Raw genomic sequence first — 211,357 nt, 5'->3', positions numbered from 1 at the left:
GAGCTGAATGCAATCTCCTTGACGTTCACCTTGGCTGCGATTGTCTTCGTGCTTGTGGCTTTGGGCGCGATGGTGGTGCTTCCGATCGCCTTGAATTACCTGGGCATTGCCATTGAAGCCGAGCTGGCGGTGAAAATTCTTCGATGGCCCGCACTGCTCATTGTGGTGATGGTTGGCCTTGGCCTTGTCTATCGTTACGGTCCTAGCCGCGCCAAGCCGAAGTGGCGGTGGATCACATGGGGCAGCGCCTTTGCTGCGATCGGGTGGCTCGCTGTTTCCATTCTGTTTTCCTGGTACACCGCCAACTTCGGCAATTACAATACAACCTACGGTTCACTCGGGGCGGTGATCGGCTTCATGGTCTGGATATGGCTCTCCATCATCGTCGTTCTTCTTGGGGCGGAATTGAACGCAGAGATCGAGCACCAATCCGCGCGGGATACGACGACAGGCGCTGCAAAGCCGATGGGTTTTCGCGGCGCCAAAATGGCCGACACAGTCGGAGCAAAGGCTTGAAAGGTCGGATCGCTCGGCTCGGCTAGATCAGCCGCAAACCCTTCATACTCGCATGCCCATTCTTGCCGACGATGAGGTGGTCGTGCACGGAGATGCCGAGCGGAAGCGCGATGTCGATGATGGCCTTGGTCATCTGGATATCCGCCTGCGAGGGCGTCGGATCGCCGGAGGGGTGATTATGCACCAGGATGATCGCGGTGGCGGACAATTCCAGCGCCCGCTTGATCACTTCGCGCGGATAGACCGGCGTATGGTCGACGGTGCCGATCTGCTGCACCTCGTCGGCGATCAGCTGGTTGCGCTTGTCGAGAAACAGGATGCGAAACTGCTCCTTGTCGGCGAATGCCATGCTGGTCCGGCAATAGTGGATTACGTCATTCCATGACGACAGCATGGTGCGCTGTTCCAATTGGCCTTTGGCGATGCGGCTCGCGGCGGCTGCGATCAATTTGAGCTGTGTGATCGTGACGTCGCCTACCCCAATAACTTCGCGCAGCCGTCCTTCGGGCGCGTGAATGACTTCGGCGAACGAACCGAACTTCTTGAGCAATGTTTTGGCCAGCGGCTTCATGTCGCGCCGAGGCTGCGCGGTGAACAGCACCATCTCCAGCAATTCGTAGTCGCTCAAGGCGTCGGGCCCGGCGCCATGAAAGCGACCGCGCAGCCGCTCGCGATGGCCGTGATAATGCGGCGCCTCAATAGGTTCGGATTGATCGCTGGTATCCGCAGGCATTGGCGCCGACAATATTAATGGGGCGCCCCAACCATGCCGTGTCGGCCAGGTTTTGCAACTGTGAACTTTCGATGAACCGGCAGATATTACGCCGCGGCCGGGGGCTTCTCGGCATGGCGTTGCGACAGCGTGAAGATTTCGACGCCGCCGGCGGTCACGCCGACCGAATGCTCGAATTGCGCCGACAGCGAGCGGTCGCGCGTCACCGCGGTCCAACCGTCCGACAGGATCTTCACATGCGGCTTGCCGAGATTGATCATCGGCTCGATGGTGAAGAACATGCCGGGCTTCAGCACCACGCCTTCGCCGGGCCGGCCGATATGAATGATGTTCGGCTCGTCGTGGAACATGCGTCCCAACCCGTGTCCGCAGAAGTCGCGCACCACGCTCATGCCCTGCGGCTCGACGAAGCTTTGAATGGCATGCCCGATGTCGCCGGTGGTGGCGCCGGGTTTTACGGCGGCGATGCCGCGCATCATCGCCTCATAGGTCACTTCGATCAGCCGTTCGGCTTTGCGGGCAATCGGTCCCACGACATACATTCGGCTGGAATCGCCATACCAGCCCTCGACGATGAAGGTGACGTCGATGTTGACGATGTCGCCTTCCTTCAGCACCCGGTCCCCCGGCATGCCGTGGCAGACCACGTGGTTGATCGAGGTGCAGGTCGAATAGCGGTAGCCGCGATACATCAGGGTGGCGGGATAGGCGCCATGACCGAAGGCGAAGTCGCGGACGAATTCGTCGATCCGCGAGGTCGGCACGCCCGGCTTGACGACATCGGTCAGTTCATCGAGGCACTTGGCTACCAGCGCGCCGGCCTTGCGCATGCCGGCAAACCCGCTCGGCCCGTGCAGCTTGATCTGCCCGGTTTTGCGCAAGGAGGTATCGGAGGCTTCGATGTAGCTCATGGGCGGATCGTGTCTTGGCGGGAGGTGATTTGAGAGCCTAATTTAATGATCGGAGCCCTCAGTGCAAGCCAAGCTTGGTGCGCAACCCCATCATGGCTCGGCCAGACCACCAAATTCCCCAAAGTGCGTTCGCCGCCAAAGCAGCATCAGGTCGAGACCTCGATGGGGGTGTCGACCGGCAGCGTACCGCCGCGAACGTAAATTTCGCGCACCGGATACGGCACGCGGATGCCCTCGCGCTTGAAGGTGTCCCACAGCGACAGCATGACCTCGCTCTTCACATTGTCCATTCCGTCCGGATCGGCAATCCAGAAGGTCAGGGCAAACTTCATCCCGGCCTCGGCGAATTCAGTCAGGATGCAGTTCGGCGGCTTGCCCTTGATGGCGCGTTTCGCCGCCGCCGCAACGTCGATGGCCAGCTTGCATACGAGTCGCGGATCGGCGTCATAATTGGTGCCGAAATTGACCTTCACCAGCGTGTTCTTGTCGGTGTAGGTCCAATTGACGACCTTCTGCGTCACCAGGTCTTCGTTGGGGATCAGGAACTCGCGGCCGTCGCCGGCGGCGACCGAGATATAGCGCGTATTCATCGCGCTGATGCGCCCCGAGCTGTCGCCGATGGTGACGAGATCGCCCGGCTTCACCGATTTATCCGCCAGCAGGATAATGCCGCTGATGAAATTCGCGACGATCTTCTGCAAGCCGAAACCGATACCGACACCGGCGGCACCGGAGAAGATCGCCAGCACCGAGAGGTTGATGCCCACCGCGCTCATCACGACCGCGATGGCGAATGTCATCAGCGCCACACGGATCATCTTGACCAGCAGCACCTGGATCGACGGCGTCAGGTCGCCGGATCGTGTGATGCGGCCTTCCACGAATTTGCTGGCGATATTGGTCAGCCATAGCGCGACGATCAGCAGCACGCCGAGCTTGATCACTAGCAGCGGCGTCAGCCGCAGGTCACCCAGCACGATCGAGACAGAGTCGAGCGCTTCGATGACCGGGCCAAGCTGGCCGATGATGCTCAACGCCGCCACCAGCCACGCCGACAGCGACACCAGCTTGACGATGAAGGCGTTGCGAATGACTGACGTCACGAGACGGATAATCAACCAGGCGACCGCAAGCTTGGCGGCAACCGCGAGCAGATAACTGCGGCTCGGCCAGGTCGAATGCACCATCGTGACGCGCGCCACGATCATCGATAGAGCGAACGCGGCCGTCGAAACGCTGCCGACCACTACGTGGATGAAGTGCCGCAACGGCAACGGCCAGCGCATGGCAAGCGAGGTCAAATCGAGCCGAGAACGGACGGCCGCCTGGGTCGCATATGCGATCCCGGCGCCCGTCAGTATCAGCCCCAGCTGCAGATAGAACCACGGCGAGGTGACCTCCGCGCCAACTGAACGGGCGGTGGAGAGCAGAAGTTCGCTGAGGTCATTCAGGTCCATCGTCAAATCTCGTCTTAAAGCAGACCGGCATAGACAAACTTGATTCGAATATCCGGCAGATTCCCATAACCGCGGCGCCGAGGCCATCGCTACAGCGCGCCATGAAGTCAGTTAACGTCGCGAAATCGGGTACATCGCCACTACAGGCAGAAAGGGGTTGGCGTGGAACTGTAGCGACGATAAGGATGCAATTGCAAGTATTTGCGCTCAACTGCGAAGGCTCATGGCTTCTCTCGACTCGGTCAGCATAACCATTCTTCTTGGCGCGGTTCTGGTCATGGCCGGCATCTTGTCGAGCCTGCTGGCACTGCGCTTTGGTGCGCCGTTGCTGCTGGTGTTTCTCTTGATCGGCATGCTGGCCGGCGATTCCGGACCCGGGCAGGTGCAGTTTAACGACGTGCGCACCACCTATCTGGTGGGTTCGGTGGCGCTGGCGCTGATCCTGTTCGACGGAGGTCTAAGAACGCGGTTTCAGAGCATCCGCGCCATATTGGCGCCGTCGATGGTGCTGGCGACGATTGGCGTATTGCTGACCGCGCTGATCACAGCACCGGTCGCCAAATATGCGCTCGACCTGAACTGGAGCGAAGCGCTACTGGTGGGCGCCGTGGTGGCGTCGACCGATGCCGCGGCGGTGTTTCTTTTGGTCCACGCGCAGGGCTTGCGGCTGCGCCCGCGCGTCGGCGCGACGCTGGAGGCCGAATCCGGCACCAACGATCCGTTCGCGGTATTCCTCACGCTGATGCTGGTCGAGTTCATTTCGATCGGCAGCAGCTCGCTCTCGCATGTCGCGCTGGAATTGACCCGCGAGGCCGTGCTCGGCGCCATCATCGGCGTGCTCGGAGGCCGCCTCGTGGTGCTGGCGCTTAATCGCGTCGCGCTGCCCCAGGGCCTGCACGCGCCCTTTGTCTGCACGGCCGCACTGGTGATTTTCGGCGCGGCGCAGATCGCGCACGCCTCGGGATTTCTGGCCGTGTATCTTGCCGGCATCATTATCGGCAACCGGCCGACCCGCGCGCATAATTCGGTGGTGACGTTCCTCGACGCCGCGACCTGGCTGGCCCAAATCGTGATGTTCGTGCTGCTCGGTCTTCTGGTCTCGCCGCAGCGGCTGCTGGCTAGCTTCATTCCTGCCGTGATCGTGGCGCTGGTGCTGATGCTGGTAGCGCGGCCGCTCGCGGTGTTTCTTTGTCTGGTGCCGTTTCGCTTCAACTGGCGGGAGAAGCTCTTCATCGCCTGGACCGGCCTGCGCGGCGCAGTCGCTATCTTCCTGGCGTCGATGCCGATGCTGGTCGGCTTGCCGAAGGCGTACCTCTATTTCGACGTCGCCTTTGTCGTCGTCATCATTTCGCTGTTGCTGCAGGGCTGGACGCTAGCCCCGGCAGCACGGCGGCTGCATGTGGCGCTGCCGCGGGCTGATCGCGGGCCGCGGCGTATCGAGCTTGATTTGCCCGGTCAGCTTGAACAGCAACTGGTCGGTTATTCCGTGCGCCCGAAGAGTCTGTATTTCCGGCGCGGCCTGATTCCGTCTTGGTCGAAGCCGACGCTGGTCATTCGCGACGAGCGGATTCTCTCGGCCGCGGAAGCCGATCCGATACTCCCGGGTGACTACATCTACCTGCTGGCGCCGCCCGAAAAAGCCGAATCGCTGGATCGATTTTTTGTCGACATGCTGCCGAGCACCGCACCCGATCCGCATCTGCTCGGCGATTTTGTTGTCTCCGGCGAGATCACGCTTGGCGATCTCGCTGCGATCTATGGCATGAACGTGGATGCTGAACAATCAAAGCTGACGCTGGCGGACTATTTCGACGTTCATCTCGATCATGCGCCGAAAGATGGCGCGACGCTGGCGCTCGACAGCATCGTTCTGGTCGCGCGCAGCATCAGCGGCGGCCGGGTCAGTGTCGTGGGCCTTCGGCTGCCGGAAGATGAGGCAGAACCCGCGCCGGTGACGCGCCTGGCATCGCTCAAGCGCAAGCTGTCGGAAATGTGGGAGTCGGTGGCGGGAGTTTAAGGCGGCGACCGGTAAATGCATGGCTGCGGTCTGGATTGCGGTCAGCATATTGCGACGCCGCGAATGTTCGACTGTTGCGGCGGTCCCTGCGACCGGAAAGTCAGCGTCGCATCGTCAGTCAATCACGCCATTGTCATTTCTGCGAGAAATCACGAGCAAGAGAATACGCGGGCGCCAAGCGCAGCCGATGTGTATTTTCCGGGTGGCCAGTCGCCATCTAAACGTCAACCGCAGGAACGCCGCAGATAGAGGATGATCGTATGCGCCAAATTCCGCTGGGAACAAAAGGAACGTTCACGTTGCGCGTACTGCCGGAGCATCTCGCCAATCAATTCAAGGACGCCATGTTGCCGCAGGTGCTGGCGACGCCCGTGATGGTCCTGATCATGGAAAACGCCGCCCTCAGCGCCATCAGGCCATTTCTGGACACGGGGGAGAGCGCGGTCGGTACCGCGATAGATGTACGGCATCTTGCCGCTACACCCGTAGGTCATGATGTTCGTGCCGAAGCCGAGGTCGTCAAGGTCGAGGGAAAACGAATCGACTTCAAGGTGTCGGCGAGCGACGAGATGGAAGAGATAGGCAGCGGAACTCATCGGCGAATGGTGATCGATCTTCGTTCGTTCAACGAGCGGCTTGCCAAAAAAAGCAGGCGGTAGGGTGTTTTCAAGCGAAGCGGAGACCGGTTCGCGTCAAGAAACGCGTCATTTTGCGCCGGCCGTATCGAATGAAGGAAATGTTCCACCAGGCGTTATCAAAACGCAAATTGCTGAGAGCAAGCTGTTCGGCAGTGCGGACTGGCAAACCTCAGGCCGGCGAGTTGGCCGCCGGCAACACTTCGGCTCCGCCGAACGCAATGACCCGCCCGCGCCGGATCATCACGATTTGGGTCGCCAACCGGCGCATTTCGTCGGCGTCGTGGCTGACATAGACCATCGGCACGCCGGCTTCGTCGCGCAGCCGCACCAGATAAGGCAGGATCTCCACCTTGCGCTCCTCGTCCAGCGACCCCAGCGGCTCATCCAGCAGCAGCAACCTGGGCTGCGCCAGCAGCGCGCGCCCCAAAGCCACGCGTTGACGCTCTCCGCCGGAGAGTTGGCCGGGCCGGCGATTGAGCAAATTGCCGATATCGAGCAACTCGGTGACTCGCGCGCGTTGCGCGGCATCGTCGGCAAGGCGGTTCATGCGGCGCCCGTAGTCGAGATTCTGGCGCACATCGAGGTGCGGAAACAGTCGCGCGTCCTGGAACACATACCCGATCCGGCGGCGATGCGCCGGAACATGCAAGCGCGCAGCGCTGTCGTCGAGGGTCTCGCCGTCGACAACGATGGTGCCGCGATCGGGCCGCAGCAATCCCGCGATCATGTTGATCAACGAGCTCTTGCCGGCGCCCGAGGCGCCGAACAGGCCAGTAACCCGGCCCTCGCTGGCGATCGAGGCTTCGATCGAGAATTCCCCGAGTTGCTTTGAGACGTCAACGCGCAGCATGATCAATTCCCATGCAGGCGCTGCATAGCGCGCCGCGCGAACCATTCGGACGCGATCAAGGCGCCCATCGCGATGACGATGGAAACGATCACCAGCCGCAGCGCCGCGGTATCGCCGTCCGGGGTCTGGATCAGCGAATAGATCGCAGAGGAAATGGTCTGAGTTTCGCCGGGAATGTTCGACACGAAGGTAATGGTCGCGCCGAATTCGCCGATCGCCTTGGCAAAGCCGAGCACCATGCCGGCCAGCACGCCCGGCAGCGCCAGCGGCAGGGTAACGGTTGTAAACACTTGCCAAGGTGCTGCACCAAGCGTGCCCGCAGCCTGCTCCAGCCGCCGGTCGATGGCTTCGATCGACAGCCGGATCGGCCGCACCAGCAACGGGAACGACATCACGCCGCAGGCCAGCGCAGCGCCGGTCCAGCGAAACGCGAACACGATGCCGAGATTGTCCGCGAGCCACGCGCCGACGAGGCCACGCCTGCCGAATGTCAGCAGCAGCAGATAACCGGTCACCACCGGCGGCAGCACCAGCGGGAGGTAAGTCAGCGCATCGACCACCGACTTGCCCCAGAAGTCGCGCCGCGCCAGCAGCCACGCCACGCCGATCCCAAGAGGCGTGGCCACCAGCGTTGCGACAACGGCGACCCGCAGCGACAGCAGGATCGCCGTCCACTCGGTTGGCGAGATATCGAACACGCTGCTCAGGTCGTTGGGCTCACCAAAAACCTGAAGCCATATTTTTCAAAGATGGCCTTGGCTGCCGAGGAGCGCAGGAACGCGAGATAATCAGTGGCTTCCGCCTTCGCGGTCGTCGTGGCTCCCACCGGATAGATGATCGGCGGATGGGAATTCGCCGGGAAGGTGCCGATGATCTTGACGCCGGGTTCGACCTTGGCGTCGGTCGAATAGACGATTCCGAGCACCGCTTCGCCGCGCGCCACCAGCGCCAGCGCTGCGCGCACGTTCTCGGTCATGGCGAATTTCGGCTCAACCGCGGCCCAAGCGCCAAGGTTCTCCAGAGACGCCTTGGCATATTTTCCGACCGGCACAGATTTTACGTCAGCTGTCGCGATTTTGCCGTCACCAACGAGCTTGGCGAGATCGAAGCCCGGCCTGATCTCAACATTCTCAATCTTGGAATCTTTCGGCGCGATCAGTACGATGCTGTTGCCGAGCAGATTGACGCGCGTCGCTTCATTGATGTTCTTCTTACCGATCGCATAGTCCATCCAGTCGGTATCGGCGGATACGAAAATATCCGCGGGCGCGCCCTGTTCGATCTGTTTTGCGAGCGCCGAGCTAGCGGCATAGCTCGCAACGATCTTGGCGCCGGTCTTCGCGGTGTAGGCGGCGTTGATGTCGTCGAGCGCGTTCTTCATCGAGGCCGCGGCAAACACGGTGAGGCTCTTGTCCTGCGCGAAGGCGGGCGCATAGGCTGATCCCCACAGGATGGTGAAGGCTGTGAACAGTCCGGCAAGACGATGCATTGTGGCGCTCCATGGGTGTCCGCGGCGCGCTTCTGGCGCGCCTAAATCAAACGGGGGTCGAGATCAAATGCGACAGGCGGAAGCGCCGTTCCGGCAATCCAGAGGATTTACGATCCGTCTGGACATCGCAACATCGAGCCTACAGCATCGTTGCGGTGAGGAAAAGGCACCACGTCGATCCAGCGCGCACGGTCAATCGACCGCGATCATCACATCGGATGCCTTTACCACCACGATGACCGAACTCTGGGCCTTGATGCCCAAGTCATCGACCGCTTCATTGGTGATCGAGGAGGTGACGATCTGGCCATTGCCGATATCGACGCGGACATGTGAGGTGGTCGCGCCCTTTTTCACTTCGACGACGGTGCCCTTGATCTGGTTACGTGCACTGATGCGCATCACGAGCCTCGCAGCATTGCTCTGCGCGCGACGTCGCGCAGTCGATGGCTATCGAATGAGAAGTCGGGACCACCGCCCCAAAAATGTCGCTTGCGCGTGCGGCGCGAGCGATTCTTGAGACTAGCGCATCTTGGAGCCGGATCAAATCAGGTTCGCGTCATCGGACGCTATTGCTTGGCGTCCGGCGCCGCCAGAACCTGGCGGCAGGCGGCCGGCAATTGTGCCAGTGTCATCGGCGGTTTCGGCTTCGGCGGCACCTTCGGCGGTTTCGGATGGAGCACCGAATCCTTGAACCAGTAAGCCAGATCGCTGGCGCTGCAGCCCTCGCCTTCCGACGGCTCCGGCTGGCTCTCGCATTCGCCGCTGCCGGCGGGACATCTGATACGGATATGAAAGTGATAGTCGTGGCCATACATCGGGCGCACCTTGGCGAGCCAGCCGCGGTCGCCCTTGGCTTCGCGGCACAGCGCTTTCTTGATCGCGGCGTTGACGAAAATGCGTTGCACCCTCGGCTCTTGCGCGGCGGCGCGGATCACCGCGAGATGGCGCGGCGTCCAGGCCTGCGGATCGATGTCGAGCCGGTCGGAGCGCACCATCATGACGGCGGACATTTCCTCGCGCTCGTTGCGTGACAATTGCCGGTTCGGCATCGGCGTCAGCCAGATATCGGCGTCGAGTCCGACTTGATGGCTGGCATGCCCGGTGATCATCGGACCGCCGCGCGGCTGCGACATGTCGCCGACCAATATTCCCGGCCATCCGGCCTCTTTAGGCACCTTGGCCGCCACGCGCTTGAGCAGCGCGACCATGTCGGGATGCGCCCAATTGCGGTTGCGCGACAACCGCATCACCTGCCAAGTCTCGCCATTGATCGGCAGCGCCTCGGCACCGGCGATGCAGCCCTTGGCGTAGAAGCCGACCACGCGCGTCGGCAGCGCCGCCGGCAACACCTTGCGTCCGAACAGCTCCTTGGCACCGAGCTTGGGATCGTTCGGGTTGGCCAGCGGCGGCAGCGGCTTTAATTCGACGCTACCCTTGTCCTGCGCCAGCGCGGCAGTGGCACTGGTGAGCACGGCAGACAGCAGCAGGAGCAGGAGGAAGAGAATCGGGCGAGGGTTCATTGGGTCACGCTATAGCGCAAGCCTAGCACGGAATCAGCATCCGACGAAAAGCCAGGCGCAATCGCCCGATTCCGCCCCCGGCCGGTTCGCAAGGCGGGCACGTGTGGCAGCGATCGTCATCGCGGGACTGGCGCTGAAGCCGGCACGCGCCGGTGGGAAGGTCCAGACCGACAAGTCACCCCAGCGCATGGCGGTCAGCGTTCGCATTGGTCGAGCGCAACGGACCGCACAACATGCGGATCGAGATTTCAAACTGGAGCGTGGACCGACAAAGGCTCGGCAACACTGACGTCGGATCGGCTTCCGACTGGGCTAGTGGAAACATTTCATTCAAGAAGTCTTAACCGACTCAACTTCAGATTGATGTTCCGCGTCAGCTCGTGCGGCGTCGGCGACGCAGTCGAATGAAAAATTAAGTGATTCTGAAGGTATCCCGATCACAATGGCGCAATCCATGCCGTGATGCCGGGCCGGCAAAACGTCATCGGACATCGCAAGCCGGCAAATCCGGTCGAGCGTCACACCTGCGAAGGAAGTTTGATATGCGAGCCTCTACCCTCAATGCGCTTCCCGTTGTCTTAGCCGCCCTGCTTGCGACCGCTATTCCGGCATTCGCCGAAGACGGCGTCTCCGCCGACAAGATCGTGTTTGGTCAGGCAACGGCGCTGGACGGCCCGGCCTCGGCGTTGGGCCAGGGCATGAAAACGGGTCTGGAGGCGGCGTTCGCCGAGGTCAACAAGGCCGGCGGCGTGAAAGGCCGGAAGCTCGAACTCAAGAGCATGGACGACGGCTACGAACCGACCAGGTCGATCGAAGCCGTCAAGAAGCTGCTCGAGGAAGACAAGGTGTTCGCCATCGCCGGCGCGGTTGGCACGCCGACGTCAGCGGCCACGCAGCCGATCGCGACCGCCGCAGGGGCGCCCTTCATCGGCGCTTTCACCGGCGCCGAGTTTCTGCGCGAGCCCTACAAGCCCCTGGTGATGAATATCCGCGCCAGCTACTTCCAGGAAACCGAAGCCATGGTCGAACATCTGACCAAGGATCTCGGCGCGTCCAAGATTGCGATCATGTACCAGGACGACGCCTTCGGTCAGGCAGGCCTTGCCGGCGTCAAGAGGGCGCTCGACAAGCGCCAGATGCAGCTTGCCGGCGAAGGAACCTTCGAGCGCAACACGGTGGCGGTAAAAACCGCGCTATTGGCGATCAAGAAGGCCGAGCCGCAGGCCGTCATCATGATCAGCCCCTACAAGCCTGCCGCCGAGTTCATCAAGCTGGCCAAGCAGATCAAGCTCGACGTCACCTTCGTGAATATCTCCTTCGTCGGGTCTGATGCGTTGGCCAAGGAACTCGGTGCAGCCGGTGCCGGCGTCGTGGTCACCCAGGTCGTGCCGTTCCCGAAAGACGCCACTATCCCGGTCGTCGGCCGCTATCAGTCCGCGCTCAAGGCGAGCGCCCCCGACGCTCAGCCGGGCTTCGTCTCGCTGGAAGGCTACTTGGTCGGGCGGGCGATCATCGCGGCGCTGGAAAAGGTCGGCGGCGAAATCACCCGGAAGGCTCTGTTCGAGGCGGTGCAAAAAGCCGGCAGCTTCGATCTCGGCGGCTTCAAGCTCGCCTATAGCCCCACCAGCAATCGGGGCTCGGATCAAGTGTTCCTGACGGTGATCCAGGCCGACGGCAGCTTCAAGGCGGTCAGTCGCCTCGAGAAGTCCGGGTCGTAACCACACGAGGCTGCACCGCAGAACCAGCAACTGCTCCTTGGAGAAAGACCATGAAGACCGCGACGTCCTGGTATCACCTTGGCCTTTGCGGTCGACTATTCACCGCTTTTGGGGTGGTCGCTGCGCTCACCGTGCTGGCGAGCTGCAGCGCGATCATCTCCTATGACATCCTTGGGCGTTCGCTCGGTGCTATCGCGGACAAGAGCCTGCCGGAGATCACCCGCGCGTCCAAGGTCGTCAAGGCCGCCGGTGAAGTCGCCGCGGCCGCACCGCGCCTGCTCGCCGCAACCGATGCGGCCGAACGCGAGCGCGCCTCAAAGGTTTTGACCGCGGCCCGCCAGGAACTCACGGGGGCCATCGGCGCACTCGGCGCGGAGGATGCTGCAAGGCTCAATCAGACCGCCGACCGCATCCTGGTCAATCTCGACCGGCTGATGCAATCGGTCGCCGAGCGCCAGAGCATTGCCGCCTCCCGCGAGGCCCTGGTCGCCAATCTCCGGAGATCCCACCAAAAGCTCGCCGAAAAACTGTCGCCGATGGCCGACGACGCCGGGTTCACCCTGACGATCGGCCTGCAGACCGCGGCGGATAAAAAGGACCTGGAGGTCGTCCAGAAGACACTGGCGGCGCTCGCGGACAACGAACTCGTCGCGCTGCAGGCAATTCTGGATTTGCGCGCCGAATCCAACCTGCTGTTGGGAATCCTTGTCGAAGCGGCCGACTTGCCGTCGGCCGATCTGCTGCCGCCGGTCAAGGACCGCTTCACCGCCACCGCGGGCCGGCTTGCAAAGGCAGCGGCCGCCTTCAAGGATGGCGAGACATCGAAACTCATCGATGATCTGGTCAAGACCGGCAAGAGCACCGGCAATGTGTTCGACCTGAAGCAGAACGAATTGCTTGCGGAGAAGACCGGCGCTGGCGTGGTGATGGAAAACCGTACGCTGGCCCAGGAATTCGAAAAGGAAGTTGGAAGCTTGGAGGCGCGCAGCGAGGCGGCGGCCGCAAGCGCGGTCCGCTCCTCCGAAGCGGAGATCCGGCAGGGCCGGATCGTCCTTATCGCGCTGGCGCTGGCAAGCCTGGCTACGGCGCTGATCATCGGCTGGTATTATGTCGGGCGTGGTGTCGTGCGCCGCCTGGTGCGGCTGCAGAGCAGCATGAAATCCATTGCCTCAGGCGACCTGGGGGCGGAGATCGCGACCGGCGGTTCGGATGAAATTGCCGACATGGCCGCAGCGCTTCAGGTCTTCAAGGACAACATGGTGGAATCCAACCGGCTGCGCGCCGAACGCGCAGACGCCGAAACACAGGCCCATGCCCAGCGGCGAGTTGAAATGCGCAAACTCGCCGACGAGTTCGAGGCCGCCGTTGGAGAGATCGTGCAGACGGTATCGCTGGCTTCGACGGAACTGGAGAAGTCGGCAGGTACTCTGACCAGGACCGCCGAGGAAACCGAGCAGCTTTCCGGAATGGTCGAAGCGGCCTCCGGGGAAGCCTCAACCAATGTCAGGTCGGTCGCCGCCGCCACCGAGGAGATGACGGCCTCGATTTCCGAGATCAGCCGGCAGGTGCAGGAGTCGAACCGGATCGCCGGAGAGGCCGTGGACCAGGCCCAGGTCACCGACACGCGCATCAACGAATTGTCGAAAGCGGCCTTGCGGATCGGCGACGTGGTCAATCTGATCACGACGATCGCGGAGCAGACCAATTTGCTGGCGCTGAACGCCACGATCGAGGCCGCTCGCGCCGGGGATTCCGGGCGCGGCTTTGCGGTTGTGGCGCAGGAGGTGAAAGCGCTCGCCGCGCAGACCGCCAAGGCGACCAATGAAATCAGCAGCCAAATCGCCGGGATGCAAGTTGCCACCCAGGATTCGGTCGTGGCGATCAAGCAGATCGGAACCACGATCGGCCGCATCTCGGAAATTGCCGCCATGATCGCGACCTCCGTCGGCCAGCAAGGCGCCGCCACGGAGGAAATTGCTCACAATGTCGAGCAGGCCGCACAAGGTACCTCCCAGGTCGCCGTCAATATCGTCGACGTCAACAAGGGAGCTCGCGAGACCGGCTCGGCCTCCGCCAAGGTTCTCGCCTCGGCGCAGTCATTGTCCGGCGAAAGCAACCGCCTCAAGCTCGAGGTCGGCAAGTTCCTCGACTCGGTGCGCGCGGCCTGACGGGAAAAGCAATGTTTTCCGGATGCTGCGTCAATCAGCTTTGTCTCACGGCGGATCTCCGCAAGCACCTTGGGATCGCGCAGATCGGGCACCAATGCTGCAACGGACGTAACCCTCGCGCGCGCAAACGCTCGCGGCGCCATGTGCTGTCACAATGTTTGGGGTTTTGTTTTCGGTGCCGGCAGTAGTTGAACGTAACATGTTACGTTCGCCAAATTCGATGGCCGGCTTGCAATTTGCGAGTACAAAAAGTTTCGCGCCTCAGCTATCCACCTTCAGCGCCGCGATAAAAGCTTCCTGCGGAATGTCGACCTTGCCGAACTGCCGCATCTTCTTCTTGCCTTCCTTCTGCTTCTCCAGAAGTTTGCGCTTGCGGGTGATGTCGCCGCCGTAGCATTTCGCGGTGACGTCTTTGCGCAGCGCGCGCACGGTTTCGCGCGCGATCACCTTGCCGCCAATCGCCGCCTGGATCGGAATCTGGAACATGTGCGGCGGGATCAGCTCCTTCATCTTCTCGACCATCGCGCGGCCGCGCCCTTCTGCGCGCTGGCGGTGTACCAGCATCGACAGCGCATCGACCGGCTCGTTGTTGACGAGGATTTGCATTTTCACGAGGTCGGCCGGCTTGTAGTCGGTCAGGTGATAGTCGAACGACGCATAGCCCTTTGAAACCGACTTCAGGCGGTCGTAGAAATCGAACACCACTTCGTTGAGCGGCAGCTCGTATTTCACCATCGCGCGATTGCCGACGTAAGTGAGCTCTTTCTGCACGCCGCGCCGGTCTTGGCACAGCTTGAGCACGCTGCCGAGATATTCGTCGGGTGTCAGGATCGTGGCCTCGATCCAGGGCTCCTCGATCTCGGCGATCTTCACCGCGTCGGGCATATCGATCGGATTGTGAATCTCGATCGCCTGCCCGTCGGTTAGGTGCATCTTGTAGATCACCGACGGCGCGGTCGCGATCAGGTTGAGATCGAATTCGCGCTGCAGCCGCTCCTGAATGATCTCCAGATGCAGCAGCCCGAGAAAGCCGCAGCGGAAACCGAAACCGAGTGCAGCCGAGGTTTCCATCTCGAACGAGAAGCTGGCGTCGTTGAGGCGCAGCTTGCCCATCGCCGCGCGCAGCGTTTCAAAATCGTCGGCATCGACCGGGAACAGACCGCAAAACACCACCGGGATCGCGGGCTTGAAGCCCGGCAGCATGTCCGTCACCGGCTTGCGGTCGTCGGTGATGGTATCGCCGACGCGGGTGTCGGCCACTTCCTTGATCGCGGCGGTGATGAAGCCGATTTCGCCGGGGCCGAGTTCCTCGATCTGCTGCATCTTCGGCGTGAAGAAGCCGACGCGCTCGACGTCATAGGCGGCGTTGGTGCCCATCATCCGGATGCGCTGGCCTTTTTTCATCACGCCGTCGACGATCCGGACCAGCACCACGACGCCGAGATAGACGTCGTACCAGCTGTCGACCAACAGCGCCTTCAGTGATGCGTCGCGGTCGCCCTTCGGCGGCGGCAGCCGGTGCACGATAGCTTCCAGCACGTCGTCGATGCCAAGCCCGGTCTTCGCCGAGATCATTACCGCGTCTGACGCGTCGATTCCGATCACGTCCTCGATCTGCCGCTTGACCTGATCGGGTTCCGCCGCCGGCAGGTCGATTTTGTTCAGCACCGGCACGATCTCATGCCCCGCGTCGAGGGCGTGGTAGACGTTGGCCAGCGTCTGCGCCTCGACGCCCTGGCTGGCATCGACCACCAGCAGCGAGCCCTCGCAGGCCGCCAGCGAGCGCGAAACCTCGTAGGCGAAGTCGACATGGCCGGGGGTGTCGATCAGATTGAGGATGTAGGTCTTGCCGTCCTTGGCCGGATAGGTCAGCCGCACTGTCTGCGCCTTGATGGTGATGCCGCGCTCGCGCTCGATATCCATCGAATCGAGCACCTGTTCCTTCATCTCGCGCGCCTGCAAGCCGCCGGTGGTCTGAATCAGGCGGTCGGCCAGCGTCGATTTGCCATGGTCGATATGCGCAACAATGGCGAAGTTGCGAATGTTGGAAATAGGGATGGATGTCATGGGCGCGGGATAGCATTGGCATCCCGACGCGGCAACCATAATGCGCGCCGTTTTAGCGGGCTTCTTCACGCCAAGCTGATTCCACTTACGGCGAAAACGCGCTACCCAGAGGCCATGTCAACTGCCTCAGTTTTGCCTGCGACTTCGCGTGCGCGCCGCGGGCCGACCATCCGGCGCCTGGCGGCGTGGCTTGCGGCGCGCGCCAGCGATCCGCAAGCCGGCCTTTGGCTGGTGATCGGCTTTGCCGCCGCACATGCGGTGCTGTGGACCTTGATCCTGATCAATCTCAAGGCGGCACAGGACGTCCATATGGATGTCGCGGAAGCCTTCGCCTGGGGCCAGAAATTCCAGCTTGGTTATGGCAAGCATCCGCCGCTCGCCGGCTGGGTTGCAGGTCTCTGGTTCAAGATCTTTCCGGTCGCGGACTGGGCCACTTACGCGCTGGCGATGGCGACGCTCGGCGTTGGCCTGGTGATCTGCTGGCTGATTGCGCTGCGCGTGGTCGATCGCCGCCGCGCTTTCTTTGTCGTGGTGATGCTCGCGCTCTATCCGATCTTCAACTTCAAGGGTGTTAAGTACAATCCGGATCTCTTGCAGCTGGTGACCCTGCCGCTGGTGGTGTTGGCCTATCTGCATGCGTTCGAAAGACGCAGCGTGAAATCGGGCCTGTGGCTTGGGCTGGCCGGCGCGCTGGCGTTGATGACGAAATACTGGGTGTTGACCATGATCGGCGCCATCGCGCTCGCCGCGGTCATTCATCCTGACCGGCTGAAGTTCCTGCGCTCGCCGGCGCCGTGGGTCGCCATCGTCACTTTGATGGTCGCCATGATTCCGCATCTGGTCTGGCTGAAAGAAGTGGACTTCGTGCCGCTGACCTATGCCGGCGACACCTATGGACTATCGAGCCGTGCACAAGCCATTCAACTGGTGCTCGGTTACATCGGTCACAATTTCGCGCTGCTCGCGGCACCCGTTGCGCTGGCGGCGATTGCCCTGGCACTGCCATCCCGATGGTGCGCGAAATTGGCGCGGCAACCGTTGGCGCGGTTCACGCGTGCATGGTCGCGCGGCGAAAATCCCGGTGTGAATATGCCGCAGGCGCTCAACATCTGGATCATCCAGATTGTGGTCGCGATCGGACCGCCGCTTGGCGCCTTATTCTTCACGATCTATATGAAAACCGATTGGGGAATCTCGTTGTTCTTCCTGACGCCGCTGGCGCTGGTTGCGATTCCGGCGCTGCGCCTGCAAAGGATTGCGCTGTTTCACCTGGCCGCGATCTGGCTGGCCATCACGCTCGGGGTGCTCGCCGCCTCGCCCTACATCGCCGCGGAAGAGATGGCGGTGAATTCGAAGGGGGCCGCGACCTACGGCGCGCGATCCGAACTGGCCCGTGAACTGACCCAAGCCTGGCAGACACGTTTCCATACGCGATGGGCGGTGGTCGCAGGCACTACGAACGTCGGCGAGCCCATGACGTTCTACAGTCCCGATCATCCGATGCCGTTGACGCCGGGCGAGATCTGGTCGTCGGGGCTGACGTCGCTCGAGGAGGCCAAGCGGTTCGGGTTCATCGGCATCTGCGACACCACCGACTGGCGGCTGGCGGCTTGCGAGGCGTGGATGGCGGCCAATGCCAAGGATGCCGAGCAACTGGCGATCACCACGCAACGGTTCTTCCGCGGCCATCCCGGCCCGGCGACCAGCTGGAAAATCTACATCGTGCCGCCGGCGAAATAATTTGGTTCACCTCTCCACGCTTGCGGGGAGAGCTCGGAGGCGAAGTCTCCGGGTGAGGCGACTTACCGCGCACTTCATCTCAGAATTTGCGGAAGCGGACCCTCACCGCAACCTTCTCCCCGAAAGGGCGGGGCCAGCGAGCGCCTCCCAGCGAGTCACGTGCCTTCTTCGTTGAACTTGCTGCCGACCAGTTCGGTGATGGCATCGATCGCGGCTTGCGCTTCGGGACCGGTCGCGGAAACGACGATCGACGTGCCGGGACCCGCGGAGAGCATCATCAGTCCCATGATGGAAGTGCCGCCCACCGTCTCGCCGCCGCGCGTCACCCAGACTTCGGCATTGAACCGCTCAACCAGCTGAACGAATTTTGCCGAAGCGCGCGCGTGCAGACCGCGTTTGTTGATGATGGGAATTTCGCGAGACACCGCGCCCGGCGGGACACTTGGCCCGGCATCATGTTCAGGCGACGGGGCGTCGTCGCTCATTTGCCGGCAAGTACCCGGCTCGCGATGGTGACGTATTTACGGCCGGCCTCCTGGGCCATCGCGATAGCGTCGGGAAGCGACCGCTCTTCGCGAACCTTGGCGAGCTTGACCAGCATGGGAAGATTGATTCCGGCGAGTACTTCCACCTTCGGGCGACTCATGCAGGAGATCGCCAAGTTCGAAGGGGTGCCGCCGAACATGTCGGTGAGGATAGCGACGCCGTCACCGCTGTCGACGCGATTGACCGCTTCAATGATGTCGCTTCGGCACAAATCAGAGTCGTCTTCGGCTCCAATCGTGACGGCTTCGATTTGCTTCTGCGGACCCATGACATGTTCGAGCGCCGCCTTGAACTCGTCGGCAAGGCGCCCATGGGTCACCAGCACTAGACCAATCATCGGAAACTCCTCGCGGGTGCTTTTGGTGCACCGCACGAACGCGCCACATTGACCATCCAGAGCCCCCGCGCAAGAGGGGGTCTTCGCGATTCTCCCGGAATTCAGCGTTAGGAGGGGGAGCCTGCGCCGGTTTATTCGGTGGCGATATTGGTACTTATATGGTTACCAATTTCTTTTAGACAATTATCAGAAGGTTGGGTGGGCAAACCGCCGGTTGTGGTAAGCGCGGCAACAACCAGCGCAAGGGGGACATAGTCCGCCCCGACCGGAATTCGCGGTATCCTTACACCGCGAATGTCCGCCAGGAGCGCCGCCGGTGGCGGCAGGCGTTCCGCGTCCGTAGCGCAGAGATCGACAACCAGCCCGACGATGGCCTCCTTTGCGAACTCGCAGCGGCGAATGCCTAACCCGCGAATTTCGATTAGCCCGGCTAACTCCCGCACGGGACGGACGACCAGATGCCCCTGGCTCACTTCAAGGTGGACCCGATCGTCGCCGACCAGGACGGCGGGGGGTATTTGTCCCGAACGTCCGGCAACGATGAGGTCGAACGCGAGATGCGATTTGCCGGCGCCGGATGGCCCGCGGATCAGCACGGCCCGATTTTCAACCAGCACCGCAGAGGCGTGGACGCTTGCAGCTGTTGCATCGGTCATGGCGCGGGCAGCCTGACGATAAAGCGCGCGCCCGCAACCGTCGCTTCGCCGTCAGGGCCGACCGGGCCGGTGCGATTCTCGGCCCAGATGCGCCCGCCATGCGCCTCTATGATCTGCTTGGAGATCGACAGTCCCAGTCCGGAATTTTGTCCAAACCCCTGATGCGGCCGGTCGGTGTAAAAGCGCTCGAAGATTCGCTCGAGTGCATCTTCGCGAATGCCCGGACCATCGTCATCGATGACGACTTCGATTTCCGATTTCACGCGGCGGCAGACGATGCGCACCTTGCCGCCGGACTGGGAAAACGACCGGGCGTTGACCAACAGGTTCGAAATCACCTGTCCGAGCCGGGAGTCATGGCCCGGCACCGAGAAGGTGTCGGCGGGGCTTCGGCCCTCGAAGCGGGCTTCAACGGCGATGTCGTGGCCGAGCCGGGTTTCATTCGCCACCGAGGTGAGGGTGTTGAGCAGGCGGCGAAGGTCGACCGGCGCCACATCCTGGCGCTGCAGTTCGGCATCGAGCCGGCTGGCATCGGAAATGTCGGAAATCAGTCGATCGAGCCGCTTGACGTCATGCTCGATCACCGCCAGCAGCCGCGAGCGGCTGTTCTCGTTGCGCGCCAGGGGGAGGGTTTCGACCGCTGATCGGAGCGAAGTCAGCGGGTTCTTCAATTCATGGGCGACGTCGGCGGCGAACATCTCGATCGCCTCGATGCGGTTGTACAGCGCATCCGTCATGTCGCGCAGCGCGCCGGAGAGATGCCCGATCTCGTCGCGGCGGCGGGTGAAATCGGGGATCTCGACGCGGGTCCGGATGCGGCGGCGGACCCGCTCGGCGCTGTCGGCGAGCCGGCGTACCGGGCCTGCGATGGTGCTCGCCAGCAGCAATGACAGCACGATCATGACGACGGAAGCCACGCCGCCAACTTTCAAGATCGCGAGCCGCTCGGCAGTCACCATGTGGTCGATATCGTCGCCCTGGGTCGAGAGCATCAGCGCGCCACGTATGTCGCGGGATCGCTGCACCGGCACGGCGACCGAGACGATCACCTCACCGCGATCGTTGACGCGCACCATGCTGCTCTTCTGGCCCTTCAGCGATTGCGCGACCTCCTGATAGCCGTTGCCGTTTTCAGGTCCGAGCTCGCGATAAAGCGGAAGGTCGCCGCGGTTGAGCCAGGTGCGGATCGCGATCATCGTTCGCTCCGCGAGGCCCGGTTTTTGGATCGACGGCGGCGGCAGTTCGAAGCGCAGCACGTTCTCGAGATTGCGGCTGTCGAGGATCAATCCACCGTCGCGATCGAAAATACGAGCACGGGTTTTGGTCGGCGAAATCAGCGTGCGCAAGACAGGCGCGACGCGCTCCGGATTGATCGGGAAAACGAACCCGGAATAGTCGTCCGGAGCGCCGTAGCTTTCACCGGGCTTCAGATCTTGCAGCCGGTCGGGATCGATGGTGATGGTATTGGTCTGGACGGTGGCGGAGGCTGCGATCGCACCCGCAATGATCTCGGCCTGCACCAACAGGCTTTGCGCCCGCGCGTCGATCAGGCCGGCGCGGAATTGCGAGAGATAGAGGATGCTCGCGACCAGCGCGACGAGGCCGGCGAGATTCAGCGAAACGATGCGACGGGTGAGGCTGGAGAAGCTGAGCGCGAAAAAGAATTGGCCGGCCCGGCGCAGCCAGCCAAGCGGCCGCTGCCATCCCTGCGCGGGCGGGGCTTCAACGGCAACGTTGTCCAGAACGAGGGGCGGTGAGGCACCCTCGCCATTCAGGCTAGGATCAGGCTGTGGTCGATCAAGCAATGGCCAAAACTGCCGGTTGTTTCGATTGCGTCCTCAAAGATGCGCATTGTGCTCTCGCATCCTACCCGAGATGCGCGGCGCCGTCAGTTAACAAACCGCGCGTGATGGGATCGCAAATCAGGTTTCCTTGAAGCGGTAGCCCACACCGTAAAGGGTCTCGATCATTTCGAAATCGTCGTCCACGACTTTGAACTTCTTGCGCAGCCGCTTGATGTGGCTGTCGATGGTGCGATCGTCGACATAGACCTGATCGTCATAGGCCGCGTCCATCAGGGCGTTGCGGCTTTTGACGACGCCGGGACGGGTCGCCAGGGCCTGCAGGATCAGAAATTCCGTCACCGTCAACGTCACCGGCTCGTTCTTCCAGGTGCAGGTGTGGCGCTCCGGGTCCATGCGCAACAGTCCGCGGTCCAGCGCCTTGGCATCGGTTTCCTTCGGCACGGCGGTTGGATCCTTGGGCGCGGCGCGGCGCAGCACGGCTTTCACGCGCTCGACCAGAAGTCGCTGCGAGAATGGCTTGCGAATGAAATCGTCGGCGCCCATTTTGAGGCCGAACAATTCGTCGATTTCCTCGTCCTTGGAGGTGAGAAAGATCACCGGCAGATCGGACTTCTGCCGCAGCCGCCGCAACGTCTCCATGCCGTCCATGCGCGGCATCTTGATGTCGAGGATCGCAAGGTCCGGCGGGCTGGTGCGGAAGCCGTCGAGCGCGGAAGCGCCATCTGTGTAGGTCATGATGCGATAGCCTTCGGCTTCGAGCGCGATCGAGACGGATGTGAGAATGTTGCGGTCGTCATCGACCAAGGCGATTGTGGGCATGAGCCTGCTTTCAGAATCGTTCGTGGCTGAAACGGCGAGCAATCCAGCGATGCGCCGCACAAGTGGGCTTTGAGCCCGGTCAACGAGCAATGCAAGCTGGGCTGAAGTGTGACCGAGTTCCCGAGACCCCTAAGCGAACCATAGGTTCAGACCGTATATAAGATATCGACCAAGCCTGGAAAAGCCTCTTTTTTGCAACGCTATGAGCGGATTATGACCGATGCAGCCCACCGCTGATTTCGACCCCGCGAGGCTAGCCCGATCGCTGCTGCGGCGCAACCGGCAGGGGGCCTTGGCCACCCTGATGACGGGCAGCGGCGACCCCTATTGCTCGCTGGTTAATGTCGCAAGCCACGCCGACGGTTCGCCAATTTTGCTGATTTCGCGCCTGGCGCTGCATACCAGAAACATTCTCGCCGATTCCCGGGTTTCGCTGATGCTGGATGAGCGGGCCGAGGGCGACCCGTTGGCGGGATCGCGGATCATGCTGGCGGGCCGGGCCGAGCAGGCCGATAGCGATGATCGCGAGATTTTGCGCCGCCGCTACCTCAACGCCCATCCGTCCGCGGAAACCTTTGTGAATTTTGACGATTTTTCATTTTTCAGGATTCGGCCGGTCTGGGCCCATTTGGTGGCCGGTTTTGGGCGCATCGTGGACCTGGAGCCTGAATGTTTTTTGACCGATATTTCCGATGCCGCGGCGCTGCTGGAGGCTGAGCAGGGCGCTGTGGACTATATGAATGCCGATCATCGCGACGCGATGAATCTCTATGCGACAAAGCTGCTCGGCGCAGAGGCAGCGCACTGGCGCTGCACCGGCTGCGATCCTGATGGCATCGACATGCAGGCCGGCACAAAAGTGCTGCGGCTGGATTTTCCGCGGCGGATTGTCACTTCTGACGCGTTGCGGCAGATGCTGAAGGAGTTCGCGGATCAAGCCCGCGCTGCAGCAAACATTTGAGTCGTATCAACGCCACGGAATAAACCAAATGTTACGGGATCGGGTTGGCAAGCTCGGCGTTCCCCACTATTAGGTCGCCGGACTGAGGCCGGAAGGCTATAATGAAGGTCACCGCGAAAGAGGCGCGTCTAGCGGCGTTCGCGCGATCAAGATACGCGGTTTCGAGGAGGAGTCTTCCGTGCAAGAGACGGGCGTGCATAACGGTGCCTTTGGCGCCGACAAATTCGGCTTCAAAAAACTCAAGGGCGTGAACTGGAATTTTGGCGCGCCGCAACTCTATGAGCACGCCATAGGTACCGGCGAAGCCGTGCTTTCCGCCGATGGCGCGTTGTGCGCGGACACCGGCGACTTCACCGGCCGCAGCCCGAAGGACAAGTTCACCGTTCGCGATGCGTCGACCGACAAGAACATGTGGTGGGCCGGCAACCAGTCGATCACCTCTGAACAATTCGAAGCGCTCTACACTGACTTTCTGAGGCATGCCGAAGGCATGACGCTGTTCGCGCAGGATCTCTACGGCGGCGCCGACCCGAGCCACAGGATCAAGACCCGCGTCTATACCGAACTTGCCTGGCATTCGCTGTTCATCCGCACGCTGTTGATCCGCCCGGAGACTTCCGAGCTCGCAAGCTTCGTGCCTGAACTGACCGTGATCGATCTGCCGAGCTTCAGGGCCGATCCCAAACGCCACGGCGTGCGTTCGGAGAACGTGGTCGCGATCGATTTCGCCCGCAAGATCGTCCTGATCGGCGGGTCTTACTATGCCGGCGAGATGAAGAAGTCGGTGTTCACCACGCTGAACTATTATCTGCCCGAAAAGGGCGTGATGCCGATGCATTGCTCCGCCAATGTCGGCCCCAACGGCGACACCGCGATCTTCTTCGGCCTGTCCGGCACCGGCAAAACCACGCTCTCGGCCGACCCGAAGCGCACACTGATCGGCGATGACGAGCACGGCTGGGGCGCCGACGGCGTCTTCAACTTCGAGGGCGGCTGCTACGCCAAATGCATCAAGCTGTCGCAAGAAGCCGAGCCCGAGATTTACGCCGCCAGCAAGCGCTTCGGCGCGGTGCTGGAAAATGTAGTGCTCGACGGAAAAACCCGTGAGCCGGATTTCGACGACGGCTCGAAAACCGAAAACACCCGCTCCGCCTATCCGCTCGAATTCATCCCCAATGCCTCGCGAACCGGCCGCGCCGGTCATCCCAAAAACCTGGTGATGCTGGCGGCGGATGCGTTCGGCGTGATGCCGCCGATTGCCAAATTGACCCCGGCGCAGGCGATGTACCATTTCCTGTCCGGCTACACCGCGAAGGTGGCGGGCACCGAGCGCGGCCTCGGCAACGAGCCGGAGCCGGAATTCTCGACCTGTTTCGGCTCGCCGTTCCTGCCGCGTGACCCTTCGATCTACGGCAATCTGCTGCGTGACCTGATCGCCAGGCACGATGTCGATTGCTGGCTGGTCAACACCGGCTGGACCGGCGGCAAATACGGCACCGGGCGGCGCATGCCGATCAAGGTGACGCGGGCGCTGTTGACGGCGGCGCTGAACGGCTCGCTGCGCAATGCCGATTTCCGCACCGACAAGTATTTCGGTTTTGCGGTGCCGACCTCGCTGCCCGGCGTCGAGCCGCATATTCTCGATCCGATCAAGACCTGGGCCGACAAGGCCGAATTCGACAAAACCGCCCGCGCCCTGGTCGGCATGTTCCAGAAGAACTTTGCCAAGTTCGAAGCCCAGGTCGACGCCGAGGTCCGCGCCGCCGCCCCGGAAGTGAAGCTCGCGGCGGAGTGAAACCGCACTCCGTCATGGCCGGGCTCGTTGTTTAGTCCGGAGACATGGCTGATACCTGCACGCCGCATGGAAGTTGTGTCAGCCATGTCCCCGAACAGCTGTAGGGATGTCTCCGGGCCATACAGTGGCCCGGCCGTCCACGTCTTTTACACTGCACGCTTCGGAAGACATGGATGTCCGGCACAAGGCCGGCATGATGAACTAGTTCAAACCTGTCGCTCTCACCCTTGAAATACGCAATCTGGCCTGACCCTTCACGCGCAGTAATCAGGGCTGCGCGGGATAATTCAATGACGTCAGGGTAGTGATCCTGCGATGGCAGGTGAATCGGCTAGTCGATTCAGCGAGTCGCTTCGCGCTGCATGCCAGGCGCTTCCAACGGTTGCGGCGAAGTCCCCGCGCACCGGTACGTTCCAGATATCCCGGGCGTATTCGCGGATGGCGCGGTCAGACGAGAACCATGACATCCGCGCGACGTTGAGGATGCTGGCCCGCGTCCATGCCGGAACCACCTGCCAGCGGGCGTCGATGCCGCGCTGGGCCGCATAGTAAGCGTCGAAATCCGCGCTCACCATGTAATGATCGAGATAACACAGCGCGTGCACGATCGATGCGAACCGGCCGGGGTCGTCGGGCGAGAATTCGCCGCTGCCGATCGCGTTGATCGCCCGCGAAAGCTTCGGCGAGCGCCTGATCACGTCGGTCGCATCCAGCCCCTGCTTGCGCCGTACCACGACATCCATCGCCTCCATGCCGAAGATCGCGATGTTCTCGGGGCCGACGTGATCGCGGATTTCGATATTGGCGCCGTCGAGCGTGCCGATGGTCAGCGCGCCGTTCAATGCGAGCTTCATGTTGCCGGTGCCGGAGGCCTCCATGCCCGCGGTCGAAATCTGTTCGGAAAGGTCGGCGGCGGGAATGATCACCTCGGCAAGGCTGACATTGTAGTCGGCGAGGAACGCCACCTTCAACCGTCCGCCGATGGCCGGGTCGTTGTTGACGATTTCGGCGACATCGTTGATGAGCTTGATGATCAGCTTGGCGTAGCGATAGCTCGCCGCCGCCTTGCCGGCAAAGATTTTCACGCGTGGCACCCAATCGCGCTGCGGATCGTCCTTGATCGACTGATAGAGCGCGATGGTTTCGAGGATGTTGAGCAGCTGCCGCTTGTATTCATGGATGCGCTTGATCTGAACGTCGAACAGCGCCGCCGGATCGACGTGGATGTTCAGCCGTTCGCCGATCAGCCGCGCCAGCGCGATCTTGTTGTGATACTTGACCGCGCGGAACTTCTGCTGAAATGCGTTGTCGCTGGCGCGCGCTTCGAGATGTTTGAGCTGGGTCGGATCGTCGAGCACGGCGTCGCCGCAGACCTCGCGCAACAGCCCGGTCAGCTTTGGGTTGGCCAGCATTAGCCAGCGGCGGAAGGTGATGCCGTTGGTCTTGTTGGTGATGCGCCCCGGATAAAGATGGTTGAGATCGTGGAAGACGGTCTCCTTCATCAAATCGGAATGCATCGCCGAGACGCCGTTGATGCGGTGCGATCCGACGAAGGCCAATTGCCCCATCCGTACCCTGCGGCCGGACTTCTCGTCGATCAGCGACACCGAGGCCCTGAAATCAATGTCACCGGGACACCGCGCATCCGCAAGCGCAAGATGCGCGACGTTGATGCGGTAGATGATTTCCAGATGCCGCGGCAACAGTCGCTCGAACAATTCGACCGGCCAGGTCTCCAGCGCTTCAGGCAGCAGCGTGTGGTTGGTGTAGGACAGCGTCGCTACCGTGATCTTCCACGCCTCGTCCCAGCGGAAATTGTGGAGATCGACCAGAATGCGCATCAGCTCGGCGACGGCGAGGCTCGGATGGGTGTCGTTGAGCTGCACCGCGGCCTTTGACGCCAGACCGCGCAGCTGTCCGTCGGACGTCAGATGACGTTGGATCAGATCCTGCAGCGAGGCCGAGACAAAGAAATATTCCTGACGCAGCCGCAATTCGCGGCCCGCCGGGCTCTCGTCATTCGGATAGAGAAACTTACAGATCGATTCCGCGCGCGCCTCCTCGGCGCTGGCGCCGAGGTAATCGCCGGAATTGAACACGTCAAGCTTGAGCGGGTCGGGCGAGCGCGCCGACCACAGGCGCAGCGCGTTGACGTGCTGGCCGCGCCAACCGACAATCGGCGTGTCGTAAGCGACGGCTTGTACGGTCTCTGCCGGATGCCAGATCGTGCGGTCGCGTCCATTGGCTTCGACGCGTTCGACACTGCCGCCGAAATGCACATGATAGACCACCTCCGGGCGCTGCAATTCCCAGGGGTTGCCGAAGCTAAGCCATTCGTCGGGATATTCCTGTTGCCAGCCTTCCGCGATGATCTGGCGGAACAGGCCGAAATCGTAGCGAATGCCGTATCCGATCGCGGGAATCGCGAGCGTCGCCATGCTTTCCATGAAGCACGCCGCAAGCCGTCCAAGGCCGCCATTGCCGAGCGCCGCATCCGGCTCGCATTTGCGCAAGTCCGCTAGATCGACGCCGAGATCGCCGAGCGCTGCCTCGAACACCGGCAACAACCCCATATTGTTCAACGCATCGGTGAACAGGCGGCCGATCAAGAATTCCAGCGAGAGGTAGTAGACCCGCTTGGCGCCGGCGTCATAGCTCTGCTTTTCGGCCGTCAGCCAGTGATGCACGATGCGATCGCGTAGCGCCAGCGCCGCCGCCTTGTACCAGTCGTGGCGCGTCGCCATGCCGACGTCCTTGCCGATCGCAAGTCTTAGCTTGGCGAGGATGGCGCCTTTGATCTCGGCCAACTCGTCGGTAGACTGGCCCGGCGCCGGAAAATTCCCCTGGAACGATTTCTCTGACAAATTCTGAAATCCTGGAAGTTGAGACTTGGCTAAATGATACGCCTGTTAGGCCGGGATCGAAACCCGCGGTATTGCGGGGGGCGTTTGTGCAATGCATGCATGGTATTTATGCAAGGCCGGGCCGATTTTCCCGGACTCCGCGCGCGTCCTTTTAGTGGTATAGTGAAATCACCAAAACACACGATGTCGCGATGTCTTTGGAGGATCGGGCCATGAGATTGACCATCGAGATCGTCGCCGCCGCTCTACTGATGGTCTGCATCAGCGTCACCAGCGCGGCGTTTGCCGCCGGCAGCACGACTGGCCGAAGCGCGGACGGGTTGAGCTGCTCCTTCAGCGTCGCGAAGCCTGCCCCGCCCGCGGCACGCTGCGCTGCGATCAAGCGGCAATGCGGCGGAAAATTTTATGCGAACTACTGCGGCGACAGGATGCTGTCGGCGATGTGAGGCAGGGCGGCAATTGCGCTCTCTATCGTCGTCCCGGCGAAGGCCGGGACCCATAACCCGCGGCGCTAGATGAGGTCGGACAGGTCGCTCCAATCGAGATTGTCTTCTTCAATCAAACGAATTTTTCCAATCGCGGCGCCATTTTTTCAACTGCTTCTCGCTTGACGAACTCCATCTGGGCTACGATTGGTCCTCATCGATAAGGTCTATTTCTTCATCCCTCAAAGCCTCCATGAGAACCTCGATGTCTTCCGGCTCGGTCGTGGCCGAGGGTAACAGCTCGTTGAGTCGATCGAAGGTCACGAAGCCTCTCAGGCGACCAAGCTCGATAATTTTCTGGAATATGTCCTGCCGTTTCATGCCTCGATCCTCCTGAATCTGTGCTTCTACTAAAGGGAAGGTGACTCAGAACCTTCCGAGCGATTAGCGATCATGCGATGGGCGGCCTAAGAACAAATTAAGAACACTTTAGCAAGTCTTTGATATATCATAGTGATTCGACGCGACGTCGACACAACATCTATGGCTATCCGAGATTTCGAGGACTACATGTCCACCATCGCCTTCGATCAATTCGCGCTCACCCGCATCGCCGACTTTGCCCGCTCGCTGTCGCGGCTGCATCAGGCCTCGCGCCGCCAGCTTATCGATGACGACCAGATCGACCGCGAATTCAATGCCGTCTGCATGTCGGTGTGGGGCTACACCACGGACGATTTCAGCGACCATTTGTTTGCCGACGAAGATCACGCGTTTCTCGATTCGCTCGACGAGGCGCATGCGCGCATCTTCGCCGCCCAGCAGGGCTACGACCTCGTCGACGACAACGGCATGCTGACGGACTGGTGGGGCTATTGCTGGATGATCCTCGCCGAAAAACGCGGCCTGCTGACGCCGGAAAATCGCGCCGCGGCGCGGGCAGCTATCGAGGAAAAATATCTGACCGCGCCGAACGTGATCGGTGTCATCGTCGGGCGGTAACGACAGGGATTGCAGCATGGTCTCCAAGTCGACGGCACGTCTTTCGGCTTTCTTGGTCGAAGCCAAACGCCGCACCTATGCCGGTCTCGATGACGATGCCACGGTCTCGGCTCAGATCTTCCCCGGTTCGAAGCAGCTCGAGCATCACGAAGACGATCTGAGCTACCGGGATATCTATTTCGGAATGATGTATTTCGTCGGTCAGGAAGTCGTGCAGGCCGACGAGCGGGTGATCTGGTCAATGAGCTATGCAGGCGGGCTCTCGCCCGGCATAACGGATCGGGGCGAGTTTCTCGCGATCTATGCGTTTCTGCGTAAAGGCCTTCTGGGCATTCACGCTGACAGGCCGTTTCGCGGACCCTCGCTATTCGAAGACGGTCACTTTCGATACGTCAACACTCCCGAAGGAGATATCTCCGAATTTCGCGGCGAGGAGGAGATATACCGGTCGGGAGAGCGCGTTTACGGCTTGCGCTATAGTGGCGGAATCATTCGCTAGACGGTCTAATGCACTTCCGCCCGCTTCGTCCGGGAACCAGTTTTCGGCACCGTGGTCGCGGGCAGCGCGACGTCGCGGCTCGCTTCGGATAGCGGCGTTTCACTGACGACCATTTCCGTGGTTACCGGCGCCACCTTCAGCTCGCCGAGCCGTGCGCGGACCTCGGCGGTCAGGCCCGGATACGACGCAACCGGTGTGAACTCTGCGGTCAGGCCGGCGCCGACCCGGACGCCGGAATACGCCACCAGCCCGTCGGTGGTGGCAATCACGTCGCCGGGACGCAGCGAGGTGTCGAGCGTCAGATCGACGGCGGCGAGGCCTGCGGGGTCGCGGCCGTTACAGGTGCAGTCCGCGCGCAGCGCCTTGCGATAGCCGTAGGCATTTTCGCTGTCCGCGTAGCGCTCACCATTCGCAGACGATGCGCTGTCGATGTTGTTGCCAAAGAAGACTTTGGTGACGCTTGCCGGGCAAAACGCCTGGCACATCTGAACCGGCGTCGCGTTGCCGCGTGCCAGCGGGAAATACTTGCCGTCACAGCTGCGCACGCAAAACGCGGGTCCGGAGCCTGACGCCACGGGGCGCGGCGGTGGCGCAGGCTGCTGGTTAAGGCCGAACGGATCAGCAAAAAAACTTGCTTGCGGCGCGGCCTGTCGTTGCTGCTGTTTCTGGAATCCACCGAAGAAGAAGTCGAACAGCCCTTCGGCGGATGCCATGCATGGCGCAAGCACAACGGCGCTAGCGAGCGTGAAGGCGGCGACAAGCATCACGCGGCGCCGCACGCGCGGCAAAGGCAACTCTGTAGGCAACGCTTACTCCACCCGACGCAACAAAACCGCTGGGGCGAGGCGTTCCTCAGCCCGGATTCACATTAGTGCGGGATGGTAAACGAGCTATGAGCAAGCGCCGGACGGTCGAAAAGAAATGCAAGGTCTGGCTGACCAGGGGCGCTGGCGCCTCTTCACCTCGCCACGCAGGCGGCGAGAGCCCTCCGCACGAGGGTGCGAGCCAGAAAAATCAGCTCTTCAAAAATTCGCCGGCCTTGTAAAGCGCGCGAAACGCCAGGCCGGCTGCCGCAAAGGTTTCGCTCGCGCCTTCTTCGCGGTCGACCATGGTGAACACCAAAGCGATCTCGCCGCCGGCATCGCGCACCGCTTCCACCGCTTTCAGCGCCGAGCCGCCTGTCGTGGTGACGTCTTCGACGATCACCACGCGCTTGCCCTGCAGGCTCTCGCCCTTCGCCAGTCCTTCGATCGCGAGGCGGGCGCCATGCTCCTTCGGCTTCTTGCGCACGAAGAACGCCGCGATCGGATGGCCCTTGATCCAGGAGAGCTGGGCGATCGCGCCGGCGAGCGGAACCCCGCCCATTTCCAGTCCGCCGACATAATCGAGGCCGTCGTCCTTGAGCGCCTCGTAGGTCAGTTCCGCGAGCAGAGCGGCGCCTTCGGGATCGAGCATGGTCGGCTTGAGGTTGAAATAGAAATCGCTCTTGCGGCCCGAGGCCAGCGTGATTTCGCCGCGGCCGAACGAGCGTTTGCGGATGATCTCGGCGAGGCGGGCGCGGGAGGCTGATTTGGACAAGGCGCTGTTCTCAGGGCTTGAGGCGGGCGCAATCTATCGGCGCGCCCCTGCACATTCCAGAGCCGATGTCGCGCCGTCAACAGCGCATAATGTCGTGCCCACCCGGCCAGATGAACAGGCTTGAGCGGCTGATCCCGTATTCCGCGACGCCTGTTGTAAGGCCCTAGAGTTCCGGGTACTGGATACCCCGCCTTTGTTGGGGAATGCCGAAAATGACAATCGAACTTCACGCCTGGAACACGCCAAACGGCCGCAAAATAAGCGTTGCGCTGGAGGAGATGGGGCTGCCGTACAAGGTCTTTCCGGTCAACATCACCAAGGGCGAACAGATGGCGCCTGATTTTCTGGCGATCAGTCCCAACAACAAGATTCCCGCGATCGTCGATCCCGACGGACCCGGCGGCAAGCGCGTCAGCATCTTCGAGTCCGGAGCAATCCTGCTCTATCTCGGGGAAAAGACCGGCAAATTTCTGCCCGGCCCGCTGATCGAACGCATCCCGGTGTATGAATGGCTGATGTGGCAGATGGGCGGCTTTGGGCCGATGCCGGGACAGGTACACCACTTCATTGCGCTGGAGCATGAACAGGACCGCGCCTATGGCCTGAAACGCTATATGGCAGAAACGCGCCGGCTCTACGGCGTGCTGGATCGTCGCCTTGCAGATCGCGAGTTCGTCGCCGGCCCGTTATCGGTCGCCGACTTTGCGATCCTCGGCTGGGCGTGGCGGCACGAGCGCCACAAGGTGTCGTTCGCGGATTTTCCCAATGTCGGCCGTTGGTACGACGCGCTGATGGCGCGCCCCGGCGTCAAGCGCGGCATGGAAGCGAAGCTGGATTGAGTTTGATAGGCTCGGCCTGATGCATTGCTGTCGTCGCCCGGCTTGACCGGGCGATCCAGTACGCCGCGACTTCTCCGATTGAGCAAGGCGGTCGAATGCGGCACGTGCAGCATTCACGACAGCCACTCTGGAATACTGGGTCGCCCGGTCAAGCCGGGCGATGACCGCAGTTGTTTTGTGACGGCGTCGACTACGCCCGCTTGGCCTCGAACGCCATCTTCATCGCAAGCCCGGCGAGCACGGTGCCCATCAGCCAGCGCTGCACCAATAGCCAGGTCGGCCGCGTGCCGAGAAACAGCGCGATCGATCCGGCGGCAAGTGCGATCATCGCATTGACGCTGACGCTGATCGCGATCTGGATAGATCCAAGCGCCAGCGACTGCGTCAGCACGCTGCCCTGCACCGGATCGATGAATTGCGGCAGCAGCGCCAGATACAGCATCGCAATCTTCGGGTTGAGCAGGTTGGTGACGAAACCCATCGCAAACAGTTTGCGCGGCCCGTCGACCTTAAGCTTGTGCACCTGAAACGGCGAGCGGCCGTTCGGCTTCAGCGCCTGCCATGCCAGCCACAGCAAGTACGCCGCTCCCGCGAACCGCAGCGCGTCATAGGCATAGGGTACCGCGAACAGCAGCGCGGTGATGCCGAACGCCGCGCACAGCATGTAGAACACGAAACCGAGCGCGACGCCGCCGAGCGAGATCAGCCCGGCGATATGGCCTTGCGTGATCGAGCGCGAGATCAAATAGATCATGTTCGGCCCGGGCGTCAGCACCATGCCAAGCGAGACCAGGGCGAAGCCGAGCAGGGATGAGAGGTGGGGCATGGGCGACTCGCGAGTGGACGACGCACGTTATCTCTAACGCGCATCCGCTCGCGATACCACTTCGTTAATTGCGTTGCGTTTGGTCGAATATTTCGTAACGACGGAAGAGCCTTCTTCCACATCCAATCGTCATCGCCCGGCTTGACCGGGCGATGACAGCCAACCGCCATTTGCCAGCGACCCTACCTTTCAGAGGGGGCCGCTAATGCGCCTCGTCCCAGTTGTCGGCGGCTCTCGCGTCGACGTGCAGCGGCACCGAGAGCAGCACGGCGGGGAACGGCGCGTCCTGCATGGTGTGCTGCACCACCGGCAAGGTCGCCGCCACCTCCTCGTCGGCCACCTCAAAGATCAGTTCGTCATGTACCTGCAACAGCATCTGCGCCGAGAGTTTCTTCTCCGCAAGGGCATATTCCATGCGGATCATGGCGCGGCGGATGATATCGGCGGCGGTACCCTGAAGTCGTGCATTGATCGCGGCGCGCTCGTTGAAAGATCGGACCGACGCGTTGCTGGCTTTGATCTCGGGGTAGTGACATTTCCGGCCGAACAGGGTCTCGACATAGCCGTGCGTTCGGCAGAAATCCCTTGTCTCGTCCATATAGGCGCGGATGCCGGGGAAGCGCTCGAAATATTTCTTGATGTAGGCGGAGGCTTCCTCTCGGGCGATGCCGAGCTGATTGGCGAGGCCAAACGCCGAGATGCCGTAGATGATGCCGAAATTGATCGCCTTCGCCCGCCGGCGTACCTCGCCCGGCATGTCCTTGACCGGCACGCCGAACATTTCCGACGCTGTCATGGCGTGAATGTCGAGCCCGTCACGGAAGGCTTGTTTGAGGACAGGAATGTCGGCGATTTCCGCCAGCAGCCGCAATTCGATCTGCGAATAGTCCGCCGACACCAGCTTGTGGCCGGGCGAGGCAACAAAGGCGCGGCGGATTTTCCGGCCGTCCTCGGTGCGCACCGGAATGTTCTGCAGGTTCGGTTCGTTCGACGACAACCGCCCGGTGGTGGTCGCCGCCAGCGCATAAGTGGTGTGCACGCGGTGGGTCTGCGGATGCACGTAGGTCGGCAGCGCGTCGGTATAGGTTGATTTCAGTTTCGATACCTGGCGCCATTCCAGGATCTTCTTCGGAAAGTCATGACCCTGCTCGGCAAGTTCATCGAGAATCTGCGCCGAGGTCGACCACGCGCCGGTCTTGGTCTTGCTGCCGCCGGGCAATCCCATCTTGCCGAAGATGATATCGCCGATTTGTTTCGGGCTGCCGACATTGATCGGCTCGCCGGCGATTTCCTGAAGTTCGGCCTCGACGCGCGCGGCGGTCTGGGCGAACTCGCCGGATAGACGCGACAGCACCTGGCGGTCGATCGAGATGCCGCGCCGTTCCATTCGCGCCAGCACGCTGATCAACGGCCGCTCCAGCGTTTCATAGACGGATGTCATGCGCTCGGCGACCAGGCGAGGCTTGAGCACGCGCCACAGCCTTAAGATCACATCGGCATCCTCGGCCGAGTACGCCGTCGCCCGGTCGATCGCGACCTGATCGAAACTGAGCTTGCCCTTGCCGCTGCCGGTCAACTCCCCGTGGGTCAAGGTGGCATGGCCGAGCCAGCGTTCGGCCAGGGCATCGAGCCCATGCGCGTTGCGGCCGGCATCCAGCGCATAGGACATCAGCTGCGCGTCGTCATGGTTGCGAATGACGATGCCGGCTTGCGCGAACATCACGGCGTTGAACTTGATGTTGAAACCGATCTTCAGAATGCCCGCCGATTCCAGGAGCGGCCGCAGCGCATCGAGCGCATCGTCCGCTTTGATCTGGTCCGGCGCGAGGCCGGCGGCGAACAGGCCGGCGCCATCGCCGGATTGCTTGTGGCTGAACGGGACATAGCAGGCGTCGTTGGGCGCGAGCGCCAGCGCAATGCCGCACATTTCCGCCTGCATCGGATCGATCGAAGTGGCCTTGGCCTCGACGGCGACATGGCCGACATCATGCACCCGCGCGATCCAGGCGTTGAGCTGGTCGAGGCTGCGGATGGTCAGGTACTTGCTACGATCGATCTTCGTCTTGCGTGCGGCCTCGGCGCGCGCGGCGGCGAGTGAGACGGGAGTGAGGGGCTGGGTATCGGCCTTGCCGCGGCTTTGGGCCACACGCGGTGCGCTCGCTCCGCCCTTGAGCGGCAGGGTCGGGGCGGCAGGTGAACCGGGATTGTCAAAAAGAGTACCGTTCTCGCGGGCGGCTTCGCCCTCCGGCCTCCCCCCTTGCGGAGGAGGTGCAAAAACACTCGCACCGCTCTTAAACCCGGGATCCGGTTCGATATCCGCCGGATCGATCTGCGCATATTCGGCGACGCGGCGGGTGAGTGTGGAAAATTCCATCGCCTTCAAAAACGCGATGAGCTTGCGCGCCTCGGGCTCGTGCACCGCAAGTTCATCGAGCGGCACCTCCAGCTCGACCTTGTCATCGAGCAGCACCAGCTGCCGCGAAATCCGCGCCTTCTCGGCGTTCTCGATCAATGCCTCGCGCCGCTTCGGCTGCTTGATTTCGCCGGCTCGCTGGAGCAGCGTCTCCAGATCGCCGTATTCGACGATCAATTGCGCGGCGGTCTTGACGCCGATCCCCGGCACGCCCGGCACGTTGTCGGTCGAATCCCCGGCCAGGGCCTGAACCTCGACCACCTTTTCCGGCGGCACGCCGAACTTCTCGATCACTTCGGCAACGCCAATCCGGCGGTCCTTCATGGTGTCGTACATGGTGACGCAGTCGGTCACGAGCTGCATCAGGTCCTTGTCGGAGGAAACGATGGTCGCGGTCGCGCCGCGCTCGCAGGCCTCCCGCACATAGGTCGCGATCAAATCGTCGGCCTCGAAACCGACCTGCTCGAGGCAGGGCAGGTCGAACGCGCGCACCGCCTCGCGGATCAGCGGGAATTGCGGGATCAGGTCGTCCGGCGCCGGCGGCCGGTGCGCCTTGTAATCGGCGTAAAGCTTGTTGCGGAACGTGATTTCCGACTTGTCGAACACGATGGCGAGGTGGGTCGGCCGGTTGTCCGGCGGCATCTCGCGCAACAGCTTCCAGAGCATGTTGCAGAAGCCGAGCACGGCGTTGACCTGCAATCCGTCGGATTTACGGTTCAGCGGCGGCAGCGCGTGGTAGGCGCGGAAAATATAGGAGGAACCGTCGACCAGAAAGACATGGTCGCCTTTGGCAGGGGCTTTGACGGCAGCGGGTTTTGTGGCGGCTTGCGGGGATGTTTTCGGCATGGCCGAAACTTAAGGATTTTTGCGGCGATTGACAGCCTTTGCAGCGAAGATGTGCCGTGTTTTTTGCGGCAATTCAACAACCAATACCGTCGTCCCGGCCAAGCGAAGCGCGAGCCGGGATCCATAACCACCGGCGGATCGCTTTCGGGCAAAGCTGGAGCGAATGTCCAGTATAGTAACGAATAAGGTGGTTATGGGTCCCTGCTTTCGCAGGGACGACGATGCAGGTGTGAACTACTCCGCCGCCTGCAGCGTCGCCTGCGACTTTTTCGGCGCGATCCAGAACGCGGCGGGACGCTCGAACAGGAAGTTCGCACCAAGCGCCAGCGCTATCCGCCAGATGGCAACGGAGCCGGCGAGGCCGACGAGCGTGACGATCAGCGACATCGTCCCGATGTCAGGGATCAACCCGGTCCGTAGCAATAGCATCCGGCTCGCCGCCATCGGCAGGAAGAAGGCGAGATAGATGACGATGGAATGCTCGCCGCAAAAGCGCAGGAAATTGAGCCAATGCGCCCGCGCCAGCAGCGTGCCGGTCGTGACGATGGCGCAAGCGCCCGCAAACCCGAGCGCGAGCGAGATCAGCGGCCATTCGCTGAAACCTGAGATAACCAGGCTGCCGTTGATAAATACCCAGAGGGCCAACCCGGCAAGGGCCAATGCGGGATATGCGCGCGCGCGGTCCGACAATGCGAATACATAACCGGCGAACAGATAGCCGGAATAGAAGTAGACAAAGCGCGAGCAGAACTCGTCGATCACGGTCCAGCCGGTTGCGATAGGCGCCATCTCCAGTAGCGCCGCGACGCCCCAGATCGCCAGCGGCGGAACTCGCCGTGTCGCCTTGGTGACGACGAAAAACACCGGCAAGAGATAGATGAACCACAACGTGCCGAACGGCTCGATGAAGGATTCTAGATACAGGAAGCCGGCATGGCCCCAGCTGGTCTCGGCGGCAAACGACGGCGCCTTGAAGCCGAACTGGATAGTCACCCACAACACATAGAAGTAAGCGAAGTGCAGGACCTTGCGGTCGAGAAAAGTGCGCCAGTCGCGATCGATCACGACCGAGAGGAACAGGCCGGAGATCAAGAAGAAATCCGGCATCCTGAACGGCTTTGCGAACATGACCACAACATGCATGAAGCCGGTCTGGCCCGCGGCCGCCTCGACGCCCAGCACCGAATGCATCATCACCACCATGACGATGCAGATGCCTTTGGCGTAGTCGACCCAGTCGATGCGTCCAGCCACGGGACGCTCGGTGATGGCGGATGTGCCGTTTGGTGTCATCGGTGTTCCCTTTCGGCGCGGCGTGGGCGCATCATCGGCGGGATGGGTTTCATTCTCCTTTATTCATACAAATGACATGCCGGTTTCCCGACCTTTCCGGTTTCCTCTCCGCTGCAAAATGCTTTAAGACCTGCTCACAAAATCCGATTGGTCTCGTTAACCATTACAGGCAGGTTGTTCATGCGGATTGCCATGATTGGTACGGGCTATGTGGGGCTGGTGTCCGGCGCCTGCTTTGCGGATTTCGGTCACCAGGTCACCTGCGTCGACAAGGACCGCGACAAGATTGCCGGCTTGTGCCGGGGCGAAATCCCGATTTTCGAGCCTGGCCTCGATACGATGGTGGCTTCCAACGTAAAGGCCGGCCGTCTGGATTTTACCACCGATCTTGCCGCGCCGGTCGCCGAGGCGGATGCGGTGTTCATCGCGGTCGGCACGCCGTCGCGACGTGGCGACGGCCACGCCGATTTGAGCTATGTCCACAGCGCTGCGCGCGAGATCGCCGCCGTGCTTGAGGGGTTCACGGTTGTCGTCACCAAATCGACCGTGCCGGTCGGCACCGGCGACGAAGTCGAGCGCCTGATCTGCGAGGCCAATCCCGCCGCCGATGTCGTGATCGCCTCCAATCCGGAGTTTCTGCGCGAGGGTGCCGCGATCCGCGACTTCAAGTTTCCGGACCGTATTGTCATCGGCACCTCGGACGAACGCGCCCGCAAAGTCCTTAGCGATGTCTATCGGCCGCTGTCGCTCAACCAGGCGCCGCTGATGTTCACGGCGCGGCGCACCGCGGAGCTGATCAAATACGCGGCCAACGCATTTCTCGCCACCAAGATCACCTTCATCAATGAGATCGCCGATCTCTCCGAAAAGCTCGGCGCCGATGTGCAGGAGGTCGCGCGCGGTATTGGGCTGGACAATCGCATCGGCTCGAAATTCCTGCACGCCGGTCCGGGTTTTGGCGGCTCATGCTTTCCAAAGGACACCCGCGCGCTGCTGAAGATCGCGCTGGACCACGACGTGCCGCTACGGATCGTCGAGGCGGTTCTGGCGGTCAACGACAACCGCAAGCGCGCGATGGCGCGCAAGGTCTCCAACGCGGCGGGCGGCAGCCTGCGCGGCAAGACCGTGGCCGTGCTCGGCCTCACCTTCAAGCCCGACACCGACGACATGCGCGAAGCGCCGTCGATTCCGCTGGTGACAGGATTGCTCGATATGGGCGCGAAGGTGCGCGCGCACGATCCGGTCGGCATGGAACAGGCGCGCCGCGAATTGCCCGAAATCGAATATAGCGACGATCCCTACGCCTGCGCGCGCGGCGCCGATGCGCTGGTGATCGTGACGGAATGGGTGCAGTTCCGCACTCTCGATCTTGCGCGCCTGAAGCGCGAAATGGCGCAGCCGGTGATCGTCGATCTCCGCAACATCTATCGCCCCGAGGATATGGCGGCGCTCGGTTTTACCTACGAGAGCGTGGGACGCGGGCCTGAGCCGCGGAAGTGATCCAAGTGTCGCTGTCATACCCCGCGCATGCGGGGTATCCAGTACTCTCGGCCTTTGTGATTAGTAATCCCAGCGTTTACTGGATCACCCGCTGGAGCCTGTCATCGGGCGGCGCTGTGCGCCGACCCGTTGGCGGGTGATGACGGATTAGGGACATTGCTCCGCAGCTTCGACACACCTCTCCCCATCGATGCAGTGCTGGACGAGTTGGCGAGCACGCTCGCCGGCCACAATGCCGCGGTGCTGGTGGCGCCGCCGGGGGCCGGCAAGACCACGCGGGTGCCGCTGGCGCTGCTCGATCAGCCCTGGTCGAAGAGCAAGAAAATCATCGTGCTGGAGCCGCGGCGGATTGCGGCGCGCGCCAGTGCCGAGCGCATGGCGCAGACGTTGGGCGAGCGGGTCGGCGAGACCGTCGGTTACCGCGTCCGCTTCGGCTCAAAAGTATCGCGCGCGACGCGAATCGAAGTCGTTACCGAAGGCATTTTCTCGCGGCAGATTCTCGACGATCCGGAATTGTCAGGCATCGGCGCGGTGCTGTTCGACGAATTCCACGAACGCTCGCTCGATGCCGATCTCGGCCTAGCGCTGGGGCGCGACGCACAAACCGGCTTGCGCGAGGATTTGCGTATCCTTGTGATGTCGGCGACGCTCGACGGCGCGCGGGTTGCCAAGCTGCTTGGCGAGGCCCCCGTGATCGCCAGCGAGGGCCGCGCCTTTCCGGTCGAGACGCGCTATCTCGGCCGAAAAGCGGATGCGCCGCTGGAGCGGCAGATGGCGGACGCCATCGCAACGGCGCTGCGCGCCGATCCCGGCTCGGTGCTGGCGTTTCTGCCGGGTGCCGCGGAAATTCGCCGCACGCAAAATTTTCTCGGCGAGCGCATCCACGACGCCTCTATTGAAATCGTGCCGCTGTTCGGGGCACTCGATGCCAGCGTGCAGGATCGCGCCATTTCGCCGCCGCCGAGGGGCCAGCGCAAGGTCGTGCTGGCGACCTCGATTGCGGAGACGTCACTGACCATCGAAGGCGTTCGCATTGTCGTCGACTCCGGCATGGCGCGGGTGCCGCGCTATGAGCCGGACATCGGCCTGACCCGGCTGGAAACGGTGCGGGCCTCGCGCGCCGCGGTCGATCAGCGCCGCGGCCGCGCCGGCCGCACCGAGCCCGGCGTGTGCTACCGGCTGTGGGACGAGCCCCAGACTGCGTCGCTTGCAGCCTATACCCAGCCCGAAATTCTCAGCGCCGATCTGTCGTCGCTGGTGCTCGATCTCGCGCAATGGGGGGTGAGCGATCCCACGACGCTGGCGTTTCTCGATTCGCCGCCAGCGCCCGCGCTGAAGGAGGCGCGAAGTCTGCTGCGCGAACTCGGCGCGCTCGATGCCGATGGCCGGATCACGGCGGAAGGCAAGAGCCTGCGTGCCCTGGCACTGCCGCCGCGGCTCGCACGCATGATCGTGGATTCGCATCGCTTAGGCGCAGGCGAGGAGGCCGCGGAAATTGCCGCCGTGCTCACCGAGCGCGGGCTCGGCGGCGACAGCGTCGATCTGGATAGCAGGCTTGATCAATTTCGCCGCGACCGCTCGCCACGCGCCAGCAGCGCGCGCTCGCTCGCGCAGCGCTGGGCCTCGCAGGTGGCGGCGAGTGAAAAGGCGGCGAGTGATACCGATGCCGATCGCCGCTCCCACGCGACCGGCACCTCTTCTCACTCCATCCTTCCAGGGGAGCGAAGAGAGCTCCCGCAAGGCAAAAGGGCGCAGCCGGCGCAAGAGCGCGAAGAGCCTCCCTCCACCGGCGTCATGCTCGCCTTCGCATTTCCCGACCGCGTCGCGCGCAACCGCGGCAATGGCAGCTTTGTGCTGGCCAACGGGCGCGGCGCCGCGGTCGACCAGACTTCGGCCTTGGCCCGCGCGCCCTATATCGCGGTCGCCGAACTCACCGGCACCGCCGCCAATGGGCGGATTCTGCTGGCAGCGCCGATCACACAACCCGAAATCGAGCTGCACTTCGCCGATCAGATCGAGACCACGGACGAGATTTCGTTCGATCGCAACGCGCTTGCGTTGCGCGCGCGGCGCAAGAAAACCCTGCATGCGATCACGCTGTCGGAAGCGCCGTTGGCGCTGCAGCCCTCCGCGGAGACCGCGCGGGTGCTGGCAGACGGGCTGATCGCCGTCGGCCTGGACAAGTTGCCGTGGTCGAAATCATCAAAACAATGGCGCGACCGCGTGATGTTTTTGCGCGCAGCGGAAGATGAAACTTTACAGCATTCTTGGCCCGATTTGTCCGATGAAGCGCTCGCGACGCAGCGCGAGACATGGCTGATGCCGGCGCTCTACGACAAGACCTCGCTGAAGGAGTTTTCGCCCCAGGATCTGGCGGACGCGCTGATGACGCTGTTACCCTGGGAATTGCGCGCGCGGCTGGAGCGCGAAGCGCCGACGCATTTCGAGGCGCCGACCGGCACCATGCTTGCGATCGACTACGAGGCCGAGCAGGGGCCGACGATCGCGGTCCGCTTACAGGAATTGTTCGGGCTAAATACCCATCCCTCGATTGCCAAAGGCGCGGTGCCGCTGGTGCTGGAGTTGCTGTCGCCGGCGCACCGGCCGGTCCAGGTGACGCGCGATCTGCCGGGCTTCTGGCGGGGCAGCTATGCGGCAGTACGCTCCGATCTGCGCGGGCGTTACCCAAGGCATCCGTGGCCGGAGGATCCGGCCAACGCAATGCCGACCCGGCGCGTCAAGCCGCGGGGAACGTGACTCCTGAGCAGTCACCCCTTCACGCCCAACGCGCGCAGCCAGATCGGATATAAATACCATAGCCCCAGCATCGCCAGCAGCATCGCCAGGCCTGCCGTGACGGTGATCGCGGTGGAGTGGGTGATTTTGAGAAACACCACATAGACGTCGGCGGCGATGCCCAGCGCCAGCGGCAGCGGTCCCGCGATCACGAAGGCCGAGCCGAGACGCAGAAACAGTTCTGAATCGTTGCCGCCGAACGATTGCCGATGCAGCGCCGCGGGCGTCATCAAAAGGATCGTCGCGATCGTGACGCAACACAATCCGGCGGCGTGCATGATTTTGGCATCCGAGGGCAATTCATCGAAGGCATAGGTCAGCATGGCGACAAGCTGAAATCCCAGCAGGGCCTGACAGCCGGGAATGATGACCCGGGCCTCGGTCAGCATTTGCTCGATCTTTGTCGAAAGCGGCGTCGGGCCGGATTCTGCAGTCATGTTTTTTATCCTCTTATCTTTGATCAGCCATGCGAGGCCGAACCAGGAAAACCCTGCAAATGCGGCGCTGGCCACTCCCACCGTTATTGCCGTCACGCTACCGAAGATGCGCTCGAACACGACATAGAGCCCAAGCCCCAAGCTCGCCATGAACGGCAGCAGGCTCCATGCCGCAAGGAGGGAGGTCGCGCGCTCGAGACGCGGGGTGGAATGACCGGCCTCGACGATGCGATGCTGCATCGAGGGCGCGATCAGGCATCCGATCGCCAGCACCATCAACGCCAGTGCGGCGCAGATCAGATATTGCGAGGCTGAGGAAAGCGTTTTGAAGCCGGTCTGGAAGACGCTGTCGAACAGGAAACCGAACAGCACCTGCGATCCGAGGATCAAGAGGCGCGTTTCGTCCATCGCCATCTTTATTTTTCGGCCCGATTCCAAAATGGTCCATCCTTATTCAAAGACGAACGTCAGCCCCCAACTCCTCGACGAATTTGGGATGACAAAAATGTGTCGCTCGGGTGAACTCTTTGGCGTGCCGTGCGTTCCCTTTCCCGAACATCGTTGGGGAGTTTAGATGAGCGCCGCCTATATTTTCGATGTCGAAGGCACCCTGATCGATTGCGCGCCGGAAACCCTGCAATGCTGGCATGATACGCTGGCTGCCTTTGGCGTACCGGTGCCGCTGGCGCACTTGCAGCGATTGTCGGGGATGGACGGCGACGACATGCTGGCGACGCTTGTGCCCAGTCTCGACAAGAAGGCACGAAAGGAAATCGTTACCGCGGAAGGCGAGCGGTATCGGATGCTCTACCTGCCGCGGGCGCGGGCGTTTCCGGGCGTGCGCGAGGTCTTCTGCGCGATCAAGGCGCATGGCGGGCGCATCGCGCTCGCGACCGATTGCCAAAGCGCGGAATTGAAACATTATCGCAGCCTGATCGATGTCGACGATCTGCTCGACGCGATCGCTTGTGGCGACGAGGTCTCGAAGGGCAAGCCCGATCCTGGCCTGGTGGAATTGGCGCTAAGTCATCTCGGCGCCACATCGGCCGGGTTCGCTACCATGATTGGGGACACCCCATTTGATGCTCAGGCCGCGCGGAGCGCCGGGGCCACCGCATGGGGAACACTCAGCGGGGGCCATCCAAGATCATCGCTGATCGATGCGGGCTGTTCCGTTGTGGTGTCTTCGGTTGCCGATTTCGCAAGATATTTTCAGCGAGAAGCGGCGGTGGCATCGTCCGTTTCGCATCAACATTGAGTAAATCGACGAGTAAATCGACGCCGCCGGCACCAATCGCTCCCTCGCCCCGCTGTTGGGGGGGAGAGGTAAAGAAGCGCCTGTTAACACTTCGCTCATCCTTTTCGCCAAAATAGCAGCTTCTGCTCCCGCCATTGGTCGCGGTCTCGCGGCTGACGTGGTGATATCCGAGTTCTCTGAGCGAGTGTTCCGAGCGAGTGTGGCGTGATGCGTAGCATAATGATTTTGGCCGCGTTCATGGTCGGCCTCGGCACCATCATGGCGCAGATGGCGGACAAAATGACGCCGACACCCGCGCTCGCCGACACCACCCGAAAAGCCACGCCGGTCGAGACGCCAGCGGAGAGCGGCGTCCGCAGCCTCAGTATTCCGCGCGACGCTCGCGGCCATTTCCAGACGGAGGGCCGGATCGAGGGTCAGCGCATCGGCTTTATGGTCGATACCGGGGCGTCGGTGGTGGCATTGAACGAAAAATCCGCCGCGCGGTTCGGGCTGCGCCCTTCCCGCGGCGATTACAACGCGACGGTCACGACCGCCAACGGCACCATCAAGGCGGCGCGCACGCGGCTTGCCATGGTCGAACTCGGCGGGCTCGTGGTGCGCGACGTCGATGCCATGGTGCTGCCCGACGAAGCGTTGTCGGAAAATCTGCTCGGCCTGTCGTTCCTGTCGAAGCTCAGGCGTTTCGAATATGCCAACGGCAGGATGTTATTGGAGCAGTAGTTTTGGAGTCATGCCCCGCCAACGGGTCTCGCGTTGGGCGAGCCCGATGACAGGCTCCCGCGGGCCACCCAGTACGCCGCGACTTCCATGAAATACAACGATAGTCACTGAAATACTGTATCGTCCGCTTTCGCGGTCGATGACGGCAGTGGTTCGCTGCCAATCTGCCGCAATTAGTCGCCACAGAACGGCTGTCCCGCCTTCCGCTGCGCCAGCGCTTTCGCTATGGCTGCGGTACCTTTTCCTATCCGTTTCACGACGAGGCCATTTGATGTTTCCCAAGCCGAAACCCGTGTTGGTCCCGAATACCTATGCCTTTGAATCCGAGCCGATGGTGAAGGCGACCGGCTTTCGCGAATACGACGCCCGTTGGCTGTTCGGCAAGGAAATCAACCTGATGGGCGTTCAGGCGCTGGGCATGGGGCTGGGAGCGCTGATCGCAGAACTCGGCGTAAAGCAGGAAGTCGTCACCGGGCACGATTTCCGGGGCTATTCGGCCTCGATCAAATACGCGCTGATTTCGGGGCTGCAGGCCGCGGGCTGCAAGGTCCACGACATCGGCCTGTGCATGACGCCGATGGCGTATTTCGCGCAATTCGATATCGACGTGCCCTGCGTCGCGATGGTGACGGCGTCGCATAACGACAATGGCTGGACCGGCGTCAAGATGGGCGCTAACCGGCCTCTTACCTTCGGCCCCGACGAGATGACCCGCCTGAAAGAGATCGTGCTCAATGCCGATTTCCAGAACAAGGTCGGCGGCTCCTACCAATTTCACGAGAATTTTCCGGCGCGCTACATTGCCGACCTCACCAAGCGCCCGAAACTCAAGCGCAAGCTGAAGGTCGTGGTCGCTTGCGGCAACGGCACCGCGGGCGCCTTCGCCCCGCAGGTGATGGAAGCGATCGGCTGCGAGGTGGTGCCGCTCGACACCGAACTCGATTACACCTTTCCGAAATACAATCCCAACCCCGAAGACATGGAAATGCTGCACGCGATCCGGGACGCGGTGCTGGCGCACAAGGCGGATGTTGGCCTCGGCTTCGACGGCGATGGCGACCGTTGCGGCGTGGTCGACAACACAGGCGAGGAGATTTTCGCCGACAAGGTCGGCGTGATGCTGGCGCGCGACATGTCGGCCATTCACAAGAACGCGCAGTTTGTCGTCGACGTGAAATCCACCGGCCTGTTCGCTACCGATCCAGTCCTGCAAAAGCAGGGTGCAAGAACCACCTATTGGAAGACCGGCCATTCTTACATGAAGCGCCGCACCAACGAATTAGGCGCGCTGGCGGGTTTCGAGAAGTCCGGCCATTTCTTCTTCAATAAACCGCTCGGCCGCGGTTATGACGACGGCCTGATCTCGGCGATTGCGGTGTGCGAGATGCTTGATCGTGCGCCCGGCAAGTCGATGGCGGACTTGAAGAACGCGCTGCCGAAAACCTGGTCGTCTCCAACCATGTCGCCGCATTGTGCAGACGAGACCAAATACGGCATCGTCGACAGCGTGGTGAAGCATTTCGAGGCGTTGCAGAAGGAGGGCGCGAAGGTAGCGGGGCAAAAGATCCGCGATCTCGTCACCGTCAACGGGGTGCGGGTCACGGTCGAGGACGGCAGCTGGGGCCTGGTGCGGGCGTCCTCCAATAAGCCGGAACTGGTGGTCGTGGTCGAGAGCCCCTCCAGCGAGCAGCGGATGCGCGACATGTTCGAGGCGATGGATTCAGTGCTGCGCACCCATCCCGAGGTCGGCGAATATAATCAGAAGATTTGAGCGGTGCGCTCCAACTCGTCATTGCCTGGCTTGACCCGGCAATCCATCGTTTCGAAAATACATTTCGCCGAAGATTGATGGATATGCGGGTCAAGCCCGCGTATGACGACTGTGGTTGTGCAAGCTGCGCGGTCACTACTAATACTAGCCGCCGTCATACCCCGCGAATGCGGGGTATCCAGTACGCCGCGGCTTATCGATTCTAATACTGGCGTCTCTGGAATACTGGATCATCCGCCTTCGCGGATGATGACAGCTGTTGCTAGATCGACCAGCTACGCCGCCGGCACCGGCAGCGCGGTCACCGACTTGATCTTCTCCATCGCAAAGCGCGACGTGACGTTCTTCAGTGGCACCGCGCCGATCAGCTTCTTGTAAAACACGTCGTAGCTCTGCATGTCGGCAACCACCACGCGCAGCATGTAATCGACGTCGCCCGCCATCCGGTAGAACTCCATCACCTCGGGCATCGCGCTGACGGCATCGGCGAATTTTCGCAGCCAGGCCTCGGAATGATCGGCGCTTTCGACGGAGACAAAGACGGTAATGCCGAGCCCGATCTTGTTCTGATCGACCAGCGCGACCCGGCGCAGAATCACCCCGTCGGCCTCCAGCCGCTGGATTCGCTTCCAGCACGGCGTCGAGGACAGCCCCACGCGATCGCCGATCTCCGCGACCGACAGCGAGGCATCTTCCTGAAGCACCGTCAGAATTTTACGGTCAATGGCATCGAGCCGGCGGTTGGGCTCGTGAATTTGGATGGCAAGGTCGGTCATGAGAAGAACTTTCTTCTATGCATGGGGCTCATTACCCTCATATATAGAAAAATCTTCTAAGACAAGCCCATTAGCGGTGAGAGTGAGCCGGGCTGCCAGCCTGGCTGTGGCTCAAAAGTTCTTCAACTTCAGCACGTTGCGGGGCGGCAAAGGCGCCACCGAAACGGGTGCATTTCAGCGCCGCCGCGGCGGAAGCGAACCGCAGCGCGTTTGGGATGGGCTGTTTTTCGGTGATGGCGAGGGCGAAGGCGCCATGGAAAACGTCGCCCGCGCCCAGCGTATCGACGGTGTGCACCGGGAAGGCCGGGGTCTGCTGCAGGTTGTGCTGTTCGTCGAGCCAAAGCGTGCCCAGCGCGCCGCGCGTTCCCGCCAGAAACGACGGCGTCAGTTTCGCAATCTTGTGCAGCGCCTCGGCGTCGTCGGCGGTCCCGGCGGTGGCCTGCAGCGCCTCGCTGGAAAAAACCAAATGCGAGGACGCCGTGAGCAGTCCTTCCCGCAGTGACATGGTGCGGTCGACATCGACGATGACGGGAATGCCGCGCCGCCGGGCTTCGACGCAGAGATGGGTGCAGAACTCCGCGCAGCGGTTCTCGGTCAGGATGGCGTGACAGTCCTCCAGCAGCTCGCCGGCATCGGGCAAGTGCACTTTCCACAAGTCGGGATCGCGAAAAGTTACGATGGTGCGTTCGCCGCTGGGGTCGATCATGATGTTCGAAATCGGCGTCACCAGGCTCGGCATGTGAACGATGTGCCTGGTGTCGATGCCTTCATGCGCGAGCTTGTCGAAAATATACCGGCTTGATGTCTCGCGGGCATCGCCCATCGGGCCGCAGATCGAGGCGCGGCCGCCGAGCCGGGCGATACCGATCGCGGCATTGAGCGCGTTGCCGCCGCAGATTTCGTCGAAATGGCTGGCATTTTCCTTGAATCCGCGCTCGGGCAATTCCTGGACGCGGAACGTAAGATCGCGCACCGGCATGCCGATGCAGAGAATGCGCGGAGGGATTTTCGGCCCGGCGGCATGAAAGTTCATCGGCTCGTCCATCACGTCTGTCCTGCCCTCTGACGGGACCAGATACCCGCTGTTAATGGACGAACCATGGCGGGGTACCAGCTATTCGTGCGTAGCGGGGTCTGCCTGCAGCCAGCGGCCGACTAAATGATGGGCTATGGCAAACGGATGAGGTCCAGCGAGGCCGCCGGGATGTTCCCGTTTCAGCATCAGGGTCGCTTCCGCGCGATCGAACCAGCGTGCGTCCTCCAGTTCCGCGCGGTCGACAACAATGTCCTCGTTGGTAGCGCGCGCGGTACATCCGATCATCAGCGACGACGGATAAGGCCAAGGCTGCGTCATGTAATACTTCACATCGGTGCAGCGAATCCCGGATTCTTCCAAGATCTCGCGCCGGACCGCGTCCTCGATGGTTTCCGCGGCTTCGACGAATCCCGCCAGACACGACCACATCCCCGGAGGAAATTGCTTCTGCCGGCCCAGCAGGCATTTGTCGCCGGATGTGACCAGCATGATCACCACCGGGTCGGTGCGCGGAAAATGCTCGGCCTTGCAGTTGGGGCACTCGCGCTTCCAGCCGCCTTCCTTCATAGCGCTGCGGGTTCCGCAATTGGCGCAGTAACCGTGGCGCTGATGCCAGTTCACCATCGATTTCGCCATGGCGATCGCCGACAGCTGGTCGGGCGGCACCACGCCCTGCATTGCCATGCCCCGCAGTTCGGTGACAGCGACGTCGCCGCGGGCCAGCAGTTTCTCCGCCGCCGCAGCCGAGATGCCCATGCCGAACACCGCGGCGCCGTCGCGCAGGCCTAGGAAGATCGTGCCGGGATTGGCGCCGAATTTCAGCGCTTCGTCGATGCTCAGCAGCGCCCGCGGGCCTTCTGCCTCCTGCTTGACCACGAGCGAGTCGCGATAGACCACATAGGCGCGGGCATCGCGGTGCCCTTCCAGCGCCAGCAGTTTGGCATCGTCGCTGCGCAGATGTGCGGCGCGATCGAGAATATTGCTGATGAAGGCCGGCCGCCCCAGTGGAAACGAGTCGAATGCGCTCATGAGTTCAACCGAGCCAAATCTTGCGGCGAAGCGCGCTGATGAAATTCTGGACTTCTTCGGCGTCATGCGGAAGCGGCGGCACCACCCCCCATACCGGACGTGGCCATGCGGCATCGCTTGAGCGGCGGGCGATGACGTGCACGTGCAGTTGCGGCACCAGATTGCCGAGGGCCGCGATATTCAGCTTGTCGCATTTGGTGACCTCTTTCAGGGCGCGCGCGACGCGGCTGATCTCGGTCATCAACTGCGACTGTTCGACCTCGTCGAGATCGATGATCTCCACGGCCTCGGGCCGGCGCGGGACCAGCAGCAGCCATGGATAATGCGCGTCCTTGATCACCAGCACGCGGCACAGCGGCAGGTCGCCGATATCGATCGTGTCCTTTTTGAGCTGTGAATGCAGCGACCAGGCGGGAGCGTCAGCGGGCATGACGGCAACTAATGCCTTTCTGCGTTTCTGCACAAGTCCCGCAAACCCGCCCCGCCCCGCTTGCTTTTCGCCGCTTTTGGCCCCAAATAACGACCGGGAGATTGGCGGTGGACGAGCCACTCGCCAACCGGGTCAGGTCCGGAAGGAAGCAGCCCTAACGAGGTCCGGATCGGGTCGCTCGTCAGTCTCCTACCTGTTTTTTCGAGCGAATCTCGCAAGATGGGCTATCTCATCCGGCGCTCGATGATGCTCCGGCGCGTATTCCGCAAAAGTGAATACCGGTTTTGCGATCAGAATACGCGTGAGTTAAGTTCCGCAAGCCGGCTTCGAGAGACAATCAAGTGCGGATCGATCAATGACCGACGCTGGCGCTCCCCTAATGCCCTCCAACGATCCGGACAGCGCCCATCAGAGCGGTTTCGACCTTGGCGGCCCGCCGGAGGCCGGCAAGCACTATCGCGTGCTGGCGCGGAAATACCGCCCCTCCAGCTTTGACGACCTGATCGGTCAGGACGCCGTGGTCCGTACCGTCTCGAACGCGTTCGAAACCGGGCGGATTCCGCAAGCCTGGATTCTGACCGGCGTGCGCGGCGTCGGAAAAACCACCACCGCGCGGATTCTCGCCCGCGCGCTGAATTACGAGCTGTCGGACGGCTCGGTGAAAGGACCGACCATCCACATGCCGGTGCCGGGTGTGCATTGCCAGGCGATCATGGAAAGCCGGCACATGGACGTCCTGGAAATGGACGCCGCCTCCCATACCGGCGTCGATGACGTGCGCCAGATCAACGACAGCGTACGCTATGCCCCGGCCAACGCGCGCTACAAGGTCTACATCATCGACGAAGTCCACATGCTCTCGAATCAGGCGTTCAACGCGTTCCTGAAGACGCTGGAAGAGCCGCCGGAGCACGTCAAATTCGTGTTCGCCACCACCGAAATCCGCAAAGTGCCGGTAACGGTGCTGTCGCGCTGCCAGCGGTTCGATATGCGACGGGTCGATGCCGACGTGCTGATGGCGCATCTCGCCAACATCGCGGCCAAGGAAAACGTCGAAGTGGAGCCGGAGGCGCTCGGCATCATTGCCCGCGCCGCAGAGGGCTCGGTGCGCGATTCGCTGTCGCTGTTCGATCAGGCTATCGCGCACGCCGCCGGTGTGGTGCGCGCCGACGCGGTGCGGCAGATGCTCGGCCTTGCCGACCGCACGCGGGTGATCGATCTCTTCGATTCGCTGGTTCGCGGCGACATCGCCGGGGCATTCAAGGAATTCCGCGAGCAGTACGACACCGGCGCCGATCCGATCGTGGTGCTGTCTGATCTCGCCGAATTCGTCAATTTCGTTACCCGCGTGAAGATCGTGCCGGCGACGGCGGACAATGTTGCCTTTGGCGAAACCGAACGGCTGCGCGCCCGCGAGTTCGCCGCAAAGCTGTCGATGCGGGTGCTGTCGCGGATGTGGCAGATGCTGCTCAAGGGCATCACCGAGGCGCAAGCCGCGACGCGGCCGGCGGCGGCGGCGGAAATGGTGCTGGTGCGCATCGCCTATGTCGCGGACATGCCGACCCCCGACGAGGCGGTCCGGATGCTCGAGCCGAATGGCGGCGCCTCACCGGTGGTTTCAGGAAACGGTTCCCCACGCGGCGGACCGGCGCCGAGTGTTTCTTCGATGCAATCATCACCGGCGCGGGCGGCCTCCGCAGCGCGGGCCGGCGCCGAGGCTTCGGTGCGGCCGCAGATGATCGCGCCGGTATCACAGGCGCAGCCCGCGCCGGCAGCGCTGAAGATTGCAGGCTTTCCGGAGCTGGTAGCGCTTGCCGGCCAGAAACGTGACCTGCAGACAAAAGCCGCGCTGGAAGCCGATGTGCGCCTGGTCCGCATCGAAGACGGCCGGCTCGAGGTTGCGCTGGAGCGCAGCGCCGCGCGGACGCTTATTAACGATCTCTCCCGCAAACTGGAGCAATGGACCGGGCGGCGCTGGACCGTGATCGTGTCCAACGAAGCGGGACAGCCGACGCTGCGTTCGCAGAACGAAGTGCAAAAGAACCAGCGCGAGCGTGCCGCTGAATCCGATCCGCGGGTGCAGGAGGTGCTGGCGCGGTTTCCCGGCGCCAAGGTGGTCGAGGTGCGCAAGCTTGCCCCCGAGCTGCCGGAATCCGTTGCTAGCGGTGAAGACCCTGCCGAGATCTCCGATGGCGATGATCAATAGCAATAGATAAGGAAGCAATCATGGCTGACTTTCTCGGCATGATGAAACAGGCGGCAGAGCTGCAATCGAAGATGCAGGCGATGCAGGAAGAGCTCGGCCATATCGAGGTCGAGGGCATTTCGGGCGGCGGGCTCGTCACCGTGCGCATGACCGCCAAGATGGAAGTGAAGGGCGTGAAGATCGACCCCTCGCTGATGAAGGCCGACGAGCGGGAAATCCTCGAAGACCTTCTGGTTACCGCGCATAACGACGCACGGCGCAAGGCCGAAGCCGCGATGCAGGAGAAGATGCAATCCCTGACCGGCGGACTTGGTCTGCCGCCGGGGCTGGGCCTGACCTGATATGGCCAGTGCGGTTGCCGGTCCTGAAATCGAACGCCTGATCCAGCTGCTGGCGCGGCTGCCGGGGCTCGGTCCGCGTTCGGCGCGGCGCGCGGCGTTGCACCTGATCAAGAAGCGCGAAGCGCTGATGACGCCGCTTTCCGCCGCGCTGCAGGTGGCCATTGACAAGATTCAGGTCTGCAAGACCTGCGGCAACATCGACACCCAAAATCCCTGCACAGTGTGTACCGACCCGCGGCGCGATCCTTCGATCATCGTTGTGGTCGCCGACGTCGCCGACCTCTGGGCGCTGGAGCGCGCGCACGCGACCAATGGTCTCTATCATGTGCTGGGTGCGACGCTGTCGCCGCTCGATGGCGTCGGCCCGCAGGATCTGACCATTGATGCGCTGGTGGCGCGCGCGCACGATCCGCGCGTGAGCGAAATCATTCTGGCATTGAATGCAACGGTCGACGGCCAGACCACCGCGCACTACATCACCGACCTCCTGCAGGAGGCAGGTGTCAAGGTAACGAGGCTTGCCCATGGCGTACCGGTCGGCGGCGAGCTCGACTATCTCGATGAAGGCACGCTGTCTGCCGCCATGCGGCAGCGTACGTTGTTCTGAACTGGCATCAGAGGACACATGACGAGAAGCGACTTCGGTAAACGTTCCGCGCTGGCCGCGGCTGTTCTGGCGATCGTGCTGGCGGGCGCATTCGACGCCCAGGCGCAGCAGGTGATCAAGAACGGCGACGTTTTGACCGGGCAACTCAGCGCCATGCGCAGCCGCGCCAATGGCAAGCGCGTCGACACCTTCCAACTCGTCAGCGGACCGCACCGGCTGCCGCCGCCCAACGGGCTTTGCAATCTCGAGACCGGGCCGGAGACATTTCAGATCGTCACCAACAATGACGCCCAGACGGCGCAGTTGAAAGGCTTTGTCGGCAAGGAAATTTCGCTGAAGATCGACGAAGTCGCCTGTGCGGAGGAAGCCGGGCAGATGAGCGAAGCCGTGGTCACGAAATGGAGGGTGGTGGCGAAGCATTGACAAGTACCGTCGTCGCCCGGCTGACCGGGCGATCCAGTAGGCTGTGACGCCTGTTTCATATGCGCACGGCTCTCGAATACTGGATCATCCTCTTTCGCGGATGATGACGATCAAGTTCGTGGGTCGCTAAATCTTCGCCGGCTCCAGCGTCTCAAAATGACCGCGCCGCTGCAGCCACGCCAGCAGGATCAGGCTCGGCACCGCGACGACCATGGAGATTACGAAGAACAGCGGCCAGCCCGTCGCCGTTGCCACATAGCCCGCGCCCGAGGACAGGTAGGTGCGCCCGATCGCGGCCAGTGCGGTGAGCAGCGCGTATTGGGTCGCGGTGTGCAGCGGATTTTGGCACAGCGCCGAGAGATAGGCGACGAAGATCACGGTGCCGATCGCGCCGGTGAAATTTTCCGCCGATATGGCGAAGGCCAGCGCCCATTGATTGACGCCGACGAAGGCCAGCCACGAGAACGACAGATTGGAGACCGCCTGCAGCACGCCGCCGATCCACAGGCTGGCGGCCAGCGAATAGCGCCGCGCCACGTAGCCGCCGGCAAAACCGCCGATCAGGGTCGCGGCGAGGCCCACGCCCTTGACGATGGCGGCATAGTCGTTGCGGGTGAAGCCGAGATCGATGACGAACGGCGCGGTCATGGTGCCGGAAAACGCGTCGGTGAATTTGAACAGCACCACAAAGGCCAGCGCCGCCCAGGCATGCTTGCGGACCAGAAATTCGGAAAACGCCCCGACGGCCGCATGCATGACGCGTGAGAACGCGGCCTTGCCGCGGGTCGCGGCCTCCGCGCGCGCCGATTGCCCGGGCTCGGTGGCGGCGAGCGCAGTGACCGTGCCGATCAGCACCAGGGCGGCCATCACCACATAGCCCCACATCCACGCCGCGTTGCGCGGGATGCCGCTGCCCTCAAAACCGCTGACGATGAACAGCGCGCCCGCGGTCGAAACCAGCATGCCGATCCGGTAGGCTGCGACATAGGACGCCATGCCGGCGGCCTGCTCACTCTCGGGCAGGGTTTCGACGCGAAACGCATCGACCACGATGTCCTGGGTCGACGACATGGTCGCGACCAGCAGCGCGCCGAGCGCCACGAACAGCGGCGAGCGCGCCGGATCGGTCAGTGCCAGCAGCAGGATCGCGCCGATCAGCAGCAATTGCGAAAACACCAGCCAGCCCCGCCTGCGGCCGAAGGCGCGCGTAAAGAACGGCACGTGCAGCGCATCGACCAGCGGCGCCCACAGGAACTTCAGCGTGTAGGGCGTGCCGACCAGCGCGAACAGCCCGATGGTGCCGAGATCGACGCCCGCTTCGCGCATCCACACCAGCAGCGTCGATCCCGACAGCGCCAGCGGCAGGCCGGATGAAAAGCCGAGCAGCAGCACGATCAGCACCCGCCGCTGCAGATATACCGCCCACGCCTCGCGCCAGGAAGCGCGGGGCGTGACGGCATTTTCAGGTGCGGTTGACGCGGCTTCAGGTGCAGTCATGAAGGCGTATTAGCAGATTCGGGTGCAACAAATGATGGCGCAACAAATGATAATGTCATCGCCCGGCTTGACCGAGCGATGACAGTACAGGAGTCGCACCGGCCTTCTCTCTCTGCCCGTAAGCTGGGAAAAGGTGAAGAGAAAACGCCTACTCCCCCGCTTGCAGCTTGCGGGGAACCGGAAACAGCTCCGGTGTGCCTGGTTTGACGATGCGCGGGGTCTCGGCGGGGGCCTCGGCTTTGCTGAAATCCAGTTCCTCGATTCGCCCGGCGCGCTTTTCGATCTTGTCGGCGGAAATTAGGACCTGCCTTATATCCTCGTTGGCCTGGCCGAAATGGTTTTGCAGCTTCAGCACGCGATCGCGCAACCGGCCGAGGTCGTCGCCGAGGTTGAGCACCTCGGTGCGAATCTGGTCGGCGGCGTCGCGCATTCGTGCGTCCTTGAGAATCTGCTGCATCACCTGGATCGCCAGCATCAACAGCGATGGCGACACCAGCACCACACGGGCGCGATAGGCCTTCTGGATCACGTCGTCAAAGCCGTCGTGGATCTCGGCATAGACCGACTCCGAGGGCACGAACATCAGCGCGGTATCCTGGGTTTCGCCTGTTATCAGGTACTTCTCGGCGATATCGCTGACATGCTTCATCACGTCGGCGCGCAGCCGTTGCGTGGCGAGTTTCTTCTGCTCGTCGGTGCGCGCGTCATGCAGCGCGGTCATCGCTTCCAGCGGAAATTTCGCGTCGATGCAGAGCGGCCGCTGATCAGGGAGAAACACCACGCAATCCGGCCGTTTGCCTGACGAGAGCGTGTACTGGAATTCGTAGGAGCCCTTCGGCATGCCGTCCTGGACGATCGCTTCCATCCGCGCTTGTCCAAATGCGCCGCGCGATTGCTTGTTGGCGAGCACGTCGCGCAGCGTGGTCACCTGCGAGGTAAGGTCCGTGAGATTTTTATGCGCATTGTCGATGATGCCGAGTCGCTCGTGCAGCACGCGCAGGGAGTCCATGGTGTTGCGCGTGGTCTGTTCCATCGATTGGCCGACGCGATGGGTCACCGAATCCAGCCGCTCGTTGACGGAGCGCGCCAGATCGGCCTGGCGGCCGGCCAAGGCCTGCCCCATGGCATCGGCCCGGCCGGTGGCCTCGCTCTGCGCGCGGAGCATTTCGCTCAAGCGTTCTTCAAGTTCGTCGGCGCGAAGGGCCTGCGCCATCGCCAGTTCCGCGCCCCGCCGAGCGGATCGTGCGATCACGATGGCGATGGTGAGCAGCAACAGCAGTGCCAGCGCGCCGAAACCGATCAGCGCCGCACCGGTACGGACCGGCAGGTCGCCGACCATGAAAAGAACCTCATTCATGTCGCCCTTGTAGCCGATTCGGATGTAAGCGCGAACGAAGAGGGAACATTTATGGTGAATTGAAGATTAATTTTCGTGGTTAACGAAGGCCTAAGATTCGTGGTTAAGGACGGCTTAACAGGCGGCGAGGGCGCATTGACCCCGGCAAATCAGCAGCTTAAATCGCCCGCCATGGCTATCAGAGAAATTATCACCCTGCCGGACAAGCAGTTGCGGCTCGTGTCCAAACCTGTCGACAAGGTCACTGCGGAGGTGCGCAAGCTCGCCGACGACATGCTCGAGACCATGTACGCCGCGCCCGGGATCGGGCTTGCGGCCATCCAGGTCGCCCAGCCGCTGCGGCTGATTACAATGGATCTCGCCAAGCGAGACGAAGACGGCGAGACCAAGCCGCGGCCGCGGGTCTTCATCAATCCGGAAATTCTGTCATCGTCGGAAGAAATGTCGGTGTACGAGGAAGGCTGCCTGTCGATCCCGGAATATTATGAGGAAGTGGAACGGCCGGCCAAGGTGCGGGTGCGCTTCACCGACCTCGACGGCAAGGTGCATGAGGAAGACGCCGAGGGCCTGTTTGCGACCTGCATCCAGCACGAGATCGATCACCTCAACGGCGTGCTGTTCGTGGATTATCTGTCGAAGCTCAAGCGCGACCGCGTGCTGAAGAAGTTCACAAAAGCCGCCAAACGCGCGGCGGAGTAAGGCTTTAGAGATATCGCAAACCTCTCAGCCGTCATGGCCGGGCTTGTCCCGGCCATGACGAGTAAACTGGTCGCCTTCCGCAGGACACCAAGTAATATGCCCCTCCGTTTGATCTTCATGGGCACGCCCGATTTCGCGGTGCCGACGCTGTTGGAGCTTGCGGCCCATGGCCACGAGATCGCAGCCGTCTATACCCGCGCGGCGAAGCCCGCTGGTCGCGGCATGAAGCTGCAGCCAACGCCAGCGGAGCAGGAAGCGCGGCGACTCGGCATTCCCGTGCTGACGCCGACGACGCTGAAGACACCGGAAGCTGAGCGGCAATTTCGTGCGCACAACGCTGACGCGGCGGTAATCGTTGCCTATGGCATGATCCTGCCGCAAACCATTCTCGATGCGCCGCCGCTCGGCTGTTTCAATCTGCACGCCTCGCTGCTGCCGCGTTGGCGCGGTGCCGCGCCGATCAACCGCGCTATCATGGCAGGCGATGCCGAGACCGGCGTGATGGTGATGAAGATGGATGCCGGCCTCGATACCGGCGATATAGCCATGGCCGAACGCATCGCGATCACGGATGCCATGACGGCGGCCGATCTGCACGATGCGCTGGCGCGGCTTGGCGGTGACCTGATGGTCCGCGCGATGGGCGCGCTGGAACGCGGCATGCTGCAACTCACCAAGCAGAGCGACGACGGCGTAACCTATGCCGCCAAAATCGAAAAAGCCGAGGCGCGGATCGACTGGAACAAGCCAGCGCGCGCGGTATTGCGCCACATTCACGGGCTGTCGCCATTTCCCGGCGCGTGGTGCGAGATTGCGATCGAGGGCGAACTGATGCGGGTGAAAATCCTGCGTTGCGAATTGGCTGATGGTTCAGGCTCACCGGGCGATCTGCTCGACGATCATCTCGCGGTGGCCTGCAAGCAAGGCGCCATCCGGATTCTCGAACTGCAGCGCGCCGGCGGGAAGCCGATGAAGGCGAAGGAATTCCTGCGCGGCACGCCGCTGAAGGCGCCGCTGCGGCTCGCGTAGACTGTCAAACCAAACCCAACTTGTCATACGCGGGCTTGACCCGCGTATCCATCTATCTTCACAAGAGCCTTCCGAAGATGATGGATTGCCGGGTCAAGCCCGGCAATGACAGTATAGATCGTTGCACCGACATGCCCCGCTATAAACTCATCATCGAATATGACGGCGCGCCGTTCTGCGGCTGGCAGATCCAGGAGAATGGCGCCTCGGTCCAGGGCGCGCTGGAAGACGCGGTCAAGGCGATCTGCGGCGAGCAGGTTCGTGTTCATGGCGCCGGCCGCACCGACGCCGGCGTGCATGCCCTGGCGCAGGTCGCGCATTGCGACATCGCGAAACACTTCGTGCCGGGTCGCTTCCGCGACGGCTTGAATGCGCATCTGCGTCCGCATCCGATCGGGGTGCTGTCAGCGGAAATCGTGCCGGATACTTTCGAAGCGCGGTTCTCCGCGAAGCGGCGGCACTATCTTTATCGCATCGCCAATCGCCGCGCCAATCTGGCGCTCGACATCGGCCGCGCCTGGCGGCTGCCGAGGCCGCTCGATACCGACGCCATGCACGCTGCCGCGCAGCGGCTGGTCGGCAAGCACGACTTCACCACCTTTCGCGACACCGAGTGCCAGGCGAAATCGCCGGATAAAACCCTCGATCAGCTCGACGTCGTAAGAGACGGCGATGCCGTCAATGTCCTGACCTCGGCGCGTTCATTCCTGCACAGCCAGGTGCGCTCGATGGTCGGCTCATTGGTGTGGGTCGGCGAGGGCCGCTGGAGCGCCGATGATCTTGCCGCCGCGTTGGCCGCACGAAACCGCGCCGCCTGCGGCCCGGTCGCGCCGCCGGACGGCCTCTATCTGGTGCGGGTGGATTATTAGGCTCGGTCGCTGTCATATCCGGCACTCTTCCCGTCATACCCCGCCCACCGGCTCCTGCCTTCCGCGAGCCCGATGACAGGCTCCGGCGGGGTATCCAGTACCGCCGCGGCTTTTGAGATTAGACCGAGACGCCGCTGACTACTGGATCGTCCGCCTGCGCGGACGATGACGATCAGGGGATCGTTATCACCCGGCTTGACCAGGCGATCCAGTACTCCGAGACTTCGGTGATGGGGGCGAGAAATTTCTACGTCTACATTCTTGCGAGCAAGATTGGAGGGACACTCTATATCGGAGTGACCAGTGATCTTGTCCGCCGAGTTGCAGAACATCGTCTGAAATTTGTAGAAAGCTTCACGAAGAAATACGAAGTCGACAAGTTGGTTTATTCGAACAGTTCGATGATGCCGAAAACGCTATTAAGCGGGAGAAACGACTGAAGACATGGAATCGAGCCTGGAAGATTCGGCTGATCGAGGAGGCCAATCCGAACTGGGACGATCTGTATTCCGGCATAGCAGGCGGTTAGGTTTTCGTCATACCCCGCGCAGGCGGGGTATCCAGTACGCCGCGGCTTTTGAGAATAGACCGAGACGCCGCTGATTACTGGATCGTCCGCCTGCGCGGACGATGACGATCAGCTGGCAAAATAGCGATCCAGTACACCGCGATAGATTTTTGTCAGCTTCTCCAGATCGGAGACCGGCGTGCGTTCGTCGATCTGATGCATGGTCTGGCCGACCAGGCCGAACTCAATGACCGGACAATAGCTCGCGATAAAGCGCGCATCCGAGGTGCCGCCGCTGGTGCTCAATTCCGGCCGGCGGCCGGTGACCTCTTCGATCGCCGCGACCGCCAGATCGGTGAAGGCGCCGGGTTTGGTCACGAACACGTTGGAGTTCGAAGGCTCCCACACGATCCGCGCGCGAATCCGATTTCCCGCCGTCCTTGCCATGCGCTGCTCGACCAGTGTCCGCAGCGTCTCCTGGGTATGGAGATCGTTGAAGCGAATGTTGAACTTCGCCCGTGCCAGCCCGGGAATGACGTTACCTGCGGTATTGCCGACATCTACTGACGTGAATTCGAGGTTCGAGGCCTGGAATTGCGCGCTGCCGTGATCGAGCGGCTCGTAGCTGAGCGCCACGATCAACGCCGATATATCCGGCACCGGGTTCGATGCGCGATGCGGATAGGCGACGTGGCCCTGGACGCCATCGACATAGAGCGTGCCCGACAATGAGCCCCGCCGCCCGACCTTGATACAATCGCCGAGCGCCTCGACATTGCTGGGCTCGCCGAGCACGCAATGGTCGAATTTCTCGCCGCGCGCGGCGGCCCATTGCAGCAGCTTGACCGTGCCGTTGACGGAAACGTCTTCCTCGTCGCCGGTGATCAGAAACGAGATCGAGCCTTTGCCGTCTTCTCTGGGCGCGCCGCCATGGGCGACGAGATAATCCAGCACCGCCGCGACGCTGCAGGCAATGCCGCCTTTCATGTCGACGGCGCCGCGGCCATAGAGAAAACCGTCCTTCACCTCGCCCGAGAACGCGCCATGGGTCCATGCGCTCTCGTCGCCCGGCGGCACCACATCGGTATGCCCGGCAAAGGTGATGTGCGGAGCACTGTTGCCGATGCGGGCGTAGAGGTTGTCGATATCCGCGGTGCCGGGCTCCCCGAAAGTGACGCGGTGTACCTCGAAGCCGGCTGCGTTCAGGATATTTTCGAGAACGCCAAGCGCGCCGGCATCAGCTGGAGTTACCGAAGGGCAGCGGACGAGATCGCGGGCAATGGAGAGGGCATCAGTCATCGCTTGTCAGTTTCAGTCCCGCAGCAGTTCGTTGATGCTGGTCTTGGCGCGGGTCCGCTCGTCGACCCGCTTGACGATGACGGCGCAGGCGGAAGAGGGGCCGGGCTGGCCGTTCTTCAAGGGCCTCGCCGGCAACGTTCCCGGCACTACCACGGCATATTCCGGCACCTCGCCGATGAAGGTTTCGCCGGTGTCGCGATCGACGATCTTGGTGGAGGCGCCGAGGAATACGCCCATCGCCAGCACCGCGCCCTTGCGCACGATCACGCCTTCGGCGACTTCGGAGCGCGCGCCGATGAAGCAGTCGTCCTCGACGATGACGGGTTCGGCCTGCAGCGGCTCCAGCACGCCGCCGATACCGACGCCGCCGGAAATGTGCACGCGCTTGCCGATCTGGGCGCAGGAGCCGACCGTGGACCAGGTGTCGATCATGGTGCTTTCATCGACATAGGCGCCGAGATTGACGAAGGACGGCATCAGCACGACGTTCCTGGCGATGAAAGCCGAGCGCCGGACGATGGCCCCGGGCACCGCACGAAAGCCGGCGTCGCGAAAACGGTTCTCGCCCCAGCCATCAAATTTCGAGGGCACCTTGTCCCACCATGATGCGTTGCCGGGGCCGCCGGAAATCGCGCTCATGTCGTTGAGGCGAAACGACAGCAGCACCGCCTTCTTCAGCCACTGATTGACTTTCCACTTGCCGCTGGGCTCGCGCAGCGCCACGCGCGCCTCGCCCTTGTCGAGCAGTTCGAGCGCGTGATCCACCGCGTCACGGACTTCGCCCTTGGTCGAGGTCGAGATGCCGTCGCGCGCATCGAACGCAGTGTTGATGGTGGATTCGAGAGCGGGCAGTGACATCGAGATTTCCTTGAAAATGGGATAGTTGCGGCAGCAAATTCGGGAGGCTTTTGTCGGGATTTGAGGCCGGAGAGTCAAGGTAGGGCGTTGCTGTCATACCCGCGAAGGCGGGGGATCCAGTACGCCGCGACGTCCGTGAGAAACCGAAAATGCTGTGGTTACTGGATGCCCGCTTTCGTGGGCATGACCGCAGGGAATTTGGCGAGGTTAAGGTCTAGGCCAGCGCGATCTTCTCCAAAAACCCCGTCAGATCCTCGGTGACGTGATCGACGTGGGCGGCGTCGCGGCCTTCCAGCTCCCAATCTTCGCGCACGACTTCCTTGGTGCCATCGGGGACCACCAGCACGGTGGTCATGCCGAGCTGGTGCGGCACCACGAGATTGCGTGCCAGATCCTCGAACATCGCCGACGTCTGCGGATTAACGCCATGGAGGCTAAGGAATCTCTGATAGGTCTGCGGCGCCGGTTTCGGCTCGAGTTCGGCGGCGATGATATCGAACACCGCCTCGAAATGCGAACCGATGCCGAGCCGCTGCAAAACCTTGTCGGCATGGTCGGTCGAGCCGTTGGTCAGGATCAACTTGCGTCCAGGTAGTTTGGCGATCGCGAGGCCTATTGCGGGATTCGGCTCGAGCGGCGAATGATCGATCTGATGCACATAGGCGAGATAGTCGTCGGCGTGCACGCCGTGCTCGGTCATCATGCCGCGCATCGTGGTGCCATAGCGGCGGTAGTAGTCCTTCTGGATCCGGCGCGCCTCTTCGGCGGATACGCCAAGATAAGCGCTGACGAATTCGCCGATCCGGAGGTCGACCTGCTGCCACAGGTTGACGTGATGCGGATACAGCGTGTTGTCGAGATCGAACACCCAGGTGTCGATATGGGTGAAGGGGCGGGGTATTCTCATCGTCTTACCTCTCAGCCGTCGTCCCGGCGAACGCCGGGACCGATACGCCGCGGCGGTCATGGTGAGCACGGTACAAGTTGCCTGCGGTCGTTGTTGACATGGGAGCCCAAAACTCAGGCCGGGGGTTATGGGTCCCCGCGTTCGCGGGGACGACGCGAGGGAGTGCCGGGCGATCCATCACGGCATCGCGAAGCGCAGCGTCTTGCCGCCGCTCGACATGTCGACGGCGGCAAAACCGGTTACGGCAAGGCCGCGGGTGCCGCAGTCGCCCTGTTCGTTGATCTCGAACTTGCTCTCGCGCGTACAAAGCTGCGTCGTGCCACCCCAGTTCAGCGGCCGCTCCTTGAACTTGAGGGTGCGATTTTCGCCGTCGACCGCCTCGGCGAAGCTGAAAATCTGCTTGGGTTGACCGATGACGTCGGGATGCAGGCATTTGCCGGGATCGATGCGATACCAGCCGCGGCTGATCACGGCCTTGCCATCGTCGGTCGCGACGGCGGCCATGACCTTGTGCGGCGTGTCGTTGCACCAGGTAAGCCCGGTGGAGGACGGCGATTGCACCGCGTCGATCATGGTCGTGAAAAATTTCGGCGACTGCACGACATCGGCGGTCAGCCCGCGGCTTTTCAGGAACGCCGCCAATGCGGCTTGCGTCTTCGGGCCGTCGACGCCGTCGATCGGCGCCGCGTCATGGCCTGCGATCACCAACAGCCGCTGAATGCCGGCGAGCCTTGCCTGTTCGTCGTCATACTCACTGTCTTCGGCGAGATAGGCCACCAGGTTGCCGTCGTCGGTCCGCGTCGGATTGATCTGGGTAAACGGCGCCGGCGTTTGCCCGCTGCGGCACTGGCGGGCCGCGGCGATGACGAAATTGTTGGGCGCGACGCATAGCGTATCGCCGCCGCTCTGCGGGATTGGCGACGAACCGTAAACGCCGAGCGCACGTGCGTTCAGCAGGATACGGTCGGCGGTCAACGTGCCCTGCGCAACGACGCGGCACGTTGCGGGATCGATACGAAACCATCCGCGGGTGGCAGTAGCCGCCTTGTCGTCGATGCCGATCGCGACTTCGACCACATAGCTCATGCGATTGCAGAGTTTCAGATCGGCGTAAGCGGGCACGGCCGAGAAAAAGAAAGGAGATCACCGCTGCGGGCAATGCGATCAGGCCTGACCTCACGACGGACAAAAAAGGTCGCGTGGTGTTTAGACCGTCATGCCCGGACAAAAGGCGCCACCGGGCCCGCGCAACGCGCGGCCCGATGACGGGCTTCGCGCCGTGTTGGTCCCTGAAATCCCGGGTATCCACGTCCTTGCAGCCAAACAAGACGTCGATGGCCGGAACAAATCCGGCCGTGACGGCTCTCATTCGCGTGGCCGCTCGGATCATCACTTGTGGATCAGCGTGCCGGTGCCTTGATTGGTGAACAATTCGAGCAGTACCGCGTGCGGCGTCTTGCCGTCGATGATGACGACGCCTTGTACGCCCTGCTCGAGCGCGTAGATGCAGGTTTCGACCTTCGGAATCATGCCGCCGGAAATGGTGCCGTCGGCGATCAGCTTGCGCGCGTCCTTCACCGACAGTTGCGGAATGAGTTTCTTCGACTTGTCGAGCACGCCGGAAACGTCGGTCAAAAGCAACAGCCGCTTGGCCTTCAGCGCGCCCGCCACCGCGCCGGCAAAGGTGTCGGCGTTGACGTTGAAAGTCTCCCCGGTCCGCGATGTTGCCAGCGGCGCCAGCACCGGGATCAATTCATGGCCGATCAGCTGGTTCAGGAGCGTCAGATCGACCTTCTGGGGCTCGCCGACAAAGCCGAGATCGACCACCTTTTCGATGTTCGAATCCGGATCGACCATGGTCCGCGCCACCTTCGACGCCGTCACCATGTTGCCGTCCTTGCCGCACAGGCCGACCGCTTTGCCGCCGGCCTCGTTGATATAGCCGACCAGCTGCTTGTTGATCGAACCCGCCAGCACCATTTCGACGATCTCGATGGTGGCGGCGTCGGTGATGCGCAGGCCGGCGGCGAATTCCGACTGAATGCCAAGCCGCTTCAGCATGGTCGCGATCTGCGGTCCGCCGCCATGCACCACCACCGGATTGATGGCGGTCTGTTCCAGCAGAACGATGTCACGCGCGAAGGCTTTCGCGAGGTCTTCGGCGCCCATGGCATGGCCGCCATACTTGATGACGATGGTTTCCTCGTCATACTGCTGCATGTGCGGCAGCGCCTCGGACAGGATGCGGGCCTGATCGAGCGGACTGATATACGGCGCGTCGGTCATGAAGCGGGTCTCACGGTCAGCGGGTGGGCCGGTTTCTATCTGATTGGTCGACGCGGCGCAAAGTGCCCCCCGCATTCTTCCCTTCGCCCACAAAGGGAGAAGGAAGAAAGAATCTTCCGCTTCAACGTCGCTTTGGCCATGTCGCGGCCACCGCCAGCAAAAGCCAGCTGACGATCAGGAGCGTGCCGCCGGTCGGCGCGGCCATCGGGAATAGGCCGTGGCCAGCGTACTGCCTTAAGGTCAGATCGCCCGCGAACAAAGCTGCCGCGATCACGAATCCGAATGCCGCAGTGATTCCGATCCGGAGGTGGATGACGCCACGCTCAGCCAGCGCCACGACGGCAAGCACGGCGGTTGCATGAAACAGCAGCATCGATGAAGCCGAGGCCAGCCGCGTCGCATCGGGCTGATGCGCGGATGCCGCCGCCAGGATGACGCCGTCGGCGCCCATGACGCCGGCCAATATGATGAGGATACGAACCAGCCGAGGCTCCATCGTCAACGGCGCTCCCCGAGCAGACGCACCATCGCCGCGCGCAATTCCGGCATTCCGGCGCCGGTGCGCGAGGACGTCACCAAGACTTCGGGAAAGGCGGCGGGATGTTTGGCGAGCGCGGCCGCGGTGGCGGCGATGCGCTGCTCCAGCTCAGTTGACTTCACCTGATCGGCCTTGGTGAGGACGACCTGATAGCTGACGGCCGATTTGTCGAGCGTCTTCAGCACGTCGAGGTCGACCTCCTTGAGGCCGTGCCGGCCGTCGATCAGCACATAGACCCGCGCCAGATTGCTGCGGCCCTGCAGGAACTTGTGGATCAGCGCGGTCCATGACGCCACCTTGGCCTTGGGCGCGGAGGCGTAGCCGTAGCCGGGCATATCGACCAGCCGGAAGCCGGCATCGTCGGGGCCTTCGAAGAAGATCAGTTCCTGGGTGCGGCCCGGCGTGTGCGACGTCCGCGCCAGCGAGTTGCGGCCGGTCAGCGCATTGATCAGGCTCGATTTGCCGGCATTGGAGCGGCCGGCAAAGGCGACCTCGATGCCGGCCATCGGCGGCAACGTTTCGATCGACGGCGCCGCCCAGAAGAACTGCCAGTCGCCCGCGAACAGTTTGCGGCCCTGCTCGATCAGCTTCGCATCGATGTCGGAATTCATGCGAGGCCCTAATGGCAATTCTCCTCATGGTGAGGAGGCGCTTAGCGCCGTCTCGAACCATGAGGGCTGGGGCCCATCCTTCGAGACGCGGCCTGGCGGCCGCTCCTCAGGATGAGGTTTTGAGACGTGCTACGTCGCCTTCTTCGGAGCGAACGTGGCCCTGAGATTGTCGAACAATTCAACCTTCACGCCGTTGCGGCGCATGATGTAGCTCTGCTGCAGCACCGAAAGCAAATTGTTCCAGGCCCAGTAGATCACGAGACCGGCCGGGAACGACGCCAGCATGAAGGTGAAGATCAGCGGCATCCAGTCGAAGATCATCTTCTGGGTCGGATCCGGCGGCGTCGGATTGAGCTTCATCTGGACCCACATCGTGATGCCCATGATGATCGGCCAAATGCCGAGCATCAGATAGGGGCCGACATGCGGTCCGAGCACCATCGGATCGAACGGGATAAGTCCGAACAGGTTGAAGATCGTGGTCGGATCGGGCGCCGACAGGTCCTTGATCCAGCCAAAGAACGGCGCATGCCGCATTTCGATGGTGACGAACAGCACCTTGTAGAGCGAGAAGAACACCGGAATCTGCAGCATGACGGGAAGACAACCGGCAATCGGGTTGATCTTCTCCTTCTTGTAGATTTCCATCATCTCCTGCTGCTGCTTCACCTTGTCGTCCGGATAGCGCTCTTTCAGCGCAAGCAACTGCGGCTGCACCGATTTCATCTTCGCCATCGACGCGTAGGATTTGTTGGCAAGCGGGAAGAAAATCAGCTTCACCAGCACCGTCACCAGCAGAATGGCGACGCCGAAATTGCCGACCAGATGATAAAACCAGTCCAGCGCCAGGAACATCGGCTTGGTGATGAAATAGAACCAGCCCCAGTCGATCAGCAGATCGAAGTGATTGAGTTCAAGCTGCTTGTTGTAGCCGCCGAGACCGGCGAGCGGAAAATTGATGCCGACGACGCGGGCTTCCTTGGCTCCGGCGAACAGCCGCGCATTGGCGCTGCCGGTGCCGCCGATCGCGATGGTTTGCGGATCCTGCAGATAATCGGTCTGATAGGTCCGCACTGCGCCCACGAGGTTGGACGAGAACCGCGCCTGCAACTGCGCGGTGGTGTCCGGCAGCAATGCGGATGCCCAGTACTTGTCGGTGATGCCGAGCCAGCCGTTGGTGACCTTGAAGTTGACCGCCTTGGCCTCGTCGATTTTGTGGTAACTGTATTCCTGCAGGCCCTGGTCGCCGAGATAACCGATCAGCCCTTCGTGCAGGATGTAATAGCCCGCGACGTGCGGGGTGCCGTGGCGCGAAATCAACGCGAACGGATAAAGCGTGACCGGCGCGTTGCCGACGTTGGTGACGTCATCCTTGATGGTGAAGAGGTAGCGGTCGTCGATCGCAATGGTGCGGCGGAAGGTGAGGCCGTCGCCATTGTTATATTTCAGGGTCACCGGGCTGGTTGGCGTCAGGCTGCCCGTACCTTCCTGCTGCCACAGCGTGTCCCGATCGGGAAGCTTCACCGTCGAACCGGTCGCGGGCACCCAACCGAATTCCGCATAATAGGGTTCAGCCGTGCCCGAAGGCGAGTACAGCACGATGGCGGGCGATTGGGGGTCCACGGTGTCGCGGAATTGCACCAGCGACAGATCGTCGATGCGCGCGCCTTTCAGCGAAATGCTGCCCGAAACGCGCGGGGTGTCGATCTTGACGCGCGGAGAAGCGGCAAGCGCGGTGTCGCGACTGACGGGTGCAGCGGAGAGGGGCTGATTCGCCCCTGGCGCGTTGGCCGAAGGGGCAGGCGCGGTGCCGGTTTGCGGGGTGCCGCTGCCCGGCGTGGCCTGCGGCGCGGGCTTCACCAACTCACTCTGGGCCTGCTGCGCGGCGCGCTGCTTTTCCATCTGCGGCGCGTTGTAGAAATATTGCCAGGCGATCAGCACAAGGCCCGACAGAATGACGGCGAGGATGGTGTTGCGATTATCGGTCATAATTTATGGTCTCGTCATTCAATTCGGTTTGCGGCTTGCGCTAGAGTCTTTTTTTGACGTGTTTTCTTTATGCGAACCGGTATCCACTTCGCTCGAAAACGCTTTGGACGGTCGATGTGGTGGCCGGTCGGGGCGATTGAGCGCCGAGCGGAGATCGTCAAGCATGGCCGCAAAGTCGCGGTTCAAGGCGGCACGACGGCCGACTAGCACATAATCACTGTGCGGTCGCATTGATATGCCGTCCAGGCGTTTCACCAGTTCGCGAAGCCGGCGCCGGATGCGATTGCGCTCGGTGGCGGTGCCGTTCTTTTTGGTAACGGTGAAGCCGACCCGGATCGGGCCGTTATCGTCGCGGTGCCTGCTTTGCACCACGAAGGCCGCGCTGTTGGCCCGCGCGCCATTGGCAACGGCGAGGAAGTCCGCCCGCTGCCTTAACCGATCCATGATGAACTCTCCGGGAAGCCCGGCTCAGGCGCTCAGACGCTTGCGACCGCGGGCGCGACGTGCGGCAAGGACCTTGCGGCCGCCGGTCGTCGCAAGGCGGGCGCGGAAGCCGTGGCGGCGCTTGCGCACCAGTTTACTGGGTTGATAAGTCCGCTTCACGGGTCGTTCTCCGCTGACCGGGCAATTTGCCTGATAATGAGGTAAGTCCGATGATGCTGGTCGGCCCAAAGCGGGCCATTTCGGCCCAAATAGAGCCGCCCCGGTCGAACCGGGTCATCGCGGACAATTGCCGCGGCTTATACGGGAGCGACCGGTTTTCGTCAATCTGCCGCTCGTCGCCATTGAGGTGCCACGAAATAGTGCAATTCAAGCGGATACATCAATGTTTGCGGTGTTTTTGCGCGCGAGGATGGCAACTCGGTCTGCCGCGCATTAGATCCGGAACCGGCATACATTATCGAACTGTAATTTGACCGGTTCGGGAACAGAACGCATCCTGAAACAGAGCGCGATCAGCAGAAATGGGCACTGGTTTTGGGTCCGGTCGCGCTTAAAAACTTGGTTGCCGCATGATCTTGCCGTTGAGCCGCCAACCCTTGGCGGATCATGCGCTGGCCATCGAAGGCAGATATCGTGGCCCTGACCGACGAACAGCCGACAACGGGACCGCGGCCAATGCCGTCGCGCCGCCTCGGTCTGTCGGGCAAGCTGTTGCTGCTCACCATTCCGCTCGTCATGATCGCGGAAATACTGATTTATGTGCCCGCGATTGCCAATTTCCGGATGAACCGGCTGAACGACCGGCTGGCGGCGGCGAACACCGCGGCGCTGGTGCTGGATGCCGCCCCCTCGGGTATGGTGCCGGAGTCGCTGGCCCGGCAAATCCTCGGCAGCATCGGCGCGCGCGCAGTCGCGATCAAGATGGGGCAGCAACGCCGGCTATTGGCCTCAGCCGGTTTGCCGCCGGCGATCGACCACGATATCGATATGCGAACAGAGACGGCGTGGTCCGCGATCGTCAATTCGTTCGAGATCATGCTTGAAAGCGGGAACCAGGCGATCCGCGTGGTCGGTCCGACGCGCGGCGGCGGGCAATTCATCGAGGTCGTGATCGACGAAAAGCCGTTGCGTCAGGCGATGTACCGGTTTTCCCGCAATCTGCTGCTGGTCTCGCTGGTGATCGCGATCCTTACCGCGGGCCTGGTTTATCTGGCGCTGCATTATCTGTTCGTGCGGCCGATGCGGCGTCTGACCGCGAGCCTTGTCGGCTTCCACGAGAATCCCGAGAGTTCGGCGCGGATCATCGCGCCCAGTCAACGCAGCGACGAGATCGGCGTCGCTGAACGCGAATTGTCCGACATGCAGCGCGATCTGGCGTCGATGCTGCATCAGAAGAGCCGGCTCGCGGCACTCGGGCTTGCGGTGTCGAAGATCAACCACGATCTGCGCAACCTTTTGGCGTCCTCGCAACTGCTTTCGGACCAACTCGCCAGCGTGCCCGATCCGCGGGTGCAGCGCTTCGCGCCGAAGCTGATGCGCTCGCTGGAACGCGCCATCGCGTTCTGCCAGTCGACGCTGTCCTATGGCCGCGCGCAGGAGGCTGCCCCCGACCGCCGGATGATGCTGGTCGAGCCTGTGGTCGCCGAGGTCCGCGAATCCGCCGGGCTTGCATCGGATGTGTCGATCACCTGGATCAGCGCGATCGAGCGCGGGCTGACCATCGATGCCGATCCCGATCAGCTGTTTCGCGTGCTGCTCAATCTGGTCCGCAACGCGGCGCAGGCGCTCGAGAGCCGTGCGCGGAGCGACGCCGCCCAGCAGATCCGCATCACCGGGCGGCGCGAAGGCGCGGTGGCGATCATCGAGGTTTCCGACACCGGCCCCGGCGTTCCCGCGAAGGCCAGCGAGCATCTGTTCGAGGCGTTCCAGACCTCCGGCAGGCCCGGCGGCAGTGGGCTCGGCCTCGCGATCGCCGCCGAACTGGTCCGTGCCCATGGCGGTGAGATCAATCTCGTCGAAGGCACCATCGGCGCGACCTTCCGGATCGCGATACCGGACCGGCCGGTGGAACTCCTGAGCGTGCGCAACCAGCGGGCGCGGGCTTAACCGCCTGGTGTCATTGGCTCGTTTTGCGGGCTTTTTGCCCGATCCGTCTGCGCTGATCGACCTTCAGATGCCGCGTTGCGGAGCTTGCCAAGCCGGGCGGGAGCCGGTAGCTATGGCGCGCTTTCGCGACCTCTGAACAGTTTTCGCAATTGCATGGATGCGGCATCGGCGGGCTTTGCGCCCTTCGAAACGTCAGCGAAAAACGCGCCCGTAGCTCAGCTGGATAGAGCACTAGACTACGAATCTAGGGGTCAGGAGTTCGAATCTCTTCGGGCGCGCCACTTCGGTATAGAAAGTCCCGGCCGCCGCTGTCGGCCTGACGCCGCCATTCGTCCGCTCGAACAAGGCAATCCCGAGCTGCTCCTCCAGATCCCGGACTCTCCGGCTGAGATTGGACTGCTTGAGAGCGAGCAGATCCGCTGCTTTGCGGAAACTGCCACAGCGTTCCGCCACCTCAGCGTACCGTAAATGCCTAAGCTCAATCGACACGTGACTCTGCGCTTCCAGCAGCCGTCTGTCTGCAATCTGAGGCCGCCGCAGCTATTGACAAATTTGGTCGTCAATGGCATTGACAGGAAAATTTGTCAATGTGGGGCGGCATGCTCGATATCGAAGTCATAGATCGGCCGAGCGCGGCCGCCGCCGCGTTGGAGCCCGTTCGGAGCCAACTTCTGGCTGAACTGCGGGAGCCCGCCTCGGCCGCTACCCTCGCTACACGGCTCGGTCTCAAGCGGCAGAAGATCAACTACCACCTGCATGCTCTGGAGGAGCACGGGCTTGTCCAAGTTGCTGACACGCGGAAGTGGGGCGGCCTGACGGAGCGGCTCATGGTGGCGAGCGCCACCGCCTATGTCGTCTCGACGAGCGCGCTGGGCCCGGTCGGCGCCGATCCGGATCGCACCGCCGACCGCCTGTCGGCGAGCTACCTCATCGCGCTCGGCGCTCGGCTGGTGCGGGAGATCGGGGCCCTCCAACGCGCCGCCGTGGATGCCGGCAAGCGCCTGGCGACCTTGGCGATCGACACCGAAATCCGCTTCCGCTCCGCCGCCGATCGCGCCTCGTTCACGCGTGAATTGACTGAGGCCATCACCACACTCACGGCACGCTATCACGACGAAACCGCGCCGCAGGGACGCTCCCATCGCCTTGTCGTGACGGCGCATCCTTCACCGGCCAATCCGCAAGGAAGGTAGTTTCAATGCCAGTAAAAAAAGATGCGACCGGCAATCGCTCAGTCGAAGCCGAAGTGGATATCCCCGGTACACCAGAGGAAGTCTGGAACGCGATCGCAACGGGACCTGGAATCTCTGCATGGTTTGTACCGAGCGAACTCGAAGGCCGTACCGGAGGAACCACCGTTTCGCATTTCGCTTCCGATGGAAGCATGGATGCGGTCGCCACCATCGCAGCTTGGGACCCGCCCAAGCGATTTGTCGCAAAAGCACCGGGTGCGTCGGGAACGGTAGCGACGGAGTGGACCGTCGAGGCAAAGTCCGGCGGGCTTTGCACCGTTCGCGTGGTCCATCGGTGGTTCGCGAGTTCCGATGATTGGGATGATCAGTTCGAGGGCCACAGCTACGGATGGATCTCCTTCTTCCGCCTGCTCCGCCTCTACCTCACGCATTTTCCCGGGCAGCACGGCTCGGCTTTTCAGCTCCTGGTCCCGTCTTCGGAACCTGTAGCTGATGCATGGCGAAAGCTGGTTGAACCCTTGGGCCTGGCGAATGCGACTGAACAACGGCGCGTGGTCACACCTTCGGACACGCAGGCACTCGAGGGCGTCGTCGAACGAACAGGGCCGCAAGACCATCCCGAGTTGGTGGTCCGGCTGGACCAGCCCGCGCCGGGCTTCGCGCACCTCTTCGCCTTGCCGATGGGCGGGATGACATTCCTGTCCGTGCGGTTCTTCCTGTTTGGCGACGATGCAACGAGCATTGCAAAACGGGAGGAGTCAATGTGGCGAACCTGGCTTGAAAAGCACTTCCCAACTCCCGCGCAGTAGGAACTGACCCGTCCTGCTACCGTCTGGTCTAGGCGCAGTTTACGAGCGAGTGCGCTTCTCAATCTTCCTTGCGCGCCGTTTGCCTCGGGCAAGGGCTGAGCCTCGTGCTCGACCGCGGTTGCTCTCAAGCTGATTTACAAAGATAAAGAACCGGCGTCCTGATGTTGTGCGATCTGTGGTTGGGCACGGACATCGAAATCTGCGAGATCAACACCTACGGCGCTCGACACGATCTTCAAACGTGGTCCGGCAGCGAGGGATAGCAGTGCAGCACCCTCTTCGCTCTGGGAGCTATTCCGAGCGCCCCAAGCCCTTCTCAGCTAACGTCTTCACGCTCTGTAAAAGTATCTGCAGAGCGTGAACGTCTTCCATTTCGTCCGATCCATCTACGAGATTTAGAATATTTCGTAGAGCTTCCTCTGGTGTCATGGCGTGACCTCATGTTCAAAAATGTCTGAACAAGCGTCCAAAGTGGATCGAAAGAGCCGGAAGAGACGGCGCCAATTGCCAATGTATGCAACGACCTTGACCGGTCGCAAGATATTGAATGACGATAAAAAGGCCCGTAGTTTATCTTCATCCTAGCTTGACTACCCAATCTTACAAACATTTCACGGAACAATCCGGTTGAAATTGGTTTTGGGCGGCTCACGTAAGCCGTATGAGTTCGTCTGATATTTTCCGTGATAACGCTGAGGACTGTGCCTTCCTTGCCGAACGCGCTGAAGACGAAGAGACAAAATTAGCCTTTAAGCGTATGGAAGAGGCGTGGCGCACCCTGGCGCAAGAGCAAGACCGCCTGAACAAGAAGACAGCAAAAAAGCCGCCCAAGTAAGGCGGCAGTTTTTTGCAAGTGTTGATTGCTAGACGCTGTTGCGCAGGAACACGCCGAACGAGGCGCCCGCGACGATGCAGACGAACGCGATAAGGCTGGTCAGCAACGGGCTGATGATTTGTCCGCGGCGCCGCTGAGGGTCTTGCGCAAGATCACTCTTCGAGAGCCGGCAAGCCGGCGCGTTGGATGATCCTAATATTTTCTGACGATCGGCTTTGTTGTCGGAGGCGGAGCGGGCGCGGGCGGCGAGATGGCAAAGGTCACCCAGGTATTCCAGCCACGGGGGCGATTCTCTGCGGCAAACTCTCCGTAAGCCTTTAAATTGAGATAGCCCTGCATGTCGCCGACCGGAAACAGGAACCCGATCTGGGGACCGACGCCAACCACCTGGGACCGGAAGCAGCCGACACGGTCGCCTGAACCGCTGTCGCAGCCAAGCTCCTTGTAGACATAGCCCACGAGACCAACCATGACCTCCTTCGTAAGGAACTGCGATGCACCCCAGTCGAAGTGCATGTCGACGCCACTCTGATACTGCGTCGCTGTATTCTTGAAATTGTAGGTGAAGCCGAGCACGCCGGAGAATTCATGGCCGGTTTGCGGATTGAAATAGGTGTAGCCGCCGCCGGCGTCGATCGAGCCGTGTCCGATGCCCAGATTTGACAGACGGTCGGATTGGTAAGCGCCAACCGGGATGTTGCCGGTGACATAGCTCATGTAATTGTGGACGCCGGCATTCCAGCGCAAGGCGAATTGCGGCACCAGATCCCCAAAGCCCCATGTCGTGTCGCTGATGGTGTCGGACCGCGCGAAGGGGACGCTGTTGCCGAACGGGCCCGTGATCACTCCTGACAAGGTCCCCGCCAGGCTGGTGCCCACGACGCCATAGGCTGCCAAGAGTGACACCGACGCCTGGCCGCCGAGCACCGGCGTCGCGAATACATAGCTCGGGGCCACAAAGCCAAGATTGCCGGTGGCGTTGACATTCAAATTCAGATTTGCGTTTACCGTAAGGTTGGCCGGAATCCTGCCGAGAGTGAATTCACGCGCACGCGCGACGTCGGCGCCGGCGGATACGGAGGTATGGTAGTAGATCGTCGCCAGCGACCAACCCGGCTGCTGTGGCGTGGCCGCGAGGCTTCCAAAGAAGCCAGGGACCCAGAAGCTGATGCCGTTTTCGTCGGCCAACGCACAATTGGAAAAAAACATGATCGCGGGCGCCAGGACGATTGCAGCAACGCCAAGTCTGCGTCGATGTGCTGAGATTGGCCGCCCGCTTTTCGCCGCAGTCAGTGCAATTCTCGCCGTCATCTTGTGCCCTGTAAGTGTGTCGCCTTCCTATCTTCCTCTAGTATGTCGCCTTCCCATAAAATTCGGGAACATCGTACCCCTGGGGCAAACGGGGCTCACCAAGTAAATTCAGCCGGGGTTCAGTTGCCAGAAAAAAGATGAATACTGCGACCAAAGAGCCACAGGCGCTACAACAGGAATATGGCCGGGTAGCAGGACGATTCAGTCGCAGCACTATGGTTTCGGAAGGCTGCTGAACAAGGCGACGCCGTTGCCGAGCTTCAGCTCGGGAACCAATATGCAAACGGTGAAATAATACCTCAGAGCGACTGCCCCATGCGAGAGCCCGCCGAAGGCTCGATCGCATATTGATGACGGCCGGAGCCGTCAGCACCAGCGAGAAGACCATCGCTGCGCGGTTAGCTCCGCTTGGCACCACTATGGCACCCGTCGGCCAAATCGCAGCTAACAAAGGTTTTATTGGTGATGGTGCGGCTGTCTCTTATCTAAGCAGCAAAGGAGACAACCATGAAACTTATGGCAATTGCACTAGCCTCTGCGTTTGCGCTCTCCAGCACCTGCGCATTTGCCCACACAGTTCGTCACAAGTCGAAAGTCAGAACTTATCCCATGTATAGCGACGCGGCGCCGCCAGTCGTCTCGTATCCGAATTATGGCAATCCGAACGGCAATTTCAGCGGGTACGGGAGCCGCGACATGTGGGGCCGCTGGGGCGCCTATTACGGGCCCATGATTCCCTCAGGCGCCGGCGGTAGATGAAAGTGCTGCGGTAAATCTCCTTCTCTCTGCGACGAACGTTCGTACCTGCAAGATGAAGGTCTTCGCCCAAAATGAAATTTCCGTGGCTTCGGCGTGTGACCCCACGATGTTTCACGTGGCGAGATCGACGGCGATGCCTATTGGGACGGCGGCTATATGGGAAACCCGGCACTCTTCCCGCTGATCTACAACGGCAAGAGCACCGACATTTCGCCACTAATCAACTGGAAAGATCCTCTTCCAGTCCTTCTTCATGTCGACCACGGTCCACTTGTTGATGGCCGCAGCGTCCAGCGCTTTGTCAAGCCGCCCGAAATGCGAGTGGCGGTCATAGGCATATTCGCGTTCGGCGTCAGTATGGTGGACGATCAGGCCGAACCGCGCACCACCGGTGAGCGTCGTCCATTGCAGCATTTCGAGATCGCCATCGGAGTTGCCGAAGGCCGCGATCGGGCGGCGCCCAATGTGCTCGTTGATGCCAATCGGCTTGCCGGTCTTGTCGTCGATGAAATTGACCTCAGGCAGGCGGACCAGCACTGGCGTCGCGTCGCGCATCTCGAATCGCGTTTTGATGGACGAGCCGACAACCTGCTCCGGCGGCACCCCGTAGATCCGCTCGGTCCACGGCCGCATGAACTCGATGCCGCCGCCTGATACGATGAAGGTCTTGAAACCATTGGCGCGGAGGTACGCGAGCAATTCCAGCATCGGCTGATAAACGAGCTCGGTGTAGAGGCGCTTGAAGCGCGGATGGCGCGCAGTCGCGAGCCAGTCGGAGACGATCTTGGCGAATTCATCCGTCGTCATGCCGGCATGCGTCACCAGGACCAGTTCCACCAGTCCACGCTCGCCGGATTCGGCCAAGGTCTTCATGTCGTCCTCAAGCACCGCCTTGAAGGGCTGCTTGTCCTTCCACTCCGGATGCCGGGGAGCCATGGCTTTCACGCGGTCGAGCGCGAAAGCCAGCTGCACGTACATCGGCTGCTCGATCCAAAGGGTGCCGTCATTATCGAAGGTCGCGATGCGCTGCTCGACCGGCACGAAGTAAGGCTCGTTTTGCGCTGTGACGCGCGCGACGAAGTCGAGGATCGACGATTTGGTCACGCCGTCGTTCCAGGACGGCAGCGGATCGCGTTGCGCTTGCGCCACTGCGGAGGTGGAATGGAGCGAGGCGGACAGGACCGGAAGCATCGCCAGCGACGAGAGAAGGACGCGGCGATTGACAGCAGGAAAACGGATGATCGGTTTCATGGTGCAATCCCCTCGGCCGGAGAATATGCGTCGGTTAGTTATTGGATGGGGGGTTCCGGAGCTTCTCCATCGCCTGGTCCACGGAGAATGAGCCCGGCTTCTGGCGCGGCGGAAATTGCTGGAAACTTACGAGATGTTGCGCCACAAGCGATTGCGCCGGCAGTAGCACGAAGGCATGCTCGACGAACCATCTCACGTAGTCGCCGGCTTCGTGCTGGGCCCGCTCGAACGGATCGGAGCGGAGGTTGAACAGTGACGGCAGCCGGAGCGGCACCAGCGGCTGTGCCCAAACATCGAATCCATGGGCCTTCTGTTCCATAAACACGGCTTTCCATTGGTCGTAGCGAAGACCGGCGAGGTTGCCGTCGTCCGTCCAGTAGAAGAATTCGCGGCGCTTGTCGGCGCCCTTGCGGGCGAGGAGGTCGCGCTGGTCGTAACCGTCGAGGTGAACCCTGAAGTTTTTGCCTGCCGCATCGTAGCCGACCAACAGCTTGCTCTTGATGTCGGGCTCGCCGGCCGCGGCGACCAACGTGGTTGCCCAGTCCTCGGCTGAGAAGATCTCGTTGATCTCGGTGCGTGGCGGCACCAGGCCGGGCCAGCGCACCATCGCCGGGACGCGATAGCCACCCTCCCAGTTGGTGTTCTTCTCACCTCGGAAGGGCGTCGTGCCGCCGTCCGGCCAAGAGAATGCCTCCGCGCCGTTATCGGTAGTGTAGATCACGATCGTGTTGTTGGCGATGCCGAGATCGTCGAGCTGTTTCAGCAATTGTCCGACTTGCCCGTCATGCTCCACCATGCCGTCAGGATAGATGCCAAGACCGGTCTTGCCCTGCGATTCAGGCTTGAGACGCGTCCAGATGTGCATGCGGCTCGAATTGAACCAAACAAAGAAAGGCTTCTTGTCGCGATTTGCGCGGTCGATGAAATCAACTGATGCGCGAAGGAATTCCTCGTCGACTGTCTCCATGCGCTTTTTGGTGAGCGGTCCGGTATCCTCGCACTTTTGTTTGCCCCACGGGCCGAACCGGGGATCGTCACCCGGCGTATCGACGGTGGTTGCGATGCATTTCAAGACGCCACGAGGACCAAACTGCGCCCTGAACGCGGGATTTTTCGGATAGTCCGGATGTTCCGGCTCGTCTTCGGCATTCAAATGATAGAGGTTGCCGAAGAATTCATCGAAGCCATGCACCGTTGGCAGGAATTCATTGCGATCCCCGAGATGGTTCTTGCCGAACTGCCCGGTCGCGTAGCCCTGCGGCTTGAGCAAGTCGGCAATGGTCGGATCCTGTCCCGACAGGCCTTCCTTCGCTCCCGGCAGGCCCACCTTCAAGAGTCCTGTCCGCAACGGACTTTGGCCAGTGATGAACGCCGCGCGGCCTGCGGTGCAGGATTGCTGACCGTAATAGTCGGTGAAGATCGCGCCTTCGTTGGCGATGCGGTCGATGTTGGGCGTGCGGTAGCCCATCATGCCGCGATTATAGGCGCTGATGTTCCAGTACCCGATGTCATCGCCCATGATGACGAGGATGTTGGGCTTTGAGGCTTGCTGTGCCGAGGCCGGCGAGATCAGCGCGGTCGCGGCGGCAAATGATGTGAAGAGACCGACACAAGCGTTCCTGACGATGCTCATGATAAATCAACCTCCCGATTCACTCTCCATCCCGATCGCACCGATGTGCAGTCCTCAGTAGCAGGGCGGATAGTCCTTGCTGAACACCGAGACGGTGGCGTTCGGCGGATCCTTGGCAAAGCTCTCATCGCTATCATTGTCGGCGACCATTCCTCCAGCAGATGAGTCGTGAGCGAATGCCCTGCCGCCCGCACCGGGCGGTCCGCGAAGACGATCGAGTTGGGCGCCACGCCGGTGAGTGTCAGTTTCCCGCCCTGCAGGCCCGCACCGTTGGCGTTCAAGACTATCAACGACGGCACAATCTCCGGCTTGGCTTGGCCGATCGTCTTCTCCAACGGCACGTGCTGCGGCGTCGAAGGCATGGTCTGGGCCAGCGCCTGTGCTGCCCCGCAGAGCAGGAGGGCGATGATCATGCAGTGAGTTCGATTCTTCATGGTCATGAGCAACTCCATACTTTACTGCCCAAGCGCATAAGTCAGGTTCACGGTCTCTCGAAGGGATGGCACGGAAAGCGCATTGATCGCTTACCTGTCGTGGGCGGACGCCCAGTGGGGCGCCCGCATGTTCACGTCATGCTCGTCTCAGGCGGCTAGTCGCTCGCGTGACTGGCATTGGCCTTCTTGACCTGCTCCAGGATGGCGCTGAGGTTGTAGCTCTCGGGAGCCTGCAGCGGCGGGAACTTCTCATATGACGACAGGTGCTCCAGCCACAGTTGTTGGCCGATCGGCAGCATGTTCCAGTCGTAGAGGAACGCGGTCACTGGGCCGCCGAGCGCACCGCCCATGCTCATCGCCGACTTCTGGTCGATGCCGACATTCTGCTCGAAGGGATCGCGCTTGATGTTCTGGACCAGAGTGAAGTGGAAGGGCACGAGCGGCATGATCCATCCGGCCGGCCCGGGCTGCGACATGGTGTAGTACATCTTCCAGTTCTTGTAGCGCACCGCCGACGGCGTTGCGCCCGAGAAGTAGAAGAAGTGGTTGCGCGCGGACTTTTCGGACTTGCCTTCGAGGTACTCGCGCTGGTCGAAGCCATCGAGCGTCGTCTTGACGATGCCGGGGTACCGCCCTGCCTCGATCTGCTGCTTCAGCTCGTCACCCTTGGGCCCGCCGGCGATATCCACCAACGTGGGAACCCAGTCGAGGGCGGCGAACAGCTGGTTCTTCACCGTGCCCGGCTTGATGACGCCCGGCCATTTGATCACCATCGGAGCGCGGTAGCCGCCTTCCCAGGCCTCGCCTTTCTGCCCCTTGAACGGGGTGATGCCGCCGTCCGGGAAGCTGATCTGCTCGGCGCCGTTATCGGTGGTGAAGACGACGATGGTGTTGTCGGCCTGGCCCATGTCCTCGAGCTTCTTGAGGACGAGACCGATGTTGTCATCCATCTGCTTCATGCCGGCTTCGTTGACGCCCCAGTCCTTGCCGCCGCGCTCGCCCACCATGGCCTCGTACCTCGGCGACAGCACGGTCGTGACGTGCATGCGCGCCGGATTGTACCAGACGAAGAATGGCTTGTTGGTCTTCTTCGGGTCGTTGCGATCAAGGAAGTCGACGACCTTCTCGGAGATTTCCTCGTCCACCGTCCTCGAGCGGTCCAGCGTCAGCGGCCCCTCGTCGCTGCACATTTGGTTCCTGCTCGTGCCGTCCGAGGACTTGCACGACAGGATGTTGCGCGGGGGCGTGAGACACAGCGTGGTCTTGGGATCCACCGCGCCGGGCACTTCCGGCACGCCGGGGATCGGCGTGTTCTTGCAGGGCGGTGCAACGGTCTGCTGCAGCGGAGTCTTGTTGATGTCCGGGAAGCTCACCTGCTGCATCGCGTCGAGGTGGTAGAGATAGCCCCAGTATTCCTGGAAGCCGTGTGCCGTCGGCAGGGCATCGGTGTGGTCGCCGAGGTGGTTCTTGCCGAACTCGCCGGTTGTGTAGCCGAGATCGTACAGGAACTGCGCGAGCGCCGGGGTGCCGGGCCGCAGGTAGGACGGGCTGCCGGGGAGCTGCGGCGGGATCATACCAGTGCGGAGCGGATACATGCCGGTGAAGAATGCATTGCGCCCGGATGTGCAGCTCTGCATGGCGACGTAATCCACGAATATCGCGCCTTCGTTGCCGATGCGATCGATGTTCGGCGTTTCGCCGACCATCAACCCGCGGTGATAGATGCTCGGCTGCATCCAGCCGATGTCGTCACCCATGATGAAGATGATGTTGGGTTTCGGCGGCGGTTGCTGCGCCGTTGCAGGTGTGCTGGCCGGTCCGGACATCGACATCAACATCGTCGCGCCAAGCAGCGAAGCGCAGGATCGCTTATGCCAGCCCGCCGCCTCGCGTGGCGCGGTAGGGATAGCAGACGATTTGTCCTTGAGTAGGCGATCAAGCATGACGTCACTCCCCTGTTAATAATGCATCAGAGGCTCCTCGCATGATGCATCGAAAGCCAAGGTGACTCGTGGATGTGTCGACCGGCTCCGCGTGGCGCGCAGCCGGCCGGTAGCGCCGGCAGTAGTTCGGCGCGCACAAATGCGAGCCGCCTTTGATGACCTTTTGTGGAATCTTCACATTGGTCGTTCGGGGGTCGTAGCTTCCATCCTCGCGCCCGCCGCGCGGGTTCTTCGGGATGCAGCACGCCTTTGGCGCATCCGCTTCGTGCCGCGGCGAGTACCAGTCGGCCGTCCACTCCCAGACATTGCCGACCATGTCGTACAGACCGTAACCGTTCGGCGGAAACGCGGTGACCGGCGAAGTACGTTCGAAACCGTCGGCATTGATGTTCTGGCGTGGAAATTCACCCTGCCAAGTGTTGGCCATGTGACGGCCATGCGGCGTGAACTCATCGCCCCACGCGAATTCGGCGCCGTCAAGCCCGCCGCGCGCCGCAAACTCCCATTCCGCTTCGGTTGGCAAATCCTTGCCGACCCATTTCGCGTAGGCGAGCGCATCGCTGAAGGCCACATGCACCACCGGGTGATTGCCGAGCGCATGGATGTTGCTTCTAAGTCCGTAGGGATGCCGCCAGTCGGCCCCCTTGGCGAAGGTCCACCACTGGCTGAAGTCGCGGAGGTTGACTGGATGGTTCGGCGGCAAGAACATCAGCGAGCCCGCATAGACCATGTGCGGCAGCATGCCGGGATAGTCTTTCGGGTCGGGCGTGATCTCGGCGACGGTAACGTGGCCTGTCGCCTTGACGAATTTCCTGAACTGCCGGTTAGTCACGGGATGGCGGTCCATCCAGAAACCGTCCACGGTGACGCGATGCGCCGGCGCTTCTTCCGGATAATGCTTGTCCGATCCCATGCGGAAAGTGCCGCCGGGTATCCAGATCATTTTATCGGTATCTGAAGGACTGTCACTGGTGACATCGGACGTAAGCTTGGTCGCAGGGTGCGCTGTCATCAAAGCGTTACCTCCCAACCGATGCATCGACGTGCATCTGAGCGGAAATACCCTACGTAGGAGAACCCACTGCCGCTATTGGACCGTGGTCCAACATCGCGCGCGGAATCTGTGCGGTCCCATCGGTAGCCCTTGTTGAGTCCGCGGACGGCGCAGCGCGATACAGGCTTGCCCTCAGGGCCAATGTTGCGCCGTTGATTGCGCGGACAGAATACGACCCAGTTTGGCACCATCGCTTGAACGTGAAACAGTCGAGCCGCAACTCGTACCCTTGAAGAGGTCAGAACATGATCAGCCTGACCGTTCGGCGGAAGATCATGGGGATCGCGGTCGCATTGATTGTGCTGATGATGGCTGTTACCGCCGTTCTGTCGATGGCGTCGGTCATACAGGTTGGCGGCCAGCTGGATGATATTGGTGATGCCATCATGGCGTATTGGGTCCTCCATTTGCGGACCATGCTGCGCAAGCATCGCCTTGATAAATTGATCCTGCGTCCGCCCGGCGAGGATTGGGACAGCTCCCGGCGGCTTGAGCAGAAGGAACGCGCGAACGTGTAAGTCCATCCAAAGACTTGATCGGAGAAAACGCCATGAACCCAATGCCATTCGCCATCGTTGGCCTTTCGTTGTTTATCAACCCGGCTTTGGCGCAGACGCAGCTTCCGCGGCCAACGTCCGTACCACCCGCGGCGGAATCCGCAGCTAGGGCAGCGTTTGGCGTTCTGCCTGGTCGCTGGGTCAGGGTGCAGGGAGGCTATGTGATCACGATCAATTCGGTAGACGCCGATGGCCGGCTTGACGCCAGTTACGCCAACCCTAGGCCGCTGCCCTTTCATACGGCCGTGGCTACCAGCGATGGCAACAGCCTCAAACTGTTCTTTGAACTGCGCGCCGCGGGCTACAACGGTTCGACCTATACGCTCAGTTATGATGCAGCGAATGATCGGCTAACGGGCATCTACGATCAGGTTGTCGTCAAGCAGAAGTTCGAGGTTGTCTTCGTGCGCTCCAAATCCTGACACACTGAGCATGTTATCATCTGGCAGCGGCTAAATTGGCTACAATTTTACGAGGCGGCGTCCATCCCCTATGCGCGGCCGGCAACATTGTGCGGGCCCGCTCAGGCAAAAACGTTTCCCATTTTATTCATAAATTGCCTGTCGCGAGAGGGAGCGCGCGCTGCTAAAGCGTGGTAAGGTTGCATTCGATCATTCGAACGGCGTACCTCCAGGCGCCAGTTCTTTGTGAATTTTTACTGGTATATTTTTGGCGTGGCGGCATTCTCCGGAATGACAAGGACGCGCATAGTTTGGTGGAGCTTGGTGCTCCTTTTTCTGTTCGCGGCGGAATCGCACGCCGCTGAGCCTCGACGCGTCCTGATGCTGCATGCTTTTGGTCACGCCTACTCGCCGTGGAGCGATATGGCTGCGAGTTTTCGGGCCGAGATCATCAAGAAGTCCCCGCAGCCGATAGACCTCTATGAAGTTTCGCTTGATACAGCCCGCGTCCAGGATTCCAGGGAGGACGCACCTTTCGTTGAATACATCAAGGCGTTGCTTTCTGGGCGCCCACCCGATCTGATCGTGCCGGTCGGCGCTCCCGCGGCATTCTTCCTGCAGCGGAATCGGCCACAGCTGTTTCCAAAGACGCCCATGCTGATTCTCGGAGCTGATGTCCGTCGCATTCCCGGCGCGACACGCACTGAGTACGATACCGGCGTGCTGCTGGATCTCGATCTTCCAGCCTATTTGACGAACGTTCTGCAACTGCTGCCTGAAACGACGGATATAGCCGTGGTGGTGGGAAATTCCCCGGTCGAAAGATACTGGGCTTCGGAACTCCATCGTGCCTTTCAGCAATTTGCGGATCACGTGAATATCACCTGGTTCAACGATTTGACGTTGGGCGAAATGCAGGAACGGGCTGCCAGGATGCCGGCGAAATCCGTAATTTTCTGGTTTCTGCTTTCGGAAGATGCGGCCGGGGTTCCATATTCGGAAGACCGCGCATTGGAGACGATGCGGGAAGTGTCTGCCGTGCCAATTTTTGGGATGGGTGATTATCAAATGGGTCGAGGCATCGTTGGCGGCCCCTTGATGCAAACCAAGGCTCTGGGCCAGCAAGGGGCGGACGCAGCTTTGCGAATACTGAAGGGGGAGACGCCAAGCGCCGTCGATCCGCCATCGGTGTTGTTCGGACCTCCGGCCTATGACAGCCGGGAACTGCAGCGCTGGGGCATCAGCGAAGCCCAACTGCCGTCGGGCAGCATCGTGCTCTTTCATCAGCCGACCATCTGGGATCAGTATCGCTGGCCGATCGTTGCCGTCGCGACGATCATTCCACTGCAGTTTATCCTTATTAGTTACGTTCTTTTTCAGGGCCGACGTCGCCGAGAGGCCGAGGCTGAGGCCGCCCTTCAGCGCAAGGAAGTCGAGCATCTGATGCGCGTGTCCGTGCTCGGTGAACTGTCCGGCTCGATTGCGCACGAAATCAACCAGCCGCTCACTGCAATACTGTCAAACGCGCAAGCGGCCCTCCATCTGCTGGCGCAGAAGTCGCCGGACCTGGTCGAAATTCGCGACGCCCTCGAGGAGATTGTTCATGAAGACAATCGAGCCGGCGAGGTTATCCATCGTCTCCGCGGTCTTCTGAAGAAGGGCGAGCGGAAAGTGGAAAACGTCAACATCAGTGACCTTGTCAGGTCGACGATCAGCTTGCTGAACAGCGAACTGGTTGGCCGCGATATCAACGTCAGGCTTGATCTGGGAAACAGCGCGTTTCTGGTGCAGGGCGATCCTGTTCAACTGCAGCAAGTCCTGCTTAATCTTGTCATGAACGCGATGGATGCCATGGCCTCGACCCCGATGGCTCGGCGGCTTATCCTGATCTCAACTCGCGGGGCGCAAAATGGAATGGTAGACGTTCTCGTGAAGGATCGCGGACACGGCATCCGTCCAAAGGAAAACGGCCGTGTGTTCGAGCCGTTTTACACCACCAAGGACCATGGTCTTGGCCTGGGTCTGGCACTCTGTTCGACGATCATACAGGCGCATCAGGGGAGGCTTACTCTGGTCAACGATGAGGGCGGGGGCGCCATTGCAGGATTTTCGTTGCCAATCCAAGAGCCGGCAATCGGTACTGCATGACGGACAAATTCACAGTCTATCTTGTCGACGATGACCCCGGAGTGCTCAAGGCGCTGTCGCGACTGCTCCGCGCCAAGGGCCATGACGTCAAGCCATATTCTTCGCCGCAGGTATTCCTCGAAGAGCACGACGTGGGCGTTCCCGGCTGCGCCGTGCTGGATGTTTCGATGCCCGGTCTTGATGGTTTGGAGATTCAGCGCGTGCTGACCGTAGCCAACGGCTATCATCGTCCTGTCGTGTTCGTCACCGGCAAAAGCGACATTCCCACCAGCGTGCGTGCCATGAAAGCCGGTGCGATCGATTTCCTGACCAAGCCCATAAAGGACAAGGATTTGTTCGAAGCCGTATCCCGTGCTGAAGCCAGGGACGCCGAGTCGCGTCGGCTTCATTCCGAGTTGGAATCGATGCAGGCGAAGGTCGGCACCCTGACACCGCGCGAACGCGAAGTGCTGACGCATGTCGTGGCGGGGCGGCTCAACAAGCAGATTGCCGGCGATCTGGGTACGGTCGAAAAGACCATCAAGGTCCACCGCAGTCGGATGATGGAGAAACTGGGCATTCGTACCGTTGCCGATCTCGTTCGCATGGCCGAGAAGCTCAATCTCTCAAGATAAGGAAGCGTACCTATTGGCCCAAGGGCCAACTCGACGGGCGCCCTGCGCACCGCAATAATCCTTCATGGCGGAAGCTTCCCCATGGATTGCTATTGTGGACGATGATCCGGCTGTGCTCAAGGCCTTGAGCCGGTTGCTGCGTTCGCACGCTTTTCATGCCCGGACGTTCGGATCGGGACAGGAATTTCTGGCGGCGTTGCCAGCTGATGTTCCCGACTGCCTGATTGTCGATTTCCAGATGCCTGAGATGAACGGTTTGGAGCTTCAGCGGCATCTCGTAAGCAGCGGTGTAAAAATTCCGACAATCCTGATCACTGCGCACGGCGACGTCGCCTTGTGCGATCACGCAGGGCTAGTTGCCAGTCTCCGGAAACCGTTGCAGCAACAGGCCCTGTTTGAAGCTCTCGACAGAGCGGTCGGCGGCTCGCGCGGCGCCGGCTAGTGATTGTTGCAGGCTCCGCTTCATGTGGCGGACGAGAAGAGGAGGAGTCACGAGATGCCTATTTCAATCTCCATGATTGTCGTGAGTTCGCAACTGGTCGTCACAGTCGCCGATAAGGTGCCAACATTCGACATCGCCCGGAGCTGCAAGCTCGACCTGGCCGCGACGGCTGGGCTCGCAGTGGATCAGTCAGTAAAAAGGTGCGTTAGCGATGAAAAGACGGCGCGTCAGCAGTTGGCGAGCCAATGGTCAAAGTTCTCTGGTTCCAGCAAGGCGGAGTGCATCCCGCAGGAAAGCATCGGCGGCACGCCGAGCTATGTCAGTCTCTTGACGTGCCTGCAGATGGGGAAGTCGGCCCGCTGACGATCCCGGGGCTGGCATTGCTTCCGGGATCGTATGCCGCCTGACAGGTTCACTCGGGCAGCTGCGACGGTGCCGCATCGGGCGCGGGCGAACCGAACCGATTGCGCCGCCGAACTGCGTTTCAACAACTCAGCTCAAACCAGCTGCAGCGTCAGATGCGCGACCTGAGGGTCGCGTTTCGAATCGGGCCGGAAGCCGAACTTCTTGAACACTTTCAGCATTGCGGTGTTCTCGGGCAAAACCTCCGCAATCAGCTCTTTGAGACCCGCGTCGCGCGCCAAAACAGCCAGATGCCGCATGAGGATCGTTCCGATGCCCTGGCCTTGATACGCATCGACTACCATGAATGCTATCTCGGCCTGGCCGGGACGGACAACGATATAGCGTCCGCCGCCGGCGATCGCCGGGCGTCCGTCCTCATCGATTTGCGCGACGAGGGCGACATGATTTTCGAAATCGATGTTGAGGAAGAAAGCCATCTCTTGCTCCGAGAAGCCTTTCTTTGGCGCAAAAAAGCGCCGCCGGAGTGACTGCGTGCTGGTCCGTCCGATCGCGGCGAGCATTTCGGCCCTATCCTGGGGACGAAGCGCACGGATTTCGACCGTACGACCGTCGCGGAGGCGCTCGACAACCGAATAGTCCGCGAGTCCAGCCATGAGAATGGTTCCGGTCTCCTCACCAGCAGGCGGTTCTGCCGGCATGGGTCCTTCGCAGACAGAATGATCCCGCCGTGGTGATGCTTGATCTGGATCAAGCACGAGCTTGCACTGGCGCCACTAGGTTCGAGAAGGGAAGCGACGTTCTGACGTGTCGAATCGGTCCGCGATGTCGTCGTTGCGCGCGCCAATGAGGCGGGCGGGATACTGAAACCATGGCCCTGAAGGCATTTCGGCAGACCAAATCCGGTGACGAGATCATACAGCTTGCAGTCCGCCTCGGTCTGCTGGCCTTCTTGCTCTACTGGTCGTTCGTCCTTGTTCGTCCCTTCATTCCCATGCTGGTCTGGAGCATGGTCCTGACTGTAGCCCTGTACCCGGCGTACAACTGGCTCTCGGTGCACCTTGGTGATCGGCCGAAACTGACGGCCGTGATCATCACGATCATCAATCTGGCGATCGTCATCGGACCGGTGACATGGCTCGGGGTCGGCTTGATCGATGGCTTGCAAAGTTTCGCGAGCCAGCTCGGCGCGGGCACCTTGCCCATTCCGTCCCCTCCGGACGGCGTCAAAGACTGGCCGATCGTCGGTGCGCAGATTTACGACCTCTGGAACCGTGCTTCGACTAATCTCAGTGCTGCGTTGCTCGAGATAGCCCCGCACCTGAAGCCTTTGGCTGGTCCGGTACTCGCCTTTGCCGGCAGCGCGGGCCTGGGAACGCTCAAATTTGTTGTGTCGGTATTGCTGTCCGGATTCTTGTTCCTCTATGGCCCGAGCTTCGTGGCGGCAACCAGAAGGATTCAGGCGCGTCTCGTGACGCAGCGAAGCGAGGATTTTGTTGCGCTGGCTGGGCTGACGATACGCACGGTGTCCCAAGGCGTAATTGGCATTGCTGTCCTTCAATCGCTGCTGGCCGGAATCGGATTGAAACTTGCAGGTGTGCCTCACGCGGGCGTGTTGGCGTTCGCCGTGCTGGTTCTTGCGATCCTGCAGATCGGGTCGGCGGTCGTGCTTATTCCCGTCATCATATGGATTTGGGTGACCAAGGATTTTGCGCTGGCTCTCCCGATAACGATCTACCTGTTGATCGTGGGTCTGGCTGACAACGTCATGAAGCCCTTGCTCATGGGACGCGGGCTGAGCACACCCATGCTTGTCATCTTCATCGGCGTTTTGGGCGGGATGCTAGCGCATGGCATCGTCGGTATGTTTGTCGGGCCGATCATCCTGGCAGTGGCCTGGGAATTGATGATGGCATGGATTCGCGACGATCAGGCCGCGGCCGCCTCGCCTGATGCAGAGCTGGGCACAGAGAAAGCCGCTGGCCTGAACGTGACGACGCGGTAGGCGAACGCCGGGTTCCCTTGACCTATGTCAAAGGTCTCTTCCGCGCCCGCGTGATCCTGATCGTGGGCTGCAAGCAATGAGAGATTTGAAGATGTCTACCGACAAGCAGGCAATCCCGGGCGACGCGCTGCCCGGGCTTTTTGCATCCGCCTTTGAATATCTGGTGGATACCGGGCAACGCAGCGTCCTGTTCCTCGATGTCATGCGTCAGCGCGGGGTTCAATACCGCGAACATCTGGCCGAAACGGCGCCTCATGTTCTCGACTATGCCGTCGAATTGATCCTCGACGGCAGAACGCTTCACCGGCCGGTAAATTATGGGCTCGTGCGCGTCGCTCCGCCGCGCGGGGTGGAGATTGATACTAGACGCCGTCCGTTCGTGGTGGTCGATCCTCGCGCAGGCCACGGGCCGGGGATCGGCGGATTCAAGGCGGACAGCGAGATCGGCGTGGCGATGAACGCCGGCCATCCCTGTTACTTCATCGGCTTCCTGCCCGAACCGGTGCCCGGCCAGACAATCGAGGATATCGCGAGAGCGGAGGCGGTCTTCATCGAGAAAGTCATCGCCCTGCACCCGGACGCCGACGGCAAGCCGTGCGTGATCGGCAATTGCCAGGCCGGCTGGGCGGTCATGATCCTGGCCTCACTGCGACCGGAATTGTTCGGTCCGCTCATCATCGCCGGCGCGCCGTTGTCCTACTGGGCCGGCGTCCGCGGCAAGAACCCGATGCGTTATTCGGGCGGCCTGCTGGGAGGAAGCTGGCTGACCGCGCTCACCAGCGATCTCGGCGGCGGCAAGTTCGACGGCGCATGGCTGGTCCAGAATTTCGAGAACATGAATCCTTCGAACACGCTCTGGACCAAGCAGTACAATGTCTATTCCAAAGTCGACACCGAGGCAGATCGCTATCTCGAGTTCGAGCGGTGGTGGGGCGGACATGTCAACCTGAATGCCGAGGAGATCCAGTTCATCGTCGATGAGCTGTTCGTCGGCAATAACCTTGCCGCGGGGCGCATCAAGACATCCGACGGCCAGGTTGTCGATCTCCGGAACATCCGTTCGCCGATCGTGGTATTCTGTTCAAAGGGCGACAACATCACGCCACCGCAGCAGGCGCTTGATTGGATTCTTGATCTTTACAGCGATGTCGACGAGATCCGGGCCTACGGGCAGACCATCGTTTATACCGTTCACGAAACGGTCGGGCATCTCGGAATATTCGTCTCGGGCGGCGTCGCCAAGAAAGAGCACAGCGAATTTTCAAGCAACATCGACCTGATCGACGTGCTCCCGCCCGGACTGTACGAGGCTACCTTCGAAGCCAAATCGGCCGAAACCATCAATGCGGAGCTGGCAGGCGGGAAGTGGATCATGCGCTGTGAGCGGCGCACGCTGGACGATATTCGGGCGATGGGCGGCAACACGGCGGAGGACGAGCGGCGGTTTGCCACCGCCGCCCGGGTGTCCGAGATCAATCTCGCCAACTACCGGAATTTCGTGCAGCCATGGGTCCGCGCCGCAGTTAGTCCGCAACTGGCGGAGTGGATGCGCAAATTGCATCCGCTCCGCGTGTCGTACGAGGTCTTCGGCGGCGATAGCGCGGCTATGAGGGGCGTGGCTGAGGCGGCTGACAACGTTCGCGAGCACCGCAAACCGGCGGCAGAGGACAATCCATTGCTTGCCTTCCAGGAGACCCTCTCGAAGAACATCGTCAATGTTCTAGACCAGTGGCGCGACACGCAGGAAGCTCTCAGCGAGACGCTTTTTCTCAGCATCTACGGATCTCCCACGCTGCAGGCCGCGGTCGGAATCAAGCCGGATACGGAAGTGTCGCCCAGGCGGGAGATGTCGCCCGAGCACCGCGAGCGTCTGGAGGCGCGCATCGCGGAACTGAAATCGCAGATCGGCAATGGCGGTCTCAGGGAATGCGCCATTCGTGGCCTGCTTTACGTCGGCATGGCCCGCGGAATGGTTGATGAGCGGAGCCTCGAGGCATTGCGGCGAGTTCGCGCGAGCCGCGCCGGCTCGCGCCTCACGCTTGCCCAGTTCAAGACGATCGTGCGCGAGCAATTCTTCATGCTGCTGCTGGAGCCGGAAGCGAGCCTCGCCGCTATCCCAAAATTGCTGCCGTCAAGTGAAGACGAACGGCGCGCCGGTCTGGATGCCATCCGTGGCGTGCTGTCCGCGAGTGCGGAAATCTCCGGCGAAACCGCCAGACGGCTTGATCGAGTGACACAGCTGTTCGGCCTGGCCGGCGAACGGCAGGCGAAGGCGTCATAGGCCGGTGTGAGATGATTGGGAGTTCGATGATGAGGATTGCATCTCTGGAAGCGGGCGAAGCCAAACCCGGTGCCAAATACGACCGTCTCATCGCAGCAGCGAAAGCGATCCCGGCGGCGGCGACCATCGTTGTGCATCCTTGCGACGAAAGCTCGCTACGCGGCGTGGCCGACGCGGCCGAAGCCGGCATCATCAAGCCGACACTTGTCGGGCCAGCTGGAAAGATCAAGGCCGCCGCGTTCAAGCACAACATCGATATCAGCGGATTCGAGCTGATCGATGTCCCTCACAGCGAGGCCGCTGCAGCAAAGGCCGTCGAGCTGATTCACGCGGCCAAGGGCGAGATGCTGATGAAAGGCAGCCTGCACACCGACGAGCTCATGCGAAGCGTTACCGCAAAGGCAGGTGGGCTGCGCACCGAGAGGCGGATCAGCCATGTGTTCGTGATGGATGTTCCTGCCTACAGCGAGACCGTGTTCATCACCGACGCCGCGATCAATATTTTTCCGGACCTCGATGGCAAGCGCGACATCGTGCAAAATGCCATCGATCTCTATAACCAGGCCGGTTTCGGCACATTGCCCCGGGTCGCTATCCTCTCGGCGGTCGAGACTGTCACCTCCAAGATCCCGTCGACCATCGAGGCTGCCGCGCTCTGCAAGATGGCGGACCGCGGGCAGATCACGGGCGGGCTGCTCGATGGACCGCTCGCGTTTGACAACGCGGTGGATATGGAAGCGGCAAGGATCAAGGGAATAAGATCGGAAGTGGCTGGGCGCGCCCAGATCCTGGTGGTGCCGGATCTCGAGGCCGGCAACATGCTGGCCAAGAATCTGGCGTACTTCGCCAAGGCGGATGGAGCCGGCATCGTGCTGGGCGCCCGCGTTCCGATCGTGCTGACCTCGCGGGCCGATTCACCGAGGGTCCGCATGGCATCCTGCGCGGTTGCAACGCTCTATGCCGACGGACGGCGACGCCACGCTCAGACAGTCGCCGCGTGACTGCCATGGATACGATCCTCGTCGTCAACGCCGGCTCCTCAAGCGTGAAGTTCCAGGTGTTCGCTCTCGACGGCGACGGCAGGCTGCGACGAGAGATCAAAGGTCAGATGGACGGCATCGGCAGTCGTCCCCGGTTACGCGCAACTGGAGCAACGGGCGATACACTGGCGGACCGGGCCTACCCGATCGAGAGTGTTCAAGACGTTCCGGGGGCACTGATGCTCGCGAGCGCCTGGCTGCGGGACGAACTTCAATTGAGCCCGCTCGCGGTCGGCCATCGGGTCGTGCACGGCGGCCCAGATTACGATCGGGCCGTGCTGATCGACCATGGCGTGATTGCGCGTCTGGAGCGTTTCACGACGCTCGCGCCGCTGCATCAGCCCCACAATCTGGCGCCGATCCGCTCGCTGCTGGCCAATTTTCCCGCTCTGCCTCAGGTCGCCTGCTTCGACACCGCCTTTCACCGCGACCACGACCAGGTTGCGGACCACTACGCCATACCTCGCGGGCTGCACGATGAGGGAATCCGGCGTTATGGATTTCACGGTCTTTCCTATGAATATATTGCGAAGACATTGCCACAGGTAGCGCCCGATATTGCGAAGGCACGGGTCGTCGTTGCCCATCTGGGGAGCGGCGCCTCCATGTGCGCCATTCACGGCGGGCGCAGCGTGGAGAGCACGATGGGCTTCACCGCCCTTGATGGACTTCCGATGGGAACGCGGACCGGCCAGATCGATCCCGGAGTCATTCTGTATCTTATGACTGCAAAGGGCATGTCGCCCCCCGAGGTGCAAAATTTTCTATACCGCGATTGCGGGCTAAAGGGACTTTCCGGCATCAGCAACGACATGCGGGAACTTCAGAACAGCAGTGATCCCCGCGCGGCTTTTGCCATCGACTATTTTGTCTACCGGGTTGCGCTCCATGCCGGAATGCTGGCGGCCGCCTTGCAAGGCGTTGATGCCTTTGTCTTCACCGCGGGCATCGGCGAAAACTCTGTCGGCATTCGGGCGAGGATCGCGGAACGGCTCGCATGGCTCGGGGTGACCCTTGATCCGACGGAGAACGCCCGGCACGCGCTGCGGATATCGCGGGCGGATAGCCGCACTCCCGTCTACGTCGTTCCGACCGACGAAGAGTTGATGATTGCGCAGCACACATTGTCGCTGCTGTTGAATCGGCATTCGTCCTCCCGTCCAAAACGTGAGAGAGCGTCATGACAATTCCGGTATTTCCAGAGACCAAGGTTGCGCTGAAGGGACGAAAAGGCCTGATCGTCGGAATCGCCAACGATCAGTCGATCGCGTGGGGATGCGCCAAAGCGTTTCGAGCCTTGGGCGCGGAGCTGGCAGTCACCTATCTGAACGAGCGGGCCAAGAAGCACGTCGAACCGCTGGCGAAGGAGCTTGAGGCGCCGATCTTCATGCCGCTCGATGTGAATACCGAAGGGCAAACGGAGCAGGTGTTCGAACGTATCGAAAAGGAGTGGGGCCGGCTCGATTTTCTGCTTCACTCGATCGCGTTCTCTCCGAAGGAGGCACTGCACGGGCGCGTGGTCGATGTTCAGCGGGACGGCTTCCTCAAGACGATGGACGTTTCCTGCTGGTCGTTCATGCGGATGGCGCATCTGGCGGAGCCGCTGATGAAGGACGGCGGTACGCTCTTCACCATGACCTATTACGGCAGCCAGATGGTGGTGCAGAACTATAATGTCATGGGGGTTGCCAAGGCGGCACTGGAAGCTGCGGTCCGCTACATTGCAGCCGAGCTCGGTCCCAAAGGCATCCGGGTGCACGCGATTTCGCCGGGACCGCTGGCAACGCGCGCGGCTTCAGGAATCCCCGAATTCGATGAGTTGATGGACAAGGCGCAGACCAAGGCTCCCGCACGGAGCCTCGTGAGTATCGACGACGTCGGTGCGGCGACGGCTTTTCTGGCGCTCGACGGCGCAAAGCTGATTACCGGCGGCGTCATATATATCGATGGCGGATATCACATTATCGACTAGGGCTTGGCCTCCTTGGAGCTTAGCCAAATTCGGACGCCCACATTGCTAGGCAGAACGGCCCCATCGCCGGAGGCATCCGTATGTTGCGTCAATATTTCGTGGGTGCTGCCGCCAGCGTTTGCAACATTGCGATCCATGCCTTGGTGATGGTGGCGGTAATAAAGGTGGCACGCACCGCGGATGAATTGGCAACGTCACGCCAGACGCTTCGATTGATCGTGCTCATGATTGCCACCGTGACAGTCTTGATGATCGCGCACCTTGCCGAGGTTCTCGTCTGGTCATTGATTTACGCGACCGTCAGCGCCGCACCTGCAGGCACTGATGTCATTTATTTCGCCTTTGTGAACTACACGACACTCGGCTACGGCGACGTCACCCCGGTCGAGCGCTGGAACTTGCTTGGGCCAATGACCGCGATGAATGGCGTGTTGTTGTTTGGCTGGTCGACGGCGGTGATTTTTGAGGTATTGCGGAGGGCGCTGATGGCCAGCGGGGACGAGCGGGAAAAACGAGAGAAACGATGGCGGCCCGAGTAGTGCGGGCACGCAACTGACAAGACGGTGGGGCGCCTATGTCCTTTAAGAGTTTCTGGCGCGTGCTTCTTCCGTATGAAAGGGCAGGGCGCGGTAAGGTCAACGAGAGACCTTGATCTGTATCAATCCTGCTGCTGGGCCTGCCCTCAGTCTCGCGTCTACGGTCTGAATTGGCCTGGAGAAGGCTGCATCAACATGCAGATCGCTCCAGAGGATCGTTAGAACTCCGACATAGGAGACCAAAATGAAACTCCCGATCGCATTTTCGGCATTACTGCTGATAGCTGGCTTCGTAACCGCAAGTACGGAACAGGCTGGCGCCGTCGTATACTGCCAATACGTCAGTTATCCTGCCGGCTGTGTCGCTAGACCGGGCGTCGTGCTGCGCCCACGGCCGGTCGCGCGAGCTGCGGCGCGAGAGGCGGTACGGCCTGGAACGCCGATGAACCGTGGCGGTCCGGTGGATCGCGTCGGCCGGCGCTGATCGGGCCTTCGGGCAGGACGCGTGGTGCATCGAGCAGCGTCGCTCAATTGACCATGGCGACGGCAATCGCTTGATCTGGATCAAGGCTTACAAGACAGAGCGCGTAATACGCGCCAAGGGAGCGGTGACGCGCCGCCGCCTGAGTTGCTGATGGGCAAGCCCACTCTGGTTGGTTTGGCTACAGCATCTGCTGAGCGGGCTGATCCAGGTCGTACAACGGTTCAAAATGGGGCAGGCAGTAACGGAGAAAGGCCATGAAGCAGATGAGTCTGACAACAATTGCTATTGGAGCTTCGACGTTTGCGTGTGCGGCGCTGCTCTCCTTCAACTGGTCTGAGCAACGCGGCGTCTCGCTATCAGTCGAGAGCGCCCAGGCGCGGGTGGGTCGCCCGCTGACCCCCGTGAGCGTTGCGGGTGTTGCGCGGCGGCAGACGCGGCGGGCTGTTTACGGCGCCGGTGTAGTCGGCGCAGGCGCCGCAGCGGTCGGCACGGCTGCCGCGATCGGCACGGCTGGCGCGGTCGCGGCCACCTCACCTAACTGGGAATGGGGAGGCAACCCCTACCAAACAGGCGCAGGTTATTACGGAGGTGGTCCTTACGTCGGTGGTCCTGTTCGGGGAGTCGCGGCCACCTCACCTAACTGGGGATGGGGAGGCAACCCCTACCAAACAGGCACAGGTTACTACGCAGGTGGTCCTTACGTCGGTGGTCCTGTTCGGGGCGCCAGGGCGGCCTCCTACGGCGGTTACCCATCCGCAGCGTGGGGCGGTCTGAGCAGCGGCGACCGCGACCTGTATTTCCGGAATCTACGCGATTCCGGGTACGATAAGAAGCAGGACTTCAACGCGAACGGGACCGTACGGACGCAATAGCGTTAGGTCTCGTCGACCAATTAGTGGCACCCTCACTACGCAGTGAGGGGTGCTACTACGCGGGCGGCCGGCCTACAGCGCGTGGGATGACTACCAGGCGCGCAACGCCATCGGGTGCAAGCCCGGTACCATGGTCAAGCTTGACGGCGGACAGATGTACGCCTGCCAGTGAGCATCTGCGAGCGAGAGGCGGCTCAACACCGCCTCTCGAATGGCGGCCAGATGGTGCTGCACCCGCTCGAAGCGACATGCCTTATCAAAGCTGAAGTCAACCGTGCCACTTCGGCCGACAATGCCTGACGATCTTGGCCTGACGATCTTGAAGTTGCGAAGCTCAATTTGAAACTCAGGGCCTCGACACAGACAGTCTTATGCACGCTCCATGATTGGTAATGTCGCAAACGGCGCAGGACGAGACGCCGCGTCAAGCGCCGCGCAGGACAGCGCGGAGAGGTAGATCGACATTTCCACCGCGATCAATGGTTCGTTCGCTGCGTGAACCGATTTTCACGCGAGCAAGTTCGAGATCGGAGTGCCCCTGACCAAGCGGTCTTTTTACTTCGGGTTTGAGATAGATCAATGCGGGCACCTGAACGAAGCGCGGGATTAAAGCTCACCAAGCCCGGGAGCTTGACATGAGTGAAATCATGAACTGGGAAGGAATCTCTCGTCGAAGGAGTCTTTCTCTAGTTGGACTGGCTGCCGCATTCGGCCTGGCAGCGCCCTCCATGCTACTAACGGCATCAGATGCTGAGGCCCAGACCGCTGGCATGGACCGGCGTCAGGATCGGCGTACGGGACGCACGGAACGGCGTCAGGATCGGCGTTATTGAGCGAAGTGTATCGGATCGAGCGGTGCTGGAAACTCCAGCTATCGACCAACACACTGTCGCATGGGTAAACACGACGATCTGCCGGTAGGGCCATATTTAGAGAAGCGGCGGGTTGCGCAACGATGCCATGAAAGCCGTCGTTACTCATTGGCGGCCTGACTTCGATCAATGCTTGCCAGATGCAACCCTGGAGTACTCGCCAGGGGGTAGATGGAGCAACCAATGCCCTTGGCGCGATATTTCTTCTTCGTTGGCGGAGTATTGCTCGCGCTGCTGCTTATTTTGGATGCATTTCTCCCGAAATTCCCGGCGGCGGAGAGGGCAAATGCCAATTTGCCCGTCGTCCGCATTCATTCCGATCGGAAATGGCCGGAGCGCGTTGTTTACGACACCAGCCTCCCGACGATCGTTCCTGCGCAGATCGCGAATATGGAGGCCCGCGTCCCCGGGCCGGCGAGGGCCGCCGACGTATCTGGCAAGGCGAGGGAGCGGGAGGCATTTGCGCAACTGCAACCATCCGATGCCAGCCAGCTGCAATCATCCGATTCAAAAAAACGAGAAGCGAAGCTGCAACGCGAGCGCAAAATTGCAAAGAGACGTGCGGGGCCGCCGCCGTTCCTGGTCGCGCGGCAACCGGAATTTGGTTGGTTTGGCAATAGGATTTGGTGAGAGCAACAGCATCCGGTGAGGAGGTAGCGGGCGCGCCTGCAAGGCGTTGGCCGGGGCGTGAACAACCAGGCCGGCATTTCTGCCGGCCTAACTTATTGGAGAAACGTAATAGGACGAAGTCAGTATGTCGCTACGCCCGGGCTGGTGCCCCAGCCCCCGATGGTGCCCCAGCCGAAGCGGTAATTGAAGCGCACGGTGACCATGTCCACGTCCTGCCTGACGCGATTGAGCGTATTGGCAACGATCGGATTCGCGACCGAGAACGAATTGTTGTTGTCGCCCATAAAAAGGTGGTCGTATTCAACACCGACAGACCAACCCGGTGAGAAGCCGTACTCGAATCCGATGCCCACAGTACCACCCCAGCGGGTCGCGTTTGCCGAGGCGATTTCAAAGCCGCTAAGCGTGTCAAATATGCTAAAGCGATTGTCCGTCACCGCCGCGCCGCCCTTCACGTACACCAGCGCCTGGTTCCAGGCCCAGCCAAGCTGGCCGGTGAAAAGGCCGATGGCATCAGTTTTGGTGCGGGTCGAGAACGCTGGATTGATAACGCTGATGCGCGAGCTGCTGAGATCCGCCCAATCGCCCTGAGCTTCCACGCCGACAACAAACTGATTGGCTTGCCAACGGTAGCCGATCTGCCCGCCGGCGACGCCTCCGGACCGTTCGCGGCAGCCCTCCTCGATGATTAGCCCACCCACCCCAAGGAAATCCAGGCAATTGCGGCTCTGGGCCCAGCCGCCGTTGCCGCCGATGTAAAAGCCGGTCCAGCTGTAAATCGGAGGCGGCGGGGGCGGTGGTGCCTTGACAGGCATATCAGCAGCCGACGCGGGAGCTGCCATCCCCAATGCTAGTAAACCAACCGTAGCCAGCAAAAACTTCTTCATTGGATATTCTCCATGCCCGCCGTCTCTCGACGACCGCTGATAAGTTTGTTGCAAACGTTGCGCTTGATCTCCAGATTCCAGCCTAAGCGCGTGAGACCGAAGCCTTAGCGCATGAGACCGAAGCGTAAGGGCATGCGGCCAAAGCCCCCGTGCCATAATGGCAACACCCGAGAAATAATCGGCGAGCTCCGGCGGTACTATTTGCCGCATTCTCTTGCCAGCTCCCGCGCGCGAGCCGTGCGTTGCTTGTCGTTCATACCCGTCAGCCATGGGCATGCCGCGTGAGTATATCGATGATCCCGGTAATCCTTACTCTGCCTTCCCCGATGGTTCGCGACCGCCGTCCGGACCCGCAGATTCCCGTTCCTGTTCGTGTCCAAGCCAGGACGGAATGTTGCCCGAAGGAATCGCTCTTCTCGGAACGTGAGGGTTGATCGTACCGGCGGTGACGATTAGCCCGTCGTCGAGCTTCATTCGGGCGAAATTCTTGGCTTCCGTTTCGGTCTCAAACGTTCGGGTTGATCGAGGGCTTCGCCTACGGACCAACGTGCCTCTCCTCGGTACTTCAAAGGTAACATACCAAGTATGCTTCATCTTTGATCCCCACGGGTCACACCACCATGCGTTTCCAGCGGTCGCATCTCGGTTCACTCACGCGCTGGTCAGATATTCATTTGCGGAACCTCGGCTGGAATGAACAAGTCCGCCTCCGTCACCGCCATAACCTCGGCGACGGTGACGCCCGGGGCGGTCTCCTGCAGCGTTATCCTTCCGCCGGAAAAACCGATCACGGCCATATCGGTGACGACCAGATCGACCGGCCGCGAAGACGTCAGCGGCAGGGCGCATTTCTGGACGATCTTCGATTTCCCTTTCGCGGCGTGCTGCATGGCGACGATGACGCGCTTTGCGCCGCTCACCAGGTCCATCGCGCCACCCATCCCCGGCACCATCTTGCCGGGGATCATCCAGTTCGCCAGGTGCCCTTCGGCGTCGACCTGAAGGCCGCCGAGAACAGTCACGTCCACATGTCCGCCGCGGATCAATCCGAACGACATCGCGCTGTCGAAGGTGCATGCGCCGGGTAGCGCAGTGATCGGCCGGCCGGCCGCGTCCGTGAGCAACGGATGGGCCATGCCTTGTTCCGGAATTGGTCCGGTACCGATCAATCCGTTTTCCGACTGGAAGAATACCTTGAGGTCGGGCGGAATGTAGTTCGCGACCAGGGTCGGAATCCCGATGCCGAGATTGACAAGGTTGCCCGAGCGAAGTTCGAGCGCCACGCGTCGCGCAATGAGCGATTGAGCATCCATGGTTCACCCGTTGGCGATGAGATAATCGACGAGCGGCGCAGGCGTTACGACGTGATCGGGCGCGATGACGCCGACTGGAACAATGTGCTCCGCGGTGACGATGACGGTGTCGGCCGCCATCGCCATAACCGGATTGAAGTTGCGCGCCGTCAGCGCGTAGGTAAGATTGCCGAGATAATCCGCCAGGAATGCATGGATCAGCGCGAAATCCGAGCGAAGCGCGGTCTCGAGCAGGAAGCTCTTTCCGTCGACATCAATCTTTCGCTTGCCTTCCTCGACGATGGTCCCGACGCCGGTCGGCGTCAGCACACCTCCCAGGCCGCAGCCGCCAGCCCGAATGCGCTCGACGAAAGTGCCCTGAGGCACCAGGTTGACCGCGACTTTGTTAGCCATCATCTGCTTCTGTACGTTCGGATTGAGTCCGATGTGGCTCGTCGTCAGCGTCGAGACGAGCGCGGCATCGAATAATTTTCCGACACCTTTGCCGGGGACAGCGGCGTCGTTGCTGATGATGGAGAGTTCGGATTTCCGCTGCCTGACCAGTTCGTCCAGCAGGCGTTCCGGGGTCCCAACTCCCATGAATCCGCCGACCATAACGGTCGCGCCGTTGGGGATCATCGCGATCGCTTCTTCCGCGGAGATGGGTTTCATTGGAGGCTCCGATAATCGTCGGACTCTCACCATTGAAGCTGAAGCTCGGAAGATGGACCATTGATCTGTATCAAGCTTCTCCCTTGGCGGTCGGCGTCGCTGTTTATCGACCTTTGCTGCGTTCCGCACCGATGCTAGCGACCGCCGCGGTGACGGCCTCTGGAAGCGGAAGCAGATCGGCGCTCTTCAGAAAAGGATTTGGGCCTGCATCAGCCGGCCGCTTTCGAACGCGATCTTCCGCAGCGCGAGCGTAACTGCCGATCACAGTACCGGGCATTGGACATTCAATGAATCTCCAATCTCCGGCTCTCTACGCCGGCGGCCTGACGGCCCGGGAATGAAGGGGCGATCGGAGCCTCGGCCTAAAGGTCTAGTTCGGCCAACCGTACCCGGTCCAGCAGCACGATTTGCCGCTGGGTCTGGCCGAGGAAGCCGAGGATGCCCTTGCCGTGAAGATATGATAGCGCCCGGGATACGGTTTCGAGAGTAAGGCCGAGATAGTCGGCGATATCGCGACGGCACATCGGAAGGGCGATTACGCCGGCGGCGGTCAGGCGGCGGTCCATCTCCAGCAGGAAGGCGGCAACGCGCTCAAGAGATGTCTTGCGTCCCAGGAGCAGCATGTGGTCCTCGGCGTGCTGAAGGTTGCTGGTCGTCATATTCAGGAGGTCGAGCGCGACGAATACGTCGCTTTCCGCCACATGCTCCAGGCTGCAGCGCTTCATCAGTCGCACGGTCGTGTCGACGATCGCTTCTGCGGTAAACCGATGGACCAATCCATTTTCCAGGCCAAAGATGTCGCCGACCAAGTGGAAGGCGCCGATCTGGCGGCGTCCGTCGGAGAGGAGCTTGTAGCTCCGAGCCGCGCCGTCAACGACCTGATAGATATAGTCGGCCGGCTCTGCCTCTCCGTAGATTTCCGTGCCCTTGTTGTATCTGAATTCGCTCGGGACTATCCGTGCTCGGGAAAGCTCGCCCAGCTCTCCGAGAGCTTTCGGCCTGCTGCCGGGATGGCCGTTGACGTTGACAAACATCGATCCCCTCCGCGTTTAGACAATTTTTTCGCATCATCAGGGCCTGGGATGTAAGGAGGCCGCAAAATCCCCCGTCATCCCCGGTGGCCACACTCCGGCAGGATTGCCTTAAATCAGGATGTGCACGGGGCGCTATTGCCTTTAGGGGCATTGTCCTAAGGGACAATGACCGGAAGGCCGTTGCCCAAGCGGACAGGTTTGGCGGTGCAGCATCCTTGGGCCGAACGCCTCGGCGAGCGACTCCGCGTGCTTATTCTCACGGGCAAGATCAGGTGCTAACGTTGATTGAGCTCCAACGTCGGTCCTGCCGAATGATCATGCACCTCAGTGCATTGTTCTTTAGCGTCGCTGCGCTACTCACGCCGATTCAAGTGACGGCGCAGGAAGCGCGCCCGAGATCGATATTGGTGCTCGATCAATCCGATATGCGCGGGCCATTCTACCATCAGGTGTTTTCAGGATTGCGTTCGGCAGTGACCGCCGACCGCCAATCGCACATAACGCTTTACACCGAAAGCCTCGATCTAAGCCGCTTCCACGGAAGGAACCATGAGGCAAACCTGCAGCGGTACTTCGGGGATAAGTATCACGGTATTCCGATAGGCACTGTCGTATCGGTCGGATCCGCGACCCTCGAGCTGGTACTGCGTTGGCGCTCTGAATTGTGGCCGGGAGTCCCGGTCGTCTTCGCGATGGTGGACGAGATCGATCTGGCACGGTTGCGCCTGCCCGACAACGTGACCGGCAACATCGTCAAAGTGCCGCTGGCGGACTCTATCAAAGCGGCACGTGCGATGGTGCCCGGACTTCAAACCGTTGTATTCGTCGGCGATGCCTGGGATGGCTTGTCTATCTACAAGAACTGGAAGGAGGAAATTCCCGTCGCGGCTGCCGGATTGGACGTGATCGACTTCGTCGGCCAAACGATGGCTGAAGTGCGGAAGGGGGTTGCGGCCCTGCCTGATAAGAGCGCGATCATCTATTCGGCGATGTTTTCCGACGGGCAGGGCACCTACTTTCCGCCGGCTACGGCTGTCTCGCTCATTGCAGAAAAGGCAAACCGGCCGATTGTGGTCGCGGCCGAGACGTTTCTTGCGCCGGGCGGCGCGGGAGGGTTCGTACTCCTTCCCCATCGAATGGGTGAAGACGTCGGCAGGCTGGCGCTTCGAGTTCTGAATGGCGAGCCGGCGTCCAGCATGCCGCCGGCGGTTGCGGATGCCGTGAAGCCGATCTTCAATTGGCTGCAGATGCAGCGGTGGGGTGTCAGCGAGTCCAACCTGCCTCCCGGCAGTGAAATTTATTTTCGCGAGTCGAGTCTTTGGGAGAGGTATCGATGGCAAACTATCGCCATCGCGGCGGCGCTGCTGATGCAGGCCGCGTTGATCTCCGTTCTGCTGCATGAGCGGCACAAGCGGAACGATGCCGAACTTGAATCTCGGCATCGCATGACGGAGCTGGCCCATGTGAATCGCCACGCGACAGCCGGAGAACTGTCTTCTTCGATCGCGCATGAGCTCAATCAGCCTCTGGGTACAATTTTAACCAATACCGAGACGGCGCAACTGATATTGAATTCTCCGTCTCCAGACTTGAGTGAGATCAAAGAAATACTTGCCGATATAAGACGAGATGACCTGCGCGCCAGCGAAGTCATTCATCGGATGCGCAGCTTTCTGACGAGAGCGCCGTATGAATCCAAGGACATCGACATCAACGATACTCTGCGCGAAGTATTCGATTTCCTGTCGGTACAGGCCTCGGCTCGAAACGTTGCTATGTATTTGAAGCCATCTGCTTCATCTTTATGGGTGAAGGGCGATCCGGTTCAGCTGCAGCAAGTCATCATGAACTTGATCTTGAACAGCATGGATGCGATGGTCCCGATGCCGTACGGGCGGACAGTGATTGGTCGAACCGAAAAGAATGGAGAATCGTCCGCAGTCGTTTCGATCTCGGATTCCGGTCCCGGAATTCCGCCGGAAAAGCTGAACGAGGTTTTCGATCCGTTTTTTACGACCAAGCAGCAAGGTATGGGAATAGGCCTGTCGATCGCACGTACCATCGTTCAGGCGCACAAGGGACGTATCTGGGCAGAGAACCAGACTGGTGGAGGCGCGGTGTTTCGTCTGTCTCTGCCACTCGCCTTATCGTAGGAGAGACTCTTGCCGGGGCGTGTGCATGTCGTTGACGACGATGCTTCGTTCCGAACGGCGATCGAACGTCGTTTGAAGAAAGCCGGCTATGAGGTCGCGACCTATGCGTCGGCCCAGCAATTGCTTGATCGCTTGCCGGATGAAAACGGTCCAGGCTGTATCCTTCTCGATGTACGGATACCGGGATTGAGCGGTCCCGAGCTGCAGGGTCGCCTCAGCGAGCTCGGCTTGACCCTGCCGATCGTGTTTCTCACCGGCTATCCCGATGTTCCGATCACGGTGCAAGCCATCAAGGCGGGCGCGGAGGATGTTCTGACCAAGCCCGTATCATCGGACGAGCTTCTTCACGCAATTGAGCGGGCCATGGCGCATCAAGAAGCGGCACGTGGCCTGAAGGGCAAGCTTGACATCGTTCGCGCTCATATTGCGGCATTGACGCCGCGCGAGCGGGAAGTCTTCGAACTTGTCATTCGCGGCAAGACCAACAAAGAGGTCGCCAACGCGTTGGGCACGACCGAGCGCACAATCAAGGCGCATCGCCATAGGGTGATGGAGAAAATGCAAGTCCAATCCTTGGCGGAACTTGTTTCCCTTGCCGAGCGGGTCGGCGTTTTTGGTGATACGTCGGGTAACGGACCGACGGCATAGGCGATCTCTCGACAGCTTTTGCGTTCCTATTGTCCCATGGGACAATAGCGAATGCGCTGTGCGAGGCATACGGAGACGTGGGATGTGAAAGTTATGCGGCAGACTAGGGATATCGTTCTTGCCAAATCGAAACACCGTCTTTGTCGTAGATGATGATGCCGGGACGCTCAAGGGAGTGAAACGTCTGCTCCGTGAACACGGTTACGACAGTGTCCTGTTTCCGTCTGCGGAGGCTTTTCGAAACCACGACGATTTCGAACAAGCGATTTGCGTCATTCTCGACATCAACCTGAACGATGAGTCCGGGATCGAGCTGAGGCATCGTCTCAAGGCTGCTGGAAATTTCGTGCCGGTCATCTACATCACCGCGAACGACAGCGATGCCACCCGCATGGCTGCGCTGGAATCCGGATGCATCGCCTACCTCACCAAGCCGTTCTCGGCGAAGTCGCTGATCGAGCCGATCGAGAAAGCGTCGGCCGGGCTGGCATAGGTCGGTCGTCGTCTCGATCCTTGCATCACTCGTCGATGGCTTGTTCAAAGGTCTGCGTCGGAATCCCTTGCCGAACCGTAGCGAACTGATTGAGCGGCAGTGAGGTACTCACCGTCAGTACGCTGGAATCGACGACCTCAAGCAGGAGCTTTTGGCCGGTCTCCATTTCCCCGATCAGTTTCGGATCGGCGAGATCAGCGGCGATGCAGGTATTGGTGAGGCACCAGATGTAGGGGATCCGATAGGCGGCGCCCTGATCGATCGTGATTTTGACGCCGGCCTGCAGGTACAGGCCGACGGGAAGGAACAGTTGCAGCCGCGCGGTCTTGTCGCCCTCGCGTTCAATCAGGTCGATGCGGACGGCGGACTGGCCTGTTTCGAACGTGCCGGCGATAGTGGTCCGGCAGACCATGTTCGTTCGGGGGACCTTGAAACAATACTTGTGCCAGTCGGAGTACTTGATCTCTCTTGCCGCGCGTTGGCCGCGCAGCGCGAACTCCTGGCCGGGAGGCCTTTCGGTTGGCGCGGCCCCTTCCGGCTTTGCGGTCTGTTGTCCGTAAGCAGTTCCAAGGCCGAAGTTCGATAGCACCAGAATTGACAGAACTGCCAATGAACTTGCTCTGCGATGCACCCGGCGGGGCCACGGCTTTGTCATCGTCCGTCTCCATCACATTATCGGCGTGGACTCACCTGTGCTTCTCGAGAAACGGCCCGACCAACGGTGCCCACAACGGAATGCTGTCTGGCGACCCAATCAGGAAATGCCCGTCGTTGCCGAAGGGAGGAAGCAGGTGATATTCGGCGTTCCCGCCGGTGTCGGTATAGGCCTGATGCATTCTCTTCGATAAGTCCGGACCGAAGAACGTATCGTTCTCGATGTAGATCCACAGCATCGGGGTACGCGCGGTGCGTCCGAATTCACCCGTTGCCGCGACCAGTTTGTCGGGCGCGCAATTGTTGTTGGGCTTGCCGCCGACGCGTCCACCGCGGCCCGCCGCAAACGTAATGATTGCGCGTACCCCCGGCACATTCTGGCTCGACAACGCGAGGGCGGCCCAGCCGCCAGCGGATTGGCCGACCACAACGACATTGTCCGGCACGATCAATTTTTGATCAGTCATGTATTCGATGATCCATTTATCGATCAGGGCCACCGCAAGCCCGGCATCGCGGAAGTTTGGATTGTCGCAATTGCCGATCTTCGAAAAGAACAAGGAGTACAGGCCGCGCTCCGGGTCATCGAGGGCCGCGGCGCCGTATCCCGAACCCGTCGGCGCAACGACCATGAAGCCCTTGCGTGCGAACCACATTGCAGCGTCCCTGAATTCGACGATGGGAAAGAAGCCGCGCTCTCGTTGGTTGAGCGAAACACCATGGTTCATGACCACCAGCGGAAACGGACCATCGCCAACGGGCCGAACCACGTAAGCAATTGTCGGCAGCGTGACCGGGATCGCCCACACTTCCTCCTGGATGGCCCGATTTGTGGGCCGGTCGTCAGCGAAGGCCGCGACGGCCAACCCCGGAATAGTGACCGTGCAGAAGGCGAGAACACGCAGCAGATATAGAAGCATGGCGTGCGTCCAGTGTCTTGCCGCCGTCGCTGCGGCAGCCGGGAAGCTAAAGGCTTTCCTGGCGGCAGCCCGGAACGTTGATCTGGATCAACGGCGCGCGCAAGCTAACCGGCGAACACAGCGTCGGGCCGCTCGCGCGTGCCCGGCAAGACTCTCAAATGGGGAACATCATGAGAAAGCATGGAAAACGGGTTCTTCGAATCGCGGTGCTGGGGCTGCTCGTGACAGCGATTCTGCCTACCTTGTCGCGAGCAGAGACCGGCACGGTCCGCGTCGAGTTCACCAAGGGCGGCTTTATCATCGGCGTTGGTGGCGGCCGCGGAGTGCTGACCTTCCGGGGTCGCAACTATCCTTTCCGCGTTTCCGGCATGAGCTTTGGCGCGACGATCGGCGGTTCGACCAATCAGTTCGTCGGGAAAGCGTTCAACCTGCGGAAAGCCACCGATCTTGCCGGCAATTATGCCGCTATGGGTGCCGGCGGCGCGCTGGCCGGCGGTGCAGGAGGCGTGCAGCTGCAAAACAGTGCAAACGGCGTGGTGCTGCAGTTGAGCGGTATCAAGATGGGCGTGGAGCTATCGGCCGCGATGAGCGGGGTCCAAATTGCCATGGAGTGAATGCTGCGGAGTGAATGCTGCGAAGTGCGGCGGGCCGCGCTTAGGCGCGGCCTCTAGTATCGTTCGGCAACAAACGTCATTGCGCGCAGCGAGGCCTGGTCGTCGTAGCGTCCCTTGCTGGATCGTTTTGGCAGCCTGACCTCGTCGGGCGACAGGTGCTTGAACGGGATTGATTTCAAGAGATGCGCGATGCAGTTCAACCGCGCGCGTCGCTTGTCGTCGGAACGGACGATGTGCCATGGCGCGTGTTTCGAGCTCGTGCTCTTGAGCATCAGATCGCGCGCGCGCGAATAGTCATACCATCGCCGATAGGATTCGATATCCATCGGGCTCAGTTTCCATTGCCGGACCGGATCGTCGATCCTGGCCCTGAACCTTCGCTCCTGCTCGTCCATACCGACCTCAAGCCAGAGCTTGATCAAAATGATGCCACCGTCCACGACATATTTTTCGATTTGCGGGCAAAGCGACAGGAAACGGGTGTGTTCGTCGGCCGCACAGAAGCCCATCACATATTCGACGCCGGCGCGATTGTACCAGCTGCGGTCGAAGATGACGATTTCTCCGCCGGCGGGGAAATGCTGCATGTAGCGCTGCATGAACATCTGCGTCTTCTCGCGGTCCGAAGGAGCGGGTAGCGCGACGACCTTGAATACGCGCGGACTTACCTTCTCGGTGATCGCCTTGATCGTGCCGCCCTTGCCCGCGGCATCCCTGCCTTCAAACAGGACGATGACCCTGAGCTTCTCTTTCTTCACCCATTCCTGGAGATCGCACAGTTGAACCTGAAGCTTGCTCAGCTCCTTCTCATAAGCTTTTCGCTTCATTTTGGATGGTGCCTGTCCATTCCTGGCCATTGCGGTCGCTCCTTAGCCTGATAATGCCGGTGCATCGGAACCGCGATCAATCGCCCCAGGCTATGACAATGCCGATATCTCCCGGCACGCCTCCTGGAAAATCAATGATCTGATATCGGATGTGGTAGCCGCGCGGTTTCAGATAGTCGGCCCAGAGCTGAAAGATCTCCTGAGCTATTCCCGTGAGGGTCTTCTCCCACCCCGGCTCCTGCTGATTGATGGCCCGACCTCTGTCGGTGCACAGCGAATTGGGAAAGCGGTAGACCTGCACCTCGGTCAGGCCATTCCGCACCGCCCGCTGGATCACGGTCGAGGCAAGCCTGACCTTTTCATCTTCGGTCAAGCCCGAAGGTTTGCTTAGCCGTTCGATCAACGCGCGCTTTTCCGCCTCGGCAGCGGCCAGCCGGCGGGCATATTGATCGGCCTTTTCGGCTTCATGAAGAGCGGTTTGCTTCTGGATGTCCCTTGCCGTGGGCAATAGATCGTCGATTTTTTCGGGCATGGCTGGTCCCTCCTGAATGACTCGTCTCGCCTGGATTGCCAGCTAGTCTCGCTGCGAGATCGCCCTTTGATCCATATCAAGCCCTTCCGGTCCCGTTGTTCTTTCTGCTCGCACCCGCACGGGCTTTCCGCACTCGGCCGAAAGCGACAAGTGGAGAGTTGGCATGGGTCGGTTGTTCAAGTTCGCAATGGCTGCCGTGACGTTGGCCGGCTTGACCCTTTTCGAGGCGTATGCCGTCGATCTCTCGGGGGCATGGGCCACGAATGCGGATCAATGCGGCCAGGTGTTCGTCAGGAAAGGACCGGCGAAGCAGATCGGGTTTACCGCGCTTTCCGAGCAGCATGGAGGCGGCTTCATCGTCGAGGCCGATCGCCTCAGGGGCAAGTTTGCCAACTGCAAGATCAAGAGCAGGAAAGACGACGGCCAGACCGTGAACATCATCGCGGGCTGTGCGACCGACATCATGCTTTCGAACGTCCAATTCAGCCTGAAGGTGCTCGAGCCGGACAAGATATCGCGGATGTTTCCCGGCATGCAGGAAATGGAGATCAGCTACTACCGCTGTCCGATCTGACCAACGTTAGTCCCAGAGTAGCCAAGAGTTCCAGAGTAGCCAAGGCTGGGTGAGAAAGAGGGATTGATTCAGATCAAGGGTCCGCGACGCTGCTGCCGATCAGTATGAGAGGTATTGCGGGGTTTAAGCGGGCTCGCGGCCAAGACCCCCGCATCGTCCGGCGCTCGCGTTGTTTCGAGACGTGGAGGATCATGTGAGCGATCAGCTTCATCCGCTGGCTCCCCACCATCTGCCGGGCTTCATCACGGCGCCCGGTGAGACGGATGTTCTGATGGTTGGGATGGGCGTTTTCCTGATCGTCGCTGTCCTGGCCGTTGGCAACTTCTATCTGCAACTGCACACGCTGCCGGAGCGAATGGCTCACAAGTCGCAGAAACTGCAATTCGAGATCGTCGCCGTCCTCGGGCTTCTCGCACTCTTCACCCATATACACCTGTTCTGGATCGCGGGACTATTGCTTGCGCTCATCGATCTTCCCGACTTTAGCACGCCATTGCGCAGCATAGCGGGCTCGGTCGAGAAGATCGCGGATGGGTCGCCGGCTGTTGCCGGTGTCGAAGACCGTGATGACGCGGATGGCGCGCCCGCTGCCGTGGAAAAGGCGGAGCTGCGTGCGTCGAAACCCAAGGTGCGCGGCCATGCTTGAACTGTTGCTCTGCTCCATGCTCACGATTCTGCCGGATTATCTGTACCGCCGCTATGCGCAGGGCAAACGGCTGGGCAAGGAAATCACCTTCTTTTCGGTCTGGTTCGAACTGAGGTGGGGCATCGTCTCCTGCCTGATGCTCACGGTTTCGCTGATCACCCTGATTTTCTATTTCCATCCCTCTAGCAACACGGCGACCCTGTTCTTCAGGACGGTCCCGATTCTACCCGAAGCCTCCGGGCGAGTCGCGGAAGTACGTCTCGACTTCAGCGCGCCAGTCGCCAAGGACGAGGTCATTTTCAGGCTGGACAGCTCCAGGCAAGAGGCGGCGCTGGAGACGGCCCGGCGGAAGATCGCCGAAATTGATGCAGCGCTGATCGCTGCGGAAACGGACGTGCTCAAGGCAGAAGGCCAGATACAGGAAGCGAAAAGCGCGCATCAGCAGGCCTTGGATGAGCTGCAGGTGAAGAGCGAGCTGCAACGGCGCAACCCGGGGATCGTCGCTCAGCGGGACATCGAAAAGCTGCAGGTCCTTGTGGACGGGCGGCAAGGCGCCCTCGATGCCGCAAATGCTGCAAAACAATCCAGTGTATTGCGAATTTCCACACTTCTGCCGGCCGAGAAGGCGAGCGCGCAAGCGGCGCTGGAGCAGGCGCAAGTCGATTATGACAAGACTTTCGTCCGTGCCGGAGTTGCCGGGCGCGTCGAGCAGTTCCTTCTCCGCGTCGGTGACGTCGTCAATCCGATGATACGGTCCGCCGGAATCCTGATACCCGAGGGAGCAGGGCAGCGTGGGCTGCAGGCCGGCTTCGGACAGATCGAAGCTCAGGTCCTGAAGCCGGGCATGGTGGCTGAGGCCGCGTGCATCTCCAAGCCATGGACCATCATCCCGATGGTCGTGACCAACGTTCAGGACTATATCGCGGCCGGTCAGTTCCGCGGCGGAGAGCAACTCCTTGAGGCGCAGAGTGCGGTAAGGCCGGGCACGATCCTCGTGTTCCTCGAACCACTCTACAAGGGCGGTCTTGAGGGGGTAACGGCAGGAAGCAGTTGCTTGGTCAACGCCTATACCAGCAACCACGAGCTGATTGCTTCGGGCAAGTTCGGCGCGGCGCAGCGTTTTGGGCTACACGCCATCGATGCAGTCGGGCTCGTGCACGCCATGCTGCTGCGGATCCAGGCTCTGTTGCTGCCGATCAAGACGCTGGTGATGAGCGGCCATTAGCAGTGCTGCCAAAGCCGCGATGCGCGTGTCCAAAAACGGGCCCGCTGCTTCCATCAGAGGGGCTCTGCAGAAAGCTCTTCGCCGATGCATGTGCCTGCCAATCAGGTGCGCTGGCGGGCTTGATCCATGTCAATCCATGAGCCTTTGGGGGCCAGAGAATACCGCCAGTCAACGGAGGATTGCCATGAGATCAAGAACAGCGTTTCGAAGTCTGACCGGAATTTCGGTGGCCGCAGCCTGCATCGCCGCCCTCGCCACACCCGCCCCGGCCCAGGACGCCGCCAAAGTTCTCAAGGCGATGACCGACTATACCGCCGGTCAGAAGTCGATATCGGCAACGTTCGACAGCGACATCGAGGTGATCACGCCCGAGCTTCAAAAGCTTCAGTTTACCAGTTCCGGACAGATGAGGCTCAATAGGCCCGACAAGCTGCGGATCAAACGCACCGGCGGCTACACGGACGTGGAGATGGTCTTCGACGGCAAGACGCTTTCCCTCTACGGCAACAACGCCAAGACCTATGTGCAGACGGACCTGGCCGGATCAGTCGATCAACTCATCGACCGCCTTCAATCGACGTCCGGCGGCGCGATGCCGGGGACCGATCTGCTTCTGACCAACTCGTTCGACGAGCTGACGGCGAATGTGATCGATGCCAGGCATATCGGCCAAGGCGTTATCGACGGCGTCGAATGCGAGCACCTCGCGTTTCGCGGCATCGACACGGACTGGCAGATCTGGATCGAGAGCGGTGCGCGTCCGATCCCGCGAAAATACGTGATCACGAGCAAGACGCTGGCAGGCGCGCCGCAATACACACTGAAGATCAAGGACTGGAAATCCGATGTTCCGGCAGACGCAGATGCGTTTGTGTTCAAGCCGCCGGCTGACGCGACAAAGGCGGATCTGAACGCATTGGCCCTGATGGAATTCGACGAAGTTCCCCCCGGCACAACCGCAGGAGCCAAGAAATGAAACATCTATCGCGAACATCGATCGCTTTGTCGCTGGCTGCCATGATGGCATTCGCGGCCGGTCTGATCTGGAGCGGCAGGGCTACCTTGAACGAGGGGATCGTATCATCCGCCGAAGCGCGTATCGGGCGCCCGCTGACGCCGATGAGCTATGCGGGCGTCGCCCGCAGAACGACGCGCCGCGCCGTCGTCTACGGCGGGGCCGCTACCGCGGCGGCGGCCGGCGCTTACGCGGTGACGCCGGGCTGCAGGCAGGTTGTGGATGCCTACGGCCAGATCTACACGAGGTGCTGACGAAGCCGCAGGCCTCCGAGAGGTCCGCCTCATGTCGAAGCGAACCCTGGTTGTCATGCAGCGCCGGAGGTCATTCACGGCGATCAGGATGCATGCTTCGTGGCTGATGTGACCGGGTCGTACGGTCCGTTTGCCGACCGGCGCTTCGAACGCCGTGCGTGCTCACGATCACGTAGACCGTTCAGAATTGTTCGTGGTCGAACGTCTTGACGGCATCGAGGGATTGGACGCCGCCAGGGCAGCATCAGGGCAGCAATTGAATACACGTGCTATGTCGCGCCCCAGGTGCAGGCGGCCATCCGCTATCTTCCAGCGGGCGGCAATGGAAAGTGAATCTTTACAGCAACGTGTTTAGGGCGGAGCTCGAGGTCAGCCTTTCAAGCTCCCAAATGTCACCGCCCCCGTGAGAGCCGAATGGATTCGATCGGAATGCCGACCAGAATGCCGAGATGGCTGCGGGTTGTCCTTGTCGCCGGTGTCGTCGTTCTGGTCACAGGGGCGGGTCTTTTTGCCTATCGCTGGTACTATCGCCCCACGACATTGACCATCGCTGTCGGTTCGCTGGACGGCGAAGCGGGGCGGATCGTGTCAGCCATTGCGAGTCGGCTTGTGGCGACGAATGCAGGCGTGCGGCTGAATATGATCGAGACATCGAGCCCACTTGAGGCCGCGAATGCGTTTTCGTCGGGCAAGACCGACCTTGCGGTGGTGCGAGGCGATGTGGGCGACCTGTCGCAAGCGCAGGCGGTCATCGTCGTGGCCCACGCGGTGGCACTTTTGATCGCGCCGCCGGGATCCCCCATCGCCGACGTGGCGGATCTGAAACGCGCCACCGTGGGTGTTGTCGCGGGCGAGACCAATCGAAAGATCGTGAGCGTGCTGACGGATGAATACAATCTGAGCCGCGCCAATACCAAGTTCAAGGATCTGGCTCCGCCGGAAGCACGACGGGCGCTCGAGTCCAAGGAAGTGCGAGCGATTCTGGTCGTCCTTCCCTTGACCGAGAAATATCTTTCGCTGGTGCGCGGTCTGTTTCACCAGAACTCGAAGGCCGGTCCGGTGCTGATTCCGATCGAATCCGCCGCTGCCATCGCGGAGAAAGAGCGCGCCTACGAAAGCTTCGATGTGCCGAAAGGCACGTTGCGCGGCTCCCCGCCGCTCCCAAATGACGACCTGACGACGCTCAGGGTGACGTTCTATCTGGTCGCGAAGAAAGAACTCGACGCCGATTTGATCGCCGAATTTACCAAGACGCTCATGAGCGTGCGCCGGGATCTTCTTGGCGAGTTGCCGATCCTCGCACAGGTCGCGGCCCCCAGTACCGATCCCGATGCGTATCTTCCGGTACATCCGGGAGCCGCAGCCTTTTACAACGGCACCCAGCAAAGCTTCCTGGACAAATGGGGAAACGCGATCTTTCTGACACCGATGATATTTGGCGCCCTCGTCTCGGTGCTGGCGGCGGCCTGGAAATTCCTTCGGGCTGGCGAACCCCGGACAGGTGAACCGGCGCTGGATTCGCTCTATACGCTCGGACGCCGCATACGAACGACGGAGGCGGAGTCGGATCTTTCCGAGATCGAGCGTGAGATCGACAGGGTCCTTCAGGCGCAGCGCGGCAAAGCGGCGGCAGGAGACGAAGGCGCGCTCGATGTCGCGACCCTGAATGTGGCCGCGCACCGCCTGCAGAGCCTCATCCATGATCGCAGGACGTTGCTCGCCATGCAGCCGGACGGCAAGAGCAGGGCTTGAGCAGCGAGCCGCTTTCGGTGGCTGGTGCGGTTCGGCTCGAAAACCGGACCCTTGATCCTGATCAAAGCTGCGGCGCCGCTTCGGCCGTTCCTTCACCCATTCGGCGATGGAGGGAGACATGTTGCGTTGCGGGAAACTTCTGCTGGCGTTAGCCGTCATGATCGCAACTCCGGGCGTTGCGGCGGCCCAGACGACCGACGGCAAACCGCCGCCGACCGAACAGACCTTGCTAAAGCCCGAGCAACTCGATGCGCTGGTCGCGCCGATCGCTCTATATCCCGACGCCTTGCTGGCCAACTTCTTGGCCGCGTCGACCTACCCGCTGGAAGTGGTGCAGGCCGACCGCTGGCTGGACGAGCACAAGAAGCTGAAGGACGACGCGCTCAAGACCGAGGTCGACAAGCAAGGCTGGGACGACAGCGTCAAGGCGTTGGCCAGCACGCCTTCGGTGCTCTCCATGATGAGCGACAAACTCGACTGGACCAAGGATCTCGGCGACGCGGTTCTCGCCCAGCAGCCGGACGTGATGGACGCGATCCAGCGCTTGCGTGCAACGGCCCATGACAACAACAAGCTGATTTCGACCAAGGAGCAGAAGGTCACCGTTCAGCAGCAGGAGAACAAGCAGGTCATCTTGATCGAGCCGACCGATCCCAACACGGTCTACGTGCCTTACTACGAGCCGGCTGTGGTGTATGGCGAATGGCCCTATCCCGACTATCCGCCCTACTATTTTGCAGCGCCGCCTTATATCGGTGCCGGCCTCATCGCCACCGGGCTTGCGTTCGGCGCAGGTTATGCGCTGGGCCGCTGGGGCAATTACTGGGGCGGCGGCTGCAATTGGGGCAATAAGAACTTCTTCATCAACCGCACCAACATCAACAATATCGGCAACAACTGGCAGCACAATCCGGCTCACCGCCAGGGCGTCCGCTACAACAACGCCGGCGTCCAGCAGAAATTCGGCAACAACAACCTGCGGGCGGGCGCCGGAGACCGCATAAATTTCCGCGGCCGCTCTGGCGATCAAGTGCTCAACCCTGGAAAGGGCCGGACAGGTGCGGGTGATCGTGCCGGAGATCGCGGAGGAGCGGATCGCGCCGCTAAGGGCGATCGCACCAAGGCTGGCGACCGCGGGGGTGGTGATCGCGCCAAGGCAGGTGATCGCGCCAAGGGGGGTGATCGCGCCAAGGGCGGTGATCGGGCCAAGACGGGCGATCGCAGCCGCGCCGCCGGCGCGGGCAACAAGGGCGGGCGCGATACCGCCATCAGGAACATGTCGGCGGGGAGGGCGGCCAATCTTCATTCCGCACGTGGTCGACAAAGTTTTGCCAGTGCAGGCGTTTCGCGCGCAAGCTTCGCCGGGGGTGGTCCCCGTGGGGGTGGCGCTGCGTTTGCCGGGGGTGGTGGCGGCCGCGGCGGGAGTGGCGGCCGACGCTCCGATATCGCGCTGAAACACGACGTCGTCCTGCTCGGGCATCTGGACAACGGCCTCGGCTATTACCGCTTCAGCTATCTCGGCAGCGACAAGGCATATGTCGGCGTCATCGCACAGGAAGTGCAGGCCCTGATGCCCGGCGTCGTGACGCACGGCGACGATGGCTATCTCAGGGTCAACTATCACAGGCTTGGAATCAGGTTCCTCACCTACAAGGATTGGCTCGCCGCCGGCGCGCAAATCCCGATACGCGCGAGGATGTGACCATGACGAAGCTTCGTTTCGGCCAAAGCTGTCGCAAGGTTCCTTCCGGTCTCATCGCAGCAGCCGTCCTGCTGCTCGTGACGTCGTCCGCCAGCGCTCAACGAGTCTTCCAGACACCGGAGGATGCCGCCACGGCGCTCGCCAACGCCATCAAATCCGGCGCGACGAGAGATATCCTCAAGGTGCTCGGTCGGGATGCCGAGGACATTATGGTCTCCGGCGATGAGGTGGCGGATCGCGAAGCCCGGGAGCGGTTCGTGGGAGCCTACGACGCCAAACGCGATGTGATCATCGAAGGCGACAAGGCCTTTCTGGTCGTGGGGACCGACGACTCCCCGCTTCCGATACCGCTCACCCGTCAGAAGGCTGGCTGGAAATTCGATACCGCTGCCGGCCGGCTTGAAATCCTGTACCGGCGTATCGGACGCAACGAACTGGACGCGATCCAGGCGTGCCTCGCCTATGTCGATGCGCAGAACGAGTATGCGGAGAAGGATCGCACCGGGGCCGGCACCGGCGTTTATGCCGAGCGCATCGTCAGTACCACCGGCAAGAAGGACGGCCTCTATTGGCCGGCATCCGGTGGCGATGCAAGTCCGCTCGGCGAGTTCGCCGCGCAGGCGTCCGCCGAAGGATACAACGCCGGAACAGGACGCACGCCCTATCACGGCTATTACTACCGGATCCTGACGCAGCAAGGGCCGAATGCCCCCGGCGGCACGCTGAACTATGTGGTCAAGGGAAAGATGATCGGCGGAATTGCGCTTGTCGCCTATCCTGCGCAGTATGGCAATTCAGGCGTGATGACCTTCCTCGTGAATCATTCCGGCACGGTCTACCAGAAGGACCTGGGTGATTACACGATGACGCTTGTCAACCGCATGATGTGGTTCGATCCCGATCAGACCTGGAAGAAGGTCAACGCACCGGGTGGTTGAGATTGGAGGAGGACTGCTCCGATGGGTGGGCATTCAGCAGCACTCGCTCTGTTGATCCTGCTTATCTGCTCTGGATTGGCGAAGTCATCGCACGCACAGGCTCCGGGTTATGTTCGCCGTATTCGCGAAGGCAGGCTTGATCGTAGGTGCAGGTGGAGGCGGCTTGCAAAGCACCGCGTTGCAGGCGCAAGGGGAATGTGTCGCGTGGACATACTTTGATTTGGATCAAGCCCGGCGTCCATGGGAGCACCAATTTAGCTCTGTTCCGCCTGCGGACTGGAAGGTAGTCTTCCGCCGCACACTGACATTCGCGATCCCGCTAGCGGTGTCAAAGCCGCTGGCAACAAAGCCGACTTACAAAGGTGAGCTCATATCATTGTAGCGGGGGCGCTCTTGCCGCAGGTGCAGAAATCATCTTCAGGGGTGCTGCTTTTTCCGCAACAGCCGGCGTTGCAACTCATTTATGACACCGCGCCGATCGGCCTCGCTTGCCTGTCGCCTGACTGCCGGTACCTACAGATCAACCAACGCCTCACCGAGATCTGCGGCATATCGGTCGAGGATCATCTCGGGCGTTTTGTTAGGGATTGCGTGCCGGCGCTCGCGGACTCGGTCCAAGCGATCGTCCGTTCGATCATGGAGACGGGAGAGCCTGTGGTCGGCATCGAGGTTGCCGGGCAGCGCGCGGACCAAGTCGATGAACGTTCATGGATGACATATTGGCACCCGCTGCGCGCACCGAGCGGCGAGATCGTTGCGGTCAACGTCGCTGCCGAAGAGATCACCGAACGCAAGCGTGCCGAGCAGGAAATCCGCAACGCCAGAGACGCTGCGGAGACTGCGCTGCGACATTTGCGCGAAACCCAGGACTCGCTGATCGAGGCCGAAAAGCTTGCCGCACTCGGCCGGCTGGTGGCGGGCGTCGCACACGAGGTCAATACTCCTGTCGGCATTGGCCTGACGGTCGCCTCGACGCTGCAGCGGAAAGCGAAGCTGTTCGCCGCAGAGGCGGCGCGCGGCGACCTCAGGCGATCGAGCCTCAATGAATTTATCGCGCTAATCAACGAGGCGTCGCTCCAACTGGTAGCCAACCTTGGCCGCGCTGCCGAACTGGTGCAGTCGTTCAAGCAGGTGGCCGCTGATCAACAACAGTTCCATCGGCGGACATTCGATCCCGGCGAACTGGCCGAACAGGTTCTTTCACATCTTCAACGCGAGTTGCGGGACCGCGATATCACCATCAAGCTTCAATCCGAGCCTAATCTTTCGATGGACAGCTATCCCGGGCCGTTTGGGCAGGTACTCACCAACCTCGCTTTCAATTCTATAGCGCATGCTTTCCCGGCGGGGAAAACGGGCACGATCAATATCAAAGTGAGCTCAGCCGGGAGTGCTCACATCGAACTTCTCTTTGCCGACGATGGATGCGGAATGCCCCCAGAGATCAAGCGTCAGGCCTTCGATCCTTTCTTCACCACCCGCCGCCATCAAGGGGCAACCGGGCTCGGTCTGCACATCGTCTACAACATCGTGGCGGAGCGACTGGGTGGCCGGCTAAAACTCGAAAGCGGGCCGGGCGCGGGCACGATTATTCAGATCATTCTTCCGCGGATTGCGCCGTCGGACCTCACGCGAGGTCCGACGTGAGTCCGGAATGCGTATCAAGGCGGAAGTCCGCCAGCCACTCTGGATTTATGGGTTCACGCTCTTAGAAAAGTAGTTGATGTTCTTGGCCGCCGCATGATGGATTTGCCGAAACATCCAAAAGCGCGAACTTGGCCTTGGTGGTTTCCGCCGTCCCGCTGGTTGGCTGAATACCAGCCTTCCTGGCTGCTCGGCGATATCATCGCCGGAGTAACGTTGGCCGCCTACGCAATTCCGGTTTCCCTGGCCTACGCAGGACTTGCAGGTCTACCTCCGCAAGTCGGGGTCTACGGCTACCTGCTGGGTGGTCTGGGATACGCCCTGCTCGGATCTTCGCGCCAGCTTGCAATCGGGCCGACTTCGGCCATTTCACTCATGATTGCCGGGACTGTCGGGGCAATGGCTGACGGGGACGCGCAACGGTATGCTCAGATCGCCAGCCTCGTAGCCTTCACAGTCGCGGCGCTTTGCCTGTTCGCCTGGTTGTTGCGATTGAGCGCGCTGGTGAAGCTGATCAGCGACAGTATTCTTGTGGGCTTCAAGGCTGGCGCCGGCTTAACCATTGCGATGACTCAGTTGCCGACTCTTTTCGGGGTTGGAGGTGGGGGGCATAATTTTCTTGACCGGGCGTGGACGTTCCTCGGGCAGCTCGGCCAGATGCACTACGTCGTTCTCATAGTCGGTGTTGTCGCGATCGGATTGATCGTGTTGGGCGAGCGGCTGCTGCCGGGAAAGCCTATCGCGCTCGGTGTGGTCACGCTGGCGATCATTGCTGCCACAGTACTTGGGCTCCCGGCGCTCGGGGTGCCGACGACGGGAGAAATCCCGGCGGGCCTGCCCGCCGTGGCAGGCCCAGCTCTCAGATTGCGCGATGTCGAGGGAATCCTTCCGTTGGCCGCTGGTTGCCTGTTGCTGGCCTATATCGAAGGCGTGTCGGCGGCTCGCACCTTCGCCGCGAAGCACGGATACGCATTGGACCCAAGACAAGAGCTTCTGGGCATCGGCGCGGCCAATCTCGCAGCAGCGATAGGGCAGGGCTATCCAGTCGCCGGCGGGCTTTCGCAATCGGCGGTGAACGATAAGGCTGGTGCGCGCACACCGCTGGCGCTGGTCTTTGCCTCTATCACGCTTGCGCTTTGCCTGCTCTTTCTGACAGGCTTGCTTGAAAATCTTCCAAAGGCGGTGCTGGCAGCCGTGGTGTTGACCGCGGTGTATGGCTTGCTGGATTTCCCGGCACTGCTCCGCATGTGGCGATTGAGCCGGCTAGACTTTTACGCGGCGGCGATCGCGCTCGGGGCCGTGCTGCTCCTTGGAATACTTCAGGGCATCCTGCTTGCTGCACTAGCCTCGATACTATTGCTGCTTGCCTGGGTGTCGCGTCCGCACGTCGCCTTTCTCGGCCGTATTCCTGGTACCAACAACTTTTCCGACCTGGAGCGCCACCCCGAGAACGAGCCGCTGCCCGGCGTAATCATCTTTCGTCCCGAAGCATCTCTGATTTACGTCAATGCCGACGCTGTCATGGAATCGGTTTTGAACCGTCTCCGGGAAGCGGATGCGCCCGCCATCCGCCTGACCGTCTGCGATCTCTCCGCCGCGCCATATCTGGACCTTGCAGGGGCGCGCATGCTGCACGAACTCCATGCAGAACTTGCCAGCCGCGACATCGCCCTGCGCATCATCGGCGCCCACGGATCCTTGCGCGATTTGTTGCGAGCCGACGGCGTCGAGCTCAAAGTTGGAGGACTTGGTCGTGCCGCGACGCTCGATTCAGTGCTCCGCGCCCATGTTCAGCAGCCTTAAGAGGGGAGCGTCGAATGGACACAGGCGGCTCACCTGTTGTCAACGTGTTGTCAATTAGGGTGCAAATTTTTGCAACGTCGCACGCAAACGATTTGGCGGCGGCGTCCTATGGTGTTCAAATCTTATGTCGCGGCGTGTCATCTGCACCATAGACGACATCCACGATCTGCCATCCTCCACCAAGGGCGCGATAAAGATTGACGAGAAGGGTCGCGATCTGGGTGTCGCTGTCGGCAAGATCATTTTCGCTCTGCAGCAACTGGGCTTGTGTTGCGATGACGTTCAGGAAGTCGATCGCACCCTCCTGATAGCGTTGCCTGGCGGCGCGCAGCGCGGCCTGATTTTCAGTGACGGCCCGGGCAACATCGGCACGCCGGAGTTGCGCTTCGCGATAGGCAGTGATGGCGTCGTCGACCTCCTTCCAGGCCCGCAACACCGTTTTCTGAAAGAAAGTGCCAGCCTCCCGCTGTTGCGATTCACGCAGTTCCAGGGTGCCCCGCAACCGGCCGCCTTCGAAGATCGGAAGCGAAACCGCCGGCCCCACCGCGAAAGTCGTCGAGGTCGGGGAAAACAGATTGCTCAGGTGCAGGCTTTCCACGCCGACCGCGCCGTTCAAAGTCACGTCAGGATAGAAGTTCGCCACGGCGACGCCGGTCTGCGCGGTGGCCTCATGCAGTCGCGCCTCGGCCTCGCGGACATCCGGCCGGCGGCGCACCAGCGATCCGGGCAGGCCCACTGGCACCCTGCGCGGCACGCGCGGCACCATCCGGGCGCGGCGCAACTCGGCCTCGAGCGCGCGGGGAGCATAGCCCAGCAGCAGGCCGATGATGTTGATGAGTTCCGCCTCCTGGGTGCGCAGCGGCGGCAGGGTTGCGGCGATGGTGGCCTGTTGAGCCCGGGCTTGCGCCAGGTCGAGCGTGGTGGCGACCCCGTCGCCGAAACGCTTGTTCACAAGCTCCACATTCTCTTCGGCAAGGCGCAGATTGCGTTTCGCGATCTCGAGACGGTTCTGGGTTCCGCGCAATAGCATGTAGCTTTGCGCCAGTTCCGCGACCGCCGCGAGTGCGACGCCGTGCCGGTTCTCCACGGCCGCCAGGGTGGCGGCATCGGCGGCTTCCACCGCCCGCCGAACCCGGCCGAACAGGTCCAATTGCCATGATGACGTCAAGCCATCCCGGAACAGGCCATAATCCAACGGCGCGCCGGGGGCAGGGACGAGCAAGGACAGCGTGCCGTTCGGGCTCTGGCGATTATAGGTCGACGACGATTGCCCCTCGATCTGCGGCAGCCCCTGGGAGACTGCGACCCGGCGCTGCGCGATGCTCTGGATCACGCGTTCCGCCGCGGTCTCGAGGTCCAGGTTTTGCGCCACCAGCCTTTCGACCAGCGACGACAACTGAAAGTCCCGAAAACTTTTCCACCAGGCGATGTCGACCGCGCCCTCGACCGTCCGGCTCGGCACGCTTGCGGCATTCAGCGCCGATCGCCTGGGCTCGTCTTTGAGCTCCGGGCTCTGGTAGTCCGGCCCAACGGTGCAGCCGTTCAGCCCGATGCCCAACATCGGACCGGAGAGACACGCCATCAGACGCAAGGCACGCACTAATCAATGCCCGGTCACACGATCGCTCGATCTGCGCTGTTCGTCCACGACATCCTCCAGTCCTGTATGGATGGTAGTCTCGACCGACAAGCCCACGCGCAGCAGCTTAGCCAAAGGTTGCCCGGGCGTCACCACGATCTTGACCGGCAGCCGTTGCACGATCTTGGTAAAATTGCCGGTGGCATTGTTGGGTGCGATCGGTGCAAAGGCGGCGCCGGAGGCCGGCGGCACGCTATCCACCGTCCCTTTGAGGTCGATGTCATAGGCGTCCAGATGGATGGTGACGGGCTGGCCGCTGCGGACGTGCAGCAGATCCACTTCGAGATAGTTCGCTATGATATAAACCTGGTCGAGCGGCACGACGGTCATCAACGTCGTGCCTGGCGCGACGTAGTTGCCGGCCTGCACGGACCGCTCGCCCACCATGCCGTCGATCGGTGCCCTTATCTGCGTATAGGACAGATTGAGCCTGGCCTGTTCAAGCTTGGCCTCGTCGGCCTTGAGCGCAGCTTCGACCGCGGACCTCTGGGCCTTGAGCACGTCCAGTTGCCGGCGTGCCGCATCGAGCGACGCCTCGGCGCCGTCCAGCGAGGCCTGACCCTGCTGAAGCGAGCTGTCGGCTTCCTGGTGTTCGCGCATGGTGCCGGCTCCCGTCGTGGCGAGATTGCCGTAGCGGCGCGCGTCGGTCTGCGCAAAAGCGAGCCTGGCGCGCGCCGACGCAACGGCGGCTTGTTGCTCCGCTATGATCGACGGCTGGCGTGATACGGTCGCGGAGAGCTCGTCGAATTGCGATCTGTCGCGCGCGACCGCCGCCTCGGCCGCAGCCACGGCGGTCTCATTGTCGCGCGGGTCGAGAGTTGCGAGCACTTGTCCGGTCTTGACAATGTCGTTGTCGTCCACCGGCACCGTGGCGACCTGACCGGAGATGCGCGGCGCGATGGTGGCGTAGTGCACCATCACATAGGCATCATCGGTCCACACGTCCGCTCTTGGCCGAAAGATGATGTACAGAACCGCCGCGGCGAAGATCGCCACGACGAGTCCGACCACCAGGAAGGGCCAGCGCGGCAGAGGCGCGGGAAGCTTGTCTGCTTGCTGCACCTTGCGGCCCTGCGGCTCTGCATCCTTCGGTTGGGGTTGATGGTTGTTCCCGGGCGTCGCGGCCGGGGCTGGCGCTTCGTTCCGCTCCGGCTCGGCGGGTCGCGTCCCGGGTTCGGCTAGATCCTCCGTCATGCGGCTTTCCCCTGCTTTGCAAAGAGTATCCGCGGCGGAATGGTGCGGACCGGCAACGTCATCACCAGGACCATCAGGATTACGGTCAGGGCTCCCATGATCAGGAAGGTGTCGCTTGTCGATAAGATAGCGACCTGCTGCTCCACGGAATGGCGGAAGGTTTCCAGGCTGTGCGGCATGCTGGGCTGACCGTCCGGCATCAGCGGCGGCGGATACTGGGGCAGCACGCCGTTGCCCTGGATCACCCGCCAGCGGTCCTGGCCGACTTCATCGATGATGCGGTCGGAATGCAGCGCGCCGCGCCAACGAACAATCAACGCCACGAACCAGGCGCCGACGGCCTCCGCGAGGGCGCGTGATGTGTTGATCAGGGCGGACACGAAGGGACCTTCCGTCGGGCCGGCAACGTTGGTGGTCATCATCAGCAGCGGCACGATCACCATCGGCTGACCGACCGCCTGCAGCAGCTGCCATGAATAGAATTGATCCCGGTTCCAATACACCGTGAGAAAGGACGAACCGATGCAGGATGCGAGGATCAAGCCCAGTCCGATCAGGCTGACGATCCGCGCGTCGACGCGCTTGTAATCCAGCAACAGCGCCATGGCGGGCAACATCACGAGTTGCAAGGCCGCGATCTCCAGCGTGATCAGGTTGGATTGCAGTGGTCTGTAACCCTGGACGTCCTGCAGGTATCGCAACGGCACGGTCGAACCGGATTGGCCGATGATCAGAATGATGAACAAGCCAAGCGCGCCATAGGCGATGTTGCGCCGTCCGAGCAACTGCAGCTTCAGTAGTGGCAAAGGATGGAACCACTCGTTGACCAGCAACAGCGGGATGGCCAGGGCGCTCACCAGCGCCAGGACGCAGATCAGCCTCGAGTTGAACCAGTCGAGCCGGTCCCCCTGATATAGCATGGTGCTCAAGGCGCCGGCCCCGATCACCAGAAGCAGCACGCCGCGCCAGTCCAGCATTCGGAACCGTTCGTATCTCGGCTGATCCTGATCCAGACAATACCAGACGAGAACGCCGGCCAGAGAGCAGAGCGGAATCGTCTGCAGGAACACGAAACGCCAGTCTACGATATCCGTCCAAAGCGCGGCCACCGTTGAGGCCAGCGCCGGCGTGAAGGTCGCGGTCAGAGCGTAGACGGCCAGACCGTAGAGCCGGATGCCCGGCGTGAGAACGCGAAGAGCCGTGGTCATCAGCAGAGGGATGATCAGGCCACCGGCGAGCCCCTGGAGCAGCCGCAGGGCGTAGATCGCCTCGATGTTCGGGCTGAACGGGATCAGCACGCTGGAGATTCCGCACAGCGCGATCGCAAACAGCGTCCAGCGCCTCAACGTGAAGGTCATCAGCAGCCAGGGCGAGATCGCCATGCCGACGATCTCGGCCCACACATACAGGCTTACGATCCAGGTTCCGGGATCGTGGCTGATCCCGAGCGCACCGCGGACATCGGTGAGCGCGACAGCCGTCACCTGGTCGTTGAATTCGGATGTCATGGCAGCGATGAGGACGCCACCGAGGCCAATCAAGGGCTTGATATCCACGGGGTCCGCCAACTCTTTTCAATAAACTATGACTGCAAGACTTTTTTGAGCTCCATCCGCGCTATCGAAGCCGCGCACGATCAACGATCAGCGGCGAAATCGCACGAAATCCAGTCACACGAAGTAACAAGTCACACGAAGTAAATAGAGCGCGAGGGAGGGAAATCAAACCTACGTCCCAGCCGGCGAATCAAAGCGTCGTGAATTTTCGCGCGGCGGTGTTTCCCGTGTCGCTCTCTCCCCGCGACTTTCGCTTGGTTCAATTCAATGAGGGACCGCCGCCAACCCGGCTTGCGCGATTTGCACATCGTGCTCCGGCGTGTCGAAGCTCGCCCCGATGGCCCCAATCACCTCGCCATCGACGACGATTGGAAGCCCGCCTTGCATCTCGGTGAAGCCCTGCGCGGTGACGGCAGCAAAGCGACCGTGGTTGATCGCGTCCTCGAGCGCCTGGCTAGGTTTCTTGAACAGCGCGGTTGTTCGGGCCTTGCCGGGTGCAAGTTCCACGCTGGCGAGATAGGCGGCATGGTCCATGCGCTCGATCAGGATCGGCCATCCGCCGTCATCGACCACCGCGACAACTCCGGCCAAGTGATTGCGCGTCGCCTCCGACTCGGCGGCCGCGACGATCTTTCGCGCAATGTCCAAGGTCAGCACCTTCTTTTCTGCAAATTGCGCGGCCGCGGCCGGCGCCTGCGGCGGTGCCCTGGTCTGCGCAGCGGCGACGGCAGCGCCGCCGACCGACCAAAGCAGGGCGCAAGTCAAGCCAAGGCAGCCGACACGAATTGCTGCAGATGCTCGCTTCATTTGGCAGCTCCATTTATTCGTCGCCTGTAAACGGAGTTAGACCGCGCGCGACGACAATCAAGGATCGCGAAGCATGATTGATCTTATCAAAATATTTATTGATCTCGAAAACACCCGGTGCCTGCTTCTTGAAATAGCTACAGCAGATGAGGGCCGCAAAGATTGTCACTGGAAGGAGGTGCGTATAGGGAACATTCGCTTTGACCATGGCATCAGGCGCTATCGGTCTTGCATCGACAGCCGTCGACTTCAGGGAGCGTGAGGGAATATCTAGGCATCAGCTCGGCGACCAGCGACCCGCACTTGGGCGACGCGGCAGTGGAGTTGGTGTGTTAAGAAATTGAAGCGATTTGAATTTGCAGGAGTCCGTCGAGATATGAACGCATCGCGGTCAGATCACGGCCATTGTTATTTGCTGCCGGGGCGTCGCCGGCGCGAATAGGGGCCTCATACTGCGGGCGCGTGGCCATGCCTGCGCGCCAGATCGGCGGCCTTCGCCCCCGCATCATGTTCGCGTAGAACCGCGTGATCTGCTCCTCCGAAAACTTCTTCCGCTTCATGCGTCCGCTCCTCCCGCAGCAGGAACCGGACTCTAACTCGCCGCAGCTTGCATCAAAGCAAACGTTCTCATCAAATATTTGAATATTATGTGCCCAGCGTGGAACCTATACTTATTTTGACTTAACGAAGACGCAATCGAGTTCAACCAGACGCTGCGGGTCCTCGGCCGAAAAGATTACAGGCCTTGTTTGTGCGAGAGCGAAGCCCTTTGCCTCCATGAACGCAATGCCCTCAGCAAAAGACCAGCTATTCGCGTATAAGTTTGTGCAAGGCAATTCTAACTGAACCCCACCCAAATCCTTTAGCGCTTCCTCGGCGCCCTTTAGCACGGACGGCTCAAATCCCTGGGCGTCAACTTTGAGAAAATTCCGACTCCCTTTCAACTTCGGATAAACATCGTCAAACCGCTCAATTTTTACCTTTTCCTGTCGAACTACACTTGCACCAGGATAGTACTCATCTGCATACGCTGTCGTCGGTAGTAGGGAGCTGAAAACGGTATTGGCCGCCACATTGATCGATCCAACTCCCGGCGCAGCGCCCAAAGCATAATTATTCAGGATCCAACGTCCGTCCGAAGCTGCATTTAGTTTCAATCTTTCGAATGAGGAGAGAACAGGTTCGAATGACACGATTCGGGCGGCATACCCGCCTGCCCTCAAAGACTGAGCAAACTCTCCTTCGTGTGCTCCAACATCGAAGACGCAATCCACTTGCCGCGACAAAATGAGAGATGCGACAGTAGGTCTAGCGCGCGACAGCTCAAGCCCGATGCGCCGCGCGAACGTTTTTAGCTTTTGCTCTAGTTGTGGGTTCAACTACTATGTCTCCAGAAAGAGCCTTGATCGCCGTGCCATCGTTGCGTCGGAGCAAAATATCACGAAACCTTCGCGCGGGGCGAAGACCATTTATCTCTTATGATGTACCACGCGTGAGCACCACGCGGCATCTCTTTACCAGTACGATACTTATTGCGAATCCTGCTATCGCATTATCATCCGTCGCCGCGTACTTAAGACCTAGCTCGCTGAAGTGCGGCTGCAGCCGAATTCACATGTAGTTACGGGCCGCGTTTTTTTGATTGCGCAATGGTATTCGTCTTGCACGACCCTGGCTGGCGCAGGCGATCAAGGCGGTGACCCCACGACATCCAGGCCTACCTGCGGCCATCTTGGGCCGGACCGACAAGGTTAGCGACATCCCCGCCCTGAACACTGAAACGAAGACAGGGCGTGCCGGCCGCCCGGCGCCCCAGTCTCAATAGCAGGATCGCTCGTCCGGGGCGGCCGTCTTTAGCCCTACTTTCAGCGGCACCGCAAAAACCAGTGCAATTCAACAATGGAGGTGCGGCAAAGTGCCTTGTTCTTGCAGTCGAGCAGTAACATCAGCCAAGGCGTCGATCCTTTGCCGCAGATGATCAACCAGGAGCTCCGCGCCGGTGGTCACGCAGTCATAATGTCCCCCGGACAACTGGATCACTTCGAGTCGGGGACTGAGGCGCCGCCACGCCTGGCCGTCGTGGCCGGCCGAGTAGAAGACCACGGGCACGTCGAGCGGCGCCGGCAGGTATTGCGCCATTGCGATCGAATAGGCCTCTTGCCGTGACGAAGGCGGAAGCCGATTCTTGGCACTGACCAAAACATCGTGCATCTTGCTGAGCAGTTCGCCCCGCTCCAGCCGGCTCATGAAGTTGTAGATCCGGGCTGTTAGGTGGGGCGAAACAACGTGCTTCATCAGCACGAGCATCGCCCGCGTCGCCGGACGCGCACTGATGGTCGGCGGGTCGACCAGGGCAACCATTTCAACCTTGTGGCCGGCCGCCATCAGCAGGCGGGCCACTTCGAACGCCACCAGGGCCCCGTTGCAGTAACCGCCCAGGAGGAAGGGGCCGCTCGCCTGCCTTTCCAGGATAAGCGGCAGGCGGTCGGCGGCCATCCCCTCGATCGACGGCGGAATCGGCTCCCCACGAAGACCGTGGGGATCGATAGTGATGATCGGATGATCGGGCCCGAAGAGACGCACCATTCGCCGCGCGTACAAGCTGCCGCTCTCAAATTCACCATGGAAGAAGTACAGGGAGGGCCAGTGGCCATCGGCATGGAACTGGAAAAACGGCGTCGCCGGCGAGACCGTCTGCATGGCGATCTTCGGGACAAGCTGACGGATTGTTTCCGCCCCAAATAGGATCGTTTCCGGCACGAGTTGGTCGACGAGCCGCTCGACCTCGATGAGCATTTCCGTCGCCAGAAGGGAATCGCCGCCGCTTTCAAAAAAGTCATCGTCGACCGTCACGGTCTCGGACTTGAGCAGCCTCCGCCACAGCGTCAGCAGTTCAGATTCCAGATCCAACGGACCCCTGGCCAAAACCGGCGCGGGCATCGCCGCCGGCTCATGCGCCGGCGCGCCGAGAGCCTCGCGCAGCCGTCGCCGCTGAACCTTGCCCGTCGCTCCCTTTGGCAACTGGTCGAGGATCAGAATGCGGTGGGGGATCTTGAACGAGGCCAACTCGCCTTGGAGGAACCGGCGGAGCTCCGCGGGTGTCGTCTGCGCGCCCGGATGGAAGACGACTGCGGCCGCGACGTCTTCGCCGAGGCGCGGATGGGAGATCGTGAAGGCGGCCCCCTCGGCCACCGCCGGGTGGCGCAGGAGCGCGGAATCGATCTCGGCGGGGGCGATCTTCTCGCCGCCGCGGTTGATCAGTTCGCTCAGTCGGCCATGCAGTGACAGGAAGCCATCCTCGTCGAGGCTGCCGACATCGCCCGTGCGAAGCCAGCCTTTGATGAAGGCGGTTCGATTGAGTTCCGGCGCATCGAGATAACCGGACGTCACCGTGGGGCCACGCACCCAGACCTCACCCTGCTCGCCGGCCGGAAGCGGGCGTCCGTCCTCGGCGACGATTGCCACGGTGTCCGGCCACGGCCTGCCGCAGGTGCCCGGCCTGTTCGGTCCGGGTGGCGGCTGGTTGGCGGCCATTTGCGCGGCTTCGCTGGAGCCGTAATGTTCCAGCACAGGCACGCCAAGGACGTGCTCCAGTTCGTCCTGCACCCCCTTCGGGAGCGACGCGCCGCCGGACACGACGAAGCGCAGGGTGTGCATCGTCTGCGCATCCGCAACAGTCTTCGCCTTGTCCAGCACGACGCGGTGGAGCGTCGGACCCGCCGAGTACCAGGTCGGTCGCAGGGCATCGAACCACTCGGCCAGATCCACCACGGCGGCATTCGCGGGAAACGCGATGCTGCCGCCAGTGAGGAGCGGCGTGAACACCGTCACTTTGAGCCCGTGGGAGTAGCAGGGCGGCGATACGCTCAGGCAGCGGTCCTGGGGGGTGAGGTCGAACCAGGCTTGGAGCCGCGCCGCCGCCGCCAGCATGTTGGCATGGCTGAAAGGGATCAGCTTCGGCTGCGCGGCCGTGCCGGAGGTCTGTAGGATGAAGGCGGGCGACTGCAGGTTTGGCTCCATGTCGAGGGCAGGGGAGCCGGACGCGCGCACGGTGACCCTGAGCCCGAGCTGGCCCTGTCCGACCGGAGCGGCTTCGATAAGGGCAATATTCCTGCGCTCGGCGGTCTGGCGACCGTCGGAGGCGCTACCTTGCGGCAGGAGAAGAGCGCTCAGGCGCAGCATGTCGAGACGCTGATCGATTTCCGCCGCCTTCAGGCGCGGATCCAGGGGGACTACTGCGGCGCAGCAGGCTACCGCCACGATGGCGAGAACGGCTTCCGGGCCGTTCGGCATCAGCACCCCGATCCGCGCGCTGCTATCGAACCCGGCTTGGCGCAGCTGACGGCGGATCTCGTCCAGCTGGCGCTGCAAGTCGTGGTAGGTGAGAGGCGCAAAAGCGGAGGAGAGAATGGCGGGCTGACGCGGGAACTGGCTGGCATTCCGGCGGATCACTTGGCCCAGCGTGAATGAGGCTGCGTACTCAGCGCGCTCGCTGCAATCCTTCAGATACGTCGAAGTCTTGTTCTCTAGAAGCAAACTATCCTCCAGCAAACCAGACTATTTTCTTGTCAATTTAAGCGCCACAGTGTCCTCACGGAATCGGTGCTCCGTTCAGGATGCGGAAACGCGCAGCAGCTGTATAGAGACGCAGAAGGGGTAGTCCGATCCAAAGTGAGTAGTAGCGCCGGCGCAGCAGGATCAAGCGCTCGGAAGCTCACCCAGTGGACTCTCAACCAAGATCCTCGCAAGTCGGTCCTACTGAGGTGAGCTTAAGAAGGGCAGCTTTCAGCTAAGGCTCGTCTATGACCGATCGATGTGAGCAGCCCCTCGTGGCGTATTCCTGGTGCGCGACACTTTGCTCGACCAAAGGATCAATGCGCTAATGCGCTGTTTCAGGGTTTAGAGGGCGAAATGGTTTGCCCGACTCGGGCGCATTGCGCTGCGAGATCGCGGATTCATATCTATTGAACTGTTTGAAAATTGAATCGAGAATTTGCGCAGTTGGCGGGGCGCAAGAAATGGTCGACCGATGAGTACCGCATGACCCTAAGTGCATCACGCTACAACGACATATGGGTTCGTACTATTTAGCCGGGGAGCGGGCCGGCCGCTGCAGCGTCCGTTTCATTGTCTCGACTGCGCTCGGTCAAGAATTTGACCAGCGATGCCTTCACACTCGAGACGTGCTCGCGCATCAACATCTCCGCCCGCCACGGTTCGCGGGCTATCACTGCCTCATAGATTCGATGATGATCATCGTGGCGGCGGCGGACGTCGCGATGCTCGAACGCAACGATGTTGCGGCTCGACGACACCGGCACGTGGTGGCAGATCCGGATCATCTCCGCCAGCATGCGGTTGCGCGCGGCGGCGAGCAGGGTGTCGTGAAAGTCACCATTGATCTCGCGATAGATTGTGAGATCGCCGGCTTCGAACGAGCCGCGCTCCAGCAGTCTGTCGCCGGCGCCGAGGCTGCGCTCGATCGTCGCCTTCTCGTCCGGACTGAGGCCGCGCTCCGCGGCAAACCGCGCTGCAACCCCTTCGAGCGAGGCGCGGATCTCATAGGCGTCGACAATGGCATCGAGCGGAAATTCGCGCACGGTGAAGCCGCGATTGGGTGCGTAATCCAGTAGTCCTTCGCCCGCGAGCGCTTGCAATGCGGCGCGCACCGGCGTGCGCGAAACCGCCAACGTCCGGCTGAGCCTGACCTCATTGAGCCGCTTTCCGGCGGCGACCGAGCCGTTCAGGACGGCTTCTCGGATCTGGTCCATCACCGAGAGGGCGCGATTGCCGGCGCGCGATCCGCCGGTTGGCTCCAGAATAGCTTGGCCCGTTTGGTCCGTCATGGAACGTCCGTGTTGCTCCCGAGTGAGTACACTTGGAAGTCTGTCCCGCCGCATTCGACCACATGCTGCTCGAAAAATCCATCTTTAGCTGCATTATTGCGATGCCTAGGAACTGGGCGTGGCGCAGAAATGATATGCAGCGGCAAAAGTGTATGTAATATTTGTTGACTCGGCGCTGACTTCAACGAACCATGGAGCGTCCAATGATGGTGAAAATGGCGTAGGTCCGATGGCGACGGCGAATCCCAGCATCAGCGAAAGCGCCATCGAGCATCTGGTGCTGCGCGGTGGCCACGACGTGCTGACGGTCACCGCGGCGCGCAGCACCTACGACTATGCCAGGGCGCACGGCGTTGACGCGACCATGCGGGTGCTCGATCCCGAGGAAACCGGCGCCGAGCACTGCCAGCATGACAATCCGACTATCGGTCAGGAAGTGCTGGCCGATTGGCTCGCCGATCGTCTCGGGATCGATCAGCGTGCTTTGTTGAGAACGTCCATCAATCCCTTGATATGAGGCGCGCAATGAATCTCGGTGTCGATCATCCCAGGGCCGCCGTGGTCGCGATCGACCTGCATCGCGGCCATCTCGATATGGCGGTGGCGACCATGCCGACCACGCCCGACGTCGCGGCCCGCATCATCGCCGCCAACAAGCGGCTGTTCGACTGGTGCCGCAGCGTCGATATTCCGATCGTCCATCAGGTGACCAGCTATCGCGACGCCGACGAAATCCGCGCCAATCCGTTCTGGCGCACCCGCGCCGAGGACTTGACCGCCACCCGCAAGAACGTGATGCGTCACAACATCATCGGTGGCCCCGGCTGCACGGTGATGCCGCAGCTGCTCGATCCGCGTGACTTCGTCGTCAACACCAAGAAGCGGTACGACTGCTTCGTCGGCACCGACCTTGATTTCCTGCTGCGCTCCCACGGCATCAACACGCTTCTGATCACTGGCGTGAATACCAATTCATGTGTGCTGGCGACAACGACGGCCGCCAACGTCCGAGACTACGCGGTGATCGTGGTCGAGGACTGCGTCGCCAGCATGGACGGCGCCGAGCTGCACGCAGCCGGTCTCGCCTGCATCAAGACAGCCTTCGGCTTCGTGATGGATACCGACGCGGTGATGGCGCTCGACGGGCTTGCTCCGCGCCGGACCAGCGCCGCATGACCGCTTTGTTTCTCAACCGCCCCAAGAGTACCCTGCTATGACCGGCCCCATGATCCCGCGAGACCGCTGCGACTATTCCGCCATCGTCGACCGTCCGGCGCTGAAGCTGCCGGGCGGCGCCCGCATCGTGATCTGGACCATCGTCAATCTCGAAGTGTGGGATATCGCGAAGCCGATGGCGCGGCAGGTACTGCCGGCGCCAACCGGAATTCCGCTGCTGCCGGATGTGCCGAACTGGAGCTGGCACGAATACGGGATGCGTGTTGGCGTGTGGCGTTTCTTCGATCTCTACAAGCGGCTCGGAATTGCGCCCACGCTCTCCATCAATGCGCGGGTTTGTGAGGATTATCCACGCGTCGCGCAACAGGCCAAGGACGCCGGCTGGGAATTCATGGGCCACGCCTATGAGCAGGGGCCGATCCACAAGGAGCCGGACCAGAAGGCGATGATCAACCGTGCAATGGGCGTGATCGAAAAATTCACCGGCAAGCGGCCGGTGGGCTGGCTCGGACCCGGCCTGACCCAGACGCTGCAGACCCCCGAATACCTCGCCGAGGCCGGGGTCAAATATATCGGCGACTGGGTCTATGACGACGAGCCGACCGTGATCCGCACCGCCAAGGGGCCGCTGGTGACACTGCCCTATACGGTGGAGTTGAACGACATTCCGATGATGCTGGTGCAGCATCACGAGAGCGATCATCTGCTCAAGCGCACCATCGACAGCTTCGAGCGACTGTATGAAGAGAGCAGGAATCGGCCGAAGATCCTGTCGCTCGCGATCCACCCCTACATCAGCGGACAGCCATTCCGGATCAAATATCTCGAGGCGATCTACGACTACCTGAGCAAGTTCGATGGCGTCGTGCACTGGAACGGCGAGCAGATCCTCGACTGGTACAACGGACAGACCGCCGCGCAGCCGGGATCGAAGGCATGAGCGCCCTGGCCCAGCGCGTGCTGCCGGCGATCCCTGCCACTGACGTGCCGGTCGTCGGCGGCGGTTTCTTTCCGGTTCGCCGGGTCTATTGCGTCGGCCGCAATTACCTCGACCACATCCGCGAGATGAAGGAAGCTGACGAACGCGATCCGCCGTTCTTCTTTCAGAAGCCGCGCGACGCCGTGGTGCTTGATGGCGCGCAGGTGCCCTATCCGCCGCTCACCTCCGATTTTCAGTTCGAGGTGGAGCTGGTGATCGCGATCGGCCGCGCCGGACGCGACATCGCCGTCGGCGACGCGCTCGATTATGTCTGGGGTTATGCCGTCGGCATCGATCTGACGCGGCGCGATCGTCAGCGTGACGCGCGCGATCTGCGTCTGCCGTGGGAAGTCGGCAAGAGCTTCGACGCCTCGGCGCCGTGCGGCGCCATCGCGCCGGCACGCGAGGCGCGGCATTTCAAGGGCAGCGTCATCACGCTTTCGGTGAACGGCGCAGAACGCCAGCGCGGCGACATCGGCCAGATGATCTGGAGCGTGCCCGAAGTGATCGAGCAATTGTCGAAGCAAGTCACCCTCGGCGCAGGCGATTTGATTTATACCGGCACCCCGGCAGGAGTCGGTCCCGTTGTGCCGGGCGACCTGATTGCCGCCCATATCGACGGGTTGCCGTCGCTTGCCATCACCATCGCTCCACTTGAGGGATGACCATGTTGCCAACCGAACGCATTGCCTATTCGCCGATTGCGACCCGTCCGCCGCTCAAGCTGCCGAATGGCGCGCGCATGGCGGTGTGGGTGATCGTCAATGTCGAGGAGTGGGACGCCAAGCAGACGATGCCGCGCACCGTGTTGACGCCGCCGGCCGGCGGCTCGCCGACCCCTGACATTCCGAACTGGGCCTGGCACGAATACGGCAACCGCGTCGGCTTCTGGCGCATGCTCAAGGTGTTCGACGAATTCAAGATCCCGGGCGTACTCGCCATCAACGGCTCGGCGCTCGCGGCCTATCCGCCGATCATCGAGGCGGCGATGGTGCGCAACTGGGAGTTCATGGGCCACGGCTTCACCCAGCGGAACATGCAGAAGGTGGAGAACGAGCGCGACGACATACGCAAGACCGCCGACGTGATCGCTAAGGCGACCGGCAAGCGGCCGCGCGGCTGGCTCGGCCCGGGCCTCACCGAGACCTGGGAGACGCCGGACCTGCTTAAAGAGGAGGGCTATGATTACGTCGCCGACTGGGTGCTGGACGATCAGCCGGTCTGGCTCAAGACCACCACGACGCCGATCGTCAATGTGCCCTATACCCAGGAATGCAACGACGTCGCGATGATGCTGATCCAGCATCACAAGGCGTCCGAATATTACGACCGCGCTATCGACCAATTCGAGCAGATCTACGAGGATGCGGCGGATTCCGGCCGGATCATGGCGCTGGTTGTGCATCCCTACATCATGGGTGCGCCGCATCGCCTGAAATATTTCCGCAGTATCTTCGAAACCATCCGGAAGAAGCCGGACGTGGCGTTCATGACCGGAGAACAGATCCTCGACTGGTATCTTTCAGTGGGACCGAAACCGCCGTAATCACAGATCAGGGATGAGCATCTTTCAACTCCTCAACGGATTGACTTTCGCAGCGCTGCTGTTTGTGGTGGCGAGCGGCTTTACGTTGATCTTCGGGTTGCTGCGCATCGTCAATCTGGCCCACGGCGCGCTCTATCTGTTCGGCGGCTACATCGGCTACGCCATCGCCTTGAAGACCGGCAGCTTTGTGCTCGGCGGCATCGGCGCAATGGCTGCGATCGCGGCGATCGGCTTCGTGCTCGATCAGGGGCTGCTGCATTTCGTGCGCGGCCACGAGCTGCGCCAGGTACTGCTGACGCTCGGCTTCGCCTTCGTGCTCAATGATCTGGCGCTGGTAATCTGGGGCGGCGACAGCTTCACCGTGCCGATCCCGCAAATGCTGCGCGGCGGCCTGCGTGTGTTCGGCGTGTTCTACCCGACCTATCGTTTGTTCGTGCTGGTCACCGGCATCGTGGTGTTCGCAGCGCTTTGGCTGCTGCTGAATCATACGCGGCTCGGCGCGCTGATCCGCGCCGGAGTCGACGATGCCGAGATGGTGGAAGCCTCAGGGGTCAATATCCGCCGCGTGTTTCTTGTTACCTTCCTGCTTGGTTCGGCTTTGGCCGGCCTCGGGGGATTGATGGGCGGCGCCTTTCTCTCGCTGTATCCGTCGGCCGATGCCGAGATCCTGGTGTTCAGCCTGGCGGTGGTGATCATCGGCGGGCGCGGCAGCCTGGTGGGTGTTGGCGTCGGCAGCCTTTTGGTCGGTCTGCTCAACACGCTCGGCCAAGTGATGTTTCCAGAACTGGCCTATTTCGTGATTTTCGGTCCGATGGCGGTGCTGCTGGCATTCCGTCCGCTCGGTCTGTTCGGACGGGCCGCATGACGATGCCGCGCACGCCGAAGCCTTCGCGCCTTGCCGGCATGAATGGCCGCGCTGCGTTGATTGCTGCCACCATCGGTGTTGCGGCCGCCGCCTTGCCATTGGTACTGTCGAATTATCAGGTCGGACTCGCCACCGAGGTGCTGATCTTCGGGATTCTCGCGATGTCGATCGATATCCTCGCCGGCTTTGCCGGGCGCACCTCGCTTGGCCACGGCGCGATCTTTGGCGTTTCCACCTATGTGGTCGTCTACGCCACGGCTCATGCCGGAGTGCCGCCGGCGGCAGCCTTCGCCGCCGGCGTGTTGGCTGCGACGCTGGTTGCGGCGATCTTCGGGTTGCTCGCGGTGCGCACCTCCGGTGTGTACTTTCTGCTGCTGACATTGGCGCTCGGCATGATCGTCTGGGGCATTTGCCTGCGCTGGACCCAGGTAACCGGCGGCGAGAACGGCATGCGCGGCGACGTCCGTCCGGCGTTGCTGCTGACCAACACCGCCTTCTATTGGGCCGTACTCGCCGGCGCCGCGGTGGTGACGTTTGCGATGTGGCGGTTCGTCCGCTCGCCGTTCGGGCTGACGCTGCGCGGCATCCGCGACAGCGAAAGCCGCATGCGCAGCCTCGGCTACAACGTGCCGCTCCATTTGTTCATCGGTTTCACGGTGTCCGCATTCTTTGCCGGCGTCGCGGGCGCGATGTACGCGATGTTCAACAACTTCGTCAGCCCGTCCACGGTGGCGCTGGCGCAATCGGTCGAAGGCGTATTGATGATGATTGCCGGCGGCGTCGGGACGCTGTTCGGCGCTTTCGTCGGCGCCGCCGCGATCATCGCGCTGGAGAACGTGGTCAGCGCCTATACCGAGCGCTGGCAAATGGTGCTCGGCATCACCTTTATCCTCATCATGATCTTCGCCCCTGAGGGCATCATAGGCAAGCTGCGCGCCATTCTGACGCGCAAGGTGCGTTAATCGAATGCTTTCACGAAAGGATATCGAAATGGACCGCAGGCAATTTCTGAAGAGCACAACGGCCGCACTAACCATTGCAGGTGTCGGCGTCGCACCATGGCGCAGCGCCCAGGCGCAGGCCGGCCCGATCAAGATCGGCCTGCTCGCCCCACTCACCGGCGTTGTCGCGTCAGGCGGCAAGGAGATGGTCGAGGGCGTGCAGTTCTATCTCGATCAGGTCAAGAGCGAGATGGCTGGTCGCAAGGTCGAGCTGGTGATCGAGGACGACGCCTCAAACCCCGACACCGCTTTGCAGAAAGCGCGCCGCCTGGTCGAGCAGGGCAATTGCCACATGCTGATAGGCAATCTGCTTGCCAACACCGGATTAGCGGTTGCCAACTACGTCAAGGGCACCGGCACTCCGTACTTCATTCCGATCATCGCGGCCGACGACCTGACGCAACGCCGGCGCATCAAGAACGTGATCCGCGTCGCCGGTTACAGCGCCAGTGAATTCACCCATCCGCTCGGCGATTGGGCGTTGAAGCAGGGCTACAAGAAGATCGCCACCATCAGCCAGGACTACACCTTCGGCCACGAGCAGTGCGGCGGGCTCGCCCAGGTGTTCACCGAAGGCGGTGGCGAGATCGTGCAGCAGTTCTGGCATCCGCTCAACACGGCGGACTTCAGTCCCTATCTCGGCCAGCTCGCCGACCTCAAGATCGATGCGATCTTCGCGATGGAGACCGGTGCCGATGCTACCCGCTTCATCCAGCAATATGCCAGCTTCGGCCTGAAGGCGAAGACGCCGCTGCTCGCCGCGATGAACGGCACCGACCAGTCGGTGATCCGGACGCTTGGCGAGGAATGCGAAGGCATCATCTCGCCGGCGCATTTCGCGGAGGGTTCGGACAATCCGGTGACGCAGAAATTCGCCAAAGAGTATGAGGCGAAGTACGGCAAGATCCCGTCACTCTACGGTTTCTCGATGTATTCCGGCGTGATGTGGATCGACGCCGCGCTGAAGAAGATGGGCGGCAAGGTGGAGGACCGCGAGGCCTTCATCGATACCGTGTTGAAGACCGAACTCGATGGCTCGCCGCTCGGCAAGGCCGTCAAGCTCGATGCCTACGGCAATCCGATTTACGACGTTTATATCCGCAAGGTCGCGAAGCGCGCCGACGGCAAATTCTGGAACGTACCCGTCACCACCTATCCGAACGTCTCGCAGTTCTGGAAATACGATCCGGAGACCTACCTGAAGCAGCCGTCCTATTCGCGCACCTTCCAGGGCATCAAGAAAGGCTGATCTATCGCCGATATCGAGACGCGACCGTAAGGCCGCGTCTCCTCCACCGGGAAAATATTCGTGTCCGAGCCGATCCTGACGCTGACAGATGCTGTGGTTGCCTTCGACGCCCTGCGCGCGGTCGACGGCGTCAGCCTGACCGTGCCACGCGGCCAACGCCGCGCCATCATCGGCCCCAACGGCGCCGGCAAGACCACGCTGTTCAATGCCATCGCCGGCATGGTGCCGCCGAGCAGCGGCCGGATCATGTTCGATGGTCACGACATCACGAAGCTGCCGCCGCATCGCCGCGCGCAGCTCGGCATCTCCCGCACCTTCCAGATCACCAATCTGTTTCCGACGCTGAGCGTGCAGGACAACATGGTGCTGGCCTTGCGCGGGCTGTCGCCGCGCAAATTCTCGTTGTTCGGCAGGCCCGATACGGATTCCGTCGAAGCGCCGCGCATCGCCGCCGCGCTCGGCGCGGCCCGCATCGCGAAACGTGCCGATGTCACGGTCAAGGAGTTGTCCTATGGCGAACAACGCCAGCTCGAGATTGCGCTCTCGCTTGTCACGACGCCGACGATGCTGCTGCTCGACGAGCCGGCCGCCGGCCTGTCGCCGTCGGAGCGCTCAATGGTTGCGGAGATTATCCGGTCGCTGGATCGCGACATCACTGTGGTGCTGATCGAGCACGACATGGATCTCGCGCTTGGTCTCGTCGACTTCGTAACGTGCATGTTTGAAGGTCGCATTCTGGTGGAGGAAGCGCCGGAGGGCATCCGTCGCAACCACAAGGTCCAGGAAGTGTATCTCGGGAAGCCGCGTCATGCTTGAGGTTCGCGATCTGCATAGCGGCTATGGCGAGGCGCTTGTCGTGCGTGGCGTTTCTCTTGACATCGGCGCCGGCGAGATCGTCGCGCTGCTCGGCCGCAACGGCATGGGCAAGACCACCTTCATCCGCTCCATCATCGGCTTGGCACCGCCTCAGGTCCGCTCCGGCACCATCACCTGGCGCGGCGAAAGTCTGGTCGGCCTGCGCCCGCACGACATTGCCGGCCGCAAGATCGCGATCGTGCCGCAAGGCAGACGGCTGTTTCCGTCGCTGACAGTGACCGAACATCTCACCATGCTGAAGAGCGCGCGCGCGAAGGATGGCTGGACCGTCGATCGTGTGTTCGGGATTTTTCCCCGCCTTGCGGAGCGGCGGCATCACCGCGGCGGACAATTGTCCGGCGGCGAGCGCGGTATGCTCGCGGTCGGCCGCGCGCTGATGATCGATCCGCAGCTGATCCTGATGGACGAGCCATCCGAAGGCCTGGCGCCGGTGATGGTGCAGCATCTCGAAGAAATCGTTCTTGGTCTGAAGCGCGAGGGGCTGTCGATCCTGCTGGTCGAACAGAATCTCTACAGCGCATTGGCCGTCGCCGACCGGGTATACATCCTCGAGACCGGACAGGTCGTGCATCAGGGCGATGCGAAAGAACTCAGTCAGCATACCGATCTGCTATTCCAGCGCCTCGGCGTGCAGTGAGCAGAATCATGGGCGATGACCCGTCGGCGCCGCCGGCCGCCGAACTGAACCGAGTAAAGTGAACCGCATGCCTATCATCGATATGCACACCCATACCATCAGCAAACGCGTCGAGCCGCTGATCGCCGGCCAATACGATCCGATGGACAATCCCTATCGCCGCGACATGTCTCCGGAGAGTCGGGCCACCGACGCCGAGCAAGGCAAGCTGTTGCCGAGGCTGATGCTCGACGTCGCAGCGCGCCGCGAGGCGATGCAGCGGATGGGTGTCGAATTTCAGATCATCGCGCCGGCGCCGGCGCAGCAGCACTACTGGGCCGGTGAAGAATTGCAGGTGGCGCTGTCGCGGGTACAGAACGAGGATGTCGCCGCATTGGTCGCCGAGGACCCCGCGCATTTCGCCGGCATGGGCACATTGCCGATGCGGTTTCCCGCTCGTGCTATCGAGGAAGCTGTGCATGCGGTCGAGACGCTCGGACTGCGCGGCTTTCAGATCGACACCCGTGTCGAGAATCTCGAATTGTCGGATTCCGCCTTCGATCCTCTCTATGCGCGGCTGGCGAAGCTGCGCGTGCCGTTGTTCGTGCATCCGCTCGGCTTCTCGCATGGCCAGCGGCTGGGTGATTTCTTCATGGTCAACAGCCTCGGCCAGCCGATCGAGGAAGCCATCGCTATCTCGCATTTCATTCTCGGCGGTGTGCTCGACCGTCATCCAGACCTTAACGTGGTGATCGCGCATGGCGGCGGCTTCTATCCGTTTTATGTAGGCCGGATGGATCATGCCTGGAAGGTGCGCCCCGAGATTCGACGTCTCACCGCCGACGCGCCGTCGAGCTACCTGAAACGACTGTGGTTCGACACCTGCGTGTTCCGTGCCGATCTGATCGAAACTTTGGTGGCGATGGTCGGTGCTGATCGGGTGATGATGGGTTCCGATTATCCCTTCGATATGGGGGACGCAGATCCGGTAGGTCTCGTGAACAGCGCGCGGCTGTCAGACGCCGATTGCGCGAAACTCACCTTCAGCAATGCGAGCCGGCTGTTCAAGATCCCATTGCCGGACGCATAAGCAGCGGCGCCTGCTTCCGGCCAGGGCGGAATGCTCCCGCAATGTCTTCGGCAAAGCAGCGTGTGATTCTCGTTTGAAGGTCACTTAGTGGTAACCCGTGTATTTGGCGGGGCAACAGGTCGAAGCGATTTCAACCGCTCCGGCCTGGCTTCGCCATCGGCTCTTTGATCCGGACTGGCGATCTCGACCACGCAGCCGGAACCGGGATAGATCGTCAGACGAAAGCCGTGAAGCTTGACGATCGCGGCCACAAGATTGAGGCCAAGACCGAATCCAGGTGCGCTTCTTAGTTTGTCCGATCGATAGAACCGCTTCAGGACGATATCGCGTTCGTGCTCGCTGATTCCCGAGCCGGTGTCTTTTATGCGCACGATGCTTTCTGCGTTGCCGCGGAGCAGCGCGATGTCCACGCGGCCTCCCTCCGGCGTAAATTTGACCGCATTATCGACGAGGTTGACGACGGCCTCCATCAGCAGGTCGCGGTCACCGTCTACCGTCGGTGCGTGCGCGAGGTCGATGTGCAAGGTGATGCCCTTGTTTTCCGCAATCGGGTCGTAGAGCTCGCCCACCTCGCGCACCAGGTCGGCAAGCGCCACCTTGCCGAAGCCGGCCGACTTGCGGCTATTTTCGATCTCGGCAAGTCGCAAGAGGGCTGTGGCAATTGCCAGCGATTGATCGATCCCGGTAACTGCTCTGTCTGTGATGAGTTGAAGCTGCTCCAGCGTCTTGGCGTTGCTACGACCGCGTTCGAGTATCAAACGCACGCGCGCGAGTGGTCTGCGCAGATCATGAGCGATGTCGTTGCCAATCCCGGCGATGGCATGAATGAGGGTCTCGATCTCGTCGAGCATGCCATTGACGATTGCTGCAAGCTTGGAGAACGGGTCATCTCTTGCTTGGCCAGGCAAGCGTTCGCGCAAATTCCCTGCGACGATGCGCTGAACCCGCTGGTTGACGTCCGCGATCCGTTTCTCGGCGCGCACGCTCAGCAGCGCACCCACCGCGAGGCAAAGCACGAGGGCCGGGATTAGGCCCAGTGCCAGGGCCTGGCCGACAACCTTCAATAGTTCGATGGCTTCATCGACATTGCGGCCGATGACAAGCACATCGCCGCCAGGCAGACGTTTTCCGATCGCGCGAACGACGCGCGTTTCAACGCCGTTTGCGCCGCTTTTCTTCACCTCGACGCTCTGCGCCGAATCATCAAGCTTGAGGCCGGGCGGCAGGCTTTCGAGATTGCCTGCCGTTCTGCTCCCGTCCGGACGAAACAGCCCCACGAACTGGACGCCTCGCGGGTCCGCCTTCAAGTGATAGTCGATCGCATCCGTTTTCCGCTCGCCGGGCAACGTCGATATCACCTTCAATTGCAAAGCGATGACGTGATCGGAGCGTGCTACCAGGTAACGGTCGGTCGTCCAGTAAATGAAGCCAAACAACACAATCACGAAGATCGCAAAGGCGCCGGCGGCCAGGGCGGCTGAGCGAAATGTCGTTGTGCGCACAAACTCAGGGAGGTTCATAAACTAGCTGGCTATTTGAAAGCAGTTCCCCGCCGATGCCAGCTTAGCCTATTCTCAATTTCCTCGCGAATCGCCGATGGAATCGGTGCAATTACTACTTTTATACCACCGGAGTAGTTGTGGTAGGCAGAAATCCGGGCCGCAAGCGACGCCGCGGCAAGAGCCGCGGATCGCCGTCCGTGCATCGTCACCCGCGCACGCCGATCCTTGACCGATCTTTGGCGGCAGTCTTCACCTTCTCGAATGCCCGCACCTCAATCTGTCGAACGCGCTCGCGAGACACTTTGAATTCTACTGCGAGGTCTTCCAATGTCTTTGGCTTATCGACGAGATGGCGCGCTTCGAATATACGCCGTTCGCGATCGTTGAGCACGCCAATTGCGCGAAAGAGCAGTTCGCGCCGGTGATCCATTTCGTCATGTTCGACGACGACGGCTTCCGGCGAGGGACTCTCATCGACGAGGTAGTCCAGGAATTCCCCGGGGCTTCCTTCGTCATGGATTGGTGCGTTTAGCGATGCGTCTCCGCCCAGGCGCCGATTCATATCAACGACATCCTGATTCGTGACGCCGAGGGTCGTCGCAATCGCTTCGACCTGCTCGGGCCGCATATCGGTGTTTTCAAGAGCGGCGATCTTGGCCTTGGCCGAGCGAAGCTTGAAGAACAGTTTTTTCTGGTTCATCGTGGTGCCGATCTTCACGACTGACCAGGATCGCAAAATGTAGTCATGAATAGCGGCCTTGATCCACCAGATCGCATAGGTAGCGAAGCGGAAGCCTCGCTCAGGTTCGAAACGATTTAGAGCCTGCATCAGGCCGACATTGCCTTCGGATATGATCTCCGAAATCGGCAGACCATAGCCGCGGTAGTTCATCGCAATTTTGGCGGCGAGACGCAGATGGCTGGTGACGATCTGGTCCGCAGCCTTGCGATCGCCATGGTCCCGCCAGCGCTTGGCGAGCTGGTACTCCAGTTCCTTCCCGAGGAACGGGAAACGTCGAACATCACCCAAATAACTTGAACCAGGGTTCTTCGCGGTGGGTGCGGGCCGGCTACGAGCAGGAAACGATCCACGGGTGCCTGGTCCGGAATGATTTATGTGGGTCCCATCGACATTCATCTCAACTGCTCCGGTTGTGGAAACGTGGCCCTGATGCGTCGGTTCGGACGTCGACGCATCACACGCGATAGACAGAAGATAATGGCGGACCGTCCGGCATCCATTAAAATGGCTGTTAGCAGACTAAATTCGAGTTGAAAGAGTTCGTTGGGGTGTTGCAACAAACAACGCTCGACCGGTCGTCGACGTCAATTGGATCGAACAGGACAGGCAATTTCAGCTACGCAGCCCGCCCCAGTGTTCAGTGTTAAGCGGAAGCCGTGCAACTTGACGATTGCCGAGACGAGGCTCAGACCCAAGCCCGCTCCACGCGTATTTCGACTCTTGTCGGATCTGTAGAAGCGCCTCATGACCGCGTCCAGTTCGTCTTTTCCTATCCCCGGTCCCGTGTCCGAGACCCGAATGATGTTTTCATTTTCGCTGCGGACCAAAGAAAGCTTGATGCATCCGCCCGCGGGCGTGAATTTGACCGCGTTGTCGACCAGATTCGCCACTGCCTCGAAGAAGAGGTCACGGTCGCAACGTGCTGTTGCGTTATCTGCAGACGCGACCCGCAGCGTCACGTGCTTGTCTTCCGCAATCGGGTCGTAAAAGTCCCCGACTTCCCGCACGAGGTCCGCCAGCGCGACGTCGCCGAAGTGGGCTTTGCCTCGGCTGTTCTCGATCTCGGTAATCCGCAGCAGTGCAGTTATGATTGTGAGCGATTGGTCGAGGGCGCCAACCGCCCGGTCCGTGACGGATTGCAATTCCTCAAGGGTCTTGGCGTTGGCGCGACCGCGTTCAAGGCCGATTCTCACACGGGTGAGCGGTGTGCGCAGATCGTGGGCTATCTCATTGCCGACCCCGGCCATCTCGGTGACGAGAACTTCGATTTCGTCCAACATGCCGTTTGCGATCACAGCAAGCTTATCGAACGGATGATCAAGCCCCGAGACCGGGATGCGCTCGCGCAAGTTGCCCGATATGATGCGCCGAACGAGAGCATTCAAATCTGTGACGCGCCGTTGAACTCGGACACTTAGAATCGCGCCGATAGCCAAGCTCAAGCCGAGGGCGAAGGGAAGGGCCACGAGCAGCGCACGTGCCACCACTTCAGCCAGCTCTCCGAGCTCGCCGTTGTGACGGGCTATCACCAACACATTTCCGTTTGGAAGACGGCGGGCAATGGCCCGAACGGTCATCATTTCCCGCCCGCGCTGGTCGACCCTGACAGCCAGCACGTTCTCGACCGTCGCATCGACCATGAGCCCCGGCGGCATGCTTTCCAGATTGCCGGCGATCCGATGTCCGTCCGCGCCGAACAAGCCGGCGAGCTTTATGCGACGCGGATCCTCGCTCAGCCGATCTTCAATCGCATTCAGCTGGCGGTCCGGCGTGTCGGCCGCGACGGCAAGACTTTCCTCGGTGATCGCGGCGTCCATCCGCGCCAGCAGATAAGACGCAGCCTCCCAATAGACGAAGGCCGAGAATAGCAAAATGCAAACCGCGAACGCGATCGAAGTCCAACGGAAGGTTGTGGTGCGGACGAAATCAGGAAGTTTCACGAAGAATAAACCCGGCGCATCGGACATAGTGGATCATCGGAGAGCATCTGGTCCGTCCACCATGTGCCGTAGCCGACCATGTGGGCATCTACCAGATTGGTTGCAGGCACGAACTTGTAGTTCCATACCTCCTCGCGGATCACTGTGTCCGTTTCAGCAGTTGATCGCTTGCTGCATCTAAAATTAGGGCGATGAATCCCGGACCGCCATTAAATAGCGTTTTACAATTAAAACTTAGCCAGCGCGCATTGCAGCACGGCCGGTGCCAAGCCTCAGCGGCAGTAGGCCGCCGTGCCGATACGGGCTTCCCAAATGCTCCACTGCGAGCGGCTCTGTCGCTTGAATTACATTCTTCGGTCTCGCATGGGCTAAGTCGAGCGTGCGACTCGAATTACAGGTTGGCTGCGATGCCGACGTCGTTGTGACGAAACAATCTGCCATCATTGGCTCGCGCAGATTTTGCCCGAGCTGTCGAGTTTGTGATGAGCACGGTGCTCGTTTCATCCTACATCAGGAAATGCGGCGCTTGGCTTGCGTTTCCGACGAGAACGAGAATCGGGACCTCGAAGAAGAGCCAACATTCGCGAAACGGTGCGACCGACGATCTCGCAGGCGGTGCGGCCAACCCGCCGGACTGATTCTCTGACGCGATAGACCTGGTAACTCGGCTGTCGTGAAGTCTGGCGCGGCGAACCTCGTTTTGTCTTACCGCAAGGGCACGGGACAGGAGTAGCTGATGCAGGATCATGACGTGCAACCATTGCACCTGACGCGACGGCGGATGCTGGGTGGAATGGGGATCGCCAGCCTGGCGCTGATGTCCTCGCCGGCATCGGCGCAACAGACGGTCGATCTACATGTGCCGGGCGGTCCGAGTGCGCGGATAATCACCACATCCTATCCGCAAAAGGGGCGCATGATCCTGCAGCGTTCGAGCCCGCCATGGCTCGAGACGCCCTTCGAAGTCTTCGACAAGGGCGTGTTCACCCCAAACGACCAGCATTATGTCAGCTGGCACTGGGCGAATTTTCCGGGCGACATTGATGTGGATGGCTTTCGTCTGACGGTGCGCGGCCAGGTCAATCAAACCCTTTCGCTGTCGCTCAAGGATATCTTGCAGGGCTTGCCGAGATTCGATATCGCCGCGGTCAACCAATGCGCCGGCGCTTCGCGCATCTACGCCGATCCACGCGTTGCCGGCGCTCAATGGGCAAATGGTTCGATGAGCAACGCGATCTGGACCGGTGTGCGTCTCAAGGGCGTGCTTGACCGCGCCGGTGTAAAACCTGGCGCCATTCAGGTCCGTTTCGGGGGCCTGGACGAGCCGGTGATACCGGAGGCGCCGAAATTCCTGAAGTCGCTGACCATCGACCACGCTCGCAACGGCGAGGTGATGATCGCCTTCGCCATGAACGGCGAGCAGCTTCCATTATTGAACGGATTTCCGTTGCGGCTCGTCGTACCCGGCTGGTGCGGGGTCTACTGGATCAAGATGCTGAACGACATCGAAGTGCTGGATCAGCCCGACACCAATTACTGGACGGCGACCGGCTACCGCGTGCCCGATACGCCGCACAATACCGTCAAGCCTGGCGAGACCGGATTCAAGATGGTGCCGGTGACGCGCAATGCTCCGCGGTCGTTCATCACCAATATTCGCAACGGCGACAGCGTGCCGGCGGGGACCCCGGCTTCGGCGCGGGGCATCGCCTTCGGCGGCGATTGTGGCGTTGCCCGCGTCGATCTGTCGATCGATGGCGGCAAGGGCTGGCAGCCGACCCAGCTCGGTGCGGATCAGGGGACATATGGCTTTCGGCAATGGCAGACGCAATTTGCGCTGCCTGCGCGCGGCGCGCACACCCTGATGGTCCGCTGCACCAACACCAAGAACGAGGCGCAGCCTGATTTCCGGATCTGGAATCCGGCCGGCTACCTGTACAACACCATTGAAACGACCCATGTGGTCGCGGCCTGAGGAGGAACCAGGAATGCCGCGTGCTGTTCTGCCGATGGTCGCCGTTCTGGCTCTCGTTCTGTTGCCGCATCCCGGCCAGGCCGCGACGATCACCACATTGAAGTCGCCGAAATTGGATGTCCCCACCAGCGACGCGATGTTCCCCGCCGGTCCGGGATCCGATGCGATCAACAACAGCTGCCTCGCCTGCCACTCGGCCGATCATGTGTTGAACCAGCCTTCGTTGTCGAGGGAGGCTTGGCAAGAAGTCGTCAACAAGATGATCACAGCCTACAAGGCTCCTATCGGCGCCGACGACGCCAAAGCGATCGTGGACTATCTGGTCCGCACCAAAGGCGCTTCATAGGTCCGGTAAGTCGCAAGCGCTCAGCGAGAGCATGCTCGCCGCTCAAACTTTAACGAATGGAAATCAGTTCGCTATGACGAAACTTGGAATCAGCGTTGGAATACTGGCAACGGTCTTCTGCTTGTCGGTCGGAGCACAGACCATCAACGTCATGGTCCTCGACCAAGCCGGCGCCCAGACGGTGCTGCAAGCAGCGAAGGAGAGCGCGCAGCAGCGGAATGCGCCCTCGGCAATCGCAGTGGTTGATCCCGCCGGGGATCTGCTTGCTTTCCAGCGGATGGATGGTGTCCGCCCGGCGAGCACGGACCTCGCCATCGACAAGGCACGAACGGCTGCGCGGCTACGACGGCCGACGGCGGAGATCGAGGACAACATTAATCAGGGCCGAACGGCATTCGTCACCGCCGGCATCGCGGCACTGCGCGGCGGCGTGCCGATACGCGTAAACGGCGAAGTCGTGGGCGCAGTAGGTGTTGCCGGCTTGAGCAAGGAGACCGACACCGAGATCGCGAACACCGCGGCGGCCGCCCTGAACCCCTCACGGCAGACAGTTCAGCCCAGGTGACGGAGCTACTGTTCGTGTGGGCCTATGGGCGCGGATGAACATCGGCCGTTTTCTCGCAGCTGCGGCCCGGTTCTTCCCGGAACGTCCGGCTATTTCCTTGGGCGCGGCCCTTTACGAGCTACGCTGAAAGCGCAGCAAAGAGCGCGTAGCACGCCGTCTGCGGCGCGCTGCAGCACAAGAGCAACATATTCGAGGGTAAAGCCGCAGCAGCGTGCACATCGCGGGATGGCTTTTCATGAGCCGGATTAGAATGGACGCTTGCTGGCACCTGCCGTGATGCGAAAAGGTGCGGCTCATTCGGCTGCTTGCAGCGCCCAATCTTCCTTCGGGCGAGCGGCGATGTGTTCGAGCCAGCGATACACGCGAGGATCGTCACAAGCCGTTACGTTGAATCGCATCCACGGCGAACGCTGTAGATGCGGCCGGAACACCACGCCGGGGGCGATCATGATGCCGTGACTTGAGGCACTTTTAGTCAGCGCGATTGCGTTGTCTACGTGCGGAAAACGCGCCCACAGGAACATGCCGGCTTCCGGCTCGACGAACAACTGCAGTCCGATGCGTTCGAAGGCCTGGATCACGTGAAGCCTGCTTTCGCCCAACCTCTTGTGAAGGCGGGTGAGAAATTTCCGATAGTGACCGTCGATCAGCATTGCATAGAGCACGCGCTCGATAAGCTGAGAGCTCGTGATGCTGGAAAGCATCTTGACGTCGGCAAGGTCATCGGCGATCGGCTGACGCGCTGCCAGGAAGCCGACGCGAAGACTGCCCGACAAGGTCTTCGAGAAGCTTCGCGCATAGATCACCCTGTTGAGTTGATCGAGCGCGGCCAGCCGTGGTGTGTTCTTGGTTTGAAGATCGCAGAAGATGTCATCCTCAACGATCAGGAAATCAAATTGTTCGGCAAGTTGCAGCACCCGGAAACCAACGTGCGGGCTCATGTTGGTTCCAGTCGGATTTTGCAGCACCGACTGAGTGAAATAGATTCGCGGGCGGTGCTCGGCCGCGAGCTGTTCGAGCGCGGCCAAGTCGGGGCCATCGGGTTTGCGTGGAACGCCATGCAACCTTGCGCCGTGCTGACGTAGATTGCCGAACAAATTGTAGTATCCCGGATCGTCGACCAGCACCGCATCGCCAGGTTTGATGAAATGGCGAATAATCAAATCGAGCGCCTGGCTCGTGCCATGGGTCAGTACGATCTGCGTCGCGCTGGCTGTGATCCCCAGTTCCGAGAGCAAGAGTGCGAGATGCTCGCGAAGGGGCAAGTAGCCGTACGGGTTGCCGTATTCGATCAGATGCGTCCCGTTCTTGCGTGCCACAGCGCTCAAACTCTGCCGGATGCCCATTTCGTCCATCCACGCATTCGGGAGCCAGGGACCACCGGCGAGTAATGTTTCCTCGTTCGCTTCCAGCAGACGGCGGATCAGTGAGACCATTTCGTCGTTACGGTTCTGCACCTCCGAGGGCATGTAACGATCGGACTCATCGCGGACTGCCGTGGTGAAGAACCCCGCTCCACGTCGGGCCTTGAGATAACCCAGGGCAACCAGACGGTCATAAGACTCCACCGCTGTGAACCGGCTGATTCCATAGGACGTGGCAAACTTGCGGATGGACGGGAGCTTGGTGCCGGGACGCAAGCATCGCTCGTCAATCTGCCGACGGATCGCGTTAACGATCTGATCGACGAGCGGTCGCGGATCGTTCGGATCGAGGTTGATGGAGATCATCGTGCTCTCGATTGGCCTGCTCAAGGGACCAGTACAGTTCAGGAAGATGTCTGCGCAACTGTACATGTTTGTCAGCAAAATTGACAGCCATTGATGGCCGACAATTGATCGGTGGTGGCGCAAGAACAGCAGGTCGGCCGAATTTCGGCGCTATCGAGACCAATCAACCGATCGATTGACGCGTCGAATCCTCTCGTTTGGTCGGCATCAGGAATTGCGGTCAAGGCACTTGCACAAACCTGCGTCGATCAAGTCACTCGATCAAGTCATTCGAAAGGCCTCTGTTCATGACCACTATGACTCTTGCTGTCCCTGATTACGCAGCCATCAAGGAGCGTCAGCGGGCGACGTGGGCCTCTGGCGACTACGCCGTGGTCGGCACGACACTACAGATCGTCGGCGAGCGCCTCTGCGATGCGGTCGATATCTGCGCCGGTGAGCGCGTGCTGGACGTTGCCGCCGGCAACGGCAACGCCACGCTCGCAGCCGCCCGCCATTTTGCGGAGGTCACCTCAACTGACTACGTCGAGGCTCTGCTCGATCGCGGCAAAGAGCGCGCCGCCGCCGAGCGTCTGCCCGTGGCTTTCCGGCAGGCGGATGCCGAGGCGTTGCCCTTCGCTGATGGCAGCTTCGACGTCGCAGTGTCGACCTTCGGCGTAATGTTCGCTCCGAACCAGGAGAAGGCGGCGTCGGAAATATCGCGCGTGGTTCGCAAAGGCGGGCGCATCGGTCTTGCCAACTGGACGCCTGAAGGTTTCATCGGCCAGCTTTTCAAAAACATCGGAAAGCACGTTCCACCGCCGGCTGGCGTCAAGTCGCCTGCGCTTTGGGGCACCGGTGCGCACCTTGCCGAGCTCTTCGCCGGTTGTCAGGTGAAGGCTTCAAAGCGGATCTTTAACTTCCGTTACAAGTCGCCAAGCCATTGGCTCGAAATCTTCAAGACCTACTATGGCCCAACGCATCGGGCATTCGCAGCGCTTGACGCGACGAAGCAAGCCGCTCTGGAGGCCGACATTGTCGACCTGCTCAAACGGATGAATCGCGGCGGTAGCTCCACGCATATCGTGCCGAGTGAGTATCTCGAGGTGGTTATTACAAAGGCTTGAGGCAGCACCTGCCGCTAAGGACAAAGTCTCGCGTTGTGTTGCTACTGCTTATGGCGGCACGACGCGCGGCATTGAGAATTGTCTGATGAATGATTTGTCGTCAGCAAGGAGGCTGGTCGATTGGCTCGCACAGTCCGATCCTTCATCCCACAATCGAATTGCGATCTTGCTCTGATGAATTTTCAGAAGAACGATGTCATGTCGGAGGAAACGCTTTCGGCATTGATCAGCGAGATCTATGACGCAGCGTTAGGCTCGTCGCTGTTGCAGGACGTTCTGGAAAAACCCTCTGTATTTGTCGGAGGAGAGGCAGCCGCTATCTCCTCGAAGGATTCGGTCAGCGAGACGGCAGACATGACCCACGGGTTTGAGTGGGCACAGCCGCAGGGTTCGGTCGACGTGGCGACCCCCGTGTTCGAAAAGTCGACAGCGAGCGACGCTGTTTTTGGCTTGTTCGGGCATGAGCAGGACGGGCCATCCGATAGTCTCATGCGTCATCGTATGACGCTGCTGGCGCCTCATGTCCGGCGCGCCGTCCTGATCAGCAAGACGATTCAGTTCTATCGAGCAGAGACGGCGAGGTTGGCGGACACGCTCGATAGCCTTGCGGCGGGTCTCTTTCTCACCGCTGAGAAGGGGCGCTTGGTTCAGGCAAACTCGAATGGCCATGCCATTATTTCTGACGGGTCGATTTTGCGCGCAGCAGGCGGGCATTTGGTCGCGACAGACCCGATCGCGGGCGCTGCGATGCGAGCTGCATTTGCCGGCATCGACATCGGGGATGCAGACCTTGGTAAGCAGGCTATTGCCGTGCCGCTGACCGCGGCCGACGGGCAACACTATGTCGCACATATCCTGCCGTTGACCTCGGGCGCGCGCCAAAAGATTGGCACCGGACATTCAGTCGTCGCCGCCGTATTCGTCTGCAGGACTCAGCTTGAGGCGCCAGCCGCGCCGCAGGCCATCGCAGAACTCTATGGTCTGACGCCACGCGAGCTTCGCGTTCTGCTCGCCGTGTTCGAATCCGGCGGCGTTTCGGGTGTCGCGGCGGCGCTTGGCATTTCGGAATCTACGACGAAGACGCATCTCAATCGGCTATTCGCGAAGACAAACACCAGGCGTCAGGCCGATCTGGTGAGACTAGTCGCGGGCTTCACCGGACCGGTCGATACCAGGTTCTCTTTAACTGGAAAAATCACGCTTTGAAGAAAATGTATCGATCGGTTGACGCGGCGCGGTGCGAATCTCTTCAAAAGCTCTCTCTCTACGAAAAGCAACAAGGCCGAAACATTCAAAAGGAGCGACCATGCGTAAGTCTATCGTTCTCGCTGTGCTGGCTACGGCTGCATTTGCCAGTTCAGCCGATGCCGCCGATGATCATCACGCGACAGTACAGCCCGATGCGCTGAAATGGACCGCACCTGCGGCCTATGGGGCGGGCGCGCAGTTTTCGGTGATCAAGGGCGATCCCACCAAGGAAGGCATGTACGTCGTCCGGTTGAAGGTGCCTGCGGGCTTCAAGATTCCCGCGCATACCCATCCCAACGACGAGAACGTGACGGTGTTGTCGGGTGTCTTCCATATCGGCACCGGCGACAAGCTCGACGAAGAGAAGGGCGAGACGATCAAGGCCGGCGGCTATTCCTATGTCGCCAAGGGCATGACGCATTACGCGGTCTTCCCGGTCGAGACCGTGATCCAGCTTCACGGCATGGGGCCGCAAGGCATCACCTATGTGAACCCGGCCGACGATCCGCGGAAGAAATAGTTTGAACTCCGGTCATCAACCCAACGGAACCGGCGTCGGTCACGGTCAGGCGTGACCGGCCTCCTAGGGGCGGTCGCGGAAACGGCTGACCCGGCGGGAGCTGAAAATCACAGAAGATGCATCGCAAGGAACGCAAATCATGACATCCAAACCGGTTGCGGCGAAAAACTGGGACGGAGCGATGATGGCGCTCGTATGCGGCTCCATCATCCTGCTTCTGTCTCTCGGGATACGTCACGGCTTCGGCCTTTTCCTCAAGCCCGTTACGGCAGGTCAGGGGTGGGGACGTGAGACCTTCGCTTTTGCGATTGCACTGCTGAATCTTGTCTGGGGTGCCAGCCAGCCATTTGCCGGAATGCTTGCCGATCGTTTCGGTGCGCCGAAGATTATCGCCGTCGGCGCCGTGCTCTACGCTGCCGGTCTGTGGCTGATGTCCACTGCGACGAATGAGCTTAGCTTCATTTTTGGGGCAGGCGTGTTGGTTGGGCTCGGCCAATCCGGAACGACGTTTCCTGTCATCCTCGGAGCGATTAGCCGGCTGGTCGCGCCGGACCAACGTTCGCTCGCGATGGGTATCACTATGGCGGTCGGCTCCTTCGGCCAGTTCATCATGCTTCCCGCAACCCTTGGCCTCATCGGCTGGCTGAATTGGCATGGGGCCTTGGTCGCGTTGTCCGCGCTCTCATTGCTGATTTTGCCGCTTGCCTATGGCATGAAAGAAGCAGCGCAGACGGAAAGCACCCAGGTGCGACGAACCACGGCGCGCGAAGCGCTCGCAGAGGCTTTCGCGTCCCGGGATTTCTGGCTGCTGGCATTCGGCTTTTTTGCTTGCGGTTTTCAGGTCGTCTTCATCGCCGTGCACCTGCCGGCGCTGCTTGCGGACAAGGGCATCGACGCGTCCGTTGCAACGACGGTGCTGGCGCTGATCGGCCTCTTTAATGTCGTAGGCACCTATTACGCCGGGCTTTGGGGTGGCACGCGAAGCAAGCCGATGATGCTGTTTTGGGTCTACCTCTGCCGCGCGGCTGTTATCGCTGCGTTCGTTATTATTCCAGCGTCCGCCGTCTCCGCGTATGGCTTCGGCGTGCTGATGGGCTTGTTCTGGCTCTCCACGGTGCCTTTGACCAACGGGACCGTGGCGACGGTCTGGGGTGTACGGCATATGTCGATGCTGGGTGGAATCGTCTTCTTCATGCATCAGGTCGGTGGTTTCGTTGGCGGCTGGTTTGGCGGTTGGCTGTATGACCGCACTGGCTCCTACGATATCGCCTGGGCTGTTGCGATCGGACTCAGCATTATCGCGGCGTTCCTCAATTATCCCATCAAGGAAGTCCCTGTGGCTCAGCGACCGGTGGAGGGCGCTGCGTGAACGCGGAAAATGCTTTGAACCTGTCGCTGCTCGCACTGGCCGGCGTCATGACCCTTGCCGCATTCACAATCTATCGCACGCCGGCAATGGCCTTTTTTCTTGAGGGATTCAGGTTTTGCGGATGAACGTCCAGCGCAGGTCGCCCGGCTGGCGCACGGCGGCTTTTCGATTTGGCGCTCAACTCAAGACCGCAACTAGCAAGCAACGTATGGTTTCCCATGAAGAAAGACACGGATTCCGCTGGCGGTTCGCCGCATTCGAGAGAGCCGGTGGAAGAGTCGGGCGCATCCTCCAGGTCCGCAGCCAAAACGAAGGCGAAGGCGGTGATGACGGCGACCATGAAACGCAGGGCCCTGAAGCCAAAGAAGGCGAACGCGGGCGCGGGTCGCAATCGGGAGGAATCGTCACAAAATTGAACGGCGATTTGCTGTGGCTCCGGCGACACACCGTGCCCTTTTCCCGTGACCTCAACCGGACGGTTGATGCGGCGCGGCCGGCGACCCGGCGATGTGGCACGATGAAGTATTCGGCCACATGGTCTGGTTTTCGATGACACGGTACAGCGCTTACGCACGCACGGGAACATTATCGGCACCGCGCGCCGAAACACGACCGAACCATGCGGGCGGCCTTCGTCCCGGCGCTCTCGCTTGTCGCCGCGATTCGGCCGGCTGGCGCGCCATGCTGTTCGGCACGGTCGCCGCGGGCGCGCTGTGCCTCGCTGCGCCGCGTTCGGCCACGGCCGGTCCCGATCTGTGCGTCCCCGGCGCGGGCAATGACGTCATCTGCAGCGGCGATCAGTCGGGTGGCATCGACGCGGGGCCTGCAGGCGATTTCAATCCGGCGCCGGGCACCACCCTGCACATCAACAATCTGACCCAAGACATCGGCCCCCTTCCAAGTGACGAAGGAATCCGCTGGTCTGGGGTTGCTGGCAACATCAATATCATCAGCAATACGGGCAGCTTCGCCATCCGCGCCGATGTCGGCATGAATCTGTTCAGCTTCACTGGTGCATCCACAACCCTGAATCATACCGGCAACATTTTCGCTGGTGCCACTGGAATTGCCGCCCAGTCCGGGGCCGCTGGTCCGACGGTTGCGGGCACGGTGTCGATCACCATGAACGGTAATATCGTCAGCGGCGGGACCGGAATTTCCGCCGACTCCACGAATATCGGTAACGGAGGTGCCGGCACGGTCACCGTCAACTTCACCGGCAACATAACGGCAGGCAACAACAGGGCGATTAGGGCGGAGTCAAACGTCAACACAGGAGACGGTAATTCCGGCGACGTGATTGTTACAAGCAATGGCAACATCGCCGGGAGCATCGGTGCGAAATCAAGCGTCGTTCAAGGAAACGGCAATTCCGGCGCCGTGGAGGTGTCGCACAAGGGCAGCCTGAGCACGGGCGGGATCAATGCAGGCTCCGTTGTCGGCGGAGACGGCAATTCCGGCTCGGCGATCGTTTCCAATACCGGCAATATTTCTGCTGGTGCCATAACGGCCGACTCGATCGTGGGCGGCGTCGGCAATGCGGCGGCCGTTACCGTTTCCAATACCGGCAACATCAGCAGCACCAACACGCCTCGTTTGATTTCCGCGATTTCGCAGGCCAAGACCAACGGCGACGCCGGCGACGTGACGGTCGCCAGCAAGGGCAATCTGACCGGAGGTATTGGCGCCGGAGGTATTGGCGGCATCGAAGCGAAGTCGTTGGCTGCCGGGGCTGGTAATGCCGGCGAAGTTATCGTCATCAACACCGGCAATATCGCATCATCGGCACTCGCAATTCTCGCAAACTCGACCGCGACCGGCACAGGCGAGGCCAAGCAGGTGACGATAACAAATTTCGGCAACACCAGCGGCCTGAATGCGGCCACCAGGTCCGTCAGCGGAAAGGCAGGCGCGGCAGCGGTCAACAATATCGGCGATGTCACTAGCAACACCATCGGGATCTTTTCGCTGGCCTCTGCGACCAGCGGCGACGCGGCTACCGCCGCCGTTACCAGCACAGGCAATATCACATCCCGCGACGACGGGATCATGGCGCGGTCGCTCTCCGGCACCGGTGCCGCTGCTAATGTGAACGTCACCAGCACGGGCAATATCACTGCCGGCGGCATTGGTATTTCTACGAACTCCTTTGGCGGCGCGGGAGCTGGAAATACTAAAATCACCATCAACGGCGGGACGGTGCTTGGTGGCACCGGCCCTGCCGTGCAGATGGCCGGGGGTGTCACCAACGAGTTGACGATCGGGGCGACCGCAGCCCTTTCAAGCCTAAGTGGCGATGCGGTTACGGGAGCTTCCGGTGTTGAAATCGTCAACAATTCCGGCGGCGTCACCGGCAACGTCAAGCTCGGCGCGGGCGCCAACGTATTCAACAATCTCGCCGGGGCGCTGTTCAACTCCGGTTCGATCGTCGATCTCAACCCCTTGAACACCGGCTTGCTCACTAATGCCGGCACGTTTGCGCCGGGCGGCATCGGCACGCCGCCGATCACCACGACGCTGACGGGTAATTTTGTCCAGGGCGCCGGCGGCGCCTTCGCCGTCGACGTGGGCAACGGCACAGCGGATAAGGTCAACGTGTCCGGCACCGCCGCGCTTGCCGGCACCGTGCTGCCGACGATCAAGGGCCTGGTCGCAGCGGCGCAGCAATTCACCATCCTTTCGGCCGCCGGCAACATCATCAACAACGGCATCACCGTCAAGGATACACTGGTCTTCGATTATGAGCTGCTGTTTCCCAATGCGCAGGACATGGTGCTGGCGGTGACGGCGAACTTCACGCCGGCCGGTGCGGCGCTCACGCCGAACCAGCGAGTGACGGCCGCGCACCTGCAAAGCGCGCTCGGCGCGGGCGGCGGCACGCTCGGCGGCCTGTTCGGCTATCTCGGCAATCTTGCCGGTGTTTCTTCCTATGCGGCGGCGCTCGACCGGCTGCACGCCGAGCCCTATCTCGCACCGATCAAGTCGGTAGTGCTCGGCAATCTCGGTTTCACCGACAGCCTGATGAGCTGTCCGACGGCGGCAAGCACCGACGCCAGCGTGTTCATCGCGGAAGGCCAGTGCGCCTGGGCGCGGATGGGCGGACGCGTGCTGAACGTGGACCGGACGGTTGAGAATATCGGCTACCAGGACAAGACGTGGAGCGCCTCGACCGGCGTGCAGTTCGCGCTGGCGCCGAGCTGGTTCGGCAGCATCGCTGCCGGCTATGAGAGTTCCGACATCAAGGTCGATAACCGCGCCTCCGCCACGGGAAATCTGTTCCACATCGGCGGAGGAGCCAAATATATCCGCGGCAACTGGCAGATCTCGGGCGCTCTCACCGGAGGCCATGCGCGCTACGACGTCACCCGCTTCGACGTGACGCCTGGTGTGCGGGCCAATGGCGACCAGTCGTTGAGCTTCCTCTCCGGTCGCGTGCGGGCTGCCTATGTGTTCGGAAACGACAACGCCTACATCAAGCCGCTGGTCGATTTCGACGCGATCGGGATTTTTCGCGGCGGCATCCTGGAAACCGGTGCAGGCCCGGTCGGGCTGAATGTGCACGGGCAGACCGACACCCTGTTCTCAATTGCGCCGGCGGTGGAGGTGGGCGGTCAGTTTGCCTATGGCAACGGCACTCTGTTGCGGCCGTTCGCGCGTGCCGGAGTCCGGGCGTTCAGCGAGGACAATCTGAAGGCAACGGCGTCATTCATCGGCTCGCCGGCGGGCGTGCCGGCCTTCACCGTGACGACGCCGCTCGATCAATGGATGGGCGAAGTGTCCACCGGCCTCGAAGTGCTGAGCAGCGATCGTTACGATGGGCGCATCAGCTATGACGGCCGTTACGGCGAGCGCCTCACCCAGCATGGCGGCAGCGTCAAGATCCGCGCTAAATTCTGATGATGTCGCGAGGAAGCCGCATCGACTGACCGTATGGAATGGATTTGGACGGACGGTCAGGCCATCCGGCTGCCGGGTCATCGCGAGCCGCGTCGGATCATGTCGGCCGTCAATCAATCATTGGCAGCCGGCGTTCCGAAAAATCAGGCCTTCCGGTTCATTTTCAAAGTCGCTCAAAACAATCACATCGGACAATTTGAAAGGTAATCTTTAATGAACACGATTTTTGCTGCGCCGGACTACGCAGCCATCAAGGAACGTCAGCGGGCGACGTGGGCCTCCGGCGATTACGCTGTAGTGGGCAGGACGCTGCAGATCGTGGGCGAGCGTCTTTGCGATGCAGTTGACATTCGCTCTGGTGAACGAGTTATCGACGTCGCTGCCGGCGACGGCAACGCGACGCTTGCAGCCGCACGCACGCCACTTTGCAGAAGTAACCTCGACTGATTACGTTGCCGCTCTGCTGGAACGTGGCAAGGAGCGAGCCGCTGCCGAACGTCTGGACGTGGCATTCCGCCAGGCGGACGCCGAAGCGCTTCCCTTCGCCGATCGCAGCTTTGACATCGCGTTGTCGACTTTCGGGGTCATGTTTACGCCGGATCAAGAGCGGGCAGCTACCGAAATGTTTCGCGTAGTCCGTGGCGGCGGACGCATCGGTCTCGCCAACTGGACCCCGGACGGCTTCATTTGCCAGGTCTTCAAAATCATTGGTCGGTATGTACCGCCACCAGCCGGCATCAGGTCCCCGGCGCTTTGGGGCACGGAAGCGCGCCTTACGGAACTGTTTCCTGAATGTCGCGTGAAGACTTCAAGGCGGATTTTCAACTTCCGCTACAAGTCAACGGACCATTGGCTGGCCGTATTCAAAAACTTCTATGGTCCGACCCATCGGGCGTTCGCGGCGCTCGACACGACAAAGCAGGCTGCTCTTGAGGCCGACCTCGCTGGCTTGCTCGAACGGATGAATCGCGGCGGCAACGGTTCCCTTGTCGTGCCCAGCGAGTATCTCGAGGTGGTTGTCACAACGCCACTTTAAGTTTACATTGGCCGACGAAATCTCGTGCAGTGCGAACGCGGAGAAGCCGTTCGAGGGCGCGAGATGTTCTACATGGTACAGAGATATGTCGGAGGCAGAGCTATCGGATCTGATCGGCGAGATTTACGACGCCGCGCTTGAGCCGGAGCTGTGGGAAGTGGTTCTGCAAAAATCATCGGTGTTTGTCGGTGGAGGCGCAGCCAGCATCTATTCGAAGGATGCTGTCTACAAGACTGCGGACTTGACTTACCACTTTGGGGTCGCCGGAGAATTTCAGGAAAGCTACCTCGACAAGTACGTCAGAATGGACCCCACCACGCCGGGGCTGTTCTTTTTCGAGGTCGGCGAAGTCGTCGATATTACCAACATCCTTCCTTATGACGAGTTTCTCGATACGCGCTTTTACAAGGAATGGGTGCAGCCGCAGGGCTGGGCCGACATGGTGACGTCGGTGCTGGACAAGTCGACGACCGGCTACGCCGTTTTCACCGTCTTCCGACACGAACTGAATGGACGGTCGGATGAGAATGCGCACCGTCGCATGAAACTCCTGGCGCCCCATGTCCGGCGCGCCATTTTGATCGGCAGGACCCTTCAGCTCAATCGCACCGAAGCGGCGACACTGGCGGACACGTTTGACAGCCTTGCCGCAGGCTTGTTTCTCATTGATGTCAAAGGGCGCCTGGTCCGCGCAAACCTGAATGGCCACATTATTCTTTCCGAAGGAGCGATTCTGCGTGCGGCAGGCGGGTATTTGAGTGCCGCCGATCCGGCTACCAACGAAGCGATGCTGGCCGCCTTTGCTTGCGCCGAAATGGCAGATGCGAATTTCGCGGCGCATGGAGTTGCCGTGCCGTTGGCCGGGACTAACGGGCAAAACCACGTCGCCTACATTCTGCCGCTGACCTCACGCGCGCGGCAAAGAACGGGCGTGGGGTACGCAGCCGCGGTCGCCATGTTCGTGTGCAAGGCGCAGGCTGAATCGCCGCCCGTGCCCGAAGTCATTGCGAAACTCTACCGTCTGACGCCGAGCGAGCTTCGTGTTCTGCTCGCTGTGTTCGAATCCGGCGGAGTGCCGGAAATAGCCGAAGTGCTCGGCATTTCCGAGGCAACGGCGAAAACGCACCTTAACCGGCTGTTCGCGAAGACCGGCACCAAACGCCAGTCCGACCTGGTGAAATTAGTCGCCGGATTCGCCGGCCCGCTCGCCAAATCGGATTGAACCTTCGATAAGCGGCACCCGTCGAAACTGTAAAGTTGCATTCCGTGTAGCGCGCCCGTGCTGCGGGTGATACCGTGTGGAAAGTTGCGCCATCGAAGCCACTCAACCGTTTGGTTGACGCATCGAATCTCTCCCCGTGTTCGAACTCGCAGACGTCATTTCCACAGTTGGGGCAATAACCTCGCTCTAAGTCTAAACATTTGGCGATGAAGTCTTGCGCCATGCGAACGCGGAGAAGCCGTTCGAGGGTGCGAGACATTCAACATGGTACAAAGATATGTCGGGGGTAGAGCTATCGGACCTGATCGGCGAGATCTACGACGCCGCGCTTGAGCCGGAGCTGTGGGAAGTGGTTCTGCAAAAATCATCGATGTTTGTCGGTGGAGGCGCAGCCAGCATCTATGCGAAAGATGCTGTCAGCAAGACTGCGGACTTGACTTACAGTTTCGGGGTCGGCGGAGAATTCCAGGAAAGCTACCGCGACAAGTACGTCAGAATGGACCCCACCACGCCGGGGTTCTTCTTTTTCGACGTCGGCGAAGTCGTCGATACGGCCGACATCCTTCCTTATGACCAGTTTCTCGACACGCGCTTTTACAAGGAATGGGTGAGGCCGCAGGGCTGGGTCGACATGGTGACGTCGGTGCTGGACAAGTCGACGACCAGCTACGCCGTTTTCAGCGTCTTCCGGCACGAACTGAATGGACGGTCGGATGAGAATGCGCACCGTCGCATGAAGCTCCTGGTGCCCCATGTCCGGCGCGCCATTTTGATCGGCAGGACCATTCAGCTTAATCGCACCGAAGCGGCGACACTGGCGGACACGTTTGACAGCCTTGCCGCAGGCGTGTTTCTCATTGATGTCAAAGGGCGTCTGGTCCGCGCAAACCTGAATGGCCACATTATTCTTTCCGAAGGAACGATTCTGCGTGCGGCAGGCGGGCATTTGATTGCCATCGATCCGGCTACCAACGAAGCGATGCTAGCCGCTTTTGCTTGCGCCGAAATGGCGGATGCGAATTTCACGGCGCATGGAATTGCCGTGCCGTTGGCCGGGACTAACGGGCAAAACCACGTCGCCTACATTCTGCCGCTGACCTCACGCGCGCGGCAAAGAACGGGCGTGGGGTACGCAGCCGCGGTCGCCATGTTCGTGTGCAAGGCGCAGGCTGAATCGCCGCCCGTGCCCGAAGTCATTGCGAAACTCTACCGTCTGACGCCGAGCGAGCTTCGTGTTCTGCTCGCTGTGTTCGAATCCGGCGGAGTGCCGGAAATAGCCGAAGTGCTCGGCATTTCCGAGGCAACGGCGAAAACGCACCTTAACCGGCTGTTCGCGAAGACCGGCACCAAGCGCCAGGCCGACCTGGTGAAACTAGTCGCTGGATTCGCCGGCCCGCTCGCCAAATCGGATTGAACCCTCGATAGGCAGCACCTGTCGCAATTCCGTGTAGCGCGCCCCTGCGGCCTGCGAGCCACAGGCGGTGTGGAAAGTTGCGCGATCGAAGCCAGTCAACCGTTTGGTTGATGCGTCGAATCGCCCCTTGTGGTCGAACTCGCAGACATCTTTCGACAGTCGGGGTAGTTATGAAGTTTGCCGTTTGGCTTGCGGTGTCGGGTGCTGCGCTGGGCATTGCAGGCGTGGCGTCGGCGGCCGATGCCGCCAAGGCGCGCTCCGACCTCCCGCTGGTCACGAAGGCGCCGCAGACGGCGCAAGAGAGCGTGAGCCCGCAATGGACCACGACATTTGCCAGCGAGGTCCGTTACTATTCGTGGACCAGCAATCGTGGATCGCCGACCGGAGTGAACCTTAATCCGGGCAGCGGCACGCAGGTCTATGTTCCGTACGCGCTGCAGCTTGTCGGTTCGCCGAGCGATCAGTTCAAGGTCGAGCTACTCGGGCGCGGCGGCTGGGTGCGATCGCGTCAATCGACCCTCGGTTTGACCGGCGAAGTTGACACCGCCACCGACACCGTTGCGTCCGGCACCGTCACATATCTCGGCCTTGACGGTGTTCAGCCGTTTGCGTCGCTGAACGTCAACATTCCGACCGGAACAGCCGCCTTGGCCGGATCGGCCGCCAATGCCCGGTTGGATCCCGATCTGGTCGAAATATCCAGCTTTGGAGAAGGCTGGAATATCGGGCCGACGATCGGCTTCAATCTGCCGATCACCCCCGATCTCATCTTCACGACGAGCGCCGGTTACACCTTGCGTGGCTCGTTCGATCGCGAGAACTCGCTGACGCCGCTCGATCCCACGTTGCCGCCGTCGACAGCACAGGTGCCGACCAGCCTTAAGCCCGGCGAGGTCCTCACCCTGACGGCAGCCTTGGCATCCAGATGGGGAGCATGGTCATCCCAGCTTTTGGGTTCGCTGTCGGAGGAAACCAAAACTTTTGAGAACGGCATAGCTCTCTACAAGCCCGGCAGGCGCTACCTCGCCGCTGCCACGATGTCCTATGGCTGGCCGGAAACATGGGGTGTGACGACGCTGAATGCCGCGATCGCACATTCCGACCGCAACGACGTGCTATTTCTCGGCGCACCTGCGCTGGTCACCGAGCCCTTCAACACCAACTCGAATGTGTATCGGGTTGACCTGCAGCACCTCGTGCCGCTCGGCCCGATCTGGTTGGGGCCGACCGGCAGCTACCTGCATCGCGACAAGAATTCCTACAACACGCTGACGTTGCAATACGTGCCAGCCAAGGAGCGTATCGGCGCGGGCATGATCGCGCGCTACGCGGCCACAGACCAGGTCACGTTCAATCTGCGCGCCGAGCGCGTCTGGACGCGCGAGGACGAAAAGGACGCCATCAACGGCCAGGTGTTCAGCGTGTTGGCCGATGCCTTCGTCAAAGGATCGGCGGTGCCGGTGGTGTCGGGCGATGCCTGGCAAGTTTTAAGCGGATTGAACGTCAGGTTCTAAGGGAAGCGACATGAGAGACTTCAACCAAAAACACCGCAGTGACGTGCTGCGTGAAGCGGAACCTCGGTATACGGTGGAAGGCCGGTCCTGGCTTGCCAATGCCATCATCAATTCGGTCGCTGCCAAATCGGCCGTCGATGATCCGACCCGGGAACGGCAGACCGTTCAGGCGCCTGCCATCGTCCGCTATTTCGGGCGAACGCGCCGCACTGCACGCCGCTCCGCTTTCTCGCTGATGCTGCGCGCAACAATCCTGTCGACGGTTTGCCTGATCTCAATTTGCTTCAGCCACTCGGATGCGCCGGCGGGTTGCGGCGAGGGCAAGACGACGGCCGGTCAATGCGTCAACAGCGGACTTGCCGAGACTGCACGGCAGGCAGCCGTCATCTTCTCGCAGCCGAAAATTTCGCAAACGGCCTATCCGGTGCTGCCGTCGAGCGACCCCAGCTACCGTTATCCCCACCAACTTAATTCCGTTCCGCTGAAGGCGAGCGCCACCGGCGTACTTGCGCCGAACTAACCGAGTGTTGCGCGCGCGACCGCCGGGTTGCGAACGAGGCTAGATGACAACGACAACCTCCCATTCCCAAGGAGCGACCATGAACAAGTTTACTATTTCCGCTGTGCTGGCAGCAGCGGTCCTTCCCACGTTCGCCGTTGCCGCCGACGATCATCACGCAACGGTGCAGCCCGATGCGCTGAAATGGACCGCACCCGCGGCCTATGCGGCGGGCGCGCAGTTTTCGGTGATCAAGGGCGATCCCACCAAGGAAGGCATGTACGTCGTCCGCTTGAAGGTACCGGCGGGTTTCAAGATTCCCGCGCATACCCATCCCAACGACGAGAACGTGACGGTGTTGTCGGGTGTCTTCCATATCGGCACCGGCGACAAGCTCGACGAAAAGAAGGGCGAGACGATCAAGGCCGGCGGCTATTCCTACGTCGCCAAGGGCATGACGCATTATGCGGTCTTCCCGGTCGAGACCGTGATCCAGCTTCACGGCATGGGGCCGCAAGGCATCACCTATGTGAACCCGGCCGACGATCCGCGGAAGAAGTAATTTCCAGTGGAGGGACGCCTGGCGCAACAGCGCTGGGCGTCTTGCGATTACGTGAACTCAACGGCGTGTTTCGGGAGACAGCAACGGTAGTTTGAAAAACTCTCGAAACTCTTACGGGAATCCTATGCAACGGCCGTCGCCTACTGAAACGCGCCTAATTTGAGCAAGTCACGGTATGGTCAAACCCCACCAGCACCAAATTCAAGGAAAGATCTTATGCGAAAAACCATCACTCTCCTTTCAATTGCTTGTGGGGCGTTTGCGTCGATCGCAGCGACCGCGATATTAATTCCTTCAGGTGCTGCAGCAGCAAAGTCGAACGCCGACTGCTGGAAGCGTCACGATAGCTGCTCGAAAGTATGCGCCGGGCGCTCGATTGGAAGAGATGGTTGCTACCGAAAGTGCGATGTAGCAGTCACGCATTGCCTCAAGAGCGATTCTCAACCGCAGGCGGCGCTGCCTGATACCCCAAAAGGCCGTCCGATAAAGCCGGGTGTCACCATCCCCGGCACCAGGCCGGGCGGCGGAATCCTCGACACCACGCCAAGCATTCCCTCGCGAGGACCTGCCTCAACCGGGACGCGCGCGCCGAACTGAGCGCGCGGGACGCAACCGAAGATCTACTCCACACCAATCACGGCCAAACGCGGCAGGGCAGGCTCCCAGAGGATCCGCCCGGAATCATCAGTTTGGCGCCGAGATCTTTCACGAACAGGAGATACCAATGCCTCTCTTGCTCGATCCGCGGATCGTTGAAAAACACCGCCCGCGTTTTCACGCTGACGGCCGCATGTACCGTCGGACTGCTGGTGTCGGCTTCGCTCGATTCTGCCCAAGCCGGTAAAGGATTTGGCAACAACGCGTCGGGCGGCAACAAGGCAATAATGGTGCAGACCACGAAGGCCTTCTCAAATTCGGGTGCGGGTTAATTTCCTCCCGGCACCCAGATCCGCGATCACCGGACGTGCAAGAAGAATTTTGCTGGCCAGTGCCGCCCCACCAGACCCGGACGATGATGACGGCCCGGCGAACCTGACCCGCATATCTTAGAACGTCCTTATACGTCTTTTAGAACGTCATGGGCTCGAGACGGCTGCAGCCTGCATCGTAAGATGGCCGGTGATTTTCGGGCGGGGGCCGTGTTGACGCTTGACAGTTCGGAGCGGGAATTTAGGCTGTTTGCTCTCCACGAAGTGGTTCGACGTCACCTTCTAGAGACATTGGTCAGATCAGCCACCGGAAGAGAGGAGGAACGAGGCCGCCTCCGCAGGATGCCGTGAAGATTGCGCGGCCGATAGTTAGCCTTCGCACAAGTGACTTGCTTGGAAACGATATGTCGCGACCGGCCTGCGTAGCCGGAAGGGCAAGGCGGAGATTGGCCTTCGCGCTTGCGGCGGTTTCCGGCGCAGGTGCAACGAGTTCTCGGTGCAAGGAGTTCTCCGGCAGAACAGACCTGAGCGGCCACAAGCTCGCCAACAACACGTATTGCTATGCTCTGGATTTTGCGTCCGGCTTCGCCGACGGAGTCCGGACTGACATAGATGGCAACATGCAGCATGGGATGGACCGATCCGAGGAGGGATGCAATCCGCTGCCATAGGCAAGCGACGAACTAATCGGCAAGGTTCACCTGCCGGAGACATTCAGTTGCGGAGCTCAGGTTTTGCGCCTCGGATCATTCGTCACCGATCTGAGGGCCGGTGCACGATCTGCGAAGAATCGGTCAGGCAGCATGACGCCGCAAGACCGAGGCAGACTGCGTACCGGATGTGATTCCGGTGATGTAAAAAAGCGAGGAAACCATGGCAATCAGGGCAAGATACCTCACGGGCTGTGCTGCACTCGCGCTCGCCGCGGTGGCCGTTGCGCCACCGGCGATTGCGCAACAGGGATCGACGGTTGATCCCGCGCGCCTCCAGGCGGCCGAGCAGACCCCGAATGACTGGCTGACCTACCGTGGCGGCTACAAGTCGTATAACTACAGCGCGCTCGATCAGATCAATACGAGCAACGTCAAAAACCTTCAGGTCGCGTGGATCCACATGCCCGGCCGCTCGACACGCGGCCTGCAGTCAACGCCGCTCGCGGCCGACGGCGTGTTGTATTATTCGGGCTCCTACAGCCGCGTCTATGCGCTCGACGGCGCGACCGGCAAAATGATCTGGTCGTACTTTCCCGAGCTCGACGAAGAACTCGTCTCGATGCAGACGCACTCACCGTATAATCGCGGCGTCGCGCTCGGCGATGACAAGGTCTTCGTCGGCACTGTCGACGGGCGCCTCATTGCGCTCGACATGAAGACCGGCAAGCCAGCGTGGGACACGCGGTTGATCGATTCCAAGAAGCACACCGTCGGCTTCACGGGCGCGCCGCTTGTGGTGAAGGATACCGTCATCATCGGCAGCCAGGGCGGCGAGTGGACTTCGCGTGGCCCGCTTTTCGGCGTCGATATGAAGACGGGCAAGAAGAAATGGGAATTCTTCACCGTCGCCGGCACCGAGGACGCCAAGGCGACCTGGGGCAATGAATCCTGGCGCACCGGTGGCGGTGGCGCTTGGATGCCCGGCGGCTACGATCCCGAGACCGACACCATCTGGTGGGGAACGGCGAATCCGGCACCGCTTTACGACTGGTCGGGCGCGGACTGGCAGAAAAGCGGGCCGCGGCCAGGCACCAACCTCTATACCACTTCGGTGATTGCACTCGACCCCGATAACGGCAAGCTGAAGTTCCATCACCAGGAGCTGCCGCACGACGCCTGGGACTTCGACTCGGCGGTCGGTGAGTTCGTGATGATCGACCGCGACGGCCGCAAGCTCGTCGTGCATCCGAACAAGGGTGGTTTCGTCTTCGTCTACGATCGCACCAACGGGAAGGTGCAGAACGTGTGGCGGCTAGTGAAGAACATCAACTTCGTGAAGGATATCGACCCGAAGACCGGCGAGTTGATCGGCCGGCGTGATCTGTCACTCGGCAAGGCGGACTCGCCGCTTTGCCCGGCGATCCCCGGCGGTATCAGCTGGAACTCGGGCTCCTACAGCCCGAAGACCCGCCTCTGGTACAAGATCGGGCAGGAATGGTGCCAGGAAATCGAGGTGGTGAAGACCACGCCGATCACCGAGCCGATGGCGCAGCTCAACATTGGAGCCAACTTCAAGCTCGTCCCGCCGCCGGACGGACCGGCACGCGGACATCTCAGTGCCCGCGATCCCGTGACCGGCGACAAGAAATGGGAGGTCACTTACAGCGAGCCGCCGCTCGCAAGCATCCTCGCAACGGGAGGCAATTTGGTGTTCGTACCCGATGCGCGCGGCGTGCTGCACGCCTACAATGCCGAAACCGGCGAGGAATTATGGTCGCACAACAACGGCGTCGGCCATAATGGCGGCATCATCAGCTACAGCGCCGGCGGCAAGCAGTATATCGCGGTGCCGGCCGGGTGGGGCGGCATGGTGGCTGACGAGTACCCGCCCCTGTTCGGCGAACCTTACAAGAGCATGCCGAAGGACGCCGGTGCCCTCATCGTCTTTACGCTGAAGCAATAGTGATCATGATGGGGAGGCGGTGGGGTGCGATCGCATCCCGCCGCCGCAGTTCTGATGCGAATATCGAAATCGATCATTCTCGCCACCGGCATTGCATTGTTGTGGACCCTCGGCGGCCACGCGCAGCAGAGCCAGCCTCCCAATCAAGATCAGGCGGCGAGCCCCAACGACATCGAGGGCGGGCAGATGTTCGCAACCTCATGCGGCTTCTGCCACCAGGACGGTGGCCGCACCACCGGCAAGGGGCCGAAGCTCGCCGGGACAACACGCGACAACGACTTCCTCGCGGAGCGGATCAGGAAGGGCAAACCCGGAGCCATGCCGGCCTTCGGCAACGCTTTTTCGGAAAGCCAGATCATGGCGATCGTAGCCTACATCCGGTCTCTCGAAGAGTGACTCACGCCATGCGACTGATCGTTCTTGTAACCCTGCTGCTGTTGTTCGGTGCCACCAATGCCACCGCGCGTTCGCTTGAAGCGATCCGCCAGCGCGGCGCACTCACGCTCTGCGCGCACCCCAACGCGCTGCCCTTCGCCAGCAGGCACGGCGCCGTTCCCGGCTTCCAGGTCGAAATCGCCAGAGCGCTGGCGAAACAGCTCGGGGTCTCGCTGGAACAGCAGTGGGTGGTCAATAGCTTTCAGTACCGCCGCGCCGGCTGCGACATCGTCCTTGATGCGATCGCCGACCGGGCCGCGCTGGCAGAGGTGGGGCTGCGCATGTCGCGGCCCTATCACCGCAGCGGCGTCGCGCTGGCGGTTGCAGCCAGGTCCAGCGTGGCGTCACTCAGCGACTTGGGATCGAGCCAGCGGGTCGGCGTACAGGTCGGCTCGATGGCGTCCATGATGCTCGGCAAGCAAGGGATCAAAATCTCGCCGTTCGCGTTCGAGGACGAGATCATGGACGCGCTCGCAAAGGGCGAGATCGACGCCGCGGCGGTCACGCCCGCCGCAATTGGCTGGTTCAACCGAACCCATCCTGATGGACCTGTCCGCCGCATTCCCGCCTTCGAAGATGATCCCAACTTGAACTGGAATGTCGCTGTCGGGATGGTCAGTCCAGACGAGAAGCTGAGGCAAGGTGTCGACGCGGCGCTCGAAGCATTGCTTTCCGACGGCACCCTCGCTCGGATTTGCGCGAATTACGATGTCGAATTGCAGCCGCCGCAATGAGTTGGGATCGAGAAGCGCATCACGCGCGCCACAAGCGTGTGCAAGCGAGAGCCCGGCTCTCCGCCGCAAGTGTGACCGGCAAGTCCTCAGTCATGCGCGCTGAAGCGCCCATGAGGTGCGTTGGCCGTCAGGCGCGCAAACTCCGTATGATCTAGACGAAGCAGCGTCTCGTGATCGCCGGCCTCCACATAAACCTCGGGCTGCGCGTCGATGCTATCGTCGACGATGAGATCCAGTCCGTAGCATTTGCCAACCGCCGGAACAGCACCGTGCGCGCAGTCACGGAACAGCTGACCGATCTCGGTTTCGTCGGCCATGCCGACATCGTTGCCGAGTTTGGCCCTCAGTTCCGACAGGCGGAGGTGGTGCGATGCGGGCATCACGGCCAGCATATAGCCGCCGTCGCGCCGCAAGACGACGCCTTTGGCGAGACGATCGCCCGAGACGTGGCATGCTTCAGCCGTGCGCGTCGACGACACGGTGAAATCGTGCGGGATCTCCTCGTATTGGATGTTTTCAGCGGTCAGATATTTCTGGAGGGTGGGAGCAATGGACATGATGTGACCTCCGGTGCGATATGCAAACCGTCCACCGTGCGGTCTTCCCGTGGACCCCCCGCACAATGGCGGCTGCCTGATTATAAAGCCAACATAGGTCCTGCATCCGCCAGCTGCAATTCGTCAGCGACCAAATCTATCGCGAGAGAGCCGGGATCCTCGCGCTGCGGACGGTAACGGGCGGCAGAGAAACGTCTTCGACCATCAGCGAGTGCGGCGATATCCGACGGTGCTTTGTTCCAAGCTAGAGCCGCCGGGACCGACGAACGTGAGGCATTCGATGGTGTAGTTGCGGGGATTGGCGTACCGTTCCGCATGCGGGAACCTGCTGCCTGCCCCGCCTGTTTTGTGTGGTCGCTGCAATCGCAATTGCGGGCAGCCCGTGCTGAAGGAGGATCCCATGTACGCCGCCATTCGTCAGGGAAAGGCAAAGTCTGGCATGGCCGAAGAGCTGGCACGCAGGATCAAGGAGGGTGCCATTCCGATCATCAGTGATGTCGACGGTTTCATGGCCTATTATGTGGTCTATGCGCCGGACGACACGGTGACGGCGATCAGCATCTTCAACAATCATGCGGGAGCGGAGGAATCCAACAGGCGCGGGCTCGCGTGGATCGAACAGAACCTCGCGCCTCTGCTCACCGGGCCGGCCACGGCGATCGCCGGGCCGGTGATCGTGCACACGTTGGCATAGAAATACGCGCTCACGTTCGGCGTACGGATGTACCATCCGTTGGCGTTGTCAGGGGAAGAGCCCCGCTTTTGCTCATTGCTCCCTTCATGCGGGTCAGGCTGACTTAGCGAGCAAGCCATCGGCCGGTGCGGCGCTGACCTCAAAAAGCCGAAACAGCCTCACCGGTTCCGCCGTCCCGGCGACGGACAAGCAGCCGCATCCTATGCCCTGACGCGTCAATCCAGACCAGGAATCAAGCGGTCAGCGTCCCTCATTTCTGCTATCATCACATCATGACGATCGGGATTACAGGACCCGAACGCAAGGTACCAGGGCGAAGCGCCGTGGTCAGATTCACCATTGCGGCCGTCGTCATCGGAATTTGCCTGTTCCTGCTCAAGCTCGCGAGCGATCTCCTGGTCGATTGGCTGTGGTTTTCATCACTCGGCTACCCGCAGGTTTTTTTGACGACGATCATTGCCAAAGCCGGTGTCTTTTTCGCCGTTTTGACGGCGACCGCCCTCATCGTTTGGCTGAACGGATGGGTCGCAGTTCGATTTGCCCGGCGGCAGCCGGCGCAAGCTGCCCCCGCCTCCGTGTGGAAAGCCACAGGCAGCGGACCGCCGCCCGATCTGTTCACGCTCATTCGCGATCGGCTGCCGTGGTCCCTGATTATCGCAGGCGGTGCTGGTTTGCTCGCTCTGCTAGTGGCCGCAGCCGAAGTCGGCAACTGGGGTGTCTTCCTGCGGTTTTTCTATCACGTGCCATATGGCGCAGAGGACCCGCTCTACAACAAGGACATTGGTTTCTATCTGTTCGTACTGCCTACCTATATCCTCATCAAGAATTGGATGCTGCTCACACTCGTTCTGAGCGCGCTTTTCGCCGGAGCGATCTACTGGGCGCACGGCGACATCGAATACGACATTCACCACCGATCACTATCGCCGACGGTGATTGCTCACGGCTCAGCGCTCTTCGGCCTTCTCTTCGCGGTGAAGGCTTGGTCCTATGGGCTCGACCGCTATCTGCTGCTCTACGGTGATAACGGCGTAGTGGTCGGCGCAAGCTACACCGATATATATGTGGGGCTCCCGGGCCTGTGGTTGATGATCGGACTTTCGATCATCGCGGCATTCGCCGCGTGGGCAAACCTCCGGGTGCGCACCTACCGGCTTCCCGCCGCCGCGATCGTGCTCGTCGGCGTCGGCTCTTTCCTGCTGTCCGGCGTAGCCCCTGGGCTGTTCCGGCACTTCTTCGTCAAACCAAGCGAGTTGCAGCTGGAGAAGCCCTACATCGAACGCAACATCACGCTCACCCGGCAGGCATACAATCTCGATAAGATCGCAGCCAAGCCGTTTGCTGCCGAACAGAAGCTTACCCTCGAGGCGATAGAGGCCAACAAGGCGACAATCGAGAATATCAGGCTGTGGGACTGGCTGCCCTTGTCGGATACCTACGCCCAGCTGCAAGAAATCCGCACCTACTACAAATTCCATCATCTTGACGTTGATCGCTACTGGCTCGATGGCTCCTACCAAAGCGTGATGCTCTCGGCTCGCGAACTGCGGTCCTCCTTACTGCCGCCGAACGCCCAGACATGGGTTAACCGCCACGTGCTGTTTACTCACGGTACCGGCGCGGTGATGAGTCCGGTCACCCGCAAAAGCACTGAAGGACTGCCGCTGTTCTATTTGCGGGATATTCCTCCCGTCGCAGACGAAGGCCCCAAAATCCACGAGCCGCGCATCTACTACGGCGAAGAGAGCGACACCTACGTCATCGTCAAGGGGAGCACACCGGAGTTCGATTATCCGAAGGGAAAAGACAACGTCTATGCGGCCTATGACGGCGCCGGCGGCGTTCCAATCGGAGCGATGGTATGGAGAATGCTGTTCGCTTACTACTTCAACGACCCGAACCTCCTGCTCTCGACCTACATTACGGCCGACAGCCGAATCATGATCCGGCGCAATATCCAGGAACGGGTGCACACGATCGCTCCGTTCCTCACGCTCGATCATGATCCCTACCTTGTTATCAGCAATGGCCGGATGTTCTGGATGCAGGACGCCTACACGACGAGTTCCTATTTCCCATCGGCGCAGCCTGCACAAGATCTCGATCTCAACTACATCCGAAATTCGGTGAAGGTTATCGTCGACGCTTACAACGGGACCGTCGACTTCTATCTGATGGATCCCGGCGACCCGATCGCGGCGACCTACCAGCGCATCTTTCCGAGCTTGTTCAAGCCGTTCGCTGCGATGCCTGCAGACTTGCAGAAGCACATTCGCTATCCGGAGGACCTGTTTCTGATTCAGGCGCAGCTGTATCAAACCTACCACATGGACGCGGCCGACGTTTTCTATAACCGCGAGGATCTCTGGCAGTTTCCGCGCCAGCCGGGCGGCGGCGGGGTCTCAACGATGAATCCATATTATATCATCATGCGGCTGCCCGACGAGCCGCAGGCCGAGTTCTTCCTCATGCTTCCCATGGTGCCGAGCCGCCGCGACAACATGATTGCGTGGCTCGCTGCGCGCTGCGACGCGCCCGACTACGGCAAACTGATCGTCTACGAATTCTCCAAGGAGAAGCTCGTCTACGGGCCGTTTCAGATCGAGGCGCGGATCAATCAGACTACGGAGATCTCGCAACAAATCACGCTGTGGAATCAGATGGGATCGCGGGTGATACGCGGTGCGAACTTGCTTGTGATCCCGATCGAGAACTCGATCCTTTATGTAACGCCGCTCTATTTGCGGGCGGAGCACGGGCACCTGCCGGAGCTGAAACGTGTGATCGCAGCTTACGGTGAGCATGTGGTGATGAAGGAGACGCTCGCCGAGGCCTTGTCAGCGCTGTTCATAGAACCCGGCGCAGCGCCGCCAGTCTCAAATACGACAGAGGGCACAAGCCCGGCGGCAAGTCAGGCACGGGAAGCGCTCAATCGCTACAATCAAGCAGTGGAGCGATTGAAATCCGGAGATTGGAAGGGCTTCGGCACGCAGTTTGATGCAATGCGCGGGCTTTTGGAGGAAATGAACCGACAGTCCACCGGCCAGTAGTGCCTCGAATTCGCAGCCTCGTGCTGCTTCCGCCCGGAGCAGTTAGATTGCGAATGCCGACGCGACGTTCGCACGTCTATGCCGAATGGCGCGCCGAACTGCTTCCACTCAGAACTTCCCGGCGGCACCGCGATCGGGGAGCGTCGGCACGCAACGGCAACGCCGCATCTAACCGGCGATCTTCTTGAGATTGAACGACTGTCGGACCTCCGCTCTTGCAGCCCGGTCAAATGGCCGGGGCGAACCCGGCTATCCGGCCGATAGTCTGGGCATACGGAATCGCCAGTTTGTTCCTATCTGAAATGGATAGGAGTTGCCCATGACCGGTCAAGCAGACCTCTTAGCCCAATTCTCGAACGCGCTGGCAACGCGCGCAGAAGCTGCAAGAAATGCGATTGTCGCTATCCGCGTTGGACATGGGCGGCATATCACGGGGATGGTGTGGCGATCCGAGATTGTTGTCGCCTCCGAGCAGTCGCTACCGCGAAAAGATGATTTTGAGGTTGTCACGGCAGACGGCCCAGTCCTGACGGCCAGGATCGCCGGCCGCGATCCCGGCACCAATATTGCGATTCTGCGGCTGGCAGGGTCTGTTGCGCCGCCACCGATCGCCGCCGGCGAGGCGCATACCGGCGCAGTTGCCCTCGCGATCGGAGCAGACGGAATGGGTGGCGCGAGCGCGCGGCTTGGGCTCGTCAATCTCTCCGGGGCCGAATGGCACAGCCGCCGCGGCGGCCTCATTGACCGGCGCATCGTCCTCGACCTTCGCCTTGCCCGCCGCGAGGAGGGCGGGCCGGTTTTCGACGCTGCGGGCGCTTGCTTGGGCATGTCGACCTTCGGGCCACGCGGCCAGGTCATTGCTATTCCGACCGCAACCATCGAACGCATCGTCCCGCTGCTGCTCAAAGACGGCCGCATCGCGCGCGGCTGGCTTGGTGTGGCCTTGCAAGCTGTCGCCGTGCCCGATGCGCTCCGCGAGACCACCGACCAATCCAGCGGCTTGATGGTCATGTCGGTCGTTGAAGACGGCCCTGCGGCGCAAGCAGGGATCGTGGCGGGTGACATCATCCTGAGTATTGACGGTAAATCGACGCATCGATTTTGGAATATCGCCAGGCAATTCGGTGCCGACAGCATCGGGCGAAAGCCCGATCTTCGCCTGATCAGGAGCGGTAGGGTGATTACGGTGCAGACGACGATTGCAGAACGGCCCGCCGCATGAGTGAGGCGGCGAGCAAACTGGCGCCTAGCGGGCGGCTGCGCGTTGCCATCTACGCCATGGATCCGCTGCGCCGTGCCGCCTTGAGCAGAGTGGTCGCCGAGGCCGGGCATATTGTTGTCGGCGCGCAGGACATTGCAGACGTCGTCCTGGCGGACGGCGACTGCCTGCCGGGTGAAACCCGCCCGGTCGTCACGCTCGGAGGTGCTGATTATGACTTGCCGGGCGTGCTGTCCCGCCATGCGGACGCGAGCCAGATCGATGCTGCAATACGAGCGGTGTCCGCGGGCTTGATCGTCCGCGTTCCCGACATGATGGATGCTGGCTTTGGCGCGATGCGCGAGACCCATGGTCACGCCCTTCTAACTCCGCGCGAGCTCGAAGTGCTTGCAACGCTTGCGGAAGGCATGACCAACAAGGCCATTGCGCGCCGATTGAATATCTCGCTGCACACCGTGAAATTCCATATTGAATCCTTGTTCCGAAAATTGGGCGCGCGCACCAGGACTGAAGCCGTGGCGAAAGCCGCCGAACGCCGTCGCCATGAGACGATGACGTTGTGACAAGATAGCGCGAAGGGCTGTGCGGAAGCGCTACGATCTGCAGCGCGCCGAGCAGGAACTCCGCCGAGCAGGAACTCGGAGAGAACCTCAAGGTTATTCCGACATCGCGAGCAGCATGAGAGCTGGAGCCGGGCTCACTCGATGACCCGGGCTCACTCGATGACAATGCGTGGCGCCGGCTTGCTCGCGCTATCCGAGGTGATCGACGACCAGAGGCTGCGGGCGATATCGGTATAATGCCTCGCATGCACGCCGTCGGGTTCGGTCGCGACAATCGGGCGACCGTCATCGGAGGTTTCGCGGATCTGGATATCGAGAGGGATGTCGCCCAAAAACGGAATTCCGCGCATCTCAGCCTCTTGCCGTGCGCCGCCATGGCCGAATATCGGCGTGACATGATTGCAGGTCGGGCAACAGAAGCTGGACATGTTTTCGATCAGTCCCAGAAGCGGGACGTTCACTTTCTGAAACATCGCGATGCCGCGCCGCGCATCGATCAGTGCGATGTCCTGCGGCGTCGAAACAATCACCGCGCCGGTAATCGGCGTCTGCTGCGCCATGGTGAGCTGCGCATCGCCGGTGCCCGGCGGCAGATCGACGACCAGAACATCGAGATCGCCCCATGCTACTTCGCGAAGCATTTGAGTGATCGCCGAGATCACCATCGGCCCGCGCCAGATCATGGCGAGGTCTTCTTCGACCAGAAAGCCGATCGACATCACCTTGACGCCAAAGCGCTCCATCGGTTCAAGCATGCGCGGACCGACCAGGCGCGGCTTGCCGCGCAGGCCGAACAGTTTCGGCTGCGACGGGCCATAGATGTCGGCGTCAAGAATGCCGGTTTTCAGCCCGATCGCGGCAAAGCCGAGCGCGAGATTGCATGCGGTGGTGGACTTGCCGACGCCTCCCTTGCCGGAGGCGACTGCGATCACATGCTTTACGCCGGGAAGGCCGGCCGCTCTCGAGGTCGCGCGCGCGCGCAGGTCTGGGTGGGTGGCGGACACGATGGGCTCCTTACGATCCAAACGGATCGCCTTTCTTCGCATCGCGCGCGCGCAAGTAATCGTCGGTGGACATCACCGGCGGGCGCTGCGGGGCAGCATGCGGATCGAAGCTCTCGTTCACCACGGCTTCGACACGGCAATCTGCGCACATCTTGATGACGTCGATCCGCCTGGCGTTGGCGCCCTGGAACATCCAGTGCTTCTCGCCGAGCTTGGCGAGCACGCGCTCGATCGAGCTCTTGGTGCCGAAGGGCTTGCCGCAGGCAATGCAAAGGAAAGGCTCTTCCTCCTTCAGTACCCGAAGCGGCGCGTTCCACGCCTTGAAATCGAGGCGCGGCTCAAGTGTAATGACTTTCTCGGGACAGGTCGCTTCGCAAAGCCCGCATTGCACGCAGAGGCTTTCGGTAAATCGAAGCATCGCGCGATCGGGGTTGTCGGACAGCGCGCTGGTCGGGCAGGCCGTGACACAGGCATGGCAGAGCGTGCAGCCCTCGACATTGAGGTTCACACCGCCGAACGGCGCTCCCGGCGCCAGCGGCACGATGTCGACAGGCGTCGGCGCGGCGAGGTGGAGTTCGCGAAACGCGGTCTCCAGTACACTGCGTTTGGCGCCGCGCGGCACAAAGCCGGCAGGCCTTGGCGTCGCGACGCCAACAGGCGCGGCATCGAGCATGGCGCGTAGCTGGTCCGGATCGTCGGTCTCGATGATCCGCACCAGCCCTGCGCCGAAGCCGAGCGCCGAAATAATGCTGTCCGACATCTCGACCGTCCGACGGAGCCCGAGAGTGTCGTGCCGCGGCTTGGCGCGCGTCACGATCGCCGCGCCGCTGCCGCCATAGGCAAAGACCGCCGCGATGATCTCCGGTCCGAGCTGCGTCACCTCGTTGACGCGAAGCGGCAGCACATTCGCCGGCAAACCGGCGCCGAACCGCGCCAGGGCGTCGATGATTTCCTCGCCGTGCTCGCCGTCGTGGAACAACACGATGGCGTCGCTGCCACCAGCCTTGCGATAGGTTTGCAATAACGTGCGCAACCGCCGCATCAGCGCGTCGGCGCTCGGCAGCGAATAGGATGCCGCGCCGGTCGGGCAAGCCGATGCACACGAGCCGCAACCGGCGCACACATTGTCGTCGATGACGACCGCATTGCCGTTCGGCGTGATCGCACCTGTCGGACACAGATCGAGACAGCGCGTGCATCCGGTGATGGCGGAGCGCGAATGGGCGCAGAGCGACTCTTCGAAGTGGATAAAGCGCGGCTTGTCGAATGTGCCGACCAGACCGCCCGCATCCGCAATCGCACGTTCGACGGCGGTCCGGTCGCGCGGATCGGCGCGTAGATATCCCGGCCGCAGTTCATGCGCCGGGAACATCGGAACGCCGCCGCTGAGATCGAGGATCAGGTCGCAGGTCGAAGTTGCGCCGTCCCGCGAAGGCCCGAACACCAGCTTGGCGCGCGAGGAGGGCAATGGCAGCGCGTAGTCGTCGATCGCAAGCACAAAGCCGCCGAGATGTCCGCGGGCGTTGCTGACGGTGCCCTTGAGAACAGGAAATTCGTTCGTCCTGCGTGGCGTCACATCACCGGGCTTTGTCAGAAGCACGGTGATGTCGAGACGGTCCGCGAGGCGCTGTGCGGCCTCGATCGCGATCTCGTCGCGGCCATAGATCAGCGCGACGCCTAAGCTCTCGAGCGTCACCAGAGAAATCGGCGGCATCTCTTCGGCTGCCGCCGCAATCAACGCCGCGGCTTTTGGACCGGCCGCGGCGGCGTCGTTCGACCAGCCGCCGGTTTCGCGAATGTTGACAAAGGTGAGTTGAGCTTGCGGTGAATTCTCCGCGACTTCCTTGAACAGCGGAGCTTCCTGGGTGCAGGCGACCGTGATCGGTACGCCATCGGCAAGAGCGTCCTTGAACCGCTCAAGCTCGAGGCCGCAGAGCTGGTTGGCCTGCGTGATCTTTCCCGAGCAGCCGCGCGCGATCGCCTGCCCATCCAGCGGCATGGTCTTCTCGCAGCTGCAGATCAGGAGGTGAGACGATGACGCACTCATTGTGACTTACCCTGAACCGGCCTTCCCGGCGCGGTGTTGTTAGAGTGCCCCCGCGGTACCTGCTAAGATCAAATTCTGCAAGTTCAAGGCCGGCTCGCCTCGTGCCCTTGACCGGGATAGCATACACCGGCCAATTGCAAAGCCCTTAAGGATGAATGTCCATGATGTCGCGTCTTGCAGGCGTAGAGCAAACACTCGATCTGCCGCCTGGTTATACTTTGGTGGCGCTGCGCGAAGTTGGCGACGCGTTTGCCCATGGCTGCAACATCGCCGCTGAAGCGGGTGCCGGCACGCTGGTGTGGGTGCGCCGCTACGATCTGATCGAATTTGCGGTGGTTCTGGAACCCGACGAGCCGCTGGTGTCGGCGCGCCGGGCGTTCTTTGCCGGGATGAATGCCGCGGCAGACGCGATTGCCGCCCATTGCCCGCCGGAGCGGGAAGTGGCTTTCGACTGGCCGGATGCCATCCGGTTCGACGGCGGATTGCTTGGCGGCGGCCGGCTCGGCTGGCCCAAGGATTGCCCCGAGGGCGAGGTTCCTCCGTGGCTGGTGTTCGGTATCATCCTGCGCGCGGCGGACATGGCCCATATTGAAGAGGTGCAGGCCGCTGCCGGCGTTTCGCTGTTGAGCGAAGGTTTTGAGATGGTCGATACCGATGCGATCATCGAGAGCTTCACCCGCCATCTGATGACCGGATTCGACCAATGGAACGAGCGGGGATTTGAGGCGATCGCGCGGGATTATCTGGAGCGGCTTCCCAGGCGCAAGGCAGGCGAGCGCCGGACCATCGACCTCAATGGCGACCTCCTGGTCGCTTTGCCGGCCGGCAGCGGGCCGCCCGACCGGGCCGGTCTTGTGGATGCACTTGGCCAGGCGGCTTGGTATGATCCGCAAGCGCGCGGTCCGAAACTCGGATGAGGGCGACATGTTGAGATTTCCGCGGACCATCAGGCTCGACCCGTCGGATACGTTTGTTTTCGAGCGGGCGGCGGAACCCGGCGAGTGGGCGGTTTCCGGCGCGTTCGTGTTCTGGAACCGGGACCCGGCGACGCTCGGCCAGAAGCAGCGCGTGGCGCTACGCTCGGGCTTTCTTGGTATCGACAGTCTCGGCTGGTCGACGCTCGCTGTGGTCACCGAGGCGACCGAGGCGGACAGGCAAGCCATGGTCGAGCGCCTCGCAGGCCGGTTGCTGGAGAAGTTTGGCGCGCCCGATCTGGAGTCTGCGCGTCTTGCCGCCGAAGAAGAGGTCGCGTTTGCGGCCTCGCTGTGCGATCACCCGCCCCAGACTCTGCTCGCCGTGCAGCGGAGCGTCGAGAGCGGCGAAATCCGCGAGCGCTTTCGTACATTGAAGCCGCGCGAAGCTGCAGCGGACGGCGACCGGTTGCACGCGCATGCTCGGGCCTTTACCTTTCATGAGGTTGAAGGCGACATCGAACCTGACGAACAGGCCGATCTTCTCGGAATGATCAAGACGACGGATCGCACATGAGAGAATTCTGGGTCGCCTCGGGCCACCACCTCACGCACCGTGCCGAGCATGGCGGGCTCGTTGCGACGCCCGAATTGATCATGGCCTATCTGGCGCGGCCTGAATTGATGCCGCCAACCGATGCCTGCGAGGCCGAACGCCAGTTGCATGCCAGTCTGCTGGCAAATCCTCTGCGTCCGGTCTCAAGCGCGGACATTGCCGCGCTCGCCGACGCCGATGCGCGCGAGAACTGGACCTTTATGATGAACTTCCGCGACCGGCTGATTGCGGCGCCGTCGCTCGAGGCGTTGTATACGTCGCTGGCGCGCAAGGGTGCCGGCGATCTGCCGCCGATCTTTGTGTCTCAGCTCTGCCATCTGATCTTGCGCAACGCGCTTGAGGGTTGCGACGATCCGTACACGCTGCGCGCCGCCGAGTTGTTCTATCGCAGCCAATCGGCCACCGTCCACGACGGTGCGCTGCTGTTGGCCGATGCGGAAGTGGTCGAGGCGCAGCAACACGCGCAACATGACATGCATGCGTCGCCGCTCACGGCTTTGCTTCAGCCGCACGCGTTCGGCGAGATGGATGTGATGGACGACGAAAACGCCTGGAGCTACTGGTCGCGTTCGGACGCGCATGCGATGGTGATGAACATCGGCGGCAATCCGAAGGCGCGCGCCGGGCTGTGCAGGGTTATCGAGCGATGGATTGGCCATCTCCTGGGCATTGCCGTCAACGTCGAAACGGTCGCCGCGATCGAAGACCGCGACTGGCGCTGGTTCGTCGGTCTCGACAGCGAAGGCACGCGGATCGGCAACGCCTTATGGAACGGCGACGCGCTGGACGGCCATACCGAGGAGCGCATCGTTGCCCTGATGCGGCTGAACATCGAGGACACGCGGCTGGTGGACGAACGCGTCGGCAATAAGCCGATCTACCTCATTCTGGCGATGGGCGGGGACAGAGTGGTGCGCGTCAAGCCGCAAAATCTGGTCGCGGGGCTACCGCTCGCGGCCACTGCGGATATTGCATGATCGACCGGCGAACGGAGGATCACTCATGGCGATGACCGAGGCGTCCCGCGAAGTCGGTGTGGTCGTGCGCCGCCGTTCGATCGATAATCCATGGATCGATCATATGTGGTCGCCGGTAACGGTTCTCGACGAAGTGCCCGCGACTGCGCAATGGACCGTGCTGTCCAGCGAACCCGATGCGACGATTTACTACGCCGGCGCCGCGAGCATCGATCTGTTCAGCTCGGACACCGCGAATTACCGCGACAATCTCGCCGATGGCGCCCCTCGCATCTGGGTCGCGCTGCGGCGTCAGGATGGCGGCCCCGAACTCGAGTTGACCAAAGTAACGGCCGATCCGACCGAAGGGGAGGCGATGTTCGAAAGCGGCTGCGACGTCATCGGTACGGTTCCGATGCCAGCTGAGATCGCTGCGTGGATCGCCGCCTTTGTCGACCAATTCCATGTCGAGCGGGTATTCCACAAACGCAAGCGGGATCGTGCCGGCGGCGATCGTCGGCGAATGCCTGACAGTTCCCAGGACGACGGAAAAAGCAGCGCATGAGTGGTCCGGACCAGGGCGATGAAGGCAAGGGGTTCCTTGCGCGGTGGTCGCAGCGCAAGCAAGAGGCGAAGCAGCCGGATGGTGACACGCCAGCTGCGGAAGCTGACGTGGTGCCCTCCACGCCGGTCGATGAAGCCGATGCCGCGCAAGAATTCGATCTCTCCACCCTGCCCAAGCTGGAGGACCTGACGGAAACGACCGATATCACCGGCTTTCTCCGCAAGGGCGTTCCCGAACATCTGCGCAACGCGGCGTTACGAAAATCCTGGGCGCTGGATCCCGCGATCCGCAACTACGTCAATCCGGCGCTCGAATATGCCTATGACTGGAATACGCCGGGGGGCGTGCCGGGCAGTGGCGAGATCGAAGCCGGGATGGACGTTGCCCGGCTGGTTTCGCAGATCATGGGCAGCGGCGATTCGGTGGCCGAACCTTCGACACCGGCCGTCGACCCGGAAAGAGAGCCTGGCGATCCCGCGCTGGCCCCCGAACCCAATACAGCGCAGGAGCCCGCACCTGACTTGCCGACGCAAGCGCTGAGGTTGGGTGACGAAGCCATTTCCGTGGCTCAAAACCCGAGCATTGGCGGCGGGCAGGCGGGGGAACCCGAGCCGAGTTTTGCTGCACCGCAACAGGCGGTGCGACGACATGGCTCTGCAAAACCAACGACTTAGACCAAAGTCTTTGATAATATAGGAAAAGCCTATGTTACAAATTTTGACACTGGAACTATTCCAGTTCTAAATCGAATGCCCGTTTAACAGGCACGGGACGGCGGGGAGAAATCGGTTGCACCATGCGTGACGCCGGTCTGGAACAGGCAATCAAGGCAGCAGGTGGTGTCGCGTCGCTCGCGCGAGCGATCGGCATTGCGCAGCCCTCGGTTTCGGCGTGGTCGCGCATTCCCGCAGAGAGAGTGCTCGCCGTGGAAGCGCTGACGCGGGTGCACCGTTTTGTCCTTCGCCCCGATCTCTACGGACTACCCGGGGAACAAGTGTCATCGAAATCCGAAGTCGACGAGATCGATCAGCTGCGCGCAGCGGAATACGGCTTGTTGTCCTTGCTGCTCGGCAAGGCGCCCGATGCCGATACGCTGTCGCGGGTCGCCGCGTTGAAGGGCGACGCATCCGATCTCGGCATGGCGCATATCGAACTCGCATCCGCTGCGGCCGCGGCGGATGATCGCGCCGTCAGCAAGGAGTTCTTCGATCTGTTCATCGGGCTCGGTCGCGGCGATCTGCTGCCCTATGCCTCTTATTATCTGACCGGCTTTCTTCACGAGCGCCCGCTGGCACGGGTACGCGAAGACCTCGACGGGCTCGGCATCGAGCGCGCAGGTTCGTCGCGCGAGCCGGAAGATCACATCGCGATCCTGCTTGAGGTAATGGCCGGCCTCGCGCGCGGCGATTTCGAAGCCGATTTCAGCGAGCAGGCGCGATTCTTCGAGCGGCATCTCAGGCCGTGGGCTACGCGGATGTTCGCCGACCTCGAGATGTCGCGGTCGGCCAACTTCTACCGCGCCGTTGGCCGCGTTGGCCGCGTCTTCATGGAACTGGAATCCGAGGCCTTTACGCTGTCAGAGTGACGCAAGAGGTAACCGGAAGATTGACGTAGGGGAGATCGCAATGAGCAAGCCATCCGACAGCAAATCACCGGGCCGCGAACCCAGATCGCGGGCAGCGACAGGCGTTGACCGTCGCCGGTTCTTCCTGATGGGCGGATCGGCTGCGGTCGCTGCGGCGGCGGTCGTGCCGCTTTCGAACGAGGCCGAAGCCGAAGAGTCGCAGGCCGAGCGGTTGAAGGCTCGCTACAAGGAAACCGATCACGTCAAGAACTTCTATCGCGTCAACCGCTATTGATGGGACTACGCACATGTTGATGAAGCGAAGAGATGGATCCGCAGGCCGCGCGCGTTTGCAAGGTATCGCCGCCGGCTTGGCTTCGGGAGTTCTCGACCGCCGCACGTTTCTGCGCCGCTCCGGTCTGGCCGCGGGTGCGGGTGCTGCGTTGGGCTTGATGCCGCTCGGATCGGTGCGCAAGGCACAGGCCGGGCCGAAAATCGTCGGCGCGCCGACCGAAATCAGAAAGAACGTCTGCACGCATTGCTCGGTCGGCTGCACTGTGATTGCCGAGGTTCAGAATGGCGTCTGGGTCGGTCAGGAGCCGGCGTGGGACAGTCCGCTCAACCGCGGATCGCATTGTGCCAAGGGCGCGTCGGTGCGCGAACTGGTGCATGGCGACCGCCGCCTGAAATATCCGATGAAGCTGGTCAACGGCGAATGGCAGAAAGTGTCGTGGGATCAAGCCATCAACGAGATCGGCGACAAGATGCTCGAGATCCGCGCCAAGTCCGGCGCCGACTCGGTCTATCTGCTCGGCTCCGCGAAATTCTCCAACGAAGGCGGCTACTTGTTCCGCAAATTCGCGGCGTTCTGGGGCACCAACTCGATCGACCACCAAGCACGCATCTGCCATTCAACAACGGTCGCCGGCGTCGCCAATACTTGGGGCTACGGCGCGATGACCAATTCCTACAACGACATCAGGAATTCGAAGACGCTCGTCTTCATGGGATCGAATGCCGCCGAAGCGCACCCGGTGTCGCTGCAGCACATCCTCACCGGCAAGGAAATCAACCGCGCTAACGTGTTCGTACTTGACCCGCGTTTCACCCGCACCGCAGCACACGCCACCGAATATGTCCGATTCCGCGGCGGCACCGACATCGCGGTGATCTGGGGCATGTTGCACCACATCTTCGCCAATGGTTGGGAAGACAAGCAGTTCATCGCGCAGCGCGTCTACGGCATGGACCAGATCCGCGCCGAAGTCGCCAAGTGGACGCCGGAAGAAGTCGAGCGCGTCACCGGGATTCCCGGCGAGCAGTTGAAGAAGGTCGCCGAGACCTTCGCCAAGCAGCGGCCCTCGACCTTCATCTGGTGCATGGGCGGCACCCAGCACACCGTCGGCACCGCCAACGTCCGCGCCTATTGCAACCTGTTGCTGGCGACCGGAAATGTCGGCACCTTCGGCGGCGGCGCCAACATTTTCCGCGGCCACTGCAACGTGCAGGGCGCGACCGATATCGGTCTCGATATCACGACGCTGCCGCTCTATTACGGCCTGGTCGAAGGTGCATGGAAGCACTGGGCGCGGGTCTGGGAAGTCGAATACGACTACCTGCAGTCGCGCTTCGACGAAGTGCCGGCGAAGGCGGGCCGTCCGGCCCGCACCCGCAAGCAGAACATGGAATTGCCGGGCATCCCGTGGACCCGCTGGTTTGATGCGACGCTGGCCAATCCCGACGACGTCGATCAACGCGATACCGTGAAGGGCGTGGTCATCATGGGGCATGGCGGCAATACCGTGCCGCGCATGACGGAGATGGTGAAGGGCCTCGAAAAACTCGAATTGCTCGTTGTTGCCGATCCGCACCCCACCACATTTGCCGCGATCTCGGACCGCAAGAATGGCACCTATCTGCTGCCGGCCTGCACCCAGTTCGAGACATCGGGCTCGCGCACGGCGTCGAACCGCTCGCTGCAGTGGGGCGAGCAGATCGTCAAGCCGATCTTCGAATCCAAGGACGACTACGAGATCATCTACCTGCTTTCCAAGAAGCTCGGTTTAGCCGATCGAATGTTCAAGAACATCAAGGTGGAAAACAATCATCCGTCTCCGGAAGACCTGCTGCGCGAAATCAACCGTGGGGGGTTCTCGACCGGCTATTCCGGCCAATCGCCGGAGCGACTGAAGGCCCACATGAAGAACCAGGGCAAGTTTGACCTGGTGACGCTGCGCGCCAAGGCCGACGAGCCCGAGGTCGGCGGCGACTATTACGGCCTGCCGTGGCCGTGCTGGGGTACCCCGCAGATCAGGCATCCGGGCACGCACACGCTCTACAACACCAACCTGCACGCCAAGGACGGCGGCGGTACTTTCCGCGCGCGCTTCGGCGTCGTCTACGAAGAGAAGCAGCCGGATGGCTCGGTGAAGAACGTCAACTTGTTGGCCGAAGGATCCTACAGCAAGGGTTCGGAGCTGACCGACGGCTATCCCGAATTCACCTATGGCGTGCTCAAGAAGCTCGGCTGGGACAAGGACCTCACGGAGGCCGAACTCGCAACCATCAACAAGATTGGCGGCAACAATCCCGACGGCGTCGGCTGGGCGGTCGACCTGTCGGGCGGCATCATTCGCGTCACGCTGGAACATGGCGTGATGGCGTATGGCAACGGCAAGGCCCGCGCAGTGGCGTGGAATCTGCCTGATCCCGTGCCGGTTCATCGTGAGCCGATCTACACCCCGCGTCCCGACCTCGTCGCCAAATATCCGACGCGACCTGACGGCCGCCAGTTCCGCATGGCCAATCTCGGCTTCTCGGTCCAGAAGGCGGCGGTGGAGAAGGGACTTGCCAAGCAATTCCCGATCATCCTCACTTCCGGACGTCTCGTGGAATACGAAGGCGGCGGCGAGGAGACGCGGTCGAACCGCTGGCTTGCCGAATTGCAGCAGGACATGTTCGTTGAGGTCAACACCTCGGATGCGGCCGAGCGCGGCATCAAGGACGGGGGCTGGGTCTGGGTGTTCGGTCCGGAAAACGGCTCGAAGGCGCGGGTCAAGGCGCTGGTCACCGATCGCGTCGGCAAGGGCGTGGCGTTCATGCCGTTCCACTTCTCCGGCTGGTTCCAGGGCGTCGATCAGCGCGGCAACTATCCGAAGGGCAGCGATCCGATCGTGCTTGGCGAGAGCGTCAACACGATCACGTCCTACGGCTACGATCCGGTCACCGGAATGCACGAGGGCAAGGTGACCCTGTGCCAGATTCAAGCGGCGTGAGGGGAGAATAAATCATGGCTCGCGTCAAATTCCTTTGTGATGCCGACCGTTGCATCGAGTGCAACGCCTGCGTGACCGCCTGCAAGAACGAACATGAAGTGCCGTGGGGCATCAATCGCCGCCGCGTCGTCACGATCAATGACGGCAAACCCGGCGAACGCTCGGTGTCGATGGCCTGCATGCATTGCACGGATGCGCCGTGCGCCGCGGTTTGCCCGGTGTCGTGCTTCTACACCACCGCCGACGGCGTGGTTCTTCACTCCAAGGATCTCTGCATCGGCTGCGGTTACTGCTTCTACGCGTGTCCGTTCGGCGCGCCGCAATATCCGAAGGTCGGAAACTTCGGCTCGCGCGGCAAGATGGATAAGTGCACCTATTGCGCCGGCGGACCGGAGGCGGACTCCACGCCGGCCGAATACGCCAAGTACGGCGCCAACCGTCTTGCCGAGGGCAAGCTGCCGATTTGCGCCGAGATGTGCTCGACCAAGTCGCTGCTTGCGGGCGACGGCGCGATCATCGCTGAAATCTACAAGGAGCGCGTGATGAAGCGCGGTTACGGTTCGGGCATGTGGGGCTGGAAAACAGCCTACAGTGATTCACCGACCGGCTGATGCAAATTTCGTCGCCCTGCTTGCGGCGGCGATCACGTAACCTAGAACCGAAAGGGCGTTGTGCAGATGCCAAGCTCGTTTTCAACTCTCAGGGTCTCGATTCCCCGGGCCCTATGCGCCGCCATGGCGCTGCTGTTCGTCCTCGCCCATCCCGCGGCGGCGCAGCTTTCCTTCAAGCCCACCGCCGAAGCGGTCCAGGAAGACAAGCTTTTGAATGCGCTGAAGGAAGGCGACAAGATCAGCGGCCGGATCACGATTCCGGACGCGATGGCCGCCAGCCTGATTCAACCCGCCGGCCGCGACTGGCGTGATTTTCAGCGCCACAAGCTGCCGATCATTGGCGGGGTCGCCATTATCGGGATGCTTGCCGTGTTGGCGATTTTCCTGATGGTGCGCGGACGAATCCGGGTCGAGAATGGCTTCTCGGGGAACACGATCCTGCGTTTCGCCAGCTTCGAACGCTTCACCCACTGGCTGACGGCAAGCTGCTTCATCGTTCTGGCGCTGTCGGGCCTGAACATCAGCTTCGGCCGCATGCTGATTCTGCCGTTGTTCGGTGCCGAGGCGTTCGCCACCATGTCGACTTACGCCAAATACGCCCACGACTATCTGGCGTTCCCGTTCATGCTCGGCCTCGTGACCATGTTCCTGATCTGGATCAAGGATAACATTCCAAGCAAACTCGATCTGCAATGGCTCAAGCAGGGCGGCGGCATCCTGTTCAAGGGACAGCATCCGCAGGCCAAGCGCTTTAACGCCGGGCAGAAGGGCATTTTCTGGATCGTGATCATCGGCGGAGCGCTGATGTCGGTGTCCGGCTGGTTCCTGCTATTCCCGTATCTTCCGGGCAATGTGACGACGCTGCAGTTCTGGACCGTGATCCATGCCGTGATCGCGATGCTCTTTATCGCCGCCATGTTGGCGCACATTTACATCGGCTCGATCGGGATGGAGGGTGCGTTCGATGCGATGGGAACCGGCGAGGTCGATCTGAACTGGGCGAAAGAGCATCACTCGCTTTGGGTCGAGGAGGAGCAGGCAAAAGGTCACGCGCCGTCGGGAAGCACCCCGAGAGCGATGCCGGCCGAATAGTTCGGCCCGGACAAAGTCAAATTGAGGAATGTCATGAAAGTCTTTCTTGCGGCCTTGTTGTTTGCGGCGGTTGCGGCCGTGGGCGTGGCGATATTGCTCAACACCATCCAGCAGTCGAGTTCCGTCGCCTTCACCACAGGCGGCGCCAGGGTCGGCGATCCCGGCTATAATCTGGTAGGCAAGAACTCATAAAAGCTTGCAGCCAGCAAGAGGGTGCGAATCGAGAAACACAGGACTGTGTCTTGAACGTATCGAGTGCCGGCGTTGCGTGGCCGGAGGAAATCCGGCTCGCCAAGGACCGCAGAATGCTGCATGTCAGATTTGACGATGGCGAGGCTTTCAGCCTTTCCGCGGAATTGCTCCGCGTCACCAGCCCCTCCGCCGAAGTGCAGGGTCATTCCGAAGCGCAGCGCAAGACGATTGGCGGCAAGCGCAACGTGACGATTCTCTCGGTCGATCCGGTCGGCAATTACGCCGTGCGGCTCGGGTTCGACGATATGCATTCAACCGGGATCTATTCCTGGGCGTTTCTGCGCGATCTTGGTGTGAACGCCGAGCGTCGTTTCCAGGATTACCTCGACGATCTTCAGGCGAAGGGCTTGGACCGCGACAAACCAGGCATGCGCTAGCGCGGGTCCGAAGCTCGCTTATATTGCCCCGGCGCGTTATTATTAATCTTGATCGGCCTGGGACAAACGATTGCTGCGAATGCCCAATCTTCGCAAAAGATGCCGCCTCGCATTTCTCACCTGGGCTGCCTTGCTGGTATTTCTGCCGCTTGGGACAACTACCGCCTATGCGCAACTGCGCGGCCATGGCGGGCCGGTACGGGCGCTGGCGATTTCGCCCGATGGACAAACCGCTGTTACCGGAAGCTTTGATTCCACGGCGATCCGCTGGTCGCTGACGCGCGATGCGGCCGAGCAAGTGCTCCGTTTCCATGCCGACGCCGTCAACGCCGTCGTGCTGCTCAGGGATGGACGCGCGGCGACCGCGGGCGCCGACGGCCGTATTGCCATCTGGACGCCAGGCAAAGCCGAGCCCGATGCCGTGCTTGAAGGCCACACGGCGCCGATCGCTGCGCTCGCGGCCTCGCCCGACGGCGCGACATTGGCTTCAGCGTCATGGGACTACACCGTGCGGCTCTGGCCGCTAGCCGGCGGCGCGCCGCGCGTGCTTGACGGGCATACCCAGAACGTCAACGGCGTGGCGTTTAGTCCGGATGGCCGCACACTGGTCAGCGTCAGCTACGATCAGAGCATTCGCATCTGGCCGCTGTCAGGCTCGTCCGCGCCGACCGTTATTACGATGCCGACCCCGCTCAATGCCGTGGCCGTCGGCAGCAATGGCGAGATCGTGACCGGCGGCGCCGATGGTAAACTTTATTTTCTGACCGACGCCGGCGCTGGCACAGGTGAGATCGTCGCCGGGCCGAGGCCGGTGATCTCGATTGCGATCTCGCCGGACGGTGCGCTGGTGGCCGCCGCGAGCATTGGCGGATCGGTGGCAATGATCGATCGCAAGACGCGCGGCCTCGCGCGCACGCTGGTCGGCCCCGGGCTGCCGGTCTGGTCGGTCGCATTCCTGCCCGACGGCCGCACCCTGCTCACCGGCGGTGCCGATAACATCATCCGCCGCTGGAACGCAGTAACGGGGGATCCCATCGATCCAGTTCTTCTGGAAACCGCGGGAGATCCGCTGGCCGCCTATGCCGGCGACCACGGCGCGGAAGTCTTCCGCGCCTGTGTCGCATGCCATACGCTCGGCCCTGGGCAAGCCAACCGGGCGGGCCCGACGCTCGCCGGCATCTTCGGCCGACGGATCGCAACGTTGCCGGGCTATAATTTTTCCCAAGCCCTCAAGCGCCTCGATATTGTCTGGACGCCGGAAACGGTTTCGAGATTGTTCGAGATTGGACCTGCGGCCTACACCCCCGGCACCAAGATGCCCGAGCAGCGCATCGGTTCGGAACAGGATCGCGCCGCGCTGGTGCAATTCCTCGAGCGCGCGACAAAGTAATAGATGCGTGATGAATCTGCCGCGGGCCCGCTGCTAAACTCCGCATTTTCCGTCGTCCCGGCGCCGCGCAAACGCCGCCTTTCGATCGCAGGCTCGGCTATCGGCTTTTGCGTCCTTGCGAGCGGCCGACCAACTCGCCAAATAAGTGTCGATCCAGATCTCGTGCGCGACGTACCGCACGATTGTGTTCCCACGAACAACAGGCAAATTTCATGACCGTACACGAGCGCAACATCTCGGCATCGATCGATCCCGTCAAACTCGACCGTCTCGCCGAGGTGGCCATCAAGGTTGGGCTGCAGCTGAAACCAGGACAGGATCTGCTCCTGACGGCGCCCACCGCCGCGCTCCCGCTGGTGCGGAAGGTCGCCGAACATGCTTACCGGGCGGGCGCCGGGCTTGTTACCCCGATCTTGACTGACGAGGCGGTTACGCTGTCGCGCTACCGGTTCGCCCAGAGCGATGGCTTCGACCGGGCGGCCGGCTGGCTCTATGAAGGAATGTCGAAAGCCTTCGCCGCCAATACTGCACGACTCGCCATCGTCGGCGACAATCCGATGCTGCTGGCCGGCGAAGACCCCATCAAGGTCGCGCGCGCCAGCAAGGCCAATTCCATCGCCTATCAACCGGCGCTGGAAAGGATCGTCAATTTCGACATCAACTGGAATATCATCGCCTATCCGAGCCCGTCATGGGCGAAGCAGGTGTTTCCCGAAGACGAGGAGCATGTCGCGGTCGCAAAGCTTGCGGACGCGATCTTCGCCGCCTCGCGCGTCGATAACGACGACGCCGTCGCATCGTGGCAGAAGCACAATGCGAGGCTGCGCAGCCGGACCGAATGGCTGAACGCGCAGCGATTCAGCGCATTGCACTATTCCGGACCCGGCGTCGATCTGACGGTCGGGCTCGCCGACGGCCATGAATGGCAAGGCGGCGCCTCCACCGCCAAGAACGGCATTACCTGCAACGCCAATATTCCGACCGAGGAAGTCTTCACCACGCCGCACGCCCGGCGGGTTGACGGGCACGTCGTCAGCACCAAGCCGCTGTCCTATCAGGGGTCGCTGATCGACGGCATCGCGGTGAAATTCGAACAGGGCCGCATCGTCGAGGCCAAGGCTTCACGCGGCGAAGAGGTCCTCAACAAGGTGCTGGATACGGATGAGGGCGCGCGGCGTCTCGGCGAAGTGGCGCTGGTGCCGCATTCCTCGCCGATCTCGAAAAGCGGGCTGTTGTTCTTCAACACGCTGTTCGACGAGAACGCCGCCTGCCACATCGCGCTCGGCCAATGCTATTCGAAATGCTTCGTCGATGGCGGCGAGCTGACGCCCGAGCAGATCGCAGCGCAGGGCGGCAACAAGAGTCTCATCCACATCGACTGGATGATCGGCTCGGACAAAATCGACATCGATGGTGTCCACGCCGACGGCAGGCGCGTGCCGGTGTTCCGCAAGGGCGAGTGGGCCTGACAAGCGCGCAGGGCGAATAGCCAGCGGTCCGCATTCGCGCGACCAGTGGCTATTGTGCCTTGGCTATCAGACGCAGGCTGCTCATCACGCATCCGACTGCGGCGAACGCTGCACCTAGCACCAATGCGAGCGTGGCGCCTTCACGGCCAGCGAGGCCAAAGCAGAGCGCTGCAAGCGCCGCTCCGCTCGTCTGTCCCGTCAGGCGCGCCGTCGCCACGATGCCGCTGGCGCTTCCGCTGCGATCGGCCGGGGCGCTGGACATCAACGCCTTCATGTTCGGAGCCTGGAAAAAGCCAAATCCGCAGCCGCAGATCGCCATGCGCCAAACGATGTCGGCGACGGCAGGGTTCGCCGGAATCATGGCCAGCAGGGCCATCCCCACGCCAAGTAGTGCGAGACCGAGGCCGCCGAGGATGCCCGCCGGGTAGCGATCGGATAGCCATCCCGCAATCGGCGCCATCACGGCTACCACAAGAGGCCACGGGTCATGAAAAACCCGGTCTCGACCTGCGACCGGCCAAGAATGTCCTCGAAGTAGAACGGCAGGGAGACGAAAGCGAGGCCCTGGACCGCAAACGAGCAGATCGCGGTGGCAGTGGACAGCGCGAAAAGCGGCCTGCGAAACAGGTCGATTGGCAGCACCGGCGCCGGATGATCCGCCTGTCTGCGGATCAGAATCCAGCCAAGCAGCACGGCGCAGGCGAGTTCGATCAACACAAGTCCAGGCCTAGCGTCATGGGCCGCGCCGCCGATGCCCAGAATGAAAAGGCCAAGACAGCTCGCAGCCAGGAGCGCGCCGGGAAGATCGAAGGCATGCGTCGCTCTCGGGGTGCGCGGCAAGGTCTTCATGCCGATCAAAATCGCAATAAGGCCGAACGGGATGTTGATGGCGAACAGCCAGGTCCACGGCCCGAGGGCGAGAATGCCGGAGGCGATCGTCGGGCCGAGAGTGAAGGCGGTCGCCACAACCAGCGCGTTGTGTCCGAAACCTCGGCCCTGCAAGCGCCCCGGATAAACGAAACGAACCAGCGCCGTATTCACACTCATAATCCCGCTGGCGCCGAGACCCTGCAGCACGCGCGCTGTCAGCAGGCTCGGCAATGACCAGGCGCACGCGCAGGCCAGCGAAGCCAGCGTGAACAGCAAAAGTCCGCCGAGATAAATCCGGCGGTGACCGACGATTTCGCCGAGTGCTGCGAGCGGCAACAGCGTTGCCACCAAGGCAATCTGATAGACATTCACCACCCAGATGACATCGGCGGGGCCGACATGCAGGTCAGCTGCGATCGCGGGGAGCGCGATGTTGGCAATCGCCGTATCGAGCGACGCCATTGCCAGCGCGGTGAAGATCGCGGCAGCGGCCCATCGCCGGCGTTCTGCCGGCAGACCGTCAGCCGCAACCGGTGCATCCGCCGAAATTGTTTCCGTCGACATTCGAAAGACTCTCCAAAGATCGGGATGTAGTACAGATACGGGGCCGCCAGCAGGCGACGCTCCGCATGCCGCATATGCGCGACGCGGAATCTCGAGGACAGAGGGCGCGTCTATAGACGCTCGCGCTTCAAACGCGCTGCCAGAAAATCCGCGAACAAGCGCGTTTTCGCCAGCGGCATCTTTGACGGCGGCCAGACCGGGCCTCGCGCCGGCCGCGGTTTCACGCATCGTGAAATCGGCGGGCAAATGATGATGCGGATCGCGATCGGCCGCTGCGGATCATGATTTCTTATGCGCTAGGCGAGCCAGTCTTCGCGCGGATCGGCATAGAGCCCACCCTTTGATGCGGCGATACTGCCGGCGGATATCGATCGTCAATACCCTGATTTCTTGTTCTTGTCGAAGCCGTTCGGAGCATGGTCAAACCCCATCGAGAATGATGACCGTCGGCGTGCTTGGCAGCGAGCCCCGCGAAATCTTCAGCGTCCGCTCGGTTCGCATATCGATTTCGAACTGCTGGCCGATCCTGCGCATGAACTCGTCGAGCGGCGTCATGAAGCGATGCATCGGCAGCACGATGGAAGCGCGTAACCGCCGTGTGATATCCGAAACGCCGTCCAGCGACATGGTATAGCTGCCGTCGATCGGCACCATCACAATGTCGAGCCGGCCGATCGCCGCGAAATGGCTTTCGTCGAGCTTGTGATGCAAATGCCCGAGATGACCGATGCAGAGGCCGCCGACCTCGAAGATGAAGATCGAGTTGCCGTCCTTGATCATTTCCCCGTTCGAATCGTCGCCGAAAAACCGGCGGATATCGGTCGTCACGTTGCGGATGTACACATCGCCGACGCGCAGAGCGATGCGCGCAGGCTGCCCGTCGTCGCCCCAGCCGTGCAGTACATGCGGAATTTTGGGATCGGGAAACAGCGTGTAATGGGTGCTGTGCGCCCGGTTCATGGTGACGACGTCGGGCAGGCGGCCTATCCTGTAGGCACCGCTGTAGTCGGTCGCAATCCGCACTCCGCCGGGGGTGTCGATGTAGTAGGTCGAATGGCCGCCATAGGTGATCGCGACCTCATCCGTCTTCGCTGCTAGCCGACGAAAACTGACCGGCGTGGCGCGCGGCGGCGCATTCGCCATTGCGAGACATTCGCTGCGTTGAGCATCCTGGGCCGCAGCCGATGAGACCAGCGAACTCAACATGGCAAAGACGAAAGGAAGGGATCGCAGCATGACAAGGGTCCGTCCAGCGGTGACGCCTGGTGATACAATATCGCGCAATCCGGCGTCCGTCATGGGCGGCATTTTCCGCATTCGCTACGCAGGGTCGCAGCGATGGAGTTCACATTGACACAACCAGCTTCTGGCCGGGCCGGACAATCCGCTAGCCCGGCGCGTGCACCCTCGTCGCAGCGGCTGGAGCCGCTCCGCCACGTCGATGCCGGCGTTCTCGCCATCGCCTACTACGAGGCGGGGCCTGCCGATGGTCCTGTCGTCCTGCTGCTGCACGGCTTCCCGTATGACATTCATTCGTATGTGGACGTCGCACCGATGCTCGCCGCGAAAGGCCGCCGCGTCATCGTTCCTTATTTGCGGGGCTACGGTCCCACCCGTTTCCGCCACCGATCGACGCTCCGCTCGGGAGAGCAGGCCGCGATCGGCGCAGATTTGATGGCGCTGATGGATGCGCTGGACGTGAAGCGCGCCGTTCTTGCGGGTTACGATTGGGGCGGACGCGCGGCCTGTGTGGCCGCGGCGTTGTGGCCGGATCGCTGCGTCGGCCTGGCGTCGGTAAACAGCTATCTGATTCAGGACCTTAGCAAGGCGATGGTCCCGGTTCAGCCGGAGCGCGAGGTCCAGCTCTGGTACCAGTATTATTTCCAGCTGGAGCGCGGACGGGCCGGCCTGACGGCGAACCGGCGCGGGATCGCCGGGATCTTATGGCGGCAGTGGTCGCCGAATTGGCATTTCGATGAAGCGACCTTCGACCGCACCGCCGTGGCGCACGACAATCCCGATTATGTCGACGTGGTGATCCACAGCTATCGCCATCGCTTCGGTCTCGCTGAAGGCGATCCACAATATGCCGGGCTGCAACGCCGGCTGGCGGCGCTGCCTGCCATCTCAGTGCCCACCATTACCCTGGACGGAGAAGGAGATGGGGTTTCGCCCGCAACCGACGGCACCGCGTCCGCCGCGAAGTTTACCCGTCGCCGCGCTCATCGCGTCATACCCCGCGCCGGCCATAACCTTCCGCAGGAAGAGCCTGAAGCATTCGCGGCTGCGGTGATGGAACTGGTTGGAGAGTAGCGCCTTCATTCGCGCCGCGGACTGAGCTTCCATGTTGCCGCGAGGAGGCCCGCGGTCATCAATCCCGTAATCGGCGCGGCAATGGGAAGCGTCAGCGCCAGCGCCGCGGTTGCGGCCCATCCGATCGAGGAAAAGGCCTCGGCGAACGTCGCCAGCCGCGACGAGGTCTGACGGCGGCGAAACTGGCTGCGCCTCGCCTGCACCCGAAACCACAGCTGGATCGCGGTAGCCGATGCGGAAGCGATGATGATGCCGACCGCGGTGACCGCCGCCTGCAGCGGTGAAGCAAATAGCAGCGCGATGATCATCGGCGCGAAGATCACGCCGATCGCGATCAACACCACTTCGATCTTGGCGCGGGTTACGTGCGAGGGCGGCAGAGGTGCGGTCGCCACCAAATCGGCGGCGTCTTCGCCCGATATCGTCAACCAGGAGAGGCCACCTGCGAGTTGGCCTGCCGCCATCACGATAACAGGGGTGATCAGCACGATCGCCAAGGAACTGTCGGCGAAGCTTCGCCACAGCAGCAGTGCCGGCGGCACCAGATACAGCAGTTGCATCAGGGTCCGCGAGATCAGCCACGGATCGCGCCGCAGCAGTACAAATTCCTTGCGCCGCAACGCCTGCTGCCGCGAGCCCGCGCGGAACCCTCTTGGGCGGGAGCCTTGGCGGCCAGGTGTGGCATTCGCCGAAGCGCTGATGGCCGTGTCGGCAAACCGTGGCGAGAACATCGCCATCACGGCGCCGAGCAGGATGAGGCCGCCCGCTAACAGAGGCAACATCGCTTCGCTATCGCCCAGCGCTGCCCGTGCCGGCCACCACACGATGCTCTCAATATCAGGTGCAAACGCCGCCGCGGCGTCCGATGTCAGAACAGTAAACCGCGACAGCGTGCCGTAGGACATGATCGCCGCGATCTGGAGGGCGATCACGAAGCCGGCACCGATCGTTGCGGCGAGAATTTGCGCGACCAGTCGGGTCCGGTTCGGCCCGATCAATCGAAACAGCACGATGGTGACCACGATCGCAGCGGCTGCGGCCGTCAGACCGATGGCGATGACAACGCCATAAGCCGAGAACCACCTGATGCCACCGCCGATCACGAGAACGTCGACAAAGGGCGTCGACAACAACAGCGCCATCGCAATCACCGAGAGCGCAATCGCCGCGATGCGTACCGAAAACACGTCGGCTAACCGGACCGGCGAAGACATGATCAGATCGAGATCGGCGCGGGCGTAAAACACCCGCGTCACGGATTCGATGGCCTGCGACAGCATCAAGGCCCAGGCCAGGAAGATGGTCGCCGTGATGACGATGAGGGTGGATTTGTCGAGCGGCGCCGGCAGGTCCGCAAACCGGCCGACTACCGCATAGGCCGGCAGGTGCATGATCGCGGCAATGACTATCAGGCCAATGACCGCGCCGCGCTTTCGTCCGCGGCGGCCGCCCGTCATCATCGCGAGCCATTCGCGCCATGCCAGCCGCAGTTCGTGCCGGGCAAACCACGTAAGCGCTGTGGCTGAAGTCATGCGGCGGCAGCCTCGACATTGACGAGCGCAATGAACAGGTCTTCGAGGCTGGTATCGTTGTGCCCGTTCTGCTGACGCAACTCGGCCAAAGTGCCTTCGGCGACGAGCCGTCCCGCGGCGATGACGCCGATCCGGTCGGCCATGCGTTCGGCCACTTCGAGGATGTGCGTGGTCATGATGACGGTGCAGCCGGCGCGGACGCGATCGACGAGCAATCCCTTGACGTGGCGCGCGGAGACGGCGTCGAGGCCGGTGAGAGGTTCGTCCAGGATGATCAGACGGGGGTCGTGGACCAGGGCTCCCGCAAGCGCGACCTTCTGGCGCATGCCCTTGGAAAATCCCTCGCAGCGCTCGCGCAGATGCGGCTCAAGGCCGAGCGAGATGAGCAGATCATGCGCGCAGGGACCGGAAACGACGGGGTCGACGCCCCAGAGGCCGGCGACGAATTCGAGATATTCCACCGGCGTCAGCTTGTCGTAGATCATCGGCTCGTCGGAGACCCACGCCATCATCTGCTTGGCGGCAACGGGATCGCTGAGCGCGTCGATACCGAACACCGCCACCGAGCCGGCGTCGGGCCGCGAGAGCCCCGCCACCATGCGCAACGTCGTGGTCTTGCCGGCGCCGTTGGGTCCGACCAGCGCATAGAATTCGCCTGATCGCACAGTGAGATCGAGCGCATCGACCGCGAGGCGGTCAAAACGCTTTGTTAACCCTCGCACTTGCAGCGCGGACGGCTGTTCGGGCTTCATGATGTCGGGACAATCCATGTTTTGCTTTGCCGATGGACCATGGACCAAAAGATATTTCGGCGCGGTGAATCGAGTGCCGCAAATCCCGCCAATGCTCGCGGGCTTGCTCAAAGCTGCAACATTTGTCCGCAACGCGAACTCGGGACGGCAACGAGCGCTTGTTGACAGGGATCGGCGCTTTGGGCTGTATAATCGTCAACTGCTTGGAAGCTTTTCGACACAATCGGCGCTGAGCAGCGACCAGACGCAAGATGCGCCAGAGGCGATCGAAAAGAATCGCCGCCGCATCGGGGAGGGATGTCGGCAATGCTGGACTTCGTTCAGCAGTTGGTGAGTGGTATTGCGCTCGGCTGCGTCTACGGCTTGATCGCGCTGGGCTTCGTCCTTGTTTACAAGGCGACCGAGGTCGTGAACTTCGCCCAGGGCGACCTGATGATGCTGGGCGGGTTTTTCGCCTTCACCTTCATCGGCATGCTCGGGCTGAACTACTGGCTCGGATTTGCCGCGGCGGTCGCGGCGATGGCGCTGTTCGGCATGCTGGCGGAACGCGTGGTAGTGCGCCCGATCCTTGGCTATCCGCAATTCTCCATCATCATGGCGACCATCGGCCTCGGATATTTTCTGCGCTCCATCGTCGGCATGATCTGGGGCACCGACGACTTCAAGATCGAGACGCCGTTCAGCGAGGGCGTGTTGCGGATCGGCAGCCTGGTGCTGGCCTATGACAAACTCTCCGTGATCGCGGCCACCATCATCCTGTGCGCGCTGCTGTATCTATTTTTCAATCGAACCACACTCGGCACCGCCATGCGCGCGAGTTCGGAGAACATGCTGGCGGCCTATTATATGGGCATTCCGGTCAAGCGCGTGGTGTCGATCGTGTGGGCGATCAGCGCGGCGGTCGCGACCTGCGCCGGCGTGCTGCTCGCGCCGATCACCTTCATTCATTCCAATGTCGGCCTGGTGCTCGGGCTGAAGGCGTTTCCGGCCGCCGTGCTCGGCGGCTTCGGCTCAATCCCGGGTGCGGTGGTGGGCGGCGTGCTGATCGGCGTGATCGAGAGCATGGCCGGCTTCTATCTGCCGCAGGGATGGAAGGACGTCGCGCCCTACATCGTTCTGCTGGTGGTGTTGCTGCTCAAGCCCGAAGGCCTGTTCGGCATCCACATGCGCAAGAAAGTCTAGGGTTCAGCCATGCGCTTCATGTTCAAGACCGACTATGAAGACGACATCAGGCTGTTTCCGCACAGCGGCTACGTCGTTTCCTATGGAGTTCTGCTTGCGATTCTACTGATCGCGCCGTTCGTTCTCAGTAGCTATATCGTCAGTCAGTTGGTCTTCGTCTGCATCTACGCCACCGTCGGCGTTGGATTGATGATCCTGACCGGCTTCACCGGGCAGGCGTCACTGGGCCATGCCGCCTTTCTCGCCATCGGCGCCTATACGACCGCCTACCTGCAGCAATTCAACGTCCCTTTCCCGGTCTACTTTCTGGCCGCCGGGTTGCTGACCGGGGTAGTCGGTGCGCTTGTCGGCTTTCCCGCCTTGCGGCTACAGGGCATCTATCTCGTCATCGCCACGATCTCGTTTGGCTTCATTGTCGAGGAAATCCTGGCGCGCTGGGAAAGCGTGACGCACGGCAACGAGGGTATGCGCGTCAAGACCATTCAGTTGCTCGGCACGTCGGTGCCGCGTGACAGCCCGGCATTCTATTTTCTCTGTCTTGGCGTGTTGATTTTGACGATCGTCGGCACGCTCAATCTGTTGCGTTCGCCGACCGGCCGCGCGTTCGTCGCGATCCGCGACAGCGAGACGGCGGCGCGAAGCATGGGCGTCAACGTATCGCTCTACAAGGTCAAGTCGTTTGCGATCAGCGCTGCCATCACCGGGTTTGCCGGCTGCCTGTTCGCCCACAAACTGTCCTTCATCAGCCCCGAGATGTTCACGCTGCAGCTCTCGATCGAGTTCATCATCGTGATTCTGATCGGCGGCGCATTCAGCCCGCACGGCGCGGTGCTGGGGGCGATCTTCATCGTCATGATCGATCCGTTCCTGACGTACCTCAAGGACGACGTCCCCGGCGTCGTGGCCGCCGTGGCTGCCGCGCTTGGCGCAGGAAGCGAGCGCGCGGCCCACATTCAGAGCAATGTCGCCGCATTCGCTTCCGCCAACGGCCTGAAAGGCGCGATCTACGGGGTGATCATTGTCCTGTTCGTGTTGTTCGAGCCGCTCGGTCTTTACGGACGGTGGCTGAAGATAAAACTCTTCTTCCAGTTGTTCCCGCTCTACAAGCGCGCCACTTTCAAGCGGCAGAAGATCTACGTGAAATCGGAGCGGAACCGATGAGTTATTTCCGCGCCGAGAATCTGTCACTGCATTTCGGTGGGCTCAAAGCGGTCGATGCCGTCAGCTTCGCCGTGGAGAAGGGCGAGATCCTTTCCATCATCGGTCCCAACGGCGCGGGAAAAAGCTCGATCTTCAACCTGATTTCGCGGATCTACAGCCCGACGTCGGGCAGGATTTATTTCGAGGATCAGGACATCACCGACGAGCCGGCATTCGGCATCGCGAAACTCGGGATCGCCCGCACCTTTCAGAACATCGAACTGTTCGAGAATGCGACGGTGCTCAGCAATCTGCTGGTCGGCCGGCACCGCCATTCCACCACCCGGCTCTGGCAGGAACTATTGTTTCTGCCGAGCGTGCGCTCGACCGAGAAAGTCCATCGCCGCCGCGTCGAGCAAGTCATCGAATTCCTCGATCTCGCCCCCTATCGCGACAAGCTGATTTCCGGGCTGCCCTACGGCGTGCGAAAGGTGATCGAGCTGGCGCGGGCGCTGTGCTCCGAGCCGAAGCTGATCCTGCTCGACGAGCCGTCGTCCGGACTGAACGTCGAGGAGACCGACGACATGTCGTTCTGGATCCGCGACATGAAGACCGAGCTCGGCGTCACCGTGCTGATGGTCGAGCACGACATGACGCTGGTGAACCGCGTCTCCGACCGCGTGATCGCGCTGAACTACGGCAAGGTGCTGGCGATGGGATCGCCGTCCGAGGTGCAGGTCCATCCCGACGTCGTCGCCGCCTATCTGGGTGCCTAAGGATGAGCGCTCCCGACATCATCCTGAAACTCAGCAACATCGAGAGCTACTACGGGCCGATCATGGCCATTCGCGGCATCAGTCTCGAGGTCCCGCGCGGCCGGATCGTCACCCTGCTCGGCGCCAACGGCGCCGGCAAGACCACCGTGCTCAAGACCATTTCTGGCATTCTCGACCCGCAGAAGGGCTCCATCGAATTTCTCGGTAAGCCGATCCACCGCATGGAAGCCGACAAGATCGTGCGGCTGGGCGTAAGCCATGTGCCCGAGGGGCGCGAGGTGTTTCCTTTCCTGAGCGTGCGCGAGAACCTGATGATGGGTGCCTATCCGCGCAAGGACCGTGACGGCGTCGCCGATGATCTCGAGCGGGTCTACGGATATTTTCCGCGGCTCAGGGAACGGCTCAACCAGCCGGCCGGCCAGCTCTCGGGCGGCGAGCAGCAGATGCTCGCGATCGGGCGCGCATTGATGAACCGGCCGACGCTTTTGCTGCTCGACGAGCCCTCGCTCGGCCTGTCGCCGATCCTGGTGAAGGAGATCTTCGCCATCATCCGCCGCGTCAACGAAGAGCAGAGCATGTCGATCCTGCTGGTCGAGCAGAACGCCAAGGTCGCGCTGGAGACGGCGCATTACGGCTATGTTCTGGAAATCGGCCGGGTGGTCATGAACGACACCTGCGACCGGCTGATGCATTCCAAGGATATTCAGGAATTCTATCTCGGCGCCAAGGAAGCGGGCGCGCGGGGCGATCGGCGCTGGAAGAAGAAGAAAACTTGGCGTTGAAAAGGACTTGGCGTTTAATGCAGGTGCTGCCTCGGGAAAAAGACTGGCTGTCAAAGCCAGCGTCCGAAGCGGGCCAGGAGAGGGAGGAGCGGGCATGGCCAGACCGGCGGTGCTGACTGTCGCGGACACGATCGCGAAGAGCTTTCTGCTTGCAGCGGAAATCCGCGGCGACCGGCCGGCGATCCGCGAGAAGAAGTTCGGCGTCTGGCAGCCGACCAGCTGGCGGCAATGGCTGCAGCTATCGAAGGAAATTGCCTACGGACTGCACGCCACCGGCTTTCGGCCGGGGGACGTCGCCTCGATCATTGGCAACGCGGTGCCGGAATGGGTGTTTGCCGATATGGGCATCCTGTGTGCCGGCGGCGTTTCATCCGGCATCTATCCGACCGATTCCGCGGCCCAGGTGGAATATCTCATCAATGACTCCGTTACCCGGGTGATTTTCGCCGAGGACGAAGAGCAGCTCGACAAGATCCTGTCGTGCCGTGTGCGCTGTCCGACTTTGCAGAAGATCGTCGTCTTTGACATGGAGGGCTTGGCCGGATTCAGCGACCCGATGGTGTTGTCGTTGGCCGAGTTCATGGCGCTGGGGCGCAATCACATCCGGAACCGCGAAACCCTTTGGGACGAGATGATCGCGAGCCGCGGCGCCAGCGATCTCGCTATCCTGGTCTACACCTCCGGCACGACGGGCCCGCCCAAAGGCGCCATGCATTCCAACCGCGGCGTCACGCACCAGATGCGCCATGCCAACGATCTGCTTCCCTCCACCGACAGCGAAGAACGCCTCGTCTTCCTGCCGCTCTGCCACGTCGCCGAACGGGTCGGCGGCTATTACATCCCGGTAGCCTTGGGATCGGTGATGAATTTCGCCGAAAGCCCGGAAACGGTGCCCGACAATCTCCGCGAGGTGCAGCCTACCGCGTTTCTGGCGGTGCCGCGGATCTGGGAGAAATTCTATTCAGGCATCACGATTGCGCTGAAGGATGCGACTCCGTTCCAGAACTGGACGTACCGCCGCGCGCTGGCCATCGCCTATCGCATGACCGATTGCAGGCTCCAGGGGGATACGCCGTCCCTGTCGTTGCGTCTTCTCAACCGGGCCGCCTACTGGCTGGTGTTCCGCAACATCCGGCGCATGCTCGGACTGGATCGTTGTCGCCTGGCATTCACCGGTGCTGCGCCGATCTCGCCGGACCTGATCCGCTGGTATCTCGCGCTCGGCATCGACATGCGCGAGGTCTACGGCCAGACCGAAAATTGCGGGGTTGCCACCCTGATGCCGTCGGACCGCGTCAAGCTCGGTTCGGTCGGGAAGGCCGTACCGTGGGGCGAGGTCAGTATTTCGCCTCAGGGCGAGATCTTGATCAGGGGCGATTTCCTGTTCATGGGTTACGTCAACCAGCCCGAAAAGACCGCCGAGACCATCGACGCCAAGGGATGGCTGCACACCGGCGACGTCGGCTCGATCGACAATGAGGGCTTCGTCAAGATTACCGACCGGATGAAGGACATCATCATCACCTCAGGCGGCAAGAACATCACGCCGTCGGAAATTGAGAACCAGCTGAAATTCTCGCCCTACATTTCGGACGCCGTGGTGATCGGCGACAAGCGGCCCTATTTGACCTGCCTCATCATGATCGACCAGGAGAATGTCGAGAAGTTCGCCCAGGACCACGACATCCCCTTCACCAATTACGCGAGCCTGTGCCGGGCGGCGGAAATCCAGGAGCTGGTCCAGCGCGAGGTCGATGCGGTGAACGTCAATTTCGCGCGCGTGGAAACCATCAAGAAGTTCTTTCTGATCGAACGTCAGCTGACGCCTGAGGACGAGGAACTGACGCCGACCATGAAGCTGAAGCGGAATTTCGTGAATAAGCGCTACGCGATCGAAATCGACGCCATGTATGGCGAGCGGGCGGTGGCGTAAGCAGCGAGCGGTTTGAACACGGCGAAGGACTGAAGGGCCCCACCCTTCGCTCAACACGGGCCAACGAAGAGGAGGCTTAGAATGTCGAAATCGTTCAAGGCGCTGGGCTTTGCGGTGAGCGCCGTTGCGCTGACCCATCTGCCTGCGGCGGCGCAGACCAAGATCACCAACGAAGGCATCTCGGCGACCGAGATCGTCATCGGTACCCACCAGGACTTGTCGGGCCCGATCAAGGTATGGGGTGTTCCGGTTTCCAACGGCATGAAAATGGCGGTCGAGGAAATCAATGCGGCCGGCGGCATCAACGGCCGCAAACTCAAGCTGATCGTCGAGGATAACGGCTACGATCCGAAGAAAGCGGTGCTGGCGTCACAGAAGATGGTCGAGCGCGACAAGATCTTCGCCATGGTCGGCCCGATGGGTTCGCCGACGGTGCTCGCCGCGCAGGACATATTGTTCGATGCCGGCGTATTGCAGCTGTTTCCGCTGACGGCAGCCGAATTCACCTTCAAGTTCGACCCGGCCAAGCCGCAGGAAAGGCTGAAGTTCAACAACCTGTTGCCCTACGTCGAGAGCACCCGCGCCGCGCTCAAATACATGATGGAGGCGAAGAACTTCAAGAAACCGTGCGTCCTGCATCAGGACGATGAGTACGGGAAAAACGTGCTCGACGGATTCACCCAGCAGCTCGGGGCGATGAAAGTGACGCCGGCCTCGATCACCAGCTACAAGCGCGGAGCATCCGACTTCAGCGCGCAGATCGCCAAGATGAAATCCGACGGTTGCGATATGGTCCTGCTCGGCACGGTGATCCGCGAGACCATCGGTGCCATGAGCGAAGCCAAGAAGCTCGGCTGGGACGTGACCTTCCTCGGCGCCACGCCGACCAACGTGCTTGAAGTGCCGGCCCTCGGCAAGGAAGCCGTGGAAGGGCTCTATGCCGCGTCCGGCTTCGAGATTCCTTACGAGGATACGGCCAAGGGCAAGGTGAAGGACTGGCTGGTCAACTACAAGAAGATGTTTGGCACCGACGCCAACACCCAGGCTATCATCGGTCACAACGCGGTGATGACGTTCTCTTACTATGCGAACAAGGCCGGCAAGGACCTGACCGGCCAGAGGATGCTTGATGCCCTGGAGTCCGGCGACAAGTTTCTGGACATCTTCAACTCGCCGCCGACCAAGTTCTCCAAGACCGATCACCTCGCCAATACGATCACGCAAGTCCAGCAGATCAAGAACGGCCGCTGGGTACTGATGAAGGACAGCCTCTCGTTCTAACGAGAACCTTTGGCTCGCAAGGACCGAGGGCTGCGCGCGGGTCCCGCATGCAGCCCTCCCGATTTTTCGAGGCCTGCATCTTCGGGCGCACCGCCTCCGCCGCAAGAGGTAACATCGGCTGTCGCGCCGACGCGCGCGTGTATTCAACCGCCCTGAGCAAACGGCTTATTATCGCTTCCGAAGCACCTTCAGCAGCACATCCGAGGATCGTCGGCTCACGCGGCGGAAGATAGCTGAGGCCAGCCGCCCGAGCGTCAATCTCTTTGAGGACCGTCTCGCCGCCTCAGGGCTAAACCCCGGAAGCGTTGTGCGCGTCTTTTCCGGTCCGGTTCGCCATTCTAGTTCGAAGATGAGATCAAGCCGGGCTGGACAGCCAAGGTCAGCGCTATGGAGGGCGCGAGATCAGGCTGCGGTGCGATCGCTAGCAGGGGTGTGTCGACATACTGCATGACGCCCGCCTGGTCGATGACAAACAACGGCCGGTAGTTCCTGATATGCGCGTCCTCGATCATCGCCATGTGGCGGTTGTCCAGCGTGAGCCACTGCCCGTCCAGCCGCGCGGCCGTGACGGCGTGGTCCTCACCGCGGATGGTGTCGCGCATGATCACGATCCGCAGATCGTCCGGCGAGATGCCGGCCTGGCGCAATGCGACCAATTTTGCGATCGCGTAGTCTTCGCAATCCCCGGCGCCGTTCGCGAATGTGACGAGCGGCGAACTCCAGACGTCGATCGAGCCGTACTGAGCCAGATCGCTCATTGACCTGATCGCCAGGTTGATCGCGCGATTGATCTCGCCAAGGCGGGCACGTCCCTCACGGCCTCTCGCATTGTCCACGATGGCGAGAAATTGCAGGGCGGCCGGAGACACGCAGCGATCACGGTCGCCCTCGCAAAGCGCCAGCTGCACCCGTTCGTCGTCGAGCTTGCGCTCAACCCCCAGCCATTTTTCCCGCAACGCTCCCGCCGACAAGGTTGAAACGAAAAGCCCGAACGGTTCGGCGGATCTTCCGGCCAGTTCTGTTGATTCCCTCGAATCGAGCGTGCCGGCTGCGAGGTCTGCTGCCGGCCCGAACCAAGCCATGCCGCAACCGAGTACAACGGCACGCCATGCGTGCGAGTGACCTGATATCCCCATCTGACGCCCCATGTCCGGGCTTCGGCGAGGCTCATTAACCCGCTCGTGACCGGATCGTTTCGCAGGGGATGATGGGCGGCGGGGCTTTTATTCTGCTTAAGGTCGGCCGACTTGGGCTGGAAAGCGCGAAACAGCCTGAAATCCGTCTCGCTAGTTTGTTGAAAATTTTATGGATCGCCTGTTCTGGGAGCAAAAGCGCATTGCCAGGGGCCGAACAGGCGTGTCATGGTTATTTTTTCGTTGATTTCCACTGGATATGGCTAATTTGGCGGAACAGCTCGCCCTGTTTATCTAGATCATAGTTTTGGTTGGGAAATTTGACGGAATATTCCTGTAAGGTGATGCAGGGAAAGAGATGATACAAGTATAGGTACCCATTCTATAGGACAAACTACATTAGCCGGCCTGATCTCTTATTACCAAGGCCGCGTATATCTGCCCGAAACCGCTCTGAATACATCAGCGCTCAAGCTTTGAGCGAGCAGATATTTCGCAGCGTCCTGCCAAAGCGAAGCTTGCACAAGACTTGCCCAAGCAAGGGATGGTTTCGCAATACGGTTCACGATGGTATGCAGGCTTTTAGACTTCGAAGTTATTTAAGTATTAACCTTTTTTTGGTGGCCCTTTGAATTTTGCTGGCAAATTTGACGCCAAGCTGCCTGCTGACGTCCCAGGCTCGCTTTCCCATGCCCACGTCCACGTCGAGACCCTTTCTGCGTCTGCCGGGCATGCCCCGTCGGACGCCATTATCGTCCCTGACGTCCAGCTGCTTTTCAACGGAGATTTCAAGCGGTCCGGCCTTGACCTGATCCTTTCCAAGGACGATCACGAACTGGTCCTGCAGGACTACTTCAAGGGCGAGAAGCGGGCTGCCTTGTCGTCCCCCGATGGCGCCCATCTCACCGGCGACATCGTCAACGCGCTGACGGGGCACGTCCAATATGCGCAGGCCGACGGCAGCGCGAGCGCCGGCAAGGTCATCGGCCATGTTACCAAGCTCGTCGGCACCGCGACTGCCATTCGTAACGGCGTCTCGATCATCCTGAACAACGGCGACAACGTCGAAAAAGGCGACGTGGTTCAGGCCGGCTCCGACTCGATGCTCGGCATCACCTTCATCGACGGCACCGTATTCGCTCTCTCGTCGAATGCGAGAATGGTGCTCAACGACATGGTCTACGACGCCAACGGGTCGAACAATTCCTCGCTGCTCAGTCTGGTGGCGGGGACCATCTCGTTCGTCGCCGGCGAGACCGCAAAACACGGCGACATGAAGGTTACAACGCCGGTCGCAACTATGGGCATCCGCGGCACCGCGGTGCTGGTGGAAATCGGATTCGAAATTCCCGTTACAGATCCCAATACTGGTACGCAATCATCGATTCCCGTCAAATTCCAGGTTCTGCAGGAGCCGAACGGCACGGTCGGCTCCTATGTATTGTATGCCAAGAACGATTTGACCTACTCGAATCCGATCGCAACGATCAGCCGAGCCGGAGAGGTCACCAGCTACAGCGCGAACGGCAATCTTTCTGTGGCGCAGGTAACCCAGCTCGCGCCCGAAGCGAAGGCGATCATCGATGCGGCGCTGGGTCAATATTTCCCGAACTATACGCCCAGCGCCAATCCCCAGGGCACCACACCCAACGGCTCGACTCCGCCCAACCCCGTCGTTCCTCCGCCGTCGCCCCCGGAAAAGGTGCCTCTCAATCCGACCGGCACGCCGACGCCTGCGCCGATCAACTACAATGCTCCTAACCCCGCAAATCCCGATGTACCCATCGTCAAGACGGTTGACGTCATCATAACCCCGCTGAACACGCCGCCGACATTCAACGTGACGCCGGTGGTCAATGTAATCACGCCGGTCGTCGCCGACCCCATAATCAGGATTCCGGATCAGGTGACGGGCACTGATCCCGATCCCAATGACGTCGTCGTGAAATACGTTCCAGGCAGCGGCAGGATTGTCTCCGCTGTCGGCCCGGCTTACGCACCGGCTGGAGTTGATCTCAAGAGCCTTGTGCTTCTGAATCAGGCGACCGGCGATGTTACTTATAATTCCCCAAGCTTCGCCTTCCTCAAGGCGGACGATCAGGTCGTCGTCACCGTCAGTTTCGACGTGAGTTCCGGACCGGACACCATCCACCAATTTTTGACGGTGACCATCGTTGGCGTCAACGACGCGCCGACGATTACAGCGGCTACTTTGACGGTGTCTCAGGGCGGCACGGTGCTGGTCACGGCGAGCAATATTGGCGTAATCGATCCGGACAACACGGACCTGACGTTTGCGGTTTCGAACGTCAGTTCCGGCGACAAGTTTCAGGTGCTCGACGGCAGCACCTGGGTCGACGCCACAACCTTTACCACCGCGGATCTCGCCGCCGGCCACGCCCGGTTTGTCCAGGGAGGTAGCTTCACGGCCCCGACATTCTCGATCCAGGCCAACGATGGCAGTGTGCTTCACAACCTCAGCAACGTTTTTACAGGTGTCGTCAATTTTGTGCCTGTCGCAGGCGCGATCCTCGGCGATGACAGCAACAACATTCTCGTGGGCACGCCCGGGAATGACGTATTCGAAGGTTTCGGCGGCAACGACCAGCTGCAAGGTGGCGGCGGCCGCGACAAGGCGCTCTACGCCGATGCGACGGCGGGGATTACGGTCCATCTTGCCGCGGGCACAGTTCATGGCACCGCGGCCGACGACCTCGCGTCGATCGGCACGGATACGCTGCAATCGATCGAATATATAGTGGGAAGCAATTTCGACGATACGTTCGATGCGACGGGTTTTTCTAATACCAGCAACAATGCCGGCAGCGTTCCGACGGCGGGTCGTTTCAGCGGCTCAATCACCAATTTTTTCGAGGGTCTGGGCGGCGACGATCACATCATCGGCAATGGCGCCACGCAGATTGCCTATGATCATGCGTCAGCCGGCGTCACGGTGGATCTAGCGGCCGGGACCGGCCACGGTACGGCGCTGGGTGACGTTGCCGGGGTCGGCAATGACGACTTCAGCGGCGTGACTGGAGTTCGTGGCTCCGCCTTCGCTGATCGTTTAAGCGGCAACGATGACCAGAAAGGCGTTGACGTCTTCTACGGTGGCGCAGGCGATGATTGCATCGACGGCCGGGCTGGCTACGACCTCGTGGTGTATAAGCCGCTCGTAGATAACACGGTTACCGGCGGGATTACCGTCGACATGGCGGCCGGTACCGTGCTTGGCGACTCATCGGTCGGCAATGACACCCTGCGTTCGATCGAGGCCATCCGGGGTACCGACTTCAACGACAACTATAATGCGGCGGGCTTCGGCAGCAGCGGCGCCAATGTCGGCAGTCTTGGTGCCTTCAATCAATTTGAAGGCATGGGCGGCAACGATGTCATCACCGGCAATAACCTCACTACCGTTGAATATACGAACACCTTGGCGGGCGTCACGGTCGATATCGCCGCTGGCAATGCCCACAGTACCGCCGCAGGCGATGCCGCTGGCATCGGCGTCGACACCTTCAGTGGAGTCAACGGCGTTCGCGGATCCGAATACGAGGATTTTCTTTACGGTAGCAACAACCCCTTGGGAACCGCTGAGAACTTCACCGGTGGTGGTGGCGATGACACCATCGACGGCCGCGGCGGATTCGATCGCGCGATTTATTCCTCGACCATTGCAGACCGCGGCGCCGGCGGCATCACCGTCAACCTGGCGCTAGGCACGGTCGTTGGCATCGATGCTCTCGGCATCGCTGCTGTCGGCAGCGATATCTTGAAATCGATTGAAGGGGTCCGCGGAACCAATTTCAACGATATCTACAACGCGGCCGGATTTGGTGGCGCCAGCACCAATGCCGGATCGTTCGGAACCTTCAACGAATTCGAAGGCATGGATGGCGACGATTTCATTTCGGGCAACGGCAACACCAAGGTCGCGTTTTACAATGCACTGGCAGGTGTGACCGTCAATCTCGCAACCGGCTCGGCGCGGGACTCAGCCGATTATGCAGCCGGGACCACACTTGATCTCGCGGGGATCGGCAAGGACACCATAACGCTAGGCACCGTCAACGCGGTGGCCGGATCGGCATTTGCCGACAGCATTACCGGAGACGATGCGGCGAACATCCTCACTGGCGGCGGCGGCAACGATGCCATCGACGGCGGTGCCGGCACCGACCTCGCGGTGTTTTCCGGAGCGATGGCGAACTATTCGATCTCGTTCAGTGCGGGACAAATCCAGGTCACGGATGCGGCTGCCGGCAGGGACGGCACCGACACTCTTTCCAATGTCGAGGCTTTGCAGTTTACCGACGGCACCGTTCTCGTTGCGTCGGGGACCTCAGTCAGCCCGATCGATCTTGCGGCGCTCACCCAGGGGATCCCGCTAAATTCCGTAACGACGCGGACGGGCGGCGCGAACGATTTCGTCCGTGTCAACTCGGCTATGAACGGCCTTCTGATCGATCTCGGCGCCGGTACGGGCGATACGGTGCTGCTGGGATCGCCGGGCTCCTATTCTCTCAATCTCGCCGATGTCGAGAAGGTCGGCGGTACTTCGGGTGACGACACGGTCACCCTGCAAAAGAATGCGGACGGCCTCGCGGTCGATCTTGGCGCGGGGAACAATACGATTTATCTCGCCGGCGGCAGCAATACGCTGAGCGCGGTCAACGTTCAGAACATCAACGGCACCGATTTCAGCGGCGCCGCCCCATCCAACGACACCCTTACCCTGCTGAACAATGTCAGCGGTGTGTCCATTAACCTGGCGCAGGGCGCCAACACCCTCAATCTCGCGGCCGGCAGCAATACGCTGGCCAATGCGTTCGGCGTGCAAACAATCAAGGGGACTGCGTCCGGCGACTCGCTGACACTTGCGAATGCCTTCAATATGCCGACACTTGCGAATACCTTCAATATCACGGTCGATCTCGCCGAAGGCGTTGATACGCTGACAGTGACTTCGGGCGCAGGTTTATTCCCAACCTTGAAACTGGTAGGCGTCGAGTACCTCGCCGGGACCTCGGATGATAATTACATCACGCTGATGGACAAGGTCGACGGGCTGAACGTCGATCTGGGCCAGGGCAACGACACGCTTATGCTGGCCAATGGCATCAACAGCGTCAGTGTCACGAACGTTGAGACCATCAGCGCAAGCGATTTTCCTGGCGGACCGGCGTCCAGCGATACGCTCACCTTGCTCAACAATGTGACCGGTGTTTCCGTCGATCTCAAGGGCGGCACCAACACGCTGAATCTGCACGCGGGCATCAATTCGCTGGCCGGTGTGTTCAATGTCCAGTCGATCCATGGCTCGGCCTCGAGCGATACGCTGACGTTGGGAGAAGCAAACGGCACCACCATCGATCTGGGCGCCGGCAACGACACGCTGAACCTTGGTCCAGCTACGTCCGGAGTGACGTTCGTCTATGCCGACAATGGTGGCGCCGACGTGGTTTCCGGCTTCAATCAAGGCGACAAGATCGATTTGACCGGGATCGCCGGCGTCCACTCGCTGGCCGATTTGAACGTGACGCAGTACGGGGCAGATACCGTCATCAATTTCGGCAACGGAAACTCGCTGACGCTTACGGGCGTGACAGCTACCGGCCTGGTCGCGCAGGATTTCGTGTTTGCCCCGAACCACGCGCCGACGCTTGCGAATGTCGATAAAACGATCAATGACACGGCTTACGCCGACACGTTCGGCACGGTAACCGGAGCGTTGATCGGCCATGATTCGGATGTTGGACAGACTTTGTCCTATGCGGCCATCGACGGCACGGGCGACGCGGTCAATACAGGCATCGCCGGTGTTTATGGCACACTGACGGTCAACAGCAACGGCAGCTACAACTATGTTCCAAATGCCACCGCGATCAATGCGGCGCCAGCCGGCGCCTTCAGCGATACGTTCAGCATTGTCACGTCTGACGGCATGGCGACGACGGAGGCGACGCTGACCGTTCACGTCAACGGCGTGAACGACACGCCGGTCGCGAATGACGACACGCTCGCGCTATCGACGCCTGCCGGCGGCGGCTGGAGCTTCAATTCCGCGAACGGTCATTTTTATCGGCTGGTCGCTTCCAATGTGAGTTGGACCGAGGCCAACGACGACGCGCAATCGGACGGCGCGTATCTCGCGACCATTACCAGTCAGGCTGAACAGGATTTTGTTCACGCCCTGACGGATGGAGTGGGGGGCTGGCTTGGTGGCTACAGCTCGGATGCATCTCAGGTGGCGACATGGCAATGGGTGACTGGACCGGAGACAGGCGCCCACTTCGTTTACCAGAACTGGAACTTCGGCGAGCCCAGCGGTTGGGAATATGACCCCCCGGAAGGTCTCCACCTCCAGGGCAGCGGAGGCTGGAACGACGTACCGACAACGCCGGACTGGCATGGCGGCTATGTCGAGGAGTGGGGCGGCAGGCCGAGCGATGCTAATGTCGGCGAGGATTCTACGCTGACGATTGCGACCTCCACCTTGCTGGCCAATGACGCCGACGCTGATTCCAGTGATCACCCAACGATCGTTTCGGTGAGTGCGACCAGCGCCGACGGCGCGCTGGTGACTGTGTCGGGAACGACCATCAGCTACGACCCGACGCATGCCGTCGCGCTGCAGGCGCTCAAGGCAGGCGAGACGACGACTGACACTTTCACCTACACCATCGACGATGGCCATGGCGGGACCGACACCGCGACGGTGACGCTGGTCGTCGCCGGTATCAACGACGCGCCCGACTTCACGGGCGAAGACCGCGCGTCGATCTACGTGGCGAGTGGGGCGGAGGTTGCGCTCGTAGATGACGTCTCGGCGAGCGATATCGACAGCATCAACTACGCCGGCGGCTCGTTGACTGCGACGGTGACGGATGGTTTCCATGTCGGCGATGCGCTGTCGATCGCCAACGACGGCGTCATCTCGGTCGCCAGCGGCGGCATCGTGATGTTCGATGCGGACGGTTACGGCGGCGAAGCGGCCGTTCTAATCGGCACGCGGTCGGTTGGCGGTACCAGCCTGACGGTGACGCTGAATGCCAACGCCGACGATGCGGCGATCAAAGCATTGACCGAAGCGATCCGCTTCGAGACGTGGGACTCGACCGAGGTCGACCGCACGGTGACGTTCACGCTCAACGATGGCGACGGCATCGCCAACGGCGGCGATGCCTCGACCTCGTTCGATGCGACGGTCCATTTTGTGCCAACGTCCCCCAACCAGGCGCCGCTTGCAGTTGACGACACCAATTCGGGCCATGAGGACACCACCGTCACCGGCACGGTCGCGAGCAACGACAGTGACGTCGATGACGGTGAGACGGCGACGCTGATCTATATGCAGACCAGCGCGGTCGCCGGCCTCACAATCAATGAAGACGGCAGCTACAGCTTCGACGCCGGCGATGCCGCCTACCAGCATCTGGCGGCGGGTGTGACGATGGATGTGGTGGCGAGCTACACCGTCACCGACGTTCACGGGGCGTACTCGACCGGGAGTCTGACGATCACGCTGACCGGCACCAACGACGCGCCGGTTGCAGTTGACGGCAGCAATTCGGGCTATGAGGACACCACCATCACCGGTACGGTCGCGAGCGACGACAGTGACGTCGATGATGGCGAGACGGCGACGCTGACCTATGCGCAGACCGGTGCGGTCGCCGGCCTCACGATCAATTCAGACGGCAGCTACAGCTTCGACGCCGGCGACGCCGCCTACCAGTACCTTGCTGCGGGTGCGACCATGGATGTGGTGGCGAGCTACACCGTCACCGATATCCACGGGGCGGACTCGACCGGGAGCCTGACGATCACGCTGACCGGCGTCAACGACCCCCCGACCGGATCGGTAACGATCAGCGGGACGGCGCAGGAGAACCAGGTGCTGACGGCGTCGAACATGCTGGCGGACGCCGATGGTCTCGGGGCGATCAGCTACCAGTGGCAGCGCGACGGCATCGATATTGGCGGCGCCACCGGCACCACCTATACGCTGGGCAATGCCGATGTCGGGCATACCATCGATGTGGTGGCGCACTACACCGACGGCCATGGCACGCTGGAGAGCGTGGCCAGTGCGGCGACGGCGGCGGTGACCAACGTCAACGACGCGCCAACGGGATCGGTGACGATCAGCGGGACGGTGCAG

Annotated in this window: 184 protein-coding genes, 1 tRNA gene, 1 other RNA gene and 7 pseudogenes; 117 read left to right on the top strand and 76 right to left on the bottom strand. The window is 61.4% G+C overall.

The features are described 5' to 3' along the window. Positions 1-516: YihY/virulence factor BrkB family protein (locus N554_RS0135195; RefSeq protein WP_029587738.1), on the top strand; the 516-nt coding region annotated here is incomplete at its 5' end. Positions 517-538: 22 nt separating this feature from the next. On the opposite strand, the gene radC is transcribed toward N554_RS0135195, so the two are convergent. The 3 genes from radC to N554_RS0135180 form a co-directional block, all read right to left on the bottom strand. Continuing rightward, positions 539-1,249: a RadC family protein gene (gene radC, locus N554_RS0135190; RefSeq protein WP_029587737.1), complete on the bottom strand. Its 711-nt coding sequence runs from the start codon at positions 1,247-1,249 to the stop codon at positions 539-541. Between the two features lie 86 nt (positions 1,250-1,335). Continuing rightward, positions 1,336-2,160: a type I methionyl aminopeptidase gene (gene map, locus N554_RS0135185; protein WP_029587736.1), complete on the bottom strand. Its 825-nt coding sequence runs from the start codon at positions 2,158-2,160 to the stop codon at positions 1,336-1,338. A gap of 146 nt (positions 2,161-2,306) precedes the next feature. Continuing rightward, complete coding sequence (locus tag N554_RS0135180) at positions 2,307-3,617, bottom strand: mechanosensitive ion channel family protein (RefSeq protein WP_029587735.1); 1,311 nt, start codon at positions 3,615-3,617, stop codon at positions 2,307-2,309. A 223-nt stretch (positions 3,618-3,840) separates the two neighbouring features. Here N554_RS0135180 and N554_RS0135175 point away from each other — a divergent pair, with 223 nt between their 5' ends. Together N554_RS0135175 and N554_RS0135170 are read left to right on the top strand one after the other, a co-directional pair. Beyond that, complete coding sequence (locus N554_RS0135175) at positions 3,841-5,634, top strand: potassium/proton antiporter (RefSeq protein ID WP_029587734.1); 1,794 nt, start codon at positions 3,841-3,843, stop codon at positions 5,632-5,634. A gap of 260 nt (positions 5,635-5,894) precedes the next feature. Next, complete coding sequence (locus tag N554_RS0135170; protein WP_029587733.1) at positions 5,895-6,293, top strand: thioesterase family protein; 399 nt, start codon at positions 5,895-5,897, stop codon at positions 6,291-6,293. 148 nt (positions 6,294-6,441) lie between these two features. On the opposite strand, the gene modC is transcribed toward N554_RS0135170, so the two are convergent. The 5 genes from modC to mepA all read right to left on the bottom strand — a co-directional run bounded on the left by modC (position 6,442) and on the right by mepA (position 10,134). After that, on the bottom strand, positions 6,442-7,122 hold the full coding sequence (gene modC, locus N554_RS0135165; RefSeq protein WP_029587732.1) for a molybdenum ABC transporter ATP-binding protein: 681 nt from the start codon (positions 7,120-7,122) through the stop codon (positions 6,442-6,444). Between the two features lie 2 nt (positions 7,123-7,124). Further along, a complete protein-coding gene (modB, locus tag N554_RS0135160; protein ID WP_029587731.1) occupies positions 7,125-7,820 on the bottom strand; it encodes a molybdate ABC transporter permease subunit in 696 nt (231 codons plus the stop codon). Between the two features lie 5 nt (positions 7,821-7,825). Beyond that, the gene (modA, locus tag N554_RS0135155; RefSeq protein WP_029587730.1) at positions 7,826-8,611 is read right to left on the bottom strand and encodes a molybdate ABC transporter substrate-binding protein; all 786 of its coding nucleotides are present in this window, start codon (positions 8,609-8,611) and stop codon (positions 7,826-7,828) included. A gap of 192 nt (positions 8,612-8,803) precedes the next feature. Then, positions 8,804-9,013 carry a TOBE domain-containing protein gene (locus tag N554_RS0135150; RefSeq protein WP_029587729.1) on the bottom strand — a complete coding sequence of 70 codons (210 nt, stop codon included), beginning with the start codon at positions 9,011-9,013 and terminating at the stop codon, positions 8,804-8,806. A gap of 167 nt (positions 9,014-9,180) precedes the next feature. After that, positions 9,181-10,134: a penicillin-insensitive murein endopeptidase gene (gene mepA, locus N554_RS0135145; protein WP_029587728.1), complete on the bottom strand. Its 954-nt coding sequence runs from the start codon at positions 10,132-10,134 to the stop codon at positions 9,181-9,183. 542 nt (positions 10,135-10,676) lie between these two features. Here mepA and N554_RS0135135 point away from each other — a divergent pair. Both N554_RS0135135 and N554_RS0135130 read left to right on the top strand, forming a co-directional pair. Continuing rightward, complete coding sequence (locus N554_RS0135135) at positions 10,677-11,852, top strand: ABC transporter substrate-binding protein (protein WP_029587727.1); 1,176 nt, start codon at positions 10,677-10,679, stop codon at positions 11,850-11,852. A 50-nt stretch (positions 11,853-11,902) separates the two neighbouring features. Further along, positions 11,903-14,020, top strand: a complete 2,118-nt coding sequence (locus N554_RS0135130) for a methyl-accepting chemotaxis protein (RefSeq protein WP_029587726.1) — start codon at positions 11,903-11,905, stop codon at positions 14,018-14,020. 34 nt (positions 14,021-14,054) lie between these two features. On the opposite strand, the pseudogene N554_RS40745 reads toward N554_RS0135130, so the two are convergent. Next, a pseudogene (locus N554_RS40745) lies at positions 14,055-14,159 on the bottom strand (antitoxin MazE-like protein); the annotation flags it as partial. A gap of 122 nt (positions 14,160-14,281) precedes the next feature. Next, complete coding sequence (lepA, locus tag N554_RS0135125; protein ID WP_029587725.1) at positions 14,282-16,087, bottom strand: translation elongation factor 4; 1,806 nt, start codon at positions 16,085-16,087, stop codon at positions 14,282-14,284. Positions 16,088-16,201: 114 nt separating this feature from the next. Here lepA and N554_RS0135120 point away from each other — a divergent pair, with 114 nt between their 5' ends. Beyond that, positions 16,202-17,827: a glycosyltransferase family 39 protein gene (locus N554_RS0135120; RefSeq protein ID WP_029587724.1), complete on the top strand. Its 1,626-nt coding sequence runs from the start codon at positions 16,202-16,204 to the stop codon at positions 17,825-17,827. Between the two features lie 155 nt (positions 17,828-17,982). Here N554_RS0135120 and N554_RS0135115 read toward each other — a convergent pair whose 3' ends face one another. The 5 genes from N554_RS0135115 to N554_RS0135095 form a co-directional block, all read right to left on the bottom strand. Further along, positions 17,983-18,312 carry an HPr family phosphocarrier protein gene (locus N554_RS0135115; protein ID WP_029587723.1) on the bottom strand — a complete coding sequence of 110 codons (330 nt, stop codon included), beginning with the start codon at positions 18,310-18,312 and terminating at the stop codon, positions 17,983-17,985. After that, positions 18,309-18,710, bottom strand: coding sequence for a PTS sugar transporter subunit IIA (locus N554_RS0135110; protein WP_024509305.1), 402 nt, complete (start codon positions 18,708-18,710; stop codon positions 18,309-18,311). The genes N554_RS0135115 and N554_RS0135110 overlap by 4 nt, the downstream gene beginning before the upstream one ends. A gap of 131 nt (positions 18,711-18,841) precedes the next feature. After that, entirely contained in the window at positions 18,842-19,366 is a 525-nt protein-coding gene (locus N554_RS0135105; protein WP_029587722.1) for an HPr kinase/phosphorylase, read from the bottom strand. Further along, positions 19,363-21,171 (bottom strand): sensor histidine kinase, encoded by a 1,809-nt coding sequence (locus tag N554_RS0135100; RefSeq protein WP_029587721.1) that lies wholly within the window; start codon positions 21,169-21,171, stop codon positions 19,363-19,365. Before N554_RS0135100 ends, N554_RS0135105 begins: the two co-directional genes overlap by 4 nt. A 117-nt stretch (positions 21,172-21,288) precedes the next feature. Then, positions 21,289-21,990 carry a response regulator transcription factor gene (locus tag N554_RS0135095; protein WP_029587720.1) on the bottom strand — a complete coding sequence of 234 codons (702 nt, stop codon included), beginning with the start codon at positions 21,988-21,990 and terminating at the stop codon, positions 21,289-21,291. Positions 21,991-22,210: 220 nt separating this feature from the next. Between N554_RS0135095 and N554_RS0135090 the strand changes: the two genes are divergently transcribed. Further along, a complete protein-coding gene (locus N554_RS0135090; RefSeq protein ID WP_029587719.1) occupies positions 22,211-22,951 on the top strand; it encodes a HugZ family pyridoxamine 5'-phosphate oxidase in 741 nt (246 codons plus the stop codon). A 178-nt stretch (positions 22,952-23,129) separates the two neighbouring features. Further along, positions 23,130-24,746: a phosphoenolpyruvate carboxykinase gene (locus tag N554_RS0135085; protein ID WP_029587718.1), complete on the top strand. Its 1,617-nt coding sequence runs from the start codon at positions 23,130-23,132 to the stop codon at positions 24,744-24,746. 296 nt (positions 24,747-25,042) lie between these two features. On the opposite strand, the gene N554_RS0135080 is transcribed toward N554_RS0135085, so the two are convergent. Beyond that, entirely contained in the window at positions 25,043-27,610 is a 2,568-nt protein-coding gene (locus tag N554_RS0135080; RefSeq protein WP_081851572.1) for a glycogen/starch/alpha-glucan phosphorylase, read from the bottom strand. A 212-nt stretch (positions 27,611-27,822) separates the two neighbouring features. Here N554_RS0135080 and N554_RS0135075 point away from each other — a divergent pair, with 212 nt between their 5' ends. Continuing rightward, positions 27,823-28,056: a hypothetical protein gene (locus N554_RS0135075; protein WP_156042282.1), complete on the top strand. Its 234-nt coding sequence runs from the start codon at positions 27,823-27,825 to the stop codon at positions 28,054-28,056. Positions 28,057-28,236: 180 nt separating this feature from the next. Here the strand turns inward: N554_RS0135075 and N554_RS0135070 are convergent, their stop codons facing one another. Beyond that, entirely contained in the window at positions 28,237-28,416 is a 180-nt protein-coding gene (locus N554_RS0135070; protein ID WP_029587715.1) for an RNA polymerase sigma factor region1.1 domain-containing protein, read from the bottom strand. Positions 28,417-28,605: 189 nt separating this feature from the next. On the opposite strand from N554_RS0135070, the gene N554_RS0135065 reads away from it, so the two are divergent. Next, on the top strand, positions 28,606-29,037 hold the full coding sequence (locus N554_RS0135065) for a hypothetical protein (RefSeq protein ID WP_029587714.1): 432 nt from the start codon (positions 28,606-28,608) through the stop codon (positions 29,035-29,037). Between the two features lie 16 nt (positions 29,038-29,053). Continuing rightward, positions 29,054-29,536, top strand: a complete 483-nt coding sequence (locus N554_RS0135060; RefSeq protein WP_029587713.1) for a DUF5680 domain-containing protein — start codon at positions 29,054-29,056, stop codon at positions 29,534-29,536. A gap of 5 nt (positions 29,537-29,541) precedes the next feature. Here N554_RS0135060 and N554_RS0135055 read toward each other — a convergent pair whose 3' ends face one another. Together N554_RS0135055 and pyrE are read right to left on the bottom strand one after the other, a co-directional pair. After that, a complete protein-coding gene (locus tag N554_RS0135055; protein ID WP_156042289.1) occupies positions 29,542-30,300 on the bottom strand; it encodes a DUF2865 domain-containing protein in 759 nt (252 codons plus the stop codon). 250 nt (positions 30,301-30,550) lie between these two features. Then, positions 30,551-31,114, bottom strand: coding sequence for an orotate phosphoribosyltransferase (gene pyrE / locus N554_RS0135050; RefSeq protein ID WP_029587711.1), 564 nt, complete (start codon positions 31,112-31,114; stop codon positions 30,551-30,553). Between the two features lie 212 nt (positions 31,115-31,326). Between pyrE and N554_RS0135045 the strand changes: the two genes are divergently transcribed. After that, positions 31,327-31,953: a glutathione S-transferase family protein gene (locus N554_RS0135045; RefSeq protein ID WP_029587710.1), complete on the top strand. Its 627-nt coding sequence runs from the start codon at positions 31,327-31,329 to the stop codon at positions 31,951-31,953. Positions 31,954-32,143: 190 nt separating this feature from the next. Here the strand turns inward: N554_RS0135045 and N554_RS0135040 are convergent, their stop codons facing one another. The 3 genes from N554_RS0135040 to N554_RS0135030 form a co-directional block, all read right to left on the bottom strand. Next, entirely contained in the window at positions 32,144-32,779 is a 636-nt protein-coding gene (locus N554_RS0135040) for a LysE family translocator (RefSeq protein WP_029587709.1), read from the bottom strand. 202 nt (positions 32,780-32,981) lie between these two features. Then, the gene (gene polA, locus N554_RS0135035; protein ID WP_029587708.1) at positions 32,982-36,038 is read right to left on the bottom strand and encodes a DNA polymerase I; all 3,057 of its coding nucleotides are present in this window, start codon (positions 36,036-36,038) and stop codon (positions 32,982-32,984) included. Between the two features lie 234 nt (positions 36,039-36,272). Continuing rightward, positions 36,273-37,331 (bottom strand): acyltransferase family protein, encoded by a 1,059-nt coding sequence (locus N554_RS0135030; RefSeq protein WP_029587707.1) that lies wholly within the window; start codon positions 37,329-37,331, stop codon positions 36,273-36,275. Positions 37,332-37,511: 180 nt separating this feature from the next. On the opposite strand from N554_RS0135030, the gene N554_RS0135025 reads away from it, so the two are divergent. After that, positions 37,512-38,831 (top strand): UDP-glucose dehydrogenase family protein, encoded by a 1,320-nt coding sequence (locus N554_RS0135025; RefSeq protein ID WP_029587706.1) that lies wholly within the window; start codon positions 37,512-37,514, stop codon positions 38,829-38,831. Positions 38,832-38,987: 156 nt separating this feature from the next. Continuing rightward, entirely contained in the window at positions 38,988-41,588 is a 2,601-nt protein-coding gene (hrpB, locus tag N554_RS0135020; RefSeq protein ID WP_029587705.1) for an ATP-dependent helicase HrpB, read from the top strand. Between the two features lie 11 nt (positions 41,589-41,599). Here hrpB and N554_RS0135015 read toward each other — a convergent pair whose 3' ends face one another. Next, on the bottom strand, positions 41,600-42,478 hold the full coding sequence (locus N554_RS0135015; protein WP_036055107.1) for a DUF6328 family protein: 879 nt from the start codon (positions 42,476-42,478) through the stop codon (positions 41,600-41,602). Positions 42,479-42,638: 160 nt separating this feature from the next. Between N554_RS0135015 and N554_RS0135010 the strand changes: the two genes are divergently transcribed. From N554_RS0135010 to N554_RS0135000, 3 genes are all read left to right on the top strand, one after another. Beyond that, positions 42,639-43,322, top strand: a complete 684-nt coding sequence (locus N554_RS0135010) for an HAD family hydrolase (protein ID WP_029587703.1) — start codon at positions 42,639-42,641, stop codon at positions 43,320-43,322. 207 nt (positions 43,323-43,529) lie between these two features. Beyond that, a complete protein-coding gene (locus tag N554_RS0135005; RefSeq protein WP_029587702.1) occupies positions 43,530-44,045 on the top strand; it encodes a TIGR02281 family clan AA aspartic protease in 516 nt (171 codons plus the stop codon). A 271-nt stretch (positions 44,046-44,316) separates the two neighbouring features. Then, positions 44,317-45,816 (top strand): phosphomannomutase/phosphoglucomutase, encoded by a 1,500-nt coding sequence (locus N554_RS0135000; protein WP_029587701.1) that lies wholly within the window; start codon positions 44,317-44,319, stop codon positions 45,814-45,816. A gap of 275 nt (positions 45,817-46,091) precedes the next feature. Here the strand turns inward: N554_RS0135000 and N554_RS0134995 are convergent, their stop codons facing one another. From N554_RS0134995 to N554_RS0134980, 4 genes are all read right to left on the bottom strand, one after another. Next, positions 46,092-46,592 carry an Lrp/AsnC family transcriptional regulator gene (locus N554_RS0134995; RefSeq protein ID WP_029587700.1) on the bottom strand — a complete coding sequence of 167 codons (501 nt, stop codon included), beginning with the start codon at positions 46,590-46,592 and terminating at the stop codon, positions 46,092-46,094. Positions 46,593-46,662: 70 nt separating this feature from the next. After that, positions 46,663-47,637, bottom strand: coding sequence for a sugar kinase (locus N554_RS0134990; RefSeq protein WP_245283817.1), 975 nt, complete (start codon positions 47,635-47,637; stop codon positions 46,663-46,665). Between the two features lie 69 nt (positions 47,638-47,706). Further along, a complete protein-coding gene (nudC, locus tag N554_RS0134985) occupies positions 47,707-48,657 on the bottom strand; it encodes an NAD(+) diphosphatase (protein ID WP_029587698.1) in 951 nt (316 codons plus the stop codon). 4 nt (positions 48,658-48,661) lie between these two features. Beyond that, positions 48,662-49,087 carry an HIT domain-containing protein gene (locus N554_RS0134980; protein WP_029587697.1) on the bottom strand — a complete coding sequence of 142 codons (426 nt, stop codon included), beginning with the start codon at positions 49,085-49,087 and terminating at the stop codon, positions 48,662-48,664. Between the two features lie 96 nt (positions 49,088-49,183). On the opposite strand from N554_RS0134980, the gene ffs reads away from it, so the two are divergent. The 5 genes from ffs (at position 49,184) to N554_RS0134960 (ending at position 52,664) form a co-directional block, all read left to right on the top strand. Then, an RNA gene (gene ffs / locus N554_RS39425) (signal recognition particle sRNA small type) lies at positions 49,184-49,280 on the top strand. Between the two features lie 162 nt (positions 49,281-49,442). After that, the gene (locus N554_RS0134975; protein ID WP_029587696.1) at positions 49,443-51,293 is read left to right on the top strand and encodes a DNA polymerase III subunit gamma/tau; all 1,851 of its coding nucleotides are present in this window, start codon (positions 49,443-49,445) and stop codon (positions 51,291-51,293) included. A gap of 20 nt (positions 51,294-51,313) precedes the next feature. Beyond that, positions 51,314-51,634, top strand: a complete 321-nt coding sequence (locus N554_RS0134970) for a YbaB/EbfC family nucleoid-associated protein (protein ID WP_029587695.1) — start codon at positions 51,314-51,316, stop codon at positions 51,632-51,634. Between the two features lies 1 nt (position 51,635). Further along, positions 51,636-52,241, top strand: coding sequence for a recombination mediator RecR (gene recR, locus N554_RS0134965; protein ID WP_029587694.1), 606 nt, complete (start codon positions 51,636-51,638; stop codon positions 52,239-52,241). Positions 52,242-52,259: 18 nt separating this feature from the next. After that, positions 52,260-52,664 (top strand): hypothetical protein, encoded by a 405-nt coding sequence (locus tag N554_RS0134960; RefSeq protein ID WP_029587693.1) that lies wholly within the window; start codon positions 52,260-52,262, stop codon positions 52,662-52,664. 126 nt (positions 52,665-52,790) lie between these two features. Here the strand turns inward: N554_RS0134960 and N554_RS0134955 are convergent, their stop codons facing one another. Together N554_RS0134955 and N554_RS0134950 are read right to left on the bottom strand one after the other, a co-directional pair. Beyond that, entirely contained in the window at positions 52,791-54,161 is a 1,371-nt protein-coding gene (locus tag N554_RS0134955) for an AmpG family muropeptide MFS transporter (RefSeq protein ID WP_029587692.1), read from the bottom strand. Positions 54,162-54,309: 148 nt separating this feature from the next. Then, a complete protein-coding gene (locus tag N554_RS0134950; protein ID WP_029587691.1) occupies positions 54,310-55,518 on the bottom strand; it encodes a DNA recombination protein RmuC in 1,209 nt (402 codons plus the stop codon). A gap of 171 nt (positions 55,519-55,689) precedes the next feature. Between N554_RS0134950 and def the strand changes: the two genes are divergently transcribed. The 4 genes and pseudogenes from def (at position 55,690) to N554_RS39420 (ending at position 58,644) form a co-directional block, all read left to right on the top strand. Next, positions 55,690-56,217, top strand: a complete 528-nt coding sequence (gene def, locus N554_RS0134945; protein ID WP_029587690.1) for a peptide deformylase — start codon at positions 55,690-55,692, stop codon at positions 56,215-56,217. Positions 56,218-56,313: 96 nt separating this feature from the next. Beyond that, complete coding sequence (gene fmt / locus N554_RS0134940) at positions 56,314-57,246, top strand: methionyl-tRNA formyltransferase (protein WP_029587689.1); 933 nt, start codon at positions 56,314-56,316, stop codon at positions 57,244-57,246. A gap of 131 nt (positions 57,247-57,377) precedes the next feature. Continuing rightward, a complete protein-coding gene (truA, locus tag N554_RS0134935) occupies positions 57,378-58,115 on the top strand; it encodes a tRNA pseudouridine(38-40) synthase TruA (protein ID WP_029587688.1) in 738 nt (245 codons plus the stop codon). Positions 58,116-58,345: 230 nt separating this feature from the next. After that, a pseudogene (locus N554_RS39420) lies at positions 58,346-58,644 on the top strand (GIY-YIG nuclease family protein). A gap of 108 nt (positions 58,645-58,752) precedes the next feature. On the opposite strand, the gene dapE reads toward N554_RS39420, so the two are convergent. The 10 genes and pseudogenes from dapE to rpmH all read right to left on the bottom strand — a co-directional run bounded on the left by dapE (position 58,753) and on the right by rpmH (position 67,714). Continuing rightward, the gene (gene dapE, locus N554_RS0134925) at positions 58,753-59,922 is read right to left on the bottom strand and encodes a succinyl-diaminopimelate desuccinylase (protein WP_029587687.1); all 1,170 of its coding nucleotides are present in this window, start codon (positions 59,920-59,922) and stop codon (positions 58,753-58,755) included. A gap of 12 nt (positions 59,923-59,934) precedes the next feature. Further along, positions 59,935-60,780, bottom strand: coding sequence for a 2,3,4,5-tetrahydropyridine-2,6-dicarboxylate N-succinyltransferase (dapD, locus tag N554_RS0134920; RefSeq protein ID WP_029587686.1), 846 nt, complete (start codon positions 60,778-60,780; stop codon positions 59,935-59,937). 214 nt (positions 60,781-60,994) lie between these two features. Next, a complete protein-coding gene (locus N554_RS0134915; protein ID WP_029587685.1) occupies positions 60,995-61,687 on the bottom strand; it encodes a pyrimidine 5'-nucleotidase in 693 nt (230 codons plus the stop codon). 177 nt (positions 61,688-61,864) lie between these two features. Next, positions 61,865-62,852: pseudogene (locus tag N554_RS37060) on the bottom strand (DUF1036 domain-containing protein). 224 nt (positions 62,853-63,076) lie between these two features. Next, positions 63,077-63,973 carry an acetylglutamate kinase gene (gene argB, locus N554_RS0134905; RefSeq protein WP_029587684.1) on the bottom strand — a complete coding sequence of 299 codons (897 nt, stop codon included), beginning with the start codon at positions 63,971-63,973 and terminating at the stop codon, positions 63,077-63,079. Positions 63,974-64,094: 121 nt separating this feature from the next. Further along, the gene (locus N554_RS0134900; protein WP_029587683.1) at positions 64,095-64,469 is read right to left on the bottom strand and encodes a DUF423 domain-containing protein; all 375 of its coding nucleotides are present in this window, start codon (positions 64,467-64,469) and stop codon (positions 64,095-64,097) included. A 2-nt stretch (positions 64,470-64,471) separates the two neighbouring features. Then, positions 64,472-65,122 (bottom strand): ribosome biogenesis GTP-binding protein YihA/YsxC, encoded by a 651-nt coding sequence (gene yihA / locus N554_RS0134895; RefSeq protein WP_029587682.1) that lies wholly within the window; start codon positions 65,120-65,122, stop codon positions 64,472-64,474. A 129-nt stretch (positions 65,123-65,251) separates the two neighbouring features. Further along, positions 65,252-67,111, bottom strand: a complete 1,860-nt coding sequence (gene yidC / locus N554_RS0134890) for a membrane protein insertase YidC (RefSeq protein WP_029587681.1) — start codon at positions 67,109-67,111, stop codon at positions 65,252-65,254. 18 nt (positions 67,112-67,129) lie between these two features. Then, positions 67,130-67,555 (bottom strand): ribonuclease P protein component, encoded by a 426-nt coding sequence (gene rnpA, locus N554_RS0134885; RefSeq protein ID WP_029587680.1) that lies wholly within the window; start codon positions 67,553-67,555, stop codon positions 67,130-67,132. 24 nt (positions 67,556-67,579) lie between these two features. Next, positions 67,580-67,714, bottom strand: coding sequence for a 50S ribosomal protein L34 (gene rpmH, locus N554_RS0134880; RefSeq protein WP_006609582.1), 135 nt, complete (start codon positions 67,712-67,714; stop codon positions 67,580-67,582). A gap of 516 nt (positions 67,715-68,230) precedes the next feature. Between rpmH and N554_RS0134875 the strand changes: the two genes are divergently transcribed. After that, a complete protein-coding gene (locus tag N554_RS0134875) occupies positions 68,231-69,661 on the top strand; it encodes an ATP-binding protein (RefSeq protein ID WP_051677892.1) in 1,431 nt (476 codons plus the stop codon). 204 nt (positions 69,662-69,865) lie between these two features. After that, positions 69,866-69,942: transfer RNA gene (locus N554_RS0134865), tRNA-Arg, on the top strand. On the opposite strand, the gene N554_RS39415 is transcribed toward N554_RS0134865, so the two are convergent. Further along, complete coding sequence (locus N554_RS39415; protein ID WP_245283821.1) at positions 69,893-70,114, bottom strand: helix-turn-helix domain-containing protein; 222 nt, start codon at positions 70,112-70,114, stop codon at positions 69,893-69,895. The genes N554_RS0134865 and N554_RS39415 overlap by 50 nt on opposite strands. 146 nt (positions 70,115-70,260) lie before the next feature. On the opposite strand from N554_RS39415, the gene N554_RS0134860 reads away from it, so the two are divergent. The 3 genes from N554_RS0134860 (at position 70,261) to N554_RS41445 (ending at position 72,498) form a co-directional block, all read left to right on the top strand. Then, a complete protein-coding gene (locus N554_RS0134860) occupies positions 70,261-70,854 on the top strand; it encodes an ArsR/SmtB family transcription factor (protein WP_029587677.1) in 594 nt (197 codons plus the stop codon). A gap of 5 nt (positions 70,855-70,859) precedes the next feature. Further along, the gene (locus N554_RS0134855; protein ID WP_029587676.1) at positions 70,860-71,663 is read left to right on the top strand and encodes an SRPBCC family protein; all 804 of its coding nucleotides are present in this window, start codon (positions 70,860-70,862) and stop codon (positions 71,661-71,663) included. 661 nt (positions 71,664-72,324) lie between these two features. Next, positions 72,325-72,498, top strand: coding sequence for a hypothetical protein (locus tag N554_RS41445; RefSeq protein ID WP_197033843.1), 174 nt, complete (start codon positions 72,325-72,327; stop codon positions 72,496-72,498). Between the two features lie 192 nt (positions 72,499-72,690). On the opposite strand, the gene N554_RS0134835 is transcribed toward N554_RS41445, so the two are convergent. Then, a complete protein-coding gene (locus tag N554_RS0134835) occupies positions 72,691-73,707 on the bottom strand; it encodes a SphA family protein (RefSeq protein WP_036055100.1) in 1,017 nt (338 codons plus the stop codon). Between the two features lie 609 nt (positions 73,708-74,316). Between N554_RS0134835 and N554_RS40740 the strand changes: the two genes are divergently transcribed. After that, positions 74,317-74,568, top strand: a complete 252-nt coding sequence (locus N554_RS40740) for a hypothetical protein (protein WP_156042278.1) — start codon at positions 74,317-74,319, stop codon at positions 74,566-74,568. A gap of 216 nt (positions 74,569-74,784) precedes the next feature. Here N554_RS40740 and N554_RS0134830 read toward each other — a convergent pair whose 3' ends face one another. Further along, positions 74,785-75,759, bottom strand: coding sequence for an HAD family hydrolase (locus tag N554_RS0134830; RefSeq protein ID WP_051677891.1), 975 nt, complete (start codon positions 75,757-75,759; stop codon positions 74,785-74,787). 94 nt (positions 75,760-75,853) lie between these two features. Next, positions 75,854-77,452 (bottom strand): arylsulfatase, encoded by a 1,599-nt coding sequence (locus N554_RS0134825; protein ID WP_051677883.1) that lies wholly within the window; start codon positions 77,450-77,452, stop codon positions 75,854-75,856. A gap of 168 nt (positions 77,453-77,620) precedes the next feature. Between N554_RS0134825 and N554_RS43295 the strand changes: the two genes are divergently transcribed. Next, positions 77,621-77,872, top strand: coding sequence for a hypothetical protein (locus tag N554_RS43295; RefSeq protein ID WP_029587672.1), 252 nt, complete (start codon positions 77,621-77,623; stop codon positions 77,870-77,872). A gap of 169 nt (positions 77,873-78,041) precedes the next feature. Here N554_RS43295 and N554_RS0134810 read toward each other — a convergent pair whose 3' ends face one another. Together N554_RS0134810 and N554_RS0134805 are read right to left on the bottom strand one after the other, a co-directional pair. Continuing rightward, positions 78,042-79,718, bottom strand: a complete 1,677-nt coding sequence (locus tag N554_RS0134810) for an arylsulfatase (protein WP_156042286.1) — start codon at positions 79,716-79,718, stop codon at positions 78,042-78,044. Between the two features lie 115 nt (positions 79,719-79,833). Continuing rightward, positions 79,834-80,772: a formylglycine-generating enzyme family protein gene (locus N554_RS0134805; protein ID WP_036055158.1), complete on the bottom strand. Its 939-nt coding sequence runs from the start codon at positions 80,770-80,772 to the stop codon at positions 79,834-79,836. 356 nt (positions 80,773-81,128) lie between these two features. Here N554_RS0134805 and N554_RS0134800 point away from each other — a divergent pair, with 356 nt between their 5' ends. The 6 genes from N554_RS0134800 (at position 81,129) to N554_RS37050 (ending at position 85,408) form a co-directional block, all read left to right on the top strand. Beyond that, a complete protein-coding gene (locus N554_RS0134800) occupies positions 81,129-81,401 on the top strand; it encodes a hypothetical protein (RefSeq protein WP_029587669.1) in 273 nt (90 codons plus the stop codon). A gap of 200 nt (positions 81,402-81,601) precedes the next feature. Further along, positions 81,602-81,862 (top strand): hypothetical protein, encoded by a 261-nt coding sequence (locus tag N554_RS37055; protein WP_197033842.1) that lies wholly within the window; start codon positions 81,602-81,604, stop codon positions 81,860-81,862. Between the two features lie 225 nt (positions 81,863-82,087). Continuing rightward, on the top strand, positions 82,088-83,989 hold the full coding sequence (locus N554_RS0134790) for a sensor histidine kinase (RefSeq protein ID WP_029587667.1): 1,902 nt from the start codon (positions 82,088-82,090) through the stop codon (positions 83,987-83,989). Next, a complete protein-coding gene (locus tag N554_RS0134785; protein ID WP_029587666.1) occupies positions 83,986-84,603 on the top strand; it encodes a response regulator transcription factor in 618 nt (205 codons plus the stop codon). Before N554_RS0134790 ends, N554_RS0134785 begins: the two co-directional genes overlap by 4 nt. A 64-nt stretch (positions 84,604-84,667) precedes the next feature. After that, complete coding sequence (locus N554_RS0134780) at positions 84,668-85,045, top strand: response regulator transcription factor (protein WP_029587665.1); 378 nt, start codon at positions 84,668-84,670, stop codon at positions 85,043-85,045. A gap of 54 nt (positions 85,046-85,099) precedes the next feature. Beyond that, positions 85,100-85,408 carry a hypothetical protein gene (locus N554_RS37050; protein WP_156042277.1) on the top strand — a complete coding sequence of 103 codons (309 nt, stop codon included), beginning with the start codon at positions 85,100-85,102 and terminating at the stop codon, positions 85,406-85,408. A gap of 134 nt (positions 85,409-85,542) precedes the next feature. On the opposite strand, the gene N554_RS0134770 is transcribed toward N554_RS37050, so the two are convergent. Then, the gene (locus tag N554_RS0134770) at positions 85,543-86,064 is read right to left on the bottom strand and encodes a GNAT family N-acetyltransferase (protein WP_029587663.1); all 522 of its coding nucleotides are present in this window, start codon (positions 86,062-86,064) and stop codon (positions 85,543-85,545) included. 215 nt (positions 86,065-86,279) lie between these two features. Here N554_RS0134770 and N554_RS0134765 point away from each other — a divergent pair, with 215 nt between their 5' ends. The 9 genes and pseudogenes from N554_RS0134765 (at position 86,280) to N554_RS0134730 (ending at position 96,100) form a co-directional block, all read left to right on the top strand. Next, entirely contained in the window at positions 86,280-87,413 is a 1,134-nt protein-coding gene (locus N554_RS0134765) for an AI-2E family transporter (protein WP_051677880.1), read from the top strand. A 91-nt stretch (positions 87,414-87,504) separates the two neighbouring features. Then, entirely contained in the window at positions 87,505-89,694 is a 2,190-nt protein-coding gene (locus tag N554_RS0134760; RefSeq protein WP_029587661.1) for a DUF3141 domain-containing protein, read from the top strand. Positions 89,695-89,723: 29 nt separating this feature from the next. Further along, positions 89,724-90,695 carry a phosphate acetyltransferase gene (locus N554_RS0134755; RefSeq protein ID WP_029587660.1) on the top strand — a complete coding sequence of 324 codons (972 nt, stop codon included), beginning with the start codon at positions 89,724-89,726 and terminating at the stop codon, positions 90,693-90,695. A 5-nt stretch (positions 90,696-90,700) separates the two neighbouring features. Further along, on the top strand, positions 90,701-91,918 hold the full coding sequence (locus tag N554_RS0134750; RefSeq protein ID WP_029587659.1) for an acetate/propionate family kinase: 1,218 nt from the start codon (positions 90,701-90,703) through the stop codon (positions 91,916-91,918). Continuing rightward, positions 91,915-92,706, top strand: coding sequence for an enoyl-ACP reductase FabI (gene fabI / locus N554_RS0134745; RefSeq protein WP_029587658.1), 792 nt, complete (start codon positions 91,915-91,917; stop codon positions 92,704-92,706). Before N554_RS0134750 ends, fabI begins: the two co-directional genes overlap by 4 nt. Before the next feature lie 80 nt (positions 92,707-92,786). Next, positions 92,787-93,245 carry a potassium channel family protein gene (locus N554_RS0134740; RefSeq protein WP_051677879.1) on the top strand — a complete coding sequence of 153 codons (459 nt, stop codon included), beginning with the start codon at positions 92,787-92,789 and terminating at the stop codon, positions 93,243-93,245. 241 nt (positions 93,246-93,486) lie between these two features. Further along, positions 93,487-93,726 carry a hypothetical protein gene (locus tag N554_RS39405; protein ID WP_081851569.1) on the top strand — a complete coding sequence of 80 codons (240 nt, stop codon included), beginning with the start codon at positions 93,487-93,489 and terminating at the stop codon, positions 93,724-93,726. Between the two features lie 254 nt (positions 93,727-93,980). Next, a pseudogene (locus tag N554_RS39400) lies at positions 93,981-94,170 on the top strand (hypothetical protein); the annotation flags it as partial. 1,522 nt (positions 94,171-95,692) lie between these two features. Then, on the top strand, positions 95,693-96,100 hold the full coding sequence (locus tag N554_RS0134730; protein WP_156042276.1) for a hypothetical protein: 408 nt from the start codon (positions 95,693-95,695) through the stop codon (positions 96,098-96,100). Positions 96,101-96,219: 119 nt separating this feature from the next. On the opposite strand, the gene N554_RS0134725 is transcribed toward N554_RS0134730, so the two are convergent. The 4 genes from N554_RS0134725 to N554_RS0134705 all read right to left on the bottom strand — a co-directional run bounded on the left by N554_RS0134725 (position 96,220) and on the right by N554_RS0134705 (position 99,985). Further along, a complete protein-coding gene (locus tag N554_RS0134725; RefSeq protein ID WP_029587654.1) occupies positions 96,220-96,987 on the bottom strand; it encodes an outer membrane protein in 768 nt (255 codons plus the stop codon). A 662-nt stretch (positions 96,988-97,649) separates the two neighbouring features. Then, a complete protein-coding gene (locus N554_RS0134720; protein ID WP_029587653.1) occupies positions 97,650-98,300 on the bottom strand; it encodes a 3-oxoacid CoA-transferase subunit B in 651 nt (216 codons plus the stop codon). 3 nt (positions 98,301-98,303) lie between these two features. Continuing rightward, positions 98,304-98,951 (bottom strand): CoA transferase subunit A, encoded by a 648-nt coding sequence (locus N554_RS0134715; RefSeq protein WP_029587652.1) that lies wholly within the window; start codon positions 98,949-98,951, stop codon positions 98,304-98,306. A 362-nt stretch (positions 98,952-99,313) separates the two neighbouring features. Beyond that, complete coding sequence (locus N554_RS0134705) at positions 99,314-99,985, bottom strand: helix-turn-helix domain-containing protein (protein ID WP_029587651.1); 672 nt, start codon at positions 99,983-99,985, stop codon at positions 99,314-99,316. A gap of 311 nt (positions 99,986-100,296) precedes the next feature. Between N554_RS0134705 and N554_RS41440 the strand changes: the two genes are divergently transcribed. The 3 genes from N554_RS41440 (at position 100,297) to N554_RS0134690 (ending at position 103,279) form a co-directional block, all read left to right on the top strand. Then, positions 100,297-102,138, top strand: a complete 1,842-nt coding sequence (locus N554_RS41440) for a sensor histidine kinase (protein WP_029587650.1) — start codon at positions 100,297-100,299, stop codon at positions 102,136-102,138. A gap of 9 nt (positions 102,139-102,147) precedes the next feature. Then, positions 102,148-102,786, top strand: coding sequence for a response regulator transcription factor (locus N554_RS41435; RefSeq protein ID WP_029587649.1), 639 nt, complete (start codon positions 102,148-102,150; stop codon positions 102,784-102,786). A 118-nt stretch (positions 102,787-102,904) separates the two neighbouring features. After that, entirely contained in the window at positions 102,905-103,279 is a 375-nt protein-coding gene (locus N554_RS0134690; RefSeq protein ID WP_029587648.1) for a response regulator transcription factor, read from the top strand. A 25-nt stretch (positions 103,280-103,304) separates the two neighbouring features. Here the strand turns inward: N554_RS0134690 and N554_RS0134685 are convergent, their stop codons facing one another. Next, positions 103,305-103,889, bottom strand: coding sequence for an invasion associated locus B family protein (locus tag N554_RS0134685; protein WP_029587647.1), 585 nt, complete (start codon positions 103,887-103,889; stop codon positions 103,305-103,307). A gap of 76 nt (positions 103,890-103,965) precedes the next feature. Further along, complete coding sequence (locus N554_RS0134680; RefSeq protein WP_029587646.1) at positions 103,966-104,853, bottom strand: alpha/beta hydrolase family protein; 888 nt, start codon at positions 104,851-104,853, stop codon at positions 103,966-103,968. A 170-nt stretch (positions 104,854-105,023) separates the two neighbouring features. Between N554_RS0134680 and N554_RS0134675 the strand changes: the two genes are divergently transcribed. Beyond that, a complete protein-coding gene (locus N554_RS0134675) occupies positions 105,024-105,467 on the top strand; it encodes a hypothetical protein (RefSeq protein ID WP_029587645.1) in 444 nt (147 codons plus the stop codon). Positions 105,468-105,520: 53 nt separating this feature from the next. Here N554_RS0134675 and ppk2 read toward each other — a convergent pair whose 3' ends face one another. Together ppk2 and N554_RS0134665 are read right to left on the bottom strand one after the other, a co-directional pair. Beyond that, positions 105,521-106,294, bottom strand: coding sequence for a polyphosphate kinase 2 (gene ppk2 / locus N554_RS0134670; protein ID WP_371259554.1), 774 nt, complete (start codon positions 106,292-106,294; stop codon positions 105,521-105,523). Between the two features lie 76 nt (positions 106,295-106,370). Beyond that, the gene (locus tag N554_RS0134665; protein WP_029587643.1) at positions 106,371-106,826 is read right to left on the bottom strand and encodes a hypothetical protein; all 456 of its coding nucleotides are present in this window, start codon (positions 106,824-106,826) and stop codon (positions 106,371-106,373) included. A gap of 163 nt (positions 106,827-106,989) precedes the next feature. Between N554_RS0134665 and N554_RS0134660 the strand changes: the two genes are divergently transcribed. From N554_RS0134660 to N554_RS0134610, 10 genes are all read left to right on the top strand, one after another. After that, the gene (locus N554_RS0134660) at positions 106,990-107,400 is read left to right on the top strand and encodes a hypothetical protein (RefSeq protein WP_245283816.1); all 411 of its coding nucleotides are present in this window, start codon (positions 106,990-106,992) and stop codon (positions 107,398-107,400) included. Positions 107,401-107,593: 193 nt separating this feature from the next. Continuing rightward, positions 107,594-108,046 carry a hypothetical protein gene (locus tag N554_RS0134655; RefSeq protein WP_029587641.1) on the top strand — a complete coding sequence of 151 codons (453 nt, stop codon included), beginning with the start codon at positions 107,594-107,596 and terminating at the stop codon, positions 108,044-108,046. Continuing rightward, the gene (locus N554_RS0134650) at positions 108,039-109,271 is read left to right on the top strand and encodes an HlyD family secretion protein (protein ID WP_029587640.1); all 1,233 of its coding nucleotides are present in this window, start codon (positions 108,039-108,041) and stop codon (positions 109,269-109,271) included. The genes N554_RS0134655 and N554_RS0134650 overlap by 8 nt, the downstream gene beginning before the upstream one ends. A 184-nt stretch (positions 109,272-109,455) precedes the next feature. Next, positions 109,456-110,247 (top strand): DUF2092 domain-containing protein, encoded by a 792-nt coding sequence (locus N554_RS0134645; protein ID WP_029587639.1) that lies wholly within the window; start codon positions 109,456-109,458, stop codon positions 110,245-110,247. After that, positions 110,244-110,540, top strand: a complete 297-nt coding sequence (locus N554_RS0134640; protein ID WP_029587638.1) for a hypothetical protein — start codon at positions 110,244-110,246, stop codon at positions 110,538-110,540. Before N554_RS0134645 ends, N554_RS0134640 begins: the two co-directional genes overlap by 4 nt. Positions 110,541-110,954: 414 nt before the next feature. Beyond that, complete coding sequence (locus N554_RS0134635; protein ID WP_245283815.1) at positions 110,955-112,292, top strand: TAXI family TRAP transporter solute-binding subunit; 1,338 nt, start codon at positions 110,955-110,957, stop codon at positions 112,290-112,292. 118 nt (positions 112,293-112,410) lie between these two features. Next, positions 112,411-113,994 (top strand): DUF3300 domain-containing protein, encoded by a 1,584-nt coding sequence (locus N554_RS0134630; RefSeq protein ID WP_029587636.1) that lies wholly within the window; start codon positions 112,411-112,413, stop codon positions 113,992-113,994. Positions 113,995-113,996: 2 nt separating this feature from the next. Further along, positions 113,997-114,932, top strand: coding sequence for a DUF2950 domain-containing protein (locus tag N554_RS0134625; protein ID WP_029587635.1), 936 nt, complete (start codon positions 113,997-113,999; stop codon positions 114,930-114,932). A 402-nt stretch (positions 114,933-115,334) separates the two neighbouring features. After that, positions 115,335-116,579: a PAS domain-containing sensor histidine kinase gene (locus N554_RS0134615; protein WP_051677890.1), complete on the top strand. Its 1,245-nt coding sequence runs from the start codon at positions 115,335-115,337 to the stop codon at positions 116,577-116,579. A gap of 96 nt (positions 116,580-116,675) precedes the next feature. Next, positions 116,676-118,379 (top strand): SulP family inorganic anion transporter, encoded by a 1,704-nt coding sequence (locus N554_RS0134610; protein WP_029587632.1) that lies wholly within the window; start codon positions 116,676-116,678, stop codon positions 118,377-118,379. A 115-nt stretch (positions 118,380-118,494) separates the two neighbouring features. Here the strand turns inward: N554_RS0134610 and N554_RS0134605 are convergent, their stop codons facing one another. From N554_RS0134605 to N554_RS0134590, 4 genes are all read right to left on the bottom strand, one after another. After that, entirely contained in the window at positions 118,495-119,940 is a 1,446-nt protein-coding gene (locus N554_RS0134605; RefSeq protein WP_051677876.1) for an efflux transporter outer membrane subunit, read from the bottom strand. Between the two features lie 42 nt (positions 119,941-119,982). Beyond that, positions 119,983-121,212 (bottom strand): HlyD family secretion protein, encoded by a 1,230-nt coding sequence (locus N554_RS0134600; protein ID WP_081851567.1) that lies wholly within the window; start codon positions 121,210-121,212, stop codon positions 119,983-119,985. Beyond that, positions 121,209-122,768, bottom strand: coding sequence for an MFS transporter (locus N554_RS0134595; RefSeq protein WP_029587629.1), 1,560 nt, complete (start codon positions 122,766-122,768; stop codon positions 121,209-121,211). The genes N554_RS0134600 and N554_RS0134595 overlap by 4 nt, the downstream gene beginning before the upstream one ends. Before the next feature lie 264 nt (positions 122,769-123,032). Beyond that, a complete protein-coding gene (locus N554_RS0134590) occupies positions 123,033-123,575 on the bottom strand; it encodes a GlcG/HbpS family heme-binding protein (RefSeq protein WP_081851566.1) in 543 nt (180 codons plus the stop codon). Positions 123,576-123,648: 73 nt separating this feature from the next. Here N554_RS0134590 and N554_RS40725 point away from each other — a divergent pair, with 73 nt between their 5' ends. Beyond that, a complete protein-coding gene (locus tag N554_RS40725; protein ID WP_156042274.1) occupies positions 123,649-123,837 on the top strand; it encodes a hypothetical protein in 189 nt (62 codons plus the stop codon). Positions 123,838-123,907: 70 nt separating this feature from the next. On the opposite strand, the gene N554_RS0134580 is transcribed toward N554_RS40725, so the two are convergent. The 4 genes from N554_RS0134580 to N554_RS0134565 all read right to left on the bottom strand — a co-directional run bounded on the left by N554_RS0134580 (position 123,908) and on the right by N554_RS0134565 (position 129,421). After that, positions 123,908-124,135 carry a hypothetical protein gene (locus N554_RS0134580; protein ID WP_029587626.1) on the bottom strand — a complete coding sequence of 76 codons (228 nt, stop codon included), beginning with the start codon at positions 124,133-124,135 and terminating at the stop codon, positions 123,908-123,910. Between the two features lie 111 nt (positions 124,136-124,246). Continuing rightward, on the bottom strand, positions 124,247-124,954 hold the full coding sequence (locus N554_RS39390) for an FkbM family methyltransferase (protein WP_029587625.1): 708 nt from the start codon (positions 124,952-124,954) through the stop codon (positions 124,247-124,249). A gap of 514 nt (positions 124,955-125,468) precedes the next feature. Beyond that, a complete protein-coding gene (locus tag N554_RS37735) occupies positions 125,469-128,111 on the bottom strand; it encodes an AMP-binding protein (protein WP_245283814.1) in 2,643 nt (880 codons plus the stop codon). 551 nt (positions 128,112-128,662) lie between these two features. Beyond that, complete coding sequence (locus N554_RS0134565; RefSeq protein ID WP_051677875.1) at positions 128,663-129,421, bottom strand: GntR family transcriptional regulator; 759 nt, start codon at positions 129,419-129,421, stop codon at positions 128,663-128,665. Between the two features lie 229 nt (positions 129,422-129,650). Here N554_RS0134565 and N554_RS0134560 point away from each other — a divergent pair, with 229 nt between their 5' ends. The 11 genes from N554_RS0134560 (at position 129,651) to N554_RS0134510 (ending at position 138,819) form a co-directional block, all read left to right on the top strand. Next, a complete protein-coding gene (locus tag N554_RS0134560; protein WP_029587622.1) occupies positions 129,651-129,938 on the top strand; it encodes a hypothetical protein in 288 nt (95 codons plus the stop codon). A gap of 8 nt (positions 129,939-129,946) precedes the next feature. Then, positions 129,947-130,597, top strand: coding sequence for a cysteine hydrolase family protein (locus N554_RS0134555; RefSeq protein ID WP_197033841.1), 651 nt, complete (start codon positions 129,947-129,949; stop codon positions 130,595-130,597). Positions 130,598-130,634: 37 nt separating this feature from the next. Further along, the gene (locus N554_RS0134550) at positions 130,635-131,537 is read left to right on the top strand and encodes a polysaccharide deacetylase family protein (RefSeq protein ID WP_245283813.1); all 903 of its coding nucleotides are present in this window, start codon (positions 130,635-130,637) and stop codon (positions 131,535-131,537) included. Beyond that, the gene (locus tag N554_RS0134545; RefSeq protein ID WP_029587619.1) at positions 131,534-132,241 is read left to right on the top strand and encodes a fumarylacetoacetate hydrolase family protein; all 708 of its coding nucleotides are present in this window, start codon (positions 131,534-131,536) and stop codon (positions 132,239-132,241) included. Before N554_RS0134550 ends, N554_RS0134545 begins: the two co-directional genes overlap by 4 nt. A 2-nt stretch (positions 132,242-132,243) precedes the next feature. Next, complete coding sequence (locus tag N554_RS0134540; protein WP_029587618.1) at positions 132,244-133,122, top strand: polysaccharide deacetylase family protein; 879 nt, start codon at positions 132,244-132,246, stop codon at positions 133,120-133,122. Between the two features lie 13 nt (positions 133,123-133,135). Next, positions 133,136-133,987: a branched-chain amino acid ABC transporter permease gene (locus N554_RS0134535; RefSeq protein ID WP_029587617.1), complete on the top strand. Its 852-nt coding sequence runs from the start codon at positions 133,136-133,138 to the stop codon at positions 133,985-133,987. Further along, positions 133,984-134,949, top strand: coding sequence for a branched-chain amino acid ABC transporter permease (locus N554_RS0134530; protein ID WP_051677873.1), 966 nt, complete (start codon positions 133,984-133,986; stop codon positions 134,947-134,949). Before N554_RS0134535 ends, N554_RS0134530 begins: the two co-directional genes overlap by 4 nt. Positions 134,950-134,977: 28 nt before the next feature. Then, positions 134,978-136,237, top strand: a complete 1,260-nt coding sequence (locus N554_RS0134525) for an ABC transporter substrate-binding protein (RefSeq protein WP_197033840.1) — start codon at positions 134,978-134,980, stop codon at positions 136,235-136,237. Between the two features lie 60 nt (positions 136,238-136,297). Continuing rightward, a complete protein-coding gene (locus tag N554_RS0134520; protein WP_036055089.1) occupies positions 136,298-137,053 on the top strand; it encodes an ABC transporter ATP-binding protein in 756 nt (251 codons plus the stop codon). Next, positions 137,046-137,750, top strand: coding sequence for an ABC transporter ATP-binding protein (locus N554_RS0134515; protein WP_029587613.1), 705 nt, complete (start codon positions 137,046-137,048; stop codon positions 137,748-137,750). Before N554_RS0134520 ends, N554_RS0134515 begins: the two co-directional genes overlap by 8 nt. A 67-nt stretch (positions 137,751-137,817) precedes the next feature. Next, positions 137,818-138,819, top strand: coding sequence for an amidohydrolase family protein (locus N554_RS0134510; protein WP_036055086.1), 1,002 nt, complete (start codon positions 137,818-137,820; stop codon positions 138,817-138,819). 80 nt (positions 138,820-138,899) lie between these two features. Here N554_RS0134510 and N554_RS0134505 read toward each other — a convergent pair whose 3' ends face one another. The 3 genes from N554_RS0134505 to N554_RS0134495 form a co-directional block, all read right to left on the bottom strand. Then, positions 138,900-140,339: a sensor histidine kinase gene (locus N554_RS0134505; protein ID WP_029587611.1), complete on the bottom strand. Its 1,440-nt coding sequence runs from the start codon at positions 140,337-140,339 to the stop codon at positions 138,900-138,902. 187 nt (positions 140,340-140,526) lie between these two features. Further along, positions 140,527-141,438, bottom strand: coding sequence for an RNA polymerase sigma factor RpoH (gene rpoH, locus N554_RS0134500; protein ID WP_256378773.1), 912 nt, complete (start codon positions 141,436-141,438; stop codon positions 140,527-140,529). 209 nt (positions 141,439-141,647) lie between these two features. Then, the gene (locus tag N554_RS0134495; RefSeq protein WP_051677870.1) at positions 141,648-143,030 is read right to left on the bottom strand and encodes a sensor histidine kinase; all 1,383 of its coding nucleotides are present in this window, start codon (positions 143,028-143,030) and stop codon (positions 141,648-141,650) included. A 709-nt stretch (positions 143,031-143,739) separates the two neighbouring features. Here N554_RS0134495 and N554_RS0134485 point away from each other — a divergent pair. The 3 genes from N554_RS0134485 to N554_RS0134475 all read left to right on the top strand — a co-directional run bounded on the left by N554_RS0134485 (position 143,740) and on the right by N554_RS0134475 (position 145,889). Then, positions 143,740-144,978, top strand: coding sequence for a molybdopterin-dependent oxidoreductase (locus tag N554_RS0134485; RefSeq protein ID WP_029587608.1), 1,239 nt, complete (start codon positions 143,740-143,742; stop codon positions 144,976-144,978). Between the two features lie 13 nt (positions 144,979-144,991). Continuing rightward, a complete protein-coding gene (locus N554_RS0134480) occupies positions 144,992-145,324 on the top strand; it encodes a c-type cytochrome (RefSeq protein ID WP_029587607.1) in 333 nt (110 codons plus the stop codon). 73 nt (positions 145,325-145,397) lie between these two features. Beyond that, on the top strand, positions 145,398-145,889 hold the full coding sequence (locus tag N554_RS0134475) for a GlcG/HbpS family heme-binding protein (RefSeq protein ID WP_197033839.1): 492 nt from the start codon (positions 145,398-145,400) through the stop codon (positions 145,887-145,889). Positions 145,890-146,182: 293 nt separating this feature from the next. Here the strand turns inward: N554_RS0134475 and N554_RS0134470 are convergent, their stop codons facing one another. After that, positions 146,183-147,619, bottom strand: a complete 1,437-nt coding sequence (locus N554_RS0134470; protein ID WP_051677869.1) for an aminotransferase-like domain-containing protein — start codon at positions 147,617-147,619, stop codon at positions 146,183-146,185. A gap of 287 nt (positions 147,620-147,906) precedes the next feature. On the opposite strand from N554_RS0134470, the gene N554_RS0134465 reads away from it, so the two are divergent. From N554_RS0134465 to N554_RS0134450, 4 genes are all read left to right on the top strand, one after another. Further along, entirely contained in the window at positions 147,907-148,725 is an 819-nt protein-coding gene (locus tag N554_RS0134465; RefSeq protein WP_029587604.1) for a class I SAM-dependent methyltransferase, read from the top strand. Between the two features lie 174 nt (positions 148,726-148,899). Further along, positions 148,900-149,931 (top strand): helix-turn-helix transcriptional regulator, encoded by a 1,032-nt coding sequence (locus tag N554_RS37730; RefSeq protein ID WP_051677868.1) that lies wholly within the window; start codon positions 148,900-148,902, stop codon positions 149,929-149,931. A gap of 100 nt (positions 149,932-150,031) precedes the next feature. After that, on the top strand, positions 150,032-150,493 hold the full coding sequence (locus N554_RS0134455) for a cupin domain-containing protein (protein ID WP_029587602.1): 462 nt from the start codon (positions 150,032-150,034) through the stop codon (positions 150,491-150,493). Between the two features lie 139 nt (positions 150,494-150,632). Continuing rightward, positions 150,633-151,862 carry an MFS transporter gene (locus N554_RS0134450; RefSeq protein ID WP_210165393.1) on the top strand — a complete coding sequence of 410 codons (1,230 nt, stop codon included), beginning with the start codon at positions 150,633-150,635 and terminating at the stop codon, positions 151,860-151,862. A gap of 70 nt (positions 151,863-151,932) precedes the next feature. Here the strand turns inward: N554_RS0134450 and N554_RS37035 are convergent, their stop codons facing one another. Next, positions 151,933-152,307: a hypothetical protein gene (locus N554_RS37035; RefSeq protein ID WP_156042273.1), complete on the bottom strand. Its 375-nt coding sequence runs from the start codon at positions 152,305-152,307 to the stop codon at positions 151,933-151,935. A gap of 62 nt (positions 152,308-152,369) precedes the next feature. Here N554_RS37035 and N554_RS0134435 point away from each other — a divergent pair, with 62 nt between their 5' ends. From N554_RS0134435 to N554_RS0134400, 7 genes and pseudogenes are all read left to right on the top strand, one after another. Then, positions 152,370-155,759, top strand: coding sequence for an autotransporter outer membrane beta-barrel domain-containing protein (locus N554_RS0134435; protein WP_036055082.1), 3,390 nt, complete (start codon positions 152,370-152,372; stop codon positions 155,757-155,759). Between the two features lie 213 nt (positions 155,760-155,972). Beyond that, a pseudogene (locus N554_RS37030) lies at positions 155,973-156,795 on the top strand (class I SAM-dependent methyltransferase). Between the two features lie 85 nt (positions 156,796-156,880). Then, positions 156,881-158,017 (top strand): helix-turn-helix transcriptional regulator, encoded by a 1,137-nt coding sequence (locus tag N554_RS0134420; RefSeq protein ID WP_029587598.1) that lies wholly within the window; start codon positions 156,881-156,883, stop codon positions 158,015-158,017. A 214-nt stretch (positions 158,018-158,231) separates the two neighbouring features. After that, entirely contained in the window at positions 158,232-159,431 is a 1,200-nt protein-coding gene (locus N554_RS0134415; RefSeq protein ID WP_156042272.1) for a helix-turn-helix transcriptional regulator, read from the top strand. A gap of 170 nt (positions 159,432-159,601) precedes the next feature. Next, positions 159,602-160,945 carry a hypothetical protein gene (locus tag N554_RS0134410; RefSeq protein WP_029587596.1) on the top strand — a complete coding sequence of 448 codons (1,344 nt, stop codon included), beginning with the start codon at positions 159,602-159,604 and terminating at the stop codon, positions 160,943-160,945. Positions 160,946-160,955: 10 nt separating this feature from the next. After that, positions 160,956-161,465 carry a hypothetical protein gene (locus N554_RS0134405; RefSeq protein WP_029587595.1) on the top strand — a complete coding sequence of 170 codons (510 nt, stop codon included), beginning with the start codon at positions 160,956-160,958 and terminating at the stop codon, positions 161,463-161,465. Positions 161,466-161,544: 79 nt separating this feature from the next. After that, entirely contained in the window at positions 161,545-162,006 is a 462-nt protein-coding gene (locus tag N554_RS0134400) for a cupin domain-containing protein (protein ID WP_029587594.1), read from the top strand. A gap of 634 nt (positions 162,007-162,640) precedes the next feature. Here N554_RS0134400 and N554_RS0134395 read toward each other — a convergent pair. Continuing rightward, on the bottom strand, positions 162,641-162,883 hold the full coding sequence (locus tag N554_RS0134395) for a hypothetical protein (RefSeq protein WP_156042271.1): 243 nt from the start codon (positions 162,881-162,883) through the stop codon (positions 162,641-162,643). Between the two features lie 925 nt (positions 162,884-163,808). On the opposite strand from N554_RS0134395, the gene N554_RS0134390 reads away from it, so the two are divergent. From N554_RS0134390 to N554_RS0134380, 3 genes are read left to right on the top strand one after another with little or no spacing between them, the layout of a single operon-like run. Further along, positions 163,809-165,551: a pyrroloquinoline quinone-dependent dehydrogenase gene (locus N554_RS0134390; RefSeq protein WP_029587592.1), complete on the top strand. Its 1,743-nt coding sequence runs from the start codon at positions 163,809-163,811 to the stop codon at positions 165,549-165,551. A gap of 24 nt (positions 165,552-165,575) precedes the next feature. Then, a complete protein-coding gene (locus N554_RS0134385) occupies positions 165,576-165,947 on the top strand; it encodes a c-type cytochrome (protein ID WP_245283811.1) in 372 nt (123 codons plus the stop codon). Positions 165,948-165,955: 8 nt separating this feature from the next. Beyond that, positions 165,956-166,720, top strand: a complete 765-nt coding sequence (locus tag N554_RS0134380; RefSeq protein ID WP_029587590.1) for a substrate-binding periplasmic protein — start codon at positions 165,956-165,958, stop codon at positions 166,718-166,720. 86 nt (positions 166,721-166,806) lie between these two features. Here the strand turns inward: N554_RS0134380 and N554_RS0134375 are convergent, their stop codons facing one another. Further along, complete coding sequence (locus N554_RS0134375; RefSeq protein WP_029587589.1) at positions 166,807-167,277, bottom strand: aminoacyl-tRNA deacylase; 471 nt, start codon at positions 167,275-167,277, stop codon at positions 166,807-166,809. 400 nt (positions 167,278-167,677) lie between these two features. Between N554_RS0134375 and N554_RS0134370 the strand changes: the two genes are divergently transcribed. The 4 genes from N554_RS0134370 to N554_RS37725 all read left to right on the top strand — a co-directional run bounded on the left by N554_RS0134370 (position 167,678) and on the right by N554_RS37725 (position 172,803). Further along, a complete protein-coding gene (locus N554_RS0134370; RefSeq protein WP_029587588.1) occupies positions 167,678-167,971 on the top strand; it encodes a hypothetical protein in 294 nt (97 codons plus the stop codon). Between the two features lie 272 nt (positions 167,972-168,243). Further along, positions 168,244-171,021, top strand: a complete 2,778-nt coding sequence (locus N554_RS0134365) for a UPF0182 family membrane protein (protein WP_081851561.1) — start codon at positions 168,244-168,246, stop codon at positions 171,019-171,021. A gap of 319 nt (positions 171,022-171,340) precedes the next feature. Beyond that, a complete protein-coding gene (locus N554_RS0134360) occupies positions 171,341-172,243 on the top strand; it encodes a S1C family serine protease (RefSeq protein WP_029587586.1) in 903 nt (300 codons plus the stop codon). A 56-nt stretch (positions 172,244-172,299) separates the two neighbouring features. Then, positions 172,300-172,803: a response regulator transcription factor gene (locus tag N554_RS37725; RefSeq protein ID WP_197033844.1), complete on the top strand. Its 504-nt coding sequence runs from the start codon at positions 172,300-172,302 to the stop codon at positions 172,801-172,803. Positions 172,804-172,955: 152 nt separating this feature from the next. Here N554_RS37725 and N554_RS0134350 read toward each other — a convergent pair. After that, positions 172,956-173,753 (bottom strand): annotated as a pseudogene (locus N554_RS0134350) (Mrp/NBP35 family ATP-binding protein); the annotation flags it as partial. Positions 173,754-173,817: 64 nt separating this feature from the next. Next, on the bottom strand, positions 173,818-175,806 hold the full coding sequence (locus tag N554_RS0134345; RefSeq protein ID WP_029587583.1) for a 4Fe-4S binding protein: 1,989 nt from the start codon (positions 175,804-175,806) through the stop codon (positions 173,818-173,820). A gap of 209 nt (positions 175,807-176,015) precedes the next feature. Here N554_RS0134345 and N554_RS0134340 point away from each other — a divergent pair, with 209 nt between their 5' ends. From N554_RS0134340 to N554_RS0134275, 14 genes are all read left to right on the top strand, one after another. Next, positions 176,016-176,771: a biotin/lipoate--protein ligase family protein gene (locus N554_RS0134340; RefSeq protein WP_156042270.1), complete on the top strand. Its 756-nt coding sequence runs from the start codon at positions 176,016-176,018 to the stop codon at positions 176,769-176,771. Positions 176,772-176,778: 7 nt separating this feature from the next. Next, positions 176,779-177,342 (top strand): DUF6505 family protein, encoded by a 564-nt coding sequence (locus N554_RS0134335; RefSeq protein WP_029587581.1) that lies wholly within the window; start codon positions 176,779-176,781, stop codon positions 177,340-177,342. Further along, a complete protein-coding gene (locus N554_RS0134330) occupies positions 177,339-178,358 on the top strand; it encodes a DUF6352 family protein (protein WP_029587580.1) in 1,020 nt (339 codons plus the stop codon). Before N554_RS0134335 ends, N554_RS0134330 begins: the two co-directional genes overlap by 4 nt. Positions 178,359-178,383: 25 nt before the next feature. Beyond that, positions 178,384-178,902: a DUF3305 domain-containing protein gene (locus N554_RS0134325; protein WP_371259553.1), complete on the top strand. Its 519-nt coding sequence runs from the start codon at positions 178,384-178,386 to the stop codon at positions 178,900-178,902. Further along, entirely contained in the window at positions 178,899-179,576 is a 678-nt protein-coding gene (locus N554_RS0134320) for a DUF3306 domain-containing protein (RefSeq protein WP_029587578.1), read from the top strand. Before N554_RS0134325 ends, N554_RS0134320 begins: the two co-directional genes overlap by 4 nt. Before the next feature lie 122 nt (positions 179,577-179,698). Next, positions 179,699-180,487 carry a Cro/CI family transcriptional regulator gene (locus tag N554_RS0134315; protein ID WP_029587577.1) on the top strand — a complete coding sequence of 263 codons (789 nt, stop codon included), beginning with the start codon at positions 179,699-179,701 and terminating at the stop codon, positions 180,485-180,487. Between the two features lie 40 nt (positions 180,488-180,527). After that, a complete protein-coding gene (locus tag N554_RS0134310; protein ID WP_029587576.1) occupies positions 180,528-180,761 on the top strand; it encodes a hypothetical protein in 234 nt (77 codons plus the stop codon). A gap of 13 nt (positions 180,762-180,774) precedes the next feature. Beyond that, positions 180,775-183,741, top strand: coding sequence for a formate dehydrogenase subunit alpha (locus N554_RS0134305; RefSeq protein WP_029587575.1), 2,967 nt, complete (start codon positions 180,775-180,777; stop codon positions 183,739-183,741). A 14-nt stretch (positions 183,742-183,755) separates the two neighbouring features. Continuing rightward, positions 183,756-184,352: a formate dehydrogenase FDH3 subunit beta gene (gene fdh3B, locus N554_RS0134300; protein ID WP_028348819.1), complete on the top strand. Its 597-nt coding sequence runs from the start codon at positions 183,756-183,758 to the stop codon at positions 184,350-184,352. A gap of 123 nt (positions 184,353-184,475) precedes the next feature. Further along, positions 184,476-185,444 carry a formate dehydrogenase subunit gamma gene (locus N554_RS0134295; protein ID WP_245283810.1) on the top strand — a complete coding sequence of 323 codons (969 nt, stop codon included), beginning with the start codon at positions 184,476-184,478 and terminating at the stop codon, positions 185,442-185,444. Positions 185,445-185,477: 33 nt separating this feature from the next. Beyond that, positions 185,478-185,636, top strand: coding sequence for a hypothetical protein (locus N554_RS41430; RefSeq protein ID WP_197033838.1), 159 nt, complete (start codon positions 185,478-185,480; stop codon positions 185,634-185,636). 50 nt (positions 185,637-185,686) lie between these two features. Next, positions 185,687-186,073 carry a gamma-butyrobetaine hydroxylase family protein gene (locus tag N554_RS0134285; RefSeq protein ID WP_029587573.1) on the top strand — a complete coding sequence of 129 codons (387 nt, stop codon included), beginning with the start codon at positions 185,687-185,689 and terminating at the stop codon, positions 186,071-186,073. A gap of 79 nt (positions 186,074-186,152) precedes the next feature. Then, entirely contained in the window at positions 186,153-187,463 is a 1,311-nt protein-coding gene (locus N554_RS0134280; RefSeq protein WP_051677866.1) for a c-type cytochrome, read from the top strand. Between the two features lie 212 nt (positions 187,464-187,675). After that, positions 187,676-188,932 carry an aminopeptidase gene (locus tag N554_RS0134275; RefSeq protein ID WP_029587571.1) on the top strand — a complete coding sequence of 419 codons (1,257 nt, stop codon included), beginning with the start codon at positions 187,676-187,678 and terminating at the stop codon, positions 188,930-188,932. Between the two features lie 49 nt (positions 188,933-188,981). Here N554_RS0134275 and N554_RS37025 read toward each other — a convergent pair. Both N554_RS37025 and N554_RS0134260 read right to left on the bottom strand, forming a co-directional pair. Next, positions 188,982-190,366: pseudogene (locus tag N554_RS37025) on the bottom strand (MFS transporter). A gap of 420 nt (positions 190,367-190,786) precedes the next feature. After that, a complete protein-coding gene (locus tag N554_RS0134260; protein ID WP_029587570.1) occupies positions 190,787-191,602 on the bottom strand; it encodes an MBL fold metallo-hydrolase in 816 nt (271 codons plus the stop codon). 102 nt (positions 191,603-191,704) lie between these two features. Here N554_RS0134260 and N554_RS0134255 point away from each other — a divergent pair, with 102 nt between their 5' ends. Beyond that, positions 191,705-192,679 (top strand): alpha/beta fold hydrolase, encoded by a 975-nt coding sequence (locus tag N554_RS0134255; RefSeq protein WP_081851559.1) that lies wholly within the window; start codon positions 191,705-191,707, stop codon positions 192,677-192,679. Between the two features lie 5 nt (positions 192,680-192,684). Here N554_RS0134255 and N554_RS0134250 read toward each other — a convergent pair whose 3' ends face one another. Together N554_RS0134250 and N554_RS0134245 are read right to left on the bottom strand one after the other, a co-directional pair. Further along, entirely contained in the window at positions 192,685-194,211 is a 1,527-nt protein-coding gene (locus tag N554_RS0134250; protein WP_029587568.1) for a hypothetical protein, read from the bottom strand. Continuing rightward, on the bottom strand, positions 194,208-194,963 hold the full coding sequence (locus N554_RS0134245) for an ABC transporter ATP-binding protein (RefSeq protein ID WP_029587567.1): 756 nt from the start codon (positions 194,961-194,963) through the stop codon (positions 194,208-194,210). The genes N554_RS0134250 and N554_RS0134245 overlap by 4 nt, the downstream gene beginning before the upstream one ends. 306 nt (positions 194,964-195,269) lie before the next feature. On the opposite strand from N554_RS0134245, the gene N554_RS0134235 reads away from it, so the two are divergent. The 6 genes from N554_RS0134235 (at position 195,270) to N554_RS0134210 (ending at position 202,057) form a co-directional block, all read left to right on the top strand. Next, positions 195,270-196,145: a branched-chain amino acid ABC transporter permease gene (locus N554_RS0134235; protein WP_029587565.1), complete on the top strand. Its 876-nt coding sequence runs from the start codon at positions 195,270-195,272 to the stop codon at positions 196,143-196,145. A 9-nt stretch (positions 196,146-196,154) separates the two neighbouring features. Further along, positions 196,155-197,306 (top strand): branched-chain amino acid ABC transporter permease, encoded by a 1,152-nt coding sequence (locus tag N554_RS0134230; RefSeq protein WP_029587564.1) that lies wholly within the window; start codon positions 196,155-196,157, stop codon positions 197,304-197,306. Then, entirely contained in the window at positions 197,303-198,061 is a 759-nt protein-coding gene (locus N554_RS0134225) for an ABC transporter ATP-binding protein (RefSeq protein WP_029587563.1), read from the top strand. The genes N554_RS0134230 and N554_RS0134225 overlap by 4 nt, the downstream gene beginning before the upstream one ends. 2 nt (positions 198,062-198,063) lie before the next feature. Next, the gene (locus N554_RS0134220; protein ID WP_029587562.1) at positions 198,064-198,843 is read left to right on the top strand and encodes an ABC transporter ATP-binding protein; all 780 of its coding nucleotides are present in this window, start codon (positions 198,064-198,066) and stop codon (positions 198,841-198,843) included. Between the two features lie 94 nt (positions 198,844-198,937). Then, complete coding sequence (locus N554_RS0134215) at positions 198,938-200,776, top strand: AMP-dependent synthetase/ligase (RefSeq protein WP_029587561.1); 1,839 nt, start codon at positions 198,938-198,940, stop codon at positions 200,774-200,776. A gap of 81 nt (positions 200,777-200,857) precedes the next feature. Further along, positions 200,858-202,057, top strand: a complete 1,200-nt coding sequence (locus N554_RS0134210; RefSeq protein ID WP_029587560.1) for an ABC transporter substrate-binding protein — start codon at positions 200,858-200,860, stop codon at positions 202,055-202,057. 338 nt (positions 202,058-202,395) lie between these two features. Here N554_RS0134210 and N554_RS0134205 read toward each other — a convergent pair whose 3' ends face one another. Beyond that, positions 202,396-203,193 (bottom strand): transglutaminase-like cysteine peptidase, encoded by a 798-nt coding sequence (locus tag N554_RS0134205; protein WP_081851558.1) that lies wholly within the window; start codon positions 203,191-203,193, stop codon positions 202,396-202,398. A gap of 625 nt (positions 203,194-203,818) precedes the next feature. Between N554_RS0134205 and N554_RS37020 the strand changes: the two genes are divergently transcribed. Beyond that, on the top strand, positions 203,819-211,357 hold a 7,539-nt coding region (locus tag N554_RS37020), incomplete at its 3' end, for a VCBS domain-containing protein (protein WP_036055067.1).

It is taken from the genome of Bradyrhizobium sp. URHD0069, assembly GCF_000701345.1.
GTDB lineage: Bacteria > Pseudomonadota > Alphaproteobacteria > Rhizobiales > Xanthobacteraceae > Bradyrhizobium.
Note: the sequence above shows the minus strand (reverse complement) of the source record. Positions and strands in the feature narration are given on the sequence as shown.

Excerpts from the sequence above, each read along its gene's own strand:
- N554_RS0135180 (WP_029587735.1), bottom strand. The coding sequence starts at position 3,617 with ATGGACCTGAATGACCTCAGCGAACTTCTGCTCTCCACCGCCCGTTCA.
- N554_RS0134810 (WP_156042286.1), bottom strand. The coding sequence starts at position 79,718 with ATGTCGATGTCCGGACCGGCCAGCACACCTGCAACGGCGCAGCAACCG.
- N554_RS0134375 (WP_029587589.1), bottom strand. The coding sequence starts at position 167,277 with ATGTCCATTGCTCCCACCCTCCAGAAATATCTGACCGCTGAAAACATC.
- N554_RS0134515 (WP_029587613.1), top strand. The coding sequence starts at position 137,046 with ATGCTTGAGGTTCGCGATCTGCATAGCGGCTATGGCGAGGCGCTTGTC.
- N554_RS0134950 (WP_029587691.1), bottom strand. The coding sequence starts at position 55,518 with ATGAATGAGGTTCTTTTCATGGTCGGCGACCTGCCGGTCCGTACCGGT.
- polA (WP_029587708.1), bottom strand. The coding sequence starts at position 36,038 with ATGCCGAAAACATCCCCGCAAGCCGCCACAAAACCCGCTGCCGTCAAA.
- N554_RS0134335 (WP_029587581.1), top strand. The coding sequence starts at position 176,779 with ATGTTGAGATTTCCGCGGACCATCAGGCTCGACCCGTCGGATACGTTT.
- N554_RS0134970 (WP_029587695.1), top strand. The coding sequence starts at position 51,314 with ATGGCTGACTTTCTCGGCATGATGAAACAGGCGGCAGAGCTGCAATCG.
- N554_RS0135040 (WP_029587709.1), bottom strand. The coding sequence starts at position 32,779 with ATGCCCCACCTCTCATCCCTGCTCGGCTTCGCCCTGGTCTCGCTTGGC.
- N554_RS0134900 (WP_029587683.1), bottom strand. The coding sequence starts at position 64,469 with ATGGAGCCTCGGCTGGTTCGTATCCTCATCATATTGGCCGGCGTCATG.
- modA (WP_029587730.1), bottom strand. The coding sequence starts at position 8,611 with ATGCATCGTCTTGCCGGACTGTTCACAGCCTTCACCATCCTGTGGGGA.
- N554_RS0135010 (WP_029587703.1), top strand. The coding sequence starts at position 42,639 with ATGAGCGCCGCCTATATTTTCGATGTCGAAGGCACCCTGATCGATTGC.
- N554_RS0134250 (WP_029587568.1), bottom strand. The coding sequence starts at position 194,211 with ATGACTTCAGCCACAGCGCTTACGTGGTTTGCCCGGCACGAACTGCGG.
- N554_RS0134680 (WP_029587646.1), bottom strand. The coding sequence starts at position 104,853 with ATGCTTCTATATCTGCTGCGTGTTCTCGCCTTCTGCACGGTCACTATT.
- N554_RS0135105 (WP_029587722.1), bottom strand. The coding sequence starts at position 19,366 with ATGACCGATGCAACAGCTGCAAGCGTCCACGCCTCTGCGGTGCTGGTT.
- N554_RS0135060 (WP_029587713.1), top strand. The coding sequence starts at position 29,054 with ATGGTCTCCAAGTCGACGGCACGTCTTTCGGCTTTCTTGGTCGAAGCC.
- N554_RS0134295 (WP_245283810.1), top strand. The coding sequence starts at position 184,476 with ATGGCGCTGCTGTTCGTCCTCGCCCATCCCGCGGCGGCGCAGCTTTCC.
- N554_RS39405 (WP_081851569.1), top strand. The coding sequence starts at position 93,487 with ATGAAACTCCCGATCGCATTTTCGGCATTACTGCTGATAGCTGGCTTC.
- N554_RS0134565 (WP_051677875.1), bottom strand. The coding sequence starts at position 129,421 with ATGACGGACCAAACGGGCCAAGCTATTCTGGAGCCAACCGGCGGATCG.
- N554_RS0134455 (WP_029587602.1), top strand. The coding sequence starts at position 150,032 with ATGCGTAAGTCTATCGTTCTCGCTGTGCTGGCTACGGCTGCATTTGCC.
- N554_RS0134450 (WP_210165393.1), top strand. The coding sequence starts at position 150,633 with ATGACATCCAAACCGGTTGCGGCGAAAAACTGGGACGGAGCGATGATG.
- N554_RS0134405 (WP_029587595.1), top strand. The coding sequence starts at position 160,956 with ATGAGAGACTTCAACCAAAAACACCGCAGTGACGTGCTGCGTGAAGCG.
- dapE (WP_029587687.1), bottom strand. The coding sequence starts at position 59,922 with ATGACTGATGCCCTCTCCATTGCCCGCGATCTCGTCCGCTGCCCTTCG.
- N554_RS0135070 (WP_029587715.1), bottom strand. The coding sequence starts at position 28,416 with ATGAAACGGCAGGACATATTCCAGAAAATTATCGAGCTTGGTCGCCTG.
- N554_RS0134230 (WP_029587564.1), top strand. The coding sequence starts at position 196,155 with ATGCGCTTCATGTTCAAGACCGACTATGAAGACGACATCAGGCTGTTT.
- N554_RS0134340 (WP_156042270.1), top strand. The coding sequence starts at position 176,016 with ATGATGTCGCGTCTTGCAGGCGTAGAGCAAACACTCGATCTGCCGCCT.
- N554_RS0134705 (WP_029587651.1), bottom strand. The coding sequence starts at position 99,985 with ATGTTTGTCAACGTCAACGGCCATCCCGGCAGCAGGCCGAAAGCTCTC.
- N554_RS0134320 (WP_029587578.1), top strand. The coding sequence starts at position 178,899 with ATGAGTGGTCCGGACCAGGGCGATGAAGGCAAGGGGTTCCTTGCGCGG.
- N554_RS0134675 (WP_029587645.1), top strand. The coding sequence starts at position 105,024 with ATGAGAAAGCATGGAAAACGGGTTCTTCGAATCGCGGTGCTGGGGCTG.
- N554_RS0134245 (WP_029587567.1), bottom strand. The coding sequence starts at position 194,963 with ATGAAGCCCGAACAGCCGTCCGCGCTGCAAGTGCGAGGGTTAACAAAG.
- N554_RS0134530 (WP_051677873.1), top strand. The coding sequence starts at position 133,984 with ATGACGATGCCGCGCACGCCGAAGCCTTCGCGCCTTGCCGGCATGAAT.
- N554_RS0134370 (WP_029587588.1), top strand. The coding sequence starts at position 167,678 with ATGTACGCCGCCATTCGTCAGGGAAAGGCAAAGTCTGGCATGGCCGAA.
- N554_RS0135135 (WP_029587727.1), top strand. The coding sequence starts at position 10,677 with ATGCGAGCCTCTACCCTCAATGCGCTTCCCGTTGTCTTAGCCGCCCTG.
- N554_RS0134255 (WP_081851559.1), top strand. The coding sequence starts at position 191,705 with ATGGAGTTCACATTGACACAACCAGCTTCTGGCCGGGCCGGACAATCC.
- N554_RS0134855 (WP_029587676.1), top strand. The coding sequence starts at position 70,860 with ATGCCAGTAAAAAAAGATGCGACCGGCAATCGCTCAGTCGAAGCCGAA.
- N554_RS0134640 (WP_029587638.1), top strand. The coding sequence starts at position 110,244 with ATGAAACATCTATCGCGAACATCGATCGCTTTGTCGCTGGCTGCCATG.
- N554_RS0134210 (WP_029587560.1), top strand. The coding sequence starts at position 200,858 with ATGTCGAAATCGTTCAAGGCGCTGGGCTTTGCGGTGAGCGCCGTTGCG.
- N554_RS0134380 (WP_029587590.1), top strand. The coding sequence starts at position 165,956 with ATGCGACTGATCGTTCTTGTAACCCTGCTGCTGTTGTTCGGTGCCACC.
- N554_RS0135055 (WP_156042289.1), bottom strand. The coding sequence starts at position 30,300 with ATGCTTGTCGCCGCCTTCACGCTCGCTAGCGCCGTTGTGCTTGCGCCA.
- N554_RS0134760 (WP_029587661.1), top strand. The coding sequence starts at position 87,505 with ATGTCTACCGACAAGCAGGCAATCCCGGGCGACGCGCTGCCCGGGCTT.
- N554_RS0135095 (WP_029587720.1), bottom strand. The coding sequence starts at position 21,990 with ATGCCCACAATCGCCTTGGTCGATGACGACCGCAACATTCTCACATCC.
- N554_RS0135065 (WP_029587714.1), top strand. The coding sequence starts at position 28,606 with ATGTCCACCATCGCCTTCGATCAATTCGCGCTCACCCGCATCGCCGAC.
- N554_RS0134260 (WP_029587570.1), bottom strand. The coding sequence starts at position 191,602 with ATGCTGCGATCCCTTCCTTTCGTCTTTGCCATGTTGAGTTCGCTGGTC.
- N554_RS0134475 (WP_197033839.1), top strand. The coding sequence starts at position 145,398 with ATGACGAAACTTGGAATCAGCGTTGGAATACTGGCAACGGTCTTCTGC.
- N554_RS0134725 (WP_029587654.1), bottom strand. The coding sequence starts at position 96,987 with ATGAAGAAGTTTTTGCTGGCTACGGTTGGTTTACTAGCATTGGGGATG.
- N554_RS0134650 (WP_029587640.1), top strand. The coding sequence starts at position 108,039 with ATGCTTGAACTGTTGCTCTGCTCCATGCTCACGATTCTGCCGGATTAT.
- dapD (WP_029587686.1), bottom strand. The coding sequence starts at position 60,780 with ATGTCACTGCCCGCTCTCGAATCCACCATCAACACTGCGTTCGATGCG.
- N554_RS0134545 (WP_029587619.1), top strand. The coding sequence starts at position 131,534 with ATGAGCGCCCTGGCCCAGCGCGTGCTGCCGGCGATCCCTGCCACTGAC.
- N554_RS40740 (WP_156042278.1), top strand. The coding sequence starts at position 74,317 with ATGAAACTTATGGCAATTGCACTAGCCTCTGCGTTTGCGCTCTCCAGC.
- N554_RS0134365 (WP_081851561.1), top strand. The coding sequence starts at position 168,244 with ATGACGATCGGGATTACAGGACCCGAACGCAAGGTACCAGGGCGAAGC.
- N554_RS37050 (WP_156042277.1), top strand. The coding sequence starts at position 85,100 with ATGCCTATTTCAATCTCCATGATTGTCGTGAGTTCGCAACTGGTCGTC.
- N554_RS0134345 (WP_029587583.1), bottom strand. The coding sequence starts at position 175,806 with ATGCCGCTGGATGGGCAGGCGATCGCGCGCGGCTGCTCGGGAAAGATC.
- N554_RS0135120 (WP_029587724.1), top strand. The coding sequence starts at position 16,202 with ATGTCAACTGCCTCAGTTTTGCCTGCGACTTCGCGTGCGCGCCGCGGG.
- N554_RS0135115 (WP_029587723.1), bottom strand. The coding sequence starts at position 18,312 with ATGAGCGACGACGCCCCGTCGCCTGAACATGATGCCGGGCCAAGTGTC.
- N554_RS0134220 (WP_029587562.1), top strand. The coding sequence starts at position 198,064 with ATGAGCGCTCCCGACATCATCCTGAAACTCAGCAACATCGAGAGCTAC.
- N554_RS0134315 (WP_029587577.1), top strand. The coding sequence starts at position 179,699 with ATGCGTGACGCCGGTCTGGAACAGGCAATCAAGGCAGCAGGTGGTGTC.
- N554_RS0134755 (WP_029587660.1), top strand. The coding sequence starts at position 89,724 with ATGAGGATTGCATCTCTGGAAGCGGGCGAAGCCAAACCCGGTGCCAAA.
- rnpA (WP_029587680.1), bottom strand. The coding sequence starts at position 67,555 with ATGGATCGGTTAAGGCAGCGGGCGGACTTCCTCGCCGTTGCCAATGGC.
- N554_RS41440 (WP_029587650.1), top strand. The coding sequence starts at position 100,297 with ATGATCATGCACCTCAGTGCATTGTTCTTTAGCGTCGCTGCGCTACTC.
- N554_RS0134550 (WP_245283813.1), top strand. The coding sequence starts at position 130,635 with ATGACCGGCCCCATGATCCCGCGAGACCGCTGCGACTATTCCGCCATC.
- modC (WP_029587732.1), bottom strand. The coding sequence starts at position 7,122 with ATGCTGCGCGTTGACGTCTCAAAGCAACTCGGGGAATTCTCGATCGAA.
- N554_RS0135175 (WP_029587734.1), top strand. The coding sequence starts at position 3,841 with ATGGCTTCTCTCGACTCGGTCAGCATAACCATTCTTCTTGGCGCGGTT.
- N554_RS0134750 (WP_029587659.1), top strand. The coding sequence starts at position 90,701 with ATGGATACGATCCTCGTCGTCAACGCCGGCTCCTCAAGCGTGAAGTTC.
- N554_RS0134960 (WP_029587693.1), top strand. The coding sequence starts at position 52,260 with ATGACGAGAAGCGACTTCGGTAAACGTTCCGCGCTGGCCGCGGCTGTT.
- N554_RS0134435 (WP_036055082.1), top strand. The coding sequence starts at position 152,370 with ATGTGGCACGATGAAGTATTCGGCCACATGGTCTGGTTTTCGATGACA.
- N554_RS0134205 (WP_081851558.1), bottom strand. The coding sequence starts at position 203,193 with ATGGGGATATCAGGTCACTCGCACGCATGGCGTGCCGTTGTACTCGGT.
- N554_RS0134645 (WP_029587639.1), top strand. The coding sequence starts at position 109,456 with ATGAGATCAAGAACAGCGTTTCGAAGTCTGACCGGAATTTCGGTGGCC.
- N554_RS0134825 (WP_051677883.1), bottom strand. The coding sequence starts at position 77,452 with ATGAGCATCGTCAGGAACGCTTGTGTCGGTCTCTTCACATCATTTGCC.
- N554_RS0134980 (WP_029587697.1), bottom strand. The coding sequence starts at position 49,087 with ATGCCCGCTGACGCTCCCGCCTGGTCGCTGCATTCACAGCTCAAAAAG.
- N554_RS0134780 (WP_029587665.1), top strand. The coding sequence starts at position 84,668 with ATGGCGGAAGCTTCCCCATGGATTGCTATTGTGGACGATGATCCGGCT.
- N554_RS0135030 (WP_029587707.1), bottom strand. The coding sequence starts at position 37,331 with ATGACACCAAACGGCACATCCGCCATCACCGAGCGTCCCGTGGCTGGA.
- N554_RS40725 (WP_156042274.1), top strand. The coding sequence starts at position 123,649 with ATGATTGATCTTATCAAAATATTTATTGATCTCGAAAACACCCGGTGC.
- N554_RS0134975 (WP_029587696.1), top strand. The coding sequence starts at position 49,443 with ATGACCGACGCTGGCGCTCCCCTAATGCCCTCCAACGATCCGGACAGC.
- N554_RS0134225 (WP_029587563.1), top strand. The coding sequence starts at position 197,303 with ATGAGTTATTTCCGCGCCGAGAATCTGTCACTGCATTTCGGTGGGCTC.
- N554_RS0134310 (WP_029587576.1), top strand. The coding sequence starts at position 180,528 with ATGAGCAAGCCATCCGACAGCAAATCACCGGGCCGCGAACCCAGATCG.
- N554_RS0134525 (WP_197033840.1), top strand. The coding sequence starts at position 134,978 with ATGGACCGCAGGCAATTTCTGAAGAGCACAACGGCCGCACTAACCATT.
- N554_RS0134325 (WP_371259553.1), top strand. The coding sequence starts at position 178,384 with ATGGCGATGACCGAGGCGTCCCGCGAAGTCGGTGTGGTCGTGCGCCGC.
- N554_RS0134580 (WP_029587626.1), bottom strand. The coding sequence starts at position 124,135 with ATGAAGCGGAAGAAGTTTTCGGAGGAGCAGATCACGCGGTTCTACGCG.
- N554_RS0134470 (WP_051677869.1), bottom strand. The coding sequence starts at position 147,619 with ATGATCTCCATCAACCTCGATCCGAACGATCCGCGACCGCTCGTCGAT.
- lepA (WP_029587725.1), bottom strand. The coding sequence starts at position 16,087 with ATGACATCCATCCCTATTTCCAACATTCGCAACTTCGCCATTGTTGCG.
- N554_RS0134830 (WP_051677891.1), bottom strand. The coding sequence starts at position 75,759 with ATGCTTCCGGTCCTGTCCGCCTCGCTCCATTCCACCTCCGCAGTGGCG.
- N554_RS0134560 (WP_029587622.1), top strand. The coding sequence starts at position 129,651 with ATGGCGACGGCGAATCCCAGCATCAGCGAAAGCGCCATCGAGCATCTG.
- N554_RS0134875 (WP_051677892.1), top strand. The coding sequence starts at position 68,231 with ATGCCGTCGCGCCGCCTCGGTCTGTCGGGCAAGCTGTTGCTGCTCACC.
- N554_RS0134505 (WP_029587611.1), bottom strand. The coding sequence starts at position 140,339 with ATGAACCTCCCTGAGTTTGTGCGCACAACGACATTTCGCTCAGCCGCC.
- N554_RS0134635 (WP_245283815.1), top strand. The coding sequence starts at position 110,955 with ATGGATTCGATCGGAATGCCGACCAGAATGCCGAGATGGCTGCGGGTT.
- N554_RS0134740 (WP_051677879.1), top strand. The coding sequence starts at position 92,787 with ATGTTGCGTCAATATTTCGTGGGTGCTGCCGCCAGCGTTTGCAACATT.
- N554_RS0134785 (WP_029587666.1), top strand. The coding sequence starts at position 83,986 with ATGACGGACAAATTCACAGTCTATCTTGTCGACGATGACCCCGGAGTG.
- truA (WP_029587688.1), top strand. The coding sequence starts at position 57,378 with ATGCCCCGCTATAAACTCATCATCGAATATGACGGCGCGCCGTTCTGC.
- N554_RS0134420 (WP_029587598.1), top strand. The coding sequence starts at position 156,881 with ATGTCGGAGGCAGAGCTATCGGATCTGATCGGCGAGATTTACGACGCC.
- N554_RS41445 (WP_197033843.1), top strand. The coding sequence starts at position 72,325 with ATGAGTTCGTCTGATATTTTCCGTGATAACGCTGAGGACTGTGCCTTC.
- radC (WP_029587737.1), bottom strand. The coding sequence starts at position 1,249 with ATGCCTGCGGATACCAGCGATCAATCCGAACCTATTGAGGCGCCGCAT.
- def (WP_029587690.1), top strand. The coding sequence starts at position 55,690 with ATGGCTATCAGAGAAATTATCACCCTGCCGGACAAGCAGTTGCGGCTC.
- N554_RS0134625 (WP_029587635.1), top strand. The coding sequence starts at position 113,997 with ATGACGAAGCTTCGTTTCGGCCAAAGCTGTCGCAAGGTTCCTTCCGGT.
- N554_RS0134720 (WP_029587653.1), bottom strand. The coding sequence starts at position 98,300 with ATGGATGCTCAATCGCTCATTGCGCGACGCGTGGCGCTCGAACTTCGC.
- N554_RS0134990 (WP_245283817.1), bottom strand. The coding sequence starts at position 47,637 with ATGGACGAGCCGATGAACTTTCATGCCGCCGGGCCGAAAATCCCTCCG.
- nudC (WP_029587698.1), bottom strand. The coding sequence starts at position 48,657 with ATGAGCGCATTCGACTCGTTTCCACTGGGGCGGCCGGCCTTCATCAGC.
- ppk2 (WP_371259554.1), bottom strand. The coding sequence starts at position 106,294 with ATGAAGCGAAAAGCTTATGAGAAGGAGCTGAGCAAGCTTCAGGTTCAA.
- N554_RS0134915 (WP_029587685.1), bottom strand. The coding sequence starts at position 61,687 with ATGAGAATACCCCGCCCCTTCACCCATATCGACACCTGGGTGTTCGAT.
- N554_RS0134665 (WP_029587643.1), bottom strand. The coding sequence starts at position 106,826 with ATGCCCGAAAAAATCGACGATCTATTGCCCACGGCAAGGGACATCCAG.
- N554_RS0135015 (WP_036055107.1), bottom strand. The coding sequence starts at position 42,478 with ATGGCGATGGACGAAACGCGCCTCTTGATCCTCGGATCGCAGGTGCTG.
- argB (WP_029587684.1), bottom strand. The coding sequence starts at position 63,973 with ATGACCGACGCGCCGTATATCAGTCCGCTCGATCAGGCCCGCATCCTG.
- N554_RS0134330 (WP_029587580.1), top strand. The coding sequence starts at position 177,339 with ATGAGAGAATTCTGGGTCGCCTCGGGCCACCACCTCACGCACCGTGCC.
- N554_RS0134715 (WP_029587652.1), bottom strand. The coding sequence starts at position 98,951 with ATGAAACCCATCTCCGCGGAAGAAGCGATCGCGATGATCCCCAACGGC.
- N554_RS41430 (WP_197033838.1), top strand. The coding sequence starts at position 185,478 with ATGAAAGTCTTTCTTGCGGCCTTGTTGTTTGCGGCGGTTGCGGCCGTG.
- N554_RS0135130 (WP_029587726.1), top strand. The coding sequence starts at position 11,903 with ATGAAGACCGCGACGTCCTGGTATCACCTTGGCCTTTGCGGTCGACTA.
- N554_RS0134555 (WP_197033841.1), top strand. The coding sequence starts at position 129,947 with ATGAATCTCGGTGTCGATCATCCCAGGGCCGCCGTGGTCGCGATCGAC.
- N554_RS0135075 (WP_156042282.1), top strand. The coding sequence starts at position 27,823 with ATGAGATTGACCATCGAGATCGTCGCCGCCGCTCTACTGATGGTCTGC.
- N554_RS0134215 (WP_029587561.1), top strand. The coding sequence starts at position 198,938 with ATGGCCAGACCGGCGGTGCTGACTGTCGCGGACACGATCGCGAAGAGC.
- fabI (WP_029587658.1), top strand. The coding sequence starts at position 91,915 with ATGACAATTCCGGTATTTCCAGAGACCAAGGTTGCGCTGAAGGGACGA.
- N554_RS0135025 (WP_029587706.1), top strand. The coding sequence starts at position 37,512 with ATGCGGATTGCCATGATTGGTACGGGCTATGTGGGGCTGGTGTCCGGC.
- N554_RS0135005 (WP_029587702.1), top strand. The coding sequence starts at position 43,530 with ATGCGTAGCATAATGATTTTGGCCGCGTTCATGGTCGGCCTCGGCACC.
- yihA (WP_029587682.1), bottom strand. The coding sequence starts at position 65,122 with ATGAATTCCGACATCGATGCGAAGCTGATCGAGCAGGGCCGCAAACTG.
- N554_RS0134280 (WP_051677866.1), top strand. The coding sequence starts at position 186,153 with ATGCCCAATCTTCGCAAAAGATGCCGCCTCGCATTTCTCACCTGGGCT.
- N554_RS0134305 (WP_029587575.1), top strand. The coding sequence starts at position 180,775 with ATGTTGATGAAGCGAAGAGATGGATCCGCAGGCCGCGCGCGTTTGCAA.
- fdh3B (WP_028348819.1), top strand. The coding sequence starts at position 183,756 with ATGGCTCGCGTCAAATTCCTTTGTGATGCCGACCGTTGCATCGAGTGC.
- N554_RS0134235 (WP_029587565.1), top strand. The coding sequence starts at position 195,270 with ATGCTGGACTTCGTTCAGCAGTTGGTGAGTGGTATTGCGCTCGGCTGC.
- N554_RS0134630 (WP_029587636.1), top strand. The coding sequence starts at position 112,411 with ATGTTGCGTTGCGGGAAACTTCTGCTGGCGTTAGCCGTCATGATCGCA.
- N554_RS0134660 (WP_245283816.1), top strand. The coding sequence starts at position 106,990 with ATGGGTCGGTTGTTCAAGTTCGCAATGGCTGCCGTGACGTTGGCCGGC.
- N554_RS0135150 (WP_029587729.1), bottom strand. The coding sequence starts at position 9,013 with ATGCGCATCAGTGCACGTAACCAGATCAAGGGCACCGTCGTCGAAGTG.
- N554_RS37725 (WP_197033844.1), top strand. The coding sequence starts at position 172,300 with ATGGATCCGCTGCGCCGTGCCGCCTTGAGCAGAGTGGTCGCCGAGGCC.
- N554_RS0134510 (WP_036055086.1), top strand. The coding sequence starts at position 137,818 with ATGCCTATCATCGATATGCACACCCATACCATCAGCAAACGCGTCGAG.
- N554_RS0134805 (WP_036055158.1), bottom strand. The coding sequence starts at position 80,772 with ATGATCTGGATACCCGGCGGCACTTTCCGCATGGGATCGGACAAGCAT.
- recR (WP_029587694.1), top strand. The coding sequence starts at position 51,636 with ATGGCCAGTGCGGTTGCCGGTCCTGAAATCGAACGCCTGATCCAGCTG.
- N554_RS0134485 (WP_029587608.1), top strand. The coding sequence starts at position 143,740 with ATGCAGGATCATGACGTGCAACCATTGCACCTGACGCGACGGCGGATG.
- N554_RS0134540 (WP_029587618.1), top strand. The coding sequence starts at position 132,244 with ATGTTGCCAACCGAACGCATTGCCTATTCGCCGATTGCGACCCGTCCG.
- N554_RS0134800 (WP_029587669.1), top strand. The coding sequence starts at position 81,129 with ATGATCAGCCTGACCGTTCGGCGGAAGATCATGGGGATCGCGGTCGCA.
- N554_RS0134860 (WP_029587677.1), top strand. The coding sequence starts at position 70,261 with ATGCTCGATATCGAAGTCATAGATCGGCCGAGCGCGGCCGCCGCCGCG.
- N554_RS0134590 (WP_081851566.1), bottom strand. The coding sequence starts at position 123,575 with ATGAAGCGAGCATCTGCAGCAATTCGTGTCGGCTGCCTTGGCTTGACT.
- N554_RS0135110 (WP_024509305.1), bottom strand. The coding sequence starts at position 18,710 with ATGATTGGTCTAGTGCTGGTGACCCATGGGCGCCTTGCCGACGAGTTC.
- N554_RS0134360 (WP_029587586.1), top strand. The coding sequence starts at position 171,341 with ATGACCGGTCAAGCAGACCTCTTAGCCCAATTCTCGAACGCGCTGGCA.
- N554_RS0134835 (WP_036055100.1), bottom strand. The coding sequence starts at position 73,707 with ATGTTTTTTTCCAATTGTGCGTTGGCCGACGAAAACGGCATCAGCTTC.
- mepA (WP_029587728.1), bottom strand. The coding sequence starts at position 10,134 with ATGAACCCTCGCCCGATTCTCTTCCTCCTGCTCCTGCTGCTGTCTGCC.
- N554_RS0135000 (WP_029587701.1), top strand. The coding sequence starts at position 44,317 with ATGTTTCCCAAGCCGAAACCCGTGTTGGTCCCGAATACCTATGCCTTT.
- N554_RS0134995 (WP_029587700.1), bottom strand. The coding sequence starts at position 46,592 with ATGACCGACCTTGCCATCCAAATTCACGAGCCCAACCGCCGGCTCGAT.
- N554_RS0134495 (WP_051677870.1), bottom strand. The coding sequence starts at position 143,030 with ATGTCCGATGCGCCGGGTTTATTCTTCGTGAAACTTCCTGATTTCGTC.
- N554_RS0134600 (WP_081851567.1), bottom strand. The coding sequence starts at position 121,212 with ATGACGGAGGATCTAGCCGAACCCGGGACGCGACCCGCCGAGCCGGAG.
- N554_RS0134605 (WP_051677876.1), bottom strand. The coding sequence starts at position 119,940 with ATGTTGGGCATCGGGCTGAACGGCTGCACCGTTGGGCCGGACTACCAG.
- yidC (WP_029587681.1), bottom strand. The coding sequence starts at position 67,111 with ATGACCGATAATCGCAACACCATCCTCGCCGTCATTCTGTCGGGCCTT.
- N554_RS0134480 (WP_029587607.1), top strand. The coding sequence starts at position 144,992 with ATGCCGCGTGCTGTTCTGCCGATGGTCGCCGTTCTGGCTCTCGTTCTG.
- N554_RS0134770 (WP_029587663.1), bottom strand. The coding sequence starts at position 86,064 with ATGGCTGGACTCGCGGACTATTCGGTTGTCGAGCGCCTCCGCGACGGT.
- N554_RS0134275 (WP_029587571.1), top strand. The coding sequence starts at position 187,676 with ATGACCGTACACGAGCGCAACATCTCGGCATCGATCGATCCCGTCAAA.
- N554_RS0135045 (WP_029587710.1), top strand. The coding sequence starts at position 31,327 with ATGACAATCGAACTTCACGCCTGGAACACGCCAAACGGCCGCAAAATA.
- N554_RS0134765 (WP_051677880.1), top strand. The coding sequence starts at position 86,280 with ATGGCCCTGAAGGCATTTCGGCAGACCAAATCCGGTGACGAGATCATA.
- map (WP_029587736.1), bottom strand. The coding sequence starts at position 2,160 with ATGAGCTACATCGAAGCCTCCGATACCTCCTTGCGCAAAACCGGGCAG.
- fmt (WP_029587689.1), top strand. The coding sequence starts at position 56,314 with ATGCCCCTCCGTTTGATCTTCATGGGCACGCCCGATTTCGCGGTGCCG.
- N554_RS0134610 (WP_029587632.1), top strand. The coding sequence starts at position 116,676 with ATGGATTTGCCGAAACATCCAAAAGCGCGAACTTGGCCTTGGTGGTTT.
- N554_RS0135090 (WP_029587719.1), top strand. The coding sequence starts at position 22,211 with ATGCAGCCCACCGCTGATTTCGACCCCGCGAGGCTAGCCCGATCGCTG.
- N554_RS0134465 (WP_029587604.1), top strand. The coding sequence starts at position 147,907 with ATGACCACTATGACTCTTGCTGTCCCTGATTACGCAGCCATCAAGGAG.
- N554_RS37730 (WP_051677868.1), top strand. The coding sequence starts at position 148,900 with ATGAATTTTCAGAAGAACGATGTCATGTCGGAGGAAACGCTTTCGGCA.
- N554_RS0134955 (WP_029587692.1), bottom strand. The coding sequence starts at position 54,161 with ATGACTGCACCTGAAGCCGCGTCAACCGCACCTGAAAATGCCGTCACG.
- N554_RS0134535 (WP_029587617.1), top strand. The coding sequence starts at position 133,136 with ATGAGCATCTTTCAACTCCTCAACGGATTGACTTTCGCAGCGCTGCTG.
- N554_RS0135170 (WP_029587733.1), top strand. The coding sequence starts at position 5,895 with ATGCGCCAAATTCCGCTGGGAACAAAAGGAACGTTCACGTTGCGCGTA.
- N554_RS0134400 (WP_029587594.1), top strand. The coding sequence starts at position 161,545 with ATGAACAAGTTTACTATTTCCGCTGTGCTGGCAGCAGCGGTCCTTCCC.
- N554_RS0134390 (WP_029587592.1), top strand. The coding sequence starts at position 163,809 with ATGGCAATCAGGGCAAGATACCTCACGGGCTGTGCTGCACTCGCGCTC.
- N554_RS0134410 (WP_029587596.1), top strand. The coding sequence starts at position 159,602 with ATGAAGTTTGCCGTTTGGCTTGCGGTGTCGGGTGCTGCGCTGGGCATT.